This window comes from Endozoicomonas gorgoniicola (genome assembly GCF_025562715.2).
GTDB lineage: Bacteria > Pseudomonadota > Gammaproteobacteria > Pseudomonadales > Endozoicomonadaceae > Endozoicomonas_A > Endozoicomonas_A gorgoniicola.
Map to the genome: position 1 here is coordinate 5284505 of NZ_JAPFCC010000001.1, position 230686 is coordinate 5515190.

A 230686-nucleotide genomic window follows, 5' to 3' on the forward strand; every position below is an offset into this window, starting at 1 on the left:
AATAACGCTGGTTATAACGGGCTTCCACTTCAGCTAATAATGGTTTCAGCAGATCCCAGCCATATTCACTGACGGCCATAACCGCTTCACACACCTGACGGTAATACTGGTCAACCTTATAAAAAGTCTCACGGTACTGGGTAACAGCCTCTTCTGCAGAACCAAATGAAAAAGCATCCTGCTGAGTCAGCACCATAAAACGGGCTGCAACTTCCAGGGCTTTATAAACATTCTGGAAGGCCGTTCTGGCTGCATCTTCATTATCTGACAACAGCACACTGGCCCAATAGCCACTTTGCCGCGCTACCACCCGTTCACAAAAGGCCAGCTCATCCAGACTGTCTGCCTCAGCCAGTAAGCGATCCCGCAAACGACTGGCAACAAACTGCTCGACCAGTAAGAAGGTTCTGGTTTCAAACAGGTTGTCGACATTCAGCTCTGGCAAATGTTCTTCCAGTTTAAGAACTCTGGCAGCCTGAGCGCTGAGCTTGTCATAACCAAAAGAGCTGGTTGCACTGTCACGCCAACGACCCAGACAAACCACCACATTGCTTTCACCGAATGAACGCAGTAACAAGGCATGCATACTCACCGGAACAGCCCCGACACTATGATGGAAATCTGTGACCAGCATACTGAGCAACAGGTTTTTTAATGAAGGTTCTGTTGTTTCGTAGCCAAAGCCAGCTTTCACCTGTTCCCAGAAGCTTGCTTCAAGGTCATATTTAGTGAATTCAGCCAATGATTTACTTTCAGCTTCTAAAGAACCTGCCCGGGCCAGCTCCTGAAATAACGTTATGACCAGTGAAGTCAGGTCATTGGTTTCACACTTCGCCAGAACCGCCATCATTTTCCGGTCCAGTATTGTCGCGGTATCGGAAGAATCTACTCGCTTCTGCAAAGCAGTCAGGCGAACCTTGCTGGCAAAGAATTTTTTCCGCAGGCTGATATGATCCCGCAGCGTCATGGTTTCCAGGCCCAGCTGTTGCAAAATCTGTGAGCTACGATCTGCTGCAAAAGGAGCAGCATAAAAGCGCACATCCAGCAGCCAGTCTTCCTCTGTCGCAGGCCTTGGATAAGGCTCATAAACCAGGAATTGCTGGTCAGCAGCACCCAGCTCAAGCTCCACTTTCACCTTCAGCTTGGGTTCTATATTAAGGTCTATCAGCTTTACACCTGCCGGTAGCAAAGACTCAACCGACTCCTGATATTCACCATCAGGGTCTTGCCAGAACACAACCCGGTTATCCTGGAACAGTCGGGTCAGGTTTTCCTGAATTTCAGGGGATTGCATAATGCTTTCTCATAACAATCAGCCCCGTGTTGACTATGACAAGGCGGGGCTGATATTGGTCATTTCATCTGTTTGCAGAATGTTAGTTGCCTGACACTTCATCCAGCCTGTCTTTAAAACGGGTAAGGCTGGGCATATCAGTAATCTGCTCTATATTAATCTCTCGACTCTGTACTTTCTCTGCTGGCAAGCTCCATTTTCTCCCATAGCGGGTGCAGGTCATCTGGCACCAACAAACTGTTGATAATATCCGTTTGCCGTCTTGCGGCTCGCTCTTGCCCCAGAAAGTCATTCAATACCGAGTTCACAACGGTATCGTAAAATTTTTTGCCATGTACGAAACGGCTTAACTGTTCAGCTACTTCTAACGACTGTGCTTCCTGAAGCCGCTGCTGATAATTGTTGAAAATATCAACAGGTTCAAGAAAATCATGCCACTCTGTCAGTTTTTGCTGAACTGCCGCATCGTCAGTCACAATATCCGGGGAAAGCAAAGCCTCTTTGAACCCGAGTGAGCGTAAACCTTCCCAAAGAGGATTAACTACAGACCAGAGCGCACCATGCTTAATCCAGCGCGTCAGATCATCGGTGAGCAGCTCTTTAAAGACATGAAAGCCACCCTGCACTTTACTTTGCTGTATAGGAGGAAGAGCCTGCCAAAGTTCTTCTGGCACAATCAGATAGTTTTCAATGCAGTACCTTGGTAAAACCCAGAGGTTTTCCTGACCAGCTTCAAGTTCTGCAATACGATCAGAAGACCATTCATCCCGGTCAATAACACCAAGCCAATGCGGTTTTTCCTGCAAGATTTCAAGAACCAGAGATTTTTTGCCAGCCTCCGCAACCACCCACTTATTTTCCCACTCGGCACCAAAAGATTTTGTCATCCAGACACTAAAAGCTGCTACATCATCAGTGCCTTCTACCAGCAGAACCCGATGACCGGTATTACCGATCATTTCTTCTTCAATTTCACGTATACATCGACTACTGGCTTTACTCACTGGGTAGCCTCCAGCTCAAAACGCATGCCTTTGTTCTCGTAGCGTTTCCATACATCTGGCGAATGGGATGTTATTAATAGCTGACCTTTCCGCTTCTGCACCAGCTGTTCGAGATTCGCTAATAAGGCATTAACGAGAGACGGATGAAGGTATAAATCGGGCTCATCTATCATTACCACGCAGCCATTCTCAGCCCAACGACTGATCATATAAACAAGAATTAAAACCTGGTGCTCTCCTGCGCTAAGCTCATCAAGGGAATGATGAAACCGCCGCTGCCCCTGTACTCTAACCCGCAGGCGGTTCTCACCAGGATGTACTTTTGTATCAATGACCTTGCCTGCCAGAAAATTGTTCAGGTCATTAACAACGGCTGAGAACTTTTTGGGCTGAGTGATTTTAAGATTCAATAATGAAGACTCAAGCTGACCTTTCCAGTCCTCTGTAGCCTGATAGCGTGTCAGCCAGCGCAAAGTCGGTTGGTCAGGTAAATGTTCACCGACATTTCTCCTGGGGGTTACCCAGCGACGCTCTTCTGCATCCAGATAGACAACATTAGGGACGTCCACCTGGTCAAAAGACACTACCATTTTGTTTCGAAGACCAGCCCAAATATCAAGACACTCCGGGTCTGAAATAAACCTTGACTTGCGTTTTGAACGGGCACTTATCGTGTGAAGCTCTCCCATCCAGTCAGAACAATGGTGTTGGATTAAGAAGTTATTTACCCAATCCTGTTCACCGAACACCAAGCCGAAATACTTATTCGGGCCAGACATCTGATGCTCAATAACCACAGACAGACCTTCCCACTGTTGCAGCCAGGTGCGGGCAGGATGCTTTGCTGGCAATGGCATTCTTCGATCCAACCAATAACCAAAAGCGTCCCATAACATGGATACCGCCCTGAGTACTGTTGACTTGCCACAACCATTAGGGCCGGTGAACAAAACCAGATCTTCGATACCACCTTCCCAGTTATCGGATAAATCGATGGTTCGGGTTCCGAGAGGCCCGACCTCTTTAAAGTGCAATGAACATACTTTCATAAAAAAATCCCTGTCACGGTGTTCGGGCTAAAGCGATCAACTCATCATGAAATTACTTGGCACTGGGCCCCGCCGGATGCTGTGCGGCAGCTGCTTGAAATAAACCCGACCTTCACCATGGCAACTCCCCGTCAAAGAAGTTCATCAGCCAGACTTTATCAAGATTCAGATCACCCAGTTCAACGCCATTGAGTGCTGCATTTTTCAGTTGAGTTTTACCGCCAACCTTATTAATTACCCATAACTCACTCTGGCTACCACTACGAACGATAGACTCGCTGTGTGTTGTTACAAAAACAGGGTGTTCTGTCGAGGCATAGTCCCGCATGAGAGAAACCAGTTCTGCAATGGCCTGAGGATGGATGCCTCGCTCGGGTTCCTCAATAAAAGTAATTCCCAAACCACCTTCCCGACTCAGTACTGCTGTCATAATACACAAGGCATAAATAGTGCCGTCCGAAATCAAATTGGCAGGGAAAAAGTCCTTTGTGCCTTCTTCCTTAAACTTGATAATGGTGCGTCCATCCAGGCGCTGCTGTTCTGTAGTGACCTTAGCCATGCCTGGAACTAACAGCTCTATCCACTCCAGAATCTCTTCCCGGAAACCCCGGTTTTTTTCCAGCACTGAAAGCATCGTGGCAACATTACGACCATGACCGTCTAGCTCGGAAGCATCAGCCGAAGCGATATCAGGCTCTTTTGCCCCCAAAGGATCAAACCGAAACACACGGATATTAGCCAGAAGTTTGTAGATGGGTAAAAACTTCGCCAGCATTAACGCCGAAAGTTCATCCGGATAATCCGGCAGTGTCTGCATTCCCTGCTCAGCGGCTAACTTAATGGTTGGCGCATCACCACGTTTTCGACGAATGAACACTTCACCATCAACGGTCAGTTTCTCTTCCAGTTGCGGAGCTGCGTCCATCTGAAACAGCTTAATAGAATAATGGTACGTCTTTTCCTTCAGCAGAATCTCAATCTCAAGGGCAGCCGTTGTGGCTCGTGCCTTGCGGAATTTGAAACAATGGATCTGGCTATATCCACCAAAAGCACGAATAGCCTGCTCGGCTCCGGAGCGAACAATGGCACTAAAAAAAGCCAACCCATCGGCAAGGTTACTTTTGCCGGAACCATTAGGCCCGGCAAACATGGAGAACGGCGAAACATTTTCCAGAACAATGTCCGCAGCACTTTTATAACCCTGCAGACGGATTTTCTTTATATTCATGCTTTCTTCCCGGTCACGTCCTTCACATTGGCCAGCAGGGTGCCGAACTTGCCGTAGTTCACTTTTACCCCGTCATCCAGGTCGAGGGTAATGCGCTGGTCGGTTTAGTGGCGCAATTGTTCGTCGTATTTACGCAGTTCCAGTTGCTGGTTCTGGCGCAGGGTCAGTTCCTTTTCCATTTTTTTGCGGGCTGAAGTTGAACTGGCGGCTTCGATGTTGTCCCGCAACAGCTTGATCAGGCTCTCGTACTTGCCCAGCAAAGGCTGCACATAGTCTACCCGCATTTGTGACAGTGTACCTTCATTGTAACGGTGCAGGTAAACCAGGCACTCAAAGGCCTTGTATTTGCCGGAGCTGAACAGCCAGTAAATCGGACGTTTCTTGTAGGTTTTCAGATGGCCCTTGAAAAAGTCTTTGCTCAGGTAGCGGCGTAAAGTATCGGCAGGTGCTTCGCTGGCTTTTTTGCCCAGACCTTCTGCCAGTTACTTCTCAACCGCCAGTGTGAACAAGCTTCCAAAGCTCTTCATTCACTGTTTTCAGGCGACTGCGGATGACTCCTGCAACAATCAACGCACTATTTGTGGTGCGACGTTGCAAGATGTTTTCATCCACTATCTGCCGTTTCCATTCAGCAGGTGAAGGTTCCTGAAGTAAAATACCCGCAATAATCTTGCTTTCAGGGATAAGGAGTGATCCCTTGGTAAAATTTGCCGGATACACATTTTGAGCCATTTTCACTCTTCTGCCTCTTCAGGAATACGCAGCAGAAGATCACCCGGCGTGCACTCAAAGTAACCGCACAGGCTGCTGATAATCTCTGTATTCGTTTTGTAGCCGGGGACATTGGCAATACGGTTTAGTGTCGCGCGACTTATACCGGTAGCTTCAGAAACTTCACCAAACGTTATACGGCGGCGCTCTTTGAAGGATTTTTCATCCAGTTTCTGTTTGAGCAGGACTCGGATCATGGCGGCTGGTGTTCTGTAATATCCATTGGGCAAGATGAAGAAGTGAATAACTGCTTCACAAACGATGCATTATGCGCTCTGGGGATGCAATACGGCAAGTAACAAACAAGTTCTGGCAGCTCTATAGCGGTTGCATTAACCATAAACAGTCAAAGTCGCTACATAACCCCAATCGATCCATCAGGCCGTTTCTCACATGCTGCTTCATGATTTTTGATCATGGTATTCAACTCCTCTATTTTCTGATGCTCTAGTACCTCCCCGCAGTAGCTACAGGGTCTGGCCCACGCCTGAGAATTCAGATTGTAATCATATGGAGCAAGCTCAGCGATTCTTATCATTTTCTCTATCGCCTGCCCCAATGTCACATTGCGACTTTCAGAATATTTTTTTAACTGCTCGGAAATGCGTTTTTCAATCTGGAGGGTCCGTTTACCATCATTCGCAACTGACCTGCCTTTTATGTGTTTTCGTTGTCTGACATTTCCACAGATCCGCTTCCAACCTCCTTGTGTCAGATATGTGCGACTCCAGACACTGAGAGCCCGACAATCCCCCTGCTTAATCTTTTTGAATTCTTGTTCAGCCTGATCTTTCTCCTGAACAGAGTTGCCATTTAATAGCCAATCCGCCAACTGATTATTTTGAATTTTCGGGTCATGAATCAGATGCGTTGATCTCGTATATTTTTCGGAAGAGCTTTGCTGATACTCTATCTATTTTTCCCTATGGCAATCATTAAAGTCGTATGTGTTCACTGTAATACCACAGATGGCGTTGTGAAAAATGGCAAAGCACCCTCAGGTATGCAGCGTTACCTATGTCGAAATTGCAAACACAGCTTCCAGCTTGAGTTTCTCTACAACGCTAACAAACCAGGCAACCACGAGCGCATAGTGAGCATGGCTATGTAACGTCACTCCCTTTCGACAATGAAGAGCTGGTGCTAATCTGCCAGATGGATGAACAATGGTCCTATGTTGGCAATAAGAAAAATCAGCGCTGGCTGTTCTACGCATGGGAGCCTCGCTACCAGAGGGTAATCGCACATATCTTTGGACGCAGAACGAAGAAAACCTTGAAGAAGCTGATAAAGTTGGTCAAACCCTATAAGTTCAGGTTCTACTGCACCGATGATTGGAAACCCTATGGCTCAGAGCTACCGGCACAGAGCCATATTATCAGCAAGAAACTGACACAAAGCATCGAGAGAAACAATCTGACACTTCGTACACGTCTTAAACGATTAACCCGTAAAACTATCTGCTTTTCTCGCTCAGAGGAACTGCACGATAAGGTGATCGGAGAGTTTATCTCACGGATGTGGTATCAACCTGTTTGAAACGTGACCGCTGCACCAGCGACACCGGCGTAAAAAACTCACCGCCGTCGTGTGCGTCCTGGTCGGCGAACTGGGTCAGGAAGTATTCGTAGATACGGCCAAAAATATCACCACTGGCCTTTTGCAGCTCTTCCGGGTTCAGGGTGTTTAACAGAATCTTCAGGACATCGTTGGGGATATTGCGGTATTCCTGCTTGGGCAGCTGCCCTTTCAGGTTTTCGTACTCCGACTCGATGGACTCCATGGCCTGAATAATGGCCTCGCTGCGATCATCGGAATCTGTCAGCGCAATCAGGTGGTCAAACTGAGCCTCTTCTTTCAGATAGATGGCGCTTTTGCCCGAAAAATCCTGCTTGGTGATTTTCCGGGTCTTACCGCCACGGCTGGGGAGGCTGGCAACAATATCATCCCGCACAGCCAGAAAGCGGCTGTAGGCATGGCGCAAGAAAATCAGCCCCATCACCGGCAGAAAATATTCGTTACTGGCCAGCTCTGAGTTACTCCGCAGCGTATCAGCAGACTTCCACAGACGTCTTTCTATGGCTTCAATATTTTCCAGTTGGGACATGCTTTCTCTAAAGCTGTAAAGCGATTGGCAGCCTCAAATTCTGCTGTTCTACTTGGAATGATGAGAGCCTGCGGGGTTGGTTTATCCGGGGATTTTACTGATTCAGGGAGGGGGGTTCCAGCCTCTCATATCCGGTTACCTCTTTTGCCAGTGTGGGCGTCAGCAAGTATGCCGATCATTGTGGCGGGGCGCATGGTCATTGCTTGTCCCGCTAACGGGTTAATGTTTTTCACGAATGCACGATATGTATTTGTGCAGTGCAACTTACAACACTTCAGGAATGGATATGAATAAATTAATAACAGCTGTCGCTCTCTCTCTATGTTCGTCAGTAGCATTTGCCAACGGCGGGAGTGGAGGGTCAGGTGGTGTTCCTTCTCTGCCCTGTTATGTCAATGGCAAGGTTATCAGTACGAATATACTGGTCACTACCTGTCAGTCAAAACACAAAGGTAGCCCATCTAAAAAATATTCTTACGTTAGTGAATCAAAAGATCAAAGAAAGGCTAATCGTTGATGTTGCTACAGGAACGAAGTCGTTACCGTTCCTGTTTTTTCTTTAAGTCTCGTTGTCTATAAGGTCTCTTTCAATGAGCCAGAGGCAGCTTGCAGTTCTTCTTTCAAATAAAAGCCGATATGGCTCAAAGCGCCAGCTTGACAGACCCTGCTTGGTACATACAATGTATGTATGATTAAGTTTGAATGGGATCAGACTAAAAACCGATCCAACCAAAGAAAACACGGAGTCTCCTTCGAGGAGGCAAAAAGCGTATTTTACGATGAATACGCTGTTCAATATTATGACGAGAAAAATTCCGGGGCTGAGGATAGGTTTTTGATGGTTGGTTTCAGTCAGGAATCCCGCGTTCTTCTTGTGTGTCACTGCGAGAGAAATAATGGTCGATCCATCCGGATTATCTCAGCTCGAAAGGCCACCAGTAATGAACGTAAACAGTATGAAGGGAGCTTATCATGAAAGATGAATATGACCTCTCAAAAATGAAGTCCCGTAAAAACCCATACGCATCTAAACTGAAAAAATCTGTGACCATGCGGCTTGGCGAAGATGTCATAAACTATTTTAAAAACATGGCAGAAGAAACGGGTGTCCCTTATCAAAGCCTTATTAATCTTTACCTCAGGGACTGTGTGGCTCAACACCGTAAGATCGATATCTCGTGGCAACCCAGGCCATAGCAATAAAATCCAGCGGAACCACCTTTGCCGCCAACGGATTCCCAGAGAAAATAGTGATACGCCAAGGGAAAATTCAGCGAGCCAGAGCAAGCTTGCTGTTCCACTTCCTTCTGGTCAGAACATGGCTTAAGCGTCGGTCATACAGGCGAATCGCGGCTCTTTTGCGGGGAAGGTGGGTGTGTCGATCATAATGTTTCTTCACCACACCCGTTTGGTCATGGGACTGTAGCTGGTCATTATCTTCAGGCTATCCAGCCGCATCTCCTTGCCTGCTGCTGTGTAAAAAGGCCCCGGAAGGTCTCCATTATGATCCTGAACCATCCGCATTGTTGTACGAATCAACATTTTCAGGCGTTGACCTGCCGTAGCAATCATCATGCGCATCAGACAGGCATTAATAACCCCAACTTTATCTGTAACCATTGTCCCTATGTTACCGTCATTCAGCACCTATATCAGGAATAAATCTCTTGGTACGGTCGACCAAGAATTGAAATGATGGTTAATTGCCTCTCCTGCAAGCCAACGACATGTTTTTCATGACCATCGACCAATAAAACATTAATTCCCTGAAAGCAAAAAAATACCCAGCGTGCAGTCGGATTCTGATAGGGCTTTCGCTTCATATCCGGAAAGAACCTACTCTGACGCTTTAATTCATGCCTGATTCGATGCTGTATCGCTGCGTAGACTAACAGGCAAAGCGTCATCACCATAAGCAACGCTTCTATACGTTCCGGCTTCTTTAAAAACAGCGAGGAGACCAGAAATTCAGGGCTTTTAAGAAACCGAAATCCACGCTCCACCGACTGCTGTGATTTATAAGTGCTCAACACTTCTGCTGAACTTAGCCGGCTCCTGTCCAGATCATTTGTTGCCAACACAAAGCACCCCAGGGAAGCCTCTGCTACTTTACGACAGTCAACGGATACCCAAGGATGACCGCTGACATAATACTCCACGCTATCTGGTTTGCTGTCTTTCTCCGGACGTCCCACTTTGGTATAGCATGGTTTTGTCGTAATTACAGGTTCTGCCTGACAATAATTGCTTTTTGATTGCCACTCATTGAACGCACGCAATGCGTCCGTTTCACACTTGAACGGTTTCTTCGCCAGCTTGCTGGTCAGTGCTTCCGCTTCTTTTTCTGACTTTTTCAACAGTTTTTTGAGCAGTGTTTTCTGTTCGCTTTTCCGAGCCTGTTCACTGCGAATCAGAACCCACCGTTGAGATACATCCGCATAGTCGGACAGTACTTCGCAGCTCTCATAACCTTCGGCATCTTCAACCGGTGTCATCGCACAAGAAGCGACACTGTCCACAAGCTCTCTTGCGGATTTTATTTTAGCCGGAACCCGGGTGATGAACTGTTGCTTTTGCTGATGCAATATCTGTACATTGTCTGTTGTATAAAGTGCAGCATCGCCGATCAGGTAACGATTATTCAGCGCCTCTTTGTAGCATTTCAAATGCTTGCTGATGACTTTTTTAAAATTAGTGTTGTCGTTTATATTGCCACTGGATGCGGCCATGAATACGGGAATACCCGCCTGATTTTCAGTCATTAGGAGCAGTATCGCCTGATTTAATTCAGGTCGGTGATCTCTGCTGTATCCACGACAGATTTTAATGCAGTTCAGATCTTCTTCATCGACTTCAGACTCACTGTTATAACGACCGTCCACATGAAAGCTGGTTGAATCAAGATTCAGAGCATTACACGGCAGTTTCAAGACATTAACGGCCTTGACAGCCAGTGATAAATAGACCTCACTTACACCCAGTTCAAAAATTTGATCCAAGGCTCTGCCGAGTACACTTTCGTTGATATGTTCCGGCTCTATACCCGGCCGAATAAGTTTATCCAGTGGTTTGTCGGCGTGAAACTCAGGGAACATGTGGAGTGTGCGAGCAGTGAAGCCCAGTCCGTTAAGCAGCATTGAGACAACGGTTTCTCCGAAGGAAATCTTTCTGGTTTCAGATTGGTTGGGAACCAGAGAATCCAAGAGGTTAGCGATCCCGAGCTCTTTGCACATACCGGCCACCAACCCCGTATGGTCGATGCGTTGAATGTGAAATTGATGAGGTTGCATGGCATATGCTCAGTCTGAAAATTTTTTACATTTTAGATGGTTTTAGGAAATTCTCAGATTAAGTGCTGAATGACGGATGTTAAGAAGATTGGAGATCGACTGGCTGAAGATACTCGCACATTGATGGCGGAAGGCATTAATGTCCTTGCCATTATGCCTAACGACTACAAAGCATACCCGGAAGATTCTCCGGAAAAGATGAAGCAGTTTGCCAGTCAGCATGGCTTTGACTTCCCTTATCTGATTGATGAAGACCAGTCCGTCGGCAAACAGTACGATGCCGTTTGTACGGCCGATTTTTTCGGTTTAAATCGGGAGGGCAGGCTTCAGTATCGCGGCAGACTGGATAATGCCCGAATGGACGATCCGTCTGACCGGGTTCCGGAGTTGCTCAATGCCATGCGAACCATCGCAGCCACCGACAAAGGCCCGGAGGATCAGCAGCCCGGCATGGGGTGTTCAATAAAATGGCGAGAGAATTGAACACCCATTTCTCCTATGGGCGGGCAATGGGGAAATCAGGTCTTGCAGGCGTTTCTACAGGCTCTTTCTCCAGCTTCTTAAGCAGAAACTGAATGGCCTTGTCCAGCTGAGAGTCACTGCCGCTGAAGGTAGAATAGGGCAGGTTATCAATCTGAATATCAGGTTCTATGCCCCAGTTTTCTGCCAGCCAGCGACCATTGGCTCTGTAGCCTGCGATGTAGGGAACAGTAACATACCCCTGATCCATCAGTTCAGAGAAGAACATCCATATTCTCCCGCCCCAGGTGCGAGTGCCAATAATGGTCGCCAGCCCCAGGTTCCGCAAGTCTTCAGCCAGTTCTTCCGCATCAGAAGCGGTATGCTCGTTGACCAGAACAACGATATGCCCCCTGAAGGCGTATGGCATATTCCAGTCCACGGTGGAGCCCATAGTGCTGTTGAACGTTATGGCTTTTCTCTGCAGACGACTGGTAATCCAGCTGTCAATGTTTCCGCCAGAGTTGTTGCGCAGATCCAGTATTAATCCGCCACGGTTAAAGACGGGGTAATACTGTTGTACCCACTGTTCGAAATTATCGGGTTCCATGCCTCTCAGGTGAACATAGCCAAGCTTTCCCTGCCCCTGGTGTTCGGTGCGCTGTTGCCGGTCGTACACCCAGGAATCGTAGCGCAGTCTGGCAGATTCCTGAGGCAATATTGGCCAGACAACCTGTTCTATGGGGTCTGGAATACCCGGCTTTTTAACGGTCAGCAGCACCTGCTGGTTTTCTTTGAACGTTAACCGTTCTTCTATCGGTTGCTGACGACTCAGCGGCAGTTTGTTGATGGCCGTAATGCTGTCCCCTTCTTCAATCTGAATGCCAGGGCGGGCTAACGGGGAGCGCTTCAGGGGAAAATCAGGGTCGGTTTTATAAATTTGATCAATGAGTAATCCTTTATCTTCCTGTGAGAAGAGAGCCCCCAGAGAGCTTTCTATACTCCACTTGTCGTTGAATCGCAGGTCACCGCCATCAATCTCGAGATGAAGAACCCCCAGCTGTCCGATCATGCTGCCAATAAGGTGATTCAGGTCACTTCGGTTTGTGACCCGGTTCAACATCTGCAGGTGAGTATCCAGCTGTGCAGGCCAGTCTGTGCCATTCATTGAACGGTCAGCAAACTGATTTCCCAGCAAAGACCAGACATTAGACAACAGCTGCCGCCATTCGTCCTGTGGAGAAACGTAAACCCGCCATTGTTCAAGGGATAAAGGATTGATGTCAATATTGCTTTCAGGCACGCCAACAGGGATCAGGGCGAATTCGTCATTGTCACCATGGATCAGAAGCTGTTCTCCGTATTTGGACGGCTGATAACCCGTGAGGCCTGAAGCAACAATGAAGGGTTGATTGTCCGGGGCATTACTGACTTCCAGGCTGTAAAGCGTGAACGTACTTTCAGTGTCTGGTTCCCCCCAGAACAGGTAGCTATCTGAGAAATCAAGACCATAATAATTGCCGGGAGGGACAGGCACCTGGTACAGGCGATCCTGCAGGCCATTCATTTGAACAGTAATGCGCTGAGGCTGTTCTTCTTTAGCGGGTTTTCCCTGCTGCTCTTTTTCCAAAAGCCGTGCAGTTTTCTGCTGCAGAACTTCATTTTCAGGCTCAAAAGGCCAGATTGCCTCCGGGTCCATGGCCACCATGAACAGACCTCGGTTTGTGTCTGAATAAGGCTCTGGCTGATTCGAGCCGAAAGGGTTTTTTACTTTGGAGTGGAAGAATCGCTCTGAGATAAACATCAACCATTTGCCGCTGGAACTCCAGACGGGAAAGCCGCTGTCAGTACGATCGCTGGTAATAGCCGTCAGTTGATTGTCGGAGAGGCTGAACAGATAGATTTGCTTTTTACGGTTGCTGGCCGGGCTGGAAAAGGTTAGCCACTGACTGTCCGGAGACCAGCTGAACTGACCAGGATAGATTTCCTGTGGTTCAAATTGCCTGATGGCTTCTGTCATGCCCGATTGAATATGGGTCAGCCATACGGTCGCATCAGAATCTGTCCAGGCGAAAAATTCGTTATCCGGTGAGATAACCGGAGCTTCAATCACCGTTTTGTCCGTTTGATGAATTTTTACGGGCTGCTGACTGCCATCAGCAGGCAGTAGCCAGAACGACTGATAAATGCCTTCTGAAGCCAGTCCCAGAAGGTGAGGGGAATGGGTTAAATGCTGGGCTGATTGAAAGAAAATGTCTTTTCCCGGACTGGGAATGGAAACCGTTCGACCATCTTTCACAGGCAGCAGGGTTATCTGTCCTCTTGCTGTCAATACCAGTTGGGTAGAGTCTGGAGACAGGTCATAGCTGGAAAGATAAGCCGCAGGCCAATGCAGCCAGTGTGGTCGCCGCTGCTCAAAGTCTGAAGCGAGTGTGATCTGGATTTTTTCTGGTTTGGCGTCAGTCTGTTTCAGGTCTAAAGCGAAGAGGTCTGGCCCCAGCTGGTAAACAAACTGGCCATCGTCCTGTGCTGGATACTCGATATCCAGCCCCTTATGAAAGGTATGCTGAATCAGATTTTGACCATCCGTATCCATTGACCATAGATTGCCGCTTCCGTCCCGGTCACTGACAAAATAAACCCGTTGATTCCAGAACATAGGGTGCCGGCTGGTGCCGGGAAAATCTTTGGTGAGTGGGATGGCTTCCTTACCATCAAGATATTTCCAGATATTTTGAGCAGTTCCTCCCTGATAGTGCCTGATATTATGGAAAGGACCGGAAAGGCGTGTAAAAAAGAGCGCTCTGTTGCTGTTCGGGCTGGCACCAAAACTGCCTTCGAAGGCCTGAGCCAGTGGTATCCAGTTTCGCACACGGGTTTCAGTGTCCAGAGTGACCAGCTGAAAGTTTTCACCAAACACGGTGCGCTCATTGGTGGCGTAAAGAATCTGCCGGTCATTAATCCAGCCCCGGGGAATCACCTGGCCTTCTGAATAGGTCAGCCGTTTTGGCAGACCTCCGGATATTGGCATGATGTAGAGATTGTCTGGCCCGTCGTATTCGGCAAGAAATGCCACCTGTTGACCATCGGGAGAAATAGCTGGTAACACTTCCCGGCCGTGATTGGTCGTCAGGCGTGTGGCTGTTCCTCCTGCCAATGTTGTTTTCCACAGATCACCTTCTGCTGAGAAGACCACCGTGTTTTTGTGAATGCTGGGATACCGATAGTAGCCTTCATTACTGGCACTGAGAGAAGCGGAAAAAAAGAACCAAGGTACCAGAAGAAAAATGAGGGAACGCATACCAAGCCTATTGTTTTGATTTTATGTAATTAAGTTAGCAGTTATCTTCTGGTTCTGTTTCCAGTCAACAGGCTTATGAGCTAAAGACTTTTATACAATGCCGAAAAACGATGAATAGGACACCAATAAAAGGCGACAGGATCTTCGGGAGGCAAGGATGCCCTGTAAAAATCTGGCTCATTTATTTCCACTGGCGCTGTTGTGTGTGGCGGCTTCAAATACCCATGCACAGCAGGAAGTTGATTTGGCTTCAAACACGTTCATGTCTTTGCAGATGAGCCTGATTGCCCAGCAGGAGGCTGAGTCAGCCCCCCTGCAGCGCCTGAGTACTTCCAGGCATTTTGGCAGAGACTTTTCCTATGTTGATGATCCAGTAGACATGGGAGTATGGGTGCAGATGCTCGCTTCTGGTACGTCTCAGGACAGCTGGAAAAGTGACACAGGCAACACCTTGTCAGGTTTTGATGCTGACGCAGATGGTTTCACGCTGGGGCTTGATCGCTCGGCAGTAAGAGGCAATAACGAAATCACTTATGGCGCCGCATTTACGATTGCTGATGTAAAAGCTGACAAACAGAAATCGATGGATGATAACCGCCTCAAAAACTATCAGCTGAGTCTGTATGGCTCTTACACTCGTGATGAGTGGTATCTCGACGGCGTTATTAACTATGGGCGGAGTCAGAATGATCGCACACGGTATATAGAATCATCGTCTTCAGCAGAGGCTGAATTTACCAGTAATAACTATGGCTTAAAGCTATTGGCCGGATTTAATTACCCTTATTGGAGTACGATATTTCAGCCTGTGATTGGCTTTAATTATTCTCGTATTACCATTGATGATTACAGGGAAACGCTTACCGGTAATGTCGGACAGGTACAGTCGGTTAGCGGTCAGACCTATCAGAAAATGGAGTTGGGCGCAGGGTTGGAAATGAGTCAGATATACGCCTTGCCTATGGGAGATTTAGAACCTTCTGCCCGGATTATGGGCTGGTATGACATTAAGGGAGACAAGGTTAAAGCCCGTTCGACCTTGATGGGCAGTGAAGAAGCATTGAATGCTGAGGCAGGCGAGCCTGTCAAAGACAGTTATTCGGCTTCTTTTCATCTTACCTACCGGCGGCTTGATAACCTGTCGGTGGTTTTGAGCTATGACCTTAGTCAGAAATCCGATTACAGAAATAATAGTTATTATTTGAGAGTGGAATACGATTATTAGTTTAAAAAAAGCGGGGCAGTCCCTCACATCTGTCCCGCTTTCCAAAAAAAGGTGACAGGATCTTCGGGAGGCAAGGATGCCCTTTAAAAATCTGGCTTATTTATTTCCACTGGCGGTGTTGAGTGCGGCGGTTGCCGGTGTTCATGCCGCACAGGATTTTGATATACCGGAAGGGGAGTACCGCCTTACCTCTGGATCTGACTCCGCACTGGTCATCATTCGTTCCAGCTATCCGGATGGCCATCGTTTCAAGGTGCCTATTATAGGTACTGTGAATCTTCACGGTAGCCTGATTATGGATAATGGCGAAACGGCCAGCGGCATATTATTTGATGAAAGGTCGAAACCTGATGTTGATGTCAACATCACTCGGTCGGGCAAAATCCTTATCAATCAGGGACTGGGAGCCAATATTAAATACGGTCGTTCAGCCCTTTCCAGCGTAAGTAATAGAGGCTACCTGTATAATAGGGATTCAGAAATTATCAGAATCGCTCCGGATAGTTCCGACCCGGCAACGAGAGTGGACGGGGACATAACAAATGAATCTCTGGGCATCATGGAAGGGGGCATTGCTTTAAAGCTTTTCGAAGGTGAAATGCATGGCGACTTTACCAATAAAGGCATAATAAAGACGACGGGGCCTTCTGGTATTTCACTGTCTAATGCTGCTTTTTATGGAAATATTATTAACGAAGGGACCTGGACCAATAGCGGCTATGCTCTGAAGCTTGGTGACATTACTACCTTCAGTGGCAATCTGGAAAACAGTGGAACCATAACAGCGTCTGCCGGTCTGGTTCGAATCACTGGTGACAATTCTGAATCGAACGATCCTTTTGTAAATTTTGAAGGCAGCATCATCAATAAGTCATTCGGTGTTATGACCGCAGAAAGCGGACATGGCTTTGAATTTAAGAACGTGGCGTTTGATGGCGGTATTGTTAATAAAAATTTAGGCAGCATGATTGCCAGAGAAGAAGGAAAAGCCCTGATTTATGTTGGTGCGTCATCAGGTAGTGATATCTCTGACAATGAAGGAAATATCACCGACGGTGTGACGAATGAAGGGTTGATGTCAGGCTATTATGTGGCCCGGAACGACAACCTGACCCATACACTGGAGGTCACAAACGAAAGCTCAGGTTTGATGACGGGCAGATTTCTTGGAAATATCAACTTTTATAACCATGGCTCATTTTACACTGAACGCGGCACCAGCCTGACTGGTAATTTTACCCACACAGCGCTGCTTGAATTCAGTGTCGATTCTGCTGCTTCAACAACTCCCGTCATGGATGTCAGCGACACTGCAACGTTGTCGTCTGGCAGCACTGTAGTGGTGGTACCGGACTTTGAACTCTACAAAGACACATCCCGTCTGGCTGGTGAATCCTATCAATTGCTGAAAGCAGGTACTTTGACAAACAATGGTGCCAATGTTCAGGGGGGAGTGCTAACAACGGTCAATGTGGTTAACGATACCGGTAATACATTGACAGTGACCATTGACCGAAAAACCCCTGAAGAAGCGTCTTCAGGTTCAGAGGCTACCGAAACAGTGGTAAAAGCGGCTGGTCGTTCAAAGCCTCTTTTTGACTTGTTAGCGGGTACGACTTCTAAGGCTCAGCTGGAAAAGCTGGTTCAGGAAAACTGGGTGAACAACAGTCACTCAACACAACTGATGAACCTTATTGTTCAGGAAGAAGCGGTGTCAATCCCCCTCCAACGTTTAAGCAATGCCCGAAGTCTTGCCCGGGGCATGTCTTTTGGCGATGAGCAGGCAAGCAAAGGCATCTGGATGCAGGTGCTGGCTGCAGGTGCTTCGCAGGACAGCCGGAAAAATGAGAACGGTGATACCTTATCAGGTTTTGATGCTGATATAGACGGCTTTAGTCTGGGGCTGGAAAGTTCGCTGGATAAAGGGGGTTACGACATCACTTATGGTGCCGCCTTCACGGTTGCTGGCGTTAAAGCCGACAAGCAGAATTCGATAGACGATAACCGCCTCAAAAACTATCAGCTGAGCGTGTATGGCTCCTACACTCGTGATGAGTGGTATCTCGACGGTGTTCTTAACTACGGGCGCAGCAAGCATGAGCGTGCGCGTTATGTTGAATTACCAGGAATAGACCTGTCTCCCATTGAGTCTGACTTTAACAGTAATCATTATGGTCTGAAGCTCCTGGCCGGGTTTAATTATCCCTACCTGAATACAATGTTCCAGCCTGTGTTTGGCTTTAATTATTCCCGGATTGTCACTGACGATTACAGGGAGAAAGACACCGGTAACATCGGTTTGGCCCAGTCCGTCAGTGGCCAGACGTATCAGAAAGTCGAGCTGGGTGCAGGGCTGGAAATGAGCCGGCTATTCGAAATAGCCCAGGGTACGTTGGAACCTTCAGTTCGTATTATGGGCTGGTACGATATAAAGGGCGATCGGGTTAAAACGGATTCGATACTGATTGATGGTGGAGGCTCGTTAAACTTCGAGGGAGCAAAACCTGTCAGAGACAGCTATTCAGCTTCGTTTAGCCTCACCTACCGGAGGTTTGACAACCTGTCGATGATGCTTGGTTATGACCGTCACCAGAAATCGGGCTACAAAAGCAATAATTACACTTTTAGCCGTCATTCAGCACTTAATCTGAGAATTTCCTAAAACCATCTAAAATGTAAAAAATTTTCAGACTGAGCATATGCCATGCAACCTCATCAATTTCACATTCAACGCATCGACCATACGGGGTTGGTGGCCGGTATGTGCAAAGAGCTCGGGATCGCTAACCTCTTGGATTCTCTGGTTCCCAACCAATCTGAAACCAGAAAGATTTCCTTCGGAGAAACCGTTGTCTCAATGCTGCTTAACGGACTGGGCTTCACTGCTCGCACACTCCACATGTTCCCTGAGTTTCACGCCGACAAACCACTGGATAAACTTATTCGGCCGGGTATAGAGCCGGAACATATCAACGAAAGTGTACTCGGCAGAGCCTTGGATCAAATTTTTGAACTGGGTGTAAGTGAGGTCTATTTATCACTGGCTGTCAAGGCCGTTAATGTCTTGAAACTGCCGTGTAATGCTCTGAATCTTGATTCAACCAGCTTTCATGTGGACGGTCGTTATAACAGTGAGTCTGAAGTCGATGAAGAAGATCTGAACTGCATTAAAATCTGTCGTGGATACAGCAGAGATCACCGACCTGAATTAAATCAGGCGATACTGCTCCTAATGACTGAAAATCAGGCGGGTATTCCCGTATTCATGGCCGCATCCAGTGGCAATATAAACGACAACACTAATTTTAAAAAAGTCATCAGCAAGCATTTGAAATGCTACAAAGAGGCGCTGAATAATCGTTACCTGATCGGCGATGCTGCACTTTATACAACAGACAATGTACAGATATTGCATCAGCAAAAGCAACAGTTCATCACCCGGGTTCCGGCTAAAATAAAATCCGCAAGAGAGCTTGTGGACAGTGTCGCTTCTTGTGCGATGACACCGGTTGAAGATGCCGAAGGTTATGAGAGCTGCGAAGTACTGTCCGACTATGCGGATGTATCTCAACGGTGGGTTCTGATTCGCAGTGAACAGGCTCGGAAAAGCGAACAGAAAACACTGCTCAAAAAACTGTTGAAAAAGTCAGAAAAAGAAGCGGAAGCACTGACCAGCAAGCTGGCGAAGAAACCGTTCAAGTGTGAAACGGACGCATTGCGTGCGTTCAATGAGTGGCAATCAAAAAGCAATTATTGTCAGGCAGAACCTGTAATTACGACAAAACCATGCTATACCAAAGTGGGACGTCCGGAGAAAGACAGCAAACCAGATAGCGTGGAGTATTATGTCAGCGGTCATCCTTGGGTATCCGTTGACTGTCGTAAAGTAGCAGAGGCTTCCCTGGGGTGCTTTGTGTTGGCAACAAATGATCTGGACAGGAGCCGGCTAAGTTCAGCAGAAGTGTTGAGCACTTATAAATCACAGCAGTCGGTGGAGCGTGGATTTCGGTTTCTTAAAAGCCCTGAATTTCTGGTCTCCTCGCTGTTTTTAAAGAAGCCGGAACGTATAGAAGCGTTGCTTATGGTGATGACGCTTTGCCTGTTAGTCTACGCAGCGATACAGCATCGAATCAGGCATGAATTAAAGCGTCAGAGTAGGTTCTTTCCGGATATGAAGCGAAAGCCCTATCAGAATCCGACTGCACGCTGGGTATTTTTTTGCTTTCAGGGAATTAATGTTTTATTGGTCGATGGTCATGAAAAACATGTCGTTGGCTTGCAGGAGAGGCAATTAACCATCATTTCAATTCTTGGTCGACCGTACCAAGAGATTTATTCCTGATATAGGTGCTGAATGACGGTTTTAGAATGAAGTACGACTTTTAAAAAAACGGGGCAGCTCCCTACTTCTGCCCCGTTTCCCCCTCCTCCTTTTTATTGATTTCTGGCTCAGGACTCCAGTGCTTTCCGGCAGGCATCAATGGTAACCACACCAATCACATGATTATGGGCATCCTGCACGACCAGGGCGCGAATCTTGTTTTTGTCCATCAACGCTTTGGCATCGCTGGCGCTGGCTTCTTCCTTAATACTGATCGGCGCGCCATTCATGATATTACGAGCCGTCATCCCGCTCAGACTGTCGACGCCAGACAGCCCACGTCGTAAGTCACCGTCGGTAATCACGCCTGCCAGGTCGTCATCATCCATCACCAGACAGATTTTGGAGCCGGTGGCTGTCATAGCCTGCATCACATCACCGATCTTACTGTCAGGCGCAATACGGCCAAAGTTGTCGGCGCTCATGATGTTGCGTACCCAGGTGATTTTCTGGTCTTTTCTCAAGCCTTCCAGATCGCTGGCCTGGAATCGGTGCAGAGCTTCTGCGAGCAGGTCGCCGATAGCCAGCAGAACCGTGGTGTAGGTGGTGGGTGCGTGTTCCTGGTCTGCCGGGTCTTCAGTCACACTGGCGTCGAGTACGATGTCAGCCTGTTCTGCAACGGGGCCTTTTGGATCGCCAGTAATAGCAATCACTTTGTTGCCCACATGTTTGACAACCGGATACAGCCTTATCAGCTCTTCGGTCATGCCACTGTACGACAGCATAATAATAATATCGCCGCTACCCACCATGCTCAGGTTGTCGTGCCAGGCATCAGCAGGGTTAATCAGATGACAGGAAAGACCAGCGTTATACAGGGTGGCCGCAATTTTTCGACCAATATGACCGGACTGGCTCATACCCAGCATGATCACACGACCACGGCAGCCGGTCAGGAGCTGGACGGCGTCAGTGAATTCACCATTGATACGTCCCTGAAGTTCCTGCAGGGCTTCTATCTGGCGGGTAACACTGGCTTTCATACTTTCGTTCATGGTCATCTCCAGCGGCGTGGTCTTATTATGTATGGCCATAGGTCTGTCCTGCATCCTTCCGTCATTCTTTATCCGGCTTTTATGGTCCGGAACTGATGTCTTCATTTGTTATCATAATGTCACACAATCAATTCCCGAATATTGATAGCCGTCAACATAATCTTTTCATCCTTCCGGCGTATTTCGCAGCCAGAGAGATGGCTTCAACCAGACTGACAGAGCTGGCAATACCTTGTCCGGCAATATCAAAAGCAGTCCCGTGATCAACCGATGTGCGCAGAAAAGGCAACCCGCAGGTGATTGAAATGGTTTTCTCAAAATCGACCATCTTGGTCGCGATATGTCCCTGGTCATGGTACAGGGAAATCACCGCATCGTAACGCCCCTGCAGAACCTGATGGAAAACGGAATCCGCCGGTAACGGGCCGGATATCTGAAAACCTTCCTGCTGAAGTTGCCGGATCGCCGGTTTTATGGACATCATTTCTTCATCGCCAAATAATCCTTGTTCACCGCCGTGAGGGTTCAGTGCGGCAATCGCCAGATGAGGCTTCTCTATCCCCAGTTGTTGCAGGGCTTTTATCGCTTTGCGGGAAAACTCAACAAGGCGCGTTTCTGTGATGTAGTCACAGGCCTCTCTTAACGACAGGTGTCTTGAAAAGAAAAAGACCCGGAGTGTTTTCACCTGAAACAGTGTCAGAGGATCAGGGCAGTGGGTCAGGTCAGCCAGTATTTCGGTATGACCAATGTGAGGAATGCCAGCTGCTTTAAGCGATTCTTTATTGATGGGGGTGGTGGCCAGAGCATCGACATCTCCCCTCAGGGCCAGCTCGGTAGCCGTTTTAATGCATTGCCAGGCGGTTTCCCCGGCGGCACTGGTTACCCTGCCAAAAGGTGTTTCACTAAGTGGTGGACAGGTGACCGGGAACAGGTTCAGGGTCTGTTTCTCATCGGTTGCTTCTGACACATGCTGACAGAGGTTTAGTTTGAGTTTGACCTGGCAGACGTTTGCAGCACGTTTCAGGCAGTCTTCGGTTCCGGTAAAAATAAGACGACAGTTATCGGTCAAACCGGATTCAGCCACTGACTGAACAATGATTTCGGGACCAATGCCAGCGGGGTCTCCCATTGGCACGCATACCAGAGGCTTCATAACATTGGGTGGTCTGATTGTTTATAGTAGTCGTACAGTTTAGTACCTGGTTTGGCAGTTTATGCTATCAATAATTTTGTGAGCAAAGCATGAAGGGTGTTTGTGATGGCAGGAGGATTTGCAAAAGACGGAGCCGTTCAGGACCAGATTGACGATACTGTGAATGATGCTGTTGATCAGATTCGTTCACGTCTGCCGGATTCAGACAGTGAGAGTGCAACAGAGTGTGACGAGTGCGGAGAACCCATACCGGAAGAACGGAAGCATTAGCAGAAACCACCCAGGCAACCTGCCATGGGTGGTTTGCTGTTTTATCGTTTAGGCACGAATTAGCTGACCGCCAGCTTCTTCAATGGCTGTGATGTTTTCGTCGTGGAAACGACTGTCAGTGATAATCGTGTCCAGCTCATCCAGCTGACAGATGGTCTTCATGCTGGACGCACCGTACTTACTGGAGTCAGCCAGCAGGATTTTGCGGGTAGCGCGTTCCAGCATTTTGCGACGGATGTAGTAGTGGTCGGTAGACGCTGTCGTCACGCCGTGTTCCAGGCTCCAGCTGTTGGTGGCCAGGAAAACAACGTCAGCATTAATGCTGTCCAGAAAGCTCAGGGCAGCCACATCGGTGTGAGCCTTGGTGATCGAGCTAACCAGTCCGCCAGTGGTATAAACCTTGGCAGTGGTGGAGTCGGACAGTTGCAGGGCGATCTTCAGGTCTGGTGTGATCACTGTGACACGCAGGCGCATCAGCATTTTGGCCAGCGCCATGGTGGAAGTGCCCGCATCCAGCAGTACGATCTGACCTTCACGAATGTGCTTGAAGGCTTCTGACGCGATGGACTTCTTCTCTTCGATGTTAACCGCATTTTTCTTTTCGTATGGAATATCTTCCATCAAAAAGCTTTTGGAAACTGCACCACCGTAAGTAACGCGCAGCTTGTCTTCCTGCTCCAGAGTTCGGATGTCTCGGCGAATAGTCATTTGTGAGACGTCAAACTTCGAGGCCATTTCTTCTATGTTGGCGCAGCCCTTTTCTTCAACATAAGCCAGGATGTGTTCACGACGCTCGACGGGAAGCATATAAAAACCTCTTTCTTTGGATAAATCGCTCCGTACCGTGGAAAGTGACCGATTATCAGTCAAGCTCCTGACCATGACCGCAGTCACTGGTAAAAAGTGACTATCATAGCCTGAGGCGGAGTATTGGTTTGGGCGCTCACTGATTCTGCCGATACAAAGGAGGGCGTTGACAATTAAGCCGCCCCATGGGGTCACAGAACCAGAAAATCAGCGAACGGCGATTATACGGCACAAATGATGAAACAATGAAGGCAGATTCTTTACAGCAACCCGCTGACGTGTACAGCCAGAGTAAATCAGCTATCTGTCCGGAGGACAGTCACCTTACTCTGTGTCCCGACTGTGATCTTGTGATCCGGGAAGTGGTTGACTCAGACCCCGCACGCAAACTGATCATCTGTTGTCCAAGATGTAACCGAAATTTACGGGAGTATCACCCGGAAGGACTTATAAAATCATTGTCATGGGTCATAACTGGCTTACTCCTTTTCCTTCCTGCCAATATTTTTCCGGTGTTAGTGATGGAGATTCTGGATCATCAGGAAGCCAGTACAATCTGGGACGGGGTGATGGCGCTTTATCGGGAAGGTTTGCAGGGGGTGGCGCTGCTGGTGTTTGTACTGGCTATTCTGGTGCCTGGTATGCGATTGCTGATTTTGCTGTTTGTGATGGGGGCAATTTTTCAGGAACAGCGCTTTCAGAAATGGGCAAAAAGGTTTGCCAGACACCTGTTCCGGCGTTATGTGCAGCTGGGCGAGTGGGGCATGGTAGAAATCTATCTGTTGGGTATTCTGGTGGCGGTTATTAAGCTGGCGGATATGGCAATGGTTCAGCCCGGAGCCGGTTTGTTATGTTTTGCCGGGCTTATGGCGGCTGAGCTGGGCATCAGCATCTGCATGGATGAACAGGAAGTCTGGGAGCATCTGGAAGAGAGCCGTCAGCTGGAGGAGAGCCGTCAGCTGGAGGAGAGCCGTCAGCTGGAGGAGAGCCGTCAGCTGGAGGAGAGCCATGAAAACGTATCCTGCTGACGCTCAACACTGGATCAACGGCTCTGACGCCGGTCTGAAGCTCTGCCTTGATTGCCACAAGGTGTGCGCTGAACAGACAGAACGCTGCCCACGCTGTGGAGCCAGAGTGCATCAACGACGTCAGAACAGTATTGCCAGAAGCTGGGCGCTGACCCTGACCGCCGCCTTGTTATATATCCCGGCCAACTTGTTGCCAATGATGACCGTCAGCAAGTTTGAAGAGGGGCAGCCGCAAACTATTTTTTCAGGTGTTATAGAACTGGTGAATCATGGCATGGTTCCTATTGCCCTGCTGGTGTTTACCGCCAGTGTGGTGGTTCCCTTGCTGAAGCTGTTGGGGATGGTATGGCTGCTGATCTGTGTCCGGTTTCCCGGGGCCGCCATGCACCGGCAGCAGACACTTTACCGGGTGATTGTCTGGATCGGGCGCTGGTCAATGCTGGATATTTTTATTATTTCCCTGCTGGTGGGGCTGGTGCAGTTTGGACAGCTTGGTACCGTCACAGCAGGCATTGGTGCTTATGCTTTTGCCAGTGTGGTGGTGACCACCATGCTGGCAGCCATGCAGTTTGATCCGCGTTTGTTGTGGGATGCCGCAGAGGTTAAAAAACTATGAACCAGAACACTTCTGCACCGGAACCTGCCCGGGCAAATATTAAGAAACGTGGCAACCTGTCGCTTGTCTGGTTATTGCCGGTTGTCGCCTTGTTGATCGTTGTATGGCTGGTGTGGAAGTCGATCAGTGAAGCCGGAATTGTTATTGATGTGGAGTTTCAGAATGGCAGAGGCATTAAACAGGGCAAAACGGAAGTCAGGCTGAATGGTATTGCGGTCGGGAGAGTAACAGGCATAGCAATGTCTGACGATCTCAAGTCCGTCGATGTCACCCTGGAGATGGATCGTCGAATGTCGACCAGCCTTACGGACAAAAGCCGCTTCTGGTTGGTACGGCCACAGGTGAGCGTAGCGGGTATTTCTGGCCTTGATACCCTGGTGTCAGGTAATTATATCGCTTTCCAGCCGGATGATACCGGGATTAAACGCAAAAAATTCATTGCCCTGCCGTCGCCACCTCCCCTGGGTGAGCAGGAAGATGGGTTAAGTCTGACGCTCAGGGCAAAAGAGCTGTCGTCGATACAAAATGGCAGCCCGGTTTACTACCGTCGTCTGAAAATTGGTGAAGTGTCGTCTTATGACCTGTCTGTCGACGATCAGTACGTGGATGTCGAGGTATTCATACAACCACGGTTTGCCCACCTGGTGCGTCGCAATACCCGTTTCTGGAACGCTGGAGGGGTCGAACTGTCCGGCAGCCTTACCAACCTGAAAGTCCGGACGCAATCCATTGTGTCTTTGGTTCAGGGCGGGGTGTCGCTTTATACCCCTGATTGGGAACAGGAGTTTCCAGAAGCCTATCAGGGGGATGTGTTCCCGCTTTATCGCGATTATGACGAGGCTGAAGCGGGCATTGCTGTCGAGATTGATTTCCCGCTGGATGTTGCGCTGGGGCAGGAAAAGACCCGCATTCTGTTTCATGGTATGGAAGTGGGGTTGATCAGGGATATTGAACTGAAAGACGACTATTCCGGCATTACCGCCAATGCCGTCATACGACCGGACGCCGTTAACCTGATGGTAAAAGGCGCACGTTTCTGGCTGGTGAAGCCGAGCATTGGCCTGCAGGGTATTTCCGGTCTGGAAACCCTGTTGGGCGGACGATACATCAATATGGATGTCAGTAATAAGGATATAAAGGCGGCTGTTCCCAAGCGTCGCTTTAACGGTTTAGCCAGCCAGCCTGCTGCATCTCCTTCTGCGCCAGGTTTACACCTGAAGTTGCGAGCTGACTCTCTGGCAGGCGTCAGTCATGGAAGCCCGGTTCTCTTTCGAAAAATGCAGGTGGGTTCCGTACAGAGCCATGAACTAACGGACGACGGCGTTCTGATAAAAATACTGGTTGATCCTGCTTACCAGCATCTGGTCAACCATAGCAGCCGGTTCTGGAATGTCAGTGGCATCACCCTGCATGGGGGCTTGCAGGGTTTCAGCATTAAAGCCGGTACGCTGAATTCAATGCTGGCTGGTGGTATTGCTTTTGATACGCCCGACCGAACGTCAGGCAAGGTAAAAAATGGCACCGGTTTTACCCTATACGATAGTACTGAAAAAGCTCATCAGTTCGGGCAGAAAATTTCCCTGATCTTTGAAACGGCTGAAGGATTACAGGTGGGTACCAAAATAAAATACAAGGGGCTGGTCGTAGGACACCTGACTGACCTGAAACTGGATAAACAGGAAGGACACATTGTAGCTGATGCCCTGTTGGGAAAAAGTTCAGGTTGGGTAGCTCATGAAGGCAGCCGTTTCTGGATGGTCAGACCCAGGCTTGGCCTGGCTAATACAGCGAATCTCGAAACACTGGTGACCGGACAATACATTGAGGTGCTGCCCGGTTCCAGACAGGACGCAGCGGCTAAGACCCGGTTTAGCGTTGAGATGGCTGTACCTGACGACCTGCCAGTGAACAACGGATTGCGTCTGCAACTGGTCAGCAGCCAGTTAGGCTCTGTTCGTCGCGGGAATCCGATTTATTACCGGGAAATCCCGGTTGGCACCGTAACGGGGTATCGCCTGGCAGACCCCGCCAGCCATGTCCTGATATTTATTAATATTGAAGAACGCTACAGATCGCTTGTTACCAGCAAAAGCCGTTTCTGGAATGCCAGTGGTATCGATGTGAAATTCGGTTTGTTCAGTGGCGCTAAAATCCGTACGGAGTCGCTGGAAGCTTTGCTGGCAGGAGGCATTGCCTTTGCAACACCAGAGCCGGGAGAACCCGTTGCCGCAGGTCATCAGTTCACCATGGCTGAAGAACCAGAGTCTCAGTGGTTGCGATGGGCGCCCGCCATTTCAATCAGTCAGGAAATGAGCCATTGAAATCGTCAGCTAAAGGACATGCCATCTGCCCAGGTCACCCTGAAAAACATTGGGAGGAGTTTCTACTCCCGGGTCATAATAGAGATTTTTTTCCGGACGTAACCCTCGTTTAGAATCACGACAGAACAGGCAATGAACCCGGACATACTTAGTCAAACAGTGAATTTTTCTAACCACCAAACTCAGACGTATGGGGTAATCGATACGAAGAATATCGTATTCCCGAAGTGGGTACTTGTTTGCTTTTTTGTTTGGATTGATCCGGTCCAGCGCTAAGCATTCTGTCAAATAACTTTCAGACCCCCATTCCTCTGCCTCCGTTGTTGGATACAACATATAATCAGCACACTTTTGCCCTGCCATTAATTCCTCTAAAGGTTCGAAGTCTCCACTCATGAACCTTCTTATATTGGAAAAGAGAACAGACGCATGTGGTGCGTAAAAGTAGAACGTTTTTCCCGGTGGCACTGTGACAGTGTCTGACTTTGTCAATAAACCGGGTCTGTTCAGTTCGTATCTGCCATGGCTCTGAATAATCAGACTTTGAACTTTGCGGCCACCAGTTTTACAGGTAAGTAATTGCACGCCGTTGGACAAACACACTCTATTTACTGTAGGTTTAGAGCTAAATATAGGCATGATGAACACTTTCAAATCACCAATTCTATTTATAGGTTTAACACAAATCCTGCACTCCGGTAATGAATTTACCCTATTGTCGGCAGTCATCAGTTCGCCATGGCTAAAGAACCAGAGTCTCAGTGGTTGCGGTGGGCGCCCGCCATATCGATCAGCCAGGAAATGAACCGTTAATATCGTTCGCTAAAGGATATGCCATCTGCCCACACCGCTCTGGTGAATATTGGGATGTTCCTGCTCGGCCGGGTTATATTCACGTTGGTGCATACTGTGGGCTGACCGTCGACAGAACAGACAATGAATTCGTGGATACAAATTATCCGTCCACTGAAGCGTTTGAATCAGTTGGTCTAGTTTAATACGAGATATTGGCTGAACAACATCGAACCTACGAAGTGGATGTGTCTTGATTTTTTTACCTAGCATAACCCGATGTTCTGCAATGAGTTTTTTGACATATGTTGGGGTAGCAACCTCCTCTTCAGGGGACAATGAATAGTTAGCCACCTTCTGGCCCTGCGTATATATCTCTAAAGGATCGAATTGTCCCACTATTGCATCACATAAGCGGGTATACAAAATAGAGCCATGGGGGGCGTAGAAGTACAAAGATGTTTCTTCTGGTACGAAGATTAAGTCCGATTTACTCAACACGCCCGGCTCCTTTAACCTAAATTTACCGTGGCTGTAAATAATCAGGTTTTGGACTTTTTCGCCACCATCCCGACAAGTAAATAACTTCAGGCGATTCATAAGAATGGATAGCTTCACATTGGGTTTGAAAAAGGGCAGTGGCATGATGAATACCTCCATTATCAGTTTAAAGCCCCCGTACTTTGATCGAAACACTGGCGCAAACCCGCTTCTTTAGAGGCGGGTCTAGCCAGCGCAAGGCGCTAGCCTTGCTGTGACGATCGTTTAGGAGTCTTAACGAATTTTCTGAAAGTGGCACTCCATTTGCCGGCAGGTTTCTGAAAAGATCTCACGAAGCTGGTCGATCATTTCCCTCGTAAATACGTTCCGGCGATACTTTGCTGAAAATACTAGTGCTGCCTGCATGGTTTTTAGCGCTTAGCTGCACTAGCATAAAAGCATTCAACATAACAGGCACTGCAATGCTTCAGGGCATCCGATTAAAAGCCAATCCAACAGACCAGCAAAAGCTGATCCTGTCTCAGTGGATGGGTTGTGCTCGGTTTATCTGGAACGCCAAGTGTGACGAACATCGCTACTACAGCACTTATGCAAGAAAATATTGCCCTGTCGGGACATTTGCGCCGGTTGACACTAAGGCCGCTCAATTTAAAAGCAGAGAGCTTTCTCCCTGGCTCTATAGCTGTCCCAGCCAGATAATCAGAAATTCAGCTACCCACTGGTATCAGACCTTCCAGAAGCACATAAAAGGGTTGTGTGGTAAACCAAAAAGGAAGCCAAAAACTGACAAAGGCAGCATTTACCTCACAAAAGAATTATTCCGGTTCGATGTATGTGATGACGGTGTAACCCGTCTTTTTATAGGCACAAAGACCAACAATATCGGTTATCTGTCGTTCAAGTCCCACGGTGCATTCAACGAGCCAAAGTCCCTTTACATCAGGAAAGAGACAGGCCGGTACTTCGTTTCTTTCTGCTATGACGATGGATCGGAAGAACCCGTAACAGAAAAGGAACACCTGGAGTACCTGAAAGGCGCTTCTAAGGAATGGCTGGAAGAATATGTCATTGGCGTGGACCGTGGCGTTGCCATACCAGTGCATACCAGTGTGAAGGCTTACGACTTCACGGAGAATCAGAAAAAGAGCATGGATAAACGCAAGCGGTACGTTGAAAAACTGCAACGTCGTCTGTCTCGCCAAACCAAAGGCTCTAACCGCAGGCAAAAGACAAAAAACCGGATAGCCTGTCAACATAAGAAAGTTGCCAATATCCGGCAGGACTTCTGCCACAAAACCAGTCGGAAGATGGTCGATAGCAAGGCGAAGGTCATCATTTTCGAGAACCTGAAAACCTCAAAGATGACTCGCAAGCCAAAGGCTAAGAAAGACAGAAGCGGCAAATTCATATCCAACAAAGCAAAACAGAAAGCCGGTCTGAACAAAGCCATTCTCAACGTAGGCTGGCACTATCTGGAAACCTACACACGCTACAAAGCGGCAAAAGCAGGCAAGGTGGTATTCAAAGTACCTGCACATCATACGAGTCAAGAGTGTGCGGAATGCGACTACACTCACCCCGACAACCGTAAGACACAGGAATTATTTTCTTGCGGTAGCTGCGGACACGTTGACAACGCTGACCGAAACGCCAGCATCGTAACTAAGAAACGAGCAATTAATTTACTTTTAGACTCCGGAACAGAGTTGGTTGGCAAGGGTATTCCTGTGCTGACTAAAGGACGTGGAGCCATTCGTAAGACGGGAAAGTGCAAGCACTCTCCCGCATCTGGCAGCGAAACGTCAAAAAAGAAAAGAACAGTTGCTACTGCGGTAGCTGCTTAGTATTGGAAGCTCGCTCCTTCAGGGGCGAGTAGTTCACTAGCCATAAAATGAGTCATTGAGATCATCTTCTAAAGCGGCAATAATTCCTCTGGTTTCAGGAGTCTGCCGGATCTTGAGTCTGAAGGCTCCAGATACATTAACAGCCCGTTCAGAGAATAAGTACAAAAGATGTTTACCCAGAATCTCACGCCGCGCTTTTGCGAGACCGATGCCCTTGGTCATATTAACAACACAGTTCTTCCTGTCTGGTTTGAACAAGCCAGGGAGCCCATCTTTTACATTTTTAACCCTGAAATAGATTTGCAAAAATGGCAGCTTATTATTGCCCGTATTGAAGTGGAGTTTCTGAAACAGCTGCGTTACGGGCAGGATGTCGAATTGCGAACATGGCTGGAAAAGGTCGGCAACTCCTCCATGTATATCCATCACGAAGCGTGGCAGTCCGGGCAGTTGTGTGCCAGGGGCAAGGCGATACTGATTCATTATGACTATGTCAGTGAAAAAGCGGTGCCGATACCAGACCACGTTCGGGTAAAACTGTCAGAGCATCTGGAAGGGTAAATGTCATCAATACTGGATTTCAGGGCGGGATCTGTGGCGCTGGCTCGTATCAGGGATGAGGGGTTGCCACAAAGCAGCATTGAAGTGATGCCGGGCGCTTCAGGAGGACCTAAATGGTTTGTACTCACAGGGCTTGATAAAGCGCTGCTCAGTGAGTACTTCAAAGACCGGCAGCAGCCTTTGCATCTGTTGGGTACATCAGCAGGGAGCTGGCGGTTTGCCTGTTATGCCCATCCAGACCCGCTGGCTGCCCACGAACGGTTTGAACAGGGTTATTTGCTGACGGAATACTCACAGAACCCCACGCCGGAAGAAATTACCACCAAGTGCCGTCATCTGATCAGAGAGATCATTGGCAGTAAAGCCGAAGGCATCCTGAACAATGACATCATGCGTTATAACCTGATTGCAGTGCGTAGCCGTGGGTTGGGCAACAGCCGGCGTAAAGGCAGGCTGATGGCAGGCATGGGTATGGCAGCATTAGCAAATGCTGTCAGCCGTAAAACTCTGGGGTTGTTTTTTACCCGGACTCTGTTTCATTCTCCCGGAGACGGTTCACCTTTTCACCACATGAATGATCTGCCCACAGACCGGGTTGAACTGTCGGAAGCCAACCTGGCTGACGCTATTCTTGCTTCGGGCTCTATTCCGATGGTGATGGAAGGGGTCGAGGGAATTGCTGGTGCGCCCGAAGGCATTTACCGGGATGGCGGGGTGAGCGATTACCACTTTGATACCCGCTTTGCAGACAATGACAAGCTGGTGCTGTATCCACATTTTTATAGTCACCGGACGCCGGGGTGGTTTGATAAAGGCATCAAGTGGCGCAAACCATCGGCATTGAACAGTGAAAACGTTTTGGTCGTGTCACCGTCCGATGAATTTGTTGCAAAACTTCCTTACGGCAAAATTCCTGATCGTAATGATTTTGTGAAACTGTCCTATAAAGAGCGGGTTCGGTACTGGAGCGTGGTGATTCAGGAAAGCCAGCGTTTGGGCGACGAGTTTCTGGAGCAGGTCAACAGTGGCCGGGTTCGGGAAACGGTTCAGCCACTGTAGCCTGTGTTTATGGGATTTAGGTACTACTGAGGACCTGGGGAAGAGGCTGACAAGAATATGCCATCGTCATCCCCGTCTTACAGTCAGTTCATGCAGAAAGCTGCCTGAAATGTACTTCCGAGAAATCAACGTACTCAATAGACGACTCTGACTTCGAAAAACTGTGCAGGCAACATAGTGCTCCGGTGTAATATCTGGAAAGCAACGAGTTCGCGGGAATGTTGTTTATAATATCGATGACCTCATTAGAGCTTTCCCCGCTGACTCGGTAGCTGCAGTGATACCCCCTCTCGTCGCAGGTGATCACTAAGTCCAGATTTCGTGTTTCTGGCGGCAGTTCCGAGACAGACAGTTCTTCCCCGTTCAACGACACGGCAATTTTCAGGTCATTATCTTTTTTCAAAACAGACATCACCAGATGGTGATGATCCTTTTGAATCAGACTGATACCACTTTCACTGTGTTGGAATGTTTCCGGCAGGTGCAGGGTTGCCTGAAAAGCAAACAGGCTGCTCTTTTGCCTGAATCCTGCCAGACTGGCACTTACACGCTCATTAACAGGCTTGCCACTTCTGATTCTCAGGCGTTGCTGGTCTGGTAACACCTGAAAGGACGTTGTGTCTGGCAATCGTCTGAAAGTCCAGTCTTTCTTGAGTGTTGCCTGAGTGAAATTATCAGTAAAGGAGTCGGTTGCTATTTGTGTCCTGTCTGGAAAAGGCAGTGCCGGCTCTTGCTCTACGCGCCCGGTTCCAGGTGCGCAGACAGGCCAGAGAATATCCGATTTATTTTCATCAATACCGTAGTGATCGGCTTCCCAGGTAACAGGCACCAAATGGGTTTCCCGCCCCATGTTTGAACGCCCTTCGATATCGTTTCGAATACCCAGACACACCATGAACCAACGACCGTCATTCATTTGTACAAGGTCGCCGTGACCAGTGCTATTGACCCAATAATCAAGACCAAGGTGACGTGAGGTCAAAACAGGGTTTTTAGGGTTGCTGACATAAGGGCCGGTGATGGTGGCACTACTGGCGACAGTGACCGCATGGTTAAAACCGGTTCCGCCTTCAGCCGTCATCAGGTAATAGCGGCCGTTGTATTTGTAAATATGCGGCCCTTCGACCCAGTCGCCACCGGTGCCACGCCAGAGAAAGTGCCTTTCACCTTTGAGGCTGACGGTTGCAAGGTCCAGCTCCTGCAACCAGATTTCTCCCTGACCGGGGTACGCCTGATCTTCGGGAGTATGTGTCCCTACGTACCATACTCTGCCATCGTCGTCGAAGAATATATCCGGATCAATGCCCGGAGCGCCGTCAATGACCTGCGGCTCTGACCATGGGCCAGCCGGGTCTTTGGCAGTGATGATAAAGTTCTTACAGGGGTTAAACCCTTCCGGACAATCCTGAGGAACATAAACGTTGGTGGTGATGATATAGAACAAGCCGTTGTGATAGCGCATGGTAGGCGCATGAATACCACCGTCGGACTGAACATCGGTCAGACAGATCGGGTCAATGCATTGCTCTTTCCTGTGCAGGCCATGGCCGACCAGCTCCCAGTTTACGAGATCACGGCTGTGATGGATGGGCAGGCCGGGAAACATCTCGAAGGAGGAGTTGACCATATAAAAGTCATCTCCAACCCGGCAGATGGAGGGATCGGGGTAAGCCCCCGGCAGTATCGGGTTAGTGAAGGACATGATTAAATTTCCGGTACAGGTTTAAACGGTGAGGGCCTTTCAGAAAGGTTCGTTTTCATGGGCCGTTGGTTTGTGGGCTGGCCTGAACTCTTTGTCGCGCATCAGCTCAGAGAGGTAAACGTCACTGTGAATGTGTTCGCTGATGATTCTGGTAAACAGCTTTTCGTTAGTATAAATACCCTTGGCACTATCAAGGTTGGAAAAGATCAGTGCTTCCTGAATGTCTGAGACCAGCATGAAACGTCTGGAGGGGTATTCTTGTTCAGGTACCTCATTGCGGCAGTAGATTTCAATGCCTTCCAAAGGTGCATCAAGCTTGTTAAAGGAAAAGCACAATACCCTTACACCTCTTGCTAGCGCACTTTCCAACTCTTCACTGAATAAGTTCAGGTTAAAGTCAGTATTGATATAAAGTTCATCAACACTGCCGTTAATCAGTTCTTTCACTTTCAGAATCAGGTTGTCATAGCCCGACAGGTTATAAATAAAGGGAGCAGCCTTTTCTACCGTCAGTTCTGACAATTCTTTTTTTAAGACCGCAATATCCTCAAGGGTCTTTTTCTTAATCTGGCTCAGGATCAGCTCAGGAGACTTGGCTTCGTATTCCTTAGTCGCTCCTTCAATCATGAAGATATAACCCTGTTGGTACAGGGTATCAATGGAGGAATAGACCGAAGATCGTGCCAGTGAAAGGTCTTTGCCAATCTTGTAGCCACTGGCCTGTCCATGCTGGAGCAGGTTAATGTAAACCAGGGCATCGGTTCTGGTCAGCCCGAAGGACATTAACTTATTGATCAGTTCAGCCACATTAAAATCTCATAACATAATGAATAGTTTACTGGTGAGCCCGTCCGGGCAGCCATGTAGAACAACCCAGCTGCCGGACAGGGAAACAGTACCGGTTTACCTGTGATTAATTCCCGGAAATTCTGTATCCATAAGGCGACAGTGATAGTGTTTCATTGTTCACCTGCACAACCTGCGGCTGCTCAGAATTATTGATAACAATCTCCAGACGCCCTCTCTGGTAGGCGACACAGTCATCGTTATCAACCTCCAGCCATTGAATGGTTGGGGAGTTCAGGTCAGGTTCTGACTTGCGCAGATCAATCAGTTCTTTAATGAACGCCATAAACGACAAATCCTGACTGTCTTTATCCCATATCATGCAGCGTCGGTTAGCTTCGCTGCCATCACCCCGGCCGCCACTGAGAGCGACTTCACCGCCATAGTAGACACAAGGGGTTCCCACCTGGGTAAACATGAACAGGTAGGCAAGTTTTGCCTTGTCCTTATTGCCGCCACACAGGTGCAGGATGCGCGATGTGTCGTGGCTGTCGAGCAGGTTAAACATCGCCTCATTCACGTGATGAGGGTAGGAGGTGTAGGAGCGGTTCACGTCCCAGATAAACTCCTGCTTGTTGCGGGAATTCAGGGCAAAGTAGTCAAGAATCGCCTGGGTCATCGGGTAGTTCATCACCGAGTCGTACTGGTCGCCGGACAGCCATGCCGAAGCGTCGTGCCAGACTTCACCCAGAATGTAGCAATCAGGTTTAATCCCTTTTATTACCTGACGGAAGTCGCGCCAGAAAGCATGATCCACTTCGTTGCAGACATCCAGACGCCAGCCGTCGATATCAAACTCTTTAACCCAGTGTCGTGCAATATCCAGCAGATAGTTACGGCACGCTTCATTTTCGGTATTGAGTTTTGGCATGGCCGCCACGTTACCGAAGGTTTCATAACGCAGGTTGGTGCCGTCCCACTGGTCGCGAGGCTTGTCTTCGTAAACCGGAAACTCTTTGATCCAGAACCAGTCGGCGTACTCTGAATCTTTGCCTTTTTCCACCACATCCAGCCAGATAGGGTGTTGATCACCCATGTGGTTGAATACCGCATCCAGCATGATTTTCATGCCACGCTGGTGAGCTTCTTTTACCAGGGTTTTAAAAGCTTCATTACCGCCAAAGTGTGGGTCGACATTGAAGTAATCCACCGTGTCGTATTTATGGTTGGCACTGGCGATAAAAATGGGGCAGAAATAAAGGCCGTTGACACCAAGACTTTCAAGATAATCCAGCTTATCAATAACACCCCAGAGGTCACCGCCCATAAAGTTATGGTGATCCGGCTCAGTGCCCCAGGGCTGAACGTTTGCCGGGGAAATCTCCGGACGGCCATTGCAGAAGCGTTCCGGAAAAATATGATACCAGACGGTTCCTTTTACCCACTCCGGTGTTTTCAGCACATCCCGGGGGTTAATGTAAGGAAAGCAGTAAAAGTTGCTCAGGTCGCTTAATTCCACCTCAGCAACGGACTCGTCGCTGATCTCAACACAGCGCTTTTCACCAAACAGCAGCTTTTGCTGACCACTCTTGCTGTAAAGAATGAAACCATAACGAGCCCGACGTTTCGGTGGCGTGAACTCAGCAAACCAGCACTCGTGATTTTGTGTTTCACCTTCGAGAATCATAGGAACTTCACGTCCCCCGGTCCAGCCGTGGGCATCACTGCCCCCCAGGTTGCCGCCGTCCAGACCGCCAACCGCCCATTCGTAGGGGTCACCTATCCACAGGACAATTTTATCGATTTCATCTTTCGCACAGCGCAGGCGTACGTGCAGCGTCTCATCATTGTAGGCATAACATTGTGTACTTTTCGGGTTATGCATCAAGGCGCTTTCTGTAATCATTGAGCCCTTCACTCCTTCACGGCTCCGCTGACAAGACCAACGGTAATATGTTTTTGAGTTGCCACAAACAAAATGGTAATCGGGATAGCGACCAGCAAGGCCCCTGCGGAAAACAGCGTGTAGTTTTCAGCTGAGTTGCTGGCAATCCACTGGAAAATGCCGATAGCCAGTGTCATTTTTTCTTCACTGCGTAAAATCAGGGTTGGCAGAATAAAGTCCATCCAGGGCGCAGTGAACGACGTCAGGCCAACAAAGACCAGGATGGGTCTTGCCAGTGGCAGGATAATGTCAAAGAAAATGGTCAGGTGCCCGGCACCGTCAATTTTCGCCGCCTCATCCAGCGAGGTGGGAATGGCATCAAAATAACCTTTCACCAGCCAGGTCATAAAGGGCAGGGAACCACTGACGTAAACAAACAGCAAACCGGCGAAGGTATCAATCAGGTTCAGTTTTGACAGCAAAACATAAATAGCCGTCATGGACAGAAACGCCGGGAACATCTGGATAACCAGTATGCCCATCAATACGTTGCGCTTACCTTTGAAGCGATAACGGGAGAAAATAAAAGCCGTTATCGTCACCACCAGCAGCGAGATCACCATATTGCTGGTTGCCAGGAAAAACGTATTTTTATACCACTGAACATAGGGGGTTTCTGCCAACAGTGTCCGATAATGGTCAAGGGTAAAACTGAACCCCGTGAACGAACTGCTGAATAAATTCACCCCTGGCTTGAAGGACGCCATTACAGTCCAGATGACCGGGGCTAAAACAATGACGGTATTGATTATCAGGAATAAGTAAACCGCAGCGACACCGGCCTTTTGTATAAATCGATTCACGGTTACATCCCCACGTCATTCTTGAATGATTTCATTCGGCTGAATTGCCAGATAGCAATAAGTGATAAAAACAGGAAGATAATGATGGATACAACAGAGGCGATATTATACTGCTGGAACTCCAGGGTGAGTTTGTAAATCCATGTGATCAAAATATCCGTATGACCTGCAAAGCGGTATTCCGGGTTGATCGGACCACCCTCGGTTAACAGGAAAACAGCTCCGAAGTTGTTAAAGTTAAACGTGAATGTCATCACCAGCGAAGGGGCAACCTGGTGCAATACCATTGGCAGGGTAATTTCCCGAAACTGCTGAAAACGACTGGCACCGTCTACTTCACTGGCTTCATACAGTTCTTTGGGAATGTTGGTCAGAGCGCCGGAAATCAACAACATAAAATAAGGTGCCCCGACCCAGACTCCTACGCCAATGACGGTCATTTTAGCGAGGGTGGGATCGGACAAAAATGCAATAGAGTCAAAGCCCCAGCTGTTGAGCAGCGCATTGACCGGGCCAACACCATTTAACAACAGCCTGAACACCAGCAGCGTCACAAACGCAGGAATGGCATAAGGCAGCATAAAAATAACGCGCCATATTTTTTGCCCGACAACGTCTCTGTTAGAAAGTGCCAAAGCCAGAATAAAGCCAAAACCACAGGTAAACATAGTGGCACTGGTCGCCCAGACAAACGTCCAGCTACCGACACCAAGTAATGTACTCGACCAGATTTTCAGTTCAAACAGTGCGCGGAAATTCTGGAAACCTACCCAGTCCACCAGGTTTCTCGGTGGAATATTTCCCGGTGCGGCGTAGTTGGTGAGAGAGACCAGTACCGTAATAACAATGGGCAGAATAATAAAAGCAATAGCCGCCAGCCCTGCCGGACTTAACATGATGATGGGAAAGTGGTCGTCATAGAGTGCCTTCAGTTGCTCTCTAAAACCAGCATGGCAAGCGGTTACCCGTCGGGCGTCCTGAACATTTTTTACATAGGTAAACAGGAAAGCCAGCGAAATGAACAGGGCAATCACGCCTTCAACCAGCATGTGAATAGAGTGATCACCGTGGATAATGGTGAACCCTGATCGGTGTTGTGTCACCTCCCCCAGTGTGACCAGTCCTTTCAGGGCGCTGGCAATGTCCGAGGCAAAAAAAAGGAACAGCAGCTGAACCAGAAGGAACAGCCCCCCTTTAATAAAATGCCTTTTTGCCAGCTGTGTAGACCCCATCAGTACAACTGATGCTGGCACACCAAAGCCAGCAGGCTGCATGGTGGTTGTATGCATAAAATTTCCGGTAAGTAAAAAAAGAATTGTTATTTAAGGTTTTAAATGGTCATTATCGCGGTCACTAAGAGCCTGTCAGAGCAATAGACGAATAGTGACGAATAATTTCAGGCTTCTCCCTACAAGATAAGGGCATGAGTGGAGAAGCCGGACATTGACAGTTTATTGCTGGAATGAAATCTGTTCTTTAATCACCTTTAACGCATTATCAAGTGCCTTTTTTGGCTCCTGCCCGTTTACCCAGCTGGCAGTAATCGCATTAGCCATCGGTGACCAGACGTAGCCCATTTCAGGTATCGACGGCATTGCATCGGCGTAGTAACCTTGGGAAATAAAGGCACGGCTGGCTTCATCGGCCTCTTCAGCCAATTCACTCATAATGTTTTCCATGGGTGGAATTAACCGGGTCATTTCAAAACGTTTTTTCAGCATGTCTTCTGTTGCCAGAAAATCTGCAAACAATTGCGCCGCCCTTGGGTATTCAGAATAAGTGGAGACCACTGCCAGCCGAACGGTTGTGAAGGTGCGTGGATGTTTTCCTTCCAGTGTCGGCATGGGTATAACGCCGACATTAACCCCTGATTTTAAATAGCCTTCTGTCGCCCATGGCCCATCAACAATCGCTGCCACCTTGCCTTCATTAAACAGTCCACGACGAACCTGGGGATTACGCATATCCACCGGGTTGGAATTGTTCGCCGCTTTTAATTTGTTCATGGCAGTCAAACCATTAACGGCTTCAGGGGAATTAACGCCAATATCTTTGGCGTCCATTCCTTTGTTACCGAATTCATAACCGCCATGCAGTGCAAGAAACATTCGGGATTCGTAATAATTCTGAACGTCCCAGAGTAAGGTGTATTTATTTTCCTGAGGATTATTAAAGCCGCCTGAGAACTGAATCAGTTCTTCAAAGGTTTCCGGGGCTTTTGTCAAAATATCTTTGTTATAAAACAGGGCGGTCGTCGCATAGCTTACCGGAAAACCGTAACTCAGCCCTTCTGCTTTTGAAGCAGTGACAGCAGCCCCGATAAAATCATTATCAATGCGATCAGCACTGACCAGGTTTTCCATAACAGCTCCGCCAACGACGAGCTTACCCAGCATGTCATGCTCGATTTCACCGACATCGGCAACTCTTGCAGTACCGCCATCCTGAATCATACGACCGGCGATGTTCATCGGTGCCAGGGCGCGATAATTAAAACTGACATTGTAACCGAAGGTTTCATTAAACTTTCCGGCAGCGTATTTCATGTACTCCAGCGTTGGAGTATCAGTCCAGATCAACAGTTCAGCATTTTTTTCTGGCAATATCTCTTCACAGACACCAACACTGGCTACCACCAGTGACAAAGCAGCTGCAATTTTTCTGGACCAACAGTTCATACCTGTATCAACCTGCTCAAAACATAGTAGTACGTAAAATACTACTTCATGATCTACCAGCTAAATCAGTGAGTCAATCAAATTTGAACGTTTTTTTACGGATTGTGTTGTTTAATTTTTTTTCTTGTTACTTTGTTTGCTTTTCTTGATCAAGGTCAATTTTTTAAGTTGAAAAAAATTGTTTTGAGCAGTTTAATTCTGACCATCATTAGTACAGCTTGAGTAACACTGACTCATTGATTTTTATATTTTGCAGGGTTATCTGTATAGCCAGATAAATCAATAGTTAAGACAGAAGTATTATATAACCTTCATCCATGATGTTAATGGAAGAACGTTATTTATTGGTGATCTGAAAATCAAGCAGTCAGCTTGCAATTAAAAAATACCAGACACCTAAAAGAGTGTTGAAACACTTATGCCTTGTTCTGGCATATCACATTGTATTTAAAACGGTACAGGGCTCTTAATACTAGAGTCTCAAGGGGAACGTGTGGATAAGAAAATTTTATCGGTTGTTTTAGCTAATACGGTAATGGCAGCCAACGCTGTTGCGGCCAGTGATTTAAACCTGCCAAATACAGATGATTTGACCAGCGAGAAGTTACTGACTTCAATTGAAAAGGATAAGGAGCGTTCTTCAGCGGCTAACTACGAAGCTTATAAAAGAGACCGCTCCTTTAACGAATACACCGAGACTAACTACACACATTCGGCAGAAGAAACATCTTATTCACCCTTTGGCTGGAGCCTGTCCGGTAATATTGGCACATCCGTAGAATACGAACACCGGGATACCCGGGAATGGGACGGCGGCAAAAAGAAAGAAAGAATTATCACCAATGAGATTGTTGGCCTGTTTCTGCACCAACACGACTGGGACCTGAAAGCGAAGTACTCGCTCAAGCAGATGAACCGCGAACAAAGAAACAGCATCACCAGTGATTATTACGAAAATGCCGATTCTTACAAGCACCTGTTACTGCTGGATAAGCCGTTTAATTTAGGAAACGGCTGGGGAACGGGTCTGGCTTATGAAGGGGAATATATCACCAACAAGATCACTTCTCCTTATGTCAACCACATGAACACCAACTCCTTTGAGCAAATATTCAAGCCCTATGCGACTTACTGGAGTAATAAATACAACGCCGGTTTCTACAGTCATGTAGAGTACCTGCGAATTGATTATGACAATAATGACTGGGGCTCCCGGGATGAACGAGGCTACAGCTTCCTGTTCAAGCCTTACTTCAACTATGGCCGATACAGGTTTGATCTGGAGTTTTTCTACCAGAACAAAGACAATAAAGACTTTTCCGGTACAGGAGCTCACTACAGCAGTGATCGTTTTGTTGAGAAATACATTGAGCCAACCGTCCGCTATAGCATTAAGAACGGCGGTGTCGTTTATCTGAACCTTCGTTACACCAAGAACGAAACCAGAAAGAAAGATGCTGAAACCTACTTCAAGACCGTTATAAAAGCCAAGGTGGGCTATGAAGTAGACCTCGGGGAGAGCTGGATGCTACGAGCCGAATACGAATACACTCGCGACAGGGAAACCAGCAACAAAGCGGAATTCAGTGGTAAAAAGAAAAAAATAGACGCCCATACCGTTTACGCCCACGCCCTGTATCGTTTCTAAAAGAAGATTGAAGTATGTTTGAAGCCTGTGAAATTGCCAGTTTTCTTAAGGGTCGGTTAGTTGGCGAAAAGGGGACCGGATTTACCGCCATTCGTTCTGTTACGGACAGCCTTCCCGGACACCTTGCCATTGTGTTGTCGAAACAGGATCTTAAGAAGGTTAATGAGTGCCAGGCAGACATCATCATAGGTCCGGAAGACATACTCTCTTCGAAAGCCCGCTCAAAAGTTATTGTCGACCAGTTAACTATTGGATTAGTGAATCAGTTGCTGCGGGCTTACAAGGTAGAAAAGTACCAGCTGCATGACCAGGGAAATATTTCGGAGTTTCCCGACGTTTATATTGGCAAACACACCCGCATTGGCAAGGGCTGTCATTTCATGCCGGGGGTAAAAATTATGAATGGTGTTGAGATCGGCGATAATGTCGCCATTCACGCCAATACGGTTATCAAGGAAGGCACCGTTATTGGCAATAATGTCACCATTGATTCCAACAACTCCATCGGCAATTACAGTTTCGAGTACATGCTTGATGCCAATCAGGCTTATGAGCGTCTGGAAAGTATTGGCGGTGTCATCATTGAAGACAATGTGGAAATAGGTGCCAACAATACCATCGACCGGGGCACGCTGGGCGACACCGTTATTGGTTACGGAACCAAGATCGATAACCTGGTACAGATTGGACACGATTGTCAGATAGGAAAACACTGTCTGATGATTTCCCAGTCTGGTATAGCCGGTCACAGTCGTCTTGGTAATCGGGTTATTGTCCATGGTCAGGTCGCCATTGCCGGGCATCTCTCCATTGGTGACAACAGTGTCATACAAGGCAAGTCCGGGGTGAGTCGCTCCTGTGGTCCAAACAGCAAACTGTTTGGCTACCCAGCCAGAGATTCCAGAGAGTATATGAAATCACTGGCGACACTCCATGCCCTCAGCAGCCAAAACAAAACAGGCGATGCCAAAGAAACCCGGGCCCCGCTGCGCAGCCGCAGCAAAACCCGAAAAGTTCTGGATATCATTTTTTCGTCCTGACCGATGTTCAGGGCAGTCGCCCTTTAACCATTTTCGCCGTACATCACAACAACGTTAGCGTGAGAGGTAGAGACCATGAAACTGAAAGCTATATTACCTGTATTATTATCTTCAGCCCTGGTGGGTTGCGCCGGTGGTCCGTCTGTGGACCAGAACATAAATCCGGTTGGCTCTGGCCCACTGGCGGATTGCAGCCTGCCTTCCCTGAATGAAAGCGGACCGATCCGACCACCTATGTACGTCACCGGAACTTTCTCAGACAGCAACTGGATGCATGACGAGCATCGTCGTATGTCTTATAAGGGCAAAGGAATCTACCAGGTGGTTATGGACACGGAAGAAGGTCCCATCAACTTCCAGTTTGCCAGCATGGGTTGGAAACCCCAGTACACAGCCGGCGAGGGCAGTATGACGGTTGGTCAGGAAGCCGAGCTGGTCAGAGGTGGCTTTATGAAAGACACCCGCGTGATCATTCCTGCTGAAGGCCGCTATGTCTGGAGTTTCCAGGTCGATGACAATCGTCAGCCAGTGCGTGCGATGATCTCGCAGTGTAAGCCATAACGCATTATTGATAACCCCACGACCGCTGCTGTTTATTGACTGTGGCGGTACTTCTGTCACTACCCCATGAGAGAGTGAAAACCGGATGGCTAACGTAAGCCTTAGAAGTGTTGAAAAAGAGTACGACAATGGATTCAAGGCTGTACATGGTATCGACCTTGATATTCACGATGGCGAATTCATGGTGTTCGTTGGCCCTTCCGGTTGTGCCAAATCGACCACACTGCGTATGATTGCCGGACTGGAAAAAATTTCCGCTGGTGAAATCAGCATCAGTGGCAAGGTGGTCAATGAGGTGGCCGCCAAAGACCGGGGCATTGCCATGGTGTTTCAAAACTATGCGCTCTATCCCCATAAAACCGTATTCGACAACATGGCCTTTGGCCTGAAAATGCAGAAACGCCCCAAAGAAGAGATCAAACAAAGGGTTGAAGAAGCGGCGGAGATGCTTGAAATAACGGACCTGCTTGATCGCAAGCCAAAGGAGATGTCCGGCGGTCAAAGGCAACGGGTGGCAGTAGGTCGGGCTATTGTGCGCAAACCGGATGTCTTTCTGTTTGATGAGCCTTTATCAAACCTCGATGCCAAGCTCCGGGTATCCATGCGGGTGAAAATTGCTCAGCTGCACAAAAAACTGAAAGAAGACGGTAACCCGGCAACGATGGTCTACGTGACCCACGACCAGACTGAAGCGTTAACCCTTGGTGATCGTATTTGCGTGCTGAACAAAGGGGATATCATGCAGGTTGATACGCCGGAAAATCTTTACAACCATCCTGCTAACCGGTTTGTTGCCGGGTTTATTGGCTCTCCGGCCATGAATCTTCTGGATGTTGCCCTGCACAGAGAGCAAAAAGAAGCTCGTATTACTCTGGCGGAAGGCGTCACTCTGTCACTGCCGCAGGACATACAGGCAAAAATCAGTGGCTACACACAAAAAGACATCTGTTTTGGTATACGCCCTGAACACATTGAACTGGCAACTGAACAGGACAGTGCTGAAAACACCTGTGAAGGTCTTCTGACCGTTGTTGAAAATATGGGTAACGAAAAGTATTTATATTTTCAGGTGGGTGATCATGAAGTTATTGCACGAACAGCCAGTTCGGCTGTTACCACAGCGGATATTGGACGACGGATTGATTTTAAAGTGAATGTTGAGGCCTGCCATTTGTTTGATACCCAGACGGGTCTCAGGTTGATATAAAACAGGTAAGTCCCGATCAGATTGCATCGGGACTTGCTTTTCAAAGCGTAAGTCCCGTCAAGTAAGGAAAAACTAAAGGATATGCCATCTACCAAGATCGCCCTGGTAGGTATGGGGCGACTCCTCAACAGACGGATCGTACTTGCGCCTGATTAAGGCATGAACAGATTCGCGGCAGAAATTAGAATGAATGCGTGTATATGGCTGATTCGTCTGCTGAAGGATACGAATTACCCGATTCAGATACATCTCGAACCTGGGCTGAACAATATCGAATTCCCAAAGTGGGTGGGCTATCGCTTTTTTGCCTGTATTGATCCGATCATCGGATATCATTTTTTTGACAGCCTCTGCAATGGTGAGGCTGCCCCTTACCAGACTCATTGAGGTCGGTTGCAAAGCATAGTTGGCACATAGTTGTCCCGACGTGAATATCTCCAGAGGTTCATACTCCCCTGCCATTAGCCCCACAAGACTGGAAAATAGAGCAGTCCCGTGTGGTGCATAGTAGTAAAGTGACATTCCTGCTGGTAGTGTAAAAAAATCTTCTGAGTCCAATACACCGACTTTGCGGGGTATAAACAGACCATGGCAATCAATAATCAGGCTTTGAACTGTGTTACCGCTATAGCCCTTGCAACTATATAGATTAAGGGCATTCATAAGAATGGTTTTTTTCACCGTTGGTCTGAAAAATATCATAACGAACAATTATGGATTTGAATTATGAGTGCATAATTTCTCTAACCAGAGAGCGTTTTTAAGGTATAGCACAGGGCCTTTATTCCAGTGAAATATCAAATCTGCTGACAACCGCCTCTGTATATTGCCACCAACCACTTGCTGACGGAATTTTCAGGTCAGCAAAAATGATCGCCGTTTAATCCAGAGCTGCTTTTATACGCGGCCAGACATTGTCAAAAATCTTTGGCTGGGCCTTGGCGGTAGGATGAATGCCGTCTGGCTGGTTCAGCTCCGGGTGGCCTGCTACGCCATCCAGAAAGAAAGGCACCACCTGAACTGTATATTGTTCGCCGAGGTCATGAAAAACCCGGGTAAATTGTCGGGTGTAGGCAGGTCCGTAATTAGGAGGGATCATCATTTCAAACAATAAAACCTCCACGTTTTTTTTCTGTGCGAGCTGAATCATCTGTTCCAGATTACCGGATATGGATTTCAGCGAAGTCCCGCGTAAACCGTCGTTTGCTCCCAGCTCCAGCAACATCAATTCCGGTCGATGTTCTTCAAGAGCGGCGGGTAAGCGACTGAGCCCTCCGGCAGTGGTTTCACCACTGATGCTGAGGTTGACTACCTTCCAGCCAGACTTGGTTTGATGGAGCTTTTCCTGTAATAAAGATACCCAGCCCTGTTGTATTTCAAGACCATAAGCGGCACTGAGGCTGTCTCCATACACCAGCAGGGTTTTCTGACTGACTGGTGTGGCAGAAGCAGCCTGTGCGACAAGTACTGACAAAAAAATTAAACTGGTTGCTAAACGACGAATGACTACAATCAAGAATGCATCCCCTCACGCAGCTGCTCACATGATAGCCGTAATGGCAAAGACTCTGGAGAAACAGGTCGTTGCACAGAGTGGCACTCTCACCATACTGTCCGGACTTGAGCTTATGATCAAGTCTGGCGAATCCGTTGCGATTGTTGGCGCTTCCGGTTCGGGGAAGTCGACACTGCTGGGGATTCTTGCCGGTCTGGATCTGCCAACGGGCGGAGAAGTTCACCTGGCAGGCCATCGTATCGACACTCTGGACGAAGATGAGCGGGCAAGGGTTCGTGGTGAGCATACCGGCTTTGTTTTTCAATCCTTTCAGTTACTGCCAAACCTCACGGCACTGGAAAATGTCATGCTGCCCCTTGAATTGTCGGGTGCTGAACAGGTGGCAGAAAACAGTCGTGCAATCCTGCAGCGGGTTGGTCTTGAGGGACGGCTGGATCATTACCCAAGACAGTTGTCGGGCGGTGAACAGCAGCGGGTGGCGATTGCCAGGGCGTTCGCTGGCAGTCCGGCTATTCTGTTTGCCGATGAACCCACGGGCAATCTGGACGAAAAAACCGGTGAGAGTATTATCCAGTTATTGTTTGAAGTGAATCGTGAGCGAGGCGCTACCCTGGTGCTGGTCACTCATGATATGGGGCTGGCTTCCCGTTGTGACCGGGTACTCCGGTTAACCGGGGGGGCGATTGTTGAAGAGCAGAGCAAGGTTGAGGTGGTGGTATGAACGCTACCCGGTTGTCTTTTCGGTTCTTACTGCGTGACTGGCGTTCTGGTGAACTCTGGTTACTGGTTTTATCACTGCTGATGGCCGTCAGCGTCAGTACCGCCATTGCTATTTTCAGTGAACGGCTGCAACTGGCTCTTGGGCGACAGGTGGCTGAAGTTATGGGAGCTGACATGATGATCCGCAGCTCCAGCCCTTTGTCTTCTAAAGTGCAGGCCGTATTAGATGCCCACCCTCTGGAGCAGGCTCAGCTGTTAGAGTTCCCTACGGTTGTTCTGGCAGGTGATGAAATGCAGATGGTGGCTGCCAAGGCTGTCCCGGACAATTATCCACTGCGTGGACATGTTCGTATTGCCAGCCAGCCTTTTGCGGAAGACCGGATTGCAGCAGAGGTTCCTGCGCCCGGAGAGGCGTGGCTGGAGCCAAGGTTGTTCTCTCTGCTGGGCGTTAAGATTGGGGATTCGCTGGAAGTGGGGGAAACCAGCCTGGTCATCACCCGGGCGATTACTTTGGAAACGGATCGGGGAGGCAATTTTTACAGCCTTGCCCCCCGGCTGATGTTCAACCTTGCAGACGTTCCTGCGACCAATGTGATTCAACCCGGTAGCCGTGTCAGCTGGAAAACCCTGATTGCGGGTGAAAGCCGGGATTTAAAAGCTTTCCAGAGCCAGGTGAAGCCCCTGCTCAACAACAGTGAACGTTTGTCTATGGCTGAAGACAATCGACAGGATTTAAGAAACTCAGTTGTACGACTAAGACAGTTTTTAGGGCTGGGCAGCCTTGCCGCTATTTTGCTGGCAGGTGTTGCCGTCGCCATGTCCAGCCGTCGTTTTGCTGAACGACGCTTTGATGCTATTGCAGTGATGCGCTGTGTTGGTGCGACACAGCAGCTTGTGATGAAAATACTGGTTGGAGAGCTGCTGCTGGTCGCAGTGCTGGTGGCCGTTCCCGGGGTTTTACTGGGCTGGCTCATGCAGGCTGGCGTACTGCAGCTGCTTAAAGGTGTTCTGCCTGGCTGGCTGCCTGAGGCTGGCTTTATGCCGATGCTGGTGGGCGGCGCTACAGGCGTGATTACGTTGATTGGTTTCGGGTTTGCTCCCTTGCTTCGGTTACAGGAGGTCACTCCGTTACGTGTACTGCGTCGTGACCTGACGCCAGAACCGCCCGGCGCCTGGCTGGTTTATGGCTTGTCTCTTGGTGCAATGATCACGCTGCTGTGGTATCACACCGGTCAATTAATGATGACGGTAGGCATAACACTGGCTGGCGCTTTGATACTGGCGCTGATTTCCCTCTGTATAAAGGTGGCGCTGGGTTTAATGCACAAACGGTTGCTCCGTCACTCCCTGCCGCTACAGTGGCGACTGGGTCTGAAGCGTTTATCTCAGGAACGTGGGCAGACTACGGCGCAGATGCTGGCATTTTCCCTGATCTTTATGTCGATGGCCATTGTACTTCTGCTGCGTACTGTTTTGCTGGAACGCTGGCAGCAGCAGTTGCCTGAGGGAACGCCTAATTATTTTGCCCTGAATGTGCAGCCTTCTGAAATAGACAGCTTTCGTCGTTTTCTTGAAGAACGACGGATTGGTCGCAGCACAATATATCCGATTGTCCGGGGGCGACTGACACACATTAACGGAGTTCCTGCAAAAGAGGCTGTGTCTGAAGATCAGCGAAACCATAACTCGTTAAACCGTGAATTAAGCCTGACCTGGTTAAATGAATTTCCGGAAGGCAACCGCCTGGTAGAAGGTCAGTGGTGGCAGAAAGGCAAAGGCTCGGAGCTGTCGGTGGAAATGAGCATTGTTGAACACCTTGGTGTTGCGCTGGGGGATCGGCTGACGTTTTCCATTTCCGGTCGTGAGGTGACGGCAACGATAACCAGCCTGCGCAGGGCTGACTGGGAATCCTTCCGCCCCAACTTTTATATGATGTTTCCGGAACGGACGCTGGGGGATATGCCAGCCAGCTGGCTGAGCAGTTTTTACCTGCCGCCGGACAGACGACTGCTGCTGAATGAATTTGTACAGACTTTTCCAACGGTTACATTGATCGACCTGGATGCCATTATCAGTCAGGTTCAGAGTATGGTACAGCGGTCCATTCTGGCTGTTGAAGGCATGCTGGTCGCGCTGTTTCTTGCCGGATTGCTGATGATGGCGTCGGCTATTGAGTCCAGTCTTGACGCACGGCTGCATGAAGGCGCCCTGATTCGTTCTCTTGGAGGTACCCGGCAACAGCTGTTGCGGTTACAGGTGGGTGAGTTTGTGGTGCTGGGCATTTTGTCAGGCTTTATTGCGGCTGTTGGGACTGAGCTTTGTAACTGGTGGCTTCATAATTATGTGTTCTGGATGAGGTGGCAGCCAGCCGTGTGGCTGTGGATGGCATTGCCTTTGGCTGGGGGATGCCTGATTGGGTTGTCGGGCTGGCTGGGGGTTCGGCGGGTTGTCCGACAGTCTCCAATGAGGGTGTTGAAAACTGTTTGAATTTTAATCAATTGTAAGGCAAAGGCTCTGGAACGCGCTGTTCTGAACGTTATCCACAGGTCATTCAGAGGCTTGATCAGTTAAATTGTGAATAAGTGGATAAGTTTTTCTGAGCAGTGTTGTTAATGTTTTGAAATGTCGTGTTAGAGTGGAATGATCTGGCTGATATTTCTGGTCAGGTCATTCTCTGGGTCATGGACAAAAAAAGCTGCCCGGGTGTTGATGATGTCAATGCTTCGGGTTCTTTGCCAAATAGTTGTTTGCCAAACAAAAGGACAACCGCATGAGCCACCACGAAGAAGCCTATCTGTGTTTACTCTGCCTGCGTGACAGCACCCGAAGAATTGCCCGGCTGTACTGGACCTATATAAACCTCAGAACCCTGTCTGGCGAGGTGCCTCCGATTCTGGTTGTGATGCTGAGTGTTCTGTGTGACAAACAGGATGGTCTGCACCAGAGGCTGCTGGACAGTTACCCTGATGATATGGAGCAGGGTAAATGGCATGACCAGGGAGAACAGAACAGGAAGTTGTCTGAGATGACAGATGAGACCCAGCAGGAGTTGCAGAAAATCTGCATGACCGAGATGACGATGATCGCGCTGGTTGGCAAAATGATGGAGCAATAATTCGGGGAGGTATCCGGAGTAACGCTGTGGATAACTCGTTGGATAACCTGATGAAGAGTGGTTGAAAAGCTGTTGTTACGCTGTTTGTACTTATCACACGGTTATCCACCGAAGTGTTCTGACTCCAGACTCACTTTTTTTCCACAGTTTTGTCGCCTTTTAAGACTCACCTTTTTCTTCTTTGTGGTTACCCTGCAGCAAGCGTTTAAAGTGATGGGCAAAATCCTTCGGGTTTTCAGTGGGTGCTGGTGGGACAGGCGATTTTTCAAAAGTATACACAGGTGTGACCTGATGGCTGGTGACTCCGACAAGAATATCCTTGTCGCCGACACGGATCAGGCAGACTCTGGCATGACTTGAGAGTGGTGCGCTGGCTATAACGGTAATGCCCTGTCCAAGGGTTGGTGAGTCGGGGTTTATTTTCTTAACCAGCCAGGCCAGAACAAAAATCAGTATGATCACCAGAATCAGGGGCATGACCACCTGCATCAGGCTAAGGTCTTCAATCCCGGGCTTTTCTTCTTCTGCAAACACACGAGCTGCAAACAGATAGGTCAGTAAACTGTAATACCGGATAGCCATTTTATTGTTCCGTAGATTGTTCCGTAGATAGTTCCGTAGGTAGATAGTTCCGTAGATTGTTCTGTAGATAGTTCCGTAGATAGATTGCTCTGTAGTGAGTGGCGCTCGTCGGTCGTGGCTGTTCTTCGACTATAAAACGACCATCCGGTAATAACAAGCAACCCCACTTTATCTGCCTGTGGCTGACCAGCTGCTTAAACAATATCAACAGCCAAACGATAACAGTGAATAAGCGGCTTGCTTCAGAAGGGTTAAAAAATGAGTCAATCGCTGTCACTGAATATCGAGCAAAAGCTGAAACAGAGCTATCTGGATCTGTCTGAGGCGCACCGGAACAGGGACTGGGAATGGCTGGCTGATCTGGAACCGGAGGTCAGAAATATCATTCAGAATACGACAAAAGACAAGGCTGTCCTGACTGAAAACGTACAGCAGTTATTAGGTGATCTTGAGTGGCTGTATCAGCAAATGATTGATACTTGTGAGCAGGAGATGAGCAAGGTTAAAAAGCAGGTTTTAGCCAGTCAAAAACGTCAGAAAGCCCTGTCTTCTTACCTGAACCGTCAACATAATACTGACTCGGAATAAGCCTCACCTTTTAATGGTTTAAATACTCAATCACTCCAAAATGATGATTCAGTAGCAGTGTAACCGCTTCAATGTTTTTCTGGTCTAAGCCGTCTTCAAGCGGAAAACAGGTTTGTCTTATCAAAGCTCTGCGGTTTCTTGCTTCAGCACCGCGTATGTTCTTCAGAGCCTCCGGGGTCATGTATTTCATGGCATGGCTGTATTCTTTACAGGTCACGGTATCCAGTTTTTTGTTTATTTTTATGTAGGCGGGAACAGTGCAGGTAGTCAGTAAACTGCAAAAGCGCAGCATGTCTATGGACTCGCGTTGAGGATATGCGCCTTCAACACACTGAGACAAGGCTATTCTGTCCGGTACCGGAGGGAAGCCAACATCTTTAATCATAAATTTAAAGTTGGTCTCAAAGTATTCTGATGGTTTCCATTGGTCGGCAGGAATGTTTGCTGCCATTTTAGTAGCTTGTGGGAGCAGAGCCATAACCGTACTGGCCCTGAGCAGTTGACTGGACTGGCAGAAATTCAGGGCTCTGCCAATGTCTTTGCCGGTAGCTCTATCGCCCAGCATCATGGGTAGCAGAAGATCTGATGCTTCCTGCTGTTCATCCGCTGTCAGATTTTGTTTGGGGTCTTTGACCAGGGTATGAACAAAGTCGCAGGCTCGCTTGATGTCTGCATGGCAGTCAAGAGCAACCCTTTTACGGTAATGATCCAGAAACGCACGCAATTTGGGGATAGACCTACGGTCTTTACCGTAAGCCTCAGCCATGGGCCTGGCTCCCATCAGGTGGAACTGTGTTGCCCAGATTTCTGCTGCTTTTTCGGGATTGCTGTCTATCATTGCACCCAGCTCGGAGATTCGACAGTCGTTTGCCCTGAAAAGATACGTATCCCTGTTTTCCAGCATCTTCTGGTAAGTCTCATCATCCCACTCGTCAACAAGAGTAATCTCGTCGACCGATTCAATGACTCTGGTTTCAAACTCTCCGGGGATCTCTCTGCCGGTGACTCTGTCCCGCCTGGCTTCCTTCACAAACGATTTATAAGTGACTTCGGTTTTACCAGCAGGATCGTTCAGGGCGCGCCGAATTGCATCTATGCAGTTTCTTAGCCGCTCTCGTTGAGAAACCAGCTCTGCACTATCGACCAACTGATGTAACACCAGTAATTCATAGACTTCTTCGTAACTCAAATTCTGCAGTCTTTGGGCGGTTGAGCGATCGATAAAGTTGGGTACCCGGCCTGCCATATTAATACGAAAAGGGCTGGTTAGTGAGCGGGCTTCTTCATTGTCATGCACGTTGCCCGCTGCAGCACAGAGATCATTATCGATTAACTGTATCCCGCAATAAGTATCTTCATCTCCATCTTCATCTTCATAGGTTTTGGGAACAAAGAAAATATTACTGAGGTTTCGGTCTACGCTGCCCGCAAGGTGGTCAAGAAGCTGAGCCTCAGCCAGTGCTTTTTGTGTTTTCGGGTGACGCAGCTCCAGAGGAGCAATGTCAACAACCTGTTCTCTGGTCAATACCAGATCTCTGTCATGATAGAGTGCTTTCAAGTCCTCATCTGACATTCTGGAAAGCCGTGCTTTCAGATCGGGTGAGTTACTCGGAAGTCTGAAGCTTCTGCCCTGGTCAATATATTCACCATGTACAATGTCTGGCACCATTTCCGCAATATCTGCATTGTAGGCCTCGTCAACGCTGCCTCTTTCTGAAACATGCTGACCTTCTACAAACTGCTGGCAGGAGCCGGGCTGGCCATTATGGATGGCATAAAATGTGGGCGGTGTTAGCTCCATTCCCATGAGCAGGTCCAGCTCATAAAAATAGACTGATCGGTGACTAAGTTTGGCTGTCTCTGAATTATCACAGATGCCAAACGCTTTGGCGGCTTCAGCATTAATCTTCTGGTCAGGTGTTGAGGCTTTGAAAACGGCGACAAACGACTCATCGTCTGGGTTTTCTGCTTTATAAGTTACCTTGGCGATAGACGCAGAGTTACCTCTGGCAAAGTTCTCCCGGGCATCCAGTTCATCTTCTGGCAGGTAAATTTTGCCAAACTCTTTTTTTATACCAAACAACAGTCGTTTTTCTTTGGCAATGTTGCGTAGTATCTCTTCGACCATTTGATATCGTTTTAATTCCTGGTCCGAGGGGGGGGCTGGCAGAGGGTATTTTGCAAGATAATTTCTGGCAGAAGCCTCCATTCCGAAAAGTAGATCGATTTTTTCTTCCCGGCGCGTTGAGGTGTCCCTGGGGTATTCATCATATTGGCATGCAAGATCTATCACTTGTTTATATAAACTATCAAACCAGTACCCCGGCGTAACGCCTTCAAGCTGGACTGTATCTCGGTTAGGAATGGGGTTGCCAAACGAAGGGAGCCTTCTTTTTAAAGCGTCTTTTAAGTGGCCTGCTTTATACGGTTTATGCGCCCGAACAGAATACCCCTTGAAATAACTGTCTTCTGGCCGGATTGACACTATGTCATCGCCCTTTACCAGGCATAAGGACTCCATCATGCCTTGCGAGTTAAAATCAGTTTTTCCAGGACCCATAGTTTTTCCGATGTAGTCTGTTCAGCCAATGAAGTTACCTGTGGTCAGGTACTTATCAGCTATAACTATCGGCAGGGAGGCACCAATGAATAAACCTTTTTCTCAGGCACCTGCCTCATCTTGTCTGGCGCAAAGGTTGATTCAGGGATTGTTGGCCCAGTCTTCAACCTCTGCATCCAGATAAACGTGTTCCAGTATTTCACCAACCCATGGATAGTCGTTTTCCAGTTGCCGTAACACCCTCAGAGAGACGACCTGGGCAACTGGCAATGTACCCCATATTGTTTTACCCAGACAGCGCCAGTGATCCGGCTGAACCCGTTTGGGTTTGTTGTCCAGATAATCAAGCTGTTCCTGACAGGTTTCGCACACCATCAGGCAGTGATCAATGTCAGGTTCTTCCGGTACCGGGTCGACTTCCCGGGTTTTCAGTGGCACGCCTGCTGCTTCACACAGTTCGCATTTAGAGCTGGCACGCCGGGCAAGGTCTTTGCCAAGACGATTCAGGGCATAGACCCGTTCCTGATGTTTCTGCATACCTTTCGCCATAATGGGACTCCTGGGTAAGTGACTGGTCTGGATAGTAACGGCTTCCATAGGGAGAAGCGACAGATAGTCGATTGTTGGTGGTAGATTGTTTGGTGATTTTCAGGCAGGTTTAATAGATCAGCCCCAGAGACTGCTTATGAACGTCTATCGACTTGCCAGCCCCAATTGTGACCGAACAGAGATTGCTGTTGAGCACCTTATCCTGCATTACACGGCGGTGGATTTGCAGGGAACGCTGGATCTTTTTATGAATGGTGACAATGAAGTCTCGGCACATCTGATCATTGATACCGACGGCGGAATTTATGAATTGGTACAATGTCTGGAAGGTAAAGCCTGGCGAGCCTGGCATGCTGGTGTCAGCCGTTACAGTGGCAGGGAGATGTTTAACGATCACTCCATTGGTATCGAACTGGTCAATCTGAACGGCAATCTGTTTTCCTACACTGATGCCCAGTACGAGGCTTTGCAGCAAGTGGTGCAGGTGCTTAAGCAGTCTTTTCCGGCACTGGCTGATCCTGAGCAGGTAATGGGGCATGAACACATTGCCGGTTTTCGTGGCAAGGCAGACCCCGGGTTGCAGTTTGACTGGAGTCGTTTTTATCGTGAATGCTACCCGGAAATGACAGCCCCGGAGCGCAAAGCGGTCTGTCCGGAAGCGTTGCAGCAGGCACTAATGCCTCTGGCAGAACGGGTTTCTGCCGGAGCCTCTTCCGGGGCAACAGTGGGAGATGCCCGCTACTGGCAGGCTATCAGCTCTCTAACCGAGTCAGTGGTGAAGCTGCTGAAAGAATAAGAATGGTTAACTGACAATGAAGATTCTTCGCTATTTTCTTGTGTCCGTGGTGGCGGCCTTTCTGTTGGTACTGGCGACCTCCATCTATTTCTGGTTTTACCTTAATCCGACACCTGTTGGTAAGCAGTTGTTTGTGAATGGTGTGATACTCACCATGGACGACTATGACACGATTGCGGACGCGGTTCTGGTTGAACGGGACCGAATTGTGGCAACCGGCACTGAAGATAGTTTGAAGAAACAGGCAGATGATGCCCATATCATTGATCTGGAAGGGAAAGCGCTGATTCCCGGCTTTATCGATATCCACGGACACTTTTTCAGTAGCAAAATGAACATCTCTTTTGCCGATGGGCTGGACATATTAAGCCTGAATGTGGAGAAGTATCTTGTACGTGGCGTTACCAGCGTTCGGGCTGCTTTGCCCCGTCAGGTAGAAAACAAGCCTTTGGAACTCTTGTCGCAAATTGGGGTTATTCCCCAGCGGGTCTTTATCCAGAAAAACAGCAAATCGTATACCAGTACTCTTGTAGAGCCTTTGAAAACGATCAGCGACTCGATCGTTCCATCTGAAATCGCACCATCTGAAATCGCACCACCTGAAACCGCGCTAAATGAAGAGCCTGATAAATACGATCAGTCACAAAGAATTATGTTGTTATTAAGACGCTTTACCATTGATGCTGCAAGAGAGCTGGATGTGGACAGGAAAACCGGCTCTATAGAAGCGGGCAAGCTGGCGGATTTTCTGGTGTTGTCTGATAATCCACTGACCCATCAAAGCAGTCTTGGTCAGATTCACGTAGACCAGACCTGGATTGGTGGTGTTCAGCGGTTTAACCGGCACCGTTTTTCTGAAGACGATGACCGTTTACCAGCGAGTCAGCCCTAACAGCTTTTGTCCAAGCTCTGTCAGCTTTGCTACTTCCCCATCTTCCGGGTCTTGCTGATAAGGCATGTTCCGCCACTTTTCCGGGGCTCGTCTGGCCTGCCAGAGAGCGATTCTGCTGGCACGGCTCTCTTCTGAATCCTCTGGACACATAGAGATGTACTGGGCAAGCCGGGGCTGGTCAGACGTATTGATGTTTCCGGAGTGCGGCAGCCGCGAATCCCAGATGATCAGGCTTCCGGCTGTGGCTGCAACATTTCTTATTTCGTAGCCTTCCAGTTCTTCATTGCTGAACCACAGGTCTTTTTTCTGTTTCAGAACTTCCGGCTGTTTGAACAGTTCCGGTACGCAGCAGAAAGCACCCTGGTTTTCTTCCGTATCGGTGAGATAGAGAATTCCCTGTAAACGCAGAGAGGTTATTTTCTGATAAGGGAAGTCAAGATGAATATTGCTTTTGTCGAAGGCTTCTGGCTGCCTTTGCGGTGGTTTGAATGACAGCCGGTCAAGCCTGACCCAGAGTTTTTCGGTCGCCAGCAGTCTGGCGAATGCCTGATGGACAGACGGATGCTGACGTATATTCCAGAGAGCCTGATGTTGATGTATGGGGACAATACCGTTGTGTCCCAGATCTTTTTTATACCAGCTATCCGGTTTTTTCAGGTCTGCCCCGGTAAACGACATAATAAGCTTTACCACGTCGCTGCAAAGCGCCTGGGAAACAATACCGGGTAGAACAATATAGCCTTCGGCAGCTAGGTTGTATTGATGTTGTTTGGTTATGCTCATAACCAGAAGTTTAATGCAGTGTAATGTTCCTGTCCTGCTCTTCCAGGCTGTCCAGCAGGGTTTCCACCACATTACGAATAATCTGTGTGTCACGGTTCAGCTCGTGGTATTTAATAATGCCCATCAGCACCTGAGCGAGTGGGTAGGTTCGCAGGTACCCTTTTATTTCCTGAGGCTCGACCAGTTGCAACGCCTGATCAACAAATTCATTGGCGCCCTGGGTAAAACCTGACTGGGCAGCGGCTACCAGTTCTCGCAGGGGCTTGCTGTCCGGCAGGCCGTTGTATTTGATCAACAGCCGGGCAAGAGACTCCTGGTAGGTTTCCATGAGCTGTTTTTCCTTGTTATGGCTATCAGTGGACATGGGTAATACTCCTGTCTTCAGTACTGTAGATAGCAGACTAAAGATGAACACAGCCCTAACCTATCCGTAAATTTCTAATATTTATGGGTTTTATTGGAATATTTGATGGGTTTTTACTGATTTTCAGGTGGTTTTCTCCTTAATGTCCCTGATCGAAAAGCAGCCGGTTGAATATCCTCTCCTGCAACCCAACATAAGCAGCACACTCATGATGTTAATAGAGGGTACGCCAGTGAGCAGTCCCATTGTTAATACAGTTGTTAGTACAATTGTTCGTAAAGCTCAGGAAATTGATATAAAGCCTCTGGTTAAACTCTGCAAGGAGTCCCTGCTGGCCAGTTATGGAGAACTGGTTGAAGCAGAGCGGCTGCGACCCTGGTCCGAAGGGGGAGACATTGAGAAATATGTACAGGGCATCTGGCCGGATATGCTGGTAGCGGTTGATGGGCCAGACCTTGTGGGCATGCTGGCTTTGCAGGGTAACCGAATTGATATTGTCTGGGTAGCTCAGGCGCTTCGCCAGCAGGGAATTGGACAGATGCTGATGGACACGGCAGAAGAGCAGGTTGCACTAACGTGTAAATCCATAGAGGTGGAATGTCTTGGCCCTGATATTCAAACCATCCAGTTTTATGAAGACCGTGGCTACGTCAGGGTGAAAGAGTATGTGGATAACATGAGCGGTGTCGACAAGATCGTGATGTCCAGAACGCTTGAATCTGTATAATGCGCTCCCTCTGTTTAATTAATAACTGTTTACCCATCGGGCATTCCCCTCTATGACTCATAAAGCATTGCGGCTGAAAGATCGGGCTGACCGCCGTCTGAAAGCAGGCCATTTGTGGATTTACAGCAACGAAGTCGACACTAAGGCAACACCTCTGAAAAGTTTTTCTACTGGTGAGCTGGTTCTCATCGAAAACGCCGCAGGCAAAGCCATTGGCACGGGTTATGTTAATCCGAATACGCTGATCTGCGCTCGCCTGGTGAGTCGTGATGCCCGGTATATGCTCGACAAATCCCTGCTGGTTCATCGAATTAAAGTCGCCCTGAGCCTGCGTGAGCGACTGTTCGACAAGCCCTGCTACCGATTAATTTTTGGTGACAGCGACAGTCTGCCGGGTCTGGTAGTCGACCGGTTTGGCGATGTACTGGTGGTGCAGATTTCTACAGCCGGAATGGAGCTGGCGAAAGACCAGATTGTGGAAGCACTGGTGCAGGTGCTGAAGCCGACAGGTATTTTGCTGAAAAACGATGGGTCTTCCCGCAAGCTGGAAAATCTGCCGGAGTACATTGAGGTGGCTCATGGTGAAGTGCCTGATGAGGTGGAGCTGGAAGAAAACGGTGTACGCTTCCTGGCACCGGTAATGAAAGGACAGAAAACCGGCTGGTTCTACGATCATCGCCTGAACCGTGACCGTCTGCGTCACTACGTAAAAGGCAAGCGGGTTCTGGACGTATTCAGTTACGTCGGTGGCTGGGGCGTTCAGTGTGCAGCCTTTGGTGCGGAAGAAGTGATCTGTGTGGACGCTTCTGAAAAAGCCGTTGACCTGGTTCATCGAAATGCCGAACTGAACGGCCTGCAGGACAAAGTCGGCACCATGCAGGGCGATGCGTTTGAGGCCCTGAAACAGCTGAAAGCCGAAGGGGAGCAGTTTGATGTCATCATTGTTGACCCGCCCGCGTTTATTAAACGACGTAAAGACGTTAAAGCCGGTGAACTGGCTTACCGTCGCATCAATGAGATGGCTATGCGGTTGCTGAGCAAGGATGGCATTCTGGTGGCCTGTTCCTGTTCCATGCACCTGCAGCGTGACAGTATGCTGGATGCACTGCGCGCAGGCAGTCGCCATATTGAGCGAAACCTGCAAATTATTGAACAGGGTCATCAGGGACCTGATCACCCAATCCTGCCTGCCATTCCGGAAACGGAATACATCAAGGCGATGACTGCCAGGGTGACACGGGTATAAACGTCAAGCCTCTTTTAATTCAAGCCGAACTGGAAGAGGCTTTGCCCTCTTCCATAGCAGGTGATGGAAAAGGGCGTAATGGTTTGACTATTCGTTGAGACTGATCATTCGGGTATCTATTTTGAACCAGCGTTGGGACTATAGCTTGAGCCCAAAACAGGAGTGCCAGGCATAAGACCTCTTACCGCTTCTACTCTGTTCATTTCCAGTGGCTGTTCCTCATCTGAGGCTGCTCCCCCGCCCTCTGAATGCCTTGAGAAGATACATGATAATAGCCCCCGGAACCAGGCAGCCCAGGCTCGTTGTTGTGGCTCAGGTTCCGGTGTAGATGCTGGTACCAGAACGGCTTCAGCCGAGTAATGAGAGTTAACTTCAGAGACATAATCTAAACGCCTTAAAAATTCCCAATTTAAATGGTTTCCTCTTGGAGCCCCGTTGGGAGATAGGTCCTCTGATAACACAAGATCAACGATTATACTGTTACCATCACGTTGACAAATCCTTACAGAGTTGCGCAACAATATAAAGACAGATTTGGGATTTCTGACTCTTATCTCTCTTGCAAAGCTTTTAAGGTGTCGGATAATCGTATCGGTAGGTGTTGAATCTAGAAAACTCAGGATGATTTGAAATCTGGCTACCATGCCTCTGTTGAGATCCAGACCCTCGTGGTCATGGTCGGATCGGAAATAACCCTGTTGGCTTCCCCTTTCCAATCCTTCTTCTATCGCCAGTATCTTTGCTTCTGCCTGCTCTTCTGTCAGCTCTTCTGTCAGCTCTTCTGTCAGCTCTTCTGCCTGCTTTTCTGTCAGAGCAGCATCCTCATTATTTTCCTCCCAAACTGGCTCAACCTGATCATTTATTACCGTTGTTGCAGACGTACCCTCTCCAAAATTTTCTGGCGGGATTAGTTCATTCATTCCATCTGTTGCCGTTGTTACTGACGTACCCTCTCCAAAATTTTCTGGCGGGACGAGTTCATTCATTCCATCTGTTGCCGTTGTTGCAGACGTACCCACTCCATCATTTTCTGACGAAATTATTAGTTCATTCATACCCCCTGTTGTAGCCACTGAACCGAAACCGGCGCTAAGAGCGACCCTGAGTGATGATAGAGTGGCGTCCATATCGGAGGCATCATTGATGCGAATAATTAATTTGTGTATTGTTCCATCACTATCAAAGTACATACCTCGTATTGAATACCCTTTAATGGTGTCCAGTACCTTCATAGAATCAAGGTGAGCCTTAATTCTGTTTATCAGGTCATTGGGGTTTTTAGAGAATTCTTCTTTTGATAATCGAATCTGGATTATTCCATATTCTTTAACATTGTGATTTTCCGTATGTTGGGTGTTCAGATGTTCGTTGTTGTTTAAAAAGCTAATGCTGCGTAGTTCTTCGGATATGACTCTTGATCTTGCCCGCTCCGCAGTCGATGACTCCCTACCAAGCCAGACAGTATTTCGTCTAACCTGGATTTGAATCCATTGGTCGTAATTCAACGCCTCATCGACACTAACTTCTCTTACGGTAGATGAGCGAAGCTCTAGTAGTGGAATGTTTATGCTACGGAAATTATGATCATAAAAAATAAATCTTTTACCCGTTTCCCCATCTGTATATTCATAATAATGTCGAACATTGTCTTTTTTAAATCCTTTCGCTTGCCCGGCTCCTGAATAAATACCAATGAATACCAGACTAAAAACGACCAAACAAAATGACATGTAACGACCAATAGGCGTTTTCATCAGCGTGTACCATAAAATGATTTCAGATAAAAAATAGGCATAAGTTTTTTTTTGTCCACTTTAAATTTTAAGTACTCAATGACATCCGCCCGTCTCGAAAACGAACCAGTGTCGTTTAGTCTGTCTTCTGCAGCCATTCTTAGGGTAGACATTGACAGTCGATGATAATGTACTGTGGTTATGAATCTTGATGAATTTAATAAATTAATTTTTGTCTGAAGAAAAGTTGTAGCTGCCCAGAATTTGCAGTGGCGAAAATATAAAATACTTTATATGAAAATATGGCAGGCATAATACCCGCCAGTGCCTAAACTGTTGTCTCGATTCTTATATCACCGGAACCAGGGCATGAAAAGAATACCCGAACCTTTTCGTATAAAAATGGTGGAGCCGATCCGGATGGCCACCAGAGTTGAGCGGGAACAGGCTTTACGGGCAGCGGGCTACAATCCTTTTCTGTTAAAGAGCGATGATGTTTACATTGATCTTCTGACAGATTCTGGTACAGGTGCCATGAGCGACCAGCAGTGGTCTGCCTTAATGGTTGGGGATGAGGCTTATGCGGGCAGTAAAAGCTTTATTCGACTCCAGCAGGTGGCTCAGGATATCTTTGGTTACGAATATGTTCTGCCGACCCACCAGGGGCGGGGGGCAGAACAGATTTTATTTCCTGAACTGGTTGCCCGGACCGGCCACAGCCAACCCGTTTTTATCTCTAATTACCACTTTGATACCACGGCAGCCCATGTGGAACTGGCCGGCGGTCAGGCAATCAACCTGGTTAAGGCCGAAGCGTTTGATACCGGTTATGCCGACCTGTGGAAAGGTGACCTTGACCTTAACCGCCTTCAGGAAAGCATTGCCACAACGGAAGTTGGGCAAATTGCCGGCATTATTATCACGATTACCTGTAACAGTGTTGGCGGGCAACCGGTTTCAATGGGCAATATACGTGCCGTCAGTGAAATCGCCAGACAGCATAATATTCCGGTGATACTCGATTGTGCGCGCTTCTGTGAAAACGCCTGGTTTATCAAACAGCGTGATCCGGATTATGCCGCAATATCACTGCCGGACATTATTCGGGAAATGTTCAGCTACGGCGACATGCTGACGCTCTCGGCCAAAAAAGATCCGGTGGTGAACAGCGGTGGTTTGTGTTGTATCCGGGACGATGAAGACCTTTACCGCAATGTATCAGTTCGCTGTGTGCCGATGGAGGGGTTTATTACCTACGGCGGTATGACCGGGCGGGATATGGAAGCTCTGGCGACCGGGCTCCGGGAAGGAATGAACGAAGGTTTTCTCAGCTATCGCATCGGGCAGGTAGCGTATCTGGGAGAATGTCTGCATCAGGCGGGGATTCCTATTCAGTCCCCGACGGGGGGGCATGCTGTGTTCATCGACGCTAAAAGGATGCTGCCGCATATTCCGTCTGAGCAATTTCCGGCACTGGCATTGTCCAATGAACTGTATCTGGAGTCGGGTGTCAGAGGTGTTGAAATCGGTTCACTGTTGCTTGGGCGTGACCCTAAAACCGGTGAGCAGAAACCTTCGCCTATGGAATTGATGCGGCTGACGATTCCCAGAAGGGTCTATACCAACGACCACATGGATTATGTGGCTGAGGCATTACAGGCTGTTAATGAGCGGGCTGAGAGCATTAAAGGCGTTCAGATGATTTATGAGCCGCCGGTACTCAGGCATTTTACAGCCCGCTTCAAGTGGGTTAGCGAAGGTTAAGCACTGGCCAGTCGTTTTCCCGCGCTGCTTTTTCCAGCTCCGGATCTGGATTAACAGCAAACGGGAAATCTACCTTTTGCAACAGCGGCAGATCATTTTTAGAGTCACTGTAGAAATAGCTGCCTTCCATACTGAACTCAGGGTTTTTGGTCAGCCATTCCTGCAGACGTAACACCTTGCCATCCTGGAAGGTTGGGATACCAGTTACTTTGCCAGTGTAACGGTTATCCTTAATCTCCAGCTCGATAGCCAGCAGCGTATCGACACCAAACTCATTGGCGACAGGTTCAGCTATAAACTGGTTGGTGGCAGTGATGATCATCAGATGATCGCCCTGGTCCCGATGCCTTTGCAGCAACGCCCGGGCTTTTTCGAGCATAACCGGACGAATGTGTTCGTGCATAAACAGTTCGTGATATTGCTTCAGTTCACCCATGGTGAAATGAGTCAGTGGTTCAAGGGCAAAATCCAGATACTGGTCAATATTCAGGCTGGCTTGCATGTACTGCTCATAAAAATAATCATTTCCCTTTCGGAAAGTTTCCACGTCTACCAGTTGTTGTTCGCACATGAACTCAATCCAAAGACGATCGCTGTCATCAGCGATCAGAGTATTATCCAGATCAAAAATTGCGAGAGCCACAAGACCTCCTGTTAGTCTCCACGGTTGATGAAATTTTTATAACTGCAGGCCATGAAATAGTTAAGGACGCAGTTCAGACCGGAACAGTCTAAGGCATCAATATGACAAAAACAGGACTAAGGTCAGCTTTTAACAGGAATTTTTGCAGGTTTGTGAATACAGATAACCTGTGAGTAAGGACTAACCTGTCTGTTTTCAGAGGCAGATCAATATTAGTCTAACTAAATTGGCATCTTCGTTGCTGTGTTTACGCCGTTTGTGAAACAATGCGTTATAAGAAACATTTTAGGTAGCCGCAGGCGTGATTGATTCAGATGGATTCAGACCAAACGTCGGTATTATCCTCGCAAATCAACACGGTCAGGTCCTTTGGGCGCGGCGTATAAGACAGGACGCATGGCAATTCCCCCAGGGGGGAATTAATGATGGAGAATCTCCGGAAGAGGCCATGTACCGGGAGCTCTATGAAGAGATAGGCCTTCAGCCGGAAGACGTGGAAATTCTGGCTTGTACCCGGGGATGGTTGCGTTATCGATTGCCTCGACGTCTTGTACGCAAAGAGCAGTACCCACTCTGTATTGGACAGAAACAGAAGTGGTTCCTGCTGAAGTTGCTCACAAGCGATGACCGTGTCAGCGTGGATCATACACCGTCCCCCGAGTTCGACGGATGGCGTTGGGTCAGTTATTGGTACCCTCTTGGGCAGGTTGTGTCATTCAAGCGGGAAGTGTATCGACGAGCCTTGCGGGAGCTGGCTCCAAGGATTGGGCGTCTGCAGGGTGGTGGTAGTTAACAAACCCTGACACACTCTGATGTTGATGCTGTCCGGTAATGGCTCGACCTGAGGCAGGTGCTACTGAATAGACGTCACTGATTTTAATACAGGCGTCACCGATTAAGGAATTTCAGGCGGAGGTTAAGAGCAGACGACTATGTTGAACACCCTGCGCACAATTGTTCAGGAAGTCAGTGCTGCCTCTGACCTCAGGGCCGCGTTGCAGATTATTGTGCAGCGTGTTCGGGACACCATGAAGACAGACGTCTGTTCTGTTTACCTGTTCGACCAGGAACAGAGTGAATATACCCTGAGTGCTACGGAAGGGCTGAACCCTTCTGCTGTAGGGGTGGTGAAAATGACCCAGTCCGAAGGACTGGTCGGGCAGGTTGGGCTTCGGGAAGAGCCGATCAACCTTGAAGACGCTGCTGCACATCCCAGATTTCTCTACATCAAAGAAACCGGCGAGGAACGTTACCATTCGTTTCTCGGGGTGCCTATTATCCATCATCGCCAGATTCTTGGTGTTATGGTGGTTCAGCAAAAAGAACGCCGTCGTTTTGATGAACACGAAGAAGCGTTTCTGGTCACCATGTCTGCCCAGCTGGCAGGGGTGATAGCCCACGCCGAAGCCACAGGTTCTCTTCTCGTTACACCGAACAACCCCAGAAAAACTGCCCGATTTCAAGGGACTGCCGGCGCCTCAGGTGTTGCCATTGGTGAAGCGGTTGTAGCCGCGCCTCCGGCAGACCTGGGGGCTGTGCCTGATCGTCAGCATGACGACCTTGACGCAGAACTGGCTTTACTGGATCGGGCGCTGGAAGCCGTGCGTGCGGAAATGAAAGCAACGGCAGCAAAACTCTCAGAACTGCTTCCAGTGGAAGAACAGGCTCTGTTTGATGTTTATCTCAGTATGCTGGATGACAATGCGTTAGGGCTTGAAATCCGTAACCAGATCATGGCAGGCAGCTGGGCTCCCGCTGCCTTGCGGTATGTCATTGATGAGCATGTCCGTAATTTTGAAAAGATGGAAGATGCTTACCTGCGGGAACGGGCAGCCGATGTCAAAGACCTTGGTCGACGGGTGCTGTCCTACCTGCAAAAAGAAGACAAAAACAACATCATTTACCCAGACAATACCGTTCTGGTCAGTGAAGAGTTAACGCCGGTCATGCTGGCCGACGTTCCCCATGAACAGTTGTCAGGTCTGGTGTCAGTGAAGGGATCGGGCAACTCCCATGCCGCCATTCTTGCCAGAGCGCTGGGTATCCCTACGGTCATGGGAGCGGTTGATCTGCCCTTCCTGAAACTGTCGGGAAACCAGCTGATCGTCGATGGCAACCTTGGGTTGGTTTACTCGACCCCTTCCGCTGAGTTGCTGGAACACTACCAGGTAGTGGTTGAAGAGGAGCAGGAGTTTACCGAAGGACTTGAAGCAATCAGCGGTTTGCCCTGCCTGACGCCTGATAACTATCGAATTCCCCTTTGGGTCAATACGGGATTGATGACTGATACCGTTCGTTCACTGGACCGGGGCGCTGAAGGTGTAGGTCTTTACAGGACCGAAGTGCCTTTCCTGCTCAGGGAACGTTTCCCCAGTGAACTGGAACAGGAAAAAATCTACCGGCACCAGCTGGAAGCTTTTGCTCCAAGACCTGTGACCATGCGAACCCTGGATATTGGCGGTGACAAGTCCCTGAGTTATTTCCCCATCAAAGAAGATAACCCATTCCTGGGCTGGCGGGGCATTCGGGTAACACTGGATCATCCGGAAATTTTTCTGGTGCAGGTACGAGCCATGCTCAAGGCCAGTGTCGGGCTGGATAACCTCCGGATTATGCTGCCCATGATTACCAGCGTGTTCGAGGTGGAAGAGGCGATGCACCTTATTCATCGCGCACATACCGAAGTATTGTCTGAAGGTCTGCCCGTGGTGATGCCGCCGGTCGGTGTCATGATCGAGGTGCCAGCGGCGGTCTATCAGGTCAGGGATCTGGCAAAGCAGGTTGACTTCCTGTCCATCGGTTCCAATGACCTTACCCAGTACCTGCTGGCGGTTGACCGGAATAACCCCCGTGTTGCCGACCTGTATAACTCCTACCATCCGGCGGTATTGCAGGCTTTGCAAAAAGTCGTTAAGGACGCCCATAAAGAAGGTAAAACCGTCAGCATTTGCGGCGAACTTGCCGGAGACCCTGCAGCGGCAGTGCTGTTAATGGCAATGGGGGTTGATATGTTGTCTATGAGTGCCACGAACCTGCTTAAAGTGAAGTGGGCATTGAGGCGGATGACCATGGAAAAGGCCAGGGATATACTGGCTGAAGTGTTGACGATGGATAACGCTCAGGTGATTCGCAGCTCTCTTGAGCTGGCACTGTGCCGTGAAGGACTTGGTAAAGTTCTGGGTATTAAGAGCCGCCGTTTCAACGATTGATTTCCTTCCTCACTTTCTCCCATTGTTGTCTATTTTTCTGGCATTGATTTTTCCAAAACGTAGTTAGCAAAAAGTGTCGTCTACTATTGCCCGGTTTCTGTTGTTTAGACGGCAGAATTTGTATAAATCGGGCTGCATTCAGACATTTGCATGAGTTCAGCCCTTAACAGCTTCTCAATTTTCAGGCGATATTTGTGCCTGCAGGTCGATGTGTACGACGTCTGTTCTTTGAACCTCGTAAAAGAGGGTGACTTTTTTGATGACGCGACCATGGATTTCGATAGGAATCATCCTTGAATTTAAGCCCGACCGAACCGTTCTCTGAATGCTGACATTGATGTTGTCTCCGTCGTTCAGTATCAGCTTGGCATAGTGTATGTCTATGTTGCCTTTTGAAGCATGAAAACGAATAGCCTTAATGTTCTTGCTCTGAAATGATTTCAGTATCGGTATGTTGACCATCTGCGCGGTAGATCGTACATGTGTACTGCCAATCGTTTGCCAGTTTTCTTCCTGTGCCAGAGTCAGCGTTGATACGAACAGTGTTGATACCAGCAGTGCAGCAGAAAGAAGGTAGCGGAAACTCAGCATTCTGAAATCCTCTTAATACTTATTGCAAATAATAGGCTCTTCCTCAATTTGAGTGGGTGATTTATTATATTCTGAAGCACTCAATGCAAGGATGCACCGATGCGTGATAAGCAACTCTATTCTCAAATACTGGGTATTGAGTCTCCTTGGTTCGTTTCTGAAGTTGAATTGTCATTACAGGATCAACAGGTTCGGGTATTCATTGAACACAATGGTAAAAAGGCCTGCAAATGCAGTGTTTGCGATAAGCCCTGCTCTGGCTACGACCACATCACTCAGAAGTGGCGTCATCTGGATACCTGTCAGTTTCAGACTATTCTAGTTGCCAGGGTTCCACGGACCCAGTGCCCTGAGCATAAGGTGTTAGCCATCAATGTGCCCTGGGCTGAATCTGACTCTCGATATACAGCTCTGTTTGAAGCCCTTGTTATTGACTGGCTAAAGGAGGCAACTACGAAGGCAGTTGCACGACAAATGAAGCTTGGTTGGAATGCCATAGACGGTATTCAGCAGCGTGCAGTGAAGAGAGGACTGGCTCGTCGTGATGCTAAGCCACCAAAACGAATCGCTGTTGATGAAACCTCATTTCAAAAGCATCATGAATACGTCACAGTGGTCACTGACCACGACCAAGGCGTTGTTATTCACGTTTCTGATGACCGTAAAAGTGACAGTCTCAACGAGTACTTTGACACACTGCCCTATGACCATAAAGAGGGGATCGAATGCGTGACGATGGACATGTCCAAGGCTTACATCAAGTCAGTCAGTGAGAATGTTCCAGACGCAGATCAGAAGATTGCATTTGATAAGTTTCACGTTGCTCAGTCTCTGGGTAAAGCTGTCAACAAGGTTCGGATAGAAGAGAACAAAGCCCTTGTAAACCAAGGTGTAGAGCTGCTTAAGGGGACTCGCTACGACTGGCTGACTAACCCTGAAAACATGTCTGAAGAGCAGTGGGATAACTTCGAACCACTGAGAAACTCGACACTTAAAACAGCTCGCGCCTGGGCCATCCGGCAAATGGCAATGAGCTTATGGAATTACAAGTCCAGAGCTTGGGCAATCAAGGCCTGGAAGAGGTGGCTATGCTGGGCGCAGAGATGTCGGCTTGAGCCCATAAAAGAAGTTGCCAGAACGGTCAAAGAGCACTTGTGGGGTATCATCAACGCTATTGTCCTTGAGGCTAATAACGGTCGAGCAGAGGGAGTGAACAGCAAGATTCAGAGTTTGAAGAATCGGGCTTGTGGCTTTCGAAACCGTGAAAGATATAAGACAGCGATCTACTTTCATCTTGGAGGCTTGGACTTGTACCCCACTGGCGTACATCGTTGAAAACTACCCACTTAAAACAGGGAAGAACCAAATAATAAGAAGGTAGCCACTTTTCTCTGGAGTAGCTGACAGATCACTCGTAACCAATAGAAAAGTGTTTCCACTCTAAATGACAACCGTTTGTGCCGTAAGTCTGTTCATGCCAGCTGACTTCTTTATGACGATTAAATATCAATACACTGGTGTTTCTTGTTCCATAGATCGGGCTGCTGACAAATGCACTGGAAAGCAACCTCTCCTTTTCTCTGCCTATACCTGTGTCTGGCAGCAAGTGGCTAGGGAACGTTGTCGTATTCTGCATAATTTGCAACAGGGCTTTCGGCTCTGCGAAATTATCCTTGTTCAGCACTTTAGTGACGGCATCCCTGGCGTTTAGCAGTTTCGGCCAGGGTGTATTCAGCAACTTATTGCACAGCCCATAAACACCGGGTTCGAGTTTTTTCACTACGTCTTCAATATTGGAATAGTAATAAAGTTCATTAATGCTGCCTGCCAGAAAGTTGAATCCACTGTATCGGAGGGCATTTTTCTGAATGTTATTTATGAACGAATGCGTTGAGAGGGAGCTGTTCAAACAGTCTGTTACCAGTTGTCCCCTTGAGATGTCTCCTTCAGGAGCTGGCCACTGGCGATAATTGGTCACCGCTGCAAACCGGCCGGACCGGTTCAGAGCCAGCCAGCTACCCCATGCCTCCTGATCCCGGCCTCCGAAAATATCAGGATGATCTTCCCAGAAATGAGCCTGGGCTGTAGGGCGGTCATAGAACTCGTCCCGGTTAGCCACTAAGGTCAGCGGGTAGCTGGCATCAGGCTGCCAGGAAAAAATAATCAGGCACATAAAGACGTAGCCTTTGATTTATTAATGGAGTTAAGTGTGGCAGTGTCAGTAAAAGAAGAAAAGTTTTAAAGAGGTTTTATCCATGCTTAAAGCCGCTGTCGTGCAATTATGCTCCAGCAATAATATCCGGGACAATCTTGCCCATATTGATGCTCAGCTTGCCCCCATAATAAACGAAGCGGTTGATTTAATTCTGTTGCCTGAGTGTTTTGCCCGGTTTGGGGGTGATGTTTCTGCCTTCGGGAAAAACACGACAGAAGTCAGGCAGTGGATGGCAGACACTGCCCGTCGACACAAAGCCTGGTTGATAGGCGGCTCCATTCCCTTTCAGGTTGATGCCGGACAAAACAGCAGGGCGTCCTGTTTTGTGTTTAACCCTCAGGGTTTACTGGAAAGTCGTTATGACAAAATTCATCTGTTTGATGCCAGTGTGGCAGACCAGCAGCGTTTATATCAGGAGTCCAGTGATTATTCGGCGGGAGATCAGCCACTCGTCGTTGATATAGGTGAAGCACAAATCGGTTTAAGCATCTGCTATGACCTGAGATTCCCGGAGCTGTTCCGGAAACTGGTGTCTGCCGGTGCCAATATTATTACCGTACCTTCCGCCTTTACCCACGCTACCGGGCAGAGCCATTGGGAAGTGTTGCTAAGAGCCAGGGCGATTGAAAATCAGTGTTATGTACTGGCAGCCAATCAGGGTGGGGTGCATCCCAATAAACGACAGACCTGGGGGCATAGCATGATTATTTCTCCCTGGGGAGAGGTGTTGGCACAGGCAGAAAAAGACCCGGTTGTCCTGACAGCCGATCTGGACATGAAACTGCTACAGGAAATTCGTACAAAAATGCCCTGCCTCAAACACAGAAAGCTATAAACACCAGATCTCCCCACCCCAAGCCCGCAACAAACACTACGGGCTACGGGCTACGGGCTACGAACCACGGACTACGGACTACGAGAAACCCCGGATACGTAGTTCGTCAAACTCTCCAACAGTTTGCGCTGAACATTCCGCCGACGCTGCCCGCGTGTCGGCTTGTTCTGCACATAAGAACCATCACTTTGCAGTGTCCAGCTGCGTACGTTGTCACTCAGAAACAGTTCCAGCTCTTTCCTGATGCGGTTAGCCATTTTGGGTTCTTCAACCGGGAAGCAGGTTTCAATCCGGTTATTCAGGTTTCTGCTCATTCCGTCGGCGCTGGAGCAGTAAACCTGGCTTTCACCGTCGTTTTCAAAGTAGAAAACCCGGGAATGCTCCAGAAAGCGGCCAACAATGGAGCGCACCTGAATGTTTTCCGACAAGCCCTCAATACCGGGCCTCAGGCAACAGATACCCCGTACAATCAGGTCAATTTTTACGCCTGCCTGAGAAGCCTTATACAGCGCACGAATCATCTGCTTTTCAGTCAGGGCGTTGATCTTGATAATGATTCGGGCGCTTTTGCCCTCTTTGGCATTGGCGGCTTCATGGTTGATGCGGTCAATCAGACCTTTCTTCAGGGTAAAGGGGGCGTGCAGAAGCTTTCTCACCTTGAAGGCTTTGCCCATGCCGGTCAGTTGCTGGAAGATTTTGCGCACGTCGTTGGTGATGTCCTTGTCACAGGTCAGCAGGCTGTAATCGGTATACAGACGGGCATTGCCAGCATGGTAGTTACCGGTGCCCAGGTGGGCGTAACGCTGAATACTGCGACCTTCCCGCCGTACAATCAGCATCATTTTGGCATGTGTCTTGTAGCCCACTACCCCATAGACGACAACGGCTCCTGCTTCCTGCAGTCGTAAGGCCAGCGCAAGATTCTCCTCCTCATCAAACCTTGCCCGGATTTCTACCACCACGGTCACTTCTTTGCCGTGTCGGGCGGCTTCTACCAGTGCATCTGCCATTTCAGAGTGAGCGCCGGTTCGGTACAGCGTTTGACGAATCGCCAGCACATTCGGGTCTTTCGCTGCCTGACGCAGCATATCAATGACCGGCGTGAAGGATTCGTAGGGGTGGTGCAGCAGAATATCGGCTTTCTTGACATAATCCAGCACGTTTTCGGTGCTGTTCGGACGAGATTGCAGAACCTTCGGGTATTCCGGTGTGAAAGGCGGGAATGTCAGGTGCTCATCGGCACCATTGTTGCAGACTGACATCAGGCGGGTCAGGTTCACCGGGCCATTGACCCGGTAAACCTCTTCTTCCGTCAGGCCAAACTCTTTTAACAGGAAGTCCACCAGAGGCTGTGGACAGTTGTCGACCACTTCCAGACGCACCGCCTCGCCATAACGACGGGAAAGCAGTTCACCCTGAAGCGCCTTGGCAAGGTCTTCAACTTCATCTTCCAGGTCAAGGTCGCTGTTGCGGGTCAGGCGGAACTGGTAGCAGCCCTTGACCTTCATGCCCGGGAACAGGTCTTCCATATGACGATGAATGATAGACGACAAGAACACGTAATTTGTACCGTTATTGTCGCATATGTCATCAGGGAGTTTGATGACTCTTGGCAATGAGCGAGGTGCCGGAATAACAGCCATGCCGGTATCACGACCAAAGGCGTCTTTGCCTTCCAGCGAAACAATAAAGCACAGCAGTTTATTAGCCAGACGTGGAAACGGGTGCGCCGGATCCAGGCCGATTGGGCTGATAATCGGCATCACTTCGTTGTAGAAAAAACGCTTAACCCAGATTCTCTGTTTCTCATTCAGCTCTGAACGTTTAATGAAGTGTATGTTTTCTTCTTTCAGTGCTGGCAGCAGGGTTTCATTCAGAATTTGATACTGACGGGTGACCTGCTCTTTGGCATAAGCGTTGATTTCTTTCAGCACTGCCCGAGGTCCCATACCATCCAGACCCACCAGTTCACGACCGTAACCGATCTGCTGCATCAATCCGGCGACACGAATTTCAAAGAACTCATCAATGTTGGAGCTGTAGATCAACAGAAAGCGCAGGCGCTCAAGCAGGGGGTGTTCTTCATTAAGTGCCTGCTCCAGCACCCTGGTGTTGAACTGCAAATGACTCAGTTCCCGGTTGATGTAGTACTCCGGGTTGCTCAGGTCGGTGATCCGGGGAGGCGCTTTTGCCGCTTCCTGTTTTGAGGGCGATGAACCACCTGTCGCTGAATCGTCGGTGTGTGTGGCAGATCGTGAAGAAGGTTGTTGGGTATTGTCCATAAAAACTCTTACTGCGTTCTGAAAGCGCTGGGGCAAACTGCCCCAAGCTACCAGAAAACTGTTACAAAAAAATGATTGTTATGGTTATTACAGCCTCATATCCATTGTTCAGACTAGCAATACTGCTGAATTTAGCCTTTCAGGCATTTTGCCGCTTCTTTGGCGAAATAGGTCAGAATGGCATCAGCGCCGGCACGTTTAAAGCACAGCAACGACTCCATCATAACTTTTTCACCGTCCAGCCAGCCGTTTTCCGCTGCGGCCTTGTGCATGGCGTATTCACCACTGACCTGATAGGCAAAGGTGGGCACTTTGAATTTTTCTTTTACCCGGCGTAAAACGTCCAGGTAAGGCATACCGGGCTTCACCATCACCATGTCTGCCCCTTCTGCCAGGTCAGCGGCGACTTCGTGCAGCGCTTCATCGGAATTGGCGACATCCATCTGGAATGTGTATTTATTGCCTTTTCCAAGGTTGCCAGCTGATCCCACGGCATCTCTGAAAGGTCCGTAGTAGGCTGACGCGTATTTGGCAGAGTAAGCCAGTATGGAGGTGTTGTTAAAGCCAGTTTCTTCCAGAGCCTGCCGAATGGCACCGATTCGCCCGTCCATCATATCTGAGGGGGCAACGATATCGGCACCCGCTTCGGCGTGGGATAACGCCTGTTTAACCAGCACCTCGACAGTGGGGTCATTGATGACATAGCCGGTTTCATCCACTAATCCATCCAGACCATGGCTGGTGAACGGGTCCAGCGCCACATCGGTGATGACTCCCAGCTCCGGGTAGTGTTGCTTAATAGCACGAACGGTGCGCTGAATCAGCCCTTCCGGGTTATAAGCTTCCGTGGCATCATCGGATTTTTTATCCTGTGGAATCACCGGGAACAGAGCAATGGCGGGTATACCCAGGCTGACCAGCTCATCGGCCTCCCGTAACAACTGGTCAATGGTGACACGTTCCACTCCCGGCATGGAAGGCACGGCTTCCCTGTCATTCACACCTTCCTTGACAAAAACAGGGTAAATCAGGTCACTGGCCGATAAAGAGTTTTCCTGCATCAATTGGCGTGAGAACGTGTTGAAACGCATGCGTCTTGGGCGGTTGCCGGGGAATGAACGTTGAATCATGGAACTGCTTACCTGTTTGTTCTATCCGCTCAGGGCTGTCTGTTTGTCTACCTGAACGCTTGATAAGATTATACGGGAAATACTTAACAAGTCTTGTGTCGCCTGTAAACAAACGAGTTTATAACCATGAAAAAAACAAAAATTCTGTTGCTGCTGGTGCTGATTACAGCCATTGGTGCTTTTTATTCGCTGGATGCTCAGCAGTACCTGACGAGAGACTTCTTTCAGTCACTTTACTCTGGGAATCCATTGCTGACAGCGGGCGTTTTTTTTCTTATCTATGTGGGGGTAACAGGGCTTTCGCTTCCGGGGGCAGCCATTCTGACCCTGATTGGCGGGGCTATTTTTGGCCTTGGCACCGGTTTATTAATTATTTCTTTTGCCAGCACCATTGGCGCAACCCTTGCTTTTCTTTTTTCCCGCACGCTGCTCAGCGACTGGGTGCAGAAGAGCTTCACCGATTACATGGAGACCATTAATAAAGGCGTCAAAAAAGATGGAGCCTTCTATCTTGTCTCTTTGCGTTTGATTCCGGTGGTGCCGTTTTTTGTCATCAACCTGGTGATGGGGCTGACGCCCATCAGGGTCTGGACATTTTACTGGGTAAGCCAGCTGGGCATGTTGCCGGGAACGGTTGTGTACGTGAATGCCGGGGCTCAGCTGGGGCAGGTGAAAGAGCTGTCGGTTGCGGGGATTCTGACACCAGGGCTGGTGGGCTCCTTTGTCCTGCTGGCTTTGTTTCCCTGGCTGGCACGAAGCGCAATGGAACTGCTGCGCAGACGACGGATTTATAAATCCTTCCGTAAACCGGTTCAGTTTGATAACAACCTGACCGTGATTGGTGCAGGTTCTGCCGGACTGGTCAGCAGTTATATTGCCGCCGCCGTTAAGGCGAAGGTATCACTGATCGAAAAGCATAAAATGGGAGGGGACTGCCTCAACACCGGCTGTGTTCCCAGTAAGGCTCTGCTTCGGTCTGCCAAAATGGCGCATTATATGCGGCGGGCTGAGGAGTTCGGGCTTGAAAACGTTAAAGCCGATGTGAACTTCAGAGCCGTTATGGAAAGGGTCCAGAGGGTGGTTCAAACCGTTGAGCCCCATGACTCTGTTGAACGGTATACCGGTCTGGGGGTGGACTGCGTCACCGGTTCTGCCAAAGTGCTGTCACCCTGGGAGGTGGAAGTGGATGGCAGGCGTATCACCAGTCGCAACCTGATCATTGCCAGTGGCGGACGTCCTTATGTGCCACCCTTACCGGGGCTGGACCGGGTGAAATGGTACACCTCAGACACCATCTGGGAGATTCGTGAAAAACCCGGCACCCTATTGGTGATTGGTGGCGGCCCCATTGGTTGTGAACTGGCCCAGGCATTTATCCGCCTGGGTGTGCGTGTGATTCAGCTGGATCACGGCACCCGTCTTCTTCATCGGGAAGATCAGGATGTGTCAGAGCAGGTACAGGCACAGTTTATTAATGATGGTGTTGATCTGAGACTGAAGCATGAAGCCCGCTCTTTCCATAGTGAGGATGACCGGCAGTGGCTGGAAGCAGGCGTGGAGGGCGAAAAGGTTGACATTGAATTTGATGCCGTTTTGTTTGCCACAGGTCGACAGGCCAATACCAGCAATATGGGTCTGGAAACACTCGGGATTGAGCTGACGGAACGGGGAACCGTGCAGGTTAATGATTATATGCAGACCCGTTTTCCAAACATTTATGCCTGTGGTGATGTGGCCGGGCCTTATCAGTTTACCCACGTAGCGGCGCATCAGGCCTGGTATGCTGCTGTAAACGCCCTGTTTGGCCGGTTTAAGAAGTTCAGGGTGGATTACTCGGTGATTCCCTGGTGTACTTTTACAGACCCGGAAGTGGCAAGAGTTGGGCTAAATGAAACGGAAGCCCAGGCACAGGGCATTGAGTACGAGGTCACAAAGTATGGCATTGACGATCTGGATCGTGCCATTGCTGACGAAGAGGCCAGAGGCTTTGTCAAAGTGCTGACCCGGCCCGGAAAGGATAAGATTCTGGGGGTCACCATTGTTGGCTATCATGCGGGCGAGCTGATTACAGAATACATCAGCGCCATGAAGCATGGACTGGGCATGAACAAGATTCTGGGGACGATTCATATTTACCCAACCCTGAGCGAATCCAACAAGTATGCAGCGGGAGAATGGAAGCGGGCTCATGCCCCGGAAAAAATTCTGGAATGGGTGAAGAAGTATCATTCCTGGATGCGTCGCTGAACGACTTGTCATACTGCTAGATTTACAGAAGAGCCTTTTTGTTGAGGCTCTTTTTGTTTCTTGTTTTGTTTCTTGTTTTGTTTCTTGTTTTGTTTAAATTGACTCAGAACGTTTGCAGTAGGGACTATGGCAACCATTAATTCGCATCAGGAAGCCGTTACTTCTATTCAGAGCGGTGCCAGACAGCCGGATACTGGCAGGGCTTCTCAAGATTCCGCTACTAATCCTGAGCGGCTCAGTCGTTCCAGCATCACGCCTGAAAAAGGAAAGGCAATGCTACGCAAGGCTCCCAGCCTGTCTTCCATTCCAGAACAGTCATCGATTCAGGAACGAAAAGCTGAAAGACTGCCTGCCGACAAGGTGAAAACTCAGCTGCCTGCTACCCGGTCTCAGGCCTCCTCTGATTCACTTGAAGGTAATCTGGAAGAGCTGGCCAGAGACATTAAGTACTTCAGAAGTAACAGACGAAAAGCCGAAAGCAAAGGTAGCGAACATGACTATAAGCAGCAGGTTCAGCAGCTGGACCGTGAGCTTCAGGTGGTCAGGCGTCTCAAAAATAGCGTGAAGGATATAGCCAGAATGCCTGCGATGGCTGATTACAGTTTTATCGAGAATCCCGGTTCAGGTCTTGCCAGTCAGGCTCACGGGGTTCTAAAGGATGCCCGCGCTGTAGTGACAGAAGCAAAACAGGAGCTGGCGGAAGCCAGAGAAAAACTCAGTGCCTTTAAATCCGGACAGCGTTCAACCAGACGGTTGCATAAGGCTTTTCAGTCGCTTCAGAAGGGCGTTTTAACATTCAATAAAGAGCAGCCTTCAGGTTCGCTCAACTCTGTGCGTGACCATACCCGCCATCTTCGCTTGCTGGACAATCAGCTATCCCATGCCAAGGCAGTTCTGAGTGGCTCGGAGAAGTTATTGCAATCTCGGCGCAAAGCCAGTGACAGGGGCGTTGAGCTACCCGATTTCCGGGAGCAGGTGCAGGAGATACATTCACAGGCGAACAGTGAAGTGAGCCGTCTCAAAGAGGAAATTACGACGGTTAGAGACAGTCGTAAAAGCGCTAAGCAGCGAGAAAAGCAGGAAAAAACTGAGCTGAAAAAAGCGAAGCAGCAGGCACGGCAAAAAGAAGAACAGGCCATCAGCCCGTCAACCCAACCCATTGATCGTTTCCAGACAAAGCTATAATGACTATTCAGCCATAAATCGAAAAGGAAATTGCATACCAGACCAAAGACTGTTGGCTGGTATGGTCAGACTCTATGAAAGATGATGAATTGAATCAGTTGCACAAGAAACTCGATGAGTCCATTGCTTTCCATCAGGCTCTGAGTGAAGAGATTGCTTCGGTTCAGCACGATGCAGGTGAACAGGCACAGCATCTGTCCAGGTTGAATGGCAGTATGGCGATGCTGGAAGGCAGTGATGAGCCTGATGAAGTGCTGGCAAAAAGAATCGATGAACTCAGACAGGAACTGGATGAAGCTGAAGCTTATTACAAATCCCTTCAGGCCAGAGAGAAAAAACTGCAAACTGCCGAAATACATGCAGCCCAATCCGTACAGTCCCTCCAGAGTGAGCTTAAAATTGAAGAGCTGAAAAAAGGCCGGGACTGATAGCCCCGTCAGGTTCAGGTTGCTGAAGCCTTTTTCCTTGGAATGCCAAGCTTTTGCCGACGTTCCCAGAGCGTCTTACGGCTGATACCCAGCTTTTGTGCCAAATCTGTTTCAGTCATCTGATCCTGATGCTCAAGTACGAAGCGCTGGAAGTAGTCTTCCAGTGTCAGACCATCCTGAGCGTTGTCCTCGTGCTGTAACTGTGCATCAACTTTAAACAAAGAGGCTTTAACCCGGACATCAAGGTCAAGGTATTCCGGAGTGATGATATTGTCATCGCACAGAATAACAGCCCGTTCAATGGCGTGTTCCAGCTCCCGGACGTTGCCAGGCCACTGGTGCTGACAAATAGCAGCCATGGCTTCCGGAGAATAGGCGTGCGGCTCCTGTCCCATTTTTTTACAGATGCTGCTCATCAGTTTTTCTGCCAGCATCAGGATATCCTTGCCACGTTCACGCAGTGCAGGGATGCGCAGCTCTACCACTTTCAGCCGGTAGTAGAGGTCCTGACGAAACTCACTGCTGGCGGCCAGTTGTCTCAGGTTACGGTGCGTTGCCGCAATGAGTCGTACATCCACTTTTTGTGACTTAACGGAGCCTATACGACGAATTTCGCCTTCTTGCAGAACCCTGAGCAGACGGGCCTGAGCCTCCAGTGGTAGTTCACCAATTTCATCAAGGAAGAGTGTGCCGCCAGAAGCGGCTTCAATTAATCCTGCCCTGGCGCCGGTTGCACCGGTAAACGATCCTTTTTCATGACCAAACAGCTCGGATTCAATCAGGGTTTCCGGAATGGCGGCGCAGTTTATCGAGATCATAGGGCCGCCTGAGCGCTGACTATGCCTGTGAATGGATTGGGCGACCAGTTCTTTGCCGGTGCCGGACTCACCCTGAATCAGTACCGTTGCACTGGTTGGAGCGACTTTTTTGATGCGACGAAACAAAAGCCGCATGGCATCGCACTGCCCGAGCATACCATCGAAGCCTGCCTCTTCTGTTTCATCCTGTGGAACTGTTGGACTGTCTGGCTTTTGGCGACGTGCCAGAATCTCTGTAACCCGTTCCAGCATTTCGTGGTGGTCAAAGGGTTTGGCAATGTAGTCAACAGCCCCCAGTTTCATGGTACTGACAGCAGAGTTGAGGCTGGCATAACTGGTCATGATCAGCACCGGCGTGTCACCCGCAAGATGAATCATTTCCGTACCGGGAGAACCGGGAAGGCGCAGGTCGCTGATAATCAGGTCAAAGCTGTCCAGGGTATACGACAGTTCTGCTTCATGCACAGAACCTGCTTCGCTGATAGTGTGTCCGTGACGTTCAAGAAGCCTTTTTAAAGAGGCCCGGATAATTTCTTCGTCTTCAACAATCAGAATGTTTCCGTGACTCATACGGCTTCACCTTCCATCATGGATTCCGGGTGAGAGGCTGTCAGCTCTCTGGTTTCTGAACCATCTTCGTTTGACGGGTTACTCTTTGTCTCACTGCTTTTTGCATCACTGCTTTTTGCATCACTGCTTTTTGCATCACTGCTTTTTGCATCACTGCTTTTTGCATCACTGCTTTTTGCATCAAGGCGGGGCAAAGAAATAATAAATCGTGTGCCAGTTTTCAACACTTTGTTGACCGGGCTTTCAACCCGTATTGAACCAAAGTGTTCTTCAATAATGTTCCAGGTTAAAGCCAGTCCAAGGCCGGTTCCCTTGCCGGGCTCCTTGGTGGAAAAAAAAGGTTCAAAAAGGCGATTTTGTATAGTGCGGGAGATTCCGTGCCCCTGATCTTCAACCGTCAGGGTGACCGTCTGGGCGTCTGCCTTTGTCAGCAAGGTCACCTTGTCATTGGCTGTAGAGGCATCTACCGCATTAGACATCAGGTTGATCAACACCTGCTGTAGTTTCTGCTGGTCTCCAGTGACCATGTGGTCAGGCTGGCAACCGTTAGTAAACTGGATCAGGCTGTTTTTATGACTCAGTTGTAAAAGGCTGATGGCCTCATCAGCACAATGCTTTAGAGATACGACACCTGACTTACTATCATTGTGACGTGCCTGACCAGTGTGGGCATAGCTGACCAGTGTTCGTACGATGCGGGTTACCCGCTGGGTCTGACCCAGCATCTGGGCTGCTACTTCCCTGGTACCGGGATCATCTGACAGGCTTATTAGTTCCTGGGCAAGGCAGTCAATAGCAGTAATCGGGTTGCCGATTTCATGGGCGACACCTGCCGCCAGTTGACCTATCGAAGCCAGCCGTTCGCTGTGAAACAACTGGTTTTCAAGCATCTGATTTTCTGTGCAGTCTTCCAGCAGCATCACTTTATTGCCTGTTGTGCCCGACGCAGGCACTTCCACCATGGCTTTGTGAATACTGAAATAGCGTTGTGTTCCTTCCACCTCCAGTTTGTGGTTATGCAGGTGCAGGTTATCCAGCGATGAGAACTGGCAAAGCAGCTCGTTCCAGGGAGGGACCAGATGACGAATGTTAAGCCCAAGCACTTTGCTGGCGTCAATGCCGGTCATCTTTGACATGGCCTGGTTCCACAGCATCACTTCCTTATTTGCGTCAACGGAAAACAGTGCGAGGGGCAGTTTATCCAGTGTGTCCCGGTGATAGCGGCGCAAACTGTCCAGCTCGGCAGCCAGCCCACTGAGTCTGGAGTGATAAGACTCCAGCCGGGATTCCATAAAGTGAATGTCCGGGGCAACGTAGTCCTTCTGCTGGTCCCAGGGCAGAAAGGTTTCTACCATGCTATGGGCAACCGTGGGGCCAAACAGGCCGGACAGGTTTTTCTCCAGCCTTTCCCTTAAACGACGCAGGGCGTGTGGGCGGGTTTCATCTTCACGCATATTGAGATCAGACAAAGCTTTTTGAACTTCTTTGGCTGCCGTGCTGCTGCCCAGCGGGGTACTGAGCATTTTCTGGAACTCATAGGTGGATGAGGCGATTGGAATTTTGTGATTGTTCCGGGTTGGGCTTTCAACCTGACAGGCTGCTGCCGCACTGGCTTCCTCGGGAGACATTCTGGTCAACAGAGAGACCAGAATAATAAACCCGGCGTTAACGGCAAGGGAAAGAAACACTACCTGATGCCAGTTGTCGTACAGCATGTCCTGATAAACGACAAAAGACTGGTTATAGAGACTGATATCAATGATCAGGGGGATGAACATCGTGATCAGCCAGACCAGGCTGCCCGCAGCAAGGCCGGCAATAAAACCGTAGTGGTTGGCTTTGGGCCAGTAGAGAACGCACAGAGCTCCGGGTAATAGCTGTAACGCTCCGACAAAGGCTACCATGCCCAGGTTATAGAGGGAGTGCTGGCTGTCGAACAGCAGATAAAAGCCATAGGAGGCCATAATCAGGGCGCTGATCAAGAGGCGCTTAAGCCAGACCAGAGTCCGGTAAATATCAACTTCCAGATTGGCCTTTGGTCGCCAGAACGGCATCACCAGATGATTCAGTATCATCGACGACAGTGCCAGTGTCGTTACTATGATCAGGCCGCTGGCGGCGGTCAGGCTGCCAATAAAGGAAACCACCGTAATCCAGGGTTTATTGAGAGCCTGACCAATTCCCAGGGCATAGTACTCAGGGCTGAAAGGCAGCGCCAGTTTAACGCCAGCCCAGGTAAGAATGGGAACCACCAGGCTGAGAATCAGCAAAAAGAATGGAAAAGCCCAGCTGGCGATATTCAGGGCGTGTTGGTCTCGGTTCTCTGTGAATGTGATGTGAAACATGTGCGGCATCACAATAACAGCTGCAAAGAACAGCAGCAGCATGCTGCGCCACGGCCCGTTTTCTATTGGCTGTTGAAGGGTCGCCATGTGGTCACTGTTGGAATGCAGCCACAGGTTCAAGCCCTCAACACCACCAAACACGTCGTTTAAAGCAACAAAGCCGAGTGTCAACAGAACGGCGAGCTTCAGAACAGACTCAACCGCAAGCGCCATCACCAGCCCCTGATGATGGTCGTGGCTGGATATATGCCGGGTGCCAAATAAAATGGCAAACAGCGTGACCAGTACACAGAACAGGAACGCCAGATTGATTCTGGAAATATCCTGATTAATCAGATGAATGCTGTCTGATACGGCCTGAATCTGGAGCGCCAGCAAAGGCATGATGCTGGCCAGCATAATCAACGTTGCAATAATTCCGGCGGCAGAACTGCGAAAACGGAATGCAAACAGATCGGCAAGAGAACTCAGCTGATAAGACCGGGTAATTTTCAGAATGGGGGTCAGCAGTATGGGGGCAAGAAGAAAGGCGCCGCTGACGCCTATATAGAGGGTTAAAAAAAGGTAACCACTGTCTCTGGCTATGCCAATACTGCCATAGTACGCCCAGCTGCTGGCATAAATGCCCAGTGACAGAACATAAGTAATGGGGTGTCGGACAATGGCTTGAGGTATCCAGCCTTTGTCAGTAATCCAGGCGATGGAAAACAGTAGCAGCAGGTAAGCCGCACTGACAAATAACAGGGGCTCCAGGTCATAACCCATCGACATCCCCTCGTGGCTGCAACAGGAACCCTGTCAACACTACCAGCAGCCACAGCAACCAGGGCTGGTACCAGGCATCACCATAGGTTATCCACCACTCCATGATCGCGGTTGAGAAGAAAAAGATGCCTATTAAGAGAGCCAGTACCAGGCGATAGATATACATAGAACGACGGTGCTTATCTGCTGGACTGCCATGTTATAACTAATAGCGATAAACCGCAAAAAGGTCTCGGATTGTACTTCTGGGTGGGGTGGGTACTGTTGGTTGGTATTAATAGTCCGGGGCGTTATAAGTGACCCAGAATACCATGTTGCCCGGGCAGTCTTCGCCCAGCACTTCGTTCATTAGTTCACTGGCTTTCAGCTGGCTCATTTTTTTAATCCACTTGGGGTCGTCGATTTTATCTTCGAGAAACCAGTTGGGCAGAGAGACGGCGCGTTTGTCGTAGTAAGCCAGAGGAAAGCGCAACCCCTTGGGCAGGCGACCACGTTTGATGCTCAGGGAGGCGTCGCAACGGACGACCAGGCTTTCTGCAATCTGCTTGCGTTTGGCAACGTAGTTGCCTGCTTCACGACGGTATTTATCTTCATAGGGCCCCATCAGCTCTGCAAAACGGTTCTCGATACAGTGATCGTAAGCGCGGCTGATTTCATCATTCTGATAGCCCATTATACGACAGGCTTCTGATACCCGTTCGCGAAAATCGGCAGCGATCTGTAGATACCAGGGCGCATGAGGTCCAAGAATACTCTGGGCTTCCTGGTTAGCGACGAAATACAGGTTTTCATCAGGAGAGAAGCATAACGCTGCATCTTCAGAAGTGACTGCGTCAATTTTGGTAAGATCAGGCTCTGTGCTGATGGCTGAGTCGCGCTCGAAACGTGCCTTCTGACAGAATTCAGAATTAGACATATCGAGCTGGACATTAGGCATTGGTGCCACGTTGTCAGGCGACAATGCCATAATGGTTGAGGTTGATAAGATAGAAAATAAAAATACAGCTGTCTTGTAAAACGCTGACATAATCAATCCCTGATACGCATCGTTTATGTATACCACTCAGTCCTTTGTTAAAGCAATGCCCCACGAATTTATGGGGAGCTTCAGGTTTACCCACCTCCACTCTCAAAGAATGCAGGTGAAGGGATAAAAGTGCCGCCGCCACTTCCCCGACAACAGAAATAACATAAGGCGCAGGTAATAATACCTATAACAGTGGCTACCGAAGCTATAATCCCAATAATCACTCCAACAGGCAATGAAAAGCATTCACCCCTATTGTTTTTGTAACTATCATCGCAATCCTCTTCTGTGGTTTTGTTACCGGTTTGCTGTACGGTTATGCTTGAAGTGGTGGCGTTGGTGGTTGCCAGAAACGTTGCACCAGAGGATTCATCCTTTACATAGAAACTGCGCCTTTCCATAAGAGCTTGGGAAGGGAATATCTTTAACTGTCGTGCAGGAGTGCTGTTACTGGCCTGTGTCTGTACCACCAGACCCTTTCCTTCAGGTGTCGTTGAAAGGTTGACGAAGTGTTCCTCACCATTAATTTGAATTTTATGGCTCATCCCGGAACCCCTGGATATAGACACAGACGATCCCTCTTTCAAAACGGGTGTAGCAATTATGCCTTTTGGGGTTGGAGCTATCTTGTAGCTTAATTGAGGAGTCCTGTTCAGGTAGGTTTTGGTTATTAATGACAGGGTTGTGGCATTTTCTTTGGAGTCAGCCTGTATTAACGGGGAGAAAAACAACACAGCACTGATATACAGAAGCAGCCTGAAAACAAGTTGACTTCCAGCAAAGAGTGTCCGGATAGCGAACATGTTTGACTCCCGTAAACTGTTAGAACATCTGATACGTGATGTGATTTTCCCTCTGGCGAGGAAGGGAAATATAGATGCAAATCGGGCTTACGCAAGTCCCTAAGTTACTAAGTCACTACGGTCAGGGGTCAGGGGTCAGGGGTCAGGCTGAATGTCTGGTCGGGTACGTTAAAGTTCGCTTTCAAGCAGGGAGGATGATTTGGCGATCTGGTTCAGATTCCAGTTTTCCACACCCCAGTTAATGATATCCGCTTTGCTTTCATCTTCCAGACCTTTCGGGGGTTCCTGCCCCAGTGCCTGTAATGCTTTAACCAGCAGTGGCCGGGGTTCATCCAGAGGCAGTTCGGGAGCCAGATTCTGCTTGCTGAGCTTGTCACCATTATCCTGAACAATTACCGGAATATGGGCATAAGTGATCCTGTTCATGCCCAGTGCTGATTGCAGACTGATTTGTCGGGGAGTGGAATCGATCAGGTCGTGTCCGCGCACAATATGGGTAATCTTCTGAAATTCGTCGTCTACACAGACCGCCAGCTGGTAGGCGTACAGTTTTTCTTTACGCTTTACGATAAAGTCGCCCAGCGTTTTCATATCAAAGCATTGCAGTCCCTGAATCCGGTCGTCGAACTTAATGACTTCATCATGGCTGTTTAGCCGCCAGGCATAAGGTGTATCCGGAAGGTCTTTGTCGTTGGAAGAAGCGTTGCGGCAAAGTCCCGGATAAATGCCATGGTAAGGCTGCAACTGCTTGCGTGAACAGGTACAGGGGTAAATAGCCAGCTGTCTTCGCAGTTGTTCTATGGCGTCTTCATAAAGGCTGCTGCGCCGGCTTTGATAGAGTGTCTCTCCATCCCAGTGCAACCCATAGACCTCCAGAGCTTTAAGAATTTTACCGGCAGCGCCCGGTTGTTCTCTGGGCGGGTCGATATCCTCCATACGTACCAGCCAGGTTCCGTTCTGGTGCCGGGCATCAAGATAACTGGCCAGAGCTGCGACCAGCGAGCCAAAGTGCAGGGGGCCGGTCGGGGAAGGGGCAAATCGTCCAATGTATGGCGAAGCGGTCATAGACAGGAATATAGGCGCAATAGTAATTGAAAGTGATGACAGCCAGATACAACCAAGCCGCGAAGCCCTGCATAATACCCTACACGATACGATGCGGCGGTCGCGGCTTGTTGTTGATCAGCCAACAGGGCTCATCAGTGACCCAGCTGCTTTTCCTTGATCTCGGCCAGAGTTTTGCAGTCAATGCAAAGTGTCGCAGTCGGACGAGCTTCCAGACGGCGAACACCGATCTCCACACCGCAGGAATCGCAGAAACCGTAATCCTCTTCTTCAATACGAGTCAGAGTCTTATCAATCTTGCGAATAAGCTTGCGCTCACGGTCGCGGGCACGAAGTTCCAGACTGAACTCTTCTTCCTGACTGGCACGGTCGGCCGGATCAGGGAAGTTCGCTGCTTCGTCCTGCATGTGGTTTACGGTTCGATCCACTTCCTCCATCAACTCCTGCTTCCACTGCCTGAGGATGTTGGTGAAGTGCTCGACCTGTTTGTCATTCATGTACTCTTCGCCGTCCTTCTCCTGGTATGGAGTGAAGGAACGGAGCAGATTACCTTGATCCGCTTTTTTCTGTGCTGACATGATTACAGCCTCATCACCTTTTTCTAGTAGCCGTGCTCACGCACTTATCACGGCTTTCCATCCGATGTCGGGTAAGGAGCTTTGCCTTGAACCCGACCTCCCTGAAAGCTGAGGTCAACACTTCGGGTGCCTGATATTTATATTTAACCAGACACTCACCTCTTGCCTTCCTAACAGAAGCGGAGAAACTACCAAAACGAATGACAATCCGCCACAAAAATGTCATCGACTTCTCTCGTCAATTCGATGTTTATTCACTACTTATTGACATCAGACAGTAATTCGGGAAATACCCAGTCTGCTATCTTAGAATGCAAAAACCGAATACCAAACAATAGTTTAATCACAAAATAGTATGAAATATCCAGAAATTCTTCAGGAAGGACGTTTGATCCGTCGCTACAAACGTTTTATGGCGGATGTTGAACTGGCTGATGGCCAGCAAATTACGCTGCATTGTCCGAATACCGGCTCCATGAAAAATTGCCTGTATCCCGGTAAGCGGGTCTGGTATTCCGACTCTCACAACCCCAAACGAAAATATCCCTGCACCTGGGAGCTGGCGGAAATCCCTGTGGTGTTCGATGGCAATGAACAAATGACTCTGGCGGGTATGAACACAGGCAGAGCCAATGCACTGGTGGAAGAGTTGCTGCAGGCAGGCAGGGTAGAAGCACTGGCGCAGTACAGCACTATCCGTCGGGAAGTGAAATATGGCTCAGAAAACAGCCGGATTGATTTTCTGCTGACTCAGGACAGTTTGCCGGATTGTTACCTCGAAGTGAAAAGCGTGACCCTGGCAATGGGCGAAGGCCTGGGTTTATTTCCCGATGCGGTCACCAGCCGGGGAACCAGGCATCTGCGGGAACTCCGGGAAATCTGCGAAAAAGGGGGGCGGGCGGTTCTGTTTTTCTGTGTTCAGCATACCGGTATTAACCGGGTGGCACCTGCGGATGAGATTGATCCGGAGTACGGTCAAGCTCTGCGTGAAGCCATCAGGGCTGGTGTTGAAGTAGTGGCATGGGGGGCAGATATTTCAACGGTGCAAATTGAGCTGACAAAAGAGTTGCCTGTACTGGTTGGGTAACTGCCTGTTGGAGCAGTCACCGGCGGGGGGATATTAACCAGATGTAATCGTATTGGCCGGAAATTGCTTTCAGACTGTTTTGTAGCTGGTCGCTGTCTTCCGTGGCAGACAGCATCAACAGGCTTTTAACTCTGGCATCCGGTTCGGCAGCCTTGATGTAGGGCGTCAGGCCAATATCATTACGGGCATGAAAAGCCCGGGTAATGAGTACTGAGTTTTCTTTTACCGCCAGAAGCAGACGAGCCATAAAGTAATCCTGCAACTGTTGTGCAGCCAGCAGGTAATCCACTTTTTCATCAATGCCTTCTGCGGGAGCCGGATGGCTTTGTGACATGATGTCCCTGAGCTGTTTGATTTGCTGCTCTGAAAGGGTTTTGCCGGTTTGTGTTTTTAACCACTTTCTGGCCTCTTTATCTTTCATTGCTCGCAGCTTTGCCACTGGGACAGCGGCAGCGATCACCGGAATCTCCTCTTTCTCCAGCCACTCAATCAGGGTTTTGTAACGGCTATGAAGGGCAGGGCTGCGCTTTTCCAGTTGTTCCAGATAAGTCAGTTCTTCAGTGTTCAGTTTTGACTGTAGCGAATCCATGGCAACGGCTCCGAGCCGCTGGTGCCGGTTCAGTGCTTTCAGAAGGTTCAGCAGTTGCTCTTGCAGGTAACGGCTCTGGTGCAGCTCGCCCGCAACCAGCTCGCCAATAACAATGTAGCGAGCATCCCGCAAGCCTTTAATGAGATCGGCTTCATCAATCCAGCGATGGTGGCTGCTGTCCCATATAGTGGCCGACGATTCGATAGGAAGCTGAGGCGTTGCAGCCCGGTCTTTGCTCAGATGGGCGCAACCTGCCAGCAGGAAAGCAAGAAAAATGAAGCCTGTTTTTGTCAGTTTTGTCATGGCACGATCCTTTGAACAAGTCCCGGATCGTGCTTTGCCTGTCAGTGGGTAATGACTAAAGGGCAGTGATGTTCCGGGAGATCCGACACAGAGACATGAATGTTGAATACAGAGTAGACTATTTCCGGTGTCAAAACGTTCCACGGGTTGCCCTGTGCAGCCACCTGACCCTTTTGCAGAATCACCAGCTGATCAGAAATTTCAACGGTGCCAATTGAGCTGACAAAAGAGTTGCCTGTGCTGGTTGAGTAAAGGGCAGAAGCCGTCAGGTCAGAGGATTGATTTGGTTATTTCTTCGGTGACGATTTTCAGCGACAGGAACTAAGAGTAGAAAAGGAAGTCAAAGCAAGAGTTAAAAAACGATCGAACCATTTCATGACTACAAGGATGTATGATGTATCCAAATATTCAGGGTCAAAAGCTAACAACACCTTCACAACAAGACACTCTTCCTGCCCAGGCCGCTACTCCGCCTCAGAGACCTGCTGCTGTCACTCGCCGGGGACGACGTTGTGGTATCAATCCACCGACTCAGCAAGGTGTTGCGGGAAATGCTGAAGACACTCGCTCCGCTGAACTTTCATCTTCACGCACTTGCACAAGGTATCAACGGGGGAGGGGTCAAAGAAGAGGTGCTGTCAGAAAACATCAAGCGGCATCCAGAACTGAAAAAGATATCTCAGCGCCATTGCAGGCATTGCTTAAACCTGTAGGGACGGTTAGGCAGCGATTCAGCAGTACCCAGAAAGACCAGTTTGCTCTTGCCAGAGTGGAGTGTGAAAAATTACAGACAAAACTCCTGCAGGCAGACAAAGGTCAGGCATTAAATGCTCTTCAGCAGCTTCAAAGCTATGCATTGATTGCCGGTAAAGGAATGGACTATAAGTCGTCTGTTCAGTTACTGAAATATCTCCTTACAGACTATTTGCCTGGTTGCAGTGATAAACACCTTGCCGCATCAGCCCGGAACACGGTTGGTATAATACTGGACAGGCTCGTCAGGCCCCTGTTTATCGTATCTGATTTCACAAAAGAAGAAGGCTGTGAGTTAGCCAGAAAGCAATTACTGGAACTGTGCCAGGAACGAAACTTTGAACCCTTAGCGCTGATGCAAGCCGATAAGAAAGAATTATTAATGTATTACCTGACAGGTCAGCTCGTTAGTTCAGGGAAACATGATCAATTATCAGGACTTTGTGAGCTCTTTGACTATGAGAAACTTGCCGAGCGTTCACGCATCGAGAAGGATATTCCCAAGGCTCCGTGGTGTGCTCGTTTATACTGGCTTCTTGCTGCGTATTACACTGGAAAACTGCCAGCTGGTGAATTATTAGCAAAGTTAGATCGTATTGATGAAGAAATCAAACCTGTTGTAGATCAATGCGAAGTGATTAAAAAAGCCTATCTGATTGTTCGATGCAAGCTGATTAATTTAAATGAGTTGCTTGATGACGAAGATGCATTGAAGAAGATCAATCAGGTCTTAGGTGAACTTGAGGACTGCCCACCTGAAGTTATTGCACCCTCCAAGTTCAAAGACCTTATGTTAACAGCAATCTGGAAAAGTAAGATTAAGAAACTTATCAGTATAGGGCAGTCAGATGAAGCTGATAATTTATTGAACGAAGTGTCTGACACTGAAAAAAAATATCAGGTTGAGTCTATTAAAACTGAAGTGTTGAAAACACAGTCCATGCGAGAGGCTATAGGCAAGCATCCAACAGGCCCAAAAGATCGTGAAATGATTCAGCAGGAAATAGCAAGGCTAAGGCCGTTTGAAGACAAATACGAGGGTGCAAAGGTTGAAATAGCCAACTGCTATAGCTTTCTTGATGATAAGGAAGCCGCCCATAAAGAGTTAAAGGATGTTACTGGCTTTGGTTCGGATAAGACGCTTGTTCGCAGAGCTGTTTTGCTATCGAAGCTTAAACAATACTCTGAATCGGTTGAGGTTATCAATTCAGTACCTCATTCTGAATACCCTCAAAGCTGGAAAGCCTTAACAACCCATGCCATTACTCTGGCAAATTGGGCAAACGATGGTTACGAAATAAACACAGAGACTGGGAAAGTCAGGTTGACTGAAGATGACCGGAGAAAATACTTACTTGAGTCGCTCAGGCTTTTCCGTTCAGCCATCGAATGTGCGCCTGCCGATTATTCCGGAGCCTGGGGAGGGGTTGGGCATTTTTGTGGTATCCAGGCGTCATCAAAGCTACTCAATTTCCAAAAATACAAGCGTTGGTTGCCTGAGCAGATTCGACACGCAACCAGCTGGGGGGATGCTGCCAGTAAAGCGTTCAGTATTGAGAAGGGGCAAACTCCGGCAGAAACTGCCAGAATTCAGTCTGGCCTTAAGCAAACTCTTCCCAAAGAGTCATACAGCGCAGCAGTTAAACGGTGATTTAGTTAAACGCTGGCAAAATCCCTTTTTTATCGAATCCACGTAAAACCCCGTACTTTTAGTGCGGGGATGTAAGTGGGGCTTGCGTAGAGCAAGCCTATGCACTATTTTCTTCTTGTCTCTTTCAGACCTACCTCTGGGCTAGAGGAAAGTTAAGCCTGCGGAGTTCGTGTGAGACTTGGGGAACATGGGTTGGCTCGTCACCGTAAAAGTTCCCACTGTGGAACTTTTATGCGATAACCAAGCTGTTCCCTGAGCAACGAACTGTGAAACAGGAACCTGTTAGGTGACTAACAGGAATCCCCGTCCTTCAGGGCGGGGAGGATGTCAAGAGTCTTCAGCCAGATGCAAATGAAGCCTGTTTTTGTCATGGCACGATCCTTTGAACGGGTCCCGGATCGTGCTTTGCCTGTCAGTGGGTAATGACTAAAGGGCAGTGATGTTCCGGATGATCCGACACAGAGACATGAATGTTGAATACAGAGTAGACTATTTCCGGTGTCAAAACGTTCCATGGATTGCCCTGTGCAGCCACCTGACCCTTTTGCAGAATCACCAGCTGATCAGAATAGCGGGCAGCCAGATTCAGGTCATGCAGAATAACCAGCACGCCCATGCCCTGCTCATCAGCCTGTTGTCTGGCGATTTGCAGAGTCAGTTGCTGGTGGGCCGGATCAAGGGCTGATGTGGGTTCATCCAGCAGCAGAAAGCGATCACCTTTGTCACTCTTGTCCCAGATCTGCGCCAGAACCCTGGCCATGTGTACTCGCTGGCGCTCTCCACCCGACAGGGTAGTGTACTGTCGCTGGCTCAAATGACAGGCATCGACCTTGCCCAGAGCCTGTTCGATAATCGACAGGTTCTCCTGACGGTTGCTGGAGCAGGGGGTTCGCCCCAGCATAACCACTTCCTGAACGGTAAAAGGAAAACTCAGGGAAGACGACTGTGGTAGTACGCCCAGCATCAGGGCTTTTTGTCTGAGATCCCATTGTTCCCGTTGGTTAAGCAATACCTTTCCGGACGACAGCCGGCGTTCCCCGCAGGCGACTTTCATCAGGGTGCTTTTTCCCGCGCCATTCGGTCCGAGTACCGTCACTACCTGACCCGGCTCAACCCTGAGGCTGACATCATTCAACAATGTTTTACTGCCCACACTCACCGTGGCATTTTGAATGTCCAGAGACATCAGGCAATCCTCTTGCGTTGCTGCCATAGCAGGGAAATAAAGAACGGTGCGCCCATCAACGCCGTAACAATACCAATGGGCAGTTCCGCCGGGCTGACGATAACACGGGCCACCATATCGGCCAGCAGCAGCAGGGTTCCGCCGAGCATGGCGGACGCCGGGAGCAGAATCTTGTGATCCGGGCCAACCATCATCCGGATCAGGTGTGGCACTACGAGACCGACAAAGCCAATGATTCCGGCAACAGACACCGATACACCCACCACCAGGGCGGTTAACACAATCAGGGTCAGTTTGGCGCTCTGGACATTAATGCCCAGATGGCGAGCCTCTGACTCTCCCAGCAGCATGGCATTAAGGATTGAACCGTAGCGGCACAGCAGCAACACAACAGGCGCTAACAATGACAGACAGATCAGTACAGAGTTCCAGGTGGCTCCGGCAATGCTGCCCATCTGCCAGAAGGTGAGGTTCCTGAGCGTGGAGTCGTCAGAAATATACGTCAGAATCCCAAGGCCTGCACCCGCCAGGGCGGTAATGGCAACACCTGCCAGCAGCATGGTAGCCACTGACGTGCCGTTGCTCGTTGTTCCCATCTTATAGACAACGAATGTTGTTAAACAGCTGCCAGCAAAAGCCAGCAGTGACACGCTGTAGTTTTGGATTAAGACAGGAAAATCACTCAGCAATACGCCACCGAGAACAATCGCGATGGCTGCCCCCAGTGCCGCACCACTGGCAACACCGATGATACTGGGGTCAGCCAGCGGGTTTCGGAACAACCCCTGCATGGCGGCACCACCAATAGCCAGTGAGCTTCCAACCAGCACACCCAGCAGGGTTCTCGGCAGACGAATGGATTCGACAATTAAACGTGTATGTTCAGGGATATCGCTGTGGATTAATCCCAGGCGTTCCAGCAGCAAGCTGATGATGTCTCCGGAAGGAATGGAAATCGGTCCGGTTCCTACAGAGAAAATCATGGTTAATGGCAGAAGAATGCCCAGGCCGACCAGCAGTGTGGTCGACTTACGACTTCGGTTCATTATTGAGTTCCAGGGAGACTGTTCTGACTATGTCCGGTTTCAGGATTTAGCGGGGAAAAAGGCTTTTGCCAGTTCTACAGCCAGCTCACCGGTTCGGGGACCAAGCCCTCCCAGTAGCATGTTCGGCTCAATGGCAATCATGCGTCCGCTTTTACCAGCCGGAGTCTGTTGTAAAACAGGCTGCATGTCGATCAGTTGTTGCGGGGTTGTACCTTTGCCCTGATCTGAATAAAGCACAACATCCGGTGCCAGCTGCAGCAGCGCTTCGTTGGACAGAGGCTTATAGCTGGCAAACTGACTGGCTGTCGGGTTAATGCCGCCTGCCAGTTCGATCAGGGAGTTAGCGGCTGTATTGTTACCCGCTACGTAAGGGGTGCGCCCGCCCATGGCCAGCATAAACAATACGGTTGGCTTTTTTTGTTCACCAGCAATGTTTCTGGCTTCGGCAAACGAGTCTGAGACAGACTGCCAGAGTTGTTTACCTTCCTGCTCCTTATCCAGGATTTTTGCCAGGGACAGAATACGGTGCTGAATACTTTCGGCATCGCTCTTCAGAGGCAGGGTGGCGATATTCACACCGGCACTTTTTAACTGCTCCATGGTCGTGGGTGGCCCCATATCCTCAGTGCCAATCAGGATCGAAGGTTGCATGGCAAGAATACCTTCGGCCGAGAGCTGTTTGAGATACCCAAGCCGTGGCAGGCTCTTGACGTCTTCCGGATAAGCGCTGATGGAATCAACAGCAACAATCTGGTCGCCTGCCCCAAGGGCGTAAATGATTTCGGTAACGCCGCTGCCGGCTGAGATAATCCGTGGCGTGGAAATCTCTTTTGCCTGAGCCGCCATGGCAAACAGGGTGGCGATGATAATCGTTGATAGTCGTTTAAAAGCCTTCACAATCAGGCGTCCTCCATTAATACCTGTGCTGCAGTGATATCGTGTTCACTGAGAAACATCATCAGTTTGACCAGATTCCCCAGTGGTGCCTCTTCGTCACCTGCTACCAGAACCGTGGTGTCCGGTTCGGCTTTTACTTCACTCAACAGAGCGGCGGTAAAGGCTTCAAAGCTGTCGTAACGTTCTTCAGAAACGGCCCAGGGTTTACCTTCTGAAAGAATACTGACGGTTAAGGTTTTCGGTTCATGGGTCACTTCGGCCTGTTCCCGGCTGGCTTCCGGCAGATTCACCGGCAGGCTCAGGGTTTGAGCGTTCGCCGTAAAGAGCAGAAAAACCATCACGATAAAGACCACATCCAGCAACGGGGTCAGGTCAGCCGCCGGGAAAGAGGCATTGGTTTCTTCATCGTTGTTAATGCGAATCATGCTGCGACTGCCTTGAGGCAAGCGCTGCCTTCTGATTCATCGGCCAGACCGTATTCATCCATCTTCAGACCCTCCAGCAACAGGTTGGCATGGTTCATGGCAAACTCCAGGCGCGACATGTAGTGGTTCGCCCAAACGCCGAGACCATGTGCGGCTGCCAGAGAAGGAATGGCAACAATCAGACCAAAGGCGGTGGTGAACATGGCTACCCACAGACCATCAGCAAGAATATCCGGGGTCACTGGCCCTTGCACGGCTGCGATATTACGGAACATATCAATCAGGCCCATCACGGTACCCAGCAGGCCCAGCATGGGCGCCAGAATACCAATCAGCATCAGGGGCTTGAGCCAGGAGTGCAGGGTGTGTTTCTGCTTGAGCAGCCACAGGCCGGCTACTTCTTCACGCATGGTTTTGCTGGCACCGCTGTGGCTCAGTAAAACAGCAATACCCTGTCGTATGCCTTTACCCGTGCGGAGGTTTTTGCACACGCTGTCTTTTGTGTTACGGCAGCTGGCGCAACCTCGTACTTCATCAAACAGAGTGTGCATACCCTTGCGGCCCAGAGACGGCAGCATCGCGTAGGTAATAAGCCGTTCAAGAATCAGGGCAAAGCTTAGACAGGACGCAACAGCCAGCGGCCACCCCATCATTCCCATTGAAGCAATCTGTTCGGCGATCATGCGTATCTACCTGTTTAATTCAGCTGAAAAGCCACGGGCACATGCACCAGTGACTGAACAAAATGGTTATTACGTTTCTGGGGTTTGAACTCCCAGTTTTCTACGGCGGCAACAGCCGACCTGTCGAGGGCATCGAAACCGGAAGACTCTATGACCGAAATGGTTAATGCCGTCCCGTTTTCGTCAACGGTAACTTCCAGCATGACAACACCCTGCTGGTTGCGACGCTGTGCCGAGCGAGGGTAGCGGGGCCGGGTCCAGTTGACGATTTCCGGTTCACTGACAAAGACCGGTTCATCGCTCAGGCCTTCGACCCTGGTTTCTTCAAGGGCACTTGCCAGCACCTGTTCCATCACCGGTTCGGGAACCTCTTCCTCGACGATCTCTTCTTCGGATTCTGGCTCTTCCTGAACACTCTCCTGAACAATCTTTTGAACACTCTCTTGAATACTCTCTTGAATAAGAGGATCAGGAATGATCACCGCATCTTTTTTCGGTTCGGGGGGTTCAGGCTTCGGTTCGGGAGGCGGCTCTGCTTTTTTGGGTTTCGGCTTGGGTTTGGGGTCCGGCTGAGGCTCTGCCTCAGACAGCGTCGCCGTTGTAAATGTCATGCTGATCGGCGCTTTGAAACTGCCCGTGTTGATGGTGTGCTGCTCCTCTTCCACCTTATAGATGAGCTGATACGCCACTGCGGCATGAGCGGCAATGGAAGCAAGCAATGTGAAAATCAGTTTCCTAGGCATATTGTTGTCATAGCGACGAGGGTTTCCAGAAATCGGGACAAGAGTACTTGATGTTTGAGAGTTCTTCAATTATCTAAATAGGAATGATTTGCGTTTGATATTGCATTTACGTAATATCCACAACGAAATAATCTCTATGGAAACAGTCTCTGCAGAAACAGTCTCCACGCTTTCGGGCTTCTTTATGGGAAGTCCGTTTTTTTTCGGGAGTAGTAACAAAAATCAGTTACCGCATTTCAGGTTTCGCCAAACCGAAAAGTCATAGGTACAAATCAAATGGTAATGATTTGTATTTAAAAGTGTATTTTCATACCATCGTACCTGTTTAATCGTAGTGAGCTGGCCTTACCATCATTTCTTAATAACCAGAAGACGCACCTGCGCTTTCTGGCGTTTCTGAAGATTTATACGGACTTGTATATAACATGACCAAACCAGTTGTTCTGACGGAAGCCATGACAGGCCGTTCAGTGCCTGATCCTCTGCGCCATGCGTTCGATCTGAAAACTTCTGCCCACAGCCGTGGTGCTGGTACACCTCTGCCGCCCATGATGTGGCAGGAAAGCTGGAACCAGCTGATGTCCAGGCCCTTTGGTGAAGGCAAGCGGGCTGCTTACTTCCATATTCCTTTCTGCCGTACAAAATGTTCTTACTGTGGTTTCTTCCAGAACACGACAAAAGAAGCCATGGTCGAAAAATACGTCGATTACCTGGTACGTGAAATCGAAATGACGGCCCAGCTGCCCAATGTGCAGAGCGCACCGATTCAGGCGGTTTACTTTGGTGGTGGTACACCGACTGATTTGAGCGCAGAACAGATTCGCCGTCTGGGTAAAGTGATTCGCGATAATCTGCCACTGTCAAACGACTGTGAAATGACATTTGAATCCCGCTTCAACGGGCTGACGGATGAAAAAATTGATGCCTGTGTCGAGGCGGGTTTTAACCGTTTTTCCCTGGGTGTGCAGACTTTCAACAGTGAAATCCGTCGTAAGATGAGCCGTATTGATACGGAAGAAGTCCTTAACGAACGCTTGCAGAAGCTGATGTCCACCGGTCAGATCGCAGTGGTGATTGACCTGATCTTTGGTCTGCCTTATCAGACCATGGACGACTGGCTGAAAGACCTGGACAAGCTGGTTGAAAGTGGCATTGATGGTGCCGACCTGTATCAGCTGATTCTGATGGGTAACACCCGCATGGCAGCCAGTATTGAAAAAGGCAGCATGCCGGAACCGGCGAATACTGTTGAAAAAGCCGATATGTTCAAGGCCGGTATCGAACACCTGAATAAACACCACTACCGTCGTCTGAGTGTCAGCCACTGGGGACGTACCAGCCGTGAACGCAACATCTACAACCATCTGTCCAAGTCCGGTTGCGATGTGATTCCTTTTGGCTCCGGCGCGGGCGGTAATATTGCCGGTCACAGCATGATGCTGCATCGCAAACTGGATGATTATTTTGCCGCTATCGACAACGGTGATAAACCGGTGATGGGCGTGGTGGCTCCCAGTTCACTCTACAAAGCCTTTGGTGCTGCCGGAGCTGCTTTTGACTTCGGTTACCTGAACCTGAAAGAGATGGACAAAAGTGGTTTTGACTTCAGCACCCGTTGTGAACCGTTGTTTGAAGAGTGGGTAAGCAATGGTCTGGCAGAACGTTCCGGGCATTATGTGAACCTGACGCTGGCCGGGCAGTTCTGGGCCGTGAATCTGAATCAGGGTCTGCAGGCTTACATGCTGGAGCTGACCGAAGAGTTCGCTGAATCCGGTGGTTACATGGGGGGACATCACCAGTCAGGTGATGAGAAGACCAGCAGCGAGCTGGAAAAGCTGATGGCGAAAATGCCAAAGAGCATGCTGGACAAGATGCCTGAAGGTCATTCTTTAGGGAAAGAGGGCTTTACCGGCAAGGAAGACATTCCATCCGGCTGCCCGGTACACAAATTAATTAACTGGATTCGCAAATAATTAAGGAATAAAAGTCAATGTCTACGCAAGAAGCTGTACGTAAACTGATTGCCAAAACCCCGGAAAAACTGCCAGCAGAAATCGCTGCCGAGCTAAACATCACTGAACTGGAAGCTGTTTCCAACCTGCCGGAAGAGATGGTCACCCTGCTGGACGGTAGCCTGTTTGAAACCCTGACCGAAGAATTTCGCACCTGGGGTGAAGTGCTGACGGTGATTGATGTGGAAGGTCATATCTTTGAACTGGCGGGTGTATTCCCGAAAGGTGGCAAAAAATTCGGTTACTACAACATGAGCGACCGTGACACGCCGTTGAAAGGTCATCTGAAGCTGGACGGTTTCAGCAAAATTGCCCTGGTTTCCAAACCTTTTCATGGTGTCGATACAAAGTCGGTGCAATTTTTCAGTCATGCTGGTAAGGCCGTCTTCAAACTTTATATCCGTCGTAATAAAGACAAAAGCTTTGTTGCTGAACAACTGGAAAAGTTTGAAGCACTGAAAAAACTGGCGGCCTAGTTGTTGGCTATTAGCTAACAGCCAAAAGCCAAAAGCCAAACAGACTACAAAAGCAGCGGTGACAACAAGTGAGCAGTAAATCTCGTATAAGCATAGTGGGTTATGGTCGTGTTGGTCTGCCTCTGGCTAAAGCCCTGAAAGAAAAAGGGTACGACGTAACCGGTACGGTCACCGGTTCAGAAAAGCGTGACCAGCTGGTGGCTGAAGGTCTGGATACCCATATTCTCAGCTTTGATCCGCAACCTCAGGGCAACCTGGCGGCTGCCATGGAAGCGGATGTGCTGGTTATTACCATTCCACCTTCCATGCGTGCTCCTCAGGACTATCCGGCGATTCTTGAAAGCCTTGCTGATGCAGCGGCGAACAGTGGAATTAAAAAGGTGCTGTTTGTTGCCACTACCTCAGTTTATCCGCAAACCGGTGATGAGGTTCGTGAAGAAGACGCTACCCATGAGGCCAGTCCGTTTCTTGGTTTTTCCTGGTTGCCTCTGGAAGAAACCTTTACGCAGCGTGACGAATTTACAACAACCGTTGTGCGTTTTTCCGGCCTGATGGGGGGTGGCATTAACCCGGGTATGTACTTTGCCGGGCGCGAACTGAAAGGCGCAAATGATCCTGTGAATATGATCCATATAGATGATTGCGTTGGCGTAATGGCTGCTATTATTGAACAGGATGTTTGGGGTGAGGCGTTTAATGCTTCAGCGGATAAACATCCCGTCAAACGCGACTTCTACACCAAAGCCTGTGAAAGCGCGGGACTGCCGGTACCGGTTTTCAGTGATGAACCTTCTCCCTACCGTATTGTCAACTGCGACAAACTGAAGCAGCGTCTTGGGTATGTGTTCAAACACTCCGATCCGCTGGCTGCTCTTGATGGCTAATGAGGCTGAATAGCTTATGAAGAATGTATTGCTGGTTATTGGCGGCTGTTTATCTTTGGCGTTGGGTATCCTGGGGATTGTTGTGCCATTGCTGCCAACCACACCACTGGTGTTATTGTCGGCCTGGTGCTTTGCCCGTTCCAGCGACCGTCTTTATAACTGGCTGATCAGTCACCCCCGGTTTGGGCAGGTCATATTGAACTGGCAGAATCACCGGGGGATGCAGGCAAAGCATAAAAAAAAGGCTTTACTGCTGACGGCTGCCAGTTTCGTGTTCAGCATTGCCCTGGCACCGATGAAGATCAAGATTCTGCTGGTGTTTATTGGGATTTGCGTCATGACAGGCGTAAGCCTGATTCGGGTTATTCCTGAAACCAGTACCCAGAATAATTAAGCGCGGCCCTCCATGCTCGACTATGCTCATTGGTTCAAAATCATGAGCAACAGCTCTCCATGAGCGACAGTCGCTGCCATCTGCCTCGTGGAATAAATCAGGTTGTTTTGTTCTACGGGGAGATCGGCTGTGGTTCGTTGCAGACAGTGCATTCTGCTTCTTATTGTCTTTCTGATTTTTGCCTGCCTGTATTCACCGCAGCCGGTGTTTCCCTACCTGTCTGATTACTTTCAGTCCAGTCCGGCACAAACCTCGGAACTGGTGACCCGAATCATGCTGGTTCTGTGCTTTGGGGCGTTTATATCCGGATTGCTCCTCCGGGCTGTTTCAGCCCGAATGATTCTGTTGGTGTGTTTTCCTCTGCTGGGGGGGATGGAGATTCTTTTTTCCACAGCCGAACACATTGAACATGCCCTTGCCCTGAAAACCATTGAAGGCGTACTGTTTTCCGCTATTTTACCCGCACTGATGACGGCCCTGGCAGACACATCCGGAAAGGCCGGTGATGCGGTGGTGTGGTATGTGTCAGCTTCAGTGACCGGATCGGTGTGTGGACGCTTTTTGAGTGGCTCGCTGATTTCTGCCGGATACCACTCTCCGGTGTGGGTTATCATGGGGTCAGCCATGCTGGTGATATCACCGTTTTTTCTGCTGCTGGATCGAATTTCCGGAAATCCTGAAACTATTAAGCTGAAAACGGCTTTAGCTGAAGTACTGGGACGCAAGGATGTCTGGGCGTGCGTTTTTCTAATATTTGCAGCTATCTGTTGCCTGGCTTCTGTTCTGAATTACCTGCCTTTTCACATGCGTTCACGTCATCCTGAGATGTCGTCGGCGCAGATTGCAACCCTTTACACGGGTTATATCTGCGCCATTATCAGCTCAATGCTGACACCTAAGGCGAGGCGCTGTGCTGGTAATGACCGGTTCCTGTTTCGACTGACGTTATTCTCGCTGTTGCTGGGGATGATGATTCTGGTGATGGATCACTATGGGTCGTGCCTTGTGGCTGTGGCGATTATCTGTGGTGCTGTTTTTATGCTGCACAGTGGATTGTCGGCGTATCTTAATCAGCATGTTGCTGAACACCGCCGGGTTGTGAACGGGGTTTATCTGACCAGCTATTATCTGGGAGGAGCGTTCAGCAGCATGTTGCCCGGTAGCCTGTTTATGTCGATGGGCTGGCTCTGGTTGCTGGGAGGGCTGCTTATCTTGTTATGTGTAGCGCTTGCTGTTGTTAATCTGATTGAGTGCTGACTCAATGGCGTTATCGGGAACGCCGCCATCTTGATACTTTTGCAGACCAGCTCAGGGTGAAATATTTCTTATCAGAAAAGCATCGGTTGCAAATGATCGTGAAAAAGATAGTTTACAGCTCTTTTCCGGGCTGTTGCATGGTTGTTGCTAAAGCTCTCCGGCGAAGGCTTTTTGGCTGAGGGAGTTGAAAAGCTGAGATATTTCTGATGTAAAGTCATCACAGAAACTCTTTGTATTAGCTACTCCTCTAACAATCTCCTCAAATTTATTCTGCATCTCTACTGGTGGAATTCCTGCTTCAATTGCTTCAATTTTCGTAGGAGATGTATGCCTTACCTTTATGCCTGTCGCCTGGCTATGTATAGCTTGACGAATCGAATGTTGATTAAACAGATGGGCTAAAAACACTTTGTTGGTGTCTATCTTCGTAGTTTCTACAAGACCAAGCCGTTGGTTATGTAGAAATTTTTCTGACTCTGGAACAAGAATAGAGCTACCAAGTAACCCTGCTGCCTGCTCTGTCATAGCAACCAGCAGGTCTCCTTTGCGAAGAATATAGTCTGATGGAATTTCGCCAGAATAAAACTTTTGCTTCGCTCCTCGGTCTCTATAGCCGCCTTCCTCAAAAAAGTTGCCTGGTGTTAGTAGAACATATTCACCGCTTGAGGTGAAAAAATCACTTTTAAAGGCAAAACCATGCTTTATTTTAAAAACATTGCCGAGAGAGGTTTTCTCCCAACCTTTTGGATTAGTCACCGGATCACCAAACATATCCAGAAACACGCTGCGGAGAAAATCGTCGGCGAGGCCGATGGCCTGCTGGCGTTTCTGGCGCAGTTGGTCGGCTTTATCCAGAATGGCGGCGATGCGTTTTTGCTCGGGGAGTGGGGGGAGTGGGATTTCATGCTTTTTCAGGAAATCCGCAGGCACACGTTTTTGTCCTGCACTGCCAGACATATTACGTTCGCCCAAATGTCTGAATTTAGGATTCCACAGCAGGTAGAATAAGTACTTGCCATCAAGCTTTTCTGTATCAGGGCGAACGACATGGAACTCTGTTGAGCCAAATCCGACTTTTGTGTTCAGTTTGTCAAGGTAAGCCGCCTTACCATTTTCAAAGCAAGGTGTAATCTTGGCGACAATGACGTCATTACGTTCGAAATACGTGAAGCCTTTCTTTGTCTCTTCCAGGATTCTAGATTCTTGGTGTAGAAGGCGACCATCCTCTGATACTGATGCCATTGCCAAAAAAGAAACTTCCTGAGAGCCATCAATATCTTTTGGGCAACGAGGATTTATAATTGCAACGTCGCTGAGTTTAACAACAGGCCAACTCACAACATCCCCTCCAACTCACCCAACTCCTTCTGAATCTCCACTTCCAGTGCCTTCAGCCGCCCCAGAATCTCCTTCGGCGGATTGTACACTTCTTCCTCGTACACCACTTCCTTGTAGCGGTTAATGGACAGGTCGTATTTATTGGCTTTCAAATCCGCCTTGGGTACAACAAATGCCTTCTGTGTGCGATCCTGCCAGTCGTTGTTCTCTATGAGAGATGGATTCCCGCCTTCGCGGGAATGACGGGTGAGATTATGCCCCATAAACTCACCCACAGGCAGGTTCTTGCCTTTGCGATACTGCTTCCAGCTGGCGACCAGATTCGGCAGGTCGTTTTTATCGATGGGGTTACGCTTGTCGTCCAGGCTAAAACCGTCGTTTTCCAGATCGTAGAACCAAACGTTGTCGGTTTCGCCACCCTTGGTGAAAATCAGAATCGCCGTCGCCACACCCGCATAAGGTTTGAACACGCCGGACGGCAGGTTAATCACGGCTTCCAGCTGGTTATCTTCCACCAACGTTTTACGCAGGCTTTGGTGCGCCTTGCTGGAACCGAACAGTACGCCCTGAGGCACAACAGTAGCGCTGCGTCCACCCACTTTCAGCATTTGCAGGATACGGGCGCAGAACAGCAGTTCGGTCTTTTTGGTTTTCACTCGCTTCAGAATGGCGGGGTCAACATCTTCTTCGTCCAGGCTGCCGGTGAACGGTGGGTTGGCAAGAATCAGGTGGAAAGCGTCGTGTGAAGCTTCCGGGTATTTGTCGCTGAAACTCTGGCTCATGGTGTCCTGATAGTGAATATCCGGCTCATCCACACCGTGCATAATCAGGTTCATGGCGGCAATGCGCAGCATGGTGGAATCAAAGTCGTAGCCGTGGAACATATCGAAATCCACATGCTCACGGTATTCATTCAACAGATCACCGGAGAAGATTTTCTGCTGTTCCAGCTCGCCCTTTTCATTGGTCACGGTTTCGGTGTGAATGCTGTCGAGGGAACTGTATTTTTCCAGCAGGTATTCGTAGGTGGTGGACAGAAAGCCGCCAGTGCCACAGGCCGGATCACAAATGCGTTCGCCACGGGCAGGGTTGGGTTCCATCATTTCCACCATGGCACGAATAATATGCCGTGGGGTGCGGAACTGGCCGTTGATGCCCGCCGTGGTGAGTTTACTCAGCAAATATTCGTACAGGTCGCCCTTGGTGTCGCCCCGATCCAGCGGCAGGTTCTTAATCATCTCCACGGCTTTGACCAGCAGGTTCGGCTTAACGATTTCCAGCCGGGCGTCTTTCATAAATTCACCCAGAAGCGTGCCTTCATCGCTCAGGCTTCTGAAATGCAAAAACACTTCATCCCGCACAATTTCCATCATTTCATCGGCACTGAGATTGCAGTAACGGTTGAACCGGCAATCCTGCTGATGCGCTTTGAAACGAGGTTTGAAATCAACACCGGCCAGCACCTTTTTTTGCTCGTCCTTGCTTTCCATGGTGTCGAGCATTCGGGAGTACATCAGGTAGGTGATCTGTTCAATCACCGTCAGCGGGTTGGTGATGCCGCCGACCCAGAACTCTTCCCAGAGTTTGTCAATTTGGCTTTTGAGGGTGCCTGTGATCATTAAGGGTTTCCAGAATACTGAGTAGTAATGGCGGGAGATTATACCTTCTGTTGGCTGGCAAGACTTGGATTTTCTACCAGACTGAGATGCTTGGTTCTAAGTATCTCTTCGGGTTGTCATTTGACAACTTTGGATGAGATCACTAACCTGTATCAGGCGAGACTATGCCAAGAAAAAAACATCCGAAGAAAGAAATAGAAGCAGCACTACAGTACGCCGAAAGTAAGGGGTGGCGTATTGATACAGGTGGTTCACACGCCTGGGGAAAACTTTACTGCCCATTCAATGATGGTGAGTGCCGACACGGTCAGTACTGCTTTGCATGTATCTGGAGCACACCCAAAAGCCCCAGTCATCATGCTCAACATATTCGGCGAGTGGTTGACCATTGTCAGCGGTTGAAACTATTGCATTGAACAGGAGTTCTTCATGAACGTTTATGAATTTACGCTTCGTTTCAGCATTCAGGGCTGTAAAAGACAGGTTGATGATATTGTTGAGTCTCTGGGAGAGGCAGGTTGTACCGATGCCCTGATTGGCCTGGGTCATCCGGGGCGAATCGCAATGATGTTTGCCAGGGAGTCTGATCAGGCTGTCAGTGCTATTTGCAGTGCGATGAATGATGTGAAAAACGCTGTACCTGAAGCGGTGTTGATTGAAGCGAGCCCGGACCTTGTCGGTCTGACGGATACCGCTGAGTTGTTAGGTTTTTCAAGGCAAAATATGCGGAAGCTGATGACCGGTAATCCTGATACATTTCCAATCCCTGTTTATGATGGCAAGCGAGGGCTCTGGCATCTGGAAAGTCTTCTTGCATGGCTTGAGCAGCAAAAACACTATGATATTGACCATTCTCTGGTTGAGGTGGCGAAAGCGAACAGGAACCTTAATCAGGCCACCGCAAGCTATTGCTCCGACCCTGAACAGGTGGCGACTTTTTCAGCATTGCTGGCGAACTACTGAGGGTTTACAGACATGAGCGACTTAAAAAATTGGCTCTTCCTCAATTTGAGTGGGTGATTTATTATATTCTGAAGCACTCAATGCAAGGATGCACCGATGCGTGATAAGCAACTCTATTCTCAAATACTGGGTATTGAGTCTCCTTGGTTCGTTTCTGAAGTTGAATTGTCATTACAGGATCAACAGGTTCGGGTATTCATTGAACACAATGGTAAAAAGGCCTGCAAATGCAGTGTTTGCGATAAGCCCTGCTCTGGCTACGACCACATCACTCAGAAGTGGCGTCATCTGGATACCTGTCAGTTTCAGACTATTCTAGTTGCCAGGGTTCCACGGACCCAGTGCCCTGAGCATAAGGTGTTAGCCATCAATGTGCCCTGGGCTGAATCTGACTCTCGATATACAGCTCTGTTTGAAGCCCTTGTTATTGACTGGCTAAAGGAGGCAACTACGAAGGCAGTTGCACGACAAATGAAGCTTGGTTGGAATGCCATAGACGGTATTCAGCAGCGTGCAGTGAAGAGAGGACTGGCTCGTCGTGATGCTAAGCCACCAAAACGAATCGCTGTTGATGAAACCTCATTTCAAAAGCATCATGAATACGTCACAGTGGTCACTGACCACGACCAAGGCGTTGTTATTCACGTTTCTGATGACCGTAAAAGTGACAGTCTCAACGAGTACTTTGACACACTGCCCTATGACCATAAAGAGGGGATCGAATGCGTGACGATGGACATGTCCAAGGCTTACATCAAGTCAGTCAGTGAGAATGTTCCAGACGCAGATCAGAAGATTGCATTTGATAAGTTTCACGTTGCTCAGTCTCTGGGTAAAGCTGTCAACAAGGTTCGGATAGAAGAGAACAAAGCCCTTGTAAACCAAGGTGTAGAGCTGCTTAAGGGGACTCGCTACGACTGGCTGACTAACCCTGAAAACATGTCTGAAGAGCAGTGGGATAACTTCGAACCACTGAGAAACTCGACACTTAAAACAGCTCGCGCCTGGGCCATCCGGCAAATGGCAATGAGCTTATGGAATTACAAGTCCAGAGCTTGGGCAATCAAGGCCTGGAAGAGGTGGCTATGCTGGGCGCAGAGATGTCGGCTTGAGCCCATAAAAGAAGTTGCCAGAACGGTCAAAGAGCACTTGTGGGGTATCATCAACGCTATTGTCCTTGAGGCTAATAACGGTCGAGCAGAGGGAGTGAACAGCAAGATTCAGAGTTTGAAGAATCGGGCTTGTGGCTTTCGAAACCGTGAAAGATATAAGACAGCGATCTACTTTCATCTTGGAGGCTTGGACTTGTACCCCACTGGCGTACATCGTTGAAAACTACCCACTTAAAACAGGGAAGAACCAAAAAATTACATCAGCCAACGGAAAAAACGAGACCCGGCTTTTGCTCTTGGTTATGACGAAGGCTACGAGGTATTCAAATTCTGCGTCGTGAATAAATCTGCCTGCAAAAAGCAGGCAGGTTTACAACTTAAGCTTTTGCGTTCCCGATATCCACGCTAAAACTCTCCACAATCTCCTTAATCGCCATCACCTGAGTCATATCCGTAAACACGCCGGTAATGCCTTCTCCATGAATGCGGGTAAACGGTTGCTCAAACAGCTGCTTCATTTCCACGGTACCAAAATCACGGATATGGTTTTTCAGCATATCCAGAAAGCGGATTTGCTGGCTACTGAGATTGTACCGGGCAGCAAAACCGGCAAACTGCGCGGCAACCGCCTGACTATCCATACCGATCAGAGTACGCAGTATCTGATCTAATCCGGCAGCCGTTTCCGGATAAAAGTCTTTGAGTACCCGAATATCAACATTTGGATTTTGTACGAGCACCAGTTTAGCCAGTTCGTCCAGTTCTTTCTCCTCCACCGGTTCGCCGTTGCGGATTTTCATCAGTACGGGGTGGGTCGTGAATAAAGGTTCCAGCACCCCCTGAACCTGTTGGCGGTAAAGTTTGAAGTCAACCGACTTGATCTTGCTCTCACGTCTGTCCACTTCGTACAGAGCTTCATCTTCCCTGACGTCAATCTGCACTGGCGGTTCGGGCGGTGGGGTTATATCCCCTTCCATCAAGTGCATAATACTCCGCAAGCGGGTACGCACATGTTCCAGCCCGGTAAAGCTGGCACTTTGCCACCAGTCAGGGTCTCTGACGTTATTGATGACCTCTCCCTGTTGTTGCACCTGGGCAAGATGGGGAGGCAGTCTGTCCAGTTTTTGGACAACGTTTAACTGGCATTGCCGGAGCTTGTCTTTATTGGTGTACAGTGCCGTTTGTGCCGCAATAATGTCCATATCAAACCGCAGGGCGCTGCCCTGACCACGAACATCCAGCCATTGCATCAGCGGGCCTATTTCGTCCAGAAGTTGTTGCTGGGTTTGCGGGGCAAACTGTTCCATCACTTTCTGGCTGCTGAGTCTGTCCCGGGTTTGCCATTTCTCCTGTACAGCGATGGATCGTTCATCCAGTGCCGCCACCTGTTCCCGAAGCTGTCCGGCAATCACTGTCAAAGCACTCTGCTCAAACTTCTTTTGCGCCACCCTGCCCAGTTCTACCCAAGCTTCCAGCCTTTTTTGCGCCAGTGACTTTACCTGGTTGACCTGTCCTTCCGGTGGTTCCTGCTCGAAGTATTCAAAATTGCCCCAATGGTCAAAAATACGGAATTTTGTCTTATCGTTCCCCGGACCGTAAAGGTTCTTGCACAGACGGGTGCCTCGCCCGATCATCTGCCAGAACTTCACCTTGGACTTAACCGGCTTGGCAAACACCAGGTTAACGACTTCCGGCACATCGATGCCGGTATCCAGCATATCTACGGAGATAGCAATGGTCAGCTGATGGTTCGTGCTGTTTTCACCACCTTTGAAGTCGTCAATCAACTGTTCTGCCCTGGGGTCATAGTTGTCGATCACCTGACAGAACTGACCGGCAAACTGGGGATACATTTCATCAAATACGCTGGCGAGCAACACCGCATGGCGATGGTTGCGGGCAAAGACAATGCTTTTCCCGGGGAGTTGCTGGTCTTTGTCTCTCAGGCCATTTTCCATCAGATTGCGCATGATGGCACGGTTGGTATCCCGGTTATAAATCGCCTTGTCGATGGCTTTGGCATCAAACTCCAGAGTGTTAGGGTCTATTCCCTGCTCTTCCAGCTCGGCAATCTGATCATCGGACAGGTTGTTCTGATTGATGCCTTCCCGCAGGAACTGGGTGGTGTGAGTGATGATTTCGTAAGGCGTCAGGTGGCCGTCTGCCACTGCTGTTTCAAGAGAGTACTCAAACGTCGGAATTCTGCCTTCACACTTAAACAGGCCGTAGGTGGTGTGACCAATCATATCCACAGGGGTCGCTGTCAAACCAACCTGAAGGGCATCGAAGTATTTGAACAGGTCGCCATAAACGTTATAGATAGAGCGGTGCGACTCATCGGCGATAATCAGGTCGAAATAACCCACGTCAAAATCCCGATCCATGATATTCATCATGCCCGGATAGGTGGCAATAAAAATCCGGGAAGTGTCCTGATATTTCTTGTCGGTTCTGCCCACCACATAGATCGGGTCGTTTATAAACTCGTTAAAGGCGTTACGAGCCTGTTTACGTAGCTCTTTGCGGTCACACAGAAAGAGAACCCGTTTGACCCAGCGGGCATCGAGCAGTTTTTTCGCCAGCGCAATCGCCACACGGGTTTTACCGGTTCCCGTCGCCTGCACAATCAGTGCCTTGCGGTGTCGGTCTGAAAACCGTTCGCTGACTCTGGCAATGCTCTCCAGTTGATAAATACGACCGGCAATGTCTGCATCTGCCGGGATGGATTCCAGAGGGCGGGCTGTCTGTCGCTTCTGAATCAGGTATCGAAGACTGTCCGGACTGTAAAAACCAAAGAGCTTGCGGGGTGGGTAATTGCGGGCCGGATGATCATCCCATATGAAAATATCATTACCGTTGGTGTAAAAAATCACCGGACGCTGGCCGTATTCTTTTTCCAGCCAGTTAGCATACAGCTGTGCCTGCTTGCGGCCTTTCTCGGCGTCTACTTTAGTGCGCTTGGCTTCTATAACAGCAACGGGCTGTCCTTTGTCATCCCAGAGTACATAATCGGCAAAACCGTCCCCTGTTTTGGTGGGCTGTTCTTTAACCGGGTGCTCCTGTGTTACCTGTAAAGTATCCTCTAAATCATCCCCTACATGCCAACCGGCTGAGGTTAATCGTGAATCAATTAAACGTCGCCGGGTTTCTGCCTCATTCATATCCAGAATGCTGGCTACCTGCTCCCCTCGCTTACGGCTCTCTTCAAACCGGGCTTCCAGTTCATCGGCTTTTTCCTGAGCTATTTGCAAATCCCGAAGAATAGAGATTTCACGTTTCTGGGCTTCTTCCAGCTCTTCTCTGGCACTGGCCAGCTGTTCCTGTTTTTTCTTTAGCTCTGCGGGACTGCTGACCGCAGAAAGTTCGGGCGCTTCCGGCAATTGAAACTTTGAGAAATCATCCGCATGGCCATTGGCGTATTTCAGGTATGTCCAGGCACCCATGATATGGGCTTCTTTCAGCAACCACTGAGCATCGGTGGCTTTGATGTTGTCACCATGAGCAGCACGGTTGCCGTGGATTCGAATAGCATCCATTTTCATGGTGATCTGGCGGGGAATAATGCTTTGGAAGGTATCGTCGGTAATCAGGTCGTGGATACTGGCTCGATATCCCTGCTGAAGTCGCTCTTGCCGGTATAACCAGCGAACGGTTAACTCAAGAAAATTACGCAGTTTAACCAAACAGCTTTCGGGGTCGGTATGAACATATTTCTCTGCTAAAGCCCCGAGGTCTGACAGTTCAGGCCAGCGAGTGCGAAGCATTTCAAAATTAACCGACTTCATGATGTGAGTGTCCCGTAGGCATGACAAATGTGGGACTATTGTTCTATTTATTTTTTAAGAGAATCAAGGCTGTAGAAACTCTATAAAAAGAGTATCAGAGTCGTATTCAAAACTATCGATCTAGCAGCGTCTTAAATAGATCAAATGCTGGAGTCAGCACTATCCGACACAGCCATTGTCTATTTTCCTTATCAGGGAGTGGAAACTAAATTTTCATCAACCTATTGGTAAGGCTAAATCAGCAGGGTTCTCAATAATTTTCTCACTCAGGTCAATGTCCAGATCAGGCCAGTAAAAGTGACCATCAGCCAATTCTTCAACATTTATCGAAACTAGCGGAAAACCCCGTACTTTTAGTGCGGGGATGGATAGCGAGCAGTCTGGAAGACTGCTTATAGAAGATACTTGAAGATTTTACATTTTTTGATATAAACTTGTAAGCATGAATAAACGAGCTTTCAAATACAGATTTTACCCAACGCCTGAGCAGGAAACCTTGCTTGCTCAGACGTTTGGCTGTATTCGGTTCGTTTACAACCATATCCTTCGCTGGCGTACTGATGAGTACTACAACAATGGTTGTAGTATTAATTACAATGCCGCCTCGAAGCAGCTTACAGAGCTGAAAAAGAACCCTGAGTACCAGTGGTTGAAAGATGTTTCTTCTGTACCTGTTCAGCAAGCACTACGACACCAGCAAACCGCCTTCAAAAACTTCTGGGAAGGTCGGGCGAAATACCCCACTTTCAAAAAGAGACACGCAAAGCAGAGTGCTACTTTTGCCGCTTCTGCTTTCAAGTACAAAGAAGGTCAGCTATTCATAGCTAAAAGCAAAGAGCCTTTGAATATCCGCTGGAGCAGAGAGCTATCGTCAGAGCCTTCCAGCATAACCATCAGCAAAGACAGAGCTGGACGCTACTTTGTATCCATGCTGTGCGAGTTTGAAGCTAAACCAATGCCTATTTCTAACAAGACAGTGGGCATTGATTTAGGCTTAAATGATCTGTTCGTCACTTCAGACGGCCAAAAATCCGGTAATCCAAGACACACCAAGCGCTACGAGCAAAAGCTCGCCTACCTTCAGCGTAAGCTGGTGAAAAAGCAGAAAAGCAGTAACAACCGAGCTAAAGCAAAGCTCAAGGTTGCCCGCCTTCATGCGAAAATAGCTGATTGCCGGATGGATGCTACTCATAAAGCATCCCGCAAACTAATTAACGAGAACCAAGTTGTTTGTGTAGAGTCCCTGAATGTGAAAGGCATGATCAAAAATCCAAAACTGGCAAAGCATATAGCTGATGCGAACTGGGGTGAATTTGTACGGCAGTTGCAGTACAAAGCCGAGTGGGCAGAAAGGATTGTTGTTCAGATAGACCGATTCTTTCCCAGCTCCAAGCGTTGCTCCAGTTGCGGATTCATCCATGAAAGTTTGCCGTTGTCTATCCGTGAATGGAAATGCCCGAAGTGCAATACCCTTCACGACAGGGATATTAATGCGGCAATCAATATCAAAACCGCCGGGCTGGCGGGGTTGGCCTGTGGAGCGACTGGAACAGGGGTTGCAGCCTAGCTGCAATCTAGAGAAGGCGTGTCGAAGCAGGAAGCCTGTTTGGTGACGAACAGGAATCCCCGTCCTTCAGGGCGGGGAGGATGTCAAGATGGCACTCACTGGCTGGTCTTTGAACCATGGGAAATCAGCATAGGGCAGAAACAGCTCTTTACCACTGCGGGGCAGAACCCATAAGCCGTGGCTCGAAATATTAGTCACTTCCGTTTCGAAAGTGCTGGTTCCATGCATGGATGATGGCATGTTGGTTCTCCTTGATCAGTTGCTCAATCTCTTTGTTAGGTGTCTCTGTGCCATCTTCATTGTCTGCTATGCTCAGTACTCCATAATCAACGTGAGTAGTTCCAATAATGTCGGTAGAAGCAAGGTTAGAAAAACTGGAAACACAGCATAAACAACTTGATGCTAACCAACACAGCTTGGCTAAAGTCTGTGCGGATATAAAAACTATCGCACTTACTAACCAGCATGATATAGCAGGCTTAAAGGTTGACGTTGCTGGCGTTAAGTCTGATCTTGCAGCATTGACACAGGCTACCCTTGCTGGATTCAAACGCAATGATGAACAGCACGAAGAAACAAGACAAGAAATAGCTGAACTCAATAGACGTTTTGACCAGTTAGAACTTCTCATTCGTCAATCTCTCCCCAGCAACTAACACGCCACCTAAATCGGGTAGCCGGAGGTCTCTAACCTCCAGCCCCCACATCACACCGGCGTGCGGGTCCGCACCGGGCGATTCACCGAGGGTGGTGAAACCTGATCCACAAGTCTTTCAGGGAAACAAGCCCGAGTTTACTGAGAAAACTGTCGTTTAATGCTAACTGTGCCGCATAGGTTTTGCTTAGCCGGTAATACCCTTTGCTACTGGCTGCAATCGAGGCGGCCTTGATGTGATCAACACCTAACCTGATCAAATTTCTGTAACGGGTTTTCGGCTTTCGCCATTGTTTGATAAAACAACAGCGAATCCGCCGACGTATCCATTGATCCAGTCGCGGTATAGGACTGTAATATTCGGTTATCCTGAAATAACCCATCCAGCCCCGGATATATTCGGCCAGCTTCTTCAAGCGATATTCCATCGATACTCCCCAGCTTCGGCTGGTGAGTTTCAGGATTTTTCGCCTGAAGCGGTTCAGACTCTTCTCCGACCAGCGGATTCGCTTCCCTGTGAAGGTAAAACTCAGGAACTCAGCTTCGGTAGCTTTCACCACCTTGCTCTTTGTCGGGTTTATCCTCAGTTTCAGCTTGCGCTCAAGGTAACGTGTGATGCTTTCCATCACTCGCTCCCCGGCTCGCTGGCTGCCAACGAGGATCACAAAGTCATCGCAGTAGCGTGCGAAGCAATGCCCCCGGTACTCCAGTTCCTTGTCCAGGTCATCGAGAAGGACATTCGACAGCAGCGGTGAAAGTGGACCGCCTTGTGGCATACCTACCCGGGTTGGGTAGCATTGCCCATCAACCATGACGCCAGCACGAAGGTAGCGGCCAATCAGCTTCAACAGACGCTTGTCGTGAATCTTTCGAGAGACTCTCGACATAAGAACATCATGGCTGACCGTATCAAAGAATTTACTCAGATCAACATCAACCGCCTGATGCAGCCCCTGCTTAATGTATCGATTAACCTGTTGTACAGCGTCTTGTGCAGACCTTCCCGGTCTGTAACCGAAGCTGCTGGGAGAGAAGTCAGGATCAAAGATGGGTGATAATACCTGCACAATGGCCTGTTGTATCACTCGATCCATGACTGTCGGGATGCCCAGCAACCGTTCTCCACCATCGGGCTTTTCTATAACAGCCCGAAGGACGGGAGATGGTCTGTAAGTCCCATTGAGTAAGGCTTGGCGCGCTGAAGGCCAGTGCTGACGGGCAAAGTCAGGATAGGCTTTAATGGTGATCCCATCTATTCCGGGAGCCCCTTTGTTACTTCTGACTTGTTTCCATGCTTTCAGCAAATTGGCAGGTTCCAGTGCGCAACTCAGTAGATCGTGGTTCAAAGCTGGTTAAAGATTCTTTCGCCAACTCCAGTGAGTCGCCGGACGGCTGCACTGTGTTGAGGGAATCAGTCTCCTCTTTTCGTCGGTGTTCAGTCCTTCGTTGACGACTTCCAATCGGATTAACGACTTCTGTCGAACAACTACTATGACGTCTGCTGACTTCTGTTCAATCACCACACAGAATTACTTCTGCAGGCGCTATTGGTGGTCATCGGGTTTGCTCGAACAGGGTGATGAACCCTGTCCGCCGAGCCTGTTGTAACCAGTGGCTGAGAACTGGGATTGACCAATCGCATGTTGAACAGACCTCCCCGGATAAGAGCATGAACTTTCAGTACACAACCGCCGCATTTACCGTATCTCTCAAACCAGAGGGCTTTGTGATCCTTGGCTCACTCGCCCACGAGACTCGGCCTTGTATACGATTTCTGTCCGTCGGCTCGCACTTTTGCAGTCAGACTGCCTCCGCACAACCCCTCGTGAGATTGCACTTGCCTTAAGCTAGTGGTTATCATCGGTGGGCTTATTCGGCTCCAGATCCGATGCTGGTTTACCCACAGGGGACTTTCACCCCATAAGTTCATGCCCATGCCGGGCGTACCAATAAAATCCAGTGGATTGCCTTCGGCAACCACTGATTTAAAGGGATCTGCCTGGCTGAATGGTAGTAATTTTTAGGGTAGTGGGGCAAACCTGTTATATTTCATGGATGTCAATGCCAAATTCGATTTTGTTGATCAACAGGCCAATAACAATATCGTGCATTTGTTCTAACTTTGAAAAGCATATTGTCTTTCTGGCCAGACGCTTAATCCAAGTTCTAAAATTCAGGTTTTTACGTTCAATTTTCTGAGTATTTTCTTTTCCAATGATGTGTCTGCTTTCGTCGAGATTACGTTCATAGGCTCCCCAATCATCAGTATAAAATTTCTTGATACCAAATGGTTCAAGAAGCTCTTTTAGTTTTTTGAAAACCTCATCCTTTCGTTTCCCAAAAACGTAAGCCAAAACAGTATTGGTCGCATGATCAACTGCATGCCAAAGCCAACGCTGGTTACTTTTTTCAAACACATACGACCACTGTTCATCTATCTCAGACTCTTGGCAGGCACGGCCTACGTGAATCACAGCACCCGTTCCAAGATCCATTTTCTGAATATTTGGATTAACTTGAACTAAGCCTTTCTCTTTTTTTTTAATGTGTTTATTACTGTTTTTTTATTAATTCCCAAAACCCTGCTTGTATCCCTGATGCCGCCACCATTAATTGCCATATCGACGACTTTTTCTTTAACGCCTGGCTCATAAGCTTTATACCGGTACTCAAGCATAAAGGACTTGGTTTCACATTCAGCATTACAGCAAAAGTAGCGAGGAACATTATGAACACTGTAACCAAAGCTTTTAACGTCATTACCGCCACATTTCGGGCAGTGAACTGGCGTGGAGCACATTTTCATATCGCACCATGACAAATACGGCATACGCCGTATTTTAGCAAACAACTACAAAATATCAGGTTTACCCCACTACCATTTTTAGCAATTTCGATCTCTGGCTCCATCCAGAATTTCGATTCACCATCGGCAGAGACTATATGGATGTGGGGTCTTTATTCTTCTCTTTAGTTCCAAAAAAGGGTTAGGCAAAGCATTCTTTAAAGCTGCCCGCCTGGCCTTGTCACTGGCTGGCCATTGGCATCAAAACAATTCTGAGCAGCACCGGGTAATGCTTGAATCAGACGGTTCAGCATATCGGCATCATCTGCGAATACGGTCATCCATATACTCCATGGCTCCCTTGGTGCAGGAGAAGCCGTTTCAGCCTCAGTATCAGTTGGCAATTTAGAATTCAGGTCAATCACTTCACCTGGCTTAAGCGATAACCCACTGTTCGGGAATCGGGTTCCGATAAAGTAGTATCCTGTTTCTGGTGCCAAAGACGCCCTGTTCCGTAATAGCCCAGCACTGGCAGTAAAACCGGTTCTCCTTTCTCTACCCTGCCAGAAGCCTCGCCTCCAAACCCGGCAATATTATTAGCATTCTTTCGAATATTTCTGCCTGACCTGGAATTTAATTCCTTACTCCATGAAAGGGTGCCCGGTGTTGAGCTTTGGCTATCAATCAGCTCATCCAATGATGCAGTGCAGGCAACAGCAACACCTTCTTTCCACTGCGGTTCAAGGGTGATGGTACCCCCAAGAGCAACTCGTTTGAGTCGGATTTCATTTTTCCGGATATGACGGGCTGTAACCGTTTTAAAATCCTGTAGATAGCAGCCCATCATTATGGACAACGCATCCAGAATGGCAGTTTTACCCGTGGCATTATCGCCAATCAGGACGGTCACACGGGAATCCGCATTAAACCGAAACACCGAGTCTTCAAATTTGCGAAAGTTTTTGGGCCTTAGCTCATGTATCTTCATACATTCACCTGAACCAGTGAAACCCTTGACAGACAAAGGCTCTGGAGAAACCAGAGCCATTCATCATAACGCCTTTATCAGCCGCCGCTGGAAGCGGTCGGCTGGATGAAATTGGTACGCCCGGCATGGGCATGAACTTATGGGGTGAAAGTCCCCTGTGGGTAAACCAGCATCGGATCTGGAGCCGAATAAGCCCACCGATGATAACCACTAGCTTAAGGCAAGTGCAATCTCACGAGGGGTTGTGCGGAGGCAGTCTGACTGCAAAAGTGCGAGCCGACGGACAGAAATCGTATACAAGGCCGAGTCTCGTGGGCGAGTGAGCCAAGGATCACAAAGCCCTCTGGTTTGAGAGATACGGTAAATGCGGCGGTTGTGTACTGAAAGTTCATGCTCTTATCCGGGGAGGTCTGTTCAACATGCGATTGGTCAATCCCAGTTCTCAGCCACTGGTTACAACAGGCTCGGCGGACAGGGTTCATCACCCTGTTCGAGCAAACCCGATGACCACCAATAGCGCCTGCAGAAGTAATTCTGTGTGGTGATTGAACAGAAGTCAGCAGACGTCATAGTAGTTGTTCGACAGAAGTCGTTAATCCGATTGGAAGTCGTCAACGAAGGACTGAACACCGACGAAAAGAGGAGACTGATTCCCTCAACACAGTGCAGCCGTCCGGCGACTCACTGGAGTTGGCGAAAGAATCTTTAACCAGCTTTGAACCACGATCTACTGAGTTGCGCACTGGAACCTGCCAATTTGCTGAAAGCATGGAAACAAGTCAGAAGTAACAAAGGGGCTCCCGGAATAGATGGGATCACCATTAAAGCCTATCCTGACTTTGCCCGTCAGCACTGGCCTTCAGCGCGCCAAGCCTTACTCAATGGGACTTACAGACCATCTCCCGTCCTTCGGGCTGTTATAGAAAAGCCCGATGGTGGAGAACGGTTGCTGGGCATCCCGACAGTCATGGATCGAGTGATACAACAGGCCATTGTGCAGGTATTATCACCCATCTTTGATCCTGACTTCTCTCCCAGCAGCTTCGGTTACAGACCGGGAAGGTCTGCACAAGACGCTGTACAACAGGTTAATCGATACATTAAGCAGGGGCTGCATCAGGCGGTTGATGTTGATCTGAGTAAATTCTTTGATACGGTCAGCCATGATGTTCTTATGTCGAGAGTCTCTCGAAAGATTCACGACAAGCGTCTGTTGAAGCTGATTGGCCGCTACCTTCGTGCTGGCGTCATGGTTGATGGGCAATGCTACCCAACCCGGGTAGGTATGCCACAAGGCGGTCCACTTTCACCGCTGCTGTCGAATGTCCTTCTCGATGACCTGGACAAGGAACTGGAGTACCGGGGGCATTGCTTCGCACGCTACTGCGATGACTTTGTGATCCTCGTTGGCAGCCAGCGAGCCGGGGAGCGAGTGATGGAAAGCATCACACGTTACCTTGAGCGCAAGCTGAAACTGAGGATAAACCCGACAAAGAGCAAGGTGGTGAAAGCTACCGAAGCTGAGTTCCTGAGTTTTACCTTCACAGGGAAGCGAATCCGCTGGTCGGAGAAGAGTCTGAACCGCTTCAGGCGAAAAATCCTGAAACTCACCAGCCGAAGCTGGGGAGTATCGATGGAATATCGCTTGAAGAAGCTGGCCGAATATATCCGGGGCTGGATGGGTTATTTCAGGATAACCGAATATTACAGTCCTATACCGCGACTGGATCAATGGATACGTCGGCGGATTCGCTGTTGTTTTATCAAACAATGGCGAAAGCCGAAAACCCGTTACAGAAATTTGATCAGGTTAGGTGTTGATCACATCAAGGCCGCCTCGATTGCAGCCAGTAGCAAAGGGTATTACCGGCTAAGCAAAACCTATGCGGCACAGTTAGCATTAAACGACAGTTTTCTCAGTAAACTCGGGCTTGTTTCCCTGAAAGACTTGTGGATCAGGTTTCACCACCCTCGGTGAATCGCCCGGTGCGGACCCGCACGCCGGTGTGATGTGGGGGCTGGAGGTTAGAGACCTCCGGCTACCCGATTTAGGTGCCGATTGGCACAGAGATTAGATTTGAGAGGCATTACCGAGGACTTCAGAAGCCCATTGGTTTAGACTTTTACCTTTAGCTTCGGCAGCAGTGGCAGCAGCAGCGTGAACTTCTGGTGTTACCCGAAGCATAAGATTCCCAGAATAGGGTCTTTGTACTGGACGGCCTGTTTTCTCACTGATGGCTATATATTCATTGACTGCCTCTTTAAATGCAGCTTCAAGCCCATCAACGGAAGAACCATGAAAGCCAACTATATCGTTTATACCAGCCAAATGACCTACAAAGATACGGTCTTCGCTGTCGTATTCAACTCTGGCTATGTAGCCTCTATGTTTCATCATATTCATGGTGTGATCCCCGCTTGTTCCAGAAAGCGTCGAGCATCCTTGATGCGATACCTAAGCGAAGCTTTATCTGGGTGTGGTCTATGGAAGTCAGCTCGAACATCATTGAGTACGAAACTAACCGAAGAACCTCCTTTAGTTGTACGTTTAGCCCCTAATGACAGAAATAACGCCTCGACTTTGCGCCATTCAATATTGCCATTAACCGGCTCGGAGAATATGGCATTTAGTGTTTTTCTGTTTGTGCTATTCATAGAGAAAATGATAGCTAAATGTGCAATCATTGCAAAAATTATTTTAGGCGCATAACTCGTATTAGCCGTTTGCGCTTGTGCGAATTTCAGGCTTGCATCTTGCTAAGACTAAATGCCAGATACAAAAAAGCCCGAAGCACTGACTAATGCTTCGGGCTTTTGAATTCATGGTGGGCCCAGCAGGACTTGAACCTGCGACCAATCGATTATGAGTCGCTAAAATAGGTACTTCAGTTCTGTTCCATATATTCCCAAAAAGCACCCCAAACCCCTTGTTTACTGGGGCTTAGTGTTCTCATACAATCTAAAGTAGTCTACTTTTAACCATCCAGTCCCAACAGAAGAAGGGCGCAAAGGTGGGCGCAATATATGCCTGCCTTAGTGGGCGCAGATGGGAATCATGAAAAAAATAAGAATGGTGGTTTACATGGGAAGGCTGACATCTTTGTCCCTAAAAAGCATGAAATATAAGTTGAGCGAGCCTGTTGGTAGCCGTGGGGATGGTGCATTACTCTTTGAAAAAAGAAACAGTGGAGCCATTGAGGCTTATTACCGCTACAAGCATGCCGGAAAGGAGCGGAAAATAAAAATTGGTCGTTATCAGCAGACAAGAGACGGAGCAGGTTACTCGTTAGCAAGCTGTCGCAGTCGAGCCCAAGAGCTTGCCAGGCTACGCCGGGAATGTGGTGGAGGACTCAAAGAGCACTTACAGGCAACTGAGCTTGAACGTCAGCGGCAAGAGACGGCAATAGTGAAACAGGCAGAGCAGGAGGCTATGAAGGGGACTTTAAAAGACCTTTGTGACTCCTATGTCGCTAATATGTGGCGACAAAAAAAGAAGTCTGCACGTCAGGTTGAAACATGTTTAGCAAGATATGTCCTGAAGCCTTTTCCAACACTGGCAGCTACAAAAGCAGCTGAAATTACAGCTGGTGATATCGTTAGTATCTTAAAACGTATGATTGAAAATGGCATAACCACTACATCGAACCGTGTTCGAAGCTATCTTCACACTGCGTTTGAGTACGGCATAAGGTCTGATAATGACCCGCTTCACCAAGTTGAGCAGGCGCAATACTTTTTGCTGGATCATAACCCTGTGTCAGCAGTCCCAAGACAGCCAAGTTTTGAGCGGGTGCGGGAACGCTATCTGGATCATTCTGAAATCAAAGCTTTGTGGTTTGATTTTGGCAAAGCCATGACTCGGCGAAGTCCTGTTTATGGTCTGATGATTCGCTTTATGTTTGCGACAGCAGGCAACCGACCTGAACAGCTGAGTCACTGCCGCTGGAGCGACATAGATTTCAATAAACGAATATTCTCGTTTATTGACAGTAAAGGTAAAGATGGCAAACCCAAAAAAAGGGTTATGCCGCTTACCAATAGAGCAGTCAAAATTTTAGAACAGGCCAAAATGTTTTCAGGCAGTTCTGATTGGGTTTTCAGCGTCAGTAATGATAAGCCAATAAGAGTTTCGACGCTTGCAAACAGGCTTGAAGATTACTGTGACTATCTTGAGTCAGATAAAAAAAGACCAGAGCAAGCAGAAAGGTTTACTGCCAAGGATATACGGAGAACTGTCACCAATTTGCTTATAGAATGCGGCATACCAAGAGAGCAACGCTTCCTGTTACAAAGTAGGGAAGATGGTAGTGTTGAGAGCAAACACTACGATCAGAGTGATCGTCTTGCTGAAAAACGTGTGGCAATTGAAAAATATGATGCGTTACTGGAAGCGATTCTTTACCCATAGGGAGGGGATGGTAGAGCAACCAGAATCAAGTACTGGACTATAAGGGGCAGTATCGATCATGGTTGCATCCAACCAGCCCCGCTCATACCCGATCTTCGAGTTTTCGTTTTGTCTCTTCGGATAGCGGCTGCTCCCCTGTCAATTCTGCTATTTCCTGATCACTGGCAAGAAACGCAGTTTTTAACGAGGGCAAGCCAATCATGAGCATCGGCATAGTGATTATGAAAGCCCAGCCCATGGAAAGAGAAATTATTGCCCATAGAGCAATTAGTATTGAGACTATGCCAAAAATGAGGGGTACATGTCGGTTACTCTTCATAGATATACCATTACCCAAACCCTTATTCACTGGTACTCAATCTCAGGGGCAGCATAATATACGGAGGGGCTTAAACACTCGGGCGCAGACCAGAAATAATTATAAGCCCCGAGGAACCAGGGGAGTCACCAAGGCCAAGGTGGATACCCAGAAACATTCACTGACACAGGCTGCGAGGCGTTTGGGCGGTATCCATATACCGGATGCTGTGTCGGAAGGCATCGATCCCGCCAGTTTCCACAGGCAGGGCGCATTGCCGCTATACTCTGACGGCGGTCATGGGTTTGATGGCATGGCGGAATTGCTGGATGGGTACGGTTATAAAGACCCTGATGGCCAGCCGTTAACCGCCAACACTCTGTTGGATGCCCTGACATCAGGCGATGACGTATATTCTCAGGAAAAGCAAGATTATGACGACGTGTTGAAAGATACACGGTTTATGTCGAAAGGGGGTAAGGGTGGCAAAAAGTCAAAAGCTGAAAGGTCTGTGGCTTCCCGCAAGACTGGTAAGGGAAATGGTCGGGTACAACGAAAGGCAAAGACTACTCGGAAGGCCAACAATGGAACCGGACGAGTACATAGCGGCGCGGAAAGCTCGGCTAGAGCAGAGGCAGAAGGAAACAGAAAGTCTCGCTCAGTTTTTCTCCTCTCCAGAGCAAAACACTTCGGATTAAAACTCCGTAAATTAACCCACATACAGTATCTAAGCGTATTGGACGTTGCTGAAAAGGGGAAAGAGGGTAATAGCGCACAGCATTTGGTACAACGGGCAGAAGAACTTGCAGAAATAAACGTAATCCCGATTACGAAAGCTTTAGCACCTTTGCGTAGTAATATTCTCGGCAAGATTCCCTTTAAGTAAAATCAGCTATACCTACCGTGCGTGTACCACCCCCAACGCTCCCAAACATGGCGCAGGGAAGTTATGTCCAGCCCCCCCCGGCACCTACCCCCCCCCATCACTTTTTCCGCAACCTCCCGATCAGTCTCGACACCTGACCACTCTGCCACTGTCCACCTCTCGCAGTCTGAACACCAGCGGCATTAAGGGCGTCCGCAATTTGTCGGGTCGTTTTCTTTTGTTGAACCAAGGGCATAACGATGTGTTCCAGCCTGTCGGCTCGCTCCTGGGCCTGCTGGCAGATAATCTTGTTTCTCTCGCCAGTACTATCCCGCAGACCGCCCAGCTTAGTTCCTCTGGCTTTAGCCTGAGCAAGTGCAGCTTTAGTTCTGGCCGAGATAAAATCTCTTTCCTGTTCAGCCAGGGCCGCATAGATGTGTAACTGAAATTTGTCTGCATGGGGCATACAGGCCACCTTCAGTCTGATTTTGGGGTCTTCCAGTAATGAAGCGATGAACGACACCCTACGGCTAAGTCGGTCAAGTTTGGAAACGAGGAGGGTTGCGCCAGATTGCCGTGCAAGATTCATAGCCTTGATCAGCTGTGGCCGGTCAGTCAATGAACCGCTTTCAACGTCTACAAAGGTATTCAGAACCTCAAACTCTGACGATTCATAATTCTGGAGGTACAGGTCAATATCCCGATCCTGGGCTTCAAGGCCAAGACCGGACTCACCCTGCTTTCTGGTAGAAACCCGCCGGTAAATAACGTACTGCTTTATCATTATTTAACTTGTTAATTGTTATTGATTGAATAGTTATAGACCAGATGCCACAAATAACAACGCTCGTTGTGCCTGTGGCAAAGAGATTATTCATTAGGGCAATCATCCGGGGCAGGGCCAAAGTGCTGGATAAATGTGACTTCTGTTACACCACCTGCATCGGCTTTTCGGTAATCACCATCCATACGGTTCAACTCGGCCAGTGCCTGAATAGCTGCTCTTGGGTTTCTCATTTCTGGCTGGCCATCCATACCATTAACAACTTGCTGATTGAACTGGGCGATACGCCACAACATATCCCTTTTGTTCTCAGCAGTGGCACCACACAGCTGTTTCAGTTCTTCTGCTCGTTCTTCGATGGCATGGCTGATGTCATCATTCTTCATCAATCGGTTCCCCTGATTGCGTGCAGAATGCTCGCTGTAGCCAGCAGCTTTTGCTGCACGGGTGGCGTTGGCGTCCAGCATGTATTCATCAACAAACCGTTCCTGTTTTTTATTCATAGCTCTTCCCCGCCATAGACTCATCATTAAGAAAAGGGTAATCAGGGTCGCTTAATATCAGCTTTCTCAGTGCCACAAGATCAGGGTATTGGCCTGCCCGAATATCTTCCAGGTCATCAGGCGTAAAATAGTATCGGATCAGTATTTCAGGGGTCACAACTAACCCCCTGCAAACAAACTGCAAGGTGTCTTTAACCCGTCGTGCATCAAATGACTGGCCAGACAATACCTTTAACAGCTCAATCTTAGATGCCTTTAGCCTCGCAACAGTGGTCGTATCCAGAATTGACGAGGAGCCAACAACATTAAGCTGGCCGTTTTCCCCGACAGAAATTTCAACCCCCATCAGTTCCAAATAAGTCAGTAGTTGAGTAGGGGTCATATCGTCACCCGCTTCAGTTGGTCGTCTCCGGTTTCAACCTTGCAAGAACGTACACAACGTACACTATCTACATTCTCTGAATCATAAGGTGTATGTTGTGTACGTTGTGTACTTTGATTGCAGGTTTTATATTGAACTCTGACCCTGCTTCCCTGACTGCTTCTTCCATGGCTTTCAATACTGACGCCCTGTAATGCGAGTGCCGGTGCCTGTCTTTTAAGGAGGTTGGCAAAACCTTTCGCACTCTTGGGCCAACCCTCATGTCCTGCCCTGAATACATCCAGCTGCTTTAGCAAATCAGCGTAAATCCCATCGAATACCAGGCCACCCTCTCTTTTTTTACAAAGTTCCAGCAAGGCAGATGCCACAGGACTGCTCTCTATCCCCGACAGAGCCAGTGTTTTCTGATTGGCCGAAAATAGCTGCATAAAGGGCACTGGATGGTTGACAGCTACACCTATGGCCGTACCCAGTAATCCAAAGTCAGCCATTCGTGGCAGCTCTTTCAGCTTCGTATCTGGCAGTAACTTCAAGGCAGCCGCCATTATCTGGAACAGTGCGCCAAGTAGTTTTGCCTGGGCCTTTGCAAATAAAGCGTCCAGCTCACTTTTCTGCGCCCTCCTTACTGGCTCAAACTTTGGTAGCTCAATACTGACACATCGGTCAATCAAGTCCTGCCGGGTTGCGAGTGGTGTGATTCCATTAATGACTTGTGGACGTCTTGCCTGTAAAACGGTTTCATCGGCATCGCTATAGAGGGCACGTTTCGCATAAGCCGAACCGGTGGAAATCTGACAAATGACATCCTGCTGACTGTCCGAAAGCAGGCTGACATTTTCATAGGTGAGAATCCAGTTAGACTGGGCACTGACAAAAAGGTCGTCCTCGTTCCGGGGCATTGATCGCAACAGTGCGCTGTTTGGGTCAACCATTGAACGAAGCACCTCAAGCGTTGTGCTTTTCCCGGTGCCATGGCCGCCCAGAACCTCAAGTACAGGGTTTTGCGTATTCTCCCGAAAACACTCGATCAACCAGGCCAAAACCAGTAGCCTGTCTCGCTCAGCCACGTTGATGAACTGCCACAGTTGGTTAATATCACCGCCTTCCACAGGCGTAGGCAGTGCCTTCATCGTTCTGGAACGAATGAACTTGACCGGGCTTTGGTCAAGTACTCGCCAGCCAAGGGGAGATACCTCAATGACCTGCCAGTGATCATTGCACAAGTCGATGTAATGTTTTCCCTGACAGGTTCCAACTCGTAAAAATACGTCTTCGGTCCGGCCTTCCTCATAAGCAAAGCCTGCCAGTATTTCACAGACCTCTCTCTTGCTTTCACTCTTCACCGGCTTTTTGTAGGAATGGTAATACCAGCTCCCGATCAACCGTCCAAAGTGCTGGCTGTTTACAGGCCAGGTTTCATAAACGTTATGACTGCTGGGAAAGGTGGCATAGGCTACCCCTTCGCCATCCACAAACAAAGAACACTTCGCCCTTGCCAGCTCCAGTAGCCGATCAGTGATGGTCTGCTTCTGACCGCCGGAGTCAGGCTCAACATGCTCAGAAAGGGGTTTAACCGGTTTATCCATGAACAGCCCCTCCGTTCAGCAGCAGGTCACAATAATCGGTGCCCTCAACGCCATCAGGGAAGTCAGGCCATATCACACTGCCTCCCAAGGCTTCAGCAGCACCCATAGCCTTGGTTAAGCCGGGGTTGCCTTTAGTATGGCGGTCATTATCAGCAGCAAACACAAGCTGCACATCCGTATGCAGGGTAAGCAGCTCCCTTGCCGCATTTCGCAAGTTACCCGCATTGAAAGCGACAGCAATGGTGGTGCCGCAATGTTTATGCAGGGTGGCTGCCGTCGCATAACCTTCTGCAAAATAAACCCGGTCATCAATACTGCCCAAAAGATGAAAAAGTCCCGTCACCCTGCCTCCCTTGGCAAACCACTTGCTGCCGTCTGGCTTTATATACTGCAAGCTCCAGAGTTTCCCTTTGGCGTCCCGGAGGGGAATCAACAGTGCATCCCCTTTCTGCCTGATGCCATACGGTGGCACTTGCTTTGAAAACAGGTAAGGGTGCAGCAGATCAGCAGGTTCGGCATTGTCCCATTCTTTCTGAACTCGTCTGGCTACCCTGTTGTGCAGCTCCCGTTTTTTTCTTTCCGATACCGCCTGGGCTTCAGCAATTTTCTTTTTTCTGGTCGCTCGATCTTCGACATTAAAACCAGCCTGATCCTGGTTGTGTACAACTAAACGCTGGTCGGTCTTCCATGAGCCGCAAATCAGAACTGAGTTATCGTGCAATACATACCAGCCATTTAGTGTGCCGTTTCGATCCCCATCAACCTGATAGCGATGAATGCCACCATCCGCTATCAGCTGAATAGGTTTTGACGGAGCCAGATCGGCATCCGTCATTTTGCGGAGGCAGTAATCAGTAAACAACATTCGACCCTCCATTTTCTGAGTCAGACATTTTTTTTACGGCTTCTAGTATCTGCTCAATGATTTCCGGATGCTGAACTTTGCCAATTAACTGAACGGCTCTATTAACCTGTTGATTAATAATGTACTCAAGATTGTCTGGGGGTGCTTTTTCTCCAAGAGCTTTCAGTGTCACGGTTTTCAGAAAGTGGAAATAATCCCTTTCTTTTTGCGTTTGTGACCTCATGCCTGCCCCCTCTCCTTAATGCGCTGCTGGGCCCAGTCCATAATTTCAGACCAAACCCATCTGACGCCACCACCCGGAAGCGTTACCGGAGCAGGCAGGGCATTTTCAGCAGCAAGTAAACGATAAAGGGTTGAGCGGCTGATCCCTAATGCATCTTCTACTTCCTGACGACGAACCAGTTTGATTTCTTTCTGGTCAGCTTCAAGTAGCTTGCCCGAATCTTGCTCGTGATCAAGACTGGTTACATTCAAGGCTTCAGGGGTTTTGTGTCTCTTGACTTCCATGTCTTCTCCTTTGTGTTTCAAGACATGGAATGAGAATAGGACAGAACAGGCAGAAATAAGTCCCTAGAAAGTGGACTGTTTTTTTTCTGCCTTAATGGGTGGCCGTGGTTGCTTTCAACTTATTGGTGCAAAGGGTATATCAGTAGTTATAAAATGCTGCATCAATGATGTCCTGAAATTCTCGGTCGAGTTCTGCATCAAATGGTGCTTTATCATAAAGCTTCTTAAGATTATTGGTAGATACACCATTACGCCTGAAAATTTGCTGACTGATTTTCCAATAATCCCTCGATGAAATATTATCTTCTGACATTTTAGCTATAAAAACTGCCAGCTTGGTCCATTCCTCATTCCACTCAACTGTACCTTTGCCATTCCACAAAGCAGTTTCAAATGATGACAGTGATTGCTGCTTGGGTATGAAACCTTTCTTAATTAAGCCGTTATACAGCAGTTCAGGAGATCGTTGGTTAGCATTTTTAAAGTGAAACCCGGTACTGCCACGCCCTCCCGTAATGGCATAAGGAGGGTAGTCCTGATCCTCCAGCATTTCGTTAATTTTCTTCTTGTGAATGGCTTTTTTCTGTGAAAAATGCTGAATATCAGCCAAAGCCAGACCAATAAGCTTCAACTTGGTTTGCGCTTTCTCATGCTCATATTCTGATAGCTTGTTATCCAATATTTTTTCAGTCAGTATTGACTTCTTAGTCAGTAAGGCTTCTGCTGGTCTGGCACGGTATTTTTTGAATTGCTTCAGCTCTTTTTCAGTTAAATCACTGAGCTTGATTGCATCTTTATACCCATTGCTGTACTCCTCATCGGCAACGGTCTTGCCATTACTCGCAACCTGATCATCGGCCATAAACTTGTGCCACTCTTTATCAGAGCGGGATACTTTTTTATTGCGCTTTTTAGATGCCTTAATCCTGTCCAGACGTTCTTTTTCTCTGAGAGCCAGTCCTTCTTCTTGAGTGATTACATCGTCACCGTACAGGCTCTCATTCTTATCATCTTCCATGATACTTTTCCTGTGTCATTCACTTTCTTTCAGTATCTATCAGGTTACTACTGGCGAAAGTAATACGACATAGCAAAAATGGCCAAGCAGTAAAAAGATACTCTTTGCTTTTGGTTTGAGCATGATATGAAACGACAAAATTGATCTTTTACTATGTGTACTCAGCGCCAATCCTATGTCCGACGGGATTCCGGATTACCAATTTCTGAAGTTGGCGTGATATGAAACCGAAGAGCGGCATCAAGCAACCACACAAGCTGCCGCCCTGAAAACAAATAACTCAATGCACCCCTGCCGAATAAACCGGCGACGGCAACACCGGATACACCCGCACAACATGCTGGTAAACATCATCCGTCAGATGACCAATATCCTCCACTTCATAGCTGTCCACAGGCAAGCCGGTATTCTCATCGTACAGAAAATCATAAATCTGCTGGCGCACCGCATCACGGGTAGACTCTTTTTCCTGCCAGTTAGCCACGTTAAGCCGCTTGTTTTTCAGGGTCGCCAGTAAATCCCTGGCTACTTTCTTGATCGCCCCCAGCTCCTTTTTGCTCAGGTCGGGCTTTTTCAGCAAGTCAAACAGTGCCAGCGTTTCCTCGTTCAGCCCCTCCCGCACCGCACGGGTCTCTTCCCTGTTCAGGTCAGACACCAGCTTTATCAGCGCCTCAAAGGTCTTCTCAATCACTACCCGGTTTTTCTCCTGGTTATACTCATCCACCAGTTTTTCGTAGTGTTCCCGGAAATCCGTCCGCAGCGGGTTCTGCATCATCAGCTTATGCAGACGCTGGTCGATGGCATTCTTCAGGCTTTGAACCGTGGTTTGCTTTTTCGGCGACGCTTCAAACTCCCGCTTCAGCCGGTCAAAATCAATCTTGCTGATATCGTATAAACGGCTCTGGTCGTCTCCGTCCCGCACCGACCGGGTATCAATCGCCTCGTCAACAATACCGTGCAGTTCCCGAATAATATGGGTGATATCCGCCTGTGCCTGATCCTGCTTCAGCCGTTTGTAGACCGTATTAATGATGTCCCGCTCATCCCGGTACTGCTGAACCCCCTTCACATTGATGCAGGCACGGAACAGTTTAAGCACCTCCCGAGCCATAATTTCAAACTGCTTGCGAGTCTTGTCATTCTCGTTGACCGCTTCTTTGGCTTCATCAATAGCGGCATTGAGTTCAAAGCCTGTTTTAGTCAGCAGGTCATCAAACTCAAACCCTTGCTGCCTCAGAAAGTTACGAACCAGGGTGATGGCTTCTTTCAGCTTATCCAGCAACTCCGTATCAGGGTGGTTAGGGTCAATACCATCGGTATCCGAGTCACCGCCGGAATCCGAATCATCATCACGCCCCTTGTCCTTCCGGCCTGCAAAGGTGCTCAACGCCTTACGCAGGCTCTTTAAAATACCGCAGTAGTCCACAATCAGTCCGTTGCTCTTGCCCTCCGCAACCCGGTTTGCCCTTGCGATGGCCTGCATCAGGGTATGGGCTTTCAGGGGTTTATCCAGATAGAGCGTGGACAGCGTAGGCACATCAAATCCCGTCAGCCACATGGCGCAGACAATGGCGACCCGGAAAGGGTGATCCTTTTTCTTGAAGGCATCTTCCATGTTAAGTCGCTGACCATCATCAAGAACAAAGCCTTCCTTCATCCGTTTGCGATGGGGGATGATGTCCAGCTCCCATTCCTTAAACTTCTGAACCTCTCCCTGCTCTTCCGAGACCACCACCGCCATCAGAGTCTCTTTCATCCATTCGATTTGCCGTTTGCGCCAGATTTCATCCTGCTGGTCTTTTGCATTAACAAGGTCCGCTTCCTTCTCCCTGATATGCTCCTGCCAGTAAAACACCATCAGCTTGTGCATCCGCACACAGGTGACTTTATCAATACACACCATCATCGCCTTGCCGTTTTCCCAGCCGTTGGCGTAGTGCCGGACAAAATCCCTGGCGATCTGATCCAGACGGCTGGTGGCGGTAATAATGTGATAATCCCGCTTTAGCGCCCGTTCCAGCCGCTGCGCCACGTTCACGTCATCAATATCCAGCTCTTCCAGCTTTTCAGCGATTTTCTCATTCAGTCCTTTGGGGGAAGCGACGGTATGTTGCGTGCCGTCGTCATCTTTGAACAGCAGGTCTTCCCCACGGGCATCGTAATAGAGAGGCACTGTCGCTCCGTCTTCTACCGCCCGCTGAAAGTCATAAGTAGAGATGTAATCACCAAACACCCGTTCAGTGATTTTGTCCTCTTTGAACAATGGCGTTCCCGTAAAGCCAATAAAGCTGGCTCCGGGCAACGCATCCCGCATATTCAGCGACAGGGTGCCGTACTGGGTGCGGTGTGCCTCGTCGGTAATGACAATAATGTCATCACGTCTGGAATACGGCTCAGTCACCTTCTTGTTGAACTTTTGCACCAACGTAAAGACATAGTTCTTCTGTTGCCCCAGCAACAACTGAAGGTCATCACCGCTTTGCGCCTGACAGGGGTCTTTATCGTGGTTGACCAGCCCGCAACCGGCAAAAGTAGTATAAATCTGCGTATCCAGATCATCCCGGTCAGTCACCACCAGAAAGGTGAAGTTGCCCCCCAGCTTGCGATGCACCTTGCGGGAAAAGAAGACAATGGAATAGGACTTGCCCGACCCCTGGGTATGCCAGAACACCCCCAGCCTGCCTTCACGCTGCTTGCGTTCCGTTACCGCCTGAACCGCTTCATTCACCCCAAGGTATTGATGGTTGCGGGCGACGATCTTGATCAGGTCGCCGGAGCTGTCATCAAACAGAATAAAGTTCTCGAACACATCCATCAGGTTGGCTTTGCCGCATGTTCCTTTCAGCAGGGTTGCCATATCCACCACACCCGGTTCTTCTTCATGGAGTCGCTTCCAGTTATTGAAGTGTTCGAACCGGCTGGTCAGGGAACCCATTTTGGCTTCAATGCCATTACCCAGCACAATAAAGGCATTGTGATGAAACAGGTGCGGCACGGTGTCCTTGTAGTCCGACAGGTTTTCGTCATAGGCCGCCCGCAACTCTTTATGGACATTCTTCAGCTCCATAAACACCAGCGGCAAGCCGTTCACAAAGCCGACAATATCCGCCCGCCGACGGTATAAACTCCCCCGCACCCAGAACTCCCGCACCACCAGAAAGTGGTTATTGTCCGGGTTATCAAAATCAAACAGCCGCAGCCGTCTTTGCACCCGTTGCCCGTTCTCATCCTGAAACCTGACGCTCACCCCTTCTTTGTGCAGCCTGTCCTTGTCCTGGTTCGCTGCCAGCATGGAGGTGGAACTGCTGACACTGACCACTTCCTGCAAGGCATCCCGATAGGCACTGTCCGGCAGGCCGGGGTTCAGCTCTATCAGCTTCTGCCCAAGGTAGCGGGTCAGCACCACGTCTTTATCAGATTCACGACCAAGGGTGCCTTCTTTGCCGAACACTTCGGTCTGGGCAAAAATCGACTCATCCCAGCCCAGGTCATTCAGAAGGAAGTCGGCTGTCGTTTGTTGAACCAGGGCATCCTCGGTCGTCCTTTTCATGGCGTCAGTTCTCCATTCATTAAGCGGGGGAGTAGCAGGTCTCGGGCCTGGGCGAGCTTCCCATTCATTTCTATAAGTGTCTGTCTCTGAGCAAATGCAGGTTTAACTGCCTCAATGAAAGCATTTAAGGTTGTTGTAGATGGAGTTAACAGTGGAATTGACTCAATTTGCTTACCAGAAATATTGGGTTGTGCTGCTCCGGCTGCAAGATTGTCAATCATACTCTGTGATGTGTCTGCTGCGAGCGCACAAAAAAGGTACAATGTTAAGTCTTTATCTACTGGAACGAATACGCCTGTACGTTGATTTAAATAGTACTTTGTATTGGTTCTGGGCATAAACCCAATTTTTCCTACAGTTGCGCCCGTCATCGCAATTAGTAAATTGTCAGTTTGCAACTCAAAGCGACTTGCTTTAGCGGCAATATTGTCATTCACACATTGACAGTCATCTATATTAACATCGTAGTTATTGCCAATATTCTTGATTTTTATGACTGGGTTACCAGATTCCTGCCAATCGCTACTTTTAAAAGCATAACCAGATTTTACAGAAGCAAAATCAGCGATGTTACTGTTACGCCACCCCTCAGGCACCCCATCCACCACCTTCACATGCTCATGACCGGGAAAGCGCAAATGGACAAACCACTCCTGATACAGCAGCCTGGCGGACTCTTCCAGCAGTTGAATACGACGACGGTTGTTTTCGATCAGGTCGTCGTAAGCCGATAAAATTTCAACAATACGTGCTTGCTCACTCAGAGTTGGTACTGTAACCAGAAAGCTCGGAAAATCTTTTATTGGCAGACGGTTTACTGTTGCACCCGTTATGACTTTAGTTTCCAGATAACGTTGCCATATCGGAGACAAGAAGTAGTAATGAAGATAGCGTGGCAAGAGCTTGGTTCTATCCGGTCTAACCAAACCCATGCGCCGCCCGAGACATCCATCAAATCCTTCAGGTATGACAGCATAACGATGCAACGTCGCCTCGTAAGAAAACACCACGTCACCCGCTTGAGGGGTTACACGTCTGGTCCACTTTGGAAACTCTTCATCAGACACATACTTGATCTGTGAAAAATCAAGCCTGCCTTCTGGTGTGACATTCTTAATACCCAGAAAGATATGACCTTCTGTCGCTTCTTTTGGGGTAGCGTGAGGTCCGTCATAAATCCCAAGAGCGAAGTCTTTTATTGGTGCTTTGACCAAACTCATACCCCCAACCCCTCAAAGTTACGAGCAATCCTGCCTGCCAGCACCACCGCTTCCTCGTTCAACCCTTCCAGCTCAATATGAATATCCTTCAAAGCCGCCTCAAAATCGAAATCCTCATCCACCGCTTCCGGTGCAACCCCCACATAACGCCCCGGCGTCAGACTCCAGTCCGCCTTTTCAATCTCTTCCTGCGTCACCAGCTTCACCAGCCCCTCAACATCCCGCAGTTCCGCTTCCGGAAAACGGGACAGTAACCAGTGCGCCTGCTGGTGGAAATAACGCACCTGCTTCAGCTGCTCGACCGCCTGTTTGCGCCACTGCTCAACCACTTTATTGTTGCGTTGCAGGCTGCTGCGAAGACTGCTCATCCGGTCAATGGTGGCTTTCAGGGTTTTCAGCCTTTGCTCGTCGGATGCGGTGAGCGGCTGGCTTGACTTGCCTTTTTCACTGGCTTTTTTCGCTGCCGACAACTCATTGTCTTCAGCGTCGTTCAGCAGCAACTCTTCCCGCAGACAGGTAATCGCCTGCGCCGTCATCCCGGATGCCAGCTTGACCAGATGATCCACGTCTTTGATCAGATGACGACAGGTGTCAGCAAACGGCAGGTACGCCTGCTCCCGCTGGTGTACTTCTGCCAACGGCGTATCACTGGCATCAGGACGGCAGAGGGACGCTTGCTGCTTCAGCCCGGCAACGTCGGTAAACAGCTGGTCAAGCGCCTTGCCAAGGGTTTCCAGCTCCAGTTCCGGTGGCGATTGCAGGGTATCCACAGCCTGCTGCAAGCCCCTGAGCTGCCGACGGGTTTTTACCCCACACCAGAGCAAAGCCCGTTGGTGCTGGCTGGGCAACAGGGCATCGGTCAGGCGCACCAGGGTTTCATTCAGGTAGTGAATCACCAGCTCAATAAAGCGGCGACGTTCACCCCGGTAGAGCCAGACAATGGCCGTCAGGTTCTGCTGCTGCTCGGGGCTGAAGTCGAAAATCTTGCGAGTCACCTTGCGGTAAACATTGCGGGCATCAATCATCAGCACCTTGTCTTTATGGGCTTCCGGCTTAGCCTTGTTCAGAAACCACAGCTGACAGGGAACGGAACGGGTGTAAAAGAAGTTACCCCGAATATCCACCATGGCGTCCACATGCCCGGTTTTTACCAGAGCCTCCCGCACCTTGGCCTCATCCCGCCCGGCGCTGGATGCCTGGGAAGACATAACAAACCCGGCCTTACCCGTGTTGTTCAGATAGCTGTAGAAATACTGCACCCACAGATAGTTGGCATTGGGCACCTTTTTGTTTTTGTTCTCACCCGGTAGACCAAAGGGCAGGCGGGGGTCATTCTTCACCTTGGTGGCGTCCACTTCATCCACGTTAAACGGTGGATTGGCCATCACATAATCCACGGTGCCAAACAGCCCGCTGTGGGGGTCTTTGTAGTAGGTGATGGCACTGTCACCGCCTTCGACATTGCCTTCCAGCCCGTGAACCGCCAGATTCATTTTTGCCAGACGGGTCGTTACCCGGTTTTTCTCATGCCCGTAAAACGTCAGTTCGGTGGGGTTGTGTTTATGCTGCTCCATAAAGTGGGCGCTCTGCACAAACATGCCGCCGGAACCGCAGGCCGGATCGAAGATTTTACCGTGATCCGGTTCCAGAACATTCACGATCAGCTGCACCAGCGATACCGGCGTAAAAAACTCACCGCCGTCGTGTGCGCCCTGGTCGGCGAACTGGGTCAGGAAGTATTCGTAGATACGGCCAAAAATATCACCGCTGGCCTTTTGCAGCTCTTCCGGGTTCAGGGTGTTTAACAGAATCTTCAGGACATCGTTGGGGATATTGCGGTATTCCTGCTTGGGCAGCTGCCCTTTCAGGTTTTCGTACTCCGACTCGATGGACTCCATGGCCTGAATAATGGCCTCGCTGCGATCATCGGAATCCGTCAGCGCAATCAGGTGGTCAAACTGTGCTTCTTCTTTCAGATAGATGGCGCTTTTGCCCGAAAAATCCTGCTTGGTGATTTTCCGGGTCTTACCGCCACGGCTGGGCAGGCTGGCAACAATATCATCTTGCACAGCCAGAAAACGGCTGTAAGCATGGCGCAAGAAAATCAGCCCCATCACCGGCAGAAAATATTCGTTACTGGCCAGCTCTGAGTTACTCCGCAGCGTATCAGCAGACTTCCACAGACGTCTTTCTATGGCTTCAATATTTTCCAGTTGGGACATGCTTTCTCCAAAGCTGTAAAGCGATTGGCAGCCTCAAATTCTGCTGTTCTACTTGGAATGATGAGAGCCTGCGGGGTTGGTTTATCCTGAGATTTTACTGATTCATAAAGACTGGTTCTAGCACCGAATGAAGCTGATTAAGAATTATTGATCAATAGTGCAACATAATGTTAGGTTATAGCCTCCCGACAGTAGGCAACAGGTGAATCTTGTCGTCTATCCTCGTCTGTGTCACTTTGTGATTTTGTTGTGCCGACCGTTTGTTGTCCTTGTGTGTCATCAATGGTTCTGCTGGTTATAACGCCATGCGCTTTGCGCTGGGTATGTCGGGAACTGAGATGAGGAGATGATCATGAAAAAATCTGATTGTCGCCTGGCTCGGGAGCAAATAGAACTCACTACTAGCGTGGTCATACTGGGTACTAGCCTGGTTCACTTCGCTATAGCGTTGTTTGAGCTTCTGAGCATGGCTTTTAACTACTCTGACAGAACCGGATGGCAAATTGCCCGACCCTAAGTGGATAGATAAATTTGAACTCAAGCCCGGCACCTGGATTTTCGTTCCATCGGAAGAGTCCAGACGCTCTGGCAGAAAGATCAAAAGGCTTCTGGAGAGCCGTTGGGCAAATCCAGATTATTACTACCACCTCAGAGAGGGTGGGCATGTCCAGGCCATGAAGTCCCATACTTCAGGCAAGTACTTTCTTCATCTCGACCTCAGGCAATTTTTTTCATCCATTAACCGAAGCAGGATTACCCGCTCATTAAAAGTCCGGCTTGGTTACAAAAACGCCAGAGAAATAGCCAAGGTTTCCACGGTTCCGGGTCAAACTCCAGACTCATCTGCTTTTGTGCTTCCATTTGGGTTTGTGCAGTCACCTGTATTGGCATCAATTTGCCTCCGACACAGTAAATTGGGTAAAACCCTCCACGCCCTGAGTAAAAAGACGCAGACAAAGGTCAGCGTTTATGTGGATGACATCATTATCTCAACTCAGTCGGCAGAAGAAGCGCAGGATGCGCTGACAGAGGTAAAAGCAGCAGCGAAAAGGTCACGTTTCCCCCTGAACGCAGACAAAGAAGAAGGACCCGCAGAGCAAATTACAGCATTCAACATCAAGCTTTCTTTCTCTTCCCTTACCCTGAGCGAAGAACGGTTGAGTCAGTTCCTGAAGGCTTACCGTGAGTCCGATAGCCAGCGTAAAAAGGAAGGTATTCTTGGGTACATCGAGTCTGTGAACTCAGGGCAAAGTGCATATTTTCTTTGAAAGAGAAACTGTCATGGCTGAAAGCCGATGCACCGGCAGGCAGAGGCAGTAAACTTTGAGCAAAGCACAGCCATCAATGGTACTACCATGTCCATTTTGTCAGGTTCTTCCAACGGCTAGAGATTTCGTTTCAAAAAGGTATCATAAGGGCCAAATCTATACGACAGAGGTTATTTATGACCTGCGATCCACACTGGACAAGCTATATCTCGGCATTTCTCGTGCCTCTTGTCGCATGTATTGCGGCATTTATTGCATTTAGACAGTGGAGAACAGCTCAAAATAAATTAAAACTTGACCTCTTTGAAAAACGATTAAGCATATATCACTCGACTACAGCTTTTATCAGCTCTGTTATGACTTCAGGAAAAGCATCTGATGATGAAATTCGAAAATTTATGATAGGAACCAGAGAGGCTAAATGGCTTCTATCTAAGGAAATTGCCTTATATTTAGATGAGCAAATCTATAATAAAGCCATAGACTTACAAACGCTTCATTCTATGTTGGAAGGGGAGCCAGTTGGTGATGTAAGAACCAAAAATGTAACCGAACAAGCAGAAATAAAGAAGTGGCTTGCGGCTCAGTTTTCAGTTATTGATGAATATTTCAAACCCTATCTAAAGATTAAGCACTGAACCTAAAAGAGCCTACCGAGTGGCTGCGTCTGAAGGCGACGATAGAAGACAGAAGAACTCTGAAAACCGATTAAGGTCGAAAACTGAAAATGACACATTCATGTACCCCGGATAATTCAATACTCGTATTTCCGCTTTTCTTTTTTCTGCCCGTCTCCACTTTTATAGAACTTTGGGGTGGTCCCAAAGGTACAGGTATGTTCCGGCTTTTGGAAAAAGAAACGGGCATAAAAATAGGCATTAGCGAGAAAACCCTTAGGAAGTATCTGGTTCCTCCTGTAACGAAGGAACCGTCGAATTCAGTCAAGACCAAGCTTGAACGCTGGACGCACCATCCAGGGCAACCCGGCTTCTTGAAACAGTATTTTAGTGATATTGAGTCTTTAACTGCCAGCCGGACTGGTGAGCTTGAATGGAATGCATTAATCCATTCATTCAAAGTGGGGGCGGCGGGTCGGGTATACCCAAAAACACTGGAATATATCGAACGCCTGCTGGATGAAGAGTCGGATTACTACCACAAAGCCAAGAGGCAAAGGCAAAATCTCAGGGAGTTTTTTAAAACGGTCTACACCGAACCATTTTTCACTCGATACGGTTTGCCAGTTTCAGAATCCTTACTTACCGAAGCTATAGAGCAAGACCCAGAGCAACTTGCTTCCCACCTCAGTAAACAGCCAGACTTGATACAAAGTCATCTACACGCCTGCATAAGCCTCCAAATGGATATTCTGGCTCATGCTGAAGTCGAGTGGTTTGAGGATAACCTTGATCAAATCCCTAAGAAAAACCACTTCCAAAGCCGACTGCTTTTCATTCTGCCCAAGCTTGAAGGGGATGAAGAAATATCACCCATCACTTTGTTTTTTCGTATGGTTCGTAATCATCTGGGCTTTTCATCCTGGCGAGCTATGGCTGAGCACATGGAAATGGAAGGAGAATCTGACATTGAAAGCCGGCTGCGGAAGCTGATGGGATGGGTCAATGTAGAACAACACCCAAAGCATGAATCCGTATTTGGTTTTCTACAGCGTTTAGTCGAAACAAAGGGGGACTACATTTCTCTTTATTATGATAACCTATACCTTGCTGCAAGCTTTATGGATGGACTGCTCGAACTATTCAAGTCAGAAGTAGATCGCACTAAAATGTCTGCCTCCAAGCTCTTACAGGCATTTTCTTCATACAATGAACATTTCAAACGTCATAAAACAGCAGTCATCAAAGGAGGATGACCGCTGTATGTCAGAGAGCTATTTCTGCTGATTAGGGTTCAATTGTTTACCTCTGTTGCCCTGAACATGGGCATGAGCCTTATTTTGTCCGGGCGTACCGGCATTGGCATTGCCCTGATTATTCCTGTGGTCATTCTGAGACTGTGTTCTTTGAGAGCGTTGTTTAGCCATAATTGTATCTCCTGATTCCTGGTTTATGTCTGAAGAGGTTTTCAGTCTTCGTCTTCATCGTCTTCCAAATAGGAATCATTATTAGGGTTGTGGGCGTCTGCCCAGTCATCCATGTCTGCATCGTTATTCGGATTATTGATATCAGACCAAAGATCGAGTTCTTCTTTACTCATATCATCTGTTTCTGGGCCACTCATGATGTACCTCCTTATCAATGAATGGGAGCAATCAAGTGATTGCAACCAGAATATTACGACGCAGCCCCCAGAGAAAATAGTGATACGCCAAGGGAAAATTCAGCGAGCCAGAGCAAGCTTGCTATTCCACTTCCTTCTGGTCAGAACATGGCTTAAGCGTCAATCGTGAATATTATTTCTCTTACTGAGAGGTCAAGGCCGTAGTGGCTCAACAGGGCGTGGAAACTAAATTTTCATCAACCTATTGGTAAGGCTAAATCATCAGGCCGATAAATATTGATATTGCAGTAAAAGACATTTTTTACTGGCTGATACAGTGCGTCACCAAAAGGGTGCAAAGGTGGGCGCAAGTTAGCAGATACAAAAAAGCCTGTAGTGCTTACTAACACTACAGGCTTTGAAAACTATGGTGGGCCCAGCAGGACTTGAACCTGCGACCAATCGATTATGAGTCGACTGCTCTAACCAACTGAGCTATGGGCCCACAGCGGTTGTGAATTATAAGCATATAAATGCCTCAACGCCAACCCTCTGATTTGACGTAACTTTATAAAAATTGATTGATTGGCCGAAAGCATAACTTAAGGTGGGACACTGGCGATATTCTCGGCTCATCATGCTAGCTCGTTTTATATTCAATTTTCTTATGGTCTGTACACTTTCACTGGCGCTTGCCAGTGAGTTTTATCTGAGCAAAAAACTGCTGGATAGTGTTCAGAAACATTATGGCGAAATGGCGGTCAGGCGTATGCACGCCTGGCAGGACCTGCTGGATAACAGCCGTAAGCTGCCAGAGAGGGAAAAGCTGGAAAAGGTAAATATCTTCTTTAACCGGCTGGAGTTTGTCACCGACCTGAAAAACTGGGGAAAAGATGATTTCTGGGCGACTCCGGTTGAGTTTCTTGCCATTGGTGGTGGCGACTGTGAGGACTTTTCCATTGCCAAATACTTTACCCTGCGGGAGCTGGGAGTCGCAGATGAGCGGTTGCGAATTACTTATGTCAAAGCGTTAAGAATCAATCAGTCGCACATGGTGCTGACGTATTACCCACAATCGGGGAAAGAGCCTCTGATTCTGGATAATCTGGAAGGCAAAATCCTGCCTGCCAGTGAGCGCAAAGACCTTAAGCCAGTGTATAACTTTAATGGTGATGGTCTGTGGGTTGCCCGCCAGAGAGGTAAAGGTGTAAGGGTAGGAAAGGCTGACCGGATCAGCCTGTGGATGGAGTTGAGAGAGCGGTTCGGCGATGAGCTGAGCGAAAAAGAAAAGGTTGAGACCAGGCAGCCTGGACCAGCAACAGGAAAAAAACCATGACTTTACTCAGGGAACTGGCGTTATATCTGACAGTGCTGCTATTCCTGCTGTTTTCGGGCAGTTTTGTCATGAACATCATTGACGCTCGCAGCTATTTCCAGGATCAGCTTGAATCCCATGCCCAGGATACGGCGACGTCTCTTGGGGTTGCCATTGCAACGACCGAGCCGGATAACACCGCCGCTATTGACTCCCTGGTGGATGCTGTTTTTGACCGGGGCTACTACCGGCTGATTCGGTTTATCGATCAGAACGGAAACCTTATTGTGAGCAGTCAGCATGAACTGCAACTGGAGGATGTACCCCAGTGGTTTGTTAACCTTGTTGACCTTAACGCCCCTCTGGTTGCGTCTGAGGTCAACCGGGGCTGGCTTCCTGCCGGGGTTATCTATATAGCAAGCCATCCCGGTTACGCCTATCGAAGCCTGTGGAATAAAACCCTGTACGGCGTATTTCTGTTTGGTTCCGGGTTGCTGCTGGCTATTCTGGGTTTGAACATTCTTCTGCGCATAGTGCTTCGCCCGTTGAAAAAACTTGAACAGCAGGCGGATGCTATTTGTCATCGATCCTTTGTTCAGCAGGAGGTGTTACCGAAAACCAGGGACCTGCGGCTTGTCGTTGAAGCGATGAATCGAATGGCTGGCAAACTGGAAGAGCAGTTTGCTGAAAAAATGGTGCTGACGGAGGAGTTGCGCAAGCGTTCTGTCAAAGATGCCCTGACCGGCATTCTGAACCGCCAGGCTTTTGATGACCGTATTGCCAATGTTCTGCAGGATGAGGAGCGTGGAGAGTTTGGTGGTGGTTTGTTAATGGTTCAGGTGTCTGGGCTGGATGGTTTTAATAAGAAGAACGGACGGAACGCAGCCGACCTGCTGCTGGTTGATATTGCCCGTCGGATCAGCAAAACGGTTGAACCCTGGCCGGAAGCAACGGTTGGTCGTCGCAGTGGTACAGTGTTTTGTGTGTTTGTTCCTGCCTGTGATCTGGCGCAGAGCCGCCGGATCACTAAAGCCTGCTTCAGGGCAATGGCTTCACTGCCTTTCTTTCTCAGTGAAGAGGGGCATGACCGTTTGCATATTGCCATGGTCACCCGTTTAGGCAGAAGCAGTGCAGATGAAATGATAAAACAGGCAGACCAGTTGCTTCGCAGTCTCCAGCATCAGTCAGGAAGCAGCTGGGAAGTTAAACAGATAGATGATAGTAGTTATCAGTCCTACAACCACTGGAGTGAAGGTAATTGGCAGGAGTCGCTACAGCAGGTCCTGAAAGGGCAGCAGGTGGAGCTATTTTACCAGACGGCCTACGACATAAACCAGCAACCTGTTTTCAGGGAGGTGTTTGCCCGATTGCGGTTGTTAGGAGAGCTGGCTTCGGCTGAAGCTTTTTTGCCCATAGTGGAACGGTTTGACCTCCATGTTGACTTTGACAAAGTTGTGTTTGAGACGCTGATGCTGCATATGCAAAAAGACGACAGCAATACCCGCTACTGTGTGAACCTTTCACCCCGTTCGTTACTGGATGAAGCTTTTTTCAGATGGTTGCTGGATACATTAAAAGCACTGCCTGACGTGACAGCAAGACTGATTCTGGAAGTGCCTGAGCGAACTGTGGTGATGGCGGGTAGCGAAATGCCGGTGCTTGTTAAACGGCTGGTGCAAACCGGCTGTCGCTTTTCCATCGATCATTTTGGAATTGTCAGCCGATCCATGACCAGCCTGCACGAGCTGGAGCTGGACTATATCAAGATAGATGGCAGCTTTGTGCGGGGGATCAGCAACAACCAGGGGAATCAGTTCTATATTCGAACGCTGGCTATGCTGGCCAAAAGTCGCGACATTACATTGTTGGCACAGGGTGTCGAGCAGAAAGAAGATTGGCAGAAATTACACGAACTGGGTGTTCAGGGTGGACAGGGATATTATCTTGGACGCCCCCGGAGGCTTTGAAACACTCGCCCTCTTTGCGTGAATAGAGGATAATGCGCCCTACGGCTGGATAGGTGGTGAGGACATTATGGCTCTGGATGAGATCAAAGAGCGCATTTCTATAACAATGCTGAAAATAACAGATAAGTTACGTAGTTGCAGTTTTTCAGGCACCTTCGCTAACTCACTGAATGGAATAAAGAAAAAAATCAGCGGCAAGGGAGCAGCAGGTATTCTGGCTGTCATTGTCGTATTTTATTCTGCACTGGGTATTTACTGGAGTATTCCTCCCAAACCATTTTCTGTTCGTGAAAACGCAGAACTGCTTGCTCAGGCCAGTGGTGAGCAGGTGGTGACCGGTTACACCACAACCGCGACCTTGTATCGTCTGGCAGACACACTGCTGACCAAGCGTGGTGGCTATATCCGCAATGACATTATGCCGCCCGGTGTGTTTCTCGATAATATGCCGAACTGGGAATTGGGTGTACTGATACAGGTACGCGACATGGCCAGGGCTCTGCGCAAGGATATGAGCCGCTCCCAGTCTCAGTCCCGTGAAGACCCTGATCTTGCCATTGCTGAACCGCAGTTCAATTTTGATTCTAATAGCTGGATTCTGCCGTCCAGTGAAAAAGAGTACCAGCGAGGCATCGACAAGCTCGAAAACTACATGAACCGCTTGCCCAGCAAGGAAGACCCGGCACAGTTTTACGCCAGGGCTGATAACCTGACCCGCTGGCTGTCTGATGTTGAAACCCGTCTGGGCAGTCTTTCCCAGCGTTTAAGTGCCAGCGTTGGCAAGCCCCGACTGAATACGGATCTGGCGGGCGATGCTGCCGCCCAGCAGTCAACGGTTATGGACGATGTGGTGGATGTGAAAACTCCGTGGCATAAAATTGATGATATTTTCTTTGAAAGCCGTGGCACTGCCTATGCGTTGATTCATCTGCTGAAGGCCGTGGAAATCGATTTTGCCGACGTACTGGAAAAGAAAAATGCTACCGTCAGCCTGCGCCAGATTATTCGTGAGCTGGAAGCCACTCAGGATTGGGTCTGGAGTCCGGTCATTCTGAATGGCAGTGGTTTTGGAATTCTGGCTAACCACTCGCTGGTTATGGCTAATTATATTTCCCGTGCCAATGCTGCAATCATCGACCTGCGTCGTTTGCTGGAACAGGGCTGAGCGGAGGAGGTGCCTTATGTCTGCTGACAATCTGAAGCAGCAAATCGAGTTTATTAAAGAGCTGGATAAGCTCAAGTCGGTTTATCGCCAGACCATGGTGAAATCGGAAAACAGTCGGCAGGAAAACAGTGCTGAACACAGCTGGCACATTGCCATGATGGCAACACTGCTGATGGATTATGCTCATAAACCGGTGGATATTCACCGTGTTGTCACCATGTTGCTGATTCACGATATCGTCGAAATTGATGCGGGTGATGCGTTTGTTTTTGATGCTGAGCAGGTGGCTGGTCAGGAAGATAAAGAAATCAAGGCGGCTGAACGTCTGTTTGGACTGCTGCCAGACTGTCAGCGTGACTACATTATGGAGCTATGGCAGGAGTTTGAAGCGCTGGAAACCGACGATGCCCGTTTTGCCAAAGGGATAGACTGTATGCAGCCGCTGCTGCTGAATATGGACAACAATGGCGGCAGCTGGGCAAAACATTCCATCAGCCGCGCGCAGGTATTGAGGCGTAACCAGTACCTGGAAACACTGGCACCTGAACTTTGGGAATATGCGTTAAGCCAGATTGACCTGGCGGTAGAAAAAGGTTGGCTGAAACCTTAGGGATTTGAGTATGAGTAACAGCAGACTGGTTTATTCAACCGACGTTGGTCGTGTAAAGGACGATAAGCCGGAGCCGGAAGCGGTCGGCGATGGTAACGTTCGTGTGCGTCCGGAAAAGAAAGGGCGTGGTGGCAAAACAGTGACCGTTATCAGCGGTTTACCCCTGGCAGGCAATGACCTGAAAGCCTTTGCCAAAAAACTGAAAAAACGGGCGGGCGGTGGCGGTTCGGTGAAAGAGGGCAATATTGAGCTGCAAGGTGATCATGTGGACGTTATGGTGGATGTTCTGAAAAAGGAAGGTTATGACGCAAAACGTTCCGGGGGGTAAAATCCACTTTTACTGGAACTAAATTACGCCTGTCCATGTCTCTTAAATATTGAATTCATTTAAGGGACTAAAATATGCTTCCTGTAACCTCAACGGACTCAGGCTTTCCAGCATCAGGTGTGCAGACTACAGGCAGACCTGCTGCACCATGTACAGCAGCAGCAACTGTTGCAGTATATGGTGGGCTGCCTCTTCAGCCTCGGTTGCAACCAAGGCAGTCCAGACAGCATTTCTTGCAGCAGAGGCCCGTTTCAAGCATTCAACTTTCCGCTTCTTACATGCAGCAGCTCCCTGCAGGGAGTCCTGGTTTAGAGTCATCACTCTCCACACGCCTCCAGTGTTTACAGGAAGCTGTTGATCAAGTTTGTAAACAGGCAAGTATCACAGTTAAGGGTAATGGAGGTATTTATGACCAGATAAGAGCTATCTTCCAAGAAATAGTGACTTCCAGAGCTAAAGTAGAAGAACTAAATGGTAAAGTTAGTCAGTTAAATAGTCGTTATGAGAAGACTTATAACCAATTAATTAAAGACGCCAGCGAACTTCAGAAGCTGAAAGAAAAGCTTGAAGACACAACTACTTCTTATAATGATTCTAAAAAGAACACTGAAAAAGCAATAGGTCAGCTTCAAAAATTTACGGATAATTTTAAAGAAGCTGTTGATGAGCTCAAATTGTCCCAAGGAAAGGTTGAGGTAGCAGAAAAGGAAATTCAGGAACTGAAAAGGCAGAATGTAGATTTAAAACGTAATTATGAATTGTCTCAAGCTAGAGCCGTTGCAGCAGAAAGTACTATTCTGGAACTGCAAGATCAGGAAAAAGAATTAAATCTCAAGTATGAACGATCCCAAAGTGAAGTTGTAGAAGTAAAAAATATTAATCAGGAGCTGGAGACAAAAAATAAAAAATTAAAAAGTGATTATGAACAATCTCAAAATGACTTGGATGAAGAGATAGGTAAAGTAAATTATTTAAAAAGTGAAGTCAGATCTCTTCAAAAATTAATAGTCGAACTGAAAAAAGATCCGAAGAAAGAAAATGGGAAATAGGGAATTGACTAGTAAAATTTCTGCTTAAAATCCCAATATTGAAAACTTACAGGGTCATTCGGTGCCATCGTAAGCTAAAAACATTCCGGTACAGTCAGGCGTCGATTTCATAATAACGTTTAACAACTCGCTGGCCGCATTCTCTGGAGTAAAAAGTTTTTCCGGAGGCACATTTCTCTGGAACTAACTACACACCCTTATGTCTCTTAAGTATTGAATTTATTTAAGGGACTAAGAATATGATACCTTCTACAACAGTGACGGGGTTCGGCTTTACAGGTTCAGGTGTGCAGACCACAACAGGCTCTACAGCAAGCTCTACAGCAAGCCACTCGGGCAGTGTTACACAACATGATATGCCTCCTCAGCTTCTCCGGATAGAGTCTTTTTCTGGGCAGTCTTTTTCTGAGCAGTCTTTGCAGCAGCGGTCAGTTTCGTCACCCTTATTGTTTGCTTCTTTGGGAAACCTTGCAAGTGATGCCTCACTCAAGAATTTAGCTTTGGATGACCGGGAGCGGGTCATGAAAATGATTCAGGAAGCCCAACAAAATCTGGATGCATGCAGTGATGCTATTAAGCTAATCCAGAGTATGCATAGAGAAGCCAGTAATATGGGTATAATAGCAACAAATAAAGTACCTTTAGGAAAACTTAATCCGGATCTGCCTACACTGAATTTTACTGCCTGGCCCAGAACTCTTAATCCAGACCTGATAATACCGAGTATCAGCTCTGTACATTCCTTACAGGAAGCTATTCGTGAAATCTGCAGGCAGGCCAATATTGCAGTTCACAACGAAGCTGGTTTACAAGATCAGAAAGATGCCATTATTAGCAATATATTGACGTCTAAAAAAGAAATAGAAAGTCTGAAGAATGAACTTGATAAATTAAAAAATGAGTTAGGACGCTTATTTCATGAATCTACTAAAGATGCTGGCACGATTCAAAGCCTCGAAAAGACACTTGAAGACACAAGCCGCAAATTGACGGTATCTCAAGAGAATGCTAGAGACGTGGCGGAGGAGCTTCAAAACCTCAATAGTACACTTGAACGTAAAAATATTGAACTCAATACTTCAGAAAGCAAAGCTTCGGAAGCAGAAAGCAGTATTCAGCAACTAAAAAAACAAAATGCAAGTACGAAACGTCAGCTTAAACTGTCTCAAAGTGAAGAGGCTAAAGCAAAAGCCAAGATAAGAAAGCTGGATGAAACATATAAAAAAAGAAGTGGTGTCATTCAGTCATTAAGTAATGAGTTAAAAATAATGACGGAAAATGAACATGCCAAACAAAAAAAGTTAATCGAATCTTTGCAGAAGAACGTTAATTTGCATGAACAGCTAATCAATGAAACAGATGACTTAAAATCTAAACTTCTTGCTTCTGAAGAAAAGTTTCAAAAATTCAAAACGGACATTGCCTCTGATATCGGATGTCCGGAGGCTATTAACCCAGTAGACTTAGTAGAACAAGTTTCTGTCTTAGGGAAAAAACTGTATTCATCGGAGGAGGAATTTTCCTCTTTGTTGGCGAAATATTCTGCCTTAGAGAAAAAACTGTATTCATCGGAGGTGGAATTTTCCTCTTTGTCTGCGGAATATCAAGTAATCAGGGATTCAGAGAGAAAACTTTATGCTGAAAATCTCAAAAAAGAAGAAGAGCTGAAGAATTTACGGCATTTGCTAAAAGAAGAGCAAGTTCAAAAATTAACAAATAAGAATAAATTGCTCAACGGTGAAGTCGCAGCAAGACAAAAGGAAAATGTGAAACTAAAAAATGAAAATGAAAGGGCAAAGCGTCAGTTAGAAGAGTCCAAGAAAAAAGAGATTACAGCAAAAGTCGATATACAAAAGCTGCAACAAGAACTTAGAGACCAAAAAAAGTCCTTTGAAGAAAAATTTGAAAGCATAGCAAAATTTAAAACGTACATTGCCTCTGCTATCGGGTGTCCTGCTGCCTCTGCTAACAGGTATCAGGAGGCTATTAGTTTTGAAGATTTAATAAAAAAAGTTTCTGCCTTAAAGAAAGAACTGCATTCATCGGAGGTGAAATTTTCGTCTTTGTCTGCGGAATATCAAGTAGTCAAGGATTCAGAGAGAAACCTTCATGCTGAAAATCTCAAAAAAGAAGAAGAGCTGAAGAATTTACGGCATTTGCTAAAAGATGCTGAAGAGCCCCTTAGGCGTAATCAGCAATCTTTGAAAGACAGGGTTTCCGCTGTCAATGTTGATCATGGTTGCACTAAACGTCAGGAACCTTGTACAAAGATTCCACAATCAGTAACAACCAATGAAACCGAGCGAGAAGCTGTCGACACTTTGTTGCTTTTATCTGGTCAGAGTTCATCTGATGCTACTCCTGAATTAAGGGGTTTACTTCAGAAGAAAGAGACAGCTGGCTAACCTGTTGAGTTTATTTAAGGGACTAAAATATGATACCTCCTGTAACAACAGACTCGGTGTTTAGAGTGCCAGGTATACAGACCACTACAGCTGGAGCTGCTACAACAGGTACAGCAACTGTTTCATTGTATAATGCGCCTCATCAGCAGCCTCCGTGGCAACAAGGTTCGTCTTGGCAGCCTGTTTGGCAGCAAAGAACCGTTTCACAACTTCCACCTTCCGCTGTTTGCATACCGCAATTTCCTGCCGGGAGTCCTGGTTTAGCGTCATCGTCCTCTACTAATGAAGTGGAGCGATCAAAATCTAAAGTTGTGCAACTGGAAGAGTATAAAAAAGATTTAAAAAATAACTTAGAAGTAGCAAAAAATAAAATTCAGAAGTTAGAAGAATGGAATGCAAGTTTAAAAAATGAGAATGATTCTGTTTGGTTACTTTATGATTCGTCTGTAACTGTCACCCAGGATCTCATAGAAAAACTTGAAGAAAAAAATTATATACTGGAGGAATCTCAGGAAAACTCTAAAGAAGCGATAGATGAATTAGAACAAGCTATTAAAGATTTTGATGATATAGAAAAGAATGAAAATTCAAGCATGAAACGTCAGCTTGAGCTGTCCGAAATAGAAGTTTCAGAAGGAAAAAAAAAGATTCAGAAACTAGAAGAAGAACTTGAAGAAAAAAATAAAATGAATCAAGAGTTAAGCGATAAAATACAAGAGTTAAATGACAAAATAAAAAATGAGTATGCTGAACAGCAACGTCTTATCAAGCCTTTGGAGGAGAAAATTCTTGCTTCTATAGAGGAAGCTAATGAAACAGAAAAGATTAAATCTGAACTTAGTGCTTCTAATGATCGGCTTCAAAAACTTAAAAATAGTATTGCTTCTGTTACCGGTTGTTCGACGAATAGTAGCTATGAGGACTTAATGGACAGTATGGCTGCCTTGAAGCGTAAATTGGATGCACCTGAGGCGCATTCTTCAACTTTGTCTGCACAGCATCAAGAAGTTAATAACCCAAAGAAGAAAAAAAGAGCCACCCTTTTACCAGGGTAACTCAGTTCCACCGTAGGCTAAAAACATTCCGGTACAGTCAGGCGTCGATTTTAGAATAACGTTTAACAACTGGCTGGCCACTTTCTCTTGAGTAAACAGTTTTTCCGGAGGCACATTTCTCTGGAACTAATTACACATAGTCATGTCTCTTAAGTATTGAATTTATTTAAGGGACTAAGAATATGATACCTTCTACAACAGTGACGGGGTTCGGCTTTACAGGCTCAGATGTGCAGACCACAACAGCCGCAACTGCTGTGGCAGTACCAACAGCAAGCCATTATGGCAGCGTTGCATTACATTCAGGGCCTAACCTGCTTCAAGGGCAGGAATGTCCTCTGCCTTTGCAGTGTCCGCCAGTTTTGAAACGCTCATTCAAGGCCCTTGCAACTGATTCTTCACTCCAGAAATTACCTGCTGGTGACCAGAGCCGGCTCACGGAAAAGATTGGTCAAATCCAGAATAAAACTGCGCATTTATTTTATGAAGAGACTGCATCCTTATGGCATAAAAATAGTCTACTAGAAGATCAAGTTAAAAATTTAACAAATAAGAATAAACTGCTCAACAGTGAAGTTGCCGCAAGACAAAAGGAAAATGCGAAACTAAAAAAGGAAAATGAAAGGGCAAAGTGTCAGTTAGAAGAGTCCAAGAAAAAAGAGATTACAGCAAAAGTCGATATAAAAAATCTGCAACAAGAACTTAGAGACCAAAAAAAGTTACTTGAAGAAAAATTAGAAAGCATAGCAAAATTTAAAACGTACATTGCCTCTGCTATCGGGTGTCCTGCCAGGTATCAGGAGGCTATTAGTTTTGAAGATTTAATAAAAAAAGTTTCTGCCTTAAAGGAAGAACTGCATTCATTGGAGGTGAAATTTTCCTCTTTGTCTGCGGAATATCAAGTAGTCAAGAATTCAGAGAGAAACCTTTATGCTGAAAATCTCAAAAAAGAAAAAGAGTTGAAGAACTTACGACATTTGCCAGAAGATGCTGAAGAGACCCTTAGGCGTAATCGGCAATCTTTGAAAGACAGGGTTTCCACTGTCAATGTTAATCATGGTTACGCTAAACGTCAGAAACTTTGTGCAACGGTTTCACAATCAGTAACAACCAATGAAACCGAGCGAGAAGCTGTCGACACTTTGTTGCTTTTATCTGGTCAGAGTCCATCTGATGTTACTCCTGAATTAACGGGTTTACTTCAGAAGAAAGAGACAGCTGGCTAACCTGTTGAGTTTATTTAAGGGACTAAAATATGATACCTCCTGTAACAACAGACTCGGTGTTTAGAGTGCCAGGTATACAGACCACTACAGCTGGAACTGCTACAACAGGTACAGCAACTGTTTCATTGTATAATGCGCCTCATCAGCAGCCTCCGTGGCAACGAGGTTCGTCTTGGCAGCCTGTTTGGCAGCAAAGAACCGTTTCACAATTTCCACTTTCCGCTGTTTGCATACCGCAATTTCCTGCCGGGAGTCTTGGTTTAGCGTCATCGTCCTCTACTAATGAAGTGGAGCGATCAAAAAGTGAAATTTTGGAACTGAAAGGTTATAAAGAAGATTTAGAAAGTTATCTGGAATTAGCGAGGAGTAAAATTCAAGAGTTAGAAGAACGGAATGAAATTTTAAAAAGTGAGAATGATTTTTTACAGGCTTTTAAAGAATCGCCTGAAGCTAGAGCCATTATTCAAGACCTCGAAGAAAAACTTAAAGAAAAAAATTGTGTACTGGAGAAATCTCAGGCTAACGCTAAAGATGTGATAGAAGAACTTGTAAAGCATACAGATGAATTTGAAAAAGCTATTAAAGAAAATAAAAAATTAAATGCTAAATATGAAATGCTTCAAGGTGAAACTAAAGAAATAAGAAATATTAATAAGAAACTGCAAGATGAAAATTCAAGCATAAAATGTCAGCTTGAACTTTCCAAAAGTGAAACTTCAGAAGGAAAAAAGAGGATTCAGAAACTAGAAGAAGAACTTGAAGAAAAAAATAAAATGAATCAAGAGTTAAGCGATAAAATACAAGAGTTAAATGACAAAATAAAAAATGAGTATGCTGAACAGCAACGTCTTATCAAGCCTTTGGAGGAGAAAATTCTTGCTTCTATAGAGGAAGCTAATGAAACAGAAAAGATTAAATCTGAACTTAGTACTTCTAATGATCGGCTTCAAAAACTTAAAAATAGTATTGCTTCTGTTACCGGTTGTTCGACGAATAGTAGCTATGAGGACTTAATGGACAGTATGACTGCCTTGAAGCGTAAATTGGATGCACCTGAGGCGCATTCTTCAACTTTGTCTGCACAACATCAAGAAGTTGATAACCCAAAGCAGAAAAAAAGAGCCACCCTTTTACCAGGGTAACTCAGTTCCATCGTAGGCTAAAAACTTTCCGGTACAGTCAGGCGTCGATTTTAGAATAACGTTTAACAGCTGGCTGGCCGCTTTCTCTGGAGTAAACAATTTTTCCGGAGGCACATTTCTCTGGAAGGGTTTTGACAGGCAGGTATCTGTTGTACCGGGATGCAGCGAGAGAATCGTGCATTTCGGAACCTTTCTTTTCCATTCAATACTGAGTGTTTTCAGGGCCATATTCAGGGCAGCTTTGGAGCTGCGATAGCTGATCCAGCCCCCCAGCTGGTTGTCAGTGATACTGCCAACCCTGCCCGAGATAACGGCAAAGCAGCTGCTTTCAGACTGTTTCAGGGCCGACTGAAAATATCTGGCCAGCAGCAGACTCGGGAGTGTGTTAATTTTCAAACTCTCAAGAAAAAACTCAGGCTCTATGCTTTGAATGGTTTTTTCCGGCTGGTGTTCAGGGTTGTGCAGCATACCGGCAGCATTAATAAGCCAGTCCAGTTTTGGAAGCTGGTTTGACAGGCTTTGTATCTGTGTCTCAGAAGTTAAGTCCAGTGTGTGCCAGTTGAGGTTGTGATGCTGGAGCGTAGGTTCCTGAGATCGCCAGGTGGCATGAACGGTTGCGTCGGGCATTGCTTTCAGTATGCTCTTTACCATCGCTAGCCCAATGCCGCCACTGCCGCCGGTGATCAGAATATTCATGGTGTTTACCTTTGCTGTTTTCTCAGGGTTTCTGACAGTAAGCAGAATGCTCTATCAGGTGATTGATCACAGAAGGATCTGCCAGTGTTGTGGTATCACCCAGATTATCCGTATCTCCCCGGGCTATCTTCCGTAAAATACGCCGCATGATTTTACCAGAGCGAGTTTTGGGTAGAGCCTTTGTCCACTGTATACGTTTCGGTTTGGCTATTGGGCCGATTTCAGACGCAGTGAGCTTTATCAGTTCGCTTTCCAGCTCGGTAGACGGTTCTGCGTCATCCATAGGTGTCACAAAGGCGTAGATAGCTTCGCCTTTAACGGGATCAGGAATGCTAACGACTGCCGCTTCGGCAACGGCCTGATGTAACACCAGGGCGTTTTCAACTTCGGCGGTGCCAAGGCGATGCCCGGAAACACTCAGTACATCATCAACCCTGCCGGTAATCCAGTAATAACCATCTTCATCCCTGCGGGCGCCATCGCCAGTGCAGTAGTAGCCGGGAAAACGGTTGAAGTAAGTGTCCAGCATGCGCTGGTGATCACCATAGAGGGTACGAATCTGGCTGGGCCAGGAACCGGATATCACCAGGTTGCCTTCTCCGGGACCCACAATTTTGTTGCCGTCATCGTCCAGCAGGTCGGGACGAATGCCCAGGAACGGGCGAGTGGCTGAACCCGGTTTGAGAGCATTCGCTCCGGGCAGGGGGGTGATCATGATGCCACCGGTTTCGGTCTGCCACCAGGTATCGACAACCGGGCAGCGACTATTGCCCACCACTTTGTAATACCACTGCCAGGCTTCCGGGTTGATGGGCTCTCCCACGGTTCCCAGCAGGCGCAGGCTGGAACGGGAAGATTTGTCTACATAGGCATTGCCTTTTGCCATCAGCGCCCGGATAGCTGTCGGGGCGGTGTAAGCGATATTCACCTGATGCCGGTCAACAATATCCCAGATTCGTGAAGCGTCGGGCCAGAAAGGCAGCCCGGCGTACATAAGAGTTGTGGCACCATTGGAGAGTGGCCCGTAAACCATATAGGAATGGCCGGTAATCCAGCCAACGTCAGCAGCACACCAGTAAACTTCTCCTTCCCGGTAGTCAAAGACATAGTGAAAGGTGACGGTGGTGTAGAGTATGTAGCCCGCTGTTGTGTGCTGAACACCTTTTGGCTTGCCGGTAGAACCGGAAGTATAAAGGATAAACAGCGGGTCTTCGGCGTCCATTATTTCCGGTTCGCAATCTGCTGGTTGGGTGGCTGTCAGGCTTTGATACCAGTGATCCCGCCCTTCGACCCAGTTTATGTCGCTGCCGCTGTACTTCACTACCAGAACGCTGTGAACGTCAGGGCAGCATTGCAGAGCTTCATCGACATTGGCTTTCAGGGGAATGACCCTGCCGCCGCGTATGCCCTCATCGGCAGTAATAACCATCTGGCAGTCACAGTCCAGTATCCGGTCCTGTAGTGAGTTTGGGGAAAAGCCTCCAAATACCACCGCATGAACAGCCCCGATCCGGGCGCAGGCGAGCATGGCAAAAGCGGCTTCAGGGATCATGGGCATGTAAATACAGACTCTGTCTCCCCGGTTAACCCCTAGCTGTTTCAGGGCATTAGCCAGTTTACAGACTTCATCGTGCAACTGCTGGTAGGTGTAGCTTTTCTGTTCGTCCTGAGTATCACCTTCCCAGAGGATGGCGGTCTGGTCAGCTCGCTTTTCAAGGTGACGGTCTATGCAGTTCACGCTGACATTAAGTTGACCACCTCTGAACCAGGATACCTCGCCTTTGCTGAAGTCACCTTCGTAAACGCTGTTCCAGGGACGAAACCAGTTGATATAGTGTTCAGCCTTGCAACTCCAGAACTCTTCCGGCTTTTCCAGCGAATACCGATACAGGGACTGGTACTTTTCGTCTGTCATCCAGGCTTGCTGAAAGTGGTCAGGAACCGGGTAGATGTTCTTTTCGGACATTGGTTGAACCTCTTGATCAAAGCTCAACCAGTATAGAACCGGGTTTTCAACTATCCGGAAAATTAATAAAGAAATTCCAGTCAGTGTTCATCATGGTGATGGTCATGAGGCTCATGTTTCCCGGTTAACGCAGGAACATAGAACAGGCTGCAGTTGGCTTTGGTAGCGGCACCTTTATCATCGTACGCTGCGAATAAATCGAGCATAACATGCCCGCCCGAATTAAACGTTGAGATCAGGTTTTCAGAAGAACAGGAACACTTAACCATCGATTTAGCGTCGGTATTACATGACTCTTTGTCTTCCTGTCCCTCTCTGGCTTTTGCGTGTTCGTTGATATCGACAAATAAATCCTGATCAACCAGAGTTACTTTGGTGCCTTTGATGGCTTCTCCTTCGAGCGCCCCCAAAAACTGATGTTCAGTTGAATTTAATGCGTTCAGGCTCAGTCTTTTTTCAAGGCTGCTTTGGTTGTCTGTTTTAAGAAAAAAAATCACTCTAAATACAAGGCGCTTATAGTTCTCTATTGGGAGATCAGGAACCTCGGTCTTTGATCTCACGCCAACCCGTGGGAGGTGAAAAGAGCATTTTTCTGCGGATTCTGTACACCTCTTGATTTGTCCCTCCTTGTCAGATGTTATCCAGGACGTACCGTATGGCTCTAACAGTAAGGGCATGTTGTTCGAGTCTGGCAGGTGGTTTTCACTGAGATTTAAAGCGACCCTAAGGTATTTGTGACGTTTGGATCCATACCAGCATTTATATTCAAAGGTTGAACGAAAGGTTGAACGATTGATGTAACTTGCCTCGGAAAAGTGAAGTTCAACAGGCATGTCCGAGTTCTGGATATCAGCTATGCCGTCCCTTTCCCCGGAAAAGTCAATTTCAAAAGGCATGTACGAGTCGTGGATATCAACTGTGCCGTCCCTTCCGGCTGGTATGCCGACCCCTCCAGCTGACGTAAATCTGGCTCCCTTAAAAAGTGTTGGCATTCCTTCTGGCAGATCTTCCAGCCTGGCTTCCCACTGCCTGTCTTCAGGTCGGCTGCTGTCTTTGGTCATTACAATTTTGGCGGTGGATGGGCAGGAAAATACGTCGGCAACAGAAACAGCAGGCAATGACAAACAGAGTGATGCTGTTAAAAGAAAACGTTGAAACTTTATCATGACAGTGACTTTTATAACTGTTGATTATGGAGCTATCAGGTTGGCACAGAATTGAGGTATTTCCAGATCAGAAGACAGCAGGCATCTGATGGCCTGCTGTGAGGGATCAGCAGCTGGCTTTCAACTGACTTTTTTCTTCTTCAGAGAGCCAGGCAATGGCCAGACCGTTCTCCTGGGCTTTGCGAATATCAGCCCCGGTCAAACCGGCTGCCGGTGCAGCCACTTCGTACTCGTAAGGCAGCTCAATGCCTTCAACGGCAGGGTCGTCGGTATTGATGGTGGCAAGAATGCCGTGATCCAGAAATGCCTTCAGGGGATGGGAAGCAATATCAGGAAAAGTACTGGTCTGAACATTGGAGGTCAGGCAGGACTCAATACCGATGTTGTGTTTTGCCAGATAGTCCATCAATTTCGGATCAGAAATGGCTTTAACGCCATGACCAATGCGGGTAGCACCCAGCTCGTTAATCGCCTGCCACATGCTTTCCGGCCCTGCGGCTTCACCGGCATGAACCGTCACATTCAGGCCTGAATCCCGAACCTGTCTGAAATGATCGACAAACAGCTCGCCGGGCTTGCCCAGCTCGTCACCTGCCAGGTCAATAGCCACCAGTTTATCTTTAAACGCCAGACAGGCATCCAGCTCTTTCTGACAGGCTTCCTGACCAAAGGTTCGGCTCATAATGCCAATCAGGTTGGTCTTTACTCCAAAATCCCGACTACCGGCGGTGACGCCGTCGATAACGGCTTCTACCACGCCTTCCGGGTTCAGGTTGTGGGTCATTGCCATGTACCAGGGACTGAAACGCAGTTCTGCGTAGTCGATTTGTGCATTCAGGGCATCTTCAACGTTTTCATAGGCGACACGGCGGCAGGCGTCATAATCCGCCAGAACCTTTATGCCCCAGTCCAGCTTGGTCAGGAAGCTGACCAGGTCAGGCTCATTACTCAGTACCCGAACATGGGGAATCAGCGTTTCCAGCGTATCAGCAGGTAATTCAAGGTTATGTTGCTGACCCAGCGCCAGAATGGTTTCCGGGCGGATATTGCCGTCGAGATGGCGGTGGATATCGGTTAATGGGATGGACTTGTCGATCATTGAACTGGCTCTTTTTGGTGTAGTCAGCAGAGTATTGCAGGGAATAATACGTAAGTCTAAAGGTGCATCAGGAACTTTCTCCAAATAAGTTAACTCTAAAAACACCAACGGAGTACATTTAATCTGAAAAAATGGAGTTTGACATGGCTATAGGAAATGATCGTGGAGCTGGAGCTGGAGCTGGAGCTGGAGCTGGAGTAGGTATTACTCCCGATCTGCTTTTCGACAATCTCACCAACCGAAATGAAGGTAAAAAAGAAGGCACTATAGGTGCCATCTCTTATGCAAGAACCAAATCAGAACTTACCAGGCTTTTTACTAATGGATATAAAGATTTTGATCCAAAAGAACCTAAGAAGCTGCCTGAGTACATAGCAGAAATCGTCAAAGCCGAAAACTATCTCACTCCGGCGACTCCTTTTTCTCGAGAATTTGCGGAAAAAGAGAAAGTCGAACAGTTGGTTCTAAAACACAACACACTGCGTGATAAATATAATGATTTGGTTTTTTATATGACAACCTGGAATGGCGAGTTTTCATCTGCTGCTGGAACGTTAAATGCTTTCCATAAAAGTGCAATCAAAGATCTAAAATTCTTTGACGAAAAACTGATGGAGCAGTTTGAGGTTGAAGCCGAAATCGATAGCTTAGTCAATGAATTTAAGAAGATGCGGTTAATATCTGAAGACACCGCTATAAAAGATAGAACACCGGTTGATTTGTTACAGGGGCTTTATCGCAAGCACGAAAAGGAAATACAGCGTCATGAGCAAGAAAGAAAAACTAATAAAGTGATAATTGATACCATCCTGGAAAAATATGAAAACCTAAAGGCACAGAATAAGAGATATGCAGTTGTAATTACTGAAACCAGAATAAAACTGGATGAAACTGAACAAGAATTGTCTAAGTGTAAGCGGCAAGATTTGTTAGATAAACATAAGCTTCAGGAAATGACCAATAGTGCAAAAACAAAAGAACAGGAACTATCAAACAAGCAGGCTTTATTGGTTCAAAAAGATGGAGAGCTGAAACAAAAGGCAAAGCTTGTTCATAATCTTACTGAAGATAAGGATCGTCTGAAAATTGAGTTGGAACAGGAAAAGCTTAAACTGGCTCAAATGACAAAGAGTGCAGCAATAGAAAATGAGAAATTGGATGGTGAATTAGCAGTTATGCATGTTCAGGCTAAACAATTTCGTGAAGAAAAGTTACAGTTAGAGCATAAGCTTACTCAGTTGGAATACCGGCACAGAAAGTTGACCGAAGCTCAAACTTCGAAAAAAAATATGGCTCAATCTGTCGCAGTGTCTGAATCTGAAATAAAAAGTCTTGAAACAAAGCTGGAAGCAAAAGATCAGGAGTTATTAGAGCTGAAAAATAAGATGTTTAATCTCACTGATCAGATGGAAAAACAAAAAAGTCAATTTTCTGAAGAACAGTCAAACCAAAAAGAAACTATACAGGAGTCTCAAAATAAGCTGAAAACTGTTAGAGATGAATTGAATGAACGAAAAGAGGAGTTGAAAAAAAGTGATGAGGAAACAAAAAGGCTGTTAAAAAGTTGCTCAAAGTTGGAGCAAAATCTTCAGGACAAACAAAAGAAAATATCTAAACTGGAAACAAGCCTTGAATCTAATGTAAAAGAAATGGCAAAACTAAAGGCTCATGAGAAAGCTTTAACGTCAAAGCTTGATGCTGCGAATAAGGATATTAATTCGTATGAAAAAATAGTGGCTAATAAAAAAGCAGAAGTAGATGAAATTAAGGTTGGTTATGATTTGGCAGTGAAAAAGCTTGAAAATGCTCTTGCAAATCAAAAAGAAGAAATAAGAAAAAAAGATGTTTCAATCAATGCGCTAAGAAAGGAAATTGGCCACCTGGAAAGCAAAGCTAAATCTTCTGGAAAAGAATCAGAAAAGATAGATGAGTTAATAAACCAAAAAGAAAAACAGATCATAAATCTCAGAGAAGATTATCGGTCGGCGTGTGAGCAGATGACTGAATTCCAAAAAGAAATTGAGGAAAAGAAAAATGAAATAAGTTTACAGGAGAAAAAAGCAAATATGGCATCGCAAGCATTAAGGAGTCATAACATTGATGCAAGAAAAAAGATGTCTGAGTTAAATAGTAGCCTGAATGTCCTTAAAGGAGAGGTTGCAGAGAAAGGAAAGGAAATTGAAGAGCTTCAGTCTCTATATACCAGTGCGCAGGATTTTATAAAAACACTGCAACAGAGAAATGGAGAGATGGTCATTGAATTGGCAAAGTATGATACCGAAAGGGTTGATCCAAAAATTCAGGTGACAGAGAGCAGCGAGGAGTCGCAGCAGCTTCTGGAGCACATGCAAAATGAAATAATAAACCTTAAAGCGCAGCTGGAAAATGCTTATGCGCAACTTCAGGAGTCTATTAACAGAGAGCAACAAAGTTTCAATGAGTACCCTTCGTTAAGTTCACAGCAGAAGAGTCTCCAGAAAGAGAATGAAGAATTGATCGACATGTACCAGGAGGTTAATGAAGAAAAGTATCAATTAGAAGCAAAAATTGCTGAGCTTGAAGTAGCTAATCAGGGCTTGCTTGAAAAAGCCAGTACACGGACTGATGAGGAATCAGATGCTGAGTTTAAGCTAAAGCAGGCGAATCAAACTATTATTCAACTGAATCAGCAAATTAGCGAAATGGAGCGTGAACATAAGAAGGCTATTCGTCAACTGGATGACCAGCTTTCTGAGGAATCTAAAAAAGTGGCAGAAGCTAATTATCAAACGCTCTACAATGCGACGGCTGTTGACGATGTAAAGACTTTGGAAGGTGTCAATAAGCAATTGCAAAATAGCCTTACAGGGTTGTGTGATGACTTGAAGGGGCTTATCTCTGAAGAAAAGTTCGATCATCTGATGCAAAAGCATTTCGGTCAGTATGAGCAGAATGCGCAAGTGGTTGATGAGCATCTTATCGGTTTTAGTAAACCTTAGTGCTATCTTCTGGAACGATGATAAGTTAGTACGAGAGAATAAAAACGGAGCCAGCAGGCTCCGTTTTTATTTAACAACCCGAAAAACTATCAGGCATTAAACTGTTTGAAGCGATTCACCAGACCGTTGGTAGAGCTGTCCTGATCCGTTGTCGCACCTTTCTCGGTGATGCGGTCATAAACCCGGTTGCCCAGTACTTTGCCCAGTTCCACGCCCCACTGGTCGAATGAGTTCACCTGCCACAGAACACCCTGAACAAAAACTTTTTGTTCGTACAGGGCGATCAGCGCACCGGCGACTTCCGGAGTGATTTTCTCAGGCACAATCATGTTGTTCGGACGGTTGCCCGGAATCACCTTGTGCGGCGCCAGACGCTCAACGTCTTCAGCCGCTACGCCAGCTGCCAGCATTTCGTCACGGATCTCTTCCAGGGTCTTGCCCTGCATCATCGCCTGACTCTGGGCCACGGCGTTGGCAAACAGCCATGGGTGCTGCTCACCCAGAGGGTTGTGGGAAGTTGCCGGGGCTACGAAATCAACAGGGATCAGTCGTGTACCCTGATGCAGCAGCTGGTGGTAAGCGTGCTGGTCGTTGGTGCCGGTGCCACCCCAGATAACGGCACCTGTCTGGTAATCAACGGTTTTTCCGTCGAGGGTGGTGCGCTTGCCGTTGGATTCCATATCCATCTGTTGCAGATGACCCGGGAAGTCACGCAGGAAGTAGTCGTAAGAGATAACCGCGTGGGACTCAGCACCAAAGTAGTTCTGGTACCAGATACCCAGCATACCCATCAGAACCGGCATGTTTTTGTCCAGAGGTGCGGTTTTGAAATGGTTGTCCATTTCTCCGGCACCTTTGAGCAGGCGTTCGAAGTTATCGAAGCCAACGACCAGGCTGATCATCAGACCGATAGTGGACCACAGGGAGTAACGACCACCTACCCAGTCCCACAGAGGCAGGGTGTTTTCCTGGGCAATACCAAACTCGTCGATGGCTTTCAGGTTGGTGGAGATCGCCACGAAGTGCTTGCGGATGTCCGCTTCAGCACAACCCTGTTCCAGCATGAACCTGCGGGCAGCCTGAGCGTTTTGCAGGGTTTCCAGAGTACCGAAGGACTTGGACGCCACGATAAACAGGGTGGTTTCCGGGTCAATTTTGCGCAGTACTTCAGAAATTTCGTTCGGGTCGATGTTGGCAACGTAGTGATGCTCCAGACCTTCAACGTGGTATGGGGTCAGGGCGTTGATGGCGGTTTTCAGGCCCAGGTAAGAACCACCGATACCGATGTTCACGATGTGCTTGACTGGCTTGCCGGTGTGACCTTTCCACTCGCCTTTGTGTACCTGCTGAGTGATTTCCTTCATGCGCTTGTGGGTGTCACGGATCATTGGCATCACGTCTTTGCCGTCGACCATGATCGGGTCTGTGCCAAAGTAGCGCAGGGCGGTGTGCAGTACTGCACGTCCTTCCGTGTTGTTGATTTTCTCACCGGAGAACATGGCATTGATGGCTTCAGGCAGTCTGGCTTCTTCTGCCATTTTCGTCAGGCTTGCCAGAACATCGTCGTTGATCAGGTTCTTGGAGTAATCCAGGAACAGGCCAGCCGCTTCCATGGTGTATTTGTCAAAACGTTGTTTGTCTTCATCAAACAGGTCGCGCAGGTGAGTGCCTGCCAGTTGCTTTTGCAGTTCAACCAGTTTGTCAGAAGAGGAGAGATGACTCAGAGGGGTCATCGGGGATGATTGATTGCTCACTGTTAAACCTCTCGGGTGTAGGGAGTCGCGTTCCGCTCGACCCAACCAACACGTTTGAGTTGGGTCGTTCGTAATTGGTTGAGTGGGCTACAGATCAAACGCAATGTTGTCGATCAGCCGGGCTTTGCCCAGATAGCCTGCTGCCAGAATAACCAGTGACTGGTCTTCAGCCACTGCTGGCAGCAGCGTGCGGGTGTTGCTGATATTGAAATAGTCCGGCTTGAACCCTGCCTCTGCCAGTCTGGCAAAGGCGTTGCGACGAAGCAGGTCGTAATCCCGTTCACCGCCAATAATGGCTTCACGGGCATCCAGCAGACATTGATAAAGCGTCGGAGCAATGACTTCACGCTCTTCCCGGGTCAGGTAACCGTTACGGGAACTCATCGCCAGTCCGGTCGCTTCCCGGGCAATAGGCGCACCTACAATCTCCAACGGCATGCACATATCCCGCACCATTTTGCGGATAATAGTCAGCTGCTGGAAATCTTTTTCGCCAAAGACCGCCACGTCAGGGCGCACGATATTAAACAGTTTGGTGACAACGGTAGCGATGCCGGTAAAGAAGGCCGGTCGGGTTTTGCCACAGTGCATGCCATCCAGAACGTCTACGGAGACATGGGTATGGTTCTCACTGCCTTCCGGATAGATTTCCTTAGTCTGGCAGGCGTACAGAATATCCACGCCATGCTCAATCAGCAGCTGGCTGTCCTGCTCCATGGTTCTGGGGTAAGAGTCGTAATCTTCATTGGGGCCAAACTGTAATGGGTTGACATAAATGCTGACCACCACCACATCACACAGTTCCCTGGCCTTTTCGACCAGGGTCAGGTGACCGTCATGCAGATTGCCCATGGTTGGAACAAAGCCAACACGTTTGCCTTCTGCTTTTAATGCCGCAACGGCAGACTGGACTTCAGAGATCGAATGAACGGTTTTCATAATGCTTAACTGAAACGCCTTTCAAAGCCTTGGTTTGAGACTATTAATTGAGACTATTAGTTGAAACAATGCTCTTCAGCGGGGTAGCTACCGTCTTTTACTTCTTTGACGTAACTGGCTACTGCTTCCTGAGGAGAGTCAGCCTGTTCCATGAAGTTTTTAACAAAGCGAGCCTTGCGGCCCGGTGTCAGGTTAAGCATATCGTAGCTCACCAGAATCTGACCGTCAGTGTCTGGTCCCGCTCCAATGCCAATAACTGGAATGGAAACCGCAGTGGTGATTTCGCGGGCCAGGCTTACAGGTACGCATTCCAGCAACAGCAGAGCTGTGCCTGCTGCCTCCAGATCAATGGCGGCCTGGATCATGGCATTAGCGCGGTCTATCTCACGCCCCTGCACTTTGTATCCGCCCAGTACATTAACAAACTGGGGCGTAAGTCCAAGGTGAGCGCAGACAGGAACGCCCTGTTCACGCAGCCGGGCCACGATCGGAGCCAGCCAGCCTTCGCCTTCCAGTTTGACCATATCCGCTCCGGCACGCATCAGGCGGGCGGAGTTGATAATCGCCTGTTCTTCGTCATGGTAAGACGCAAAGGGCAGGTCTGCCATAACCAGGGCATCTTTATTGCCTCTGGCAACACAACGGGTGTGATAACACATATCATCAACGGTTACGGGCAGGGTGGTGTCTTCTCCCTGGATCACATTGCCCAGAGAGTCTCCTACCAGGATGACTTCAACCCCTTGAGTGCTGACGATATTCGCAAATGTGGAATCGTATGCGGTCAGGCAGGCAAATTTTTCACCGGACTTTTTCATTGCTGCCAGTGTTTGCAGGGTAACTTTAGCCATCTGTATAGACCTTAAGCGGCCATCAATACGGTAATACTTCCGACGATGGGCGCTACATTTCCAAAGTAATGAATTCAGGCGGGGATTATACGGAAAGCTTTGCGATGTGTCAGTTCGCAGTGACAGGCAGCGCAACGGTCGTATCCGTTGCGCTGCCCTGGAAGGTTAAAACCACGGATACTGGTCCGCAATAACCTTCAGTCCGTCTTTGCCGGTTGTTTGAAGCAAAGCCTCAACGGTTCTGCCGTCAGGCATAGACAGGGAAGGAGCAATATCGTGCAGAGGACACAAGACAAAGTTGCGCACATGCATCTGGTAATGCGGTACGGTCAGGCGTTCGCTCTCAATGGTTTCATTGCCATACAGCAGAATATCGAGGTCCAGTGTGCGAGGTCCCCAGCGTACTGAACGTACACGACCATGGTTGTTTTCAATGGTCTGCATGGCGTCCAGTAGTTCTGTGGGTTGCAGTGTAGTGTCAATTTCTACCACCGCATTACAGTAGTCCGGCTGATCTTCCGGCACCTTTTCTTCACCAGGAGAGCCTTCACCAGGAGAGCCTTCACTAAGAGCGTCTTTATTAAGAGCGTCTTCATTAAGAGCGTCTGCGGTAAGGGGGACGCTCAGATAAAGCTTTGAACAGCCGGTGATCTGAATGCCTGAAGCACTGTCAATTTCGTCAACCGCCCGTTGCAGTTGTAGCCCCGGATTGTCGAGGTTGCTGCCCAGGGCGACGTAAGCTCTGGTCATGATTCTGGATTCCTGTTCTGTGGCGCACGCTTTCTTGGCTGGCGACGACGGCGACGTTTACGGCCGTTACCACTGCCAGGCTGATTGCGCAGAGAACGAATCATCTCGTTACGACTCGGGTCAGAATGTTCCTGAATCTCTGTCCACCACTGTCCGGCCTGGTTCAGTTGCTCGCCGGACTCTTCCCGCAACACCAGGAAGTCGTAAGCGGCGCGGAATTTCGGATGCGCCAGCAGGCCATCAATCTGTTTAGGCTGACGACGCTCCAGGCGATACTGAAGATCCCAGATGTCACGGATGGTCATGGTGAAACGTTTGGGGATGGCGGTATGGGCGCACTGGTTGTCCAGTACGATCATGGCAGCCTGTTGCATGGCAGGTACGGGAGGAACGCCCTGTTCCTGTAAATCGCGGAACTGGCGCTGCAATGGCCCCCATAAAAAAGCGGCAAACAGGAAAGCGGGTGTCACCGGGCGATCTTTGGCAATACGCTGGTCGGTACTGCGCAGGGCGCTGAAAATCAGGTCTTCACTGTACTTATCTCCTGTTTCCTGGCTGCTTGTTTCCAGACTGCCTGTTTCCAGACTGCTTGTTTCCAGACTGCTTGTTTCCAGACTGCTTGTTTCCAGACAACGGTGTGTGGCTGGAAACAGGTGCTTCAGCAAGCCGTAGTCCTGCAGGAGTTCGAAAGTTCGAACGCCGTTTCCGGATTGCAACAGTTTCAGAATTTCATCGAACAGTCGGGCTGACGGAATGTCTCGCAGCAAATAGCCCAATTCAAAGATCGGGTCAGCGGTTTCCGGTTCAATAGTGAAGTCGAGCTTTGCCTTGAAGCGAAGTGCGCGCAACATGCGCACCGGGTCTTCATGGTAGCGGGTAACCGGATCGCCAATCAGGCGTAACACTTCATCTTCGATATCCTGCACACCGTTGCAGAAGTCCACCACGGTAAAGTCACGGGCATCGTAATACAGGGCGTTCACCGTGAAATCACGGCGCAGGGCATCGTCTTCCATGGTGCCGTAAACGTTATCACGCAGGATTCGGCCGGAATCGGAATGGTGGGATTTATCCCGGCCATGTTTCGTATCCTGAGTCGTGTTGTCGTGGCTGGCCCTGAACGTGGCCACTTCAATCATTTCACGGCCAAACAGCACATGTACCAGTTTGAAGCGTCGGCCAATCACCCGGGAATTACGAAACAGGCGGCGAACCTGTTCCGGCGTGGCATTGGTGGCAACGTCAAAATCTTTTGGGTGCAGGTCGAAATAAATATCCCGAATACAGCCACCGACCAGGTAAGCGTCGTAGCCGTTGCTGGTCAGACGATGCAGTACCTTCAGGGCGTTATCACTGATTTCCCGTCGTGATACGGGGTGGTGGTCTCTTGGAATCACATGGCGGTTAACACGATTCTGCATAGTCAGGTCACCGGTTGAGCCGGTATCGGAGAGTGTTTCCTGTGAGCTGGTTTCAGGGTGTACGTCCTTTGGTTGGTTTTCCCTTTTCTGCCTGCGCCAGAAGAGCATAGCCGTAAAAGCCAGAACAAGGGCCAGCACCAGAACCATGATTGAGGTGCTTAACATGGTGAGTTTTGCATGAAGCCTTGGTTGAGTTGAGATTGTTGGTTTGGTGAAACGGATACATCATAGCATTCTGCCATTGGTTGAAACAGGTGCATGGGGGAGGTGGCTGACCGGGAAGGTAAAAGAAAAACAGGGGAAGTCAATTCCCCTGGTTTCAGCAATGCTCATTCTCATTATTGTTGTCAGCACACTGAGTAACTGGAAAGCCGATAATTTTACTGGCTGAAAACCGGAATCATCCTGTAAAACAATCAACTCGCCGTGCCCTTATTGTTATTATTAGATGGGCTGATCTTATTATTATTGTTTGTCGTCATTAAGGCATTTAGTGTGCCAGCTTTTATAAAAGCGTTTTAAATCAATGGGATAGAGAATAATTGCTGTTTGTAGTCAAAGTCTGCCGAGTGGAATTGTGTTACCTGTGTCGGTTCTTGTGATACTTTGTGCGCTTCGGGTAACACACGGTTTCCGCCTTTCGCTTTCCGCCTTTCGCTTTCCGTCTCCCGTATCCCGTATCCCGTATAAGGTGGCAACAACCACAACCACAAATACAACGGGCTACGGGCTACGGGTTTCGGGCAACGGGCAACGGGCTACGGCCAGCGGAAGACGAAAAGCGGCCTCACCTCGGGTGCAAAGTCAGAGTGTTTCGATCCTGATCCAGATGAAAGCGAAACTGCCCCAGCACATTCATCCCCAGCAAACCTTCTGAACCCAGTTCATACAGGTCAAGTTCAGCGACCTGCAAATTCCTGACAATAAAGTTGCCAATGTGCAGCTCTTTCAATTGATAGATCGGCGCGAACTGATATCCGCCAGCCGTTTTCAGCTGTGTATGCCCAACCCTTGCCGCCAGTTTTTTTCTGCGCAGTCTCTGCAGCAGGTCAGAAGGCATTGTGGTGAGACTGGCCCCGGTATCAATCAGAAGTTTGACGGTCTCTTTGTTGCCTGCAGACACACCAATAATGAAGTGCCCGTTTTGGGAAGAAAGAGGGATGGTACTGGCGGGCAATTCTTCCGGTTCATCCATTGGCGGTGGAGGGGTGAGTGCTGCCAGTAGCTGAGCCGCCTGACGGCCAAATTCAGAATGAGTCTGAAGAACTTCCAGTTCGCGTATAGCGCTGTTGCTGTCACCGGCAGCCAGATAGATCTGGGACAGGGCAAAGCGGTAAAAGCCATAGTTGGCTTCCTGAGAAGATAATCGCTGGAAGAGTTCAAGCAGCGTTACCAGCTGATCCAGTTTCATTTGCTGGTTATAAACAGCCCGACTGAGAGAGTGGATACGTTCGTTAAGGGCTGAACGCTTTTTGTTGCTATCCGTAAAACTTTTTAATTCGAGCAGCGTGGTAATGGCGGAATCCAGCCGGTCCTGATGTTCATAACGGTTTGCCAGTCGTGTTAGCAGTGATTCATCCTGATAGTAATGCTGTGTGAAACGCTCCAGAACATTGATACTTAAGTCACTGTCCTGGTGGTTTAACCAGTCTTCCAGGTCTCTCCTGAAGGGGCGAAAGTCGCTTGCTCCATTTCGCTCGTACTGCTGGTAAATGACCAGTGCGTCATCAATCCGGTTCTCGTCCAGAGCCTGAAGAAACAGAGAGCGTTCACCAATGGGCTGATCATTATAGGGCTGCATGGTCTGATACGGAGTAGTACTTGAGAGGTCACTGTCCCACTGGATTATCTGGTATGGGTGATTCTCAAAGGTTTCATTGCCTGACCCGCCCGGCCAGGAATGCAGCCACCATCCTGCGATCATGCCCGTTGTCAGCATCAGGATCGATAGAACCAGAGAGTGAATAATGATCAGTTTTTTCAAGCGTGTTACCAGCCGGTTATCTGGGTATCATTATTAAGGCAAGGTGTTTGTAATTATTGAGTGTAAGTTTAGTCACGTTGTTTTTATAGTTGATTTGTGGTCGTCCTGAATTGAATAAGAGGGAAATTGACATGAGTAAAGTGGGTGCAGGTAAAAAAGTGGCCGTTATTCTGTCTGGCTGCGGTGTATACGATGGTGCTGAAATTCACGAATCGGTGCTTACACTCCTCGCTCTGGATCGTCAGGGCGCTGAATACCAGTGTTTTGCGCCGGATATTCCACAGCACCATGTGATCAACCATTGCACCGGGGACGAGATGGATCAGGAGCGCAACGTTCTGGTTGAGTCTGCCCGTATCGCCCGTGGTGAGATCAAGCCGGTGCAGTCGCTGCACGTTGAAGACTATGATGCGTTGATACTGCCCGGAGGGTTTGGCGCTGCCAAGAACCTGTCGGACTTTGCCTTTAACGGTGCTGACGTTCGTGTCCAGGTGGATGTGCTGGCCATCACCAAAGCGTTCGCTGATAAAGGCAAACCGTTGGGCTTATTGTGTATTGCTCCGGCACTGGCAGGGCGCATATTCAGCGAGGGCGTTCAGGCCACCGTTGGTAACGATGAAGCAACGGCTCAGGCAATAGAGGCTACTGGTGTTAAGCACATTAACTGCGCGGTAGATGACATTGTGGTGGATGAACAGCATAAGCTGGTGACAACCCCCGCCTATATGCTGGCTAATCGCATTGGAGAAGCGGCGGATGGCATTGAAAAGCTGGTAGAGAAAGTATTGCAGCTGGCATAGACAGGGAAGCGCTGCGCTCTTCCCTGCCTTGTGGCTATAAGTCTCAGGCTGCTGGCTAGCGCGCGGCAGTCTGGATTTTGGAGACTTCCTGATCAATAAAGTACAGGCCGTTGCCTTCTGTACCAATCATATCAATCTTGTCGAGAATGGACTTGAACAGTTTTTCTTCCTCATGCTGTTCAGCTACATACCATTGCAGGAAATTGAACGAGCTGTAGTCCTGTTCTGAAAACGCCGTGTGAGCCAGTGAGTTGATGCTGCTGGTCACTTTGCACTCGTGCTCGTAGGTGGTTTCAAACACCTGGCGAACGGACTCGTATTCATGGGGTGGTGCGTCAATGGCTCCGAGAATCGCCATGGCTCCGGTTTCGTTGACATAATCAAACAACTTCTGCATGTGCTGCATTTCTTCCCGTGCGTGTTGATGGAAAAATGTAGAGCAGCCATCCAGCCCCTGGGTTTCACACCAGGAAGCCATTTGCAGGTACAGATTGGAAGAGTAGAACTCCAGGTTAATCTGCTCGTTCAGTTTATCGATCATTGTTTGACTGAGCATAATGAACTCCTTCTGGTTCGATCCGGCTTTTGGATTATAGAACGTAAATCCAGTTGCCCCAACGGCTTTCTTATTTAAAATGCAGTGACTCTGACTACTTTTTACAGTCCATTTTTACAGTCCATTTTTACAGTCCATTTTTACAACTCATATTAATAAGGTGCAGCAATGAGTGTTGATACGTCGATTTTCTATGATCAGGACACCGTGTTTGGAAAACTAAAGTCGGCCTGCAAAGATGACTGGCATGCCTATTGTCACCATGAATTTGTGCAGCGCATTGGTGATGGTACGCTGCCGATGGAATGCTTTCAGCACTACCTGCAACAGGACTACCTGTTTTTGCTGCACTATGCCCGGGCTTATGCACTGGCGGTGTATAAATCAGACAATCCGGACGATATGCGCGCGGCTGCTGAAAGTGTTGCTGTTGTAATAGCTGAAACTGAAATTCATTTAGGCTACTGCAAGGAATGGGGTCTGACTGAACAGGACGTCATTCAGGTGCCGGAAGCCCGTGCCAATATGGCGTATACCCGTTACGTGCTGGAACGTGGTATGGCAGGAGATATTCTCGATTTACAGGTGGCGCTGTCGCCTTGTGCCGTGGGGTACGCGGAAATAGGTGATCGGCTTATCAATGATCCGGCGACCAAACGCGAAGGTAACCCTTACTGGCACTGGATTCAGTCTTATGGCGGTGACGAGTATCTTGCCGGTTCGGTAAAAACAATAGAAACCATCGAGCGTCTGGCTGAGTCCCGCTTTACAGATAAGCGACTGGTGTCGTTGCAAAAAACCTTTGAGGAAGCGACACGCCTGGAAATCGGTTTTTGGGATATGGGTATCAATTGTTCGTTTTGATACCTGTCCATTTGAGCGCATTTTGAACGTTTTTTGATAGTGTCTTTTTTGTGACATAAATGCGACAAAAAAGACCTGAACCCCCCTCCGAAGTTATCAAAAAAATTACACCTTGCCTGTAAAACGCTGCTTTTGATTACTTTCTATACACATAAATGACTGAGTTCTGAAGATTTTACATTAGAACAAGGTTCGGTGTTTTGCTGTTCAAAGTACTGCTGGTTAAGTATTGACCCTTTTTCGGATTCGGTGTCTGTTGTGTTTTTGTTACCTGCTAGGTAATAGCCGAGAGGAAATTTATTTTGCTAATAAGGGTATTTATTTTAGTGATGTGACGGCTGTGTAAGATGCTCTTCATAATCGCCGTTACTGCCGCTGTGCAGGGATGGTTTGTTTTCGATCCTGTACTTACACAAAAAATAGCGGCTGTATTTGCCACACAACACATATTTAGTCAGGAGTTAGCAATGCAGAAGAAATTGCTTGCCGCTGTAGTAGCATCCCTCGTTGCCGGTCAGGCAATGGCACTGGAAGTTTATAACGACGACACCACCAGCCTGAGCATCGGCGGTCGTATCGGCGTCAAGGCTGAAAAAGCTTACGGCAGCAAAGTCACCGGTAAAAACGACAGTTCCCGTATCAACTTTAAGTTTGCGCACAAGCTGGGTAACGGCTGGACCGGTCACGGTGTTGCTGAATGGGGCTTCCGCGCTAAAGATGAGTATAACGCTCTGGGCGGCAAAGAAGACACCTTCTTCAACCGTCTGGGCTTTGTTGGTCTGGATCACGACACTTACGGTAAGATCACAGCTGGTAAAAGCTGGTCCGTTATGCAAGACGTAAACGGCTGGACTGACTCCTACGCTATTGGCGGTGGTAATGCCATGGGCCTGTACACCGGTCGTGTAAGCGGCGACGTTGACGGCTCTGCCCGTGCTGACGACGTACTGCAATACCGCAACAGCTTCGGCGGTCTGAACGTAGGTGTTCAGTACCAGCTGCGAGGCGATGCCAGTATGAAAGACGTTAATGATGTCACACACAAGTTCACACGTAAGAACGGTGCTGGTGTTTCCCTGAGCTACGATCTGCCAATGGGCCTGTCTCTGGGTGCGACTTACGCTGAAACCGAGTACGAAAAAAACACTGATTACAAAGGTCAGGACAAGTCCAAGGCGGCAACTGTTGGTGCCAAGTTTGAAAACGAAATGCTGAAACTGGCTGCTACTTACGGTAAGTTCGAGAACAAGACCAACACCACTAAGATTGGTGGCGATCTGGACAGAAAATCTACCGGTCTGGAACTGTTCGCTCAGGTGAACCTGCCACAGGTTGTTGACGGCTTCGCTCTGTACACTGGTTACAACCAGCTGGAAGCTGACAAGCAAATGGTTTCTGGTAAAGAAGCTAACAGCAAGGCTGAGTTCAAGGAAGTTGCTGTGGGTGCCATCTACAAGACTGGCCCAATGCAGTTCGCTTTCGAATGGTCTGATGGTGAGCGTAAAGGTCACGATGGCAAGAAGATCAAGAATAAGAGCGGCAACACCTACTCTGTTAACGCTCGCTACTACTTCTAATCATTCCTACCGAATGATGAGTTAGCGGCGGTTACAGACCGTGTCTGAAAAGCTCCGTGGTGAAAGCTGCGGAGCTTTTTTGCGTCTGGTCAGGTTAAATCTTTCTTCTCTGCTCCCTCGGTTTTTTCCAGCAGTGAAGAGACAATCAGGCGTTCCAGTTTGTCGAAGCGGTCGTCTATTCTTTCAAACTTCTTGTCCATTTTATCAAACCTCTCATCATGCTCCGCCTGCTTGCGCTTTATATCGCACAGCTCACGCTCAAACTGTCGTTGCTCTTTGAGGATAAGACAGACAACGTCGTGTGTCCCCCGAATAACGACTTCCATTCTATCCTTCCAGATTTCCAGAGCTTCAACCCGCTGTTCAAGACCCATGCTTTCTACCTCTTATTTGCATCATGGATTATTTTTTGAGTGGCGCAATCAACATAGCAGAGATTGTCCGGGCTTAGGGTATAGACGACAGGGAAATGTTTTCACCGCACTGCTCAGACAAACACCGGTTCAACACCTCCGGCAGACGTTCTCCTTTACACATCCAAACCTCTTCCCCTTCATCAAAATCAAAATGAAACCCACCACTTTTTGCCGCCAGCCAGAGTTGCAGCAGAGGTGTCTGACGACTGAGAATGACCTTGCTGTTGTCGGGACAGGTCAGGGTCAGAATCCCTCCTGAGGTTTCATAATCAATATCCAGTCCCTGTTCTTCAATGGCGTCTTCAATGGCCATCATCAGTTCATCAAGGTTCTGGTTAAACTGATTTTCGTTCATCGCTCTGCTCATTTAATCATCAGGAATTTGTTCAGCTGCTGCGATTATTCCCTAGAGTCAGGGTATGTTCCACAGTTATACTGTCGGAATTGATGATAAAGCTGATTTTTAAAAGGAATCCCCTAATGACAGCGCCTTTTAAATTAACAATAAAAGCAATGATGGCATTGGTTTTCTGTACCTTCCTGTTAGCAGGGTGTGGGCAGAAAGGTGACCTCTACCTGCCGGAAGATGCTTCTGCCCCTGCGCTCACGCCACAATAAAAAATAGCGCCTGAAGCAGTCATTGAACTAACAAGAGATAAGACAGATTCATGAACTGGTTTTCCTATCGTGATGGTGCGCTGCATGCCGAACAGATAGCAATGTCACGTATCGCTGAAGAGTTTGGCACCCCCGCTTATGTGTATTCCCGTGCCGGGCTGGAAGCGGGTTATAAAGCTTATCAAGAGGCTTTACACGATGTTCCTCACCTGATCGCCTATGCAGTAAAAGCCAATGGCAATCTGGCAGTGCTGAACCTTCTTGCCAGCCTGGGCGCAGGCTTTGATATTGTTTCCGTGGGAGAGCTGGAGCGGGTTCTGGCGGCTGGTGGCGACCCCGGCAGAGTGGTGTTTTCGGGGGTAGGGAAACAGCATGACGAGATTCAGCGCGCCCTGGAAGTGGGCGTGTATTGCTTTAATGTTGAGTCTGAAACGGAACTGGATCGCATCCAGCAGTTAGCAGAATCAATGGGTAAACGGGCTGCCATTTCTCTGCGGGTAAACCCTGACGTTGATGCTCAAACCCACCCTTATATTTCTACCGGTCTGCGCGACAATAAGTTTGGCATTGATATCAATCATGCGCTGGTGGTTTATCAGCGAGCTGCTGAGATGCCAAATATTGAAATAGTGGGGGTGGATTGCCATATCGGCTCCCAGCTGACCAGTGGTGAACCTTTTATTGATGCCCTGGACCGGTTACTGCTGTTGGTGGATAGCCTTCAGGCTCACGGCATTGAGCTGAAGCATATTGATATTGGCGGTGGGCTGGGTATTGCCTACAACGATGAAACGCCCCCGACCCCATCAGATTACCTGAGTACGGTTAAAGCCAGACTGCAGGGGCGGAACCTGAAACTGGTGGTTGAACCCGGTCGCTCCATCGCCGGGCAGGCAGGGGTTCTGCTGACTCAGGTGGAGCTGATCAAACGCACCGACCATAAAAACTTTGCCGTGGTTGATGCGGCCATGAATGATTTATTACGTCCGTCTATCTACAGTGCCTGGCATGGCATTGAACCGGTGGTACCTGATGATAGTAAAGAGGCGCTGGTTTGCGATATTGTAGGGCCAATATGTGAAACCGGTGACTTCCTTGGCAGGGAGAGGGTATTGCGAATAGCAGAAGGTGACCTTCTGGCAGTGAAATCGGCAGGGGCTTATGGTTTTGGCATGAGTTCAAACTATAACAGTCGTAACCGTTGTGCCGAAATCATGGTAGACGGTGATCAGGTACATCTGGTCAGACGCCGTGAAACCATTGCAGAGCAGCTGGCACCCGAAAGCGTACTTCCCAGCCTGTGAATGACCGGAAGGACAGAACGAGTTTTTTTATGCTGTTACATTTTACAAAAATGCATGGGCTGGGTAACGACTTTATGGTGGTTGATATGGTTACCCAGTCGGTACGTCTACCTCCGGACAAAATCCGTCGACTGGCAGACCGCCGTTTTGGTGTCGGCTTTGACCAGCTGTTGATTGTAGAACCGCCTACTGATCCGGATATGGACTTTCGCTACCGTATTTTCAATGCCGATGGCAGCGAAGTGGAACAATGTGGCAATGGCGCCCGCTGTTTTGCCAAATTTGTGCGGGATAAAAGGCTGATTGGGCGTGACACGATTCAGGTGCAGACGGCGGGTGGGAATATTGAACTGACACTCCACGCTAACGGTGAAGTCTCGGTGGATATGGGGGTTCCCAGGCTGCAACTTCCCAGCCTGTGAATGACCGGAAGGACAGAACGAGTTTTTTTATGCTGTTACATTTTACAAAAATGCATGGGCTGGGTAACGACTTTATGGTGGTTGATATGGTTACCCAGTCGGTACGTCTACCTCCGGACAAAATCCGTCGACTGGCAGACCGCCGTTTTGGTGTCGGCTTTGACCAGCTGTTGATTGTAGAACCGCCTACTGATCCGGATATGGACTTTCGCTACCGTATTTTCAATGCCGATGGCAGCGAAGTGGAACAATGTGGCAATGGCGCCCGCTGTTTTGCCAAATTTGTGCGGGATAAAAGGCTGATTGGGCGTGACACGATTCAGGTGCAGACGGCGGGTGGGAATATTGAACTGACACTCCACGCTAACGGTGAAGTCTCGGTGGATATGGGGGTTCCCAGGCTGCAGCCCGGAGATATTCCGTTCAAGGCGCATGAACAGCGCTCTACCTACGACCTGCGTATTGATGGAGAGGAGTTTGAAGTCAGTGCCGTCTCTATGGGTAACCCCCATGCCGTGATGCAGGTAGACGATGTAAACCGTGCGCCAGTAGAGCGACTGGGCTCGCTGATGGAAAAACATAACCGCTTTCCAAGGCGCTGTAATGTCGGCTTTATGCAGGTTCTGGATCAGGCCGAGATCAACCTCAGGGTCTTTGAACGGGGTGTTGGTGAAACGCTTGCCTGTGGTACCGGTGCCTGTGCGGCAGTTGTTGCCGGACGGTTGCAGGGGCTTCTGGGTGACGAGGTTCGGGTCAACCTTCCGGGGGGGACATTGAACATTCATTGGTCGGGAGAAGGTCACTCGGTTATCATGACTGGAACGGCCACCCGAGTATTTGAAGGACAGACCCGCTTATGAGCGATTCAGCCACTCCGGAGTCCAGTGCAACCATTCCGGCTCTTTCCCATGAAGAGCCGCCAGCTGAACTGACTTCAGCGGAAGTGGCTGACTACCTGCAGCAGAACCCGGAGTTTTTTATGGGTCAGGATGAACTACTGATGTCGTTGACCCTGCCCCATCAGCGCGGTTCTGCCATCTCCCTTTATGAACGACAACTGGCGCTGCTTCGTGATCGTAACGACGAGCAGAAACAGCGGCTGAAACGTCTTGTCAGTGTGGCTCGCGATAATGACCGGCTGTTTGACAACTCCCGCCGACTGGTACTGGCTTTAATCGAGAGCAACGATCTGGAGCAGGTAACAGAGACACTTCGGGACGGTCTGGAAAACGACTTTGGCGTGGAGTTCCACGCACTGGTTCTGTTCAACAAAAAGCCAGTTAACAGCTCGATTCGTACCGAAAATCCTGACATTGCTAATTCTGTACTGGGCGAATTACTGGTAAACCTGAACGGTGGGCAGAAAGTGGTATGTGGACGGTTGGCGGAGAAAGAGCTGGAGTTCCTGTTTCCGAACGATCATCCGAGTATCGGTTCTGTTGCACTGTCGCCACTGAATTTCCCCGACTCTGTTGGAGTGCTGGCATTGGGCAGCCGGGATGAAAATCACTTCAGGGCGTCTATGGGGAATCTGTTTCTGGGTTATTTAAGCGATGTTCTCTGTCGTGTATTGAGCCGGTTTCTCTGATGCCATCTCAGCGCTGCCCTTTACAGAAAGATATAGATGCCTTTTTAGATTATCTGAAATTTGAGAAAAACAGCTCCCGGCATACGCTGGCAGCTTATTGTCGTGATCTGAAGAAACTCTCGGGCTGGCTGGCTTCGCAAAATATCAGCACATGGTCTGAGCTTTCTGAAAAGCGGCTCAGGCTCTGGCTGGCAGAATTGCATGGTAACGGTTTGCAGAGTAAAAGCCTGCAGCGGTTGCTGTCTTCGGTACGCAGTCTGTTTCGATACCTCAACCGACAGGGAATGGTTGAAGATAATCCTGCCAAACGCCTGTCTGCCCCCAAAGCTTCAAGAAAACTGCCCGTTACGCTCGATACCGACCAGATGGATGCGCTGCTGAATAACCGTGACGACGACCCACTGGTTTTAAGGGATCAGGCCATGCTGGAGCTGTTTTATTCTTCAGGGCTGCGACTGTCTGAACTGGTGGCATTGAACCTTAATAGTTTTGAAGAAGACTTTCAGCGGATAACGGTTTTGGGCAAAGGCAGTAAAGAACGAATACTGCCCGTGGGACGCAAAGCCAGAGAAGCCATCCGGCTATGGCTTTCTGCCAGGGCGATGCTTCCGGTGAAAGACGAACAGGCTTTGTTTCTGTCGAAGCGGGGCGAACGGATCAGCCATCGACAGGTGCAGAACCGGGTCAAACGACAGGCCCGGGAGCAGGGCATGCCGACGTCTGTTCATCCCCACATGCTGAGACACTCTTTTGCCAGCCATCTGCTGGAATCCAGTGGCGACCTGAGAGCAGTTCAGGAATTATTGGGACACAGTGATATTTCCACCACCCAGATTTATACCCATCTGGACTTTCAGCACCTGGCGGATGTGTACGATAAGGCTCACCCAAGGGCGCGGCGTAAAAAAGATAAAGATTGAACCATTGGCGGGGCTGGCTATCCTAACCATTAATGGATTAACGCATAAAAGAGCTGTTCATGGATTTATTTTGCCGTCGTCGTTGATATTCAGCAATGCAGAAATCTCAAATACCTGTGATACTCTTCAGCATCGATAACACTCCAAAGGAGTCTTTCAGATGCCTGCAAATAACGTTTTTCACCTTGGAATTACCCGCGACCAGTTGCAGGGTGCAGAGTTAGCCATTGTTCCCGGTGATCCGGCAAGAGTTGAGCGAATTGCCAGCCAGATGGATAACCCACAGTTTCTCAACAGCGTGCGAGAATACACTTCCTGGCTGGCCGAACTGAATGGTAAACCGGTTGTCGTCTGTTCTACTGGTATTGGCGGGCCATCAACGTCAATTGCCGTAGAAGAACTGGCCCAGCTGGGTATTACAACGTTTCTTCGGGTAGGAACAACAGGGGCGATTCAGGAAGCTATCGAGCCCGGAAGCCTTATTGTCACCAATGCCTCTGTTCGTCTCGATGGTGCCAGCACACACTTTGCGCCGATGGAATTTCCGGCGGTTTCCTCGTTTGAATGTACCGAAGCCCTGGTGTCTGCCGTTCGTTCAGAGTCTGCTGATTACCAGGTGGGAATCACCGCTTCCTCCGATACCTTTTATCCGGGGCAGGAGCGTTACGACACCGTTACCGGGCATGTTATCCGGCGTTTTCGTGGATCCATGGAAGAGTGGCAGGCGCTGGGTGTCCTGAACTATGAAATGGAGTCGGCAACGTTGCTGACCATGTGTGCCGCCTCAGGACTGAAAGCCGGTTGTGTTGCGGCTGTCATTGTTAACCGGACCCGTCAGGAAATTCCTGACGAATCAAAAATTGCAGAGGCAGAAGCCATTGCGGTCAGGGTGGTGGTGAATGCTGCAGCCCTGCTGTTAAACAGAGAGTGACAGGTGTCTTGATGGCTATTAGCTTTTGGCGGTTGGCTGTATGAACAGCCAAAAGCCAAAAGCCCGGCAGGTTACTGAATCAATACCGTGGAAGCAAGGTAATAACCCGTCAGTGTCACCAGAATAATGCCAATAATGTTCAGGGCAAACCCCGCCTTGATCATATCGCCAATCTCCAGCTTACCCGATCCGAAAACAATGGCGTTAGGCGGTGTTGCCACCGGCATCATAAAGGCACAGCTGGCGGCGAGGGCGGCAGGCACTGCCAGGAGAGTAGGGTCTATTCCCAGTGAAACACCCAAAGCTCCCATTAAAGGCAGGAAACCTGCGGCTGTTGCAGTGTTGCTGGTCAACTCGGTCAGGAAAATAATCACGGTAACGACAAAGGCTACAACCAGCAGAATGGGCAGACCACCCACAATACTCATGGCATCGGCAATCCAGTTGGCCAGGCCGGTAGACTTGATCAGGGCTGCCAGGGTTAAGCCGCCACCAAACAGCAACAGCACGCCCCACGGGATTTCACGTGCCTTTTCCCAGGTCAGGACGTAAATGCGTTCGTCCCGGTTGACCGGAACGATAAACAGACTGATAGCCGCTGCAACAGCAATCCCGGTATCTGACAGCCCCGGAATATAGCCTTTCAGTAGTGGACGGAAGATCCATGCCAGGGCAGTCAGGGCAAAAATAATGCCGATGGTTTTTTCACCACGAGTCATAGCTCCCAGGTCATCCAGTTGTTCTTTAAGCACTTTGCGTGCATCCGGACTTTCAATGTCGTCCATCCTGAAGCTGACTTTGGTCAGCCATAGCCAGGTGGCTACAAGCATCAGGAATGAGATGGGAAGCCCTACCATCATCCACTGGGCAAAACCAATATCTATGTTGTAAGTTTCACTCAGAAAAGCCGCCAGCAACGCATTCGGCGGAGTACCGATCAGAGTCGCAAGACCGCCAATGCTGGCACTGTAGGCAATGGCCAGCAGCAGCATTTTAGCGAAACGCGCTCTGCCTTCTTCAGAGCCGCTCATCATTGCAGCCACCGACAGGCCGATCGGTAGCATCATGGCGCTGGTGGCAGTATTGGACACCCACATACTCAGGAAGGCGGTTGCCACCATAAAGCCTGCCACCTGTCGGCTTGGCTTCACCCCTGTGGCGAGCATGATATTCAGTGCAATGCGTTTGTGCAGATTCCAGCGTTCCATCGCCACACCCAGCATAAAACCACCGAAGAACAGATAGATGGTCGGGTTGGCAAAGGGGGCGGTCACTTCCCGAATGCTGGCAACGCCCAGCAGTGGAACCACGGCAATTGGTGTCAGGGCTGTCACCGGTATCGGCACCACTTCCGATACCCACCAGACAGCCATTAAGGTGGCGACCCCTACCATATACCATGCATCCTGGGTCATTCCCTGGGGCGGTGGTGTGATGATGGTCAGAAGAAGAAGTATCGGGCCAGTAAACAGTGATACCCAGTAAGATAATCCGGGCGCACCGCGAGTGAAGACGGAAGTGGCTGTTGTCATACAGGCCTCCAGTTGCTGTTATGGGTGTCAGTGTGCTGGATTGGAGGAATAGTTTTTTGATCTGGGTCAGTTTTAGGAAAGATTGGGGAGCAGAGGCAGCAATAGCACTAAGATTAAATTTTATCAGTACATCGATGAACTGAGGCTTATACTCTCTTTTGAGCCTTTTACGGCTCTGTTCTTTTGTAACCGTAGAGATCAGGTATGACTACATTAACCGACAAGCCCGGTATATCCATCATCAAGCCCGGGTCTGTAAAAATGAATGACCTGAGCCAGACGCTGAATGTTTCAGGTTTGATAAGCCACATATCAGAGCAGGCGGTAACGAACAACAAAAATGTCCTGTCTTTGGGGCATTTCACCATGAGACCGGGCGAAGGATTTGAGTACACCTACAACACTGTTGAATGCAAGGTGGTCACAAAGGGCAAAATTGTTATACGAGACAAAGAAGGTAATAAGCACACGGCAGAGGCAGGGGATGTAATCGTGTTTTCTCCGGACGTAACCGTCTATTTCGACGGTGAAAGTGATGGAGAAGCCGTTTACACCGGACACAGGGAGCTTGACCAGGATTTTGCTCCACCTAAATGATTTTTAATCCGTATTGTTTTTTCAAAGTACGCCTCTATTGCAGCCTGAGGCCGCAATAGAGGCTGGTCTTTACAGGGATATCATCAGGTCTTCCGCCTTCTGGGGCTTTTTCAACTCTTTGTGTTCATACAAAAAATCCGCTACTCGCTGATAGCGCCCCGTATCTTTTGCCGCAGGGCGACGCGCCAGGTGAGGAATCGTGTCGTACCATGCACGTTTATTCAGCTTATTATCCAGCTGACGGGGATTGGAATCCCTGAAAATTTCCCAGCCTTTGTCCGGGTTGTTAGCAATAAACTGTGCGCCCAGTTCAACGCCACGAAGAAAACGACGAATGGCTTCTTTATCGTGCTTATCCCGGTTGGCAATAAAAATCAGCTCATCGTAAGGAGGAATACCATTCTCCTCGTAATAGAACATCTTGCCTTTACTGCCAGCCAGAATCAGTTCATTCAGCTGAAAATTACGGTACGCGCCGAGAATGGCATCAACCCGCCCGGTCATCAATGAAGACGACAGGTTCCAGCCAACGTTAACCAGTTGAATGTCGTCGTAACCAAAACCATGAGGGTTGAAAAGGGTATCAATAAACGCTCTATGGTTACCGTTTGTGCTGACACCAATGGTTTTGCCTTTCATGTCTTCAAGGCTTTTGATTTTGCCTTCTTCCAGAACAATCAGGCCATCCAGAGGGGTCGCCACCAGAGTGCCAGCCCAGACCAGAGGAAGCCCTGAATCCACGGCATAATGCAGGGAAGGCTGGTAATACACCGCAATGTCAGCATTACCTGCTGCCACCAGTTTTGGGGGCAGGTTCGGGTCAGCCGGTTCCTGAATGGTGACGTTAAGACCTTCCTGTTTAAAATAACCCTTCTGCTGCGCCACAATAATGGGGGCATGGTCGGGGTTAATAAACCATTCCAGCATCAGGGTCAGGTCTTTGTTTTTCTCAACCGGGGCTGCTGTTACCACCATCGGCAACAGCATTACTATGAATGACAATAGTCGTTTAAACACGTTTCAAATCCTAATCTATTATTAGTCTCTTTCAGTTTTAGAAAGTGGCAGAACAGAACTTACCGGAAGAACGTCATCCCCGCGAAGGCGGGGATGACGATGGTATATTCTTTCCAGCCTCTTCCCTTAGAGAGTGGTTTTACCGGGTCGTTTCCGTTTGCCATGGAATCCACTTCTTCAGCAAATGGTCCGTTATGAAATAAAGGCTGACGGTACAGGTGGCCAGAACAGCCAGGGCTGCAAACATCTGGTCTACCCAGAGTCGGGCATTAGCCTGCATCATCATATAACCCAGTCCGGCACTGGAACCGACCCACTCCCCCACGACGGCGCCAATCGGAGCCACCACGACGGCAACCCGCAACCCCGATGCCAGTGCTGGCAGGGCAGCAGGCCAGCGGATATAACGGAGAACGGCAAAGCCGTTGCCGCCCATGGTGTGAGCCATTTCCAGCCACTCTTTGTTGGTGTGGCGCAGGCCGTCATAACAGCAGGTAGCCACCGGGAAGAAAATCACAAGGATGGTCATCACCACCTTGGATGCCAGCCCGTAACCAAACCAGAGCATCAGAATGGGCGCCAGCGCAAACACAGGGATAGCCTGGGTAATCAACAGTAATGGCAGCAGCCATGGACGCAGGCTGGTGAAATACACCAGCAATAAAGCCAGCAGAACACCAAAACTGACGCCAAGACCCAGACCGAGCAGCATCTCGCTCATGGTGATCAGCGTGTTGTCCCAAAGAAGGCTTGCATTGTCGTGTATACTGAGGGCAACCTGTGTGGGGCCGGGCAGAATATAGCTGGGTATTTCCAGCACCCGAACCAGGGTTTCCCAGCCCAGCAGTAAACCCAGTACAACAATCAGGGGGCGTATCATCAGGCAGCCTCCTCATGACGTAGCCGCTCCAGCAACTGACCATGCAGGGACATCAGCTGACTGTCGTCCAGTGAACGGGGTATCGCGCCGGGAGGAACAATGGGGTCGGTCAACCGGGCAGGGTGTCCCTGCAGGTGGTAGACCTGATGCCCCAGACGCAGGGCTTCCAGAGGGTCGTGGGTGATCAGCAGCACTGTACGGTTATGCAGCAGTTCGCAGGCAAGGTCCTGAAGGTTCAGCCGGGTGATGGCATCCAGGGCGCCAAAGGGTTCATCCATCAACACCACCGGGCGGTTCTCCATCAGTGTGCGTGCCAGTGCAACCCGCTGTCGCTGACCTCCGGAAAGGTTCTGTGGCAGCTCCTGCACCTTGTCACTGAGACCCACACGGTTGAGTATGTCTTTCGCTTGTTCCAGATGCTCAGAAGCTACTTTCTGGCGACGAAGCATCGGGCTGCGAAGGCGCTGCCCGAGGGTGATGTTGTCGAGAACCGAAAACCAGGGCAGCAGCAGATCCTGTTGCGCCATCCAGGCGATGCGCTGGTTCAGCTCAAAACCATCCTGGCACAGTGCGGTACCCGATACAGAAACATCCTGACTACTGACATCCAGACCGGCAATAAACCGCAGCAGACTGGTTTTGCCAACACCGCTGCCCCCGAGCAGGCAGGTCCACTGCCCACCCTTAAGGGTTAAATTCAGTCCGGTAAAAACAGGTTTGCTGTCGTACGACAGTGAGGCATTTTTGATAATAACGTCAAACATCACCAGTTCCGGTAGAAGTGGTGTACCGGGCCATGCCCCTGTCCAATGTTTAACTCGTCAGCTTTGGCAATGGCAGCCGCAATGTATTCTTTACCGCCCTGAACCGCTTCGCTCATGCTGAAGCCTTGTGCGAGCAGTGCTGTAATGGCGGAAGACAGGGTACAGCCTGTGCCATGAGTGTTGTCGGTTTCCGTCCACGAAGATTCCAGGCGGTGCAGGGACTGACCATCGTGGTAAAAGTCTACAGCCTTGCCGCCTTCCACCTGGCTGCCTGTCAGATGACCGCCTTTCAGAAGTACAGCTTTAGCGCCCAGCTCCAGCAGGGGTTCAATCATATCCAGCATCTGCCGGGTATTTTCCGGCTTGTCCTGATCAAGCAGAACAGCGGCTTCGGGCAGGTTAGGTGTAATCAGGGAGGCTTTAGGGATCAGGACTTCTTTCAGGGTTTTAATCGCTTCCCGTTGCAGCAGAACGTCACCGCTGGTAGCCACCATGACCGGATCAACCACCAGACGTTTTACCTGATAATGCTCAATACGTTCAGCAACGGTTTCAATCACTTCCGGCTGGCTGAGCATACCGACTTTCACGGCTTTTACGTCAAGGTCGGACAGAACAGAATCAAGCTGTTGATGAATGAAGGCGGGGTCAACGTCGAAGATTCCCTGAACACCCCGGGTATTCTGGGCAGTCAGGGCAGTAATCACACTGCAGCCGTAGGCACCCAGAGCCGAGAAAGTTTTCAGGTCAGCCTGAATTCCGGCACCGCCACCGCTGTCTGATCCGGCAATGGTCAGGGCAATGGGAGTGGAGAGGGTTTTATCAGTTATCATCGGTCCGGTTTACTCCTTCCGAACTGACGATGGAAACGTTGAGGCAAGCGATAAAAGGCACCTGTGTATAAGGTAACGATGCATCGCTTGTTCGTCGGTTTCCTACGCCAGTATTATCTGGTTCAGGTTCAATGGGTATTTCTCAGCGGTCTTTACAGACCACACCCCAACCAACGAATCGAGTCTATTGGGTTTGGCGGGGCGTGTCTATATTCCCGGCTAAGTGAATTTCTGATCGAATTTCAGGGCTGAAGCCGCTGAACTGGCTGGAACTAAATGTGATTCAGCCTGTCGAACCTGACGATAAGCATTCTGTTAAAAAGCAAAAGGAGTATTTCAGGTGCATACAGGAAGTTGCGACTCTTTATTCCCACTGCCGTCATCCCCAATGAAAACAGTTGACTCAGGCGCAGTTGCCTCAGGCGCAGTTGCCTCAGGCAAAGCTGACTCAGACTATGAACAGCCCTCAGCCAGTGGTAGTCGCATTACCCTTAAAAACCAGGGCAGGTTGCTGCCTGCTGCCGACGAGGTTGATACCGCCAGCCCTTGTCAGGATCGTAAAGTGACTCCCTCTGCCTCTGCGGCTACTTATGTGAACCCTGGTCAAAATAGCTTTTTTGAAGGGCTGGAGAATGTTCATCCTTCAGCGGGGGAGCATGCTTTTCAGGCTTTCTTGCAGCAGCACGGTAATGAAGAGTCATTATCATTTGTTGAAGGCGATCCCACACTATCTTTAGACACTGCAATATCTTCAGACACTGCAATATCTTCAGACATTGATAGTATCCAGATTCTTTCTGCTGAGCGGTTTAAAGAAATGCTCTTAAGCAGAAAGGCTTTTTCTCCGGATCTCTGTTACGTAGTGAAAGGTGATATTGACCTGTCTGGCGATACCCGATTTAAAACCTTGCCCGATAACCTCATTGTTTTGGGTGAACTGAATCTTGAGGATTGTTATGGGCTCAGGGATTTTCCCCAAAATCTGTTTGTTCAGGACGACTGCTTGATAACTCATTGCTATAGCCTTGGAACTCTGGGCAAAACGCTCATTGTTTTGAAAGATTTTGAGGCCTGTGAGTGTACTGAACTCACTGACCAAACTGGGATGATGGTAGTCCATGGAAATATTAACATGGCGGGATGCAGTGGCCTGAAAACCTGGACAGGAAAGACTCAATGCAAAGGCAGTGTCTATCTGGCTGGTTGTGCAAGGCTGAAGCGACTGGAACAGATTGAAGTTGAGGATGATATTGATTTATCGAGCTGTTATCAGCTTAGAGGGCTTCCTGAGTGTTCGGAAGACTTCAAAGTCGGTGGAAATATTGTTTTGTCAGGTTGTAAGCGCCTTTCTCCCCTGCCGGAACACATTATGACGCAGCGAGACGGTGGGGATAACAGAATCCGGTATATAACATTAGATAACTGGGACAGCATTCAGCGCCTTGACGAGAAGAGTCGACTTCGTAACAAGAATATAATTTTTGATTGCCAGCCACTGGGCAACGCGCCTGATGATATATTTGATGACTTTACTGAAGCGTTTGACTTTTGGAGCAAGATCGCTGAATCCGGGCAAATAGCCCCGGATATCGGACATCTTAAGGAATTCGAGAGAGGCATTCTGATTGAATTCCTGGAACACCTTACCAGAACGGCTGAGTATCAAAATTCATCTCGCTCTGACCTTTTGGCGCAGCGGGTTCTGAATATATTCCCCCTTATATCTGATGTTTCTGATACTGAAACAAGAGAGCGAGCCCTTGATATTATGTACTACGCTGTCACGTCCTGCGGTGACCGGGTCATTCTTGCGCTACATGATCTTGAGGCTTTGGTACAGCTGGTGCAGTCTGAAAAGCGAGCGCAGGAATGCAATGACCCTGATGAGTTAAAATCAATAGCCAGACAGATGGTGTACCTTGCGAAGATCAGGGAGTATGCCTGCCAGCTTGCGAACGAAGAAAGTTTGGATGATGTTGATGTAGAGCTGTCGTTGCATCTCGCTTTTCAGAAGACGTTCAACTTGCCAGGGCTGACGAAGGAAATTGAGTCAGCCTATTGCTTTGAGCTGGATGAAAGCCGTAAAAAAGAGATTCAGGAATCCATTGAGAATGAGTGTACGGAAAAGGCACTTGAGGAGTATCTGCAAAACTGGCCAGCCTGGCAACAGTTTGAGCGTGGGCAGAACATTCCTGCTTTTGACCAGCTTCCAGTCGTGCATGTAGCAAGAGCCCGGTGCTGCGCTTTAACGGAAGAAGAAATATCAGAAACGACACAAATGGTGTTGCTGCCAGAATCCGGGGGCGTTCAGGTTACTTACAAAAATCTATGCAAGGCTTACATATTTTATGGCAATAACCCTTATGCCCAGACTGCGCTTGACTGGAGCAAGGTTAAGCGGATTTATTCCGGATCAGGGATAGCGAAAAGTTCTCAACGTACCCCTGCCCCGGACTGTCTTTAAAGACTGTTATGATTGCCTGAAAGGACCGTTACAGCCCAGTTCAGGGTGTCTGGGCTGATAAGGCAGAAAGAAACGGTGCATCTCTTTGATGTCGTGTTCTTTGTTATCCGTGATGGGCAGTGGATTACCAAAGACTGCTTTTCGGTGTTTGAAATCAAAGGCAACAGGGATGATGGGTATCTCTGCCCCTTTGGCAATATGGTAAAAGCCAGTCTTCCAGCGTTCTACTTTCGAGCGGGTGCCTTCCGGGGTGATAACCAGCACGAACTCATCCGCTTTTTTGATCTGCTCAATGCTGGCGTCTACCCGGTTCAGGGACTCATTCCTTTTGATAGGAACGCCGCCTAATCCCCGCATCAGCACACCCAGAGGCCAGAAGAACAGTGAGTGTTTGGCAAAAAACTGCAGTTTCAGCCCAAGCGCCAGCTTGACGCCCATGCCGACAGCGAAGTCCCAGTTAGAGGTGTGATGAGCGACAATAATCACATATTTACTGACAGCAGGGGGGCGGCCTTCAATGCTCCAGTTACCTAAAATTCGAAGAATAAAGCGACCAATAGCGGATTTTACCGGATGGGGGTGTAGCTGATTTTTATCCATTAAAACTGTGTTAAATCTGTTTAGGGGGGCTGGGGTTATGCCTCAGCGCTGACATTTTTTGCAATAAAATGTACTTCGATTGCCCAGCCTGCTTTCAACAACAGGCGACTGACATCGTGTACATGGCTCACCGGTACGACCATAAACGGTGAGCTGCTGTTTAAAGTAACCGGGTTTTCCATCACCGCCGACAAAGTCCCTCAGGGTGGTTCCTCCCTGCCTGATGGCGTCTGCCAGAGTGGTTTTGATGCAATCCGTCAGGCGTTCATAACGAGCTTTGGAAATTTTCCCCGCTGGCCGGTCCGGGCGAATACCCGCCTTAAACAGCGCTTCATTGGCATAAATGTTACCAACGCCAACGACCACATGGCTATCCATGATAAAGGTTTTTACTGCCTGGGATTTATTTCGTGACAGACGATAGAGCAGGCTGGGTGAAAAATCGTCACTCAGGGGCTCAGGCCCCAGTTTATTGAGCAGTTTATGTTCACTGACAGGGGCGTTGCTCCACAATACTGCACCAAAACGGCGGGGGTCGTGGTAACGCAGGCAGGCACCATTGCTGAAAATTATATCAACATGGTCGTGTTTTTTAACAGGCTCTCCTTTGTTGACTATTCTCAGGCTGCCCGACATGCCCAGATGAATCAGCAGGTTACCGCCTTTGACTTCAAGCAGCAGGTATTTTGCCCGGCGTTTGACCGACTGGATAACCTTGCCTGTCAGCAGTTCTGGCAGGCGGTCTGGAACAGGCCAGCGCAGTTTCGGGTTGCGTACCACTACATTGTTGATAGTTTGACCAGAAATATGAGGCTCTATGCCACGGCGGGTTGTTTCAACTTCGGGCAGTTCCGGCATTGCGTTCCACTTAAGTAAAAGTCCCATGAACCGTATGAACAATACCATCGGTATCTATTCAATGCATTGATAGAATAGACTGGCTTTTGCACCGGGATTGAATGGCAAAAGCTGAATCATCAGCGAGAAAAAATGACATCAACTCTTACTAAAAATACATCACCATTGCTTGGACGATACAGTAAAGAACTAAAAGCACTGGTTTTTTTGGGCGGCCCCATTCTGGGCGCTCAGTTATCAACAACGGGAATGACGTTTGTTGACACCAGCATGGCAGGGCAATATTCAGCTCAGGATCTGGCAGCCGTAGCACTGGGGTCCAGTATCTGGATGCCTATCTATCTGCTGGTTCGCGGTATTATGATGGCAACGACTCCAACCGTTGCGCAACTGTTTGGGGCTGGAAACATAGACAGGATTGCAACGCCGGTTCGACAGGCCTACTGGGTTGCAGTGCTGTTCAGTGTGCTGGCGATCCTCTTTCTGTTGGATGCCGGACCATTGCTCGACTTTTTACAGATTGAACCGGAAGTGTCTGAAATTACCCGCAGTTATCTGGCCGCTCTGGCCTGGGGTGTTCCTGCCGTTTTCCTTTATCAGGTCATGGCCTGTTATTGCGAGGCTCGTTCTCTGACCAAGCCGGGCATGCTGTTCAGTTTTGCAGCTCTACTGCTCAACATTCCGGTGAATTATGTTCTGATTTATGGGCGTTTTGGCTTCCCTGAACTGGGCAGTGTGGGCTGCGGATACGCCACGGCCATTTGCTTCTGGCTGATGACGGTGCTGATGTTTTTTTATACCCGCTTTGATGAACGCCATAAAGACGCTGATCTGTATGGTCAGTGGGAATGGCCTTCTCTTTCTGCAATAAAAGCGCATATGAAGCTGGGAGTGCCCATGGGGCTGACGACCTTCTTTGAAGCCAGCATCTTCTCTGCCATTGCTCTGGTGATTGGACAACTGGGCGCAATTACTGTTGCCGGACACCAGGTGGCTCTTAACTTTACCAGCCTGTGTTTTATGGTGCCGATGAGTATTTCGATGGGTATTACCATCCGTGTCGGTCAGGCTCTGGGGGCTAAGCAGTTCGAACAGGCCCGGTTCACCGCATTTGCCGGGATTGTGACAACCTCCATGGCGGCTTGTGTCAGTGCCTCTGTTATGTGGTTCCTGCCCGATTTGGTCGCTGACATTTATACCAATGACCTGGCGGTGAAGGTGCTGGCAGCAGAGTTGCTGATGTTTGCTGCCATGTTCCAGTTTGTTGATGGTGTTCAGGTTGCGTCTAATGGTGCATTGCGAGGATACAAGGATACCCGCGTGCCTATGATCATGATTATGGTGGCTTGCTGGGGTATTGCCCTGCCGTTTGGCTACATCCTTGGTCTGACAGACTGGCTGGTTGATCCGATGGGGCCTCATGGTTTGTGGATTGGTCTGGTTGCCGCCCTGACGCTGGCCGCCACTTTTCTGGCACTTCGGTTGAATGCTATTAGTAAGCGTTATTGCAATAAACTCGAGTGAATATTGTGAATAAGTCGTATTAAAATAAGTCGTATTAATTAACAAAAAAAGCCTGAAATTCAGGCTTTTTTTGAGTAGACAGACTTTAGTCTAAGTGTCAAAGAGAATGTGAAAACTTATAGATGAGTTACATTTAATTCAATGTCATCTCCTTCTCCTTCTCCTTCTGGATCTAACAGGCCCTGGGATAGCGGATTAAAAGGGTTGGTGTCAACTTCAACTTTCTCTTTTAATTCGTTAAAACGCGCACTGTATTGTTCACCTTTCTGGTTATTACGGCCTCTGACTGTATTAGCTATTTGTGAAGCGACAAATAAGGCAGCTGTTTTAGGAAGTATGAAAATAGAATGGGCTACTGCGTTGCCAGGTAGGTTTGTGCGCCCGTATAAACCTGATCCTGCGTAAAATACTCCTACAAAAGCAGTGACACCGACACCAGCCCACTCCCCGGTACTCAACCCCCAGGATGATTGAGTGCCACCTTGAGCCTGAGCCTCAGCCGAAGGCGAACAGCTACCATCTATGCGCTTCAGAACATGTGGTGGAACGTTATTCTCTCTGAGGAAATAACATTGGTTATTAAAGACCTTCACTAAGCCGCCAATCGAAACAGGCACTTGAGGGATCCTGCCCACAGTCAGCTCAATGGTTCTCTGTTCTGCATCGGATGCAGCCCGGGCGATGTTGTCTTTGATTACAGCATTAATATCGTCTTTGTAGTTTGGCAGGACAACAATAATTTGAGCCGCAGCAGACGTTGTTTCCTGAATATTGCGATGGATGCTCAAATTTTTGTAGTACCGGACATCTATCGCAATGAGGGTGGACTCAACCTTCTCTGTATCGGTGAAATGATTCCCGCCAATATCAAGGTACTGGTCATCCTTCAGACAATCTTTACAGTTGGCATAAATGGCAGACTCTTTAAGGCCTCCGGTAAAGAAGATGTTGTCAGCAATGCGAACATTACCGGTTGATTTCTGGACATCAATATAGTGGAAAGGTGCTTCCTCATTGTCCCTGGTTGATTGATACTGGAAGTCGTCATTGAGTATTACGATATCACCCTGATAATTCTCAGCCTTAATGGCACTTTTGTAAGATTCACTTTCGGGGTTTCCGGGGGCGGTAATATCCCAGGTTATGCCTTTGCTGTAAAAGCCATGACGGGTTGATCCATCGTTGAGATGAAGCAGTGCTCTGGCCTCTGTTTGAGAAAAGGTGTACGCAGATTTGATCACTGCATTCCCAATGCCCACCAACGCGACTTTGTTATTAATGAGCAGCGGCTGGTCAAGCTGGTAGCTGCCTGCATGCAGAAGAATAACCTTACCGGACTCAGAAGCACCTGTTGCCTCGGCAATCAGTTCTGCACTGCTTTTGACCGCAACCACTTCAGAGAACGTAATATCGAGTTCCATTTTTTTCAGTTTGACACCGAACTCCTCGCAGTGCCGGATTTCCAGAGTACTCTTCAACTGTTCACACAAGCTGGTTAACGAAGGTGGCGTCTGTGTAGAAGGCGCAGGTCTCGTTACAGGTTTTGTTTGCGGCGTGCTGTAAGCTGGCTGAGTAGCCGTCACTTCTGGCACGTAGTGAGTGGGTGTGGGGGTTACGGATGGCTTTGAAGCTACCCTTTTGCCATATTCATGATGAAAATTTGCTTTAGGCAGGTCCGAATAGCTGAATTCATAATAATTGTTTTTTTCGACTTCAAAAAAGCCAGTCACCGTGGCCGGGTCTCCAGCGTTCTTGCTTAGCTTCAACTCAATGGTTCTATCTTCTGCAGGAGCACGTTTGTATGCAGTGTTGTTACGGATAATCGCACGTCTGATGGGTTGGTTATTATAAATGGTAATTTCTATTGTACCTGCTGCATGCTTGTCTTTCTGGGTGTTGTTGTTGATTTTCAAGTCTTGATAACCTGAGAGAAAGATAGCCTCTGCCTCCAGTTCAATAGCTTTGTTGGTCGTTAAGAACTTATTGAATTCCACCTCAATGCCAGCTTGATTGTCACTGTATTGGGCGCTGGAATCTACTACGCCAACCGTTGTTGCTGAAGTGTCAATGATATTGTGCCCAATGTAATACTTATGATCGGAGTTACGGCTCATAAGAATGGAATGCCTGGACCAGGCATAGTCATCCAGATGACTGAAGCGGTTTTTGTAGAACCGGATGTCTCCGCGATAATTTTCGGCATAAATGATTGACTCATATTCGTAGTATAAGAAGCCATCTTTGGGCAGGCTGGTTGCCCATTCCAGATTAGTGCTGTAAAAACCAGAGTCTTGAGGGTGTGTGGTAGCTTCAAGATGAAGAATGGCATTCCTCGAACCAGCCGGTACGTTAAACGTATCCCCTGCTTTTATGACAGGAGTCTTTCCGTCATCATCCTTCAAACCAACAAGCGCTGTTCTGTGGCTTACCTGAAGAGCCTGTGAGAGCTTATAGGTACCCGTTTTCAATACAATAATACGACCCAAAACCGGCTTTCCGTTTTGCTGCGTCAGGTCCACTTTTTCCAGAAGTGATTCTGAACTGTCGACGATAAATGCATGTGTAAATGACGGTTTTTCGAATTTCGAACCAGAAGCCTTTTCATTTTTCAGAAATGCTTCACACGCTGCAAAAGCCGTTGCGTCATCTGCAATATCGTCACAGACCGGACTTCTGGTTGGCACTGTAACCGAAGCTGTTGCCGACGCCAGCAGTTGGGTTGGTGTGATGCTGTCAGGTGATAAGCTCGGGAAAACATAAGCTGATGACGCAGGGGTTGTCACTGACTGAGTGGGTGTGGACAACGCTACCTGTGATGAAGCAAGGCTTTTGCCGGGAGTGTAATCGACATATTTCAAGTCAAGGCCAGACTCGTTGAATTTATAGTAATCATTTCCGGACACATGGAGCTTTCCGGTGATATCTATAGATTCATCAGGGGAGAAAAAAGACTCAACGCGAATTCTTCGTTCAAACGCAGGTGCCTCTGGATGTGCGATATTGTTTTGTATGTAGGCATCCATGTGCAATGTATTGCTGTGATCCTTAACAAAAATACTGCCCGCTGCACCTTTTGTTTCCTGCTGGTTATCAAGAATCTTGTATCGCACAAAGCCTTGAATTGCCATCATTCCCGGCGTTTTGGTTCTATATGAAATTGCCTTACTGTGAAAGTGGTTAGAACTGATTTCAAGCTGAGGAGGATTTGTTACACAATAGCCGGTTATGCAGTAGACCCTAATGGCAGCTGTCTTTATATAAGTGGTATCAAACCGGTTGCTGTTTATATAGGTGTTTTCGGTGGCATTGAACAGGTGTACATAGCTGTTAGTGAGGTCATGCGTTGACTCTGAGAACTGGTTTTCATGCAGCCTGAATTCTCCTTTGTAGAACTGGCTGTTGATCGCTCCCATCAAGAGAAGAAGGATTTTTCCGGGGGGGTTGGTTGTATCCCAGTGAATATGGTGGCTGTAAAAACCTTTTTTAGTGACTACTGCCGGATCATCGTAAAGGTAAGCCAGAGAACGGGTGTTCTGATTTTTTATTGAGAAATTATCAGCTGCCTGGATAACCGGATAGAAACCGTCTTCTACCACGCCGACCAGGGCTACCTTGTGGGTAATATTCAGTGAGTGTGGAATTTTATAAGTGCCGTTTTTTAGCACGATGAGTTTGCTGGCATCAGCCCCGGCAGTAAGAAAATGTCCACTTACTGCCTGAACCAGGTCGCTGGCATTATCGATCACTACCGCCCTGTTAAAAGACCGTCCAGCTGACGCTTTTTCATTCTCCAGAAATGCCTTGCAGGCATCAATTTCGCTCGAAGTAACGTGTACCGGAGAGACGATTTTGTCGCGGTCACAGATTGCTGTGGGTGGCAGTGTTGGTGTTATGGACGATGTTACAGGGGAAGGTTGAGTGGCTGAAGGTTCTATGGTGCTATTGCTTACTAATTGTCCTGTAGGCGTTGAATTGATTGCGTCCCCCACTTCTTTGCCGGCTATGTAGCGAAAGTTAGCAGCTGGCAGGTCAGCCGCTTTCTCGAATTTATAATAATCGTTTCCGGTGACCTCAATAGAGCCGAAAAGTGCGATTGGAGCTGCGAAATGACTGTCCAGTAACAGGTCAATCCTTCTGTGGTCTTCAGCAGCGTCTTTGCTGGCTTTGTTGTTGCGAATAGACGCTCCTTTTATTTCGGTGTAGTTGCTTAGAGTTACCTCAATGGAACCCGCTGCCAGACGGTTTTGCTGAACGTTATCTTTGATATTCAGGTATTGATAACGAGAAAGAGCAATAGCCTTGATTCCCGCAAAAACGGTTCGTTCTGAAGACATGAATGTGTTGGCTTCAATGTCGATGCGAGCTTTGTTGTTTGCGTTGTATGGGCCGCTGGAAACTATTGTACTTGCAATCACATGAGAGGTATCAAATGTGTTGCTGCCAATGTAAATTCTCTGATTGGGGTTTTCTTCCAGATCAAGAAAATGATAAGCCTCGGAGTTCAGGTCTGCATGATCAAACAGGTTATTGTAGAGTCTTATCTCGCCCTTGTAGCCCTGGCTCTGGATCATGGACTGGAACCTTGAGCTCCCAAGACGAGAAGGTATCCTGACTTGCCAGTTCAGGTCAGCACTGTAAAAGCCTGAATCCTGTGGTAAGGCACTATTATACAAGTGAACCATTCTGTGCCCGCCACCAGTGGGTGCGTTAAAGTCATCGGCTGCCTGCAGGATTGGGAGTTTGTTATTTTCATCTTTTTCACCGATAAGAGCCACTCTGTGAGAGATCAGTAAGGGCTGTGACAGCTGATAAGTACCCGGGCGAAGAATAATAATGCTTCCGATAAAGGGCTTGCCGTCATATCTTTCCTTTTTTATGGCATCTTTTAACGAATCGGCGCTATTAACAATGAACGCATGAGAAAATGACGGTTTGCTGGATGCCGGGCCAGAAGCTTTTTCACTTTTTAGAAACGCATCACAGGCAGCGAAGGCCGTTGCATCATCTTTTATATCATCACAGGGATGCTTTGGGGTAGGGGGAACCACGAAAGCCGTTGCTGATGCCTGCAGTCGGGTGGGAGTAATACTGCCTGCTATTAAAGGGGACACATTTATTACAGGGGACACATTGGCTGATGCCGCTGGATTAGCCGTTGATGGAGTAGACGACGCTATCTGTGTTGAAGCAGTGCTTGTGTAAGGTGTGTAGTCGACATGTGCAAGGGTGTAACCTTCATCGCTGTATTCGTAGTTAGCATTTCCTGAAATATGGATTTTTCCGGTGATTCTTGCTGACTCTCCCGGGGTTAATACAGACAAGATTTTAATGTCTCGTTGCCTTTCAGGTGCCTCCGGGTGGGCGCGATTGTTCGTTATATAGGCATCTATGCGTTGTATATCGTTGTGATCCTCCACATAAATACGACCAAGTGCGTATTTAGTTTCCTGTATATTGTCAAGAATTTTGAATTGCGCATAGCCTTTAACCTGAATAGCCCCGGGCATTGCGTAGCCTACTTGTTGGACCTGAGAGAAGAAATGGTTAGCGTTAATTTCCAGCGGAGGATTGCTGGTCTGACAGCTATTTTCTTTGCAATAGGAATAGATGGCAGAGCCATCAAAGTGGGCAGTATCAAATTTATTGCTGTTTACATAAGCTCCCCCAGTTGCATTGATCAGATTAATAAAATAAAAGTTTCTGCCGGCATTTTTTTGAGAAAACTGGTTTTGGTACAGACGTATTTTGCCTTCATAGGATTGACTGTTAATTGCCCCATTGAAGAGCATGTTTGGTTTGCCTGGAGGATAGGTAGTTTCCCAGTGGATATGGTGACTGAAAAAGCCGGTTGTCGGCATCCCATCAGCATTATGCAAGTAAGCCAGGGCTTTTCTTTCGAACTTTTCAATGCGAATGTTGGTTTTTGGGTTGTACTTGACGGCTGAGAAATCTGCGCCTGCACGAATGACAGGATAGGTAACAGAGGAAGAACCAGAAACTGATACAGAGGAGGCATTATTCTTAGTCTCTCCGACCAGTGCTATTCTATGTGTAATTTCCAGCGTATGCGGTAACTCGTAAGTTCCCTGTTGCAATATAATGATCTTGTCTGAAACGGGTTGCCCGGACAGTTGCCTTTCCGTTACTTCATCAACCAGCTCTTTCGCGTTAGTGACGACCACCACTTTGGAGAAGATACCACCCCCTGATGCATTTTTATTTTCCAGAAAATCTTTACACGTCTGGATGATGTTTGGTGTCGATTTTAGGGTGTCGCATATTTCTGCTGACTGTGCCGTTGGGGTTGTGGAAGATTGAGTGGTAGTAACCAGAGGAGGCGTTGGCTTTAAGCTGTTTGTTTTGGTTACTGGCTGTCCTGTCGATGTAGGTTTTGTTGATGTTGATGTTGCAACAGGAGTCGTTTGGGTTGATTGAATGGTAGTAGCCAGGGGAGGCGTTAGCTTTAAGCTGTTTGTTTTGGTTACTGGCTGCCCTGTCGGTGTCGGTGTCGGTGTAGGTGTAGGTGTCGGTTTTATTGATGTTGCTGTTGTAACAGGAGTCGTGTGAGTTGACTGATAAGCAACCGATGATTCCCGGGTAGTGGTTCCGATATGGGCGACCAACTCTTCTGGATCGTTTATAGAATAATAGGTGTTAGGGGTTGTCGTCAGCGATCCGGAAATGTTCAAAGGCTGACCGTTTTTAAAGAAAGACTGAAGATGTATCTGTCGCTGATCTGCCGGAGCCCCCTGAAGGGCAATGTTATAACGAATAAAGCCTTCAAGCCCGGAGGTGTCATTTTTTAAATCGACATCAATATAAGCGACTGCTGTTGTGTTTTTCTGTTCGTTTCTTTCAATCCTGAACCGCTTGTAGCCCTTTATTTCTATAGCTTTTGCTGACGTTGCTCTTTCAGAGTCTTCATCACTGGTAAAGTGGTTAGAAACGATCTCAAGTTTTGGATCAAAATTAACGCAGTCTGTACAGCGGGCGTAAACCGTCGCATATTTAAGGTAGTTGGTATCAAATATATTGTGTCCAATGTACGTATCACCCCCGGCATTTTTGAGCATAATGTAATCGTAAATTTCATTTTTGTTTACCTTATGTTCAAACTGGTTCTGAAAAATTCTGATCGGTCCGGAATAAGAGTTGCTTCCAATAGCGGCGTACACTACAAGACCTATTGTTTCAGTATCAATGCTGGTATCCCAAATGATTTCGCTCGCGAAAAAACCGGATGTAGGCTGGGATAAAAATTTATTCAGATAAACCAGTGAGTTGAATGCGTACCGATTTTTAAAGAAGTCTGCTCCAGGTTGGATCTTGGGGACAGTATCGCCAGACTTTTCTCCGACCAGAGCCACCTTGTGGTTGATTTGTAACTGCTTGGGGAGTGTGAAAGTTCCTGCTTTCAGTATGATGATACTTCCGGAAAAAGGTTTTCCATCCAGAGGGTCTCTCTCTACGGCTGTGATCAGTTCACTTGCATTATGCACAGCAAAGGCGTGAGAAAAATTTTTGTCGCCTCCTGTTGCCTGAGTGTTAGCAAGAAAGTCGTTACAGGTTTTATAAGATGTTAAATCATGGTTTAAATCCTCACAGGGGTTCTTAGTTGCAGCAGGCGTTGCAGCAGGCGTTGCAGCAGGCGTTGCAGCAGGCGTTGCAGCAGGCGTTGCAGAAGGCGTTGCAGAAGGCGTTGCAGAAGGCGTTGCAGAAGGCGTTGCAGAAGGCGTTGCAGCAGGCGTTGCAGCAGGCGTTGCAGATGCGCTGGGGCTTGTCGGAATTGAAACAGGGATGGGTGATGGAGATATGGTTGCAGACAAGGAGCTGGCAAGAACCTTTTTCCCTTCAATCAGAGTAATGTATTCGCTGTCGTCATCCTCGTCGTGGACAACTTTGAAATAGTCATTACCTGAAATTGTCAGGCTCCCGGTGATTTGATCACTCTCCTGTTCAATTGCTATCACTCTGTTGTCGAGTATAGCGTCTGCCCGGGCAATATTGTTCCTTATGCTGCTTTGCAGCTCTGCCTGATCAGGGAAGTCAATATTCATTGAAATATTGGCCTTGCTGGTCAACGCTGTATTATTTTCAATAGTGAACTTTGTGTGATTGACAAGGTGAAAAGCATAGTCACTGTCATTGCTTGCATTATCACTACTGGTCAGGGTGTTGTTGGTAATGATGATCTCAGGCTGAGACTCACTACAGACTCTGCAATCTAAGTGAATAGCAGAGAAATAGAGGTTACTGGTGTTAAACTGGTTGCTGTCTATGTAAACCTTGTTTTCCGGGGCATTCAGAGAGACAAACTCATCAAGAGGGGAATTTTTGTCGCTATGGATGAAAGTATTTCCATAAAGTCTTATTTCACCCGGATAGCCTGGGCCAACAATGGTATTGACGTTTATCTTTTTATCAGGATCATCACCAGTGGTTTCCCACTTAATAAAAGCACTGTAAAAGCCTTTAGAAGCCGTACTTGTCTTCTGGCGTAAATAAACCAGAGCATACATATCAATATCACTTTTCAGTAATGCTGAAGTCCTTTTGATCGTGGGGAGAGTCTCACCCGTTTTGACACCCACAAGAGCGATTCTTTGATTGATCTCTAGCTGTTTAGAAACGTTGTAAGTACCCGGACTTAAAACGATAATAGAGCCTTGTCCACTGGCATTATTGACTTCATTGACCAGGTCTTCAGCGCTGCTGACGACAACTGCTTTTTCAAACGATGACTGAGTTCCGGCTGCCTTTGTGTTGTTGAAAAAATTGTCACAGCTTGTCCTGGCAGCTTCATTGTTAAGTATCTGATTACACGGATTGCTTCTTATGACTGATGTCGTTGGAGCTACCGTTATAGTGCTGTTTGAGGGCGGTTGGGTTGTCGTAATAGAAGGAGACGGAGACGTGCTACCTGGCTCATCTGCACCATAGGTGGAAAAAGAAAGAGCGTAGAGCATCAGGCAAAAAAAGCTTAAAAAGCAACGCAGATTATACGTCAAATAACAGGTAGTCTTGGATAGGCTTTTCATAATAATTGTCGAACCGTCTCTTGATAATTTGAAAAAATATTACGTTCACCTTCGGTGCTGTTTTTTTATTGAGCTGGTTGTATAGCTTTATTGAATAAGTGAGCTTTTAAATAAACTAGAATAAATGCTTCCGTTAATTAAAATTATTTGAAATAGAAGCGAAGGGTTTGAACTGAATGATTTATAAAGGAAGGGGTGTTTTGCTCTGTTTATTATGAAAATGGTTTTTTAATTACCTGAATATATATGACTGTTACTTTCGTAATTTCCTTTGTTGTACTTAAAACCCTGCTATTTATGGTCGAAATTGATCATATAAAAATTAAATAAGGTGAGGTTTTTTTTATTAATTTTTTACAGTAATCGCATCAGCATTTTTTCAGGTAATGGGTCAAAAGTGGTATTTTCCTGAATTTTTCTTAAGGGGAGCGGCAATAAAAAGATTACCAACCATTTGTCATTCCCACGAAAGTGGGAGTCCACCACGATCAGTGGATCCCCGCCTGCGCGGGGATGACGTTGGGATGTTCTGCGTCACTGCTGGGTGTGGTTCAACAGCAACTGGCCGAGGCTCATGTGAGCTATTTATGTCCAGAAGTGCTGGTGCGCAGACAGGCAGAGAAACTTAAAATTATTTCATTGCGTATAAAAAACAAGCTGTATACTTGTCGCTCAACAATAAGTAGAGGTGTCTATGCAGAACAATTATTTGTATGAAGCGCTGGTCAATGCCGGCACAGATGCTGAGTTGGCAAAACAGGCTGCAAGCTGTGACCACTGCCTGCAGGATATAAGAGAGCATTTGTATCAGGTCCACATTCAGGCAGCCAGTATGAACAACGAGATTCTACTGTTGCGAAGGGATGTAGACGAACGCTTTAAAAAAGTAGATGAACGTTTTGAAAAAGTAGACGCACGTTTTGACAAACTGGAAGAGCGTTTTGATAAGCTGGAAAACATGGTTCAGCAATTACTGGATCGGTAAAACGATTCCCCCTTTCCTGCAACGGGAAAGGGGTTAACTGAAGTGCCTACTTCCGGGCCTGGGCAGTGATAACAATGGCGTCCTGTCGCCAGTACTCAAAGTCGCAATCAATGAGACGTTTTTTCTGGTCGTGATTGACCCGGGTAACCAGTAAACCCGAACTGCCGGAAGTCACCCTCAGGTGGGTAGCGGCTTCGTCATGAATGCCGACAGGGTACAGTCGAAAGTTTACTTTACTGTAGCGGGTGCGGTAGTGAGTACGGTAAATATCTGACAGTGACTGCTCTAAATCCTGATCCAGTAAACCCGGAAAATACTCCGGATTAATGTAATTCTCAACGTACAACACTGTTCGCTGATCGATCAGGCGCAGACGCTGGACACGATAAACCGGCGTCAGCGGGGGAAGTTGCAGAAGCTTTTGTATCCTCGTTGTGGCTGGTGCCAGAGAAGCACTGATTAAACGGGTTTCTGGTGTTCTGCCCTGATCTGCGACCATGGTGTGGAAGTTGGTGTTTACGGTTGGGTTGTAAACAATACGCTCGGGAGAGACAAACCAGCCACGGCGGTCTTCACGATACACCATGCCATCGGCTTCCAGTGATGACAACGCTTCCCGCAATGTTACACGGGTGGTTCCAAAGCTTTCACTCAGTAGCCGTTCCGGGGGAAGTTTGGTGCCTGCAGGCAGGGCGCCGCTTTCTATCTGTTCGCACAGGGCGGATCGAATGATCTGGTACTGGTTTCTTCCCTGGCCCATCGTTTACTTCTCGCTGTTGGTTCGGTGTCCGGGGACAAACCCCTGACAAATAATATACCTGAAATGGTACAAAATCAGTCTTGTGAGCGTGAAACTGCTTCCGCATTGGCAATATTGGTGAAGTTTATCCCGACGATATTGGTGAACAGGCTATTTCTGAAGTTATTGAAGGTAAGGAGTTACATCATGAGTCATAACATTGAAGCGGTTATTCTGGATTGGGCAGGCACTGTCGTAGATTTTGGTTCCTGGGCGCCGACGTCTATTTTTGTCGAGGCGTTTAAGCAGGCTTACGATTTTGATGTCAGCCTTGAAGAGGCTCGTGTTCCCATGGGGCTGGGCAAGTGGGATCACATTAAAACGCTGGGGCAGTTGCCAGAAGTGGCGGAACGCTGGTTGAATCAGTTTGGCCACCCCATGGCAGACAAGGATGTGGACGATATTTACAGCGCCTTTATGCCGTTGCAGAAAGCCAAAGTCACCGCTTTTTCTGACCCGATTCCGGGCGCGCTGGAAACAGTGGCTCAGCTGCGAGCCAATAATGTAAAAATTGGTTCCTGCTCTGGCTACCCAAGGGAAGTCATGGACATTCTTGTGCCTGCGGCAGAAGCAAAAGGCTACAAGCCTGATGCGGTGGTGGCTACGGATGATCTGGCAGCAGGCGGTCGCCCTGGTCCGTGGATGGCTTTACACAATGTGATTGAGCTGGGTATTAACAACGTTAGTCGCTGTGTCAAAGTGGACGATTCTGCACCGGGTATCATGGAAGGCCTGAATGCCGGCATGTGGACTGTTGGTTTGACACTGTCAGGTAACGAAGCAGGCATGACCCTGGATGAGTATCTTGAGGCTTCGGAAGCGGTTAAAGAGGAAAAGCGGCGAGTGGCTGAAGACAAACTGTTGTCTGCCGGTGCGCATTATGTGATCGACACCATTGCTGATCTTCCTGCTGTGATTGCCCAGATCGAGCAGCGCATCGCCAACGGTGAAAAACCATAAGGCTGACTGTCATCTTGGCATTTTAAATAGCGACAATGCAGCTCCCCATATTTTCAGGTTTGGGGAGCTGTACCCTCCCTCAGGCAGCGCAACCAACCGTTACACCAGTTATAATCCTTTGAAATAATTTACAAGTTCGGATTGTGGGAAGTAACCATGAAGTTTTTGGTGGTCGAAGACGATGACCTGTTGCGTCACCACATCAGCTATCAGCTGGGGAACGAGGATTATCGTGTGCTTTCAGCACCTGACGCCAAAGAGGCGTTATTCCTGGTTGATCAGTACCCTCTGGATGCTGCCATAGTCGATCTTGGCCTGCCCGGCATGGATGGGTTGGATCTGATCCGCAAACTGAGGGAACAGGGAAAAACGTTCCCGGTTCTCATTCTGACTGCCCGTGGTAACTGGCAGGATAAAGTATCTGGTCTGGAAGCCGGGGCTGATGATTATCTGGTTAAACCGTTCCAATTTGAAGAACTCAAGGCACGGCTGAATGCCCTTATTCGTCGTTCATCCGGTTTCAGTCAGCCGAAAATAAAGGCAGGCCATTTCACCCTGGATCTTTCCAGACGGCAGGTCTGGGCAGAGGAGGAGCTGATGGAGCTAACGGCCTATGAGTATAAAATTCTGGAATATCTGATGCGTCATGGTCAGCAGGTGGTATCCAAGCGACAGCTGGTGGATGAGTTGTATGACGATGAAGGTCGGGACTCGAATGTGTTGGAAGTGCTGGTGGGTCGTTTACGCAAAAAGCTTGAAGCAACTGGTACAGAGAATCCTATTGATACCATACGTGGTCAGGGCTATCTGTTTAATTTAACCTGCTCGTGACCTGTTCAGCCAAAGAGCTGTCGATGAAATATTCCTTACGGCTTCGTGTCCTTATGGCTTCCGGGCTGATTTTGCTGATCAGTGTGGGGCTGATTGTTTTTTCAGTGATGAAGTCATTTGAAAGGGTGCAGCTCGACCTGATCAAGAAAGAGCTGGCAGTAGGAACTAACGTTCTTTTAACTGCTGCCAGTATTGTGGATCAGAAGCTGGTTATGCCTCACCGGATGCCGGATGAACGTTTTAATCAGGTTGAGTCGGAAGTATTGGGTCTGGTGCTGGACAGGAAAGGGGTCGTATTGTGGCGTTCTCACTCATCGCTGGATGAAATTCTTTATTACTCCGTTCAGTTTGATGAAAAAAAGATGGATTTTTCCCGTTACTCCGGACCTGAAGGCAGCTATTTTTTATACGATGTTGATGTTGTGCTTGATGGTGTGCCGCTGACATTTCTGACCATGATTCCTGCAACGGAATATGAAGAAATGTTTGTGGCGTTCAGAAGCAACCTGCTGATTTCCCTGTCTCTGACCGCCCTGATGATGATGATTGTACTCTGGTTCGGGATGCATTGGTCACTGATTCCAATCAGAAAACTGGCTGATAACCTTCAGCGAATTGAGTCAGGTCATACCAGTCGGCTGGAAGGCGTTTATTCCCGGGAACTGGTCGCCCTGACCGATGCATTAAACCAGCTGTTAAATAATGAGCGCCAGCAACGAGAACGCTATCGTGATGCCATGGCCGATCTGGCACATAGTTTGAAAACGCCTCTCGCGGTACTGCAAAGCGTTCAGCACAGCCAGACCATGCAGAAAAATGCAGGATGCGAAGAAGTCGGAATTATTATTAAAGAACAGGTTCATCGCATGAACCAGATCATCAACTACCAGTTGCAGAGGGCTGTAACACGCCAGCGGGGGCTGGTGAAGCACCAAACCGATGTGGCTGGTACGGTTGGGCGCATCAGCCGGACCTTGAACAAAGTGTACTACGACAAGCAGGTTGAGCTGAGTACTGATATTGAAGAGGGCATACAGTTTTCTGCTGAAGAGCAGGACGCGATGGAAGTGCTGGGCAACCTTCTGGAAAATGCTTACAGGCTTTGCCTTCAGCAGGTGCGGGTCTGTTCGCAGACAGTATCTCAAGATGGCAAATGCTGGGTTTTGTGTCAGGTTGACGATGATGGTGCAGGCGTGCCAGAAAATCGGAGAGAAGATATTCTCAAGCGAGGTGTCAGGGCTGACAGCCGCACAAAAGGGCAGGGGATTGGACTGGCAGTCGCTATGGATATTATTGACAGTTACGATGGCACGCTAACCATTGGTGACTCTGAACTGGGCGGAGCTTCTTTCAAACTCATGCTTCCGATATGAACCCTGCATGACCCCTTCACCCTGCAAATGCTTTTACCTATAATGCGTGGTTCGTCTGGAGGGTAGCAATCACTCCCCTCCATTGAACACGTCTTAGATTTTCCTCTAATGAGTAACCCATGACAAAGACCAAAGTATTAACTGGTATTCAGACAACAGGCACTCCGCACCTGGGTAACTATGTAGGAGCCATTAAACCGGCTATTGAGGAAAGCTGGCGTGACGATGTGCAGTCCTACTACTTCCTGGCTGATTACCACTCCCTGATTAAAGGGCGTGATCCCAAACGTATTCACCAATCGAGTCTGGAAATTGCTGCGACCTGGCTGGCTCTGGGGCTGGATACAGACCGTGTGACCTTCTACCGTCAGTCCGATATACCTGAAATCATGGAGTTAAACTGGATCATCAGTTGCATGACCGCCAAGGGTCTGATGAATCGTGCGCATGCTTACAAGGCTGCGGTTCAGGAAAATGTTGAGAACGAACAAAATGATCCGGATTTTGGTATCACCATGGGTCTGTTCAGCTATCCGGTTCTGATGGCCGCAGATATTCTGATGTTCGGAGCTAAAAAAGTCCCTGTTGGCCAGGACCAGGTACAGCATCTGGAAATGGCTCGTGATATTGCCAAGCGCATGAATCATCACTACAAGACAAAACTTGTTCTGCCAGAAGCCATTGTTGATGAAAACACAGCGGTGCTGAATGGTCTTGATGGTCGCAAGATGAGCAAGAGCTATGACAACACCATTCCCCTGTTTGCTCCAGAGAAAAAGTTGTTGAAACTGATTCGCAAAATCAAGACCAACTCTCTGGAGCCAGGTGAGCCAAAAGATCCGTCTACCTGTACTCTGTTCCAGATTTTCTCTGCTTTTGCGACAAAAGAAGAAGCTCTGGCAAAGAAAGCTCAGTACGAAGCAGGCGCTGGCTGGGGTGATCTGAAAAATGAACTGTCTGAATACCTGAATGAGAAGCTGAAAGAGCCTCGTGAACGTTATAACGAGCTGCTTCAGGATCCTGCTTTTATCGAAGCTGAGCTGCGCAAAGGCGCTGAAAAAGCCCGTGCAGAAGCGGCACCGTTCCTGAAGCATATTCGCCAGGCAGTTGGTATTAAAGGGTTTGTTTGATTTTTTGTGGAATGGTGGACTGACAAGCAGATAGCTTGTCAGTCACTTCTATTGTGTTTATAGCGCCAGTTACTGGTGTCTCTTTCTTGTTCATTGAGTGCCTCCTTTTATAATCTGGTGGAGGCTGTAGTTTTTTTCATGGTTGCTAACGAGGCTTTGGCTTTGCTGGAAATGGCTTTTCTGGAAATGTGTCAGGCGTAATAAATATTTGCGTTGTAACAGTAAAATTTTTAAAGGGAGGGTTCGCAAACTCCAGTTCTATAAACGAGGCTTTCCATCCATTTTTTGGATTGGCAATTGATACTTTGGCACGACAAACATTATCACACTTTACTGCAAGCTCTTTGGCGATGAAGGGTTTGACAGACGGATTGTCTGGCGTTAAACGGAAATCTCTGGCTTTCGGGTTAACAGCACTCCAGAGCTTTGCGCTTTTTGGCGGAACGGTGCTGGTTACTTTCAGGTCATTGTCTTTTAAGTCCCAGTAAACAGACGGCATCGGACGCTGTTCTATGACAGAGCCATAAAAAGAAGCAAGCGTGTCGGTAATCAGTTTGTTGTCCATGCTGGCAATCATGCTGGCAATATAGTGGCGAGCGTTAGGGAGAGTCCTTAACCATGTGTCTCCTTTAAGGTCGCTAAAATAATGTCGGCTGGCATCCGGCAGGAAAAAATCGTCGTTTGCTGCTGAGACAATGTATTTAGGCAGCTTGAGTTGCTGTAGATAATGGATGGGGTCTACGACCTGCATCAGCTGCGTTAATGGTTCTGAATGCAGTCTGGGTAAAATATTGGTGTAATCCTTAACCGCAGGCGCCCAGCGGCCATAGCTTTTGTAATGATGGTCCATGGCTGTTTGCAGGTTCAGAGCGTCAATTACCATGGGAGCCACAGCAATAACTCTGTTATCCATTGCAGCCGTCAGCCAGGCTGCCCAGCCCCGTTTGGACAGACCGGATAATACGAACTGATTGATTTTCAGCTTATGCTTTCCCATAAAAGTCTGCACTGTGTCCATTGCACGTTGAGTAGCCTTTACCATGGGTAACCTGAGTGGCATAAAGGCATTTTCATCCGGATCTTTCATGAATTCTTCCCATGTGTAAGCCACCAGGGCATCTTCTTTTAAAGGCTTGCTGTCTGAAAACTGCAGGTACTGGTTGGGAACATCTTTCAAATCGATAACAACCGATTGGGTGAGTGCTGCGATATAGGCAAAGTCCAGATCGTCATTGGGGGACTGTTTTACGGTTAATGGCTCATCGTTTTCAGAGTAAAGCCTGCCACCGTTTATGAACAGTAATGCGCTGTCGTGGACAACTTTCTCAGGTTGGTAAACCGTGATGGTATGTAGCCATACAGGGTGGTTGACGGAGTGCTTGCGGTCAACAGGCCAGCGCTGAGATCTCATTTCGATGCTGTGAGTGGTGATTGTCTTTTTTTTGTCTGCAACGGTAATCGTCTGTTCGGAAGTTTCTGTTACCTGCCAGTGATAATGGTTATCCGGCTTTTGCAGGTAGCAGGGAAGTATGTGCCGGGGGTGTTGTTTCAGGTGTTTGGCGGAGCAGTCGTTCTGTGGGGCTTTAAGGTGAATGTTTTCCGTTGCTGCTGTAAAACCGTAAAAAGGGAGCAGGGCAAGCAGCCATGAGAGGGATAATAAGGGTAACAGGGCTGGTCGTTTTGTCATGATGGCTGCACGAATTGTTGTTTTATGACATGTACAAATTAGTCTAGTTGTCCCTGCCTCACAGCATGGGGTGGAAAAAGGATAGAATATAGAGCAGAAATCATCAGGCATGAGTAATGAGAATGAAGATAGTATCCGGCATGGTAATGCTGTTGCTGAGCTTAACGCTTTCAGGTTGTTCGGTGTTCGGGGGTGCTTCGAAGCCAATGGAAAAAATCCAGTTTGACCTGAACAAGCTGGATGCTCAGGGTTTGTATGGTCAGCCTGATGGTCTGTTGGCGCTCAGTTACGAATTCTGTATTCCAGATAACATTGATTATGTGACTGAAGTGATGGCTATTGACCCCACCGTCGTGGTTTACAAACAGTCACCGGGGCGTATTGGCTGTACGGAAAAGGAATATCTTTGTATTGGCAATACAGCAACCGATGACTATCTTGAAATACTGCAGAGCCTGTCAAAGCTGAAGTACGTAAAAGAAATCAGGGAAGCCTTTTTTGAATAAGCTGGCTCTCCGACAATGTCTGGCTGATTTTTCTTTATTCGGTGCAAAGGGCGAATGGGCAGAACTAACAGTATTTTTACATACGGGCTATTGATTTGCTGCAGTTTACTGCCCATGATTCGGCTTATAGGGCTGTGTCAGCCATTTCGGATGACACAGCTTGGAGACCAGACCAACTGCATAAATACTACGTTATTGAATGTCTAAAGCGGTTGCAGAAGGTTGGAGGGAGAGGAGAGTAGGATGATTGAAATTCTGGAAATGCCTGCAGACTTCGTAGTGGGCATAAGAGTGTCTGGCAAAATTGAAAAGGACGATATTCTTCCTCTGATTGACTATATGAAACCAAAGTTCGACCAGCACAGTAAACTGTCTGTTTATGTCGAAGTGGAATCCTGGGAAGGAATAACAGTTTCAGCTTTGTGGGAAGACATGAAGTTTGGGTTGCCACACTTGAAAGCTATTAATAAAAAAGCAGTTGTCACTGACCGACAGTGGCTGAGCCGGGTGACCGAGTGGGCTGATATGCTGTTCCCTGGTATCAAGGCTGAGCCATTTGGTTTGCAACAAAAAGAGCAGGCGCTGCATTGGTTGATGAACTGAACCGACAATCTTGTTAATAAACACCGACTACCCTGTCCTGTGGCAAGTCCAACCTATGGTCATTTAAACCATGACTACTTTACTCATGACTATAGTAATGGAAAGTAGTTAAGGAATTCAGACCAGGACGGCGACATGTTTTTATCAGGATTAATCTCTACAGTGCTTCTGGGTGTCGTTACCATGACGTACACCCCGGGCGGACATGCAAAAACGATCTACAAGTGTCAGGTAAATGGCACCGTACAGTTTTCTGAAGAAAAGTGTGGTGCAGACGCTAAGCCGGTCGAATTGAAAGGTATAGCCGCCCCACTGCAACCGGTTGATATGAAAAAGCTGAAGGCGCTGGAAGCCAGCGAGCGCGTTCGGGTTTTGCAAAGCCGGATTGACCTCAGGCAAAAGCGCATTAACCAGTACCGCAAGCGTATGGACAGTGAGATCAAAACTCTGGAAAAAAGCTTTAAGGGTGAAGCGAATAAATCTGGAAAAAGCACACTGAAAAACAGCGTTAAAAATAAAGAGCTGGTGACACAGGTCAAGCGCATTTCTGATACAACTGAACTGACCGCCAGGGGGAGTCTGTCAGAGCAGATAAACTCAGTTGTACTTCATTATCAGGCATTGATAAAAGCCGAAGAATTTCAGATCAACATCCTTCTACAGCAGTTGGCTTTTGAGCGTAGTAAAGAGACTCGTCAGTAATCGAACGATATCTTGACTGGAGCAACCACTCAGGATATGACGTGAAATGAAAAAACTATACGACTACCGAACAGCAGATGTTTACCAACATGGCATACTTGCGGAATGAACAAGCCGATGCGTCAATGAACATCGCTCGTAAACTGCACGCAATAGGCCTGCAAACAAATGAAGGTCAGTTCGCAGCCCCGGGGTCATCCTGATTCCGGCTTTTGCATCCACTTGAGTGACATGGTTGCAAGGAGAAGGGATTAGGTTCACTATCTGCAACTATGAAAGCCGTTGTGAAAGTGCTTGATGCCAGAACACAGCAGGGTCGGTGTCCCCGATGGCATCAAAAAAGTGGTTCTCTTTACTGGCTTGATGTTGCAGGGCAAAGCCTGAATGCCTGGCAAGCTGAGTATGACCGCTCCCAGACACTCCTGTTACCGGAACCCTCCGGTTGCTTTTCTTTTTTCTCCTCAAACAGCCAATACCCTGACAGTATTATTCTGGCATCGTCTTCTGGTTTTTTTCAGATCGACGCCTTCTCATCTGGACTGAATTCAGGAAGCAAGGTCTCCAGGCTGAATCGTGTGTCGAGCGACTTGATTAAAAACAATTTGCTCGATGGTCGCTGCGATGCGGCTGGCCGATTCTGGGTTGGTAGTGCCAACATTTATGGCCGTCATGCAGAGTCATGGCTTTATTCATTAGATGCTACTTTACAACTGGAGCAGAAAGCGGGACCAGTGATGGCTGCCAGCAGCATTGCGTTCAGCCCTGACTCAGGCACTATCTACTATGCGGATTCTGCGGAACACGTTATTTATGCCTGTGAGTATGACCTTGAAGAAGGAGTACTGGCAAACCGTCGTGTTTTTCATCGTTTTCCTTTTGGTAAAGGGATGCCGGCTGGCGCAGCGGTTGATAGTGATGGAGGTTTCTGGGTGGCAATGTTTGCAGGAGAAAAAATTGTGCGCCTGTCACCGGGTGGCGTTATGGTTGAAGAGGTCCATTTGCCTGTTAAGTATCCTACGACAGTGGCGTTTGGAGGCGAAGCTAATACTACACTGTTTGTCACTTCATGCAGGCAGGCCTGTTCGAGCGAAGAGCTTGAACAATATCCGGAATCGGGTGGGATCTTTGCGATTGAGACAGGTGTAATGGGTATGACGGAGTACAGCTATTCAGCCTGAGTCAGCCTGAGTCAGCCTGAGAAGGTAAATAACGAGCAGACGATAAAAGGGTAGAGTATGCGCAACCAGCTAGATCAGTTAAAAAGTATGACCAAAGTGGTCGCAGACACCGGGGATATTGATGCAATCAAACGCTACAAACCGGTGGATGCTACCACGAACCCATCACTCATCCTGAAGGCGGCTGAACTACCGGCGTACACCGCGTTATTGTCAGACGCACTTGAATATGGACGACAGTCTTCTGGTGATATCAGCACGCAGTCGAAGCTCGCCTGCGACTGGCTGGCCGTTGCGATAGGAAAAGAGATACAGGGTGTTGTGCCGGGTGTTGTGTCGACAGAAGTCGACGCCCGTCTTTCTTTTAATACTCAGGCCACTATAGAAAAAGCCCGTCGTCTGTCTGAAATGTACCGTCAACAGGGCGCTGACAGTAATCGGCTGTTGATAAAAATAGCGTCAACCTGGGAAGGTATAAAAGCGGCAGAAATACTTGAGCAGGAAGGCATACGCTGTAACCTGACCTTGTTGTTCAGTTTTACTCAGGCACAGGCCTGCGCAGAAGCAGGCGCTTATCTGATTTCACCTTTTGTAGGGCGAATTCTCGACTGGTATAAACAATCTGAAGGTCGTGACTATGCCGGAGCGGAAGACCCCGGTGTTGTGTCCGTATCCCGAATATTTAATTACTACAAGCAACATGGTTACAAAACCACAGTGATGGGAGCCAGCTTCCGTAATACCGGAGAAATTCGTGAGCTGGCAGGCTGTGACTGTCTCACAATAGGACCGTCATTGCTGGAAGAGCTGGAAAATACTGAACAGCCTTTGAAGCAGAAACTGTATGCAGAAAAGCCTGTATCTGATGATCCCAGGGTGAGCCTGGATGAAACGACCTTCCGCTGGTTAATGAATGAAGACGCCATGGCAACGGAAAAACTGGCAGAAGGCATTCGCAACTTTGCAAAGGATCAGGTGAAGCTGGAACAGCTGATTGCCCGGCAGTTATAGAGTTTAAGAGATAGATTCCCCTCCCTGAAATCTTACTGCTGGAGGGGAGTTCTAATTAATCTCTGTTACTTTTAGCAGCCATGGTCAGTCGGGAAATACAGGTCAGAGCGCCCTGTTCATCCTCAATGCGAATCTCCCAGACCTGAGTGCTTCGACCAAGGTGAATTGGACGGGCGGTTCCTGTCACTTTGCCTGATGTTGCAGACTTCAGGTGATTGGCATTGATTTCCAGACCGACGCAATACTGATTGTTCTCGCAGGCAAGGTTGGCAGCAATACTGCCGAGGGTTTCAGCCAGAACCACATTGGCTCCGCCATGCAGCAGCCCCATGGGTTGCACGGTACGTTCATCAACAGGCAGGGTGCCGACAAGATGGTCATCACCAATAGCCGTAATTTCAATACCAACATGCTCACACATGTTGCCTTTTAACTGATTATTTAATAATTCCAGAGTTGGGGACTTGTTCCAGATAGCCATTGGTCTGCCCGATGTGAATAACAGCGACCAATATAAGGTGGCAAAGTCCTGATTGTCTAATAACTGCGATTGGTCTAACTCGGGTTTTGATATATGTCGGGTAGGACACGAATTCCACTGGTCAGTTTCAGGTTCGGGAATGGAGGGTTGTCAAAAGACGCCTCAATGAAAAAGGCGGTCCAGCCTTTATCGGCAGGTTCGGGCAGGAAACGGTAAACCCAGGGTGATGTACTGACAGGCTTTAATGGTTGGCTGTTAAAGCGTAACCCCTGTTGTTTCAGTTCATCCCTGCGGAAATCACGAGCCAGTGGATTATGGCAGAACCAGACACTGGCCTGGCCGGGTTCTTCGCTGAGTCGTAGTTCAATACCGCCATCGTCCAATGGCTGCCAGGACATGACGGGGGCAGAATCAGCCAACAGCGCGCCATAGGCTGAAGCCATTAATTCCGTCGTGTTGATATTGGCTTCACGCCCCGGGTAATGACTGCAGTTTGGCAGGTAACGCAGCCATTTTGGCTGTGACAGTTGATGGTAGTAAAAGCGGGCAGAGTCGGGAGGGAAAAACTCATCACCACTGGCATTAATGACAAACTTGGGCAGTTGCAGGGACTCTTTGCAATGGATAGGGTCTATCAGCTCTAACAGCTGTTGGGCTGTCTCTGACTCCAGTGCTTCAAGAATATTATGGTCTTCGTCGGTGTAGTCCTTAATAGCCGGTGACCAGCCGTTGTAGACATTATGGTGGTGATGAATACAGGCTTCGATGTTCAAAACATCAATCACAATCGGAATCACTGAAGCAACCCGGAAATCAGCACTGGCTGTCAGCCAGCTTACCCAGCCCCGCTTAGAACCTCCGGACAGAATAAAGTCATTTACCTCAGTATTCTGTGTGGCAGTGAATGCTTCAATGACATCCATAGCTTTTACCACGGCTTTAACCATGGGCCATTGCAGTGGGTAAAAACGGTTAGCTTCAGGGTTTTCCAGAAACTGCTTCCAGCTCCAGGCAACCAGATCATCTTCTGAACGCGGCTTACCGTCAGCAAATGTTATGGGCTGGTTTGGAATATCTTTCAGGCTGGCAACAGGGGCTCCGGTAAGGCGACACAGAGCTGCGCTGTCGACCTGGGACTGAGGCGTGGTTTCCATTGACAGGTCATGGCGTGTTCCACTGTTAATCATTAGCAGGCAGGGCTGGTGGTTATCTTTCGCAGGCAGGTAAAGGTGTAAGCGGTGCTGCCATTGTTGATGGTCAGCGCCAGAGGTTTTATCTTTAGGCCATGTTAGCGAAGTGAGTTCCAGTTGAACGGCTCTCACCTCGCCTTCCAGGCATTCTTCAGCCAGAACGGTCCACTGAAAATGGGGTTCGGGCAGTGCGAGAAAGTCGCTGAGTACCGGATTCATCATAGCCGTCCACTGATAATTCTTATGGAAGAGATTTCGGCCAACCCCGGGTAAGCTTTGATGGTTGCGCTCTTGAGAGGTCGTCTGAATATTATCCGGACAGCATAGAACTTTTTCGTATACCGACAGGTCAAACCCCTGTAAACAAAAAATGTTCACCAGTGGACGACTCTCCATTGGACATGGTTAGTGGACAGTATTGCCTTGTATTTAATAAGAAAGAAATACTGCCTTCCCGCCAGAGTTAGGCTACATATTTATAAGTTTCAATAGCTCAAGCTGTCGATCAAAGCGTTATCAGGAGCGTCTCGTGCTAATAGTAACTCAAACCCCCAGACTGCTAATTCGAACCTGGCAGGAAGGTGACCTGAAACCTTACGGTGAAATAACAGGTCACAATGACCTGCCCCGCCGGTTCAGTGATGACTCTCCTGCCTCCAGACCAGAAACAGAATTATGGCGTTATCAGCTGGAACTTGATCAGAAAGGCTGGTCACGATGGGCTGTTGTTCATAAGGAAACGTATCGGCTGATTGGCTACTGTGGTTTTTCCAGTTACGGGAAAAGTGTAGAGCTTAGCTGGCGCTTTCTGCCAGAGTTTCGTGGGCGGGGGCTGGTGCTTGAAGCTGCTCAGGCTGTTGCCAGACTGGGGTTTGAGCGGTTTGGCTTTCGGGAGATCATCTCCTATACGGCGCCCGACAACGTATTTGCGGTGGATGTCATACAGACACTGGGTATGCATCTGGATGGTTTTGAGGGCTGGAGTAATATGACGGTTGCCCGGTATAGTCTGGAGTCTGCTGTATAATAAAGCATTATGAGAACAACCCCGGAAAAGAACATCCATTTTATTCACCTGTCTGACCCTCAGCTGATTCCAGCGGGGGAAATGAATTATGACATCAATCCACAGTTACGGATAAGGCAATGTATTGATGCCATTTTGTCTGACTGTGCCAGCCTTTCATTAGACTTTGCGGTGATCACGGGAGACTTGACCCATTGGGGCGAAAAGGTTGCTTACAAGGTTTTAAAAGAGGAGCTGAGCCGGTTGCCTTTTCCTGTTTATATGTTGATGGGTAACCATGATCAAAGAGAAGCGTTTTCAACCGTTTTTCCTGAACATCCTGTGGACGATGAAAGCGGGTTTGTTCAATACATTCTGGATACTCCGGCAGGCCGGATGATTTTTCTGGATACTCTGGACGTAGGAAAGCGTAGCGGTGTTCTCTGTCAGGAACGGTTGCAGTGGCTGGAGAGCATGCTGGCGGACTCTGAAGGGCAACCTGTTTATCTGTTTATGCATCACCCGCCGTTTACAGTAGGGCTTTCGGCAATGGACGACGATAATCTGGTGAATGCGGATGAGTTCCTTCAAACTGTGACACCTTACCTGACGCAGATCAGGCATATTTTCTTCGGACATTTGCACCGCACTGTGACAGGGAGCTGGCATGGCATCAGTTACTCCTGTCCTTTGTCGCCTGTACATCAGACCGCTTTTGAATTTGACAATAAAAAGCCTTCTTACGTTTCGCCTGAGCCTCCGGCTTACCATCTGGTTGAATTAAAACCTGAACAGTTGGTTGTGCATTCACGACTGTTTCTGCATAGTGAGCCCGCCATTGATAGTCGGTCCTGTTATCGCTATCAGTTGCATGGTTAATAAAACAAAGAGTGAGAAGCTATGTCTTACAACGACCCAGCCCTGTTACAGCAGTGGGAAAATGCGTTTGTCGAGTTTTTGCAGGGGCGGGAGTCGGATGATGCTTCTCATGACATATCACACTTCCAGAGAGTCTGGCGAACCGCCAGTCGACTACTGAATGACGGTGATATGAGTGTTAACCGGCTGGTTATCCTGACCGCCTGCTATTTCCATGACATTATTGTTCTTCCCAAGAATCACCCTCAGCGTTCAATGGCTTCAACATTGGCAGCAGAAGAGACTGAGCGTTGTCTGGAAGAACTGGCATTCCCGCAAGACCTGATTGGTGATGTGTGTCATGCGGTGAAAACACACAGTTATTCGGCAGGTATTGAGCCAGAAACCATTGAAGCAAAGGTGGTTCAGGATGCAGACCGGATGGAAGCGCTGGGAGCTATTGGCCTTGCCCGCTGTTTCTACACCGGAGGCAAGCTGAAGCAGAAACTGTTTGATCCCCACGATCCGTTGGCAGAGCATCGCGAACTGGATGACCGCCTTTATTCCCTTGACCACTTTGAACTGAAGCTGCTGAACATTGCAGACAGTATGCAAACGGAAGCAGGCAGGCAGATGGCTGAGCGAAGCAGCCAGTTTCTGCGGGATTTTCGGGATCAACTGTGTCGTGAGTTGCGGGGAGAATATTAATTGAACAATGTGTAGATCGTTATGCAGCGTTAGATAACTGAGGCAAGGGTGTCTATCAGGTGTATGGTTTGCTGTTTGTTCCCAAGGCTGATTCGTAATCCGAGCCTGGAATTATTGTCCACTTTGGGACGAACAAGAATATTCGCTTCTTTTAGCTTTTGCTCAACCAGAGAAGGTTGCTTGAAAAACACCCAGACATAGTTTGCTACAGACGGCCAGTACTCAATATTCTGCTTATCCAGAAATGCCTCAATCATCGGCTTTGAGACTTCAATTACCTCTTTCACGTACTCCTGTGTATATTCAGGATTGCCAAGCGCGGCATCAATCGCAACCACTGCCAGCTGATTTACGTCGTAAGGTCCACGGACATTCAGTAATGCGTTGATATTGTCTTTACTGGAAATAATGTACCCCAGTCGTACAGATGGAAGCCCCCAGGTTTTGGAGAAAGTCCGGGTGACCAGCAGGTTGGGGTATTGCTCAACAACGTCGCAAACCGTTTGCCGGGTATATTCGAAATAGCACTCGTCCACCAGAATGGCTGCCTGAGGCGCAGCTTTGGCAATGTCCAGAATATCATCCCTTGCGATGGGGGTTCCGCAAGGGTTGTTTGGGTTTGCTATTACAATCAGTCGGGTTTTATCGGTAATCGCGTCCATGACGGCCTGTTTGGGAAAACCGTTTTCTCTGGAATAGGCGGGTTCGATAATGTTCAGATTTTCAATTTTTGCGCACTGGTGATACATGGCAAATGTTGGTCCGGGGATAATGGCATCGTCGCCTTCCCTGCATGCCGACCGAATGATCAGGTCTATTCCCTGGTCTGAACCGTTGGTGGTCATGACCTGATCGGGCTTTACCCCACAGTAGTCAGCAATTTTCTGAATAATGTCCCCATAAGCAGGATAAACCTGAAGCTGGTCATCGTTAATAAAATCGATCAGGGCCTGCTTAACCGTCGGAGAAACCGGAAGCACCCGTTCATTAAAATCAAGTAACAGGTGCTGGTGGTTATCCCGACCTTCCAGTGGCGGTTTGTAAGCACCCATTTGTGAAATGTGGGATTTGAAAATACTCATTAGCATTGCACCTGTTCATTTCATTTTATAAGTATCGGGAAAGGCTCCACACAGTCTATGTGGAGCTTAACAGGTGATCTATCAGAGTTCAGTTTTTGTCGTTAACCTTGGAGAGTTTGTAAAGAAACTGAATACTTTAAAATCCTCTTTTCGGCTTATCCAGCTGCTATAAGGGCCTGTTTTGAAAATTGGGAAAATTGCTGCTTTGGGGACGATTGTCCAGTTTCCGGTTTCCACATCTCTAAAGCCAACAGGACTGGTTGCTACCAGTGGTACAAGGTCCTCTTCCTTCATGCCATTATTCAATGCATCCGTTGCTGCATCAGAATCAAGAAGCCTAAGCTGTGCCATCGATACACTGCCAATACAGACCATGTGCGCACTGCGGGCAAAACTTGCCATTCGTCCCAGGGTGCAGTCTTCAACCAGTGTTCGATAGTGTGACTCTTTATCTTTTGAGTAATCCACCGTTATCGTGTTGATACTTAGCCCTTCTGTTATCTGATGCCCGGAGTACCTTGGCAGGCGATGTCCGAATCCCAGCATTAGTTTGTAAACAAAATTGGAAATATCCTGACCGTGTTGTTCATCGATACCTGCCTCTCCTTCTCCCCAGGCGAAAGACCAGTGATAGTTACGCTCAGAACCGGCATAATTTGGGTAGCGAAAGATTCTATTGTGTAGTTCTTGCAGGTAGTTCTGAATGGTTGGATTCATGGGTGCCTGCTTAATGTGATAATCCAGGGGTTTGACTTTGTCTTTAGCATACAGTTCGGCTGGGGTCAGCTTTGCACGGTAGACTGTCCAGGTGCTGTTATTAAATTGAACGATTTCTCCATCCTGGCCCTTTCGCTTTGCCAGTTGATAAGTGCCATCGTTTTTATGCAGAGGCATGGTGCCAGGCATCAGCATTTTGAAGTTGTCTTCATGAAACTCTCGCTCAACTCTTCCTGTTCTTACAATTTCGGGCTTGCTAGTGACCAGACGTTCAAACTCTTCTATATCGGACTGGCTTAACCGTCCTATATGCCGCGAGCGCACGAACTTCAGACCAAATTCTTCTCGCCAGACAAGAAACCATGAATCTTCATCAGGGCTGATTTTAGCGGGTAAATCGAATAACTGTCCGAAAATAAAAACCGGTGTGTTGGCAGGGATGCGTGTGCTTGAGGACTTTTGGTCTGTAGCGGTATTGGCTGTTTTTGCCAAATCTTTTGTCAGCGGTGTGTCAGTGGGAACAAAAAGGGCATCGGCATCGCTGATTGTTACTCCCCTGGCTTTGGGGTCATAAGTCTGTAGAAAAGAACTACGCTCGACCAGGTCTAGAAAATCTTCTTTTTGGACGGCAAAACCAGACAGGTCAAAGAGAGGATTAGCAAACGCTCCACTTATGACATCTTTTGCTACTTGTTTGATGTTGCCTGTTCTTTTGATCAGATAATTGATCCGCACTTCATTCCAGGGGGATAAGAATGAAGAAATCAGGTTATTTATACCAACTGTTCCTAACGACTGCTTTCGATCAAGCCCCATTGTATCAGCAAGTTTATTTAGGTTTTGCAGTCCTTTATAGAGAGTGCCCTGCTGATCATCCGGGGAATAGGCGTATAAATTTATAGACAGTGCTGAGGCTGCCAACATAAGTGAAAAAACTCTGTATTTCATAAAGGTCTCTCAATCTTTTTTGAATTCATTTGAACTTTAGTTGTGTACGTGCATTTTAGAGCGGTTTTCAATCGCTTAATTTTTATATGCACGTTAGTCAATCTCTGTAGCAGACTTTAGATAGAAAATTTCAAGGAAAGTTCTCCGGGACTCTGAAAGAGGAGGAAAATGCGCTGGCACCGACATGACGGCTCATGATGTTTAGAAGCTCCGGCAGCTGTTTATGTGTACACTTGCGCTCCTTTTATTGGCTTAAAACAGGAACAGGGAATGGTAGAGAAACCTTATCGACTGTTATTGGTAGCATTGCTGATGTTTCCCCAGATTGTGGAAACGATCTATAGCCCGGTACTGCCCGATATTGCTGCTGGCTTTGGTGTCAGGGTTGAGGAGGCTACCCAGACACTGTCGGTTTATTTTTTGGCCTTCGCTGTGGGTGTTTTTTTCTGGGGCTATCTTTCTGATCGCATCGGTCGGCGAAAAGCCATGCTTTCTGGTCTGATAGTGTATGGCTGCGGTGCTCTGCTGGCATTATTCACGCATCGTTTTGAATGGTTAATGCTGGCAAGGGTTGTTTCGGCCTTTGGAGCAGCAGTGGGTTCTGTCGTCACGCAGACCATTCTGCGTGACTGTTATGAGGGGAGTGAACTGGCTGCAATTTTCTCCCTGATGGGGGTGGGTATTGCCCTCAGTCCGGTGATAGGGCTGGCTAGCGGTGGTTTCCTGGCTGACCACTTTGGTTATCAAGGTGTTTTTCTGGTGTTGTGTATCCTGGCGATTCTACTCTGGCTGACCTCTCTTAAGTGGTTGCCTGAAACCCAGAGCGGTCAGGGGGTGCGAGTCAGTTCGAGGGCGGTAGGTCGACGCATGGTTCGGGATAAACGGCTGTGGTCGAGCATGACGCTGGTGGCCCTGTTTAACCTGATGGTGTTCAGCTATTACTCTCTGTCGCCTTTTCTTTTTGAAAGCCTGGGGTATGGGCCGACAGAGTTTGGTTATAGTGGGGTTGTCCTGGCTATAGGCTCGGTAGCAGGCAGTCTGTTGAATAAAAGATTGCTAACCCGACTATCGCCTGATTCGCTGGTGCTGTTGGCCGCTTTATTGGCTGTGATCGGAGGAGCTGGTGTCTGGTGTTTGCAGGATACTCTGATGTTCCTGCTGCCAATGGTACTGGTTATGGTCAGTTTTGGTATTTCCATTCCTAATATTGTTAGCCAGGCTCTGGTCGATTATCGTCAGGTAGTCGGTACTGCTGGTGCGTTTTTTGGGCTGGGCTATTACCTGATGCTGGGAGTTCTGCTGGGCATTGCCGGTCTGGTTCAGAGTATTGGTCTGGTTCTGCTGGTGGCAGGCTTGATTAGCCTGATATTGGCATGGAGATCATGCAAGGGTTTCCAGAAAAGTTCACGGGGAGTTTGAGAGAGCGGGTTTCAAGGCATATCATGCAGGCAGAATAGAATTGGGACTGTCGATGGAAAAGTTACTGAACCTGTTGGCTGATGGTCACTTCCACTCCGGGGAAGAGCTGGGGGAAACTCTGGGAGTTAGTCGGGCTGCTGTCTGGAAAAAACTTAAAGCACTTGAAGAGCTGGGTCTGTCGCTGGACTCCGTTCGGGGCAAAGGCTATCGCCTTGGAAACGGAATAGAATTGCTTGACCGGAAAAAGATTGAGGCAGGGTTGGATGAATCGCTGCGTCATGCAATAGAGAATCATGCAGTAACGCTGCACACCCGCTTCAGCACCGGCTCTACCAATGATCTCGTTAAAGACCTGAGCGATGGTCAACCTGGCGCCATGACATTTTGTTTGGCTGAGCATCAAACCAGTGGTCGGGGCAGACGAGGCAGAACCTGGGTCAGCCCTTTTGGCTCGACCATTTCCATGTCTGCAAACTGGAGAGTCAGTGAAGGTACTGCTTCACTGGAAGGTCTGAGTCTTGCCGTCGGGCTGGCTGTACTAAAAGCTCTGGAGGCTAATGGTGCAAGAAACCTTGAGTTGAAATGGCCAAACGATGTGTTGTGGCAAGGAAAAAAACTCAGCGGTATATTGCTTGAGGTGCATGGCGACCCTACAGGGGAATGCGATGTCATTATTGGTATTGGTATCAATATAAAGCTCAGTGAAGAACAGAGGAAAGGGATCGGACAGCCTGCTGTCGACCTTCACCAGGTTTGTGGTAAAGCTGTCAGCCGTAATGCAGTGGTAGCGCAGCTTATCAATACGCTCAGCCACATGCTCGAAGGGTTTTCGCATGGCGGCTTTGCTTTATATAAAGACCAGTGGAGTGAATACAACGCTTTCAGGGGGCAGGTAGTGACTATCGAAGCAGCAGGCCGAAAGGAAAAGGGTCTTAATGCCGGGGTTAATGAGCAGGGTGGTTTGCTGATAAAAACGGAAACAGGTATCAAAGTGTTTAGCGGTGGCGAAGTTTCGTTGAGGAAATCATGAGAACCCTTCAGTTCGACGCGGGCAATACCCGCTTAAAATGGTTACTGCGGGAAAATGGCCAGCCAGCCAGCTCTGGCTTTTTCTGTAACACAGAGGACTGGGATACAGTGCTTCCCTGTTTTCTTGATACGGTTGGCAAGCTGGATCAGGTAAGCATCTCTATTGTGTCTGCTGATGAACGGTTTGAGCAGATTAAAAAGCATGTTCTTGCGACGCAGGCTGTACCTTTATATAAAGCAGCAGCAAAAAAAGTGTCGGCTGGTGTAACGTTGTCCTATGACGAACCGGAAAAACTGGGGGTGGATCGCTGGCTGGCCATGCTGGCAGCTCATGCGACTAACACTCAGGAGATTAAAATCGTTGTCGATTGCGGCACAGCCATCACAATTGATGTGCTGGATAAAACCGGGGTTCATCTGGGTGGGTATATAGTTCCGGGTATTAGCCTTATGAAAAAAACACTGGCGTCTAATACGGCAAAGCTCAGGTATGTTGAATCAACCGATAACAGTGACCTTGCCCCGGGCAGAAACACTGCCGACTGTATTCATCATGGTGCGTTGGTTATGTTGCTGGCGCTGGTTGATCGGGTGGTCGCTCAATACCCGGGTTCCCGTGTCATTCTCTCCGGAGGAGACGGGGAGCAGCTTGAAGAGTTAATCGCTGTCTATAAAGAAGGAAGGGTGAGTTTAATGCCTGACCTGATAATGGATGGTCTGGAAATAGCAGTCAGGGAAGATCGAAAAGGATGCGCTGGATAATATTGTTGCTGCTAATAATGAATACAGGCTACTTTGCCTGGGGAACCTATCAGCAGTCACAGAGCCGTTATGTAAAGCCCGTGGTGTCAGAGCCTGAGAAGCCGCAGGGAAAACGACTGGTTCTCTGGTCGGAAAGTGGTAAGAATCTTCCTAAATCAGATCTTCTGCCTGAGCCCGTAGAACGAAATGGACATTCTGAGCCAGAGATTGCCCGGAATGATCAATGCCTTGTTGTGGGTCCCTTCGATTCATCCGCTAAGGCCGACGAAATGCAACAGCGCCTCTTTTCACTGGGGGTGGCCAGCAGAGAACGATCTGACAATGAAGCAGGCAGCTATGACCACTGGGTACATATTCCACCGCTTGCTGACAGGGAGGCTGCTATCCGGCTTTTGCGGGAACTTCAGGGTCAGGGTATTGATAGCTTTGTTATTACACAGGGAGAGTTGGCAAACGGAATATCGCTGGGGCTTTTCAGTAAAGAAGCTTCGGCTAATAAAGTCAGCAGTCGTTTATTGCAGGCAGGCTATGAAACCCGGATCAAGCGTCTGGCAAGACAACCGCAAATCTACTGGCTGGAGCTGTCAGCCAAACAGGCTGATAAAGTAACAGACGACATGTGGGAAAATTTTGCGAATGAATACAACGGCCTGAAAGTATTAGAAAAAAGCTGCAAAGGGATTGCATCCGAACCATCAATTCACTAATATACGCCTGCGCTTCGGGACAGCCAGGCAAGCAGTTCAGTCAACTGGGTCAGTTGATAAAGTTTTCTAAATAACTCACTGAGTTAAACGTTGAAAACAACAGCTTGACTTTGAGATGTCGCCGGATACAATAGCGCAGCACTTGGTGGGGTTCCCGAGCGGCCAAAGGGATCAGACTGTAAATCTGACGCGAAAGCTTCGCTGGTTCGAATCCAGCCCCCACCACCAGGTTCTTGTCTTTGATCTTGAAATTATGGAAGATTGAAGGCTGTGTGAGTGTCACAAGATGTGAGTCTCGCTATGCGGTTTATGTTGCGGGTATAGTTCAATGGTAGAACCTCAGCCTTCCAAGCTGATGATGCGGGTTCGATCCCCGCTACCCGCTCCAAATTAATCTTGCCCCTTTTTTTGGTTAAGAGTTGGTAAGAAGTTGCTCTTATAGCTCAGTCGGTAGAGCGCATCCTTGGTAAGGATGAGGTCACCGGTTCAAATCCGGTTAAGAGCTCCAGAAGCATAGGGGTAGATAGAGTGTTTTATCTGCCCCTTGTTTTTATGCCTCACAAATCAAAAAATAATAACGCTTTTCAGATAAGGTATGGTCAATTATAATTGGTCGGTCCTTGTATCTAGAGAAGCAAAGTAAGGCGCTCGTAGATACAGGCCAGTAGTTCAATTGGTAGAGCACCGGTTTCCAAAACCGGCTGTTGGGGGTTCGAGTCCCTCCTGGCCTGCCATTTCTTGATTCAGGCCTTCACTCTTTTATCATATTTATTGTTTTTGAGTGGGGCTTTTCTAGAGAGAAAATCAAACTAATGAGTGGAAAACCAGAAGTGACGGCTGAAGGTCGTCTTGATGGCCTTAAGTGGGGTCTGGTATTTGCCCTGGTCGCTGCCGGCGCTTACGGGAATTATTATTTCTCTGCTGAGTCTATTCTTTACCGCGTTGTAGCCTTGCTGGCTCTGGGCGCTGTTGCCGGCTATATTGGTCTGCAAACAGTGAAAGGCGGTGCCTTCTGGAACCTCGTTAAAGATGCCAAGGTTGAGATTCGCAAGGTTGTCTGGCCTACACGTCAGGAGACTGTGCAAACCACGCTGATTGTTGTCGCCGTGGTTATTGTCATGGGTCTAATTTTGTGGGCGCTTGATTCTCTGCTAGGCTGGGCTATCAGCAGCTTGATTGGATAGGGAAAGAACTATGGCGAAGCGTTGGTATGTAGTGCATGCCTACTCCGGCTACGAAAAGCAGGTAATGCGTTCGCTGAAAGAGCGAGTGCAGCGATTCGGTATGGAGGATCTCTTTGGTGAGATTCTGGTGCCAACCGAGGAAGTAGTCGAGATTCGGAACGGTCAGAAGCGCAAAAGTGAGCGAAAGTTCTTTCCTGGCTACGTGTTAGTTCAGATGGAAATGAACGACGATAGCTGGCATCTTATTAAAGATACGCCGCGAGTGATGGGCTTTATTGGCGGCACAGCCGACAAGCCAGCGCCGATCACCGAGAAAGAGGCGGACGCTATTCTTCAGCGTGTTCATGAAGGGGCTGAGAAGCCTCGTCCGAAGACGCTGTTCGAACCTGGTGAGATGGTTCGTGTTATTGACGGTCCTTTTGCGGACTTCAATGGTGTGGTTGAAGAAGTGAATTACGAAAAGAGTCGCCTGCATGTGGCGGTAATGATTTTCGGTCGCTCCACGCCGGTAGAACTGGAATTCTCCCAGGTCGAGAAAGTCTGAGAGACAGATTTTTATAATGAAACCCTGCACTGGTTGGTAAATTACCAAACGATGCAGGGTTTTTATCTAAGGGCATGATTGCGAGCGAGAGCTTCGGATAGTGCCCTGTTAATGGGTAGCTGAATTGACTGGCTGAATGGTGAGTCAGGGAAGCGTTGACCCAATGTAGAGGTTGCAATGGCTAAGAAAGTCGAAGCTTACATCAAACTGCAGGTACCTGCAGGTAAAGCTAATCCTTCCCCACCCGTAGGTCCAGCACTGGGTCAGCACGGCGTGAACATCATGGAGTTCTGTAAGGCGTTTAACGCTAAGACTCAGGAACTCGACGCTGGTATGCCTGTACCCGTTGTGATCACCGTATACGGTGACCGCAGCTTCACGTTTGAAACCAAGACTCCACCGGCCTCTGTACTGCTGAAGAAAGTACTGAAGCTGAAGAAAGGTTCTGGCCGTCCTAACACTGAAAAAGTGGGTACTGTTACTCGCGAACAGCTGCTGGAAGTTGCCAAGATCAAAGAACCTGATCTGACCGCTGCTGACGAAGATGCGGCTATCCGCACTATCGCTGGTTCCGCTCGTTCCATGGGTCTGAATGTGGAAGGTGTAGAATAATGGCGAAGATGTCCAAGCGCGCAAAAATGATTGCTGAGAAGGTTGAAGCGACCAAGGCTTACTCCTTCGAAGAAGCTGCAAACCTTCTGAAAGAAGTTTCCAGCGTTAAATTCAAAGAATCTGTAGAAGTCGCTGTAAATCTGGGTGTGGATCCTCGTAAATCCGACCAGGTTGTACGTGGCTCTTCCGTTCTGCCAAATGGTACCGGTAAAGACGTTCGCGTTGCTGTGTTTACACAGGGTGCTAACGCTGAAGCTGCTACAGCGGCTGGTGCTGACATCGTTGGTATGGACGATCTGGCTGCACAGGTTAAAGCTGGCGAACTGAACTTCGACGTTGTTATTGCTTCTCCGGACGCAATGCGTGTTGTTGGTCAGCTGGGTCAGATCCTGGGTCCACGTGGCCTGATGCCTAACCCTAAGGTAGGTACTGTAACACCTAACGTTGCTGACGCGGTTAAGAACGCTAAAGCTGGTCAGGTTCGTTTCCGTACTGACAAGAACGGTATCGTTCACGCTGGTATCGGCAAGATCGATTTCGATGCGGCTTCTCTGAAGCAAAACGTTGAAGCGCTGATGGCTGAGCTGAAGAAGCTGAAGCCTGCTACCAGCAAAGGCGTTTACATGAAGAAGGTTACCCTGTCCTCTACTATGGGCCCGGGTCTGACCATCGACATTGCATCTCTCGAGATCTAATTAAGGGCATTTGTCTTTCAGGCAACTGACCTGAGTTGCAGGCGGTCAGAGGAACTGGCTGCCTGTAACCCAAAAGACTTTGGGGTCTCCGGTTTCGGAGGTCGTCAAAGATCGTAGGTGCAAAGACCTGTTCCTGCCTGAGTTCAATTGGGTGGGGTTCGTCTAAGGGATGGACAAAAAGGTTGGCGCTTAATTTCCTGCGTAGACGGTGAACACGGATTTAGAACAATTTTCTGAATTCAGTGACCCATCACCGTATTGTAAGTCCCTGATGCATAGCTTTTATATAGATTGTATGCAGCAGGGTTAACTTCGGATATTTGGAGTAAAGCCCATGGCGTTAGGACTCGAAGACAAGAAGGCGATTGTCGCCGAAGTCAGCGAGGCTGCACAAAGCGCTCTGTCGGCTGTTATTGCGGATTACCGTGGTCTGACTGTTGGTCAAATGACCGAACTGCGTAAGCAAGCTCGTGACGGTGGCGTATACCTGAAGGTTGTACGTAACACTCTGGCTCGCCGTGCAGTTGAAGGCACTGATTTTGAGTGTCTGCAGGACGTCCTGGTAGGTCCAACAGTTCTGGCCTTCTCTCAGGAAGATCCAGGCGCGGCTGCGCGTCTGATTAAAGACTTCGCTAAAGAGAACAAGGAACTGGAAGTTAAGGCACTGTCCATCTCAGGACAGGTTCTGGGCGCAGAGCAGATTGATGTTCTGGCTAAGATGCCTACTCTGGACCAGGCTCGCGCAATGCTGATGAGCGTAATGATTGCACCTGTGACCAAGCTGGCACGAACTCTGAACGAGTTCCCGGCAAGCATTACACGTGTAGTGGCAGCTGTTGCCGACGAGAAGAAGAAAGCCGCTTAATCGTCTTTTTGACTGTTAGAGCTTACTGCTTTCTCTCGTTTTTAAATGAATTTCGGGGCTTATACCCCAACCCAATTTTTTGGAGATATAGACATGGCACTGTCTAAAGAAGATATCCTGAATGCAATCGCTGAAATGTCTGTAATGGACGTTGTTGAGCTGGTTGAAGCAATGGAAGAGAAGTTCGGCGTTTCCGCTGCTGCTGCTGTTGCTGCTGCTCCAGTTGCCGCTGAAGCTGGCGCTGCTGCTGAAGAAAAGACTGAGTTCGACGTAATCCTGACTGGCGCTGGCGACAAGAAAGTCAACGTAATCAAGGTTGTACGTGCTGCTACTGGCCTGGGTCTGAAAGAAGCTAAGGGCATCGTTGACAGCGCTCCAGCTCCTCTGAAAGAAGGCGTGAGCAAAGACGAAGCTGAAGAGCTGAAAAAGCAACTGGAAGAAGCTGGCGCTTCCGTAGAAGTTAAGTAACTCTACGTAAAGTTGCATAATCCGGGGTCTATTGCATAATAGTCTCAGGTGGGCTGGTGCCTGAATGGCACCGGCCTTTTTCCCGTTGTATGAGCTGTATCGTTTTGCTACTTAAAGCAATGATGAGCTCAGGCAGTCATAAATGAAAATATTTCGTCACCGTTTTTGTGCAGGTTTGTATAAATATTGCGCAAGCGCAGGTGGGGAAATTTTTTTTTATGGCAATAGCTACATCTCATCGCAAAATAAAGTGACATGGATGTAGGTAAAAACCCTGAAAATGATATGGAAGACATGTACACTGGTAGGTTCCGGAGTCGTTCTGGGCGGACAGGTGTACGGTTTGGATCACTTCAGGGGGGATGTCAGTCATGACGACTGGCATTGGTTGCACGAGTGGCGGAAGGTTCAGTTAGCCAGACGCTAAAGCTCATGCAACGGTTTAACGGTTGTTAATCACCGTATTCATTGGGTGTCAAAAGGGGGCCACCCGCCCTCATCAAAACCTAGATGGCCAGACCAGACGGTCTGAAGCCAGGACCAGGTGACCAAGCTGGGGAACGCTGATGGCATACTCGTATACAGAGAAAAAACGCATCCGCAAAGACTTCGGCAAACTGCCGCATGTCATGAATGTGCCGTATCTTCTGGCGATTCAGCTTGATTCTTATCACAAGCTGCTGCAAACCGGAAAAGAATCGGCCGCGCGTGAAGACATTGGTCTGCACGCTGCCTTCAAGTCCGTATTTCCCATTGTTAGTTACTCTGGCAATGCGGCGCTGGAATATGTGAGCTACAGGCTCGGTACTCCGGCTTTTGATGTCAAGGAATGTCAACTTCGTGGTGTCACTTACGCAGTACCTCTGCGTGTAAAAGTGCGCCTGATTATCTATGACAAAGACTCCGCCAACAAGGCGATCAAGGACATCAAGGAACAGGAAGTCTACATGGGCGAAATTCCGCTCATGACTGAAAACGGTACCTTTGTTATCAATGGTACTGAACGTGTAATCGTATCCCAGCTGCACCGTTCTCCGGGTGTGTTCTTCGACCACGACCGTGGTAAGACTCACTCTTCCGGTAAGCTGCTGTACTCCGCCCGTGTTATTCCTTACCGTGGCTCCTGGTTGGATTTCGAATTCGATCCAAAGGACCAGCTGTTCGTACGAATTGACCGTCGTCGTAAGCTGCCTGCCACTATTCTGCTGCGTGCCCTGGGCATGGGCAACGAAGAAATTCTGGATTACTTCTTCGACACAGTACCTTTTCAGATTGGTTCAGAGAATGTAAGTACCGATCTGGTGGCTGATCGTCTGCGTGGTGAAGCGGCAAGCTTTGACATAAAAGACAACGAAGGTAATGTAATCGTTGAGATGGGTCGTCGTGTGACTGCACGTCACATCCGCCAGTTGCAGAAAGCAAACATCCAGCGTATCGAAGCTCCGGTAGAATACGTCTACGGAAAAGTCCTGGCTAAGACCGTTGTGCACCAGGCTACTGGTGAAATCGTTGTTGACTGTAACACCGAAATCACTACGGAAGTTTACGAAAAACTGCTGGCTGCTGGCGTTAAGCGTATTGAAACCCTGTACACCAATGAGTTGGACTGTGGTTCCTATATCTCTGACACCCTGCGTGCTGACACCACTACTAACCGTCTGGAAGCACTGGTAGAAATCTACCGTATGATGCGTCCGGGTGAGCCGCCTACACAAGAAGCTGCCGAAGCCCTGTTTGGTAACCTGTTCTTCTCTGCTGAACGCTATGATCTGTCTGGCGTTGGTCGTATGAAGTTCAACCGTCGACTGGGTCGTGAATCTGATACTGGCCCGGGTGTACTGGATAATCAGGATATCGTTGATACCCTGAAAACCCTGGTAGACATTCGTAACGGTAAAGGCGTCTGCGACGATATCGACCACCTTGGTAACCGTCGTGTCCGTTCCGTTGGTGAAATGGCTGAAAACCAGTTCCGTGTTGGTCTGGTTCGTGTTGAACGTGCCGTTAAAGAGCGTCTGAGCCTGGCAGAATCTGAAGGCCTGATGCCTCAGGACCTGATCAATGCCAAGCCTGTGGCTGCTGCAATCAAAGAATTCTTTGGTTCCTCCCAGCTGTCCCAGTTTATGGACCAGAACAACCCGCTGTCCGAGGTAACTCACAAGCGTCGTGTATCTGCATTGGGCCCTGGCGGTCTGACCCGTGAACGTGCAGGCTTTGAGGTTCGAGACGTACATGCTACTCACTATGGCCGGGTTTGTCCGATTGAGACCCCTGAAGGTCCAAACATCGGTCTGATCAACTCCCTGGCAACTTACGCTCGTGCCAACGACTACGGCTTCCTGGAATCCCCATACCGTAAGGTTGTGGACGGTCAGGTAACGGATCAGGTTGATTACCTGTCTGCGATTGAAGAAGGCGAGTTTGTTATCGCACAGGCTTCTGCCGGTCTGGATAATGACAACCGTCTGACTGAAGAGCTGGTTAACGTACGTCACCGTGGTGAAACTCACCTGATGGGTCCGGAAAAAGTTCAGTACATGGACGTTTCCACCAAACAGGTAGTGTCTGTAGCGGCATCCCTGATTCCATTCCTTGAACACGACGATGCTAACCGGGCCCTGATGGGATCGAACATGCAACGTCAGGCGGTTCCAACCCTGCGTGCTGACAAGCCGCTGGTTGGTACGGGTATGGAGCGCAATGTAGCGTCCGACTCCGGTGTCTGCGTAGTAGCCCGCCGTGGCGGTTATGTTGATACCGTTGACGCTGCTCGAATCGTTATCCGTGTAAACGATGACGAAGTTCAGCCAGGTGAAGCGGGTGTAGATATCTACAACCTGACCAAGTACACACGTTCTAACCAGAACACCTGCATCAACCAGCGTGCGCTGGTGAAAAATGGCGAAACTATCGCTGCAGGTGACATCCTGGCTGACGGTCCTTCCGTCGATATGGGTGAACTGGCTCTGGGTCAGAACATGCGCGTGGCATTCATGCCATGGAACGGTTACAACTTCGAGGACTCCATTCTCATCTCTGAGCGTGTGGTTCAGGAAGACCGTTTCACCACCATCCACATTCAGGAACTGACCTGTGTGGCGCGTGATACCAAGTTGGGACCAGAAGAAATTACTTCTGATATTCCAAACGTGGGTGAGTCCGCTCTGAACAAGCTGGACGAAGCCGGTATCGTGTACGTGGGTGCTGAAGTAGGCGCAGGTGATATTCTGGTTGGTAAGGTAACGCCTAAGGGTGAAACCCAGCTGACTCCGGAAGAAAAACTGCTGCGTGCGATCTTCGGTGAAAAAGCCTCTGACGTTAAAGATACGTCTCTGCGTGTACCAACCTCTGTTAAAGGTACCGTGATTGACGTACAGGTATTCACCCGTGACGGCGTTGAAAAAGACAGCCGCGCCCAGGCCATCGAAAAGGCGGCACTGGACGAATACCGTAAAGACCTGAACGAAGAGTTCCGGGTGGTTGAGGAAGATACCTTCGACCGTCTGCGTGAAGCTCTGCGTGGTCAGTCTGTAGATCGTGGTCCGGCTCTGGCGAAGGGCGACACTATCTCTGACGAATATCTGGATGGACTGGAACACGAACAGTGGTTCAAACTGTCCATGTCTGAAGAAACTCTGAACGAACAGCTGGATCTGGCCAGAGAACAGCTGAAAGAACGTCGTGCTCAGCTCGACGAGCGTTTCGAAGACAAGAAGAAAAAGCTGCAAACTGGCGACGACATGGCACCAGGCGTGCTGAAGATTGTTAAGGTTTACCTGGCTATCAAGCGTCGTATCCAGCCTGGTGACAAGATGGCGGGTCGTCACGGTAACAAGGGTGTTATCTCCATCATCATGCCTGTGGAAGACATGCCGCATGATGCGGAAGGTAACCCGGTCGATATCGTATTGAATCCGCTTGGTGTTCCGTCCCGTATGAACGTTGGACAGGTGCTGGAAACTCACCTGGGTGCAGCTGCGCGCGGTTTGGGTCACAAAATCAATCGTATGATTGAGTCCCAGAAGAAAGTGGCTGAAATCCGTGACTTCCTGGATCAGGTCTACAATGGCGTAGGTGGCAGCCGTCGTCAGGAAGACCTGGATTCCTTCTCTGATGAAGAAATCATGGATCTGGCGAAGAACCTGCGTGGCGGCGTTCCAATGGCTACCTCTGTATTTGACGGAGCCAAGGAATCCGAAGTTAAGGAACTGTTGCGTCTGGCTGACATGAGCGACACCGGTCAGGTGACTCTGTTTGACGGTCGTACAGGCGACTCCTTTGACCGTCCGGTAACCGTTGGTTACATGTACATGCTGAAGCTCAACCACCTGGTTGATGACAAGATGCACGCACGTTCTACCGGTTCTTACTCTCTGGTTACCCAGCAGCCGCTGGGTGGTAAGGCCCAATTCGGTGGTCAGCGATTCGGTGAGATGGAGGTATGGGCACTTGAAGCATACGGTGCCGCCTACACCCTGCAGGAAATGCTGACAGTTAAGTCCGATGACGTGGCTGGTCGTACCAAGATGTATAAGAATATCGTCGATGGGGACCACCGTATGGAGCCCGGAATGCCTGAATCCTTCAACGTACTGTTGAAAGAGATTCGCTCTCTGGGTATCGACATCGAGCTGGACACCGAATAACAAAACGCGAGGGAAGGCAGTCGGGAAGACTGCCTTTCATTGCGAGGAGATGCGATCTTGAAAGACTTGCTGAATCTACTCAAGACCCAGGGCCAAACTGATGAGTTTGACTCTATTCGTATCGGTCTGGCTTCCCCAGAGATGGTACGTTCCTGGTCTTACGGCGAAGTTAAAAAGCCGGAAACCATCAATTACCGTACGTTCAAGCCTGAGCGTGACGGCCTGTTCTGTGCCAAGATTTTTGGCCCGGTTAAAGATTATGAGTGCCTGTGCGGTAAGTACAAGCGCCTGAAGCACCGTGGTGTTATCTGCGAGAAGTGTGGCGTAGAAGTTGCACTGGCTAAAGTACGTCGTGACCGTATGGGTCACATCGAACTGGCCAGCCCGGTGGCTCACATCTGGTTCCTGAAGTCCCTGCCATCCCGTATCGGTTTGCTGCTGGACATGACCCTGCGTGATATCGAACGTGTTCTGTACTTCGAATCTTACGTAGTGGTTGATCCGGGTATGACTACCCTGGAAAAGAACCAGCTGCTGTCTGACGAACAATACTACGAAGCTCTGGAAGAGTTCGGCGACGACTTTGACGCGCGCATGGGTGCGGAAGCGATCAAAGCCCTGCTGAACGACATCGACCTGGGCGAAGAAGTGGAAATGCTGCGTGAAGAAATTCCGCAGACTAACTCTGAAACCAAACTGAAGAAGCTGTCCAAGCGTCTGAAGCTGGTTGAGGCGTTCCACAAATCCGGTAACAACCCGGAATGGATGATTCTGACCGTTCTGCCGGTTCTGCCGCCCGACCTGCGTCCTCTGGTACCTCTGGATGGTGGTCGTTTCGCGACGTCTGACCTGAACGATCTGTACCGTCGTGTCATCAACCGTAACAACCGTCTGAAGCGTCTGCTCGACCTGAACGCGCCTGACATCATTGTCCGCAACGAAAAGCGTATGCTGCAGGAATCTGTAGACGCGCTGCTGGACAACGGTCGTCGTGGTCGTGCGATCACCGGTTCTAACAAGCGTCCTCTGAAATCCCTGGCTGACATGATCAAGGGTAAGCAGGGTCGTTTCCGTCAGAACCTGCTGGGTAAGCGTGTAGACTACTCCGGTCGTTCCGTAATCACCGTAGGTCCTACCCTGCGTCTGCACCAGTGTGGTCTTCCTAAGAAGATGGCTCTGGAGCTGTTTAAGCCGTTCATCTTCGGCAAGCTGGAAGCCAAAGGTCTGGCGACCACTATTAAGGCTGCCAAGAAGATGGTTGAGCGCGAAACACCTGAGGTGTGGGACGTTCTGGCTGACGTAATCCGTGAACACCCGGTGATGCTGAACCGTGCGCCAACCCTGCACCGTCTCGGTATTCAGGCGTTCGAACCGGTTCTGATTGAAGGTAAGGCGATTCAACTGCACCCGCTGGTGTGTGCGGCGTACAACGCTGACTTCGACGGTGACCAGATGGCGGTACACGTACCACTGACTCTGGAAGCCCAGCTGGAAGCCCGTGCCCTGATGATGTCCACCAACAACATCCTGGCACCCGCAAACGGCGAACCTATTATCGTACCTTCCCAGGACGTGGTACTGGGTCTGTACTACATCACCCGTGAGCGTATTAATGCCAAGGGTGAAGGCATGGCATTCGTGGACATCCGCGAAGTGATGCGCGCTTACCGTACTGGTGCTGTTGAGCTGCACGCTCGCGTTAAAGTACGTGTCAGCGAAAAATACAAAGACGACGATGGTGTAGAACACGATCGCACCTTCCTGGCGGACACCACTGTAGGTCGTATGATTCTGTGGGAAATCGTTCCGGAAGGTCTGCCTTTCGAACTGGTCAACCAGACCATGAAGAAGAAGGCCATCTCTCGTCTGTTGAATACCTGCTACCGTAACGTTGGTCTGAAAGAAACGGTTGTCTTTGCTGACCAGATGCTGTACCTCGGCTTCAACTACGCGACACTGTCCGGCGCATCCATCGGTGTGAACGACTTCGTTATCCCTGATAACAAGAAGGACATCATTCGTGACGCCAATGAAGAAGTTCGTGAAATCGAAAACCAGTTTGCTTCCGGTCTGGTAACAGCGGGCGAGAAGTACAACAAGGTGATCGATATCTGGTCCCGTGCCAACGAAATGCTGGCCAAGTCCATGATGGACAACCTGAAATCCGACACCGTCCTGAACAAGCAGGGCAAAGAGGAAGAACAGGAATCCTTCAACAGCGTTTACATGATGGCGGACTCCGGTGCTCGTGGTAGTGCCGCACAGATTCGTCAGCTGGCGGGTATGCGTGGTCTGATGGCCAAGCCAGACGGCTCCATCATCGAGACCCCAATTACCGCGAACTTCCGTGAAGGTCTGAACGTACTGCAGTACTTCATCTCTACTCACGGTGCTCGTAAGGGTCTGGCGGATACCGCTCTGAAGACTGCGAACTCCGGTTACCTGACCCGTCGTCTGGTAGACGTGGCGCAGGATCTGGTGGTGACGGAAGACGACTGTGGTACCACCAACGGTCTGATGATGACACCGCACATTGAAGGCGGTGACGTGGTTGAACCTCTGGGTGAACGCATCCTGGGTCGTGTTGTGGCTGTGGACGTATTCAAGCCAGGTACTGAAGACGAGATTGCTATTCCAGCCGGAACCCTGATCGATGAAGCCTGGGTTAAACGTCTGGAAGGCATGAACGTCGATGAAATGAAAGTACGTTCTCCGATCAGCTGTGACACTCGCCACGGCATCTGTGCCAAGTGTTACGGCCGTGACCTGGGTCGTGGACATCTGGTTAACAAGGGTGAGGCTGTTGGTGTTATCGCTGCTCAGTCTATCGGTGAGCCGGGTACACAGCTGACCATGCGTACCTTCCATATCGGTGGTGCTGCGTCTCGTAACGCTGCTCAGGACAACATTACTGTTAAGAACAAGGGTGTTGCCCGTCTGCTCAACATGAAGTCTGTTGAGCGTAAAGACGGAACTCTGGTTTCTGTGAGCCGTTCCGGTCAGCTGGCGATTGCTGACGAGTTTGGTCGTGAGCGTGAGCGTTACAAGCTGCCTTATGGTGCTGTTGTATCCGTTAAGGAAGACGCTGAAGTCACTTCCGGTCAGGTGGTAGCGAAGTGGGATCCTCACACTCACCCAATTGTGACCGAACTGTCCGGTACTGTTAAGTTCCTGGGCTTTGAGGAAGGCATTACCGTTAAGACCCAGACTGATGAACTGACCGGTCTGTCCAACATCGAAGTGATGGATCCGAAGGATCGTCCTTCTGCTGGTAAGGACATCCGTCCTGCGATCCAGCTGCTGGATGCTAACGGTAAAGAGCTGAAGCTGCCTAACACTGACGTACCTGCGCAGTACTTCCTGCCAGCAAACGCTCTGGTGAATCTGGCTGACGGTGCAACGGTAGAAGTGGGTGACATCGTAGCCCGTATTCCGCAGCAGTCCGGCGGTAACAAAGATATCACCGGTGGTCTGCCACGAGTGGCTGACCTGTTTGAAGCGCGCAAGCCGAAAGAACACTCTATTCTGGCTGAAATCACCGGTACTATCGGTTTCGGTAAGGAAACCAAGGGTAAGAAGCGTCTGGTGATCACTCCAAACGACGGTAGCGATCCGTACGAGGAGCTGATTCCTAAGTGGCGTAACCTGAACGTGTTCGAGGGTGAGCAGGTGACCAAGGGTGAGGTTATTTCCGATGGTCCTACCAACCCACACGACGTTCTGCGTCTATTGGGTGTCAGTGATCTGGCCCGCTACATCGTTAACGAAATCCAGGACGTATACCGTCTGCAGGGTGTAAAGATTAACGATAAGCACATCGAGACTATTCTGCGCCAGATGCTGCGCAAGGTTGAGATTGCTGACACGGGTGATTCCACGCTGATCCGTGGTGACCAGACTGAGTACACGACGGTACTGGAAGAGAACGATCGTCTGATTGCTGAAGACAAGTTCCCTGCCAAGTTCGAACGTGTTCTGCTGGGTATCACCAAAGCGTCTCTGGCAACAGAGTCCTTCATCTCTGCGGCTTCCTTCCAGGAAACCACACGAGTTCTGACTGAAGCGGCGGTAACCGGTAAGCGTGATTACCTGCGCGGTCTGAAGGAAAACGTTGTGGTTGGTCGTCTGATTCCGGCAGGTACCGGTCTTGCTTACCACGCTGAGCGTAAGAAAGGTCGTGAAGAGCCAGAATTTGAAGCGCCGGTCAAAGTGTCTGCTTCTGATGTGGAAGCCGCTCTGTCTGAAGCGCTTAACTTCGGCGAAGCGTGATAAGAAGCGTGATAAGAAGTGTGATCAACAGTGTGCGCCTTCGGGCGCACCGTTGAGTATTTATATTTCTTTTCGGGAAGCAGACCTCTCTGCTTCCTGCTTTTCCCGGACTGTTAATGACAGTTCGCAGGATGTACTCCATTCCAAAAGTCTCTCAACTTCTCTGTATTCTTAAAGTATTTCAACGAAGCTCATAGATCAGCGTGGTTCCTGACACTTCGTGCCCAACAACCAGTAGTGGGTTCCCTGTAGGGCTTTCTTCCGCAGAAACAAACACCATTCCCTCCGGGGATAAGTCACCCGATTTCTCAGGCTGCTCAGCAGCATCGACGGTAAAATCCCGATTGTGAACATAGCGAACATATTCTGGTGACTTTGGATGAGTGATGTCATACATAAAAATACCCCCTGTTCGCTCAAGCCCTATGAATGCATAATGTCGCCCATTGATTTGCCCGAGCGCCAGTGCTTCAGGCTCAGGGCCTTTATCGTCACTGCGGCTATCGCCTCTGGTCTTATCGTCATTATTATTGAAGTCAGCTCCCAGGATATCAGCGGTGATTCGCTCAAAATCATCACCCGAGTCAAACATAAGATTGCCTTTTGCATCCCATATTGAGAAAGAGCGACCACCGTAAGAGTAAAGCTTTTCGTACTGTCCGTTGTTATCTGCATTACCCAGGGTATTAGTAATTTTCAACCGTGCCAGTCCCGCTGAACTTTGTGATTTTTCGGCATTAGGATGATCAGGGGAGACCTTGATTTTTTTGA

General features: G+C 48.5%; 204 protein-coding genes, 5 tRNA genes, 2 pseudogenes and 1 riboswitch (2 of these 212 cut by a window edge). Of the genes and pseudogenes, 108 read left to right on the top strand and 103 right to left on the bottom strand.

The window, feature by feature from the left end:
* The 7 genes from pglZ to NX722_RS23750 all read right to left on the bottom strand — a co-directional run.
* Positions 1–1294 carry the 5' end (the start) of a BREX-1 system phosphatase PglZ type A gene (pglZ, locus tag NX722_RS23720; RefSeq protein WP_262565326.1) on the bottom strand. 1319 nt of this gene lie to the left of the window's left edge, so the window shows 1294 of its 2613 coding nt (coding positions 1–1294); the start codon lies at positions 1292–1294; the stop codon falls past the left edge of the window.
* Between the two features lie 155 nt (positions 1295–1449).
* Positions 1450–2298, bottom strand: a complete 849-nt coding sequence (locus tag NX722_RS23725) for a DUF4435 domain-containing protein (RefSeq protein ID WP_262565327.1) — start codon at positions 2296–2298, stop codon at positions 1450–1452.
* Positions 2295–3347, bottom strand: coding sequence for an AAA family ATPase (locus NX722_RS23730; RefSeq protein ID WP_262565328.1), 1053 nt, complete (start codon positions 3345–3347; stop codon positions 2295–2297). The genes NX722_RS23725 and NX722_RS23730 overlap by 4 nt, the downstream gene beginning before the upstream one ends.
* A gap of 112 nt (positions 3348–3459) precedes the next feature.
* The gene (locus NX722_RS23735) at positions 3460–4575 is read right to left on the bottom strand and encodes an AAA family ATPase (protein WP_262565329.1); all 1116 of its coding nucleotides are present in this window, start codon (positions 4573–4575) and stop codon (positions 3460–3462) included.
* A 104-nt stretch (positions 4576–4679) separates the two neighbouring features.
* Positions 4680–4859, bottom strand: a complete 180-nt coding sequence (locus NX722_RS29115) for a BREX-1 system adenine-specific DNA-methyltransferase PglX (protein WP_262565330.1) — start codon at positions 4857–4859, stop codon at positions 4680–4682.
* 205 nt (positions 4860–5064) lie between these two features.
* Positions 5065–5307 carry a DUF1819 family protein gene (locus tag NX722_RS23745; RefSeq protein WP_262565331.1) on the bottom strand — a complete coding sequence of 81 codons (243 nt, stop codon included), beginning with the start codon at positions 5305–5307 and terminating at the stop codon, positions 5065–5067.
* Between the two features lie 2 nt (positions 5308–5309).
* Entirely contained in the window at positions 5310–5543 is a 234-nt protein-coding gene (locus NX722_RS23750; RefSeq protein ID WP_262565332.1) for a helix-turn-helix domain-containing protein, read from the bottom strand.
* Between the two features lie 728 nt (positions 5544–6271).
* On the opposite strand from NX722_RS23750, the pseudogene NX722_RS23755 reads away from it, so the two are divergent.
* Positions 6272–6885 (top strand): annotated as a pseudogene (locus NX722_RS23755) (IS1 family transposase).
* Here NX722_RS23755 and NX722_RS23760 read toward each other — a convergent pair.
* A complete protein-coding gene (locus NX722_RS23760) occupies positions 6854–7453 on the bottom strand; it encodes a type I restriction-modification system subunit M N-terminal domain-containing protein (protein WP_262565333.1) in 600 nt (199 codons plus the stop codon). The pseudogene NX722_RS23755 and the gene NX722_RS23760 sit on opposite strands and share 32 nt — an antisense overlap.
* Before the next feature lie 286 nt (positions 7454–7739).
* Between NX722_RS23760 and NX722_RS23765 the strand changes: the two genes are divergently transcribed.
* The 3 genes from NX722_RS23765 to NX722_RS23775 all read left to right on the top strand — a co-directional run bounded on the left by NX722_RS23765 (position 7740) and on the right by NX722_RS23775 (position 8650).
* Complete coding sequence (locus NX722_RS23765; protein ID WP_262565334.1) at positions 7740–7970, top strand: hypothetical protein; 231 nt, start codon at positions 7740–7742, stop codon at positions 7968–7970.
* Positions 7971–8141: 171 nt separating this feature from the next.
* A complete protein-coding gene (locus NX722_RS23770; RefSeq protein ID WP_262565335.1) occupies positions 8142–8429 on the top strand; it encodes a BrnT family toxin in 288 nt (95 codons plus the stop codon).
* On the top strand, positions 8426–8650 hold the full coding sequence (locus tag NX722_RS23775; RefSeq protein ID WP_262565336.1) for a BrnA antitoxin family protein: 225 nt from the start codon (positions 8426–8428) through the stop codon (positions 8648–8650). Before NX722_RS23770 ends, NX722_RS23775 begins: the two co-directional genes overlap by 4 nt.
* 198 nt (positions 8651–8848) lie before the next feature.
* Here the strand turns inward: NX722_RS23775 and NX722_RS23780 are convergent, their stop codons facing one another.
* Both NX722_RS23780 and NX722_RS23785 read right to left on the bottom strand, forming a co-directional pair.
* A complete protein-coding gene (locus tag NX722_RS23780; protein ID WP_262565337.1) occupies positions 8849–9073 on the bottom strand; it encodes a hypothetical protein in 225 nt (74 codons plus the stop codon).
* Between the two features lie 32 nt (positions 9074–9105).
* On the bottom strand, positions 9106–10743 hold the full coding sequence (locus tag NX722_RS23785; protein ID WP_262564376.1) for an IS1634 family transposase: 1638 nt from the start codon (positions 10741–10743) through the stop codon (positions 9106–9108).
* A 69-nt stretch (positions 10744–10812) separates the two neighbouring features.
* Between NX722_RS23785 and NX722_RS23790 the strand changes: the two genes are divergently transcribed.
* Positions 10813–11226 (top strand): thioredoxin family protein, encoded by a 414-nt coding sequence (locus NX722_RS23790; RefSeq protein WP_262565338.1) that lies wholly within the window; start codon positions 10813–10815, stop codon positions 11224–11226.
* Positions 11227–11239: 13 nt separating this feature from the next.
* Here NX722_RS23790 and NX722_RS23795 read toward each other — a convergent pair whose 3' ends face one another.
* Complete coding sequence (locus NX722_RS23795; protein ID WP_262565339.1) at positions 11240–14503, bottom strand: S41 family peptidase; 3264 nt, start codon at positions 14501–14503, stop codon at positions 11240–11242.
* Between the two features lie 157 nt (positions 14504–14660).
* Between NX722_RS23795 and NX722_RS23800 the strand changes: the two genes are divergently transcribed.
* The 3 genes from NX722_RS23800 to NX722_RS23810 all read left to right on the top strand — a co-directional run bounded on the left by NX722_RS23800 (position 14661) and on the right by NX722_RS23810 (position 20070).
* Positions 14661–15728 (top strand): autotransporter outer membrane beta-barrel domain-containing protein, encoded by a 1068-nt coding sequence (locus tag NX722_RS23800; protein ID WP_262565340.1) that lies wholly within the window; start codon positions 14661–14663, stop codon positions 15726–15728.
* A gap of 76 nt (positions 15729–15804) precedes the next feature.
* Positions 15805–18390 carry an autotransporter family protein gene (locus tag NX722_RS23805; RefSeq protein WP_262565341.1) on the top strand — a complete coding sequence of 862 codons (2586 nt, stop codon included), beginning with the start codon at positions 15805–15807 and terminating at the stop codon, positions 18388–18390.
* Between the two features lie 42 nt (positions 18391–18432).
* Entirely contained in the window at positions 18433–20070 is a 1638-nt protein-coding gene (locus NX722_RS23810; RefSeq protein ID WP_262564376.1) for an IS1634 family transposase, read from the top strand.
* Between the two features lie 107 nt (positions 20071–20177).
* On the opposite strand, the gene NX722_RS23815 is transcribed toward NX722_RS23810, so the two are convergent.
* The gene (locus tag NX722_RS23815) at positions 20178–21143 is read right to left on the bottom strand and encodes an SIS domain-containing protein (protein WP_262565342.1); all 966 of its coding nucleotides are present in this window, start codon (positions 21141–21143) and stop codon (positions 20178–20180) included.
* Positions 21144–21255: 112 nt separating this feature from the next.
* Positions 21256–22257: a 4-hydroxythreonine-4-phosphate dehydrogenase PdxA gene (gene pdxA, locus NX722_RS23820; RefSeq protein ID WP_262565343.1), complete on the bottom strand. Its 1002-nt coding sequence runs from the start codon at positions 22255–22257 to the stop codon at positions 21256–21258.
* A gap of 105 nt (positions 22258–22362) precedes the next feature.
* Here pdxA and NX722_RS23825 point away from each other — a divergent pair, with 105 nt between their 5' ends.
* Positions 22363–22527 carry a TraR/DksA C4-type zinc finger protein gene (locus NX722_RS23825; protein ID WP_262565344.1) on the top strand — a complete coding sequence of 55 codons (165 nt, stop codon included), beginning with the start codon at positions 22363–22365 and terminating at the stop codon, positions 22525–22527.
* Between the two features lie 48 nt (positions 22528–22575).
* Here the strand turns inward: NX722_RS23825 and NX722_RS23830 are convergent, their stop codons facing one another.
* Positions 22576–23334, bottom strand: a complete 759-nt coding sequence (locus NX722_RS23830; protein ID WP_262565345.1) for a DeoR/GlpR family DNA-binding transcription regulator — start codon at positions 23332–23334, stop codon at positions 22576–22578.
* Between the two features lie 245 nt (positions 23335–23579).
* Between NX722_RS23830 and NX722_RS23835 the strand changes: the two genes are divergently transcribed.
* Genes NX722_RS23835 through NX722_RS23845 form a run of 3 tightly spaced genes read left to right on the top strand, consistent with a single transcriptional unit; the run spans position 23580 to position 27299 of the window.
* Positions 23580–24362 carry a paraquat-inducible protein A gene (locus NX722_RS23835; protein ID WP_262565346.1) on the top strand — a complete coding sequence of 261 codons (783 nt, stop codon included), beginning with the start codon at positions 23580–23582 and terminating at the stop codon, positions 24360–24362.
* Positions 24343–24978: a paraquat-inducible protein A gene (locus NX722_RS23840; protein WP_262565347.1), complete on the top strand. Its 636-nt coding sequence runs from the start codon at positions 24343–24345 to the stop codon at positions 24976–24978. Before NX722_RS23835 ends, NX722_RS23840 begins: the two co-directional genes overlap by 20 nt.
* Entirely contained in the window at positions 24975–27299 is a 2325-nt protein-coding gene (locus NX722_RS23845; RefSeq protein ID WP_262565348.1) for a PqiB family protein, read from the top strand. Before NX722_RS23840 ends, NX722_RS23845 begins: the two co-directional genes overlap by 4 nt.
* 9 nt (positions 27300–27308) lie before the next feature.
* Here the strand turns inward: NX722_RS23845 and NX722_RS23850 are convergent, their stop codons facing one another.
* From NX722_RS23850 to NX722_RS29005, 3 genes are all read right to left on the bottom strand, one after another.
* Positions 27309–28028: a putative adhesin gene (locus NX722_RS23850; RefSeq protein WP_262565349.1), complete on the bottom strand. Its 720-nt coding sequence runs from the start codon at positions 28026–28028 to the stop codon at positions 27309–27311.
* 93 nt (positions 28029–28121) lie between these two features.
* Entirely contained in the window at positions 28122–28736 is a 615-nt protein-coding gene (locus tag NX722_RS23855; RefSeq protein ID WP_262565350.1) for a putative adhesin, read from the bottom strand.
* Positions 28737–28865: 129 nt separating this feature from the next.
* Entirely contained in the window at positions 28866–28997 is a 132-nt protein-coding gene (locus NX722_RS29005; protein WP_407648030.1) for a transposase, read from the bottom strand.
* Positions 28998–29053: 56 nt separating this feature from the next.
* On the opposite strand from NX722_RS29005, the gene NX722_RS23860 reads away from it, so the two are divergent.
* The 3 genes from NX722_RS23860 (at position 29054) to NX722_RS23870 (ending at position 32056) form a co-directional block, all read left to right on the top strand.
* Positions 29054–30436: an RNA-guided endonuclease InsQ/TnpB family protein gene (locus NX722_RS23860; RefSeq protein WP_262565351.1), complete on the top strand. Its 1383-nt coding sequence runs from the start codon at positions 29054–29056 to the stop codon at positions 30434–30436.
* A gap of 168 nt (positions 30437–30604) precedes the next feature.
* Positions 30605–30997, top strand: a complete 393-nt coding sequence (locus tag NX722_RS23865) for an acyl-CoA thioesterase (protein ID WP_262565352.1) — start codon at positions 30605–30607, stop codon at positions 30995–30997.
* Positions 30998–32056, top strand: a complete 1059-nt coding sequence (locus tag NX722_RS23870; protein WP_262565353.1) for a patatin-like phospholipase family protein — start codon at positions 30998–31000, stop codon at positions 32054–32056.
* 88 nt (positions 32057–32144) lie between these two features.
* Here the strand turns inward: NX722_RS23870 and NX722_RS23875 are convergent, their stop codons facing one another.
* The 6 genes from NX722_RS23875 to NX722_RS23900 all read right to left on the bottom strand — a co-directional run bounded on the left by NX722_RS23875 (position 32145) and on the right by NX722_RS23900 (position 39970).
* Positions 32145–33758: a glycoside hydrolase family 43 protein gene (locus NX722_RS23875; RefSeq protein WP_262565354.1), complete on the bottom strand. Its 1614-nt coding sequence runs from the start codon at positions 33756–33758 to the stop codon at positions 32145–32147.
* A gap of 39 nt (positions 33759–33797) precedes the next feature.
* Entirely contained in the window at positions 33798–34565 is a 768-nt protein-coding gene (locus NX722_RS23880; RefSeq protein WP_262565355.1) for a TrmB family transcriptional regulator, read from the bottom strand.
* A 106-nt stretch (positions 34566–34671) separates the two neighbouring features.
* Positions 34672–36450, bottom strand: a complete 1779-nt coding sequence (locus NX722_RS23885) for a glycoside hydrolase family 13 protein (RefSeq protein WP_262565356.1) — start codon at positions 36448–36450, stop codon at positions 34672–34674.
* 8 nt (positions 36451–36458) lie between these two features.
* Complete coding sequence (locus tag NX722_RS23890; protein WP_262565357.1) at positions 36459–37292, bottom strand: sugar ABC transporter permease; 834 nt, start codon at positions 37290–37292, stop codon at positions 36459–36461.
* A 2-nt stretch (positions 37293–37294) separates the two neighbouring features.
* Entirely contained in the window at positions 37295–38581 is a 1287-nt protein-coding gene (locus NX722_RS23895; protein ID WP_262565358.1) for a carbohydrate ABC transporter permease, read from the bottom strand.
* 162 nt (positions 38582–38743) lie between these two features.
* Positions 38744–39970 (bottom strand): sugar ABC transporter substrate-binding protein, encoded by a 1227-nt coding sequence (locus NX722_RS23900; protein ID WP_262565359.1) that lies wholly within the window; start codon positions 39968–39970, stop codon positions 38744–38746.
* 493 nt (positions 39971–40463) lie between these two features.
* Between NX722_RS23900 and NX722_RS23905 the strand changes: the two genes are divergently transcribed.
* From NX722_RS23905 to NX722_RS23920, 4 genes are all read left to right on the top strand, one after another.
* A complete protein-coding gene (locus NX722_RS23905) occupies positions 40464–41618 on the top strand; it encodes a hypothetical protein (protein WP_262565360.1) in 1155 nt (384 codons plus the stop codon).
* A gap of 14 nt (positions 41619–41632) precedes the next feature.
* Positions 41633–42658, top strand: coding sequence for a UDP-3-O-(3-hydroxymyristoyl)glucosamine N-acyltransferase (lpxD, locus tag NX722_RS23910; protein WP_262565361.1), 1026 nt, complete (start codon positions 41633–41635; stop codon positions 42656–42658).
* Positions 42659–42733: 75 nt separating this feature from the next.
* Positions 42734–43219: a hypothetical protein gene (locus NX722_RS23915; RefSeq protein ID WP_262565362.1), complete on the top strand. Its 486-nt coding sequence runs from the start codon at positions 42734–42736 to the stop codon at positions 43217–43219.
* An 85-nt stretch (positions 43220–43304) separates the two neighbouring features.
* Positions 43305–44426 (top strand): ABC transporter ATP-binding protein, encoded by a 1122-nt coding sequence (locus NX722_RS23920; RefSeq protein ID WP_262565363.1) that lies wholly within the window; start codon positions 43305–43307, stop codon positions 44424–44426.
* Positions 44427–44498: 72 nt separating this feature from the next.
* On the opposite strand, the gene NX722_RS23925 is transcribed toward NX722_RS23920, so the two are convergent.
* Entirely contained in the window at positions 44499–45128 is a 630-nt protein-coding gene (locus NX722_RS23925; protein WP_262565365.1) for a putative adhesin, read from the bottom strand.
* A gap of 178 nt (positions 45129–45306) precedes the next feature.
* A complete protein-coding gene (locus tag NX722_RS23930; protein WP_262565366.1) occupies positions 45307–45900 on the bottom strand; it encodes an arylesterase in 594 nt (197 codons plus the stop codon).
* Between the two features lie 28 nt (positions 45901–45928).
* On the opposite strand from NX722_RS23930, the gene NX722_RS23935 reads away from it, so the two are divergent.
* The 3 genes from NX722_RS23935 (at position 45929) to NX722_RS23945 (ending at position 49777) form a co-directional block, all read left to right on the top strand.
* Complete coding sequence (locus NX722_RS23935) at positions 45929–46663, top strand: ABC transporter ATP-binding protein (protein ID WP_262565367.1); 735 nt, start codon at positions 45929–45931, stop codon at positions 46661–46663.
* Positions 46660–49149, top strand: a complete 2490-nt coding sequence (locus NX722_RS23940; protein WP_262565369.1) for an ABC transporter permease — start codon at positions 46660–46662, stop codon at positions 49147–49149. Before NX722_RS23935 ends, NX722_RS23940 begins: the two co-directional genes overlap by 4 nt.
* A 283-nt stretch (positions 49150–49432) precedes the next feature.
* Positions 49433–49777 carry a hypothetical protein gene (locus tag NX722_RS23945; RefSeq protein WP_262565370.1) on the top strand — a complete coding sequence of 115 codons (345 nt, stop codon included), beginning with the start codon at positions 49433–49435 and terminating at the stop codon, positions 49775–49777.
* 159 nt (positions 49778–49936) lie between these two features.
* On the opposite strand, the gene fliO is transcribed toward NX722_RS23945, so the two are convergent.
* Complete coding sequence (gene fliO, locus NX722_RS23950; RefSeq protein WP_262565371.1) at positions 49937–50359, bottom strand: flagellar biosynthetic protein FliO; 423 nt, start codon at positions 50357–50359, stop codon at positions 49937–49939.
* 258 nt (positions 50360–50617) lie between these two features.
* Here fliO and NX722_RS23955 point away from each other — a divergent pair, with 258 nt between their 5' ends.
* A complete protein-coding gene (locus tag NX722_RS23955) occupies positions 50618–50947 on the top strand; it encodes a hypothetical protein (RefSeq protein ID WP_262565372.1) in 330 nt (109 codons plus the stop codon).
* Positions 50948–50957: 10 nt separating this feature from the next.
* On the opposite strand, the gene NX722_RS23960 is transcribed toward NX722_RS23955, so the two are convergent.
* Both NX722_RS23960 and NX722_RS23965 read right to left on the bottom strand, forming a co-directional pair.
* The gene (locus tag NX722_RS23960; protein WP_262565373.1) at positions 50958–53507 is read right to left on the bottom strand and encodes a hypothetical protein; all 2550 of its coding nucleotides are present in this window, start codon (positions 53505–53507) and stop codon (positions 50958–50960) included.
* A 141-nt stretch (positions 53508–53648) separates the two neighbouring features.
* Positions 53649–54056, bottom strand: a complete 408-nt coding sequence (locus NX722_RS23965; protein ID WP_262565375.1) for a phnA protein — start codon at positions 54054–54056, stop codon at positions 53649–53651.
* Positions 54057–54192: 136 nt separating this feature from the next.
* Here NX722_RS23965 and NX722_RS23970 point away from each other — a divergent pair, with 136 nt between their 5' ends.
* A complete protein-coding gene (locus tag NX722_RS23970) occupies positions 54193–54852 on the top strand; it encodes an N-acetylmuramoyl-L-alanine amidase (RefSeq protein WP_262565376.1) in 660 nt (219 codons plus the stop codon).
* Between the two features lie 16 nt (positions 54853–54868).
* A complete protein-coding gene (locus NX722_RS23975; RefSeq protein ID WP_262565377.1) occupies positions 54869–55744 on the top strand; it encodes an amidohydrolase family protein in 876 nt (291 codons plus the stop codon).
* Here the strand turns inward: NX722_RS23975 and NX722_RS23980 are convergent.
* Positions 55724–56527, bottom strand: coding sequence for a phytanoyl-CoA dioxygenase family protein (locus NX722_RS23980; RefSeq protein WP_262565378.1), 804 nt, complete (start codon positions 56525–56527; stop codon positions 55724–55726). The genes NX722_RS23975 and NX722_RS23980 overlap by 21 nt on opposite strands.
* A gap of 10 nt (positions 56528–56537) precedes the next feature.
* Entirely contained in the window at positions 56538–56891 is a 354-nt protein-coding gene (locus NX722_RS23985) for a hypothetical protein (protein WP_262565379.1), read from the bottom strand.
* A gap of 142 nt (positions 56892–57033) precedes the next feature.
* On the opposite strand from NX722_RS23985, the gene NX722_RS23990 reads away from it, so the two are divergent.
* Together NX722_RS23990 and NX722_RS23995 are read left to right on the top strand one after the other, a co-directional pair.
* The gene (locus NX722_RS23990; protein ID WP_262565380.1) at positions 57034–57618 is read left to right on the top strand and encodes a GNAT family N-acetyltransferase; all 585 of its coding nucleotides are present in this window, start codon (positions 57034–57036) and stop codon (positions 57616–57618) included.
* 52 nt (positions 57619–57670) lie between these two features.
* Complete coding sequence (locus NX722_RS23995) at positions 57671–58864, top strand: class I SAM-dependent rRNA methyltransferase (RefSeq protein WP_262565381.1); 1194 nt, start codon at positions 57671–57673, stop codon at positions 58862–58864.
* A gap of 116 nt (positions 58865–58980) precedes the next feature.
* On the opposite strand, the gene NX722_RS24000 is transcribed toward NX722_RS23995, so the two are convergent.
* The gene (locus NX722_RS24000) at positions 58981–60618 is read right to left on the bottom strand and encodes a hypothetical protein (RefSeq protein ID WP_262565382.1); all 1638 of its coding nucleotides are present in this window, start codon (positions 60616–60618) and stop codon (positions 58981–58983) included.
* A gap of 348 nt (positions 60619–60966) precedes the next feature.
* Between NX722_RS24000 and NX722_RS24005 the strand changes: the two genes are divergently transcribed.
* Positions 60967–62361: a tryptophanase gene (locus tag NX722_RS24005; protein ID WP_262565384.1), complete on the top strand. Its 1395-nt coding sequence runs from the start codon at positions 60967–60969 to the stop codon at positions 62359–62361.
* Here the strand turns inward: NX722_RS24005 and NX722_RS24010 are convergent.
* Positions 62348–63004: a histidinol-phosphatase gene (locus NX722_RS24010; RefSeq protein WP_262565386.1), complete on the bottom strand. Its 657-nt coding sequence runs from the start codon at positions 63002–63004 to the stop codon at positions 62348–62350. The genes NX722_RS24005 and NX722_RS24010 overlap by 14 nt on opposite strands.
* A 301-nt stretch (positions 63005–63305) precedes the next feature.
* On the opposite strand from NX722_RS24010, the gene NX722_RS24015 reads away from it, so the two are divergent.
* Together NX722_RS24015 and ptsP are read left to right on the top strand one after the other, a co-directional pair.
* Complete coding sequence (locus NX722_RS24015; RefSeq protein WP_262565387.1) at positions 63306–63797, top strand: RNA pyrophosphohydrolase; 492 nt, start codon at positions 63306–63308, stop codon at positions 63795–63797.
* A gap of 139 nt (positions 63798–63936) precedes the next feature.
* On the top strand, positions 63937–66213 hold the full coding sequence (ptsP, locus tag NX722_RS24020; RefSeq protein WP_262565389.1) for a phosphoenolpyruvate--protein phosphotransferase: 2277 nt from the start codon (positions 63937–63939) through the stop codon (positions 66211–66213).
* A 174-nt stretch (positions 66214–66387) separates the two neighbouring features.
* Here the strand turns inward: ptsP and NX722_RS24025 are convergent, their stop codons facing one another.
* Positions 66388–66804 (bottom strand): hypothetical protein, encoded by a 417-nt coding sequence (locus NX722_RS24025; protein ID WP_262565391.1) that lies wholly within the window; start codon positions 66802–66804, stop codon positions 66388–66390.
* A 99-nt stretch (positions 66805–66903) separates the two neighbouring features.
* Here NX722_RS24025 and NX722_RS24030 point away from each other — a divergent pair, with 99 nt between their 5' ends.
* Entirely contained in the window at positions 66904–68139 is a 1236-nt protein-coding gene (locus tag NX722_RS24030) for an ISL3 family transposase (RefSeq protein ID WP_262563604.1), read from the top strand.
* A 73-nt stretch (positions 68140–68212) separates the two neighbouring features.
* Here the strand turns inward: NX722_RS24030 and NX722_RS24035 are convergent, their stop codons facing one another.
* Positions 68213–68977 carry an NRDE family protein gene (locus NX722_RS24035; RefSeq protein WP_262565393.1) on the bottom strand — a complete coding sequence of 255 codons (765 nt, stop codon included), beginning with the start codon at positions 68975–68977 and terminating at the stop codon, positions 68213–68215.
* Between the two features lie 82 nt (positions 68978–69059).
* Here NX722_RS24035 and NX722_RS24040 point away from each other — a divergent pair, with 82 nt between their 5' ends.
* Complete coding sequence (locus NX722_RS24040; protein ID WP_262565395.1) at positions 69060–69854, top strand: carbon-nitrogen hydrolase family protein; 795 nt, start codon at positions 69060–69062, stop codon at positions 69852–69854.
* Between the two features lie 71 nt (positions 69855–69925).
* Here the strand turns inward: NX722_RS24040 and ppk1 are convergent, their stop codons facing one another.
* Together ppk1 and hemB are read right to left on the bottom strand one after the other, a co-directional pair.
* The gene (gene ppk1 / locus NX722_RS24045; RefSeq protein WP_262565397.1) at positions 69926–72136 is read right to left on the bottom strand and encodes a polyphosphate kinase 1; all 2211 of its coding nucleotides are present in this window, start codon (positions 72134–72136) and stop codon (positions 69926–69928) included.
* A gap of 131 nt (positions 72137–72267) precedes the next feature.
* Positions 72268–73266 carry a porphobilinogen synthase gene (hemB, locus tag NX722_RS24050; protein ID WP_262565399.1) on the bottom strand — a complete coding sequence of 333 codons (999 nt, stop codon included), beginning with the start codon at positions 73264–73266 and terminating at the stop codon, positions 72268–72270.
* A gap of 126 nt (positions 73267–73392) precedes the next feature.
* Here hemB and NX722_RS24055 point away from each other — a divergent pair, with 126 nt between their 5' ends.
* The 3 genes from NX722_RS24055 (at position 73393) to NX722_RS24065 (ending at position 77126) form a co-directional block, all read left to right on the top strand.
* Complete coding sequence (locus NX722_RS24055; protein WP_262565400.1) at positions 73393–75513, top strand: FAD-dependent oxidoreductase; 2121 nt, start codon at positions 73393–73395, stop codon at positions 75511–75513.
* A gap of 126 nt (positions 75514–75639) precedes the next feature.
* On the top strand, positions 75640–76698 hold the full coding sequence (locus NX722_RS24060) for a hypothetical protein (RefSeq protein WP_262565401.1): 1059 nt from the start codon (positions 75640–75642) through the stop codon (positions 76696–76698).
* A gap of 74 nt (positions 76699–76772) precedes the next feature.
* On the top strand, positions 76773–77126 hold the full coding sequence (locus NX722_RS24065) for a hypothetical protein (RefSeq protein ID WP_262565402.1): 354 nt from the start codon (positions 76773–76775) through the stop codon (positions 77124–77126).
* A 14-nt stretch (positions 77127–77140) separates the two neighbouring features.
* Here NX722_RS24065 and NX722_RS24070 read toward each other — a convergent pair whose 3' ends face one another.
* From NX722_RS24070 to dksA, 7 genes are all read right to left on the bottom strand, one after another.
* On the bottom strand, positions 77141–78514 hold the full coding sequence (locus tag NX722_RS24070) for a sigma-54-dependent transcriptional regulator (RefSeq protein ID WP_262565403.1): 1374 nt from the start codon (positions 78512–78514) through the stop codon (positions 77141–77143).
* The gene (locus tag NX722_RS24075; RefSeq protein ID WP_262565404.1) at positions 78511–81624 is read right to left on the bottom strand and encodes a sensor histidine kinase; all 3114 of its coding nucleotides are present in this window, start codon (positions 81622–81624) and stop codon (positions 78511–78513) included. Before NX722_RS24075 ends, NX722_RS24070 begins: the two co-directional genes overlap by 4 nt.
* Entirely contained in the window at positions 81614–81790 is a 177-nt protein-coding gene (locus tag NX722_RS24080) for a hypothetical protein (protein ID WP_262565406.1), read from the bottom strand. Before NX722_RS24080 ends, NX722_RS24075 begins: the two co-directional genes overlap by 11 nt.
* A gap of 108 nt (positions 81791–81898) precedes the next feature.
* Positions 81899–82651 carry a hypothetical protein gene (locus NX722_RS24085; protein ID WP_262565407.1) on the bottom strand — a complete coding sequence of 251 codons (753 nt, stop codon included), beginning with the start codon at positions 82649–82651 and terminating at the stop codon, positions 81899–81901.
* 86 nt (positions 82652–82737) lie between these two features.
* Entirely contained in the window at positions 82738–83196 is a 459-nt protein-coding gene (locus NX722_RS24090) for a hypothetical protein (RefSeq protein WP_262565408.1), read from the bottom strand.
* A 426-nt stretch (positions 83197–83622) separates the two neighbouring features.
* Positions 83623–84519 (bottom strand): tRNA glutamyl-Q(34) synthetase GluQRS, encoded by an 897-nt coding sequence (gluQRS, locus tag NX722_RS24095; RefSeq protein ID WP_262565409.1) that lies wholly within the window; start codon positions 84517–84519, stop codon positions 83623–83625.
* A 134-nt stretch (positions 84520–84653) separates the two neighbouring features.
* Positions 84654–85097 carry an RNA polymerase-binding protein DksA gene (gene dksA / locus NX722_RS24100; RefSeq protein WP_262565410.1) on the bottom strand — a complete coding sequence of 148 codons (444 nt, stop codon included), beginning with the start codon at positions 85095–85097 and terminating at the stop codon, positions 84654–84656.
* Positions 85098–85452: 355 nt separating this feature from the next.
* Between dksA and sfsA the strand changes: the two genes are divergently transcribed.
* The gene (gene sfsA / locus NX722_RS24105) at positions 85453–86184 is read left to right on the top strand and encodes a DNA/RNA nuclease SfsA (protein WP_262565411.1); all 732 of its coding nucleotides are present in this window, start codon (positions 85453–85455) and stop codon (positions 86182–86184) included.
* 16 nt (positions 86185–86200) lie between these two features.
* Here the strand turns inward: sfsA and NX722_RS24110 are convergent, their stop codons facing one another.
* The gene (locus tag NX722_RS24110; protein WP_262565413.1) at positions 86201–87076 is read right to left on the bottom strand and encodes a ChaN family lipoprotein; all 876 of its coding nucleotides are present in this window, start codon (positions 87074–87076) and stop codon (positions 86201–86203) included.
* 391 nt (positions 87077–87467) lie between these two features.
* Here NX722_RS24110 and NX722_RS24115 point away from each other — a divergent pair, with 391 nt between their 5' ends.
* Positions 87468–89480, top strand: a complete 2013-nt coding sequence (locus NX722_RS24115; RefSeq protein WP_262565414.1) for a hypothetical protein — start codon at positions 87468–87470, stop codon at positions 89478–89480.
* A 412-nt stretch (positions 89481–89892) separates the two neighbouring features.
* Here NX722_RS24115 and NX722_RS24120 read toward each other — a convergent pair whose 3' ends face one another.
* The 6 genes from NX722_RS24120 to NX722_RS24145 are packed head-to-tail and all read right to left on the bottom strand — an operon-like array spanning position 89893 to position 94460.
* Positions 89893–90666 carry a heme ABC transporter ATP-binding protein gene (locus NX722_RS24120; RefSeq protein ID WP_262565415.1) on the bottom strand — a complete coding sequence of 258 codons (774 nt, stop codon included), beginning with the start codon at positions 90664–90666 and terminating at the stop codon, positions 89893–89895.
* Complete coding sequence (locus NX722_RS24125; protein ID WP_262565416.1) at positions 90666–91712, bottom strand: FecCD family ABC transporter permease; 1047 nt, start codon at positions 91710–91712, stop codon at positions 90666–90668. The genes NX722_RS24120 and NX722_RS24125 overlap by 1 nt, the downstream gene beginning before the upstream one ends.
* 39 nt (positions 91713–91751) lie before the next feature.
* Entirely contained in the window at positions 91752–92609 is an 858-nt protein-coding gene (locus NX722_RS24130; protein ID WP_262565417.1) for a heme/hemin ABC transporter substrate-binding protein, read from the bottom strand.
* A gap of 2 nt (positions 92610–92611) precedes the next feature.
* A complete protein-coding gene (locus tag NX722_RS24135) occupies positions 92612–93034 on the bottom strand; it encodes an ExbD/TolR family protein (protein ID WP_262565418.1) in 423 nt (140 codons plus the stop codon).
* Positions 93031–93717 carry a MotA/TolQ/ExbB proton channel family protein gene (locus tag NX722_RS24140; RefSeq protein ID WP_262565419.1) on the bottom strand — a complete coding sequence of 229 codons (687 nt, stop codon included), beginning with the start codon at positions 93715–93717 and terminating at the stop codon, positions 93031–93033. The genes NX722_RS24135 and NX722_RS24140 overlap by 4 nt, the downstream gene beginning before the upstream one ends.
* 14 nt (positions 93718–93731) lie before the next feature.
* On the bottom strand, positions 93732–94460 hold the full coding sequence (locus tag NX722_RS24145; protein WP_262565420.1) for an energy transducer TonB: 729 nt from the start codon (positions 94458–94460) through the stop codon (positions 93732–93734).
* A gap of 425 nt (positions 94461–94885) precedes the next feature.
* On the opposite strand from NX722_RS24145, the gene hutW reads away from it, so the two are divergent.
* The 5 genes from hutW (at position 94886) to NX722_RS24170 (ending at position 99483) form a co-directional block, all read left to right on the top strand.
* Complete coding sequence (hutW, locus tag NX722_RS24150; protein WP_262565421.1) at positions 94886–96433, top strand: heme anaerobic degradation radical SAM methyltransferase ChuW/HutW; 1548 nt, start codon at positions 94886–94888, stop codon at positions 96431–96433.
* A 17-nt stretch (positions 96434–96450) separates the two neighbouring features.
* On the top strand, positions 96451–96948 hold the full coding sequence (hutX, locus tag NX722_RS24155; protein ID WP_262565422.1) for a heme utilization cystosolic carrier protein HutX: 498 nt from the start codon (positions 96451–96453) through the stop codon (positions 96946–96948).
* 68 nt (positions 96949–97016) lie between these two features.
* Positions 97017–97832, top strand: a complete 816-nt coding sequence (locus tag NX722_RS24160) for an NAD(P)H-binding protein (protein ID WP_262565423.1) — start codon at positions 97017–97019, stop codon at positions 97830–97832.
* 16 nt (positions 97833–97848) lie between these two features.
* Positions 97849–98226 carry a YbaN family protein gene (locus NX722_RS24165; RefSeq protein WP_262565424.1) on the top strand — a complete coding sequence of 126 codons (378 nt, stop codon included), beginning with the start codon at positions 97849–97851 and terminating at the stop codon, positions 98224–98226.
* Positions 98227–98355: 129 nt separating this feature from the next.
* Entirely contained in the window at positions 98356–99483 is a 1128-nt protein-coding gene (locus NX722_RS24170; protein WP_262565425.1) for an MFS transporter, read from the top strand.
* Between the two features lie 147 nt (positions 99484–99630).
* Here the strand turns inward: NX722_RS24170 and NX722_RS24175 are convergent, their stop codons facing one another.
* The gene (locus NX722_RS24175; protein ID WP_262565426.1) at positions 99631–100821 is read right to left on the bottom strand and encodes a restriction endonuclease subunit S; all 1191 of its coding nucleotides are present in this window, start codon (positions 100819–100821) and stop codon (positions 99631–99633) included.
* Positions 100818–102440 (bottom strand): type I restriction-modification system subunit M, encoded by a 1623-nt coding sequence (locus NX722_RS24180; protein ID WP_262565427.1) that lies wholly within the window; start codon positions 102438–102440, stop codon positions 100818–100820. The genes NX722_RS24175 and NX722_RS24180 overlap by 4 nt, the downstream gene beginning before the upstream one ends.
* 164 nt (positions 102441–102604) lie before the next feature.
* Here NX722_RS24180 and NX722_RS24185 point away from each other — a divergent pair, with 164 nt between their 5' ends.
* From NX722_RS24185 to NX722_RS24195, 3 genes are all read left to right on the top strand, one after another.
* Positions 102605–102856, top strand: coding sequence for a hypothetical protein (locus NX722_RS24185; protein WP_262565428.1), 252 nt, complete (start codon positions 102605–102607; stop codon positions 102854–102856).
* A gap of 13 nt (positions 102857–102869) precedes the next feature.
* A complete protein-coding gene (locus NX722_RS24190; RefSeq protein ID WP_262565429.1) occupies positions 102870–103403 on the top strand; it encodes a helix-turn-helix transcriptional regulator in 534 nt (177 codons plus the stop codon).
* 96 nt (positions 103404–103499) lie between these two features.
* Entirely contained in the window at positions 103500–104735 is a 1236-nt protein-coding gene (locus tag NX722_RS24195; RefSeq protein ID WP_262563604.1) for an ISL3 family transposase, read from the top strand.
* A 157-nt stretch (positions 104736–104892) separates the two neighbouring features.
* Here the strand turns inward: NX722_RS24195 and NX722_RS24200 are convergent, their stop codons facing one another.
* Positions 104893–108300, bottom strand: a complete 3408-nt coding sequence (locus NX722_RS24200; RefSeq protein ID WP_262565430.1) for a DEAD/DEAH box helicase family protein — start codon at positions 108298–108300, stop codon at positions 104893–104895.
* Between the two features lie 442 nt (positions 108301–108742).
* Between NX722_RS24200 and NX722_RS24205 the strand changes: the two genes are divergently transcribed.
* Positions 108743–109867 (top strand): RNA-guided endonuclease InsQ/TnpB family protein, encoded by a 1125-nt coding sequence (locus NX722_RS24205; RefSeq protein ID WP_262565431.1) that lies wholly within the window; start codon positions 108743–108745, stop codon positions 109865–109867.
* Positions 109868–109933: 66 nt separating this feature from the next.
* Here the strand turns inward: NX722_RS24205 and NX722_RS24210 are convergent, their stop codons facing one another.
* Positions 109934–110107 (bottom strand): DUF2442 domain-containing protein, encoded by a 174-nt coding sequence (locus NX722_RS24210; RefSeq protein WP_262565432.1) that lies wholly within the window; start codon positions 110105–110107, stop codon positions 109934–109936.
* A 107-nt stretch (positions 110108–110214) separates the two neighbouring features.
* On the opposite strand from NX722_RS24210, the gene NX722_RS24215 reads away from it, so the two are divergent.
* A complete protein-coding gene (locus NX722_RS24215) occupies positions 110215–110523 on the top strand; it encodes a hypothetical protein (protein ID WP_262565433.1) in 309 nt (102 codons plus the stop codon).
* Between the two features lie 82 nt (positions 110524–110605).
* Here the strand turns inward: NX722_RS24215 and ltrA (NX722_RS24220) are convergent, their stop codons facing one another.
* The 5 genes from ltrA (NX722_RS24220) to NX722_RS24240 form a co-directional block, all read right to left on the bottom strand.
* Entirely contained in the window at positions 110606–111868 is a 1263-nt protein-coding gene (ltrA, locus tag NX722_RS24220; protein ID WP_262565434.1) for a group II intron reverse transcriptase/maturase, read from the bottom strand.
* A gap of 696 nt (positions 111869–112564) precedes the next feature.
* A complete protein-coding gene (locus NX722_RS24225) occupies positions 112565–113017 on the bottom strand; it encodes an IS1 family transposase (protein WP_262564262.1) in 453 nt (150 codons plus the stop codon).
* A 26-nt stretch (positions 113018–113043) separates the two neighbouring features.
* A complete protein-coding gene (locus NX722_RS24230; protein ID WP_262564263.1) occupies positions 113044–113328 on the bottom strand; it encodes an IS1-like element transposase in 285 nt (94 codons plus the stop codon).
* Between the two features lie 197 nt (positions 113329–113525).
* Positions 113526–113711 (bottom strand): hypothetical protein, encoded by a 186-nt coding sequence (locus tag NX722_RS24235; protein ID WP_262565435.1) that lies wholly within the window; start codon positions 113709–113711, stop codon positions 113526–113528.
* Between the two features lie 17 nt (positions 113712–113728).
* Positions 113729–114295: an ATP-binding protein gene (locus NX722_RS24240; protein WP_262565436.1), complete on the bottom strand. Its 567-nt coding sequence runs from the start codon at positions 114293–114295 to the stop codon at positions 113729–113731.
* Positions 114296–115010: 715 nt separating this feature from the next.
* On the opposite strand from NX722_RS24240, the gene ltrA (NX722_RS24245) reads away from it, so the two are divergent.
* Entirely contained in the window at positions 115011–116273 is a 1263-nt protein-coding gene (ltrA, locus tag NX722_RS24245; protein ID WP_262565434.1) for a group II intron reverse transcriptase/maturase, read from the top strand.
* A 93-nt stretch (positions 116274–116366) separates the two neighbouring features.
* Here the strand turns inward: ltrA (NX722_RS24245) and NX722_RS24250 are convergent, their stop codons facing one another.
* Positions 116367–116699, bottom strand: a complete 333-nt coding sequence (locus tag NX722_RS24250; protein ID WP_262565437.1) for a type II toxin-antitoxin system HicB family antitoxin — start codon at positions 116697–116699, stop codon at positions 116367–116369.
* The gene (locus tag NX722_RS24255; protein WP_322740955.1) at positions 116696–116980 is read right to left on the bottom strand and encodes a type II toxin-antitoxin system HicA family toxin; all 285 of its coding nucleotides are present in this window, start codon (positions 116978–116980) and stop codon (positions 116696–116698) included. Before NX722_RS24255 ends, NX722_RS24250 begins: the two co-directional genes overlap by 4 nt.
* A gap of 721 nt (positions 116981–117701) precedes the next feature.
* On the opposite strand from NX722_RS24255, the gene NX722_RS24260 reads away from it, so the two are divergent.
* A complete protein-coding gene (locus NX722_RS24260) occupies positions 117702–118703 on the top strand; it encodes a tyrosine-type recombinase/integrase (protein WP_262565438.1) in 1002 nt (333 codons plus the stop codon).
* 458 nt (positions 118704–119161) lie between these two features.
* On the top strand, positions 119162–119887 hold the full coding sequence (locus NX722_RS24265; RefSeq protein ID WP_262565439.1) for a hypothetical protein: 726 nt from the start codon (positions 119162–119164) through the stop codon (positions 119885–119887).
* A 97-nt stretch (positions 119888–119984) separates the two neighbouring features.
* On the opposite strand, the gene NX722_RS24270 is transcribed toward NX722_RS24265, so the two are convergent.
* The 11 genes from NX722_RS24270 to NX722_RS24320 form a co-directional block, all read right to left on the bottom strand.
* Positions 119985–120650: a recombinase family protein gene (locus NX722_RS24270; protein WP_262565440.1), complete on the bottom strand. Its 666-nt coding sequence runs from the start codon at positions 120648–120650 to the stop codon at positions 119985–119987.
* 86 nt (positions 120651–120736) lie between these two features.
* Positions 120737–121153, bottom strand: a complete 417-nt coding sequence (locus tag NX722_RS24275) for a terminase small subunit (protein ID WP_262565441.1) — start codon at positions 121151–121153, stop codon at positions 120737–120739.
* Complete coding sequence (locus NX722_RS24280) at positions 121146–121535, bottom strand: hypothetical protein (protein WP_262565442.1); 390 nt, start codon at positions 121533–121535, stop codon at positions 121146–121148. The genes NX722_RS24275 and NX722_RS24280 overlap by 8 nt, the downstream gene beginning before the upstream one ends.
* The gene (locus NX722_RS24285; protein WP_262565443.1) at positions 121532–123121 is read right to left on the bottom strand and encodes a hypothetical protein; all 1590 of its coding nucleotides are present in this window, start codon (positions 123119–123121) and stop codon (positions 121532–121534) included. The genes NX722_RS24280 and NX722_RS24285 overlap by 4 nt, the downstream gene beginning before the upstream one ends.
* A complete protein-coding gene (locus NX722_RS24290; RefSeq protein ID WP_262565444.1) occupies positions 123114–123986 on the bottom strand; it encodes a toprim domain-containing protein in 873 nt (290 codons plus the stop codon). Before NX722_RS24290 ends, NX722_RS24285 begins: the two co-directional genes overlap by 8 nt.
* On the bottom strand, positions 123973–124209 hold the full coding sequence (locus NX722_RS24295) for a hypothetical protein (protein WP_262565445.1): 237 nt from the start codon (positions 124207–124209) through the stop codon (positions 123973–123975). Before NX722_RS24295 ends, NX722_RS24290 begins: the two co-directional genes overlap by 14 nt.
* Entirely contained in the window at positions 124206–124493 is a 288-nt protein-coding gene (locus NX722_RS24300) for a helix-turn-helix transcriptional regulator (protein ID WP_262565446.1), read from the bottom strand. The genes NX722_RS24295 and NX722_RS24300 overlap by 4 nt, the downstream gene beginning before the upstream one ends.
* 139 nt (positions 124494–124632) lie before the next feature.
* Positions 124633–125511 carry a hypothetical protein gene (locus tag NX722_RS24305; RefSeq protein ID WP_262565447.1) on the bottom strand — a complete coding sequence of 293 codons (879 nt, stop codon included), beginning with the start codon at positions 125509–125511 and terminating at the stop codon, positions 124633–124635.
* 280 nt (positions 125512–125791) lie between these two features.
* A complete protein-coding gene (locus NX722_RS24310) occupies positions 125792–129061 on the bottom strand; it encodes a type I restriction endonuclease subunit R (protein WP_262565448.1) in 3270 nt (1089 codons plus the stop codon).
* Positions 129058–130281 (bottom strand): restriction endonuclease subunit S, encoded by a 1224-nt coding sequence (locus NX722_RS24315; RefSeq protein ID WP_262565449.1) that lies wholly within the window; start codon positions 130279–130281, stop codon positions 129058–129060. The genes NX722_RS24310 and NX722_RS24315 overlap by 4 nt, the downstream gene beginning before the upstream one ends.
* On the bottom strand, positions 130278–132503 hold the full coding sequence (locus NX722_RS24320) for a class I SAM-dependent DNA methyltransferase (protein ID WP_262565450.1): 2226 nt from the start codon (positions 132501–132503) through the stop codon (positions 130278–130280). The genes NX722_RS24315 and NX722_RS24320 overlap by 4 nt, the downstream gene beginning before the upstream one ends.
* Positions 132504–132855: 352 nt before the next feature.
* Between NX722_RS24320 and NX722_RS24325 the strand changes: the two genes are divergently transcribed.
* From NX722_RS24325 to NX722_RS24340, 4 genes are all read left to right on the top strand, one after another.
* On the top strand, positions 132856–133020 hold the full coding sequence (locus NX722_RS24325; protein WP_262565451.1) for a hypothetical protein: 165 nt from the start codon (positions 132856–132858) through the stop codon (positions 133018–133020).
* Positions 133007–133771 carry a reverse transcriptase domain-containing protein gene (locus NX722_RS24330; RefSeq protein WP_262565452.1) on the top strand — a complete coding sequence of 255 codons (765 nt, stop codon included), beginning with the start codon at positions 133007–133009 and terminating at the stop codon, positions 133769–133771. The genes NX722_RS24325 and NX722_RS24330 overlap by 14 nt, the downstream gene beginning before the upstream one ends.
* Before the next feature lie 176 nt (positions 133772–133947).
* Entirely contained in the window at positions 133948–134409 is a 462-nt protein-coding gene (locus tag NX722_RS24335; protein WP_262565453.1) for a hypothetical protein, read from the top strand.
* Between the two features lie 89 nt (positions 134410–134498).
* Positions 134499–135644, top strand: coding sequence for a hypothetical protein (locus NX722_RS24340; protein WP_262565454.1), 1146 nt, complete (start codon positions 134499–134501; stop codon positions 135642–135644).
* Positions 135645–135662: 18 nt separating this feature from the next.
* Here the strand turns inward: NX722_RS24340 and NX722_RS24345 are convergent, their stop codons facing one another.
* The 3 genes from NX722_RS24345 to NX722_RS24355 form a co-directional block, all read right to left on the bottom strand.
* Positions 135663–135815 carry a hypothetical protein gene (locus NX722_RS24345; protein ID WP_262565455.1) on the bottom strand — a complete coding sequence of 51 codons (153 nt, stop codon included), beginning with the start codon at positions 135813–135815 and terminating at the stop codon, positions 135663–135665.
* A 41-nt stretch (positions 135816–135856) separates the two neighbouring features.
* A complete protein-coding gene (locus NX722_RS24350; protein WP_262565456.1) occupies positions 135857–136012 on the bottom strand; it encodes a hypothetical protein in 156 nt (51 codons plus the stop codon).
* A 407-nt stretch (positions 136013–136419) separates the two neighbouring features.
* Positions 136420–136496, bottom strand: a tRNA-Ile gene (locus NX722_RS24355).
* A 162-nt stretch (positions 136497–136658) separates the two neighbouring features.
* Here NX722_RS24355 and NX722_RS24360 point away from each other — a divergent pair.
* From NX722_RS24360 to NX722_RS24405, 10 genes are all read left to right on the top strand, one after another.
* On the top strand, positions 136659–137327 hold the full coding sequence (locus NX722_RS24360; RefSeq protein WP_262565457.1) for a transglutaminase-like cysteine peptidase: 669 nt from the start codon (positions 136659–136661) through the stop codon (positions 137325–137327).
* On the top strand, positions 137324–139273 hold the full coding sequence (locus NX722_RS24365) for a bifunctional diguanylate cyclase/phosphodiesterase (protein ID WP_262565458.1): 1950 nt from the start codon (positions 137324–137326) through the stop codon (positions 139271–139273). The genes NX722_RS24360 and NX722_RS24365 overlap by 4 nt, the downstream gene beginning before the upstream one ends.
* Before the next feature lie 67 nt (positions 139274–139340).
* A complete protein-coding gene (locus tag NX722_RS24370) occupies positions 139341–140438 on the top strand; it encodes a DUF2333 family protein (RefSeq protein ID WP_262565459.1) in 1098 nt (365 codons plus the stop codon).
* Between the two features lie 16 nt (positions 140439–140454).
* The gene (locus tag NX722_RS24375) at positions 140455–141048 is read left to right on the top strand and encodes an HD domain-containing protein (protein ID WP_262565460.1); all 594 of its coding nucleotides are present in this window, start codon (positions 140455–140457) and stop codon (positions 141046–141048) included.
* 10 nt (positions 141049–141058) lie between these two features.
* Positions 141059–141376 carry an SUI1 family translation initiation factor gene (locus tag NX722_RS24380; RefSeq protein ID WP_262565461.1) on the top strand — a complete coding sequence of 106 codons (318 nt, stop codon included), beginning with the start codon at positions 141059–141061 and terminating at the stop codon, positions 141374–141376.
* A 74-nt stretch (positions 141377–141450) separates the two neighbouring features.
* Positions 141451–142425 (top strand): coiled-coil domain-containing protein, encoded by a 975-nt coding sequence (locus NX722_RS24385; protein ID WP_262565462.1) that lies wholly within the window; start codon positions 141451–141453, stop codon positions 142423–142425.
* Positions 142426–142664: 239 nt separating this feature from the next.
* Positions 142665–144830 carry a hypothetical protein gene (locus NX722_RS24390; RefSeq protein WP_262565463.1) on the top strand — a complete coding sequence of 722 codons (2166 nt, stop codon included), beginning with the start codon at positions 142665–142667 and terminating at the stop codon, positions 144828–144830.
* Between the two features lie 29 nt (positions 144831–144859).
* Positions 144860–145885 carry a hypothetical protein gene (locus tag NX722_RS24395; RefSeq protein WP_262565465.1) on the top strand — a complete coding sequence of 342 codons (1026 nt, stop codon included), beginning with the start codon at positions 144860–144862 and terminating at the stop codon, positions 145883–145885.
* Between the two features lie 182 nt (positions 145886–146067).
* Positions 146068–147111, top strand: coding sequence for a coiled-coil domain-containing protein (locus tag NX722_RS24400; protein WP_262565466.1), 1044 nt, complete (start codon positions 146068–146070; stop codon positions 147109–147111).
* Between the two features lie 29 nt (positions 147112–147140).
* Positions 147141–148253, top strand: a complete 1113-nt coding sequence (locus NX722_RS24405; protein ID WP_262565467.1) for a hypothetical protein — start codon at positions 147141–147143, stop codon at positions 148251–148253.
* Here NX722_RS24405 and NX722_RS24410 read toward each other — a convergent pair.
* From NX722_RS24410 to add, 4 genes are all read right to left on the bottom strand, one after another.
* Positions 148242–148949 carry an SDR family oxidoreductase gene (locus NX722_RS24410; protein ID WP_262565468.1) on the bottom strand — a complete coding sequence of 236 codons (708 nt, stop codon included), beginning with the start codon at positions 148947–148949 and terminating at the stop codon, positions 148242–148244. The two genes, NX722_RS24405 and NX722_RS24410, sit on opposite strands and share 12 nt — an antisense overlap.
* Before the next feature lie 22 nt (positions 148950–148971).
* Positions 148972–150915 carry an acetate--CoA ligase gene (acs, locus tag NX722_RS24415; protein ID WP_262565469.1) on the bottom strand — a complete coding sequence of 648 codons (1944 nt, stop codon included), beginning with the start codon at positions 150913–150915 and terminating at the stop codon, positions 148972–148974.
* Positions 150916–150995: 80 nt separating this feature from the next.
* Entirely contained in the window at positions 150996–152039 is a 1044-nt protein-coding gene (locus NX722_RS24420) for a hypothetical protein (protein ID WP_262565470.1), read from the bottom strand.
* A gap of 148 nt (positions 152040–152187) precedes the next feature.
* The gene (gene add / locus NX722_RS24425; RefSeq protein WP_262565471.1) at positions 152188–153264 is read right to left on the bottom strand and encodes an adenosine deaminase; all 1077 of its coding nucleotides are present in this window, start codon (positions 153262–153264) and stop codon (positions 152188–152190) included.
* Positions 153265–153323: 59 nt separating this feature from the next.
* On the opposite strand from add, the gene NX722_RS24430 reads away from it, so the two are divergent.
* On the top strand, positions 153324–156158 hold the full coding sequence (locus NX722_RS24430) for a coiled-coil domain-containing protein (RefSeq protein ID WP_262565472.1): 2835 nt from the start codon (positions 153324–153326) through the stop codon (positions 156156–156158).
* An 89-nt stretch (positions 156159–156247) separates the two neighbouring features.
* Here NX722_RS24430 and pgi read toward each other — a convergent pair whose 3' ends face one another.
* From pgi to NX722_RS24460, 6 genes are all read right to left on the bottom strand, one after another.
* Entirely contained in the window at positions 156248–157912 is a 1665-nt protein-coding gene (gene pgi / locus NX722_RS24435) for a glucose-6-phosphate isomerase (RefSeq protein ID WP_262565473.1), read from the bottom strand.
* An 87-nt stretch (positions 157913–157999) separates the two neighbouring features.
* Positions 158000–158851 (bottom strand): pantoate--beta-alanine ligase, encoded by an 852-nt coding sequence (gene panC / locus NX722_RS24440; protein WP_262565474.1) that lies wholly within the window; start codon positions 158849–158851, stop codon positions 158000–158002.
* A 56-nt stretch (positions 158852–158907) separates the two neighbouring features.
* Positions 158908–159702, bottom strand: a complete 795-nt coding sequence (gene panB / locus NX722_RS24445) for a 3-methyl-2-oxobutanoate hydroxymethyltransferase (protein ID WP_262565475.1) — start codon at positions 159700–159702, stop codon at positions 158908–158910.
* A 165-nt stretch (positions 159703–159867) separates the two neighbouring features.
* Positions 159868–160452 carry a 2-amino-4-hydroxy-6-hydroxymethyldihydropteridine diphosphokinase gene (gene folK, locus NX722_RS24450; protein ID WP_262565477.1) on the bottom strand — a complete coding sequence of 195 codons (585 nt, stop codon included), beginning with the start codon at positions 160450–160452 and terminating at the stop codon, positions 159868–159870.
* A complete protein-coding gene (pcnB, locus tag NX722_RS24455; RefSeq protein WP_262565478.1) occupies positions 160449–162038 on the bottom strand; it encodes a polynucleotide adenylyltransferase PcnB in 1590 nt (529 codons plus the stop codon). The genes folK and pcnB overlap by 4 nt, the downstream gene beginning before the upstream one ends.
* A 622-nt stretch (positions 162039–162660) precedes the next feature.
* On the bottom strand, positions 162661–163857 hold the full coding sequence (locus tag NX722_RS24460) for a retropepsin-like aspartic protease (protein WP_262565479.1): 1197 nt from the start codon (positions 163855–163857) through the stop codon (positions 162661–162663).
* A 131-nt stretch (positions 163858–163988) separates the two neighbouring features.
* Here NX722_RS24460 and elbB point away from each other — a divergent pair, with 131 nt between their 5' ends.
* A complete protein-coding gene (elbB, locus tag NX722_RS24465; RefSeq protein WP_262565480.1) occupies positions 163989–164657 on the top strand; it encodes an isoprenoid biosynthesis glyoxalase ElbB in 669 nt (222 codons plus the stop codon).
* Positions 164658–164712: 55 nt separating this feature from the next.
* Here the strand turns inward: elbB and ftnA are convergent, their stop codons facing one another.
* Positions 164713–165213, bottom strand: a complete 501-nt coding sequence (gene ftnA, locus NX722_RS24470; RefSeq protein ID WP_262565481.1) for a non-heme ferritin — start codon at positions 165211–165213, stop codon at positions 164713–164715.
* A gap of 168 nt (positions 165214–165381) precedes the next feature.
* Between ftnA and tenA the strand changes: the two genes are divergently transcribed.
* Together tenA and NX722_RS24480 are read left to right on the top strand one after the other, a co-directional pair.
* Positions 165382–166077 carry a thiaminase II gene (gene tenA / locus NX722_RS24475; RefSeq protein WP_262565482.1) on the top strand — a complete coding sequence of 232 codons (696 nt, stop codon included), beginning with the start codon at positions 165382–165384 and terminating at the stop codon, positions 166075–166077.
* 467 nt (positions 166078–166544) lie between these two features.
* Positions 166545–167654 carry a porin gene (locus NX722_RS24480; RefSeq protein ID WP_262565483.1) on the top strand — a complete coding sequence of 370 codons (1110 nt, stop codon included), beginning with the start codon at positions 166545–166547 and terminating at the stop codon, positions 167652–167654.
* An 89-nt stretch (positions 167655–167743) separates the two neighbouring features.
* Here the strand turns inward: NX722_RS24480 and NX722_RS24485 are convergent, their stop codons facing one another.
* Both NX722_RS24485 and cyaY read right to left on the bottom strand, forming a co-directional pair.
* Complete coding sequence (locus tag NX722_RS24485) at positions 167744–168028, bottom strand: hypothetical protein (RefSeq protein ID WP_262565485.1); 285 nt, start codon at positions 168026–168028, stop codon at positions 167744–167746.
* Between the two features lie 73 nt (positions 168029–168101).
* Positions 168102–168425, bottom strand: coding sequence for an iron donor protein CyaY (gene cyaY / locus NX722_RS24490; protein ID WP_262565486.1), 324 nt, complete (start codon positions 168423–168425; stop codon positions 168102–168104).
* 125 nt (positions 168426–168550) lie between these two features.
* Here cyaY and lptM point away from each other — a divergent pair, with 125 nt between their 5' ends.
* The 7 genes and pseudogenes from lptM (at position 168551) to udp (ending at position 173853) form a co-directional block, all read left to right on the top strand.
* Positions 168551–168688: an LPS translocon maturation chaperone LptM gene (gene lptM, locus NX722_RS24495; RefSeq protein WP_262565487.1), complete on the top strand. Its 138-nt coding sequence runs from the start codon at positions 168551–168553 to the stop codon at positions 168686–168688.
* Between the two features lie 50 nt (positions 168689–168738).
* A complete protein-coding gene (lysA, locus tag NX722_RS24500; RefSeq protein ID WP_262565489.1) occupies positions 168739–169992 on the top strand; it encodes a diaminopimelate decarboxylase in 1254 nt (417 codons plus the stop codon).
* Between the two features lie 29 nt (positions 169993–170021).
* A pseudogene (dapF, locus tag NX722_RS24505) lies at positions 170022–170396 on the top strand (diaminopimelate epimerase); the annotation flags it as partial.
* A gap of 47 nt (positions 170397–170443) precedes the next feature.
* The gene (gene dapF, locus NX722_RS24510) at positions 170444–171274 is read left to right on the top strand and encodes a diaminopimelate epimerase (protein ID WP_262565490.1); all 831 of its coding nucleotides are present in this window, start codon (positions 170444–170446) and stop codon (positions 171272–171274) included.
* On the top strand, positions 171271–172002 hold the full coding sequence (locus NX722_RS24515) for a DUF484 family protein (RefSeq protein ID WP_262565491.1): 732 nt from the start codon (positions 171271–171273) through the stop codon (positions 172000–172002). Before dapF (NX722_RS24510) ends, NX722_RS24515 begins: the two co-directional genes overlap by 4 nt.
* Positions 172002–172922 carry a tyrosine recombinase XerC gene (xerC, locus tag NX722_RS24520; RefSeq protein ID WP_262565492.1) on the top strand — a complete coding sequence of 307 codons (921 nt, stop codon included), beginning with the start codon at positions 172002–172004 and terminating at the stop codon, positions 172920–172922. The genes NX722_RS24515 and xerC overlap by 1 nt, the downstream gene beginning before the upstream one ends.
* A gap of 160 nt (positions 172923–173082) precedes the next feature.
* Positions 173083–173853 (top strand): uridine phosphorylase, encoded by a 771-nt coding sequence (udp, locus tag NX722_RS24525; RefSeq protein ID WP_262565493.1) that lies wholly within the window; start codon positions 173083–173085, stop codon positions 173851–173853.
* 71 nt (positions 173854–173924) lie between these two features.
* Here udp and NX722_RS24530 read toward each other — a convergent pair whose 3' ends face one another.
* Positions 173925–175385: an SLC13 family permease gene (locus NX722_RS24530; protein ID WP_262565494.1), complete on the bottom strand. Its 1461-nt coding sequence runs from the start codon at positions 175383–175385 to the stop codon at positions 173925–173927.
* Positions 175386–175589: 204 nt separating this feature from the next.
* On the opposite strand from NX722_RS24530, the gene NX722_RS24535 reads away from it, so the two are divergent.
* Complete coding sequence (locus tag NX722_RS24535) at positions 175590–175982, top strand: cupin domain-containing protein (protein ID WP_262565495.1); 393 nt, start codon at positions 175590–175592, stop codon at positions 175980–175982.
* A 69-nt stretch (positions 175983–176051) separates the two neighbouring features.
* Here the strand turns inward: NX722_RS24535 and NX722_RS24540 are convergent, their stop codons facing one another.
* From NX722_RS24540 to thiD, 4 genes are all read right to left on the bottom strand, one after another.
* Positions 176052–176999 carry an ABC transporter substrate-binding protein gene (locus NX722_RS24540; protein WP_262565496.1) on the bottom strand — a complete coding sequence of 316 codons (948 nt, stop codon included), beginning with the start codon at positions 176997–176999 and terminating at the stop codon, positions 176052–176054.
* 139 nt (positions 177000–177138) lie between these two features.
* On the bottom strand, positions 177139–177879 hold the full coding sequence (locus NX722_RS24545) for an ABC transporter permease (protein ID WP_262565497.1): 741 nt from the start codon (positions 177877–177879) through the stop codon (positions 177139–177141).
* Positions 177879–178643, bottom strand: a complete 765-nt coding sequence (locus NX722_RS24550; RefSeq protein WP_262565498.1) for an ABC transporter ATP-binding protein — start codon at positions 178641–178643, stop codon at positions 177879–177881. The genes NX722_RS24545 and NX722_RS24550 overlap by 1 nt, the downstream gene beginning before the upstream one ends.
* A complete protein-coding gene (gene thiD, locus NX722_RS24555; RefSeq protein WP_262565499.1) occupies positions 178643–179476 on the bottom strand; it encodes a bifunctional hydroxymethylpyrimidine kinase/phosphomethylpyrimidine kinase in 834 nt (277 codons plus the stop codon). The genes NX722_RS24550 and thiD overlap by 1 nt, the downstream gene beginning before the upstream one ends.
* Before the next feature lie 82 nt (positions 179477–179558).
* Positions 179559–179655, bottom strand: a riboswitch (TPP riboswitch).
* 209 nt (positions 179656–179864) lie between these two features.
* Between thiD and NX722_RS24560 the strand changes: the two genes are divergently transcribed.
* A complete protein-coding gene (locus NX722_RS24560) occupies positions 179865–181940 on the top strand; it encodes an NEL domain-containing protein (protein ID WP_262565500.1) in 2076 nt (691 codons plus the stop codon).
* Between the two features lie 6 nt (positions 181941–181946).
* Here the strand turns inward: NX722_RS24560 and NX722_RS24565 are convergent, their stop codons facing one another.
* The gene (locus NX722_RS24565) at positions 181947–182540 is read right to left on the bottom strand and encodes a 1-acyl-sn-glycerol-3-phosphate acyltransferase (protein WP_262565501.1); all 594 of its coding nucleotides are present in this window, start codon (positions 182538–182540) and stop codon (positions 181947–181949) included.
* Positions 182541–182582: 42 nt separating this feature from the next.
* Positions 182583–183398: a bifunctional DNA-formamidopyrimidine glycosylase/DNA-(apurinic or apyrimidinic site) lyase gene (mutM, locus tag NX722_RS24570; RefSeq protein WP_262565502.1), complete on the bottom strand. Its 816-nt coding sequence runs from the start codon at positions 183396–183398 to the stop codon at positions 182583–182585.
* A 132-nt stretch (positions 183399–183530) separates the two neighbouring features.
* Between mutM and NX722_RS24575 the strand changes: the two genes are divergently transcribed.
* On the top strand, positions 183531–184922 hold the full coding sequence (locus NX722_RS24575) for an MATE family efflux transporter (protein ID WP_262565503.1): 1392 nt from the start codon (positions 183531–183533) through the stop codon (positions 184920–184922).
* Positions 184923–185038: 116 nt separating this feature from the next.
* Here the strand turns inward: NX722_RS24575 and NX722_RS24580 are convergent, their stop codons facing one another.
* A complete protein-coding gene (locus NX722_RS24580; protein ID WP_262565504.1) occupies positions 185039–193888 on the bottom strand; it encodes a hypothetical protein in 8850 nt (2949 codons plus the stop codon).
* A gap of 766 nt (positions 193889–194654) precedes the next feature.
* Between NX722_RS24580 and NX722_RS24585 the strand changes: the two genes are divergently transcribed.
* Positions 194655–194945 carry a hypothetical protein gene (locus tag NX722_RS24585; protein ID WP_262565505.1) on the top strand — a complete coding sequence of 97 codons (291 nt, stop codon included), beginning with the start codon at positions 194655–194657 and terminating at the stop codon, positions 194943–194945.
* Positions 194946–194991: 46 nt separating this feature from the next.
* Here NX722_RS24585 and phnR read toward each other — a convergent pair whose 3' ends face one another.
* Positions 194992–195705, bottom strand: a complete 714-nt coding sequence (phnR, locus tag NX722_RS24590; RefSeq protein ID WP_262565506.1) for a phosphonate utilization transcriptional regulator PhnR — start codon at positions 195703–195705, stop codon at positions 194992–194994.
* Positions 195706–195891: 186 nt separating this feature from the next.
* On the opposite strand from phnR, the gene phnX reads away from it, so the two are divergent.
* The 4 genes from phnX to trpS all read left to right on the top strand — a co-directional run bounded on the left by phnX (position 195892) and on the right by trpS (position 200038).
* A complete protein-coding gene (gene phnX / locus NX722_RS24595) occupies positions 195892–196704 on the top strand; it encodes a phosphonoacetaldehyde hydrolase (RefSeq protein ID WP_262565507.1) in 813 nt (270 codons plus the stop codon).
* Between the two features lie 156 nt (positions 196705–196860).
* The gene (locus NX722_RS24600; protein WP_262565508.1) at positions 196861–197535 is read left to right on the top strand and encodes a response regulator transcription factor; all 675 of its coding nucleotides are present in this window, start codon (positions 196861–196863) and stop codon (positions 197533–197535) included.
* Between the two features lie 23 nt (positions 197536–197558).
* Entirely contained in the window at positions 197559–198908 is a 1350-nt protein-coding gene (locus NX722_RS24605; RefSeq protein ID WP_262565509.1) for an ATP-binding protein, read from the top strand.
* A gap of 119 nt (positions 198909–199027) precedes the next feature.
* On the top strand, positions 199028–200038 hold the full coding sequence (gene trpS / locus NX722_RS24610; RefSeq protein WP_262565510.1) for a tryptophan--tRNA ligase: 1011 nt from the start codon (positions 199028–199030) through the stop codon (positions 200036–200038).
* A gap of 145 nt (positions 200039–200183) precedes the next feature.
* On the opposite strand, the gene NX722_RS24615 is transcribed toward trpS, so the two are convergent.
* Positions 200184–201725 (bottom strand): PhoPQ-activated pathogenicity-related family protein, encoded by a 1542-nt coding sequence (locus tag NX722_RS24615; RefSeq protein ID WP_262565511.1) that lies wholly within the window; start codon positions 201723–201725, stop codon positions 200184–200186.
* 116 nt (positions 201726–201841) lie between these two features.
* On the opposite strand from NX722_RS24615, the gene NX722_RS24620 reads away from it, so the two are divergent.
* The 5 genes from NX722_RS24620 (at position 201842) to tal (ending at position 205725) form a co-directional block, all read left to right on the top strand.
* Entirely contained in the window at positions 201842–202231 is a 390-nt protein-coding gene (locus tag NX722_RS24620) for a YdgH/BhsA/McbA family protein (protein ID WP_262565512.1), read from the top strand.
* A 243-nt stretch (positions 202232–202474) separates the two neighbouring features.
* Positions 202475–202834, top strand: coding sequence for a SpoIIAA family protein (locus NX722_RS24625; protein ID WP_262565514.1), 360 nt, complete (start codon positions 202475–202477; stop codon positions 202832–202834).
* A gap of 135 nt (positions 202835–202969) precedes the next feature.
* Positions 202970–203536, top strand: a complete 567-nt coding sequence (locus tag NX722_RS24630; RefSeq protein ID WP_262565515.1) for a hypothetical protein — start codon at positions 202970–202972, stop codon at positions 203534–203536.
* A 272-nt stretch (positions 203537–203808) separates the two neighbouring features.
* Positions 203809–204714, top strand: a complete 906-nt coding sequence (locus NX722_RS24635; RefSeq protein ID WP_262565516.1) for an SMP-30/gluconolactonase/LRE family protein — start codon at positions 203809–203811, stop codon at positions 204712–204714.
* A 57-nt stretch (positions 204715–204771) separates the two neighbouring features.
* Positions 204772–205725: a transaldolase gene (gene tal, locus NX722_RS24640; protein WP_262565517.1), complete on the top strand. Its 954-nt coding sequence runs from the start codon at positions 204772–204774 to the stop codon at positions 205723–205725.
* Between the two features lie 55 nt (positions 205726–205780).
* Here tal and NX722_RS24645 read toward each other — a convergent pair whose 3' ends face one another.
* A complete protein-coding gene (locus NX722_RS24645) occupies positions 205781–206206 on the bottom strand; it encodes a hotdog fold thioesterase (RefSeq protein WP_262565518.1) in 426 nt (141 codons plus the stop codon).
* A 74-nt stretch (positions 206207–206280) separates the two neighbouring features.
* Positions 206281–207774: a PhoPQ-activated pathogenicity-related family protein gene (locus tag NX722_RS24650; RefSeq protein ID WP_262565519.1), complete on the bottom strand. Its 1494-nt coding sequence runs from the start codon at positions 207772–207774 to the stop codon at positions 206281–206283.
* Positions 207775–207925: 151 nt separating this feature from the next.
* Here NX722_RS24650 and NX722_RS24655 point away from each other — a divergent pair, with 151 nt between their 5' ends.
* Genes NX722_RS24655 through NX722_RS24665 form a run of 3 tightly spaced genes read left to right on the top strand, consistent with a single transcriptional unit; the run spans position 207926 to position 209968 of the window.
* Positions 207926–208423 (top strand): GNAT family N-acetyltransferase, encoded by a 498-nt coding sequence (locus NX722_RS24655; RefSeq protein ID WP_262565520.1) that lies wholly within the window; start codon positions 207926–207928, stop codon positions 208421–208423.
* Positions 208424–208432: 9 nt separating this feature from the next.
* Positions 208433–209281, top strand: coding sequence for a phosphodiesterase (locus NX722_RS24660; protein WP_262565521.1), 849 nt, complete (start codon positions 208433–208435; stop codon positions 209279–209281).
* Positions 209282–209302: 21 nt separating this feature from the next.
* Positions 209303–209968, top strand: a complete 666-nt coding sequence (locus NX722_RS24665) for a phosphohydrolase (protein ID WP_262565522.1) — start codon at positions 209303–209305, stop codon at positions 209966–209968.
* Positions 209969–209997: 29 nt separating this feature from the next.
* Here NX722_RS24665 and NX722_RS24670 read toward each other — a convergent pair whose 3' ends face one another.
* Both NX722_RS24670 and NX722_RS24675 read right to left on the bottom strand, forming a co-directional pair.
* The gene (locus tag NX722_RS24670) at positions 209998–211050 is read right to left on the bottom strand and encodes a pyridoxal phosphate-dependent aminotransferase (protein ID WP_262565524.1); all 1053 of its coding nucleotides are present in this window, start codon (positions 211048–211050) and stop codon (positions 209998–210000) included.
* An 81-nt stretch (positions 211051–211131) separates the two neighbouring features.
* Positions 211132–212715, bottom strand: coding sequence for a hypothetical protein (locus tag NX722_RS24675; RefSeq protein WP_265442384.1), 1584 nt, complete (start codon positions 212713–212715; stop codon positions 211132–211134).
* A 270-nt stretch (positions 212716–212985) separates the two neighbouring features.
* Here NX722_RS24675 and NX722_RS24680 point away from each other — a divergent pair, with 270 nt between their 5' ends.
* The 17 genes from NX722_RS24680 to rpoC all read left to right on the top strand — a co-directional run bounded on the left by NX722_RS24680 (position 212986) and on the right by rpoC (position 229915).
* Positions 212986–214134 carry a multidrug effflux MFS transporter gene (locus NX722_RS24680; protein WP_262565526.1) on the top strand — a complete coding sequence of 383 codons (1149 nt, stop codon included), beginning with the start codon at positions 212986–212988 and terminating at the stop codon, positions 214132–214134.
* Positions 214135–214186: 52 nt separating this feature from the next.
* Positions 214187–215164, top strand: coding sequence for a bifunctional biotin--[acetyl-CoA-carboxylase] ligase/biotin operon repressor BirA (gene birA, locus NX722_RS24685; RefSeq protein WP_262565527.1), 978 nt, complete (start codon positions 214187–214189; stop codon positions 215162–215164).
* Entirely contained in the window at positions 215161–215925 is a 765-nt protein-coding gene (locus NX722_RS24690; protein WP_262565528.1) for a type III pantothenate kinase, read from the top strand. The genes birA and NX722_RS24690 overlap by 4 nt, the downstream gene beginning before the upstream one ends.
* A complete protein-coding gene (locus NX722_RS24695; protein ID WP_262565529.1) occupies positions 215913–216632 on the top strand; it encodes an SPOR domain-containing protein in 720 nt (239 codons plus the stop codon). Before NX722_RS24690 ends, NX722_RS24695 begins: the two co-directional genes overlap by 13 nt.
* 144 nt (positions 216633–216776) lie before the next feature.
* Positions 216777–216860, top strand: a tRNA-Tyr gene (locus tag NX722_RS24700).
* Positions 216861–216946: 86 nt separating this feature from the next.
* Positions 216947–217020, top strand: a tRNA-Gly gene (locus tag NX722_RS24705).
* Between the two features lie 44 nt (positions 217021–217064).
* A tRNA-Thr gene (locus NX722_RS24710) sits at positions 217065–217140 on the top strand.
* A 150-nt stretch (positions 217141–217290) separates the two neighbouring features.
* Positions 217291–217366: transfer RNA gene (locus tag NX722_RS24715), tRNA-Trp, on the top strand.
* A 78-nt stretch (positions 217367–217444) separates the two neighbouring features.
* A complete protein-coding gene (secE, locus tag NX722_RS24720) occupies positions 217445–217816 on the top strand; it encodes a preprotein translocase subunit SecE (protein WP_262565530.1) in 372 nt (123 codons plus the stop codon).
* Between the two features lie 10 nt (positions 217817–217826).
* Positions 217827–218360 (top strand): transcription termination/antitermination protein NusG, encoded by a 534-nt coding sequence (gene nusG, locus NX722_RS24725; protein WP_034877890.1) that lies wholly within the window; start codon positions 217827–217829, stop codon positions 218358–218360.
* A 177-nt stretch (positions 218361–218537) separates the two neighbouring features.
* Positions 218538–218972 (top strand): 50S ribosomal protein L11, encoded by a 435-nt coding sequence (gene rplK, locus NX722_RS24730; protein WP_262565531.1) that lies wholly within the window; start codon positions 218538–218540, stop codon positions 218970–218972.
* Positions 218972–219667 carry a 50S ribosomal protein L1 gene (gene rplA / locus NX722_RS24735; protein ID WP_262565532.1) on the top strand — a complete coding sequence of 232 codons (696 nt, stop codon included), beginning with the start codon at positions 218972–218974 and terminating at the stop codon, positions 219665–219667. The genes rplK and rplA overlap by 1 nt, the downstream gene beginning before the upstream one ends.
* 334 nt (positions 219668–220001) lie before the next feature.
* Positions 220002–220532 carry a 50S ribosomal protein L10 gene (gene rplJ / locus NX722_RS24740; protein ID WP_262565533.1) on the top strand — a complete coding sequence of 177 codons (531 nt, stop codon included), beginning with the start codon at positions 220002–220004 and terminating at the stop codon, positions 220530–220532.
* Positions 220533–220625: 93 nt separating this feature from the next.
* Positions 220626–221000 (top strand): 50S ribosomal protein L7/L12, encoded by a 375-nt coding sequence (gene rplL, locus NX722_RS24745; RefSeq protein ID WP_262565534.1) that lies wholly within the window; start codon positions 220626–220628, stop codon positions 220998–221000.
* A 280-nt stretch (positions 221001–221280) separates the two neighbouring features.
* Entirely contained in the window at positions 221281–221427 is a 147-nt protein-coding gene (locus NX722_RS24750; RefSeq protein WP_262565535.1) for a hypothetical protein, read from the top strand.
* 139 nt (positions 221428–221566) lie between these two features.
* Positions 221567–225646 carry a DNA-directed RNA polymerase subunit beta gene (rpoB, locus tag NX722_RS24755; protein WP_262565536.1) on the top strand — a complete coding sequence of 1360 codons (4080 nt, stop codon included), beginning with the start codon at positions 221567–221569 and terminating at the stop codon, positions 225644–225646.
* A gap of 57 nt (positions 225647–225703) precedes the next feature.
* Positions 225704–229915, top strand: a complete 4212-nt coding sequence (gene rpoC / locus NX722_RS24760; RefSeq protein WP_262565537.1) for a DNA-directed RNA polymerase subunit beta' — start codon at positions 225704–225706, stop codon at positions 229913–229915.
* A gap of 181 nt (positions 229916–230096) precedes the next feature.
* Here rpoC and NX722_RS24765 read toward each other — a convergent pair whose 3' ends face one another.
* Positions 230097–230686: the end of a choice-of-anchor I family protein gene (locus NX722_RS24765; protein WP_262565538.1), read on the bottom strand. 1129 nt of this gene lie beyond the right edge of the window; 590 of the gene's 1719 nt are visible here — the last part of the coding sequence; the start codon falls outside the window, past its right edge; its stop codon occupies positions 230097–230099.

What these genes read in the sequence shown, in the direction of transcription:
- NX722_RS24605 (WP_262565509.1), top strand. Translation starts at nt 197,559, where the DNA reads ATGAAATATTCCTTACGGCTTCGTGTCCTTATGGCTTCCGGGCTGATT.
- NX722_RS24375 (WP_262565460.1), top strand. Translation starts at nt 140,455, where the DNA reads ATGTCTGCTGACAATCTGAAGCAGCAAATCGAGTTTATTAAAGAGCTG.
- NX722_RS24615 (WP_262565511.1), bottom strand. Translation starts at nt 201,725, where the DNA reads ATGACAAAACGACCAGCCCTGTTACCCTTATTATCCCTCTCATGGCTG.
- NX722_RS24295 (WP_262565445.1), bottom strand. Translation starts at nt 124,209, where the DNA reads ATGAGGTCACAAACGCAAAAAGAAAGGGATTATTTCCACTTTCTGAAA.
- secE (WP_262565530.1), top strand. Translation starts at nt 217,445, where the DNA reads ATGAGTGGAAAACCAGAAGTGACGGCTGAAGGTCGTCTTGATGGCCTT.
- NX722_RS24660 (WP_262565521.1), top strand. Translation starts at nt 208,433, where the DNA reads ATGAGAACAACCCCGGAAAAGAACATCCATTTTATTCACCTGTCTGAC.
- NX722_RS24320 (WP_262565450.1), bottom strand. Translation starts at nt 132,503, where the DNA reads ATGTCCCAACTGGAAAATATTGAAGCCATAGAAAGACGTCTGTGGAAG.
- nusG (WP_034877890.1), top strand. Translation starts at nt 217,827, where the DNA reads ATGGCGAAGCGTTGGTATGTAGTGCATGCCTACTCCGGCTACGAAAAG.
- NX722_RS24750 (WP_262565535.1), top strand. Translation starts at nt 221,281, where the DNA reads ATGATATGGAAGACATGTACACTGGTAGGTTCCGGAGTCGTTCTGGGC.
- NX722_RS24035 (WP_262565393.1), bottom strand. Translation starts at nt 68,977, where the DNA reads ATGTGCCTGATTATTTTTTCCTGGCAGCCTGATGCCAGCTACCCGCTG.
- NX722_RS23760 (WP_262565333.1), bottom strand. Translation starts at nt 7,453, where the DNA reads ATGTCCCAACTGGAAAATATTGAAGCCATAGAAAGACGTCTGTGGAAG.
- NX722_RS24400 (WP_262565466.1), top strand. Translation starts at nt 146,068, where the DNA reads ATGATACCTTCTACAACAGTGACGGGGTTCGGCTTTACAGGCTCAGAT.
- NX722_RS23835 (WP_262565346.1), top strand. Translation starts at nt 23,580, where the DNA reads ATGAAGGCAGATTCTTTACAGCAACCCGCTGACGTGTACAGCCAGAGT.
- NX722_RS23750 (WP_262565332.1), bottom strand. Translation starts at nt 5,543, where the DNA reads ATGATCCGAGTCCTGCTCAAACAGAAACTGGATGAAAAATCCTTCAAA.
- ptsP (WP_262565389.1), top strand. Translation starts at nt 63,937, where the DNA reads ATGTTGAACACCCTGCGCACAATTGTTCAGGAAGTCAGTGCTGCCTCT.
- ppk1 (WP_262565397.1), bottom strand. Translation starts at nt 72,136, where the DNA reads ATGGACAATACCCAACAACCTTCTTCACGATCTGCCACACACACCGAC.
- NX722_RS24515 (WP_262565491.1), top strand. Translation starts at nt 171,271, where the DNA reads ATGAGCGATTCAGCCACTCCGGAGTCCAGTGCAACCATTCCGGCTCTT.
- NX722_RS24135 (WP_262565418.1), bottom strand. Translation starts at nt 93,034, where the DNA reads ATGATTCGCATTAACAACGATGAAGAAACCAATGCCTCTTTCCCGGCG.
- NX722_RS24005 (WP_262565384.1), top strand. Translation starts at nt 60,967, where the DNA reads ATGAAAAGAATACCCGAACCTTTTCGTATAAAAATGGTGGAGCCGATC.
- NX722_RS24115 (WP_262565414.1), top strand. Translation starts at nt 87,468, where the DNA reads ATGATGTATCCAAATATTCAGGGTCAAAAGCTAACAACACCTTCACAA.
- trpS (WP_262565510.1), top strand. Translation starts at nt 199,028, where the DNA reads ATGACAAAGACCAAAGTATTAACTGGTATTCAGACAACAGGCACTCCG.
- birA (WP_262565527.1), top strand. Translation starts at nt 214,187, where the DNA reads ATGGAAAAGTTACTGAACCTGTTGGCTGATGGTCACTTCCACTCCGGG.
- NX722_RS23920 (WP_262565363.1), top strand. Translation starts at nt 43,305, where the DNA reads ATGGCTAACGTAAGCCTTAGAAGTGTTGAAAAAGAGTACGACAATGGA.
- NX722_RS24210 (WP_262565432.1), bottom strand. Translation starts at nt 110,107, where the DNA reads ATGCCATCATCCATGCATGGAACCAGCACTTTCGAAACGGAAGTGACT.
- NX722_RS24350 (WP_262565456.1), bottom strand. Translation starts at nt 136,012, where the DNA reads ATGAGTGGCCCAGAAACAGATGATATGAGTAAAGAAGAACTCGATCTT.
- NX722_RS24365 (WP_262565458.1), top strand. Translation starts at nt 137,324, where the DNA reads ATGACTTTACTCAGGGAACTGGCGTTATATCTGACAGTGCTGCTATTC.
- NX722_RS23805 (WP_262565341.1), top strand. Translation starts at nt 15,805, where the DNA reads ATGCCCTTTAAAAATCTGGCTTATTTATTTCCACTGGCGGTGTTGAGT.
- rplL (WP_262565534.1), top strand. Translation starts at nt 220,626, where the DNA reads ATGGCACTGTCTAAAGAAGATATCCTGAATGCAATCGCTGAAATGTCT.
- NX722_RS24270 (WP_262565440.1), bottom strand. Translation starts at nt 120,650, where the DNA reads ATGATAAAGCAGTACGTTATTTACCGGCGGGTTTCTACCAGAAAGCAG.
- NX722_RS24090 (WP_262565408.1), bottom strand. Translation starts at nt 83,196, where the DNA reads ATGAGCCATAAAATTCAAATTAATGGTGAGGAACACTTCGTCAACCTT.
- NX722_RS23810 (WP_262564376.1), top strand. Translation starts at nt 18,433, where the DNA reads ATGCAACCTCATCAATTTCACATTCAACGCATCGACCATACGGGGTTG.
- NX722_RS23735 (WP_262565329.1), bottom strand. Translation starts at nt 4,575, where the DNA reads ATGAATATAAAGAAAATCCGTCTGCAGGGTTATAAAAGTGCTGCGGAC.
- pcnB (WP_262565478.1), bottom strand. Translation starts at nt 162,038, where the DNA reads ATGTTAAGCACCTCAATCATGGTTCTGGTGCTGGCCCTTGTTCTGGCT.
- NX722_RS23995 (WP_262565381.1), top strand. Translation starts at nt 57,671, where the DNA reads ATGACTCATAAAGCATTGCGGCTGAAAGATCGGGCTGACCGCCGTCTG.
- NX722_RS24205 (WP_262565431.1), top strand. Translation starts at nt 108,743, where the DNA reads ATGAATAAACGAGCTTTCAAATACAGATTTTACCCAACGCCTGAGCAG.
- NX722_RS24385 (WP_262565462.1), top strand. Translation starts at nt 141,451, where the DNA reads ATGCTTCCTGTAACCTCAACGGACTCAGGCTTTCCAGCATCAGGTGTG.
- lptM (WP_262565487.1), top strand. Translation starts at nt 168,551, where the DNA reads ATGACAGCGCCTTTTAAATTAACAATAAAAGCAATGATGGCATTGGTT.
- NX722_RS24430 (WP_262565472.1), top strand. Translation starts at nt 153,324, where the DNA reads ATGGCTATAGGAAATGATCGTGGAGCTGGAGCTGGAGCTGGAGCTGGA.
- NX722_RS24285 (WP_262565443.1), bottom strand. Translation starts at nt 123,121, where the DNA reads ATGGATAAACCGGTTAAACCCCTTTCTGAGCATGTTGAGCCTGACTCC.
- NX722_RS29115 (WP_262565330.1), bottom strand. Translation starts at nt 4,859, where the DNA reads ATGCGGGTAGACTATGTGCAGCCTTTGCTGGGCAAGTACGAGAGCCTG.
- NX722_RS23765 (WP_262565334.1), top strand. Translation starts at nt 7,740, where the DNA reads ATGAATAAATTAATAACAGCTGTCGCTCTCTCTCTATGTTCGTCAGTA.
- NX722_RS24535 (WP_262565495.1), top strand. Translation starts at nt 175,590, where the DNA reads ATGACTACATTAACCGACAAGCCCGGTATATCCATCATCAAGCCCGGG.
- NX722_RS24645 (WP_262565518.1), bottom strand. Translation starts at nt 206,206, where the DNA reads ATGGCTATCTGGAACAAGTCCCCAACTCTGGAATTATTAAATAATCAG.
- NX722_RS24625 (WP_262565514.1), top strand. Translation starts at nt 202,475, where the DNA reads ATGATTGAAATTCTGGAAATGCCTGCAGACTTCGTAGTGGGCATAAGA.
- NX722_RS24190 (WP_262565429.1), top strand. Translation starts at nt 102,870, where the DNA reads ATGAACGTTTATGAATTTACGCTTCGTTTCAGCATTCAGGGCTGTAAA.
- NX722_RS24635 (WP_262565516.1), top strand. Translation starts at nt 203,809, where the DNA reads ATGAAAGCCGTTGTGAAAGTGCTTGATGCCAGAACACAGCAGGGTCGG.
- NX722_RS24630 (WP_262565515.1), top strand. Translation starts at nt 202,970, where the DNA reads ATGTTTTTATCAGGATTAATCTCTACAGTGCTTCTGGGTGTCGTTACC.
- phnX (WP_262565507.1), top strand. Translation starts at nt 195,892, where the DNA reads ATGAGTCATAACATTGAAGCGGTTATTCTGGATTGGGCAGGCACTGTC.
- NX722_RS24310 (WP_262565448.1), bottom strand. Translation starts at nt 129,061, where the DNA reads ATGAAAAGGACGACCGAGGATGCCCTGGTTCAACAAACGACAGCCGAC.
- NX722_RS24545 (WP_262565497.1), bottom strand. Translation starts at nt 177,879, where the DNA reads ATGATACGCCCCCTGATTGTTGTACTGGGTTTACTGCTGGGCTGGGAA.
- NX722_RS23970 (WP_262565376.1), top strand. Translation starts at nt 54,193, where the DNA reads ATGAACGTCTATCGACTTGCCAGCCCCAATTGTGACCGAACAGAGATT.
- NX722_RS23985 (WP_262565379.1), bottom strand. Translation starts at nt 56,891, where the DNA reads ATGTCCACTGATAGCCATAACAAGGAAAAACAGCTCATGGAAACCTAC.
- NX722_RS24370 (WP_262565459.1), top strand. Translation starts at nt 139,341, where the DNA reads ATGGCTCTGGATGAGATCAAAGAGCGCATTTCTATAACAATGCTGAAA.
- ftnA (WP_262565481.1), bottom strand. Translation starts at nt 165,213, where the DNA reads ATGCTCAGTCAAACAATGATCGATAAACTGAACGAGCAGATTAACCTG.
- NX722_RS24040 (WP_262565395.1), top strand. Translation starts at nt 69,060, where the DNA reads ATGCTTAAAGCCGCTGTCGTGCAATTATGCTCCAGCAATAATATCCGG.
- NX722_RS24055 (WP_262565400.1), top strand. Translation starts at nt 73,393, where the DNA reads ATGAAAAAAACAAAAATTCTGTTGCTGCTGGTGCTGATTACAGCCATT.
- NX722_RS24060 (WP_262565401.1), top strand. Translation starts at nt 75,640, where the DNA reads ATGGCAACCATTAATTCGCATCAGGAAGCCGTTACTTCTATTCAGAGC.
- udp (WP_262565493.1), top strand. Translation starts at nt 173,083, where the DNA reads ATGCCTGCAAATAACGTTTTTCACCTTGGAATTACCCGCGACCAGTTG.
- NX722_RS23855 (WP_262565350.1), bottom strand. Translation starts at nt 28,736, where the DNA reads ATGCCACTGCCCTTTTTCAAACCCAATGTGAAGCTATCCATTCTTATG.
- NX722_RS24290 (WP_262565444.1), bottom strand. Translation starts at nt 123,986, where the DNA reads ATGTTGTTTACTGATTACTGCCTCCGCAAAATGACGGATGCCGATCTG.
- NX722_RS24250 (WP_262565437.1), bottom strand. Translation starts at nt 116,699, where the DNA reads ATGAATATGATGAAACATAGAGGCTACATAGCCAGAGTTGAATACGAC.
- NX722_RS24335 (WP_262565453.1), top strand. Translation starts at nt 133,948, where the DNA reads ATGACCTGCGATCCACACTGGACAAGCTATATCTCGGCATTTCTCGTG.
- tal (WP_262565517.1), top strand. Translation starts at nt 204,772, where the DNA reads ATGCGCAACCAGCTAGATCAGTTAAAAAGTATGACCAAAGTGGTCGCA.
- NX722_RS24195 (WP_262563604.1), top strand. Translation starts at nt 103,500, where the DNA reads ATGCGTGATAAGCAACTCTATTCTCAAATACTGGGTATTGAGTCTCCT.
- NX722_RS24390 (WP_262565463.1), top strand. Translation starts at nt 142,665, where the DNA reads ATGATACCTTCTACAACAGTGACGGGGTTCGGCTTTACAGGTTCAGGT.
- dapF (WP_262565490.1), top strand. Translation starts at nt 170,444, where the DNA reads ATGCTGTTACATTTTACAAAAATGCATGGGCTGGGTAACGACTTTATG.
- gluQRS (WP_262565409.1), bottom strand. Translation starts at nt 84,519, where the DNA reads ATGACCGCTTCGCCATACATTGGACGATTTGCCCCTTCCCCGACCGGC.
- NX722_RS24380 (WP_262565461.1), top strand. Translation starts at nt 141,059, where the DNA reads ATGAGTAACAGCAGACTGGTTTATTCAACCGACGTTGGTCGTGTAAAG.
- NX722_RS24580 (WP_262565504.1), bottom strand. Translation starts at nt 193,888, where the DNA reads ATGCTCTACGCTCTTTCTTTTTCCACCTATGGTGCAGATGAGCCAGGT.
- NX722_RS24230 (WP_262564263.1), bottom strand. Translation starts at nt 113,328, where the DNA reads ATGAAAATGTGCTCCACGCCAGTTCACTGCCCGAAATGTGGCGGTAAT.
- NX722_RS23960 (WP_262565373.1), bottom strand. Translation starts at nt 53,507, where the DNA reads ATGGGTCCTGGAAAAACTGATTTTAACTCGCAAGGCATGATGGAGTCC.
- NX722_RS24165 (WP_262565424.1), top strand. Translation starts at nt 97,849, where the DNA reads ATGAAGAATGTATTGCTGGTTATTGGCGGCTGTTTATCTTTGGCGTTG.
- NX722_RS24340 (WP_262565454.1), top strand. Translation starts at nt 134,499, where the DNA reads ATGACACATTCATGTACCCCGGATAATTCAATACTCGTATTTCCGCTT.
- NX722_RS24075 (WP_262565404.1), bottom strand. Translation starts at nt 81,624, where the DNA reads ATGGGTTATGACCTGGAGCCCCTGTTATTTGTCAGTGCGGCTTACCTG.
- NX722_RS24325 (WP_262565451.1), top strand. Translation starts at nt 132,856, where the DNA reads ATGAAAAAATCTGATTGTCGCCTGGCTCGGGAGCAAATAGAACTCACT.
- NX722_RS23885 (WP_262565356.1), bottom strand. Translation starts at nt 36,450, where the DNA reads ATGATTACAGAAAGCGCCTTGATGCATAACCCGAAAAGTACACAATGT.
- NX722_RS23895 (WP_262565358.1), bottom strand. Translation starts at nt 38,581, where the DNA reads ATGCATACAACCACCATGCAGCCTGCTGGCTTTGGTGTGCCAGCATCA.
- NX722_RS24560 (WP_262565500.1), top strand. Translation starts at nt 179,865, where the DNA reads ATGAAAACAGTTGACTCAGGCGCAGTTGCCTCAGGCGCAGTTGCCTCA.
- NX722_RS24225 (WP_262564262.1), bottom strand. Translation starts at nt 113,017, where the DNA reads ATGGATCTTGGAACGGGTGCTGTGATTCACGTAGGCCGTGCCTGCCAA.
- NX722_RS24070 (WP_262565403.1), bottom strand. Translation starts at nt 78,514, where the DNA reads ATGAGTCACGGAAACATTCTGATTGTTGAAGACGAAGAAATTATCCGG.
- NX722_RS24280 (WP_262565442.1), bottom strand. Translation starts at nt 121,535, where the DNA reads ATGACCCCTACTCAACTACTGACTTATTTGGAACTGATGGGGGTTGAA.
- NX722_RS23785 (WP_262564376.1), bottom strand. Translation starts at nt 10,743, where the DNA reads ATGCAACCTCATCAATTTCACATTCAACGCATCGACCATACGGGGTTG.
- NX722_RS23865 (WP_262565352.1), top strand. Translation starts at nt 30,605, where the DNA reads ATGTTTACCCAGAATCTCACGCCGCGCTTTTGCGAGACCGATGCCCTT.
- phnR (WP_262565506.1), bottom strand. Translation starts at nt 195,705, where the DNA reads ATGGGCCAGGGAAGAAACCAGTACCAGATCATTCGATCCGCCCTGTGC.
- hemB (WP_262565399.1), bottom strand. Translation starts at nt 73,266, where the DNA reads ATGATTCAACGTTCATTCCCCGGCAACCGCCCAAGACGCATGCGTTTC.
- NX722_RS24305 (WP_262565447.1), bottom strand. Translation starts at nt 125,511, where the DNA reads ATGGAAGATGATAAGAATGAGAGCCTGTACGGTGACGATGTAATCACT.
- NX722_RS23935 (WP_262565367.1), top strand. Translation starts at nt 45,929, where the DNA reads ATGACTACAATCAAGAATGCATCCCCTCACGCAGCTGCTCACATGATA.
- fliO (WP_262565371.1), bottom strand. Translation starts at nt 50,359, where the DNA reads ATGGCTATCCGGTATTACAGTTTACTGACCTATCTGTTTGCAGCTCGT.
- NX722_RS23840 (WP_262565347.1), top strand. Translation starts at nt 24,343, where the DNA reads ATGAAAACGTATCCTGCTGACGCTCAACACTGGATCAACGGCTCTGAC.
- NX722_RS24395 (WP_262565465.1), top strand. Translation starts at nt 144,860, where the DNA reads ATGATACCTCCTGTAACAACAGACTCGGTGTTTAGAGTGCCAGGTATA.
- NX722_RS23965 (WP_262565375.1), bottom strand. Translation starts at nt 54,056, where the DNA reads ATGGCGAAAGGTATGCAGAAACATCAGGAACGGGTCTATGCCCTGAAT.
- NX722_RS23925 (WP_262565365.1), bottom strand. Translation starts at nt 45,128, where the DNA reads ATGATATTTTTCAGACCAACGGTGAAAAAAACCATTCTTATGAATGCC.
- NX722_RS24600 (WP_262565508.1), top strand. Translation starts at nt 196,861, where the DNA reads ATGAAGTTTTTGGTGGTCGAAGACGATGACCTGTTGCGTCACCACATC.
- acs (WP_262565469.1), bottom strand. Translation starts at nt 150,915, where the DNA reads ATGTCCGAAAAGAACATCTACCCGGTTCCTGACCACTTTCAGCAAGCC.
- NX722_RS23745 (WP_262565331.1), bottom strand. Translation starts at nt 5,307, where the DNA reads ATGGCTCAAAATGTGTATCCGGCAAATTTTACCAAGGGATCACTCCTT.
- NX722_RS24405 (WP_262565467.1), top strand. Translation starts at nt 147,141, where the DNA reads ATGATACCTCCTGTAACAACAGACTCGGTGTTTAGAGTGCCAGGTATA.
- NX722_RS24030 (WP_262563604.1), top strand. Translation starts at nt 66,904, where the DNA reads ATGCGTGATAAGCAACTCTATTCTCAAATACTGGGTATTGAGTCTCCT.
- NX722_RS23845 (WP_262565348.1), top strand. Translation starts at nt 24,975, where the DNA reads ATGAACCAGAACACTTCTGCACCGGAACCTGCCCGGGCAAATATTAAG.
- NX722_RS24680 (WP_262565526.1), top strand. Translation starts at nt 212,986, where the DNA reads ATGGTAGAGAAACCTTATCGACTGTTATTGGTAGCATTGCTGATGTTT.
- NX722_RS23900 (WP_262565359.1), bottom strand. Translation starts at nt 39,970, where the DNA reads ATGAACTGTTGGTCCAGAAAAATTGCAGCTGCTTTGTCACTGGTGGTA.
- rplJ (WP_262565533.1), top strand. Translation starts at nt 220,002, where the DNA reads ATGGCGTTAGGACTCGAAGACAAGAAGGCGATTGTCGCCGAAGTCAGC.
- NX722_RS23780 (WP_262565337.1), bottom strand. Translation starts at nt 9,073, where the DNA reads ATGGTTACAGATAAAGTTGGGGTTATTAATGCCTGTCTGATGCGCATG.
- lysA (WP_262565489.1), top strand. Translation starts at nt 168,739, where the DNA reads ATGAACTGGTTTTCCTATCGTGATGGTGCGCTGCATGCCGAACAGATA.
- NX722_RS24670 (WP_262565524.1), bottom strand. Translation starts at nt 211,050, where the DNA reads ATGAGTATTTTCAAATCCCACATTTCACAAATGGGTGCTTACAAACCG.
- NX722_RS24585 (WP_262565505.1), top strand. Translation starts at nt 194,655, where the DNA reads ATGCAGAACAATTATTTGTATGAAGCGCTGGTCAATGCCGGCACAGAT.
- panC (WP_262565474.1), bottom strand. Translation starts at nt 158,851, where the DNA reads ATGAAAACCGTTCATTCGATCTCTGAAGTCCAGTCTGCCGTTGCGGCA.
- NX722_RS24360 (WP_262565457.1), top strand. Translation starts at nt 136,659, where the DNA reads ATGGTCTGTACACTTTCACTGGCGCTTGCCAGTGAGTTTTATCTGAGC.
- NX722_RS24065 (WP_262565402.1), top strand. Translation starts at nt 76,773, where the DNA reads ATGAAAGATGATGAATTGAATCAGTTGCACAAGAAACTCGATGAGTCC.
- NX722_RS23815 (WP_262565342.1), bottom strand. Translation starts at nt 21,143, where the DNA reads ATGGCCATACATAATAAGACCACGCCGCTGGAGATGACCATGAACGAA.
- NX722_RS24185 (WP_262565428.1), top strand. Translation starts at nt 102,605, where the DNA reads ATGCCAAGAAAAAAACATCCGAAGAAAGAAATAGAAGCAGCACTACAG.
- NX722_RS23850 (WP_262565349.1), bottom strand. Translation starts at nt 28,028, where the DNA reads ATGACTGCCGACAATAGGGTAAATTCATTACCGGAGTGCAGGATTTGT.
- rpoB (WP_262565536.1), top strand. Translation starts at nt 221,567, where the DNA reads ATGGCATACTCGTATACAGAGAAAAAACGCATCCGCAAAGACTTCGGC.
- NX722_RS24140 (WP_262565419.1), bottom strand. Translation starts at nt 93,717, where the DNA reads ATGATCGCCGAACAGATTGCTTCAATGGGAATGATGGGGTGGCCGCTG.
- panB (WP_262565475.1), bottom strand. Translation starts at nt 159,702, where the DNA reads ATGGCTAAAGTTACCCTGCAAACACTGGCAGCAATGAAAAAGTCCGGT.
- hutX (WP_262565422.1), top strand. Translation starts at nt 96,451, where the DNA reads ATGTCTACGCAAGAAGCTGTACGTAAACTGATTGCCAAAACCCCGGAA.
- NX722_RS23945 (WP_262565370.1), top strand. Translation starts at nt 49,433, where the DNA reads ATGAGCCACCACGAAGAAGCCTATCTGTGTTTACTCTGCCTGCGTGAC.
- tenA (WP_262565482.1), top strand. Translation starts at nt 165,382, where the DNA reads ATGAGTGTTGATACGTCGATTTTCTATGATCAGGACACCGTGTTTGGA.
- NX722_RS24025 (WP_262565391.1), bottom strand. Translation starts at nt 66,804, where the DNA reads ATGCTGAGTTTCCGCTACCTTCTTTCTGCTGCACTGCTGGTATCAACA.
- NX722_RS24675 (WP_265442384.1), bottom strand. Translation starts at nt 212,715, where the DNA reads ATGAAATACAGAGTTTTTTCACTTATGTTGGCAGCCTCAGCACTGTCT.
- NX722_RS24180 (WP_262565427.1), bottom strand. Translation starts at nt 102,440, where the DNA reads ATGATCACAGGCACCCTCAAAAGCCAAATTGACAAACTCTGGGAAGAG.
- rplA (WP_262565532.1), top strand. Translation starts at nt 218,972, where the DNA reads ATGGCGAAGATGTCCAAGCGCGCAAAAATGATTGCTGAGAAGGTTGAA.
- NX722_RS23790 (WP_262565338.1), top strand. Translation starts at nt 10,813, where the DNA reads ATGACGGATGTTAAGAAGATTGGAGATCGACTGGCTGAAGATACTCGC.
- lpxD (WP_262565361.1), top strand. Translation starts at nt 41,633, where the DNA reads ATGTTTGAAGCCTGTGAAATTGCCAGTTTTCTTAAGGGTCGGTTAGTT.
- pdxA (WP_262565343.1), bottom strand. Translation starts at nt 22,257, where the DNA reads ATGAAGCCTCTGGTATGCGTGCCAATGGGAGACCCCGCTGGCATTGGT.
- NX722_RS24080 (WP_262565406.1), bottom strand. Translation starts at nt 81,790, where the DNA reads ATGTATATCTATCGCCTGGTACTGGCTCTCTTAATAGGCATCTTTTTC.
- NX722_RS23775 (WP_262565336.1), top strand. Translation starts at nt 8,426, where the DNA reads ATGAAAGATGAATATGACCTCTCAAAAATGAAGTCCCGTAAAAACCCA.
- rplK (WP_262565531.1), top strand. Translation starts at nt 218,538, where the DNA reads ATGGCTAAGAAAGTCGAAGCTTACATCAAACTGCAGGTACCTGCAGGT.
- NX722_RS23990 (WP_262565380.1), top strand. Translation starts at nt 57,034, where the DNA reads ATGTCCCTGATCGAAAAGCAGCCGGTTGAATATCCTCTCCTGCAACCC.
- NX722_RS23870 (WP_262565353.1), top strand. Translation starts at nt 30,998, where the DNA reads ATGTCATCAATACTGGATTTCAGGGCGGGATCTGTGGCGCTGGCTCGT.
- NX722_RS24125 (WP_262565416.1), bottom strand. Translation starts at nt 91,712, where the DNA reads ATGAACCGAAGTCGTAAGTCGACCACACTGCTGGTCGGCCTGGGCATT.
- NX722_RS23955 (WP_262565372.1), top strand. Translation starts at nt 50,618, where the DNA reads ATGAGTCAATCGCTGTCACTGAATATCGAGCAAAAGCTGAAACAGAGC.
- NX722_RS24485 (WP_262565485.1), bottom strand. Translation starts at nt 168,028, where the DNA reads ATGGGTCTTGAACAGCGGGTTGAAGCTCTGGAAATCTGGAAGGATAGA.
- NX722_RS23825 (WP_262565344.1), top strand. Translation starts at nt 22,363, where the DNA reads ATGGCAGGAGGATTTGCAAAAGACGGAGCCGTTCAGGACCAGATTGAC.
- NX722_RS24120 (WP_262565415.1), bottom strand. Translation starts at nt 90,666, where the DNA reads ATGTCTCTGGACATTCAAAATGCCACGGTGAGTGTGGGCAGTAAAACA.
- NX722_RS24315 (WP_262565449.1), bottom strand. Translation starts at nt 130,281, where the DNA reads ATGAGTTTGGTCAAAGCACCAATAAAAGACTTCGCTCTTGGGATTTAT.
- xerC (WP_262565492.1), top strand. Translation starts at nt 172,002, where the DNA reads ATGCCATCTCAGCGCTGCCCTTTACAGAAAGATATAGATGCCTTTTTA.
- folK (WP_262565477.1), bottom strand. Translation starts at nt 160,452, where the DNA reads ATGACCAGAGCTTACGTCGCCCTGGGCAGCAACCTCGACAATCCGGGG.
- NX722_RS23915 (WP_262565362.1), top strand. Translation starts at nt 42,734, where the DNA reads ATGAAACTGAAAGCTATATTACCTGTATTATTATCTTCAGCCCTGGTG.
- sfsA (WP_262565411.1), top strand. Translation starts at nt 85,453, where the DNA reads ATGAAATATCCAGAAATTCTTCAGGAAGGACGTTTGATCCGTCGCTAC.
- NX722_RS24480 (WP_262565483.1), top strand. Translation starts at nt 166,545, where the DNA reads ATGCAGAAGAAATTGCTTGCCGCTGTAGTAGCATCCCTCGTTGCCGGT.
- NX722_RS23730 (WP_262565328.1), bottom strand. Translation starts at nt 3,347, where the DNA reads ATGAAAGTATGTTCATTGCACTTTAAAGAGGTCGGGCCTCTCGGAACC.
- NX722_RS23770 (WP_262565335.1), top strand. Translation starts at nt 8,142, where the DNA reads ATGATTAAGTTTGAATGGGATCAGACTAAAAACCGATCCAACCAAAGA.
- thiD (WP_262565499.1), bottom strand. Translation starts at nt 179,476, where the DNA reads ATGATAACTGATAAAACCCTCTCCACTCCCATTGCCCTGACCATTGCC.
- cyaY (WP_262565486.1), bottom strand. Translation starts at nt 168,425, where the DNA reads ATGAACGAAAATCAGTTTAACCAGAACCTTGATGAACTGATGATGGCC.
- NX722_RS24255 (WP_322740955.1), bottom strand. Translation starts at nt 116,980, where the DNA reads ATGATTGCACATTTAGCTATCATTTTCTCTATGAATAGCACAAACAGA.
- NX722_RS24000 (WP_262565382.1), bottom strand. Translation starts at nt 60,618, where the DNA reads ATGAAAACGCCTATTGGTCGTTACATGTCATTTTGTTTGGTCGTTTTT.
- elbB (WP_262565480.1), top strand. Translation starts at nt 163,989, where the DNA reads ATGAGTAAAGTGGGTGCAGGTAAAAAAGTGGCCGTTATTCTGTCTGGC.
- NX722_RS23980 (WP_262565378.1), bottom strand. Translation starts at nt 56,527, where the DNA reads ATGAGCATAACCAAACAACATCAATACAACCTAGCTGCCGAAGGCTAT.
- NX722_RS23795 (WP_262565339.1), bottom strand. Translation starts at nt 14,503, where the DNA reads ATGCGTTCCCTCATTTTTCTTCTGGTACCTTGGTTCTTTTTTTCCGCT.
- NX722_RS24145 (WP_262565420.1), bottom strand. Translation starts at nt 94,460, where the DNA reads ATGCCTAGGAAACTGATTTTCACATTGCTTGCTTCCATTGCCGCTCAT.
- NX722_RS29005 (WP_407648030.1), bottom strand. Translation starts at nt 28,997, where the DNA reads ATGCAGGCAGCACTAGTATTTTCAGCAAAGTATCGCCGGAACGTATTT.
- dksA (WP_262565410.1), bottom strand. Translation starts at nt 85,097, where the DNA reads ATGTCAGCACAGAAAAAAGCGGATCAAGGTAATCTGCTCCGTTCCTTC.
- NX722_RS24530 (WP_262565494.1), bottom strand. Translation starts at nt 175,385, where the DNA reads ATGACAACAGCCACTTCCGTCTTCACTCGCGGTGCGCCCGGATTATCT.
- NX722_RS24550 (WP_262565498.1), bottom strand. Translation starts at nt 178,643, where the DNA reads ATGTTTGACGTTATTATCAAAAATGCCTCACTGTCGTACGACAGCAAA.
- NX722_RS24275 (WP_262565441.1), bottom strand. Translation starts at nt 121,153, where the DNA reads ATGAATAAAAAACAGGAACGGTTTGTTGATGAATACATGCTGGACGCC.
- NX722_RS24620 (WP_262565512.1), top strand. Translation starts at nt 201,842, where the DNA reads ATGAGAATGAAGATAGTATCCGGCATGGTAATGCTGTTGCTGAGCTTA.
- NX722_RS23875 (WP_262565354.1), bottom strand. Translation starts at nt 33,758, where the DNA reads ATGTCCTTCACTAACCCGATACTGCCGGGGGCTTACCCCGATCCCTCC.
- NX722_RS24345 (WP_262565455.1), bottom strand. Translation starts at nt 135,815, where the DNA reads ATGGCTAAACAACGCTCTCAAAGAACACAGTCTCAGAATGACCACAGG.
- NX722_RS24200 (WP_262565430.1), bottom strand. Translation starts at nt 108,300, where the DNA reads ATGAAGTCGGTTAATTTTGAAATGCTTCGCACTCGCTGGCCTGAACTG.
- NX722_RS23940 (WP_262565369.1), top strand. Translation starts at nt 46,660, where the DNA reads ATGAACGCTACCCGGTTGTCTTTTCGGTTCTTACTGCGTGACTGGCGT.
- NX722_RS23800 (WP_262565340.1), top strand. Translation starts at nt 14,661, where the DNA reads ATGCCCTGTAAAAATCTGGCTCATTTATTTCCACTGGCGCTGTTGTGT.
- hutW (WP_262565421.1), top strand. Translation starts at nt 94,886, where the DNA reads ATGACCAAACCAGTTGTTCTGACGGAAGCCATGACAGGCCGTTCAGTG.
- NX722_RS23860 (WP_262565351.1), top strand. Translation starts at nt 29,054, where the DNA reads ATGCTTCAGGGCATCCGATTAAAAGCCAATCCAACAGACCAGCAAAAG.
- NX722_RS24110 (WP_262565413.1), bottom strand. Translation starts at nt 87,076, where the DNA reads ATGACAAAACTGACAAAAACAGGCTTCATTTTTCTTGCTTTCCTGCTG.
- NX722_RS24665 (WP_262565522.1), top strand. Translation starts at nt 209,303, where the DNA reads ATGTCTTACAACGACCCAGCCCTGTTACAGCAGTGGGAAAATGCGTTT.
- NX722_RS24085 (WP_262565407.1), bottom strand. Translation starts at nt 82,651, where the DNA reads ATGTCAGCGTTTTACAAGACAGCTGTATTTTTATTTTCTATCTTATCA.
- NX722_RS23830 (WP_262565345.1), bottom strand. Translation starts at nt 23,334, where the DNA reads ATGCTTCCCGTCGAGCGTCGTGAACACATCCTGGCTTATGTTGAAGAA.
- NX722_RS24240 (WP_262565436.1), bottom strand. Translation starts at nt 114,295, where the DNA reads ATGAAGATACATGAGCTAAGGCCCAAAAACTTTCGCAAATTTGAAGAC.
- NX722_RS23975 (WP_262565377.1), top strand. Translation starts at nt 54,869, where the DNA reads ATGAAGATTCTTCGCTATTTTCTTGTGTCCGTGGTGGCGGCCTTTCTG.
- mutM (WP_262565502.1), bottom strand. Translation starts at nt 183,398, where the DNA reads ATGCCGGAACTGCCCGAAGTTGAAACAACCCGCCGTGGCATAGAGCCT.
- NX722_RS24565 (WP_262565501.1), bottom strand. Translation starts at nt 182,540, where the DNA reads ATGGATAAAAATCAGCTACACCCCCATCCGGTAAAATCCGCTATTGGT.
- NX722_RS24300 (WP_262565446.1), bottom strand. Translation starts at nt 124,493, where the DNA reads ATGGAAGTCAAGAGACACAAAACCCCTGAAGCCTTGAATGTAACCAGT.
- NX722_RS24410 (WP_262565468.1), bottom strand. Translation starts at nt 148,949, where the DNA reads ATGAATATTCTGATCACCGGCGGCAGTGGCGGCATTGGGCTAGCGATG.
- NX722_RS24690 (WP_262565528.1), top strand. Translation starts at nt 215,161, where the DNA reads ATGAGAACCCTTCAGTTCGACGCGGGCAATACCCGCTTAAAATGGTTA.
- NX722_RS24695 (WP_262565529.1), top strand. Translation starts at nt 215,913, where the DNA reads ATGCGCTGGATAATATTGTTGCTGCTAATAATGAATACAGGCTACTTT.
- NX722_RS24575 (WP_262565503.1), top strand. Translation starts at nt 183,531, where the DNA reads ATGACATCAACTCTTACTAAAAATACATCACCATTGCTTGGACGATAC.
- NX722_RS24215 (WP_262565433.1), top strand. Translation starts at nt 110,215, where the DNA reads ATGTCGGTAGAAGCAAGGTTAGAAAAACTGGAAACACAGCATAAACAA.